This is a genomic window from Gordonia sp. WA4-43, assembly GCF_020520305.1.
Taxonomy (GTDB): domain Bacteria; phylum Actinomycetota; class Actinomycetes; order Mycobacteriales; family Mycobacteriaceae; genus Gordonia; species Gordonia hongkongensis.
In genome coordinates this window covers 805750-1036435 of the sequence record NZ_CP084736.1, presented here as the reverse complement: position 1 = coordinate 1036435, position 230686 = coordinate 805750, and the positions used below count along the sequence as shown (strand labels likewise).

Annotated in this window: 218 protein-coding genes, 5 pseudogenes, 1 riboswitch and 2 other annotated features (2 of these 226 running past the window's edge); of the genes and pseudogenes, 102 read left to right on the top strand and 121 right to left on the bottom strand. The window is 66.8% G+C overall.

What is annotated here, in order from left to right; translation table 11 throughout:
- The 5 genes from LEL84_RS04800 to LEL84_RS04780 all read right to left on the bottom strand — a co-directional run.
- Positions 1-679, bottom strand: the 5' portion of a protein-coding gene (locus tag LEL84_RS04800) for a prephenate dehydrogenase dimerization domain-containing protein (protein ID WP_226513458.1). It extends 203 nt beyond the left edge of the window; the window shows 679 of its 882 coding nt (coding positions 1-679); it begins with the start codon at positions 677-679; its stop codon lies beyond the left edge, outside the window.
- Complete coding sequence (pabB, locus tag LEL84_RS04795) at positions 676-2817, bottom strand: aminodeoxychorismate synthase component I (RefSeq protein ID WP_226514244.1); 2142 nt, start codon at positions 2815-2817, stop codon at positions 676-678. The genes LEL84_RS04800 and pabB overlap by 4 nt, the downstream gene beginning before the upstream one ends.
- A 1-nt stretch (position 2818) precedes the next feature.
- Entirely contained in the window at positions 2819-3217 is a 399-nt protein-coding gene (locus tag LEL84_RS04790; protein WP_226513457.1) for a chorismate mutase family protein, read from the bottom strand.
- Between the two features lie 289 nt (positions 3218-3506).
- Complete coding sequence (locus tag LEL84_RS04785) at positions 3507-3809, bottom strand: hypothetical protein (RefSeq protein WP_065629820.1); 303 nt, start codon at positions 3807-3809, stop codon at positions 3507-3509.
- On the bottom strand, positions 3806-4378 hold the full coding sequence (locus LEL84_RS04780; protein WP_065629821.1) for a recombinase family protein: 573 nt from the start codon (positions 4376-4378) through the stop codon (positions 3806-3808). Before LEL84_RS04780 ends, LEL84_RS04785 begins: the two co-directional genes overlap by 4 nt.
- 271 nt (positions 4379-4649) lie before the next feature.
- Here LEL84_RS04780 and LEL84_RS04775 point away from each other — a divergent pair, with 271 nt between their 5' ends.
- Entirely contained in the window at positions 4650-5564 is a 915-nt protein-coding gene (locus tag LEL84_RS04775; protein WP_226513456.1) for an alpha/beta fold hydrolase, read from the top strand.
- Between the two features lie 146 nt (positions 5565-5710).
- On the opposite strand, the gene LEL84_RS04770 is transcribed toward LEL84_RS04775, so the two are convergent.
- Positions 5711-6214: a methylated-DNA--[protein]-cysteine S-methyltransferase gene (locus LEL84_RS04770; protein WP_068972186.1), complete on the bottom strand. Its 504-nt coding sequence runs from the start codon at positions 6212-6214 to the stop codon at positions 5711-5713.
- Positions 6215-6322: 108 nt separating this feature from the next.
- Here LEL84_RS04770 and LEL84_RS04765 point away from each other — a divergent pair, with 108 nt between their 5' ends.
- Positions 6323-6748, top strand: coding sequence for a nitroreductase family deazaflavin-dependent oxidoreductase (locus LEL84_RS04765; protein ID WP_226513455.1), 426 nt, complete (start codon positions 6323-6325; stop codon positions 6746-6748).
- 98 nt (positions 6749-6846) lie between these two features.
- Here LEL84_RS04765 and LEL84_RS04760 read toward each other — a convergent pair whose 3' ends face one another.
- Positions 6847-7899, bottom strand: coding sequence for a fused (3R)-hydroxyacyl-ACP dehydratase subunits HadA/HadB (locus LEL84_RS04760; RefSeq protein ID WP_226513454.1), 1053 nt, complete (start codon positions 7897-7899; stop codon positions 6847-6849).
- Positions 7900-7962: 63 nt separating this feature from the next.
- Positions 7963-9222: an oxygenase MpaB family protein gene (locus LEL84_RS04755; protein ID WP_226513453.1), complete on the bottom strand. Its 1260-nt coding sequence runs from the start codon at positions 9220-9222 to the stop codon at positions 7963-7965.
- Between the two features lie 139 nt (positions 9223-9361).
- On the opposite strand from LEL84_RS04755, the gene LEL84_RS04750 reads away from it, so the two are divergent.
- On the top strand, positions 9362-10012 hold the full coding sequence (locus LEL84_RS04750) for an MBL fold metallo-hydrolase (RefSeq protein WP_226513452.1): 651 nt from the start codon (positions 9362-9364) through the stop codon (positions 10010-10012).
- Here LEL84_RS04750 and poxB read toward each other — a convergent pair.
- On the bottom strand, positions 10009-11745 hold the full coding sequence (gene poxB / locus LEL84_RS04745; RefSeq protein ID WP_226513451.1) for a ubiquinone-dependent pyruvate dehydrogenase: 1737 nt from the start codon (positions 11743-11745) through the stop codon (positions 10009-10011). The two genes, LEL84_RS04750 and poxB, sit on opposite strands and share 4 nt — an antisense overlap.
- 130 nt (positions 11746-11875) lie before the next feature.
- Between poxB and LEL84_RS04740 the strand changes: the two genes are divergently transcribed.
- Positions 11876-12907, top strand: a complete 1032-nt coding sequence (locus tag LEL84_RS04740) for an LLM class flavin-dependent oxidoreductase (RefSeq protein ID WP_226513450.1) — start codon at positions 11876-11878, stop codon at positions 12905-12907.
- A 29-nt stretch (positions 12908-12936) separates the two neighbouring features.
- Here LEL84_RS04740 and LEL84_RS04735 read toward each other — a convergent pair whose 3' ends face one another.
- The 10 genes from LEL84_RS04735 to LEL84_RS04690 form a co-directional block, all read right to left on the bottom strand.
- Positions 12937-13566: a GyrI-like domain-containing protein gene (locus LEL84_RS04735; RefSeq protein WP_065629880.1), complete on the bottom strand. Its 630-nt coding sequence runs from the start codon at positions 13564-13566 to the stop codon at positions 12937-12939.
- Positions 13567-13576: 10 nt separating this feature from the next.
- Complete coding sequence (locus LEL84_RS04730; RefSeq protein WP_226513449.1) at positions 13577-14380, bottom strand: ABC transporter permease; 804 nt, start codon at positions 14378-14380, stop codon at positions 13577-13579.
- Positions 14377-15375: a daunorubicin/doxorubicin resistance ABC transporter ATP-binding protein DrrA gene (locus LEL84_RS04725; RefSeq protein WP_068972177.1), complete on the bottom strand. Its 999-nt coding sequence runs from the start codon at positions 15373-15375 to the stop codon at positions 14377-14379. Before LEL84_RS04725 ends, LEL84_RS04730 begins: the two co-directional genes overlap by 4 nt.
- 31 nt (positions 15376-15406) lie before the next feature.
- Complete coding sequence (locus tag LEL84_RS04720; protein ID WP_065629830.1) at positions 15407-15892, bottom strand: PPOX class F420-dependent oxidoreductase; 486 nt, start codon at positions 15890-15892, stop codon at positions 15407-15409.
- A 28-nt stretch (positions 15893-15920) separates the two neighbouring features.
- Positions 15921-17120, bottom strand: a complete 1200-nt coding sequence (locus tag LEL84_RS04715; protein WP_226513448.1) for a serine hydrolase domain-containing protein — start codon at positions 17118-17120, stop codon at positions 15921-15923.
- Between the two features lie 67 nt (positions 17121-17187).
- Positions 17188-18495: a polysaccharide pyruvyl transferase family protein gene (locus LEL84_RS04710; RefSeq protein WP_226513447.1), complete on the bottom strand. Its 1308-nt coding sequence runs from the start codon at positions 18493-18495 to the stop codon at positions 17188-17190.
- Between the two features lie 89 nt (positions 18496-18584).
- Positions 18585-20213, bottom strand: a complete 1629-nt coding sequence (locus LEL84_RS04705) for an FAD-dependent monooxygenase (protein WP_226513446.1) — start codon at positions 20211-20213, stop codon at positions 18585-18587.
- A 116-nt stretch (positions 20214-20329) separates the two neighbouring features.
- On the bottom strand, positions 20330-20743 hold the full coding sequence (locus LEL84_RS04700; RefSeq protein ID WP_226513445.1) for a hypothetical protein: 414 nt from the start codon (positions 20741-20743) through the stop codon (positions 20330-20332).
- 57 nt (positions 20744-20800) lie between these two features.
- Positions 20801-22228, bottom strand: a complete 1428-nt coding sequence (locus LEL84_RS04695) for an FAD-binding oxidoreductase (protein WP_226513444.1) — start codon at positions 22226-22228, stop codon at positions 20801-20803.
- A gap of 121 nt (positions 22229-22349) precedes the next feature.
- Positions 22350-25550 carry a BTAD domain-containing putative transcriptional regulator gene (locus tag LEL84_RS04690; protein ID WP_226513443.1) on the bottom strand — a complete coding sequence of 1067 codons (3201 nt, stop codon included), beginning with the start codon at positions 25548-25550 and terminating at the stop codon, positions 22350-22352.
- 112 nt (positions 25551-25662) lie between these two features.
- Here LEL84_RS04690 and LEL84_RS04685 point away from each other — a divergent pair, with 112 nt between their 5' ends.
- Both LEL84_RS04685 and LEL84_RS04680 read left to right on the top strand, forming a co-directional pair.
- Positions 25663-26031 carry a VOC family protein gene (locus LEL84_RS04685; protein ID WP_068972447.1) on the top strand — a complete coding sequence of 123 codons (369 nt, stop codon included), beginning with the start codon at positions 25663-25665 and terminating at the stop codon, positions 26029-26031.
- Positions 26032-26071: 40 nt separating this feature from the next.
- On the top strand, positions 26072-26659 hold the full coding sequence (locus LEL84_RS04680; RefSeq protein ID WP_226513442.1) for a mismatch-specific DNA-glycosylase: 588 nt from the start codon (positions 26072-26074) through the stop codon (positions 26657-26659).
- On the opposite strand, the gene LEL84_RS04675 is transcribed toward LEL84_RS04680, so the two are convergent.
- From LEL84_RS04675 to LEL84_RS04660, 4 genes are read right to left on the bottom strand one after another with little or no spacing between them, the layout of a single operon-like run.
- Entirely contained in the window at positions 26640-26936 is a 297-nt protein-coding gene (locus LEL84_RS04675; protein WP_058253180.1) for a DUF503 domain-containing protein, read from the bottom strand. The two genes, LEL84_RS04680 and LEL84_RS04675, sit on opposite strands and share 20 nt — an antisense overlap.
- The gene (gene ppk2 / locus LEL84_RS04670) at positions 26936-27766 is read right to left on the bottom strand and encodes a polyphosphate kinase 2 (protein ID WP_226513441.1); all 831 of its coding nucleotides are present in this window, start codon (positions 27764-27766) and stop codon (positions 26936-26938) included. Before ppk2 ends, LEL84_RS04675 begins: the two co-directional genes overlap by 1 nt.
- An 11-nt stretch (positions 27767-27777) precedes the next feature.
- Positions 27778-28761 (bottom strand): malate dehydrogenase, encoded by a 984-nt coding sequence (locus tag LEL84_RS04665; protein ID WP_226513440.1) that lies wholly within the window; start codon positions 28759-28761, stop codon positions 27778-27780.
- The gene (locus LEL84_RS04660) at positions 28758-29174 is read right to left on the bottom strand and encodes an META domain-containing protein (RefSeq protein ID WP_226514243.1); all 417 of its coding nucleotides are present in this window, start codon (positions 29172-29174) and stop codon (positions 28758-28760) included. Before LEL84_RS04660 ends, LEL84_RS04665 begins: the two co-directional genes overlap by 4 nt.
- Positions 29175-29262: 88 nt before the next feature.
- Between LEL84_RS04660 and LEL84_RS04655 the strand changes: the two genes are divergently transcribed.
- On the top strand, positions 29263-30468 hold the full coding sequence (locus tag LEL84_RS04655) for a hypothetical protein (protein WP_226513439.1): 1206 nt from the start codon (positions 29263-29265) through the stop codon (positions 30466-30468).
- Between the two features lie 20 nt (positions 30469-30488).
- Here the strand turns inward: LEL84_RS04655 and LEL84_RS04650 are convergent, their stop codons facing one another.
- On the bottom strand, positions 30489-32033 hold the full coding sequence (locus LEL84_RS04650) for a hypothetical protein (RefSeq protein ID WP_226513438.1): 1545 nt from the start codon (positions 32031-32033) through the stop codon (positions 30489-30491).
- Positions 32034-32184: 151 nt separating this feature from the next.
- On the opposite strand from LEL84_RS04650, the gene secA2 reads away from it, so the two are divergent.
- The 8 genes from secA2 to gcvP all read left to right on the top strand — a co-directional run bounded on the left by secA2 (position 32185) and on the right by gcvP (position 42028).
- Positions 32185-34596, top strand: coding sequence for an accessory Sec system translocase SecA2 (gene secA2 / locus LEL84_RS04645; RefSeq protein WP_226513437.1), 2412 nt, complete (start codon positions 32185-32187; stop codon positions 34594-34596).
- Positions 34593-35222 (top strand): CDP-alcohol phosphatidyltransferase family protein, encoded by a 630-nt coding sequence (locus LEL84_RS04640; RefSeq protein ID WP_055475391.1) that lies wholly within the window; start codon positions 34593-34595, stop codon positions 35220-35222. The genes secA2 and LEL84_RS04640 overlap by 4 nt, the downstream gene beginning before the upstream one ends.
- Positions 35223-35242: 20 nt before the next feature.
- Positions 35243-35647: a glycine cleavage system protein GcvH gene (gcvH, locus tag LEL84_RS04635; protein WP_226513436.1), complete on the top strand. Its 405-nt coding sequence runs from the start codon at positions 35243-35245 to the stop codon at positions 35645-35647.
- A gap of 315 nt (positions 35648-35962) precedes the next feature.
- Complete coding sequence (gene garA / locus LEL84_RS04630) at positions 35963-36415, top strand: glycogen accumulation regulator GarA (protein WP_055475393.1); 453 nt, start codon at positions 35963-35965, stop codon at positions 36413-36415.
- Positions 36416-36456: 41 nt separating this feature from the next.
- Complete coding sequence (locus tag LEL84_RS04625; protein WP_055475436.1) at positions 36457-37143, top strand: MerR family transcriptional regulator; 687 nt, start codon at positions 36457-36459, stop codon at positions 37141-37143.
- A 174-nt stretch (positions 37144-37317) separates the two neighbouring features.
- The gene (locus LEL84_RS04620) at positions 37318-37830 is read left to right on the top strand and encodes a bifunctional nuclease family protein (protein ID WP_055475394.1); all 513 of its coding nucleotides are present in this window, start codon (positions 37318-37320) and stop codon (positions 37828-37830) included.
- Positions 37831-38125: 295 nt separating this feature from the next.
- Positions 38126-38770 carry a MerR family transcriptional regulator gene (locus LEL84_RS04615; RefSeq protein WP_065629841.1) on the top strand — a complete coding sequence of 215 codons (645 nt, stop codon included), beginning with the start codon at positions 38126-38128 and terminating at the stop codon, positions 38768-38770.
- A 29-nt stretch (positions 38771-38799) separates the two neighbouring features.
- A riboswitch (glycine riboswitch) is annotated at positions 38800-38903 on the top strand.
- 173 nt (positions 38904-39076) lie between these two features.
- Entirely contained in the window at positions 39077-42028 is a 2952-nt protein-coding gene (gene gcvP / locus LEL84_RS04610; RefSeq protein ID WP_413466938.1) for an aminomethyl-transferring glycine dehydrogenase, read from the top strand.
- Positions 42029-42119: 91 nt separating this feature from the next.
- Here gcvP and LEL84_RS04605 read toward each other — a convergent pair whose 3' ends face one another.
- From LEL84_RS04605 to LEL84_RS04565, 9 genes are all read right to left on the bottom strand, one after another.
- Entirely contained in the window at positions 42120-43355 is a 1236-nt protein-coding gene (locus tag LEL84_RS04605) for a substrate-binding domain-containing protein (protein ID WP_055475396.1), read from the bottom strand.
- A 138-nt stretch (positions 43356-43493) separates the two neighbouring features.
- The gene (locus tag LEL84_RS04600; protein WP_165629998.1) at positions 43494-45725 is read right to left on the bottom strand and encodes a malate synthase G; all 2232 of its coding nucleotides are present in this window, start codon (positions 45723-45725) and stop codon (positions 43494-43496) included.
- 36 nt (positions 45726-45761) lie between these two features.
- Positions 45762-46706, bottom strand: a complete 945-nt coding sequence (locus tag LEL84_RS04595; protein ID WP_388030051.1) for a 3-methyladenine DNA glycosylase — start codon at positions 46704-46706, stop codon at positions 45762-45764.
- Positions 46703-47779, bottom strand: a complete 1077-nt coding sequence (locus LEL84_RS04590; protein ID WP_058253190.1) for a hemolysin family protein — start codon at positions 47777-47779, stop codon at positions 46703-46705. The genes LEL84_RS04595 and LEL84_RS04590 overlap by 4 nt, the downstream gene beginning before the upstream one ends.
- Positions 47769-49238: a hemolysin family protein gene (locus LEL84_RS04585; RefSeq protein ID WP_165629999.1), complete on the bottom strand. Its 1470-nt coding sequence runs from the start codon at positions 49236-49238 to the stop codon at positions 47769-47771. Before LEL84_RS04585 ends, LEL84_RS04590 begins: the two co-directional genes overlap by 11 nt.
- A gap of 1 nt (position 49239) precedes the next feature.
- Positions 49240-50673, bottom strand: a complete 1434-nt coding sequence (locus tag LEL84_RS04580) for a GuaB1 family IMP dehydrogenase-related protein (protein WP_226513435.1) — start codon at positions 50671-50673, stop codon at positions 49240-49242.
- Between the two features lie 16 nt (positions 50674-50689).
- Positions 50690-52147: an NADP-dependent phosphogluconate dehydrogenase gene (gene gndA, locus LEL84_RS04575; RefSeq protein WP_226513434.1), complete on the bottom strand. Its 1458-nt coding sequence runs from the start codon at positions 52145-52147 to the stop codon at positions 50690-50692.
- An 85-nt stretch (positions 52148-52232) separates the two neighbouring features.
- On the bottom strand, positions 52233-53186 hold the full coding sequence (locus LEL84_RS04570) for a M56 family metallopeptidase (protein ID WP_226513433.1): 954 nt from the start codon (positions 53184-53186) through the stop codon (positions 52233-52235).
- Between the two features lie 44 nt (positions 53187-53230).
- A complete protein-coding gene (locus LEL84_RS04565) occupies positions 53231-53629 on the bottom strand; it encodes a BlaI/MecI/CopY family transcriptional regulator (protein WP_058253195.1) in 399 nt (132 codons plus the stop codon).
- 342 nt (positions 53630-53971) lie between these two features.
- Here LEL84_RS04565 and LEL84_RS04560 point away from each other — a divergent pair, with 342 nt between their 5' ends.
- The 7 genes from LEL84_RS04560 to LEL84_RS04530 all read left to right on the top strand — a co-directional run bounded on the left by LEL84_RS04560 (position 53972) and on the right by LEL84_RS04530 (position 59156).
- A complete protein-coding gene (locus LEL84_RS04560; protein WP_226513432.1) occupies positions 53972-54394 on the top strand; it encodes a PaaI family thioesterase in 423 nt (140 codons plus the stop codon).
- A 133-nt stretch (positions 54395-54527) separates the two neighbouring features.
- Entirely contained in the window at positions 54528-54830 is a 303-nt protein-coding gene (locus LEL84_RS04555) for an urease subunit gamma (protein ID WP_058253197.1), read from the top strand.
- 85 nt (positions 54831-54915) lie between these two features.
- Entirely contained in the window at positions 54916-55290 is a 375-nt protein-coding gene (locus LEL84_RS04550; RefSeq protein WP_226513431.1) for an urease subunit beta, read from the top strand.
- Between the two features lie 3 nt (positions 55291-55293).
- The gene (locus LEL84_RS04545; RefSeq protein ID WP_065629850.1) at positions 55294-57012 is read left to right on the top strand and encodes an urease subunit alpha; all 1719 of its coding nucleotides are present in this window, start codon (positions 55294-55296) and stop codon (positions 57010-57012) included.
- Complete coding sequence (locus tag LEL84_RS04540; RefSeq protein WP_068972433.1) at positions 57012-57677, top strand: urease accessory protein UreF; 666 nt, start codon at positions 57012-57014, stop codon at positions 57675-57677. Before LEL84_RS04545 ends, LEL84_RS04540 begins: the two co-directional genes overlap by 1 nt.
- A gap of 61 nt (positions 57678-57738) precedes the next feature.
- Positions 57739-58425 (top strand): urease accessory protein UreG, encoded by a 687-nt coding sequence (gene ureG / locus LEL84_RS04535; protein ID WP_065629852.1) that lies wholly within the window; start codon positions 57739-57741, stop codon positions 58423-58425.
- A 2-nt stretch (positions 58426-58427) separates the two neighbouring features.
- Complete coding sequence (locus tag LEL84_RS04530) at positions 58428-59156, top strand: urease accessory protein UreD (RefSeq protein ID WP_226513430.1); 729 nt, start codon at positions 58428-58430, stop codon at positions 59154-59156.
- A gap of 36 nt (positions 59157-59192) precedes the next feature.
- On the opposite strand, the gene LEL84_RS04525 is transcribed toward LEL84_RS04530, so the two are convergent.
- Positions 59193-60710, bottom strand: coding sequence for an NAD(P)/FAD-dependent oxidoreductase (locus tag LEL84_RS04525; RefSeq protein WP_058253203.1), 1518 nt, complete (start codon positions 60708-60710; stop codon positions 59193-59195).
- Positions 60711-60880: 170 nt separating this feature from the next.
- Positions 60881-61486, bottom strand: coding sequence for a GNAT family N-acetyltransferase (locus LEL84_RS04520; RefSeq protein WP_068972431.1), 606 nt, complete (start codon positions 61484-61486; stop codon positions 60881-60883).
- 133 nt (positions 61487-61619) lie between these two features.
- On the opposite strand from LEL84_RS04520, the gene LEL84_RS04515 reads away from it, so the two are divergent.
- From LEL84_RS04515 to recD, 4 genes are read left to right on the top strand one after another with little or no spacing between them, the layout of a single operon-like run.
- Positions 61620-62135: an acyl-CoA thioesterase gene (locus tag LEL84_RS04515; protein ID WP_065629855.1), complete on the top strand. Its 516-nt coding sequence runs from the start codon at positions 61620-61622 to the stop codon at positions 62133-62135.
- 31 nt (positions 62136-62166) lie between these two features.
- Positions 62167-65625 carry an exodeoxyribonuclease V subunit gamma gene (gene recC, locus LEL84_RS04510; RefSeq protein ID WP_226513429.1) on the top strand — a complete coding sequence of 1153 codons (3459 nt, stop codon included), beginning with the start codon at positions 62167-62169 and terminating at the stop codon, positions 65623-65625.
- Positions 65622-69005 carry a UvrD-helicase domain-containing protein gene (locus LEL84_RS04505; RefSeq protein ID WP_226513428.1) on the top strand — a complete coding sequence of 1128 codons (3384 nt, stop codon included), beginning with the start codon at positions 65622-65624 and terminating at the stop codon, positions 69003-69005. Before recC ends, LEL84_RS04505 begins: the two co-directional genes overlap by 4 nt.
- The gene (recD, locus tag LEL84_RS04500) at positions 69002-70864 is read left to right on the top strand and encodes an exodeoxyribonuclease V subunit alpha (protein WP_226513427.1); all 1863 of its coding nucleotides are present in this window, start codon (positions 69002-69004) and stop codon (positions 70862-70864) included. Before LEL84_RS04505 ends, recD begins: the two co-directional genes overlap by 4 nt.
- Here the strand turns inward: recD and LEL84_RS04495 are convergent.
- Positions 70861-71616, bottom strand: a complete 756-nt coding sequence (locus tag LEL84_RS04495) for a PIG-L family deacetylase (RefSeq protein WP_058253209.1) — start codon at positions 71614-71616, stop codon at positions 70861-70863. The genes recD and LEL84_RS04495 overlap by 4 nt on opposite strands.
- A 173-nt stretch (positions 71617-71789) precedes the next feature.
- Between LEL84_RS04495 and htpG the strand changes: the two genes are divergently transcribed.
- Both htpG and LEL84_RS04485 read left to right on the top strand, forming a co-directional pair.
- Positions 71790-73802 carry a molecular chaperone HtpG gene (gene htpG / locus LEL84_RS04490; RefSeq protein ID WP_226513426.1) on the top strand — a complete coding sequence of 671 codons (2013 nt, stop codon included), beginning with the start codon at positions 71790-71792 and terminating at the stop codon, positions 73800-73802.
- Positions 73803-73833: 31 nt separating this feature from the next.
- Positions 73834-74826: a hypothetical protein gene (locus LEL84_RS04485; protein WP_226513425.1), complete on the top strand. Its 993-nt coding sequence runs from the start codon at positions 73834-73836 to the stop codon at positions 74824-74826.
- A gap of 25 nt (positions 74827-74851) precedes the next feature.
- Here the strand turns inward: LEL84_RS04485 and LEL84_RS04480 are convergent, their stop codons facing one another.
- Entirely contained in the window at positions 74852-75319 is a 468-nt protein-coding gene (locus LEL84_RS04480) for a nitroreductase family deazaflavin-dependent oxidoreductase (RefSeq protein WP_065629862.1), read from the bottom strand.
- A 100-nt stretch (positions 75320-75419) separates the two neighbouring features.
- Here LEL84_RS04480 and LEL84_RS04475 point away from each other — a divergent pair, with 100 nt between their 5' ends.
- The gene (locus LEL84_RS04475; RefSeq protein WP_065629863.1) at positions 75420-76415 is read left to right on the top strand and encodes an N-acetylglucosamine kinase; all 996 of its coding nucleotides are present in this window, start codon (positions 75420-75422) and stop codon (positions 76413-76415) included.
- 302 nt (positions 76416-76717) lie between these two features.
- On the opposite strand, the gene LEL84_RS04470 is transcribed toward LEL84_RS04475, so the two are convergent.
- A complete protein-coding gene (locus LEL84_RS04470) occupies positions 76718-77560 on the bottom strand; it encodes a crotonase/enoyl-CoA hydratase family protein (protein ID WP_065629864.1) in 843 nt (280 codons plus the stop codon).
- A 110-nt stretch (positions 77561-77670) separates the two neighbouring features.
- Here LEL84_RS04470 and LEL84_RS04465 point away from each other — a divergent pair, with 110 nt between their 5' ends.
- Positions 77671-78330 carry a PaaI family thioesterase gene (locus LEL84_RS04465; protein WP_055475413.1) on the top strand — a complete coding sequence of 220 codons (660 nt, stop codon included), beginning with the start codon at positions 77671-77673 and terminating at the stop codon, positions 78328-78330.
- Positions 78331-78363: 33 nt separating this feature from the next.
- Here the strand turns inward: LEL84_RS04465 and LEL84_RS04460 are convergent, their stop codons facing one another.
- The 5 genes from LEL84_RS04460 to LEL84_RS04440 form a co-directional block, all read right to left on the bottom strand.
- Positions 78364-78918, bottom strand: coding sequence for a dihydrofolate reductase family protein (locus LEL84_RS04460; protein ID WP_055475414.1), 555 nt, complete (start codon positions 78916-78918; stop codon positions 78364-78366).
- Positions 78918-79856, bottom strand: coding sequence for a helix-turn-helix domain-containing protein (locus LEL84_RS04455; protein WP_226513424.1), 939 nt, complete (start codon positions 79854-79856; stop codon positions 78918-78920). The genes LEL84_RS04460 and LEL84_RS04455 overlap by 1 nt, the downstream gene beginning before the upstream one ends.
- A 69-nt stretch (positions 79857-79925) precedes the next feature.
- Positions 79926-81680, bottom strand: coding sequence for an alpha/beta hydrolase (locus LEL84_RS04450; protein ID WP_226513423.1), 1755 nt, complete (start codon positions 81678-81680; stop codon positions 79926-79928).
- A 103-nt stretch (positions 81681-81783) separates the two neighbouring features.
- The gene (locus tag LEL84_RS04445) at positions 81784-82596 is read right to left on the bottom strand and encodes an ABC transporter permease (RefSeq protein ID WP_226513422.1); all 813 of its coding nucleotides are present in this window, start codon (positions 82594-82596) and stop codon (positions 81784-81786) included.
- Positions 82593-83507: an ABC transporter ATP-binding protein gene (locus LEL84_RS04440; protein ID WP_413466937.1), complete on the bottom strand. Its 915-nt coding sequence runs from the start codon at positions 83505-83507 to the stop codon at positions 82593-82595. The genes LEL84_RS04445 and LEL84_RS04440 overlap by 4 nt, the downstream gene beginning before the upstream one ends.
- A gap of 160 nt (positions 83508-83667) precedes the next feature.
- On the opposite strand from LEL84_RS04440, the gene LEL84_RS04435 reads away from it, so the two are divergent.
- Entirely contained in the window at positions 83668-84801 is a 1134-nt protein-coding gene (locus LEL84_RS04435) for a sensor histidine kinase (protein ID WP_226513420.1), read from the top strand.
- Positions 84798-85448, top strand: coding sequence for a response regulator (locus LEL84_RS04430; RefSeq protein ID WP_055475420.1), 651 nt, complete (start codon positions 84798-84800; stop codon positions 85446-85448). The genes LEL84_RS04435 and LEL84_RS04430 overlap by 4 nt, the downstream gene beginning before the upstream one ends.
- Before the next feature lie 124 nt (positions 85449-85572).
- On the opposite strand, the pseudogene LEL84_RS04425 reads toward LEL84_RS04430, so the two are convergent.
- Positions 85573-86791: pseudogene (locus tag LEL84_RS04425) on the bottom strand (IS110 family transposase).
- 431 nt (positions 86792-87222) lie between these two features.
- Positions 87223-88308, bottom strand: coding sequence for a diacylglycerol kinase (locus LEL84_RS04420; RefSeq protein ID WP_055475421.1), 1086 nt, complete (start codon positions 88306-88308; stop codon positions 87223-87225).
- A 135-nt stretch (positions 88309-88443) separates the two neighbouring features.
- Here LEL84_RS04420 and LEL84_RS04415 point away from each other — a divergent pair, with 135 nt between their 5' ends.
- Positions 88444-89178, top strand: a complete 735-nt coding sequence (locus LEL84_RS04415; protein ID WP_055475422.1) for a glucose 1-dehydrogenase — start codon at positions 88444-88446, stop codon at positions 89176-89178.
- Here the strand turns inward: LEL84_RS04415 and LEL84_RS04410 are convergent.
- On the bottom strand, positions 89153-90121 hold the full coding sequence (locus LEL84_RS04410; RefSeq protein ID WP_226513419.1) for an arsenic resistance protein: 969 nt from the start codon (positions 90119-90121) through the stop codon (positions 89153-89155). The genes LEL84_RS04415 and LEL84_RS04410 overlap by 26 nt on opposite strands.
- Positions 90122-90191: 70 nt before the next feature.
- Between LEL84_RS04410 and LEL84_RS04405 the strand changes: the two genes are divergently transcribed.
- Positions 90192-90902: a CPBP family intramembrane glutamic endopeptidase gene (locus LEL84_RS04405; protein WP_078114053.1), complete on the top strand. Its 711-nt coding sequence runs from the start codon at positions 90192-90194 to the stop codon at positions 90900-90902.
- Positions 90903-91063: 161 nt separating this feature from the next.
- Here the strand turns inward: LEL84_RS04405 and LEL84_RS04400 are convergent, their stop codons facing one another.
- The 6 genes from LEL84_RS04400 to LEL84_RS04375 form a co-directional block, all read right to left on the bottom strand.
- The gene (locus tag LEL84_RS04400; protein WP_226514242.1) at positions 91064-92668 is read right to left on the bottom strand and encodes an IS1182 family transposase; all 1605 of its coding nucleotides are present in this window, start codon (positions 92666-92668) and stop codon (positions 91064-91066) included.
- A gap of 228 nt (positions 92669-92896) precedes the next feature.
- Positions 92897-93526, bottom strand: a complete 630-nt coding sequence (gene upp, locus LEL84_RS04395) for a uracil phosphoribosyltransferase (protein WP_058253501.1) — start codon at positions 93524-93526, stop codon at positions 92897-92899.
- Positions 93527-93551: 25 nt separating this feature from the next.
- Entirely contained in the window at positions 93552-94796 is a 1245-nt protein-coding gene (locus LEL84_RS04390; protein WP_226513418.1) for a URC4/urg3 family protein, read from the bottom strand.
- Complete coding sequence (locus tag LEL84_RS04385; protein ID WP_226513417.1) at positions 94796-96043, bottom strand: GTP cyclohydrolase II; 1248 nt, start codon at positions 96041-96043, stop codon at positions 94796-94798. Before LEL84_RS04385 ends, LEL84_RS04390 begins: the two co-directional genes overlap by 1 nt.
- A gap of 168 nt (positions 96044-96211) precedes the next feature.
- The gene (katG, locus tag LEL84_RS04380; RefSeq protein WP_226513416.1) at positions 96212-98455 is read right to left on the bottom strand and encodes a catalase/peroxidase HPI; all 2244 of its coding nucleotides are present in this window, start codon (positions 98453-98455) and stop codon (positions 96212-96214) included.
- An 83-nt stretch (positions 98456-98538) separates the two neighbouring features.
- The gene (locus LEL84_RS04375; RefSeq protein WP_226513415.1) at positions 98539-98997 is read right to left on the bottom strand and encodes a Fur family transcriptional regulator; all 459 of its coding nucleotides are present in this window, start codon (positions 98995-98997) and stop codon (positions 98539-98541) included.
- A gap of 127 nt (positions 98998-99124) precedes the next feature.
- Here LEL84_RS04375 and LEL84_RS04370 point away from each other — a divergent pair, with 127 nt between their 5' ends.
- Positions 99125-100042, top strand: a complete 918-nt coding sequence (locus tag LEL84_RS04370) for a hypothetical protein (RefSeq protein ID WP_226514241.1) — start codon at positions 99125-99127, stop codon at positions 100040-100042.
- Positions 100043-100096: 54 nt separating this feature from the next.
- Here LEL84_RS04370 and LEL84_RS04365 read toward each other — a convergent pair whose 3' ends face one another.
- Together LEL84_RS04365 and LEL84_RS04360 are read right to left on the bottom strand one after the other, a co-directional pair.
- Positions 100097-100510 carry a hypothetical protein gene (locus LEL84_RS04365; RefSeq protein ID WP_226513414.1) on the bottom strand — a complete coding sequence of 138 codons (414 nt, stop codon included), beginning with the start codon at positions 100508-100510 and terminating at the stop codon, positions 100097-100099.
- 121 nt (positions 100511-100631) lie between these two features.
- A complete protein-coding gene (locus LEL84_RS04360; RefSeq protein WP_137810585.1) occupies positions 100632-101192 on the bottom strand; it encodes a GXWXG domain-containing protein in 561 nt (186 codons plus the stop codon).
- A 121-nt stretch (positions 101193-101313) separates the two neighbouring features.
- Between LEL84_RS04360 and LEL84_RS04355 the strand changes: the two genes are divergently transcribed.
- Positions 101314-101745, top strand: coding sequence for a PPOX class F420-dependent oxidoreductase (locus LEL84_RS04355; protein ID WP_058253495.1), 432 nt, complete (start codon positions 101314-101316; stop codon positions 101743-101745).
- A gap of 51 nt (positions 101746-101796) precedes the next feature.
- Complete coding sequence (locus LEL84_RS04350; RefSeq protein ID WP_226513413.1) at positions 101797-102234, top strand: VOC family protein; 438 nt, start codon at positions 101797-101799, stop codon at positions 102232-102234.
- A gap of 23 nt (positions 102235-102257) precedes the next feature.
- Here LEL84_RS04350 and LEL84_RS04345 read toward each other — a convergent pair whose 3' ends face one another.
- Entirely contained in the window at positions 102258-103901 is a 1644-nt protein-coding gene (locus LEL84_RS04345; RefSeq protein WP_226513412.1) for an alkaline phosphatase D family protein, read from the bottom strand.
- A gap of 160 nt (positions 103902-104061) precedes the next feature.
- Between LEL84_RS04345 and LEL84_RS04340 the strand changes: the two genes are divergently transcribed.
- Positions 104062-104361 (top strand): putative quinol monooxygenase, encoded by a 300-nt coding sequence (locus LEL84_RS04340; protein ID WP_058253492.1) that lies wholly within the window; start codon positions 104062-104064, stop codon positions 104359-104361.
- Between the two features lie 63 nt (positions 104362-104424).
- The gene (locus LEL84_RS04335) at positions 104425-105108 is read left to right on the top strand and encodes a DNA alkylation repair protein (RefSeq protein WP_159370904.1); all 684 of its coding nucleotides are present in this window, start codon (positions 104425-104427) and stop codon (positions 105106-105108) included.
- Positions 105109-105257: 149 nt separating this feature from the next.
- Here the strand turns inward: LEL84_RS04335 and LEL84_RS04330 are convergent, their stop codons facing one another.
- The 4 genes from LEL84_RS04330 to LEL84_RS04315 form a co-directional block, all read right to left on the bottom strand.
- Positions 105258-106340: a MerR family transcriptional regulator gene (locus LEL84_RS04330; protein ID WP_226513411.1), complete on the bottom strand. Its 1083-nt coding sequence runs from the start codon at positions 106338-106340 to the stop codon at positions 105258-105260.
- 66 nt (positions 106341-106406) lie between these two features.
- Positions 106407-107762 carry an NADP-specific glutamate dehydrogenase gene (gene gdhA / locus LEL84_RS04325; RefSeq protein ID WP_065631644.1) on the bottom strand — a complete coding sequence of 452 codons (1356 nt, stop codon included), beginning with the start codon at positions 107760-107762 and terminating at the stop codon, positions 106407-106409.
- A gap of 183 nt (positions 107763-107945) precedes the next feature.
- Positions 107946-108203 carry a hypothetical protein gene (locus tag LEL84_RS04320; RefSeq protein WP_226513410.1) on the bottom strand — a complete coding sequence of 86 codons (258 nt, stop codon included), beginning with the start codon at positions 108201-108203 and terminating at the stop codon, positions 107946-107948.
- 566 nt (positions 108204-108769) lie between these two features.
- Positions 108770-109765, bottom strand: a complete 996-nt coding sequence (locus LEL84_RS04315) for an alpha/beta hydrolase (protein ID WP_226513409.1) — start codon at positions 109763-109765, stop codon at positions 108770-108772.
- A gap of 249 nt (positions 109766-110014) precedes the next feature.
- Here LEL84_RS04315 and LEL84_RS04310 point away from each other — a divergent pair, with 249 nt between their 5' ends.
- Positions 110015-111391 carry an NAD-dependent succinate-semialdehyde dehydrogenase gene (locus LEL84_RS04310; protein ID WP_226513408.1) on the top strand — a complete coding sequence of 459 codons (1377 nt, stop codon included), beginning with the start codon at positions 110015-110017 and terminating at the stop codon, positions 111389-111391.
- 94 nt (positions 111392-111485) lie between these two features.
- On the opposite strand, the gene LEL84_RS04305 is transcribed toward LEL84_RS04310, so the two are convergent.
- The 3 genes from LEL84_RS04305 to LEL84_RS04295 all read right to left on the bottom strand — a co-directional run bounded on the left by LEL84_RS04305 (position 111486) and on the right by LEL84_RS04295 (position 113424).
- Positions 111486-112232 carry an MBL fold metallo-hydrolase gene (locus LEL84_RS04305; protein WP_159370900.1) on the bottom strand — a complete coding sequence of 249 codons (747 nt, stop codon included), beginning with the start codon at positions 112230-112232 and terminating at the stop codon, positions 111486-111488.
- Positions 112233-112398: 166 nt separating this feature from the next.
- On the bottom strand, positions 112399-112926 hold the full coding sequence (locus LEL84_RS04300) for a putative immunity protein (RefSeq protein WP_058253520.1): 528 nt from the start codon (positions 112924-112926) through the stop codon (positions 112399-112401).
- 24 nt (positions 112927-112950) lie between these two features.
- A complete protein-coding gene (locus LEL84_RS04295; protein WP_226513407.1) occupies positions 112951-113424 on the bottom strand; it encodes a winged helix-turn-helix transcriptional regulator in 474 nt (157 codons plus the stop codon).
- Between the two features lie 124 nt (positions 113425-113548).
- Between LEL84_RS04295 and LEL84_RS04290 the strand changes: the two genes are divergently transcribed.
- Positions 113549-114721 (top strand): acetyl-CoA C-acyltransferase, encoded by a 1173-nt coding sequence (locus LEL84_RS04290; RefSeq protein WP_226513406.1) that lies wholly within the window; start codon positions 113549-113551, stop codon positions 114719-114721.
- Positions 114722-114851: 130 nt separating this feature from the next.
- Positions 114852-115400, top strand: coding sequence for an ester cyclase (locus LEL84_RS04285; RefSeq protein WP_226513405.1), 549 nt, complete (start codon positions 114852-114854; stop codon positions 115398-115400).
- 12 nt (positions 115401-115412) lie between these two features.
- On the opposite strand, the gene LEL84_RS04280 is transcribed toward LEL84_RS04285, so the two are convergent.
- On the bottom strand, positions 115413-116999 hold the full coding sequence (locus LEL84_RS04280; RefSeq protein WP_159370896.1) for a plasmid pRiA4b ORF-3 family protein: 1587 nt from the start codon (positions 116997-116999) through the stop codon (positions 115413-115415).
- A 243-nt stretch (positions 117000-117242) separates the two neighbouring features.
- Positions 117243-119384, bottom strand: a complete 2142-nt coding sequence (locus tag LEL84_RS04275; protein ID WP_413466936.1) for an MMPL family transporter — start codon at positions 119382-119384, stop codon at positions 117243-117245.
- Between the two features lie 41 nt (positions 119385-119425).
- On the opposite strand from LEL84_RS04275, the gene LEL84_RS04270 reads away from it, so the two are divergent.
- Entirely contained in the window at positions 119426-119941 is a 516-nt protein-coding gene (locus tag LEL84_RS04270) for a MarR family winged helix-turn-helix transcriptional regulator (RefSeq protein WP_226514240.1), read from the top strand.
- 15 nt (positions 119942-119956) lie between these two features.
- Here LEL84_RS04270 and LEL84_RS04265 read toward each other — a convergent pair whose 3' ends face one another.
- Entirely contained in the window at positions 119957-120250 is a 294-nt protein-coding gene (locus LEL84_RS04265; RefSeq protein ID WP_226513403.1) for a hypothetical protein, read from the bottom strand.
- 168 nt (positions 120251-120418) lie between these two features.
- Between LEL84_RS04265 and LEL84_RS04260 the strand changes: the two genes are divergently transcribed.
- The gene (locus LEL84_RS04260) at positions 120419-120874 is read left to right on the top strand and encodes a GNAT family N-acetyltransferase (protein WP_226513402.1); all 456 of its coding nucleotides are present in this window, start codon (positions 120419-120421) and stop codon (positions 120872-120874) included.
- Between the two features lie 99 nt (positions 120875-120973).
- On the opposite strand, the gene LEL84_RS04255 is transcribed toward LEL84_RS04260, so the two are convergent.
- From LEL84_RS04255 to LEL84_RS04240, 4 genes are all read right to left on the bottom strand, one after another.
- Positions 120974-121585: an AAA family ATPase gene (locus LEL84_RS04255; protein ID WP_226513401.1), complete on the bottom strand. Its 612-nt coding sequence runs from the start codon at positions 121583-121585 to the stop codon at positions 120974-120976.
- Between the two features lie 68 nt (positions 121586-121653).
- Positions 121654-122184, bottom strand: a complete 531-nt coding sequence (locus tag LEL84_RS04250) for a hypothetical protein (RefSeq protein WP_065631656.1) — start codon at positions 122182-122184, stop codon at positions 121654-121656.
- Positions 122185-122285: 101 nt separating this feature from the next.
- On the bottom strand, positions 122286-123020 hold the full coding sequence (locus tag LEL84_RS04245; RefSeq protein ID WP_226513400.1) for a PE-PPE domain-containing protein: 735 nt from the start codon (positions 123018-123020) through the stop codon (positions 122286-122288).
- A 243-nt stretch (positions 123021-123263) separates the two neighbouring features.
- Complete coding sequence (locus tag LEL84_RS04240; protein ID WP_203235851.1) at positions 123264-123587, bottom strand: hypothetical protein; 324 nt, start codon at positions 123585-123587, stop codon at positions 123264-123266.
- A gap of 615 nt (positions 123588-124202) precedes the next feature.
- On the opposite strand from LEL84_RS04240, the gene LEL84_RS04235 reads away from it, so the two are divergent.
- Complete coding sequence (locus LEL84_RS04235) at positions 124203-125090, top strand: DUF5996 family protein (protein ID WP_065631659.1); 888 nt, start codon at positions 124203-124205, stop codon at positions 125088-125090.
- A 113-nt stretch (positions 125091-125203) separates the two neighbouring features.
- On the opposite strand, the gene LEL84_RS04230 is transcribed toward LEL84_RS04235, so the two are convergent.
- Positions 125204-125644 (bottom strand): SRPBCC family protein, encoded by a 441-nt coding sequence (locus tag LEL84_RS04230; RefSeq protein WP_065631660.1) that lies wholly within the window; start codon positions 125642-125644, stop codon positions 125204-125206.
- A gap of 276 nt (positions 125645-125920) precedes the next feature.
- Here LEL84_RS04230 and LEL84_RS04225 point away from each other — a divergent pair, with 276 nt between their 5' ends.
- Complete coding sequence (locus LEL84_RS04225; RefSeq protein ID WP_068970457.1) at positions 125921-126325, top strand: DUF1801 domain-containing protein; 405 nt, start codon at positions 125921-125923, stop codon at positions 126323-126325.
- Positions 126326-126350: 25 nt separating this feature from the next.
- Here LEL84_RS04225 and LEL84_RS04220 read toward each other — a convergent pair whose 3' ends face one another.
- The 4 genes and pseudogenes from LEL84_RS04220 to LEL84_RS24885 form a co-directional block, all read right to left on the bottom strand.
- Entirely contained in the window at positions 126351-126653 is a 303-nt protein-coding gene (locus LEL84_RS04220; RefSeq protein ID WP_068970445.1) for a hypothetical protein, read from the bottom strand.
- A 986-nt stretch (positions 126654-127639) separates the two neighbouring features.
- Positions 127640-128230, bottom strand: a complete 591-nt coding sequence (locus LEL84_RS04215) for a dihydrofolate reductase family protein (protein WP_065631663.1) — start codon at positions 128228-128230, stop codon at positions 127640-127642.
- Between the two features lie 189 nt (positions 128231-128419).
- A complete protein-coding gene (locus tag LEL84_RS04210) occupies positions 128420-128860 on the bottom strand; it encodes an SRPBCC family protein (protein ID WP_068970444.1) in 441 nt (146 codons plus the stop codon).
- Between the two features lie 187 nt (positions 128861-129047).
- A pseudogene (locus LEL84_RS24885) lies at positions 129048-129227 on the bottom strand (hypothetical protein); the annotation flags it as partial.
- Between the two features lie 94 nt (positions 129228-129321).
- Here LEL84_RS24885 and LEL84_RS04205 point away from each other — a divergent pair.
- The 3 genes from LEL84_RS04205 (at position 129322) to LEL84_RS04195 (ending at position 132000) form a co-directional block, all read left to right on the top strand.
- The gene (locus LEL84_RS04205; protein WP_065631664.1) at positions 129322-130536 is read left to right on the top strand and encodes an NAD(P)/FAD-dependent oxidoreductase; all 1215 of its coding nucleotides are present in this window, start codon (positions 129322-129324) and stop codon (positions 130534-130536) included.
- 29 nt (positions 130537-130565) lie between these two features.
- Positions 130566-131471 (top strand): RNA polymerase sigma-70 factor, encoded by a 906-nt coding sequence (locus LEL84_RS04200; RefSeq protein WP_065631665.1) that lies wholly within the window; start codon positions 130566-130568, stop codon positions 131469-131471.
- A 148-nt stretch (positions 131472-131619) separates the two neighbouring features.
- A complete protein-coding gene (locus LEL84_RS04195; protein ID WP_065631666.1) occupies positions 131620-132000 on the top strand; it encodes an SRPBCC family protein in 381 nt (126 codons plus the stop codon).
- Between the two features lie 51 nt (positions 132001-132051).
- Here LEL84_RS04195 and LEL84_RS04190 read toward each other — a convergent pair whose 3' ends face one another.
- Together LEL84_RS04190 and LEL84_RS04185 are read right to left on the bottom strand one after the other, a co-directional pair.
- Entirely contained in the window at positions 132052-132357 is a 306-nt protein-coding gene (locus tag LEL84_RS04190; RefSeq protein ID WP_068970442.1) for a hypothetical protein, read from the bottom strand.
- Between the two features lie 54 nt (positions 132358-132411).
- Positions 132412-133173, bottom strand: coding sequence for a hypothetical protein (locus tag LEL84_RS04185; RefSeq protein ID WP_139104661.1), 762 nt, complete (start codon positions 133171-133173; stop codon positions 132412-132414).
- Between the two features lie 407 nt (positions 133174-133580).
- Here LEL84_RS04185 and LEL84_RS04180 point away from each other — a divergent pair, with 407 nt between their 5' ends.
- The 4 genes from LEL84_RS04180 to LEL84_RS04165 all read left to right on the top strand — a co-directional run bounded on the left by LEL84_RS04180 (position 133581) and on the right by LEL84_RS04165 (position 135407).
- Positions 133581-134108: a GNAT family N-acetyltransferase gene (locus tag LEL84_RS04180; RefSeq protein WP_065631669.1), complete on the top strand. Its 528-nt coding sequence runs from the start codon at positions 133581-133583 to the stop codon at positions 134106-134108.
- Positions 134105-134725: a TetR/AcrR family transcriptional regulator gene (locus tag LEL84_RS04175; RefSeq protein WP_223258858.1), complete on the top strand. Its 621-nt coding sequence runs from the start codon at positions 134105-134107 to the stop codon at positions 134723-134725. Before LEL84_RS04180 ends, LEL84_RS04175 begins: the two co-directional genes overlap by 4 nt.
- Positions 134726-134844: 119 nt before the next feature.
- Positions 134845-135120, top strand: a complete 276-nt coding sequence (locus LEL84_RS04170; RefSeq protein WP_055477309.1) for a type II toxin-antitoxin system Phd/YefM family antitoxin — start codon at positions 134845-134847, stop codon at positions 135118-135120.
- Positions 135117-135407, top strand: a complete 291-nt coding sequence (locus LEL84_RS04165) for a type II toxin-antitoxin system RelE family toxin (RefSeq protein WP_055477308.1) — start codon at positions 135117-135119, stop codon at positions 135405-135407. Before LEL84_RS04170 ends, LEL84_RS04165 begins: the two co-directional genes overlap by 4 nt.
- 18 nt (positions 135408-135425) lie before the next feature.
- Here the strand turns inward: LEL84_RS04165 and LEL84_RS04160 are convergent, their stop codons facing one another.
- From LEL84_RS04160 to LEL84_RS04145, 4 genes are all read right to left on the bottom strand, one after another.
- Complete coding sequence (locus tag LEL84_RS04160; RefSeq protein ID WP_055477311.1) at positions 135426-135632, bottom strand: hypothetical protein; 207 nt, start codon at positions 135630-135632, stop codon at positions 135426-135428.
- Positions 135633-136299: 667 nt separating this feature from the next.
- Positions 136300-136533 (bottom strand): hypothetical protein, encoded by a 234-nt coding sequence (locus LEL84_RS04155; RefSeq protein ID WP_226513399.1) that lies wholly within the window; start codon positions 136531-136533, stop codon positions 136300-136302.
- Between the two features lie 588 nt (positions 136534-137121).
- The gene (locus LEL84_RS04150; RefSeq protein ID WP_055477305.1) at positions 137122-137361 is read right to left on the bottom strand and encodes a hypothetical protein; all 240 of its coding nucleotides are present in this window, start codon (positions 137359-137361) and stop codon (positions 137122-137124) included.
- Positions 137362-137395: 34 nt separating this feature from the next.
- Positions 137396-139456: a DEAD/DEAH box helicase gene (locus tag LEL84_RS04145; RefSeq protein WP_226513398.1), complete on the bottom strand. Its 2061-nt coding sequence runs from the start codon at positions 139454-139456 to the stop codon at positions 137396-137398.
- 284 nt (positions 139457-139740) lie between these two features.
- On the opposite strand from LEL84_RS04145, the gene LEL84_RS04140 reads away from it, so the two are divergent.
- The 4 genes from LEL84_RS04140 to LEL84_RS04125 all read left to right on the top strand — a co-directional run bounded on the left by LEL84_RS04140 (position 139741) and on the right by LEL84_RS04125 (position 142795).
- Positions 139741-140340, top strand: coding sequence for an LGFP repeat-containing protein (locus tag LEL84_RS04140; RefSeq protein WP_226513397.1), 600 nt, complete (start codon positions 139741-139743; stop codon positions 140338-140340).
- 34 nt (positions 140341-140374) lie between these two features.
- Positions 140375-141675 (top strand): IS3 family transposase gene (locus LEL84_RS04135; RefSeq protein ID WP_226513396.1). Its coding sequence is split into 2 segments (ribosomal slippage): positions 140375-140648 and positions 140648-141675, totalling 1302 coding nucleotides; the frame shifts between segments, so codons are not numbered across the junction.
- Positions 140647-140778 (top strand) — a sequence feature (AL1L pseudoknot). Its footprint overlaps the gene before it by 132 nt.
- Positions 141672-142133 (top strand): M12 family metallo-peptidase, encoded by a 462-nt coding sequence (locus tag LEL84_RS04130; protein ID WP_226513395.1) that lies wholly within the window; start codon positions 141672-141674, stop codon positions 142131-142133. The genes LEL84_RS04135 and LEL84_RS04130 overlap by 4 nt, the downstream gene beginning before the upstream one ends.
- Positions 142133-142795: a hypothetical protein gene (locus LEL84_RS04125; protein WP_055477302.1), complete on the top strand. Its 663-nt coding sequence runs from the start codon at positions 142133-142135 to the stop codon at positions 142793-142795. The genes LEL84_RS04130 and LEL84_RS04125 overlap by 1 nt, the downstream gene beginning before the upstream one ends.
- Positions 142796-142928: 133 nt before the next feature.
- Here LEL84_RS04125 and LEL84_RS04120 read toward each other — a convergent pair whose 3' ends face one another.
- The 3 genes from LEL84_RS04120 to LEL84_RS04110 all read right to left on the bottom strand — a co-directional run bounded on the left by LEL84_RS04120 (position 142929) and on the right by LEL84_RS04110 (position 144323).
- The gene (locus tag LEL84_RS04120) at positions 142929-143279 is read right to left on the bottom strand and encodes a hypothetical protein (RefSeq protein ID WP_223258969.1); all 351 of its coding nucleotides are present in this window, start codon (positions 143277-143279) and stop codon (positions 142929-142931) included.
- Positions 143264-143461 carry a hypothetical protein gene (locus tag LEL84_RS04115; RefSeq protein WP_055476435.1) on the bottom strand — a complete coding sequence of 66 codons (198 nt, stop codon included), beginning with the start codon at positions 143459-143461 and terminating at the stop codon, positions 143264-143266. Before LEL84_RS04115 ends, LEL84_RS04120 begins: the two co-directional genes overlap by 16 nt.
- A 190-nt stretch (positions 143462-143651) precedes the next feature.
- Positions 143652-144323, bottom strand: a complete 672-nt coding sequence (locus LEL84_RS04110) for a hypothetical protein (protein WP_068971513.1) — start codon at positions 144321-144323, stop codon at positions 143652-143654.
- 192 nt (positions 144324-144515) lie between these two features.
- On the opposite strand from LEL84_RS04110, the gene LEL84_RS04105 reads away from it, so the two are divergent.
- Together LEL84_RS04105 and LEL84_RS04100 are read left to right on the top strand one after the other, a co-directional pair.
- Positions 144516-144947: an STAS domain-containing protein gene (locus tag LEL84_RS04105; RefSeq protein ID WP_055476437.1), complete on the top strand. Its 432-nt coding sequence runs from the start codon at positions 144516-144518 to the stop codon at positions 144945-144947.
- Between the two features lie 10 nt (positions 144948-144957).
- Complete coding sequence (locus LEL84_RS04100) at positions 144958-145392, top strand: ATP-binding protein (RefSeq protein ID WP_055476438.1); 435 nt, start codon at positions 144958-144960, stop codon at positions 145390-145392.
- A 67-nt stretch (positions 145393-145459) separates the two neighbouring features.
- Here LEL84_RS04100 and LEL84_RS04095 read toward each other — a convergent pair whose 3' ends face one another.
- From LEL84_RS04095 to LEL84_RS04085, 3 genes are all read right to left on the bottom strand, one after another.
- A complete protein-coding gene (locus tag LEL84_RS04095; protein WP_171011585.1) occupies positions 145460-146020 on the bottom strand; it encodes a hypothetical protein in 561 nt (186 codons plus the stop codon).
- Between the two features lie 155 nt (positions 146021-146175).
- Complete coding sequence (locus tag LEL84_RS04090; protein WP_413466935.1) at positions 146176-146697, bottom strand: endonuclease/exonuclease/phosphatase family protein; 522 nt, start codon at positions 146695-146697, stop codon at positions 146176-146178.
- On the bottom strand, positions 146628-147197 hold the full coding sequence (locus LEL84_RS04085) for a hypothetical protein (RefSeq protein ID WP_226513393.1): 570 nt from the start codon (positions 147195-147197) through the stop codon (positions 146628-146630). Before LEL84_RS04085 ends, LEL84_RS04090 begins: the two co-directional genes overlap by 70 nt.
- Before the next feature lie 518 nt (positions 147198-147715).
- Between LEL84_RS04085 and LEL84_RS04080 the strand changes: the two genes are divergently transcribed.
- Positions 147716-148507 carry a M23 family metallopeptidase gene (locus LEL84_RS04080; protein ID WP_239582609.1) on the top strand — a complete coding sequence of 264 codons (792 nt, stop codon included), beginning with the start codon at positions 147716-147718 and terminating at the stop codon, positions 148505-148507.
- Positions 148508-148760: 253 nt separating this feature from the next.
- Here LEL84_RS04080 and LEL84_RS04075 read toward each other — a convergent pair whose 3' ends face one another.
- Both LEL84_RS04075 and LEL84_RS04070 read right to left on the bottom strand, forming a co-directional pair.
- Positions 148761-149090, bottom strand: a complete 330-nt coding sequence (locus LEL84_RS04075) for a DUF4229 domain-containing protein (RefSeq protein WP_055476455.1) — start codon at positions 149088-149090, stop codon at positions 148761-148763.
- Positions 149091-149221: 131 nt separating this feature from the next.
- Positions 149222-150868 (bottom strand): cytochrome c biogenesis protein ResB, encoded by a 1647-nt coding sequence (locus LEL84_RS04070; RefSeq protein ID WP_413466934.1) that lies wholly within the window; start codon positions 150866-150868, stop codon positions 149222-149224.
- 377 nt (positions 150869-151245) lie between these two features.
- Between LEL84_RS04070 and LEL84_RS04065 the strand changes: the two genes are divergently transcribed.
- The 3 genes from LEL84_RS04065 to LEL84_RS04055 all read left to right on the top strand — a co-directional run bounded on the left by LEL84_RS04065 (position 151246) and on the right by LEL84_RS04055 (position 155322).
- Positions 151246-152523, top strand: a complete 1278-nt coding sequence (locus LEL84_RS04065; RefSeq protein WP_139104530.1) for a L,D-transpeptidase — start codon at positions 151246-151248, stop codon at positions 152521-152523.
- Between the two features lie 197 nt (positions 152524-152720).
- The gene (locus LEL84_RS04060; RefSeq protein ID WP_055476457.1) at positions 152721-153137 is read left to right on the top strand and encodes an ArsR/SmtB family transcription factor; all 417 of its coding nucleotides are present in this window, start codon (positions 152721-152723) and stop codon (positions 153135-153137) included.
- A complete protein-coding gene (locus LEL84_RS04055) occupies positions 153130-155322 on the top strand; it encodes a heavy metal translocating P-type ATPase (RefSeq protein ID WP_055476458.1) in 2193 nt (730 codons plus the stop codon). The genes LEL84_RS04060 and LEL84_RS04055 overlap by 8 nt, the downstream gene beginning before the upstream one ends.
- A gap of 15 nt (positions 155323-155337) precedes the next feature.
- Here the strand turns inward: LEL84_RS04055 and lnt are convergent, their stop codons facing one another.
- Positions 155338-156846 carry an apolipoprotein N-acyltransferase gene (gene lnt, locus LEL84_RS04050; RefSeq protein ID WP_226514238.1) on the bottom strand — a complete coding sequence of 503 codons (1509 nt, stop codon included), beginning with the start codon at positions 156844-156846 and terminating at the stop codon, positions 155338-155340.
- Positions 156847-157050: 204 nt separating this feature from the next.
- Here lnt and LEL84_RS04045 point away from each other — a divergent pair, with 204 nt between their 5' ends.
- On the top strand, positions 157051-157695 hold the full coding sequence (locus LEL84_RS04045; RefSeq protein ID WP_055476459.1) for a DsbA family protein: 645 nt from the start codon (positions 157051-157053) through the stop codon (positions 157693-157695).
- A 53-nt stretch (positions 157696-157748) separates the two neighbouring features.
- Positions 157749-158327, top strand: coding sequence for a vitamin K epoxide reductase family protein (locus tag LEL84_RS04040; RefSeq protein ID WP_101821345.1), 579 nt, complete (start codon positions 157749-157751; stop codon positions 158325-158327).
- 102 nt (positions 158328-158429) lie between these two features.
- On the opposite strand, the gene LEL84_RS04035 is transcribed toward LEL84_RS04040, so the two are convergent.
- The 3 genes from LEL84_RS04035 to LEL84_RS04025 form a co-directional block, all read right to left on the bottom strand.
- Entirely contained in the window at positions 158430-159371 is a 942-nt protein-coding gene (locus LEL84_RS04035) for a cation diffusion facilitator family transporter (protein ID WP_065629398.1), read from the bottom strand.
- A gap of 248 nt (positions 159372-159619) precedes the next feature.
- The gene (locus LEL84_RS04030) at positions 159620-160432 is read right to left on the bottom strand and encodes a cytochrome c biogenesis CcdA family protein (protein WP_055476895.1); all 813 of its coding nucleotides are present in this window, start codon (positions 160430-160432) and stop codon (positions 159620-159622) included.
- Complete coding sequence (locus tag LEL84_RS04025; RefSeq protein ID WP_101821343.1) at positions 160429-160998, bottom strand: TlpA family protein disulfide reductase; 570 nt, start codon at positions 160996-160998, stop codon at positions 160429-160431. The genes LEL84_RS04030 and LEL84_RS04025 overlap by 4 nt, the downstream gene beginning before the upstream one ends.
- A 443-nt stretch (positions 160999-161441) precedes the next feature.
- Here LEL84_RS04025 and LEL84_RS04020 point away from each other — a divergent pair, with 443 nt between their 5' ends.
- The 3 genes from LEL84_RS04020 (at position 161442) to LEL84_RS04010 (ending at position 164660) form a co-directional block, all read left to right on the top strand.
- A complete protein-coding gene (locus tag LEL84_RS04020) occupies positions 161442-162368 on the top strand; it encodes a M23 family metallopeptidase (RefSeq protein ID WP_055476918.1) in 927 nt (308 codons plus the stop codon).
- Between the two features lie 229 nt (positions 162369-162597).
- The gene (gene ctaD / locus LEL84_RS04015; RefSeq protein WP_055476897.1) at positions 162598-164388 is read left to right on the top strand and encodes a cytochrome c oxidase subunit I; all 1791 of its coding nucleotides are present in this window, start codon (positions 162598-162600) and stop codon (positions 164386-164388) included.
- Positions 164385-164660: a hypothetical protein gene (locus LEL84_RS04010; protein WP_055476898.1), complete on the top strand. Its 276-nt coding sequence runs from the start codon at positions 164385-164387 to the stop codon at positions 164658-164660. The genes ctaD and LEL84_RS04010 overlap by 4 nt, the downstream gene beginning before the upstream one ends.
- 357 nt (positions 164661-165017) lie before the next feature.
- Here LEL84_RS04010 and LEL84_RS04005 read toward each other — a convergent pair whose 3' ends face one another.
- Together LEL84_RS04005 and LEL84_RS04000 are read right to left on the bottom strand one after the other, a co-directional pair.
- Complete coding sequence (locus LEL84_RS04005) at positions 165018-165950, bottom strand: M56 family metallopeptidase (protein WP_055476899.1); 933 nt, start codon at positions 165948-165950, stop codon at positions 165018-165020.
- 4 nt (positions 165951-165954) lie between these two features.
- Entirely contained in the window at positions 165955-166326 is a 372-nt protein-coding gene (locus LEL84_RS04000) for a BlaI/MecI/CopY family transcriptional regulator (protein WP_055476900.1), read from the bottom strand.
- Positions 166327-166488: 162 nt separating this feature from the next.
- On the opposite strand from LEL84_RS04000, the gene LEL84_RS03995 reads away from it, so the two are divergent.
- On the top strand, positions 166489-168735 hold the full coding sequence (locus LEL84_RS03995) for a heavy metal translocating P-type ATPase (RefSeq protein ID WP_055476901.1): 2247 nt from the start codon (positions 166489-166491) through the stop codon (positions 168733-168735).
- Here LEL84_RS03995 and LEL84_RS03990 read toward each other — a convergent pair.
- Positions 168673-170736: a cytochrome c oxidase assembly protein gene (locus LEL84_RS03990; RefSeq protein ID WP_226513391.1), complete on the bottom strand. Its 2064-nt coding sequence runs from the start codon at positions 170734-170736 to the stop codon at positions 168673-168675. The genes LEL84_RS03995 and LEL84_RS03990 overlap by 63 nt on opposite strands.
- Positions 170737-170791: 55 nt before the next feature.
- Between LEL84_RS03990 and LEL84_RS03985 the strand changes: the two genes are divergently transcribed.
- A complete protein-coding gene (locus LEL84_RS03985) occupies positions 170792-171451 on the top strand; it encodes a DUF5134 domain-containing protein (protein WP_055476902.1) in 660 nt (219 codons plus the stop codon).
- 92 nt (positions 171452-171543) lie between these two features.
- Here LEL84_RS03985 and LEL84_RS03980 read toward each other — a convergent pair whose 3' ends face one another.
- Both LEL84_RS03980 and LEL84_RS03975 read right to left on the bottom strand, forming a co-directional pair.
- A complete protein-coding gene (locus tag LEL84_RS03980; protein WP_055476920.1) occupies positions 171544-171885 on the bottom strand; it encodes a DUF3703 domain-containing protein in 342 nt (113 codons plus the stop codon).
- Complete coding sequence (locus LEL84_RS03975) at positions 171872-172222, bottom strand: ArsR/SmtB family transcription factor (protein WP_078111946.1); 351 nt, start codon at positions 172220-172222, stop codon at positions 171872-171874. The genes LEL84_RS03980 and LEL84_RS03975 overlap by 14 nt, the downstream gene beginning before the upstream one ends.
- A gap of 183 nt (positions 172223-172405) precedes the next feature.
- Here LEL84_RS03975 and LEL84_RS03970 point away from each other — a divergent pair, with 183 nt between their 5' ends.
- A complete protein-coding gene (locus LEL84_RS03970; protein WP_055476903.1) occupies positions 172406-172744 on the top strand; it encodes a hypothetical protein in 339 nt (112 codons plus the stop codon).
- Positions 172745-172753: 9 nt separating this feature from the next.
- Here LEL84_RS03970 and LEL84_RS03965 read toward each other — a convergent pair whose 3' ends face one another.
- The 5 genes from LEL84_RS03965 to LEL84_RS03945 all read right to left on the bottom strand — a co-directional run bounded on the left by LEL84_RS03965 (position 172754) and on the right by LEL84_RS03945 (position 174691).
- Entirely contained in the window at positions 172754-173197 is a 444-nt protein-coding gene (locus LEL84_RS03965; RefSeq protein WP_156354350.1) for a hypothetical protein, read from the bottom strand.
- A 189-nt stretch (positions 173198-173386) separates the two neighbouring features.
- On the bottom strand, positions 173387-173728 hold the full coding sequence (locus LEL84_RS03960) for a hypothetical protein (RefSeq protein ID WP_055476904.1): 342 nt from the start codon (positions 173726-173728) through the stop codon (positions 173387-173389).
- A complete protein-coding gene (locus LEL84_RS03955) occupies positions 173725-174090 on the bottom strand; it encodes a hypothetical protein (RefSeq protein WP_139115549.1) in 366 nt (121 codons plus the stop codon). The genes LEL84_RS03960 and LEL84_RS03955 overlap by 4 nt, the downstream gene beginning before the upstream one ends.
- A 5-nt stretch (positions 174091-174095) precedes the next feature.
- A complete protein-coding gene (locus tag LEL84_RS03950) occupies positions 174096-174317 on the bottom strand; it encodes a hypothetical protein (RefSeq protein WP_055476921.1) in 222 nt (73 codons plus the stop codon).
- Positions 174318-174484: 167 nt separating this feature from the next.
- Positions 174485-174691 carry a helix-turn-helix transcriptional regulator gene (locus tag LEL84_RS03945; protein WP_165630006.1) on the bottom strand — a complete coding sequence of 69 codons (207 nt, stop codon included), beginning with the start codon at positions 174689-174691 and terminating at the stop codon, positions 174485-174487.
- 368 nt (positions 174692-175059) lie between these two features.
- Between LEL84_RS03945 and LEL84_RS03940 the strand changes: the two genes are divergently transcribed.
- The 3 genes from LEL84_RS03940 to LEL84_RS03930 are packed head-to-tail and all read left to right on the top strand — an operon-like array spanning position 175060 to position 177539.
- The gene (locus LEL84_RS03940) at positions 175060-176052 is read left to right on the top strand and encodes a hypothetical protein (RefSeq protein WP_055476907.1); all 993 of its coding nucleotides are present in this window, start codon (positions 175060-175062) and stop codon (positions 176050-176052) included.
- A gap of 39 nt (positions 176053-176091) precedes the next feature.
- Entirely contained in the window at positions 176092-176433 is a 342-nt protein-coding gene (locus tag LEL84_RS03935; protein WP_055476908.1) for a hypothetical protein, read from the top strand.
- Between the two features lie 17 nt (positions 176434-176450).
- On the top strand, positions 176451-177539 hold the full coding sequence (locus LEL84_RS03930; protein WP_055476909.1) for a hypothetical protein: 1089 nt from the start codon (positions 176451-176453) through the stop codon (positions 177537-177539).
- A gap of 262 nt (positions 177540-177801) precedes the next feature.
- Here the strand turns inward: LEL84_RS03930 and LEL84_RS03925 are convergent, their stop codons facing one another.
- Together LEL84_RS03925 and LEL84_RS03920 are read right to left on the bottom strand one after the other, a co-directional pair.
- Positions 177802-178038, bottom strand: a complete 237-nt coding sequence (locus tag LEL84_RS03925) for a helix-turn-helix domain-containing protein (protein ID WP_055476910.1) — start codon at positions 178036-178038, stop codon at positions 177802-177804.
- Between the two features lie 125 nt (positions 178039-178163).
- Positions 178164-178541: a hypothetical protein gene (locus LEL84_RS03920; RefSeq protein WP_204719020.1), complete on the bottom strand. Its 378-nt coding sequence runs from the start codon at positions 178539-178541 to the stop codon at positions 178164-178166.
- Between the two features lie 84 nt (positions 178542-178625).
- Here LEL84_RS03920 and LEL84_RS03915 point away from each other — a divergent pair, with 84 nt between their 5' ends.
- The 4 genes from LEL84_RS03915 (at position 178626) to LEL84_RS03900 (ending at position 183430) form a co-directional block, all read left to right on the top strand.
- A complete protein-coding gene (locus LEL84_RS03915; RefSeq protein WP_226513390.1) occupies positions 178626-180416 on the top strand; it encodes a DNA cytosine methyltransferase in 1791 nt (596 codons plus the stop codon).
- Between the two features lie 125 nt (positions 180417-180541).
- Positions 180542-181210 carry a type IV toxin-antitoxin system AbiEi family antitoxin domain-containing protein gene (locus LEL84_RS03910; protein WP_055476912.1) on the top strand — a complete coding sequence of 223 codons (669 nt, stop codon included), beginning with the start codon at positions 180542-180544 and terminating at the stop codon, positions 181208-181210.
- Complete coding sequence (locus tag LEL84_RS03905; RefSeq protein WP_055476913.1) at positions 181210-182241, top strand: nucleotidyl transferase AbiEii/AbiGii toxin family protein; 1032 nt, start codon at positions 181210-181212, stop codon at positions 182239-182241. Before LEL84_RS03910 ends, LEL84_RS03905 begins: the two co-directional genes overlap by 1 nt.
- 58 nt (positions 182242-182299) lie before the next feature.
- Positions 182300-183430, top strand: coding sequence for a PIN-like domain-containing protein (locus LEL84_RS03900; RefSeq protein ID WP_137809386.1), 1131 nt, complete (start codon positions 182300-182302; stop codon positions 183428-183430).
- 157 nt (positions 183431-183587) lie between these two features.
- On the opposite strand, the gene LEL84_RS03895 is transcribed toward LEL84_RS03900, so the two are convergent.
- The 6 genes from LEL84_RS03895 to LEL84_RS03870 all read right to left on the bottom strand — a co-directional run bounded on the left by LEL84_RS03895 (position 183588) and on the right by LEL84_RS03870 (position 191403).
- Positions 183588-184982 carry an IS1380 family transposase gene (locus LEL84_RS03895; RefSeq protein ID WP_055476915.1) on the bottom strand — a complete coding sequence of 465 codons (1395 nt, stop codon included), beginning with the start codon at positions 184980-184982 and terminating at the stop codon, positions 183588-183590.
- Positions 184983-186313: 1331 nt separating this feature from the next.
- Complete coding sequence (locus LEL84_RS03890) at positions 186314-186904, bottom strand: cadmium resistance transporter (protein ID WP_005179560.1); 591 nt, start codon at positions 186902-186904, stop codon at positions 186314-186316.
- A 93-nt stretch (positions 186905-186997) separates the two neighbouring features.
- Positions 186998-188575, bottom strand: coding sequence for a DHA2 family efflux MFS transporter permease subunit (locus tag LEL84_RS03885; RefSeq protein WP_005179563.1), 1578 nt, complete (start codon positions 188573-188575; stop codon positions 186998-187000).
- Positions 188526-189056, bottom strand: coding sequence for a signal peptidase II (gene lspA, locus LEL84_RS03880; RefSeq protein ID WP_005179567.1), 531 nt, complete (start codon positions 189054-189056; stop codon positions 188526-188528). Before lspA ends, LEL84_RS03885 begins: the two co-directional genes overlap by 50 nt.
- Positions 189053-191017, bottom strand: coding sequence for a heavy metal translocating P-type ATPase (locus tag LEL84_RS03875; RefSeq protein WP_226513389.1), 1965 nt, complete (start codon positions 191015-191017; stop codon positions 189053-189055). The genes lspA and LEL84_RS03875 overlap by 4 nt, the downstream gene beginning before the upstream one ends.
- Positions 191014-191403, bottom strand: a complete 390-nt coding sequence (locus LEL84_RS03870; RefSeq protein ID WP_005179570.1) for an ArsR/SmtB family transcription factor — start codon at positions 191401-191403, stop codon at positions 191014-191016. The genes LEL84_RS03875 and LEL84_RS03870 overlap by 4 nt, the downstream gene beginning before the upstream one ends.
- Before the next feature lie 208 nt (positions 191404-191611).
- On the opposite strand from LEL84_RS03870, the gene LEL84_RS03865 reads away from it, so the two are divergent.
- Together LEL84_RS03865 and LEL84_RS03860 are read left to right on the top strand one after the other, a co-directional pair.
- On the top strand, positions 191612-193774 hold the full coding sequence (locus LEL84_RS03865) for an MMPL family transporter (protein WP_007240197.1): 2163 nt from the start codon (positions 191612-191614) through the stop codon (positions 193772-193774).
- A gap of 135 nt (positions 193775-193909) precedes the next feature.
- Positions 193910-194131 carry a hypothetical protein gene (locus LEL84_RS03860; protein WP_005179582.1) on the top strand — a complete coding sequence of 74 codons (222 nt, stop codon included), beginning with the start codon at positions 193910-193912 and terminating at the stop codon, positions 194129-194131.
- A gap of 612 nt (positions 194132-194743) precedes the next feature.
- Here LEL84_RS03860 and LEL84_RS03855 read toward each other — a convergent pair.
- Positions 194744-195121: an ArsR/SmtB family transcription factor gene (locus tag LEL84_RS03855; protein WP_005179587.1), complete on the bottom strand. Its 378-nt coding sequence runs from the start codon at positions 195119-195121 to the stop codon at positions 194744-194746.
- Between the two features lie 124 nt (positions 195122-195245).
- Here LEL84_RS03855 and merA point away from each other — a divergent pair, with 124 nt between their 5' ends.
- Genes merA through merB form a run of 3 tightly spaced genes read left to right on the top strand, consistent with a single transcriptional unit; the run spans position 195246 to position 197841 of the window.
- Entirely contained in the window at positions 195246-196682 is a 1437-nt protein-coding gene (gene merA, locus LEL84_RS03850; protein ID WP_055476916.1) for a mercury(II) reductase, read from the top strand.
- 24 nt (positions 196683-196706) lie between these two features.
- Positions 196707-197258, top strand: a complete 552-nt coding sequence (locus tag LEL84_RS03845; RefSeq protein ID WP_005179589.1) for a MerR family transcriptional regulator — start codon at positions 196707-196709, stop codon at positions 197256-197258.
- Complete coding sequence (gene merB, locus LEL84_RS03840) at positions 197200-197841, top strand: organomercurial lyase MerB (RefSeq protein WP_005179592.1); 642 nt, start codon at positions 197200-197202, stop codon at positions 197839-197841. The genes LEL84_RS03845 and merB overlap by 59 nt, the downstream gene beginning before the upstream one ends.
- 1170 nt (positions 197842-199011) lie before the next feature.
- Here merB and LEL84_RS03830 read toward each other — a convergent pair.
- Positions 199012-199194: a YegP family protein gene (locus LEL84_RS03830; RefSeq protein ID WP_055476917.1), complete on the bottom strand. Its 183-nt coding sequence runs from the start codon at positions 199192-199194 to the stop codon at positions 199012-199014.
- Between the two features lie 987 nt (positions 199195-200181).
- On the opposite strand from LEL84_RS03830, the pseudogene LEL84_RS03825 reads away from it, so the two are divergent.
- A pseudogene (locus LEL84_RS03825) lies at positions 200182-201464 on the top strand (IS3 family transposase).
- Positions 200460-200588, top strand: a sequence feature (AL1L pseudoknot). It overlaps the preceding pseudogene by 129 nt.
- A 139-nt stretch (positions 201465-201603) precedes the next feature.
- Positions 201604-201933, top strand: coding sequence for a hypothetical protein (locus LEL84_RS03820; protein ID WP_005180014.1), 330 nt, complete (start codon positions 201604-201606; stop codon positions 201931-201933).
- A 53-nt stretch (positions 201934-201986) separates the two neighbouring features.
- Here LEL84_RS03820 and LEL84_RS03815 read toward each other — a convergent pair whose 3' ends face one another.
- Genes LEL84_RS03815 through LEL84_RS03805 form a run of 3 tightly spaced genes read right to left on the bottom strand, consistent with a single transcriptional unit; the run spans position 201987 to position 204371 of the window.
- Positions 201987-202367, bottom strand: a complete 381-nt coding sequence (locus LEL84_RS03815) for a BlaI/MecI/CopY family transcriptional regulator (protein WP_005180013.1) — start codon at positions 202365-202367, stop codon at positions 201987-201989.
- Between the two features lie 47 nt (positions 202368-202414).
- Positions 202415-203647: a sensor histidine kinase gene (locus LEL84_RS03810; protein ID WP_055477340.1), complete on the bottom strand. Its 1233-nt coding sequence runs from the start codon at positions 203645-203647 to the stop codon at positions 202415-202417.
- The gene (locus LEL84_RS03805; RefSeq protein ID WP_055477338.1) at positions 203637-204371 is read right to left on the bottom strand and encodes a response regulator transcription factor; all 735 of its coding nucleotides are present in this window, start codon (positions 204369-204371) and stop codon (positions 203637-203639) included. Before LEL84_RS03805 ends, LEL84_RS03810 begins: the two co-directional genes overlap by 11 nt.
- A gap of 243 nt (positions 204372-204614) precedes the next feature.
- On the opposite strand from LEL84_RS03805, the gene LEL84_RS03800 reads away from it, so the two are divergent.
- From LEL84_RS03800 to LEL84_RS03770, 7 genes are all read left to right on the top strand, one after another.
- Positions 204615-205751, top strand: a complete 1137-nt coding sequence (locus LEL84_RS03800) for a PLP-dependent cysteine synthase family protein (protein ID WP_165630007.1) — start codon at positions 204615-204617, stop codon at positions 205749-205751.
- A gap of 3 nt (positions 205752-205754) precedes the next feature.
- Positions 205755-207023, top strand: coding sequence for an MFS transporter (locus tag LEL84_RS03795; protein WP_055477279.1), 1269 nt, complete (start codon positions 205755-205757; stop codon positions 207021-207023).
- A gap of 103 nt (positions 207024-207126) precedes the next feature.
- Complete coding sequence (locus LEL84_RS03790) at positions 207127-207333, top strand: heavy-metal-associated domain-containing protein (protein WP_005195294.1); 207 nt, start codon at positions 207127-207129, stop codon at positions 207331-207333.
- 92 nt (positions 207334-207425) lie between these two features.
- Positions 207426-208376, top strand: coding sequence for a hypothetical protein (locus LEL84_RS03785; protein ID WP_226513388.1), 951 nt, complete (start codon positions 207426-207428; stop codon positions 208374-208376).
- A gap of 77 nt (positions 208377-208453) precedes the next feature.
- Positions 208454-210808 carry a heavy metal translocating P-type ATPase gene (locus LEL84_RS03780; RefSeq protein ID WP_226513387.1) on the top strand — a complete coding sequence of 785 codons (2355 nt, stop codon included), beginning with the start codon at positions 208454-208456 and terminating at the stop codon, positions 210806-210808.
- The gene (locus LEL84_RS03775) at positions 210805-212967 is read left to right on the top strand and encodes a copper-translocating P-type ATPase (protein WP_226513386.1); all 2163 of its coding nucleotides are present in this window, start codon (positions 210805-210807) and stop codon (positions 212965-212967) included. Before LEL84_RS03780 ends, LEL84_RS03775 begins: the two co-directional genes overlap by 4 nt.
- A complete protein-coding gene (locus LEL84_RS03770) occupies positions 212964-213311 on the top strand; it encodes a metal-sensitive transcriptional regulator (protein WP_005195356.1) in 348 nt (115 codons plus the stop codon). The genes LEL84_RS03775 and LEL84_RS03770 overlap by 4 nt, the downstream gene beginning before the upstream one ends.
- Before the next feature lie 22 nt (positions 213312-213333).
- Here the strand turns inward: LEL84_RS03770 and LEL84_RS03765 are convergent, their stop codons facing one another.
- Entirely contained in the window at positions 213334-214269 is a 936-nt protein-coding gene (locus LEL84_RS03765; protein WP_005179985.1) for a M23 family metallopeptidase, read from the bottom strand.
- Positions 214270-214538: 269 nt separating this feature from the next.
- On the opposite strand from LEL84_RS03765, the gene LEL84_RS03760 reads away from it, so the two are divergent.
- On the top strand, positions 214539-215192 hold the full coding sequence (locus tag LEL84_RS03760) for a DUF305 domain-containing protein (RefSeq protein WP_042375754.1): 654 nt from the start codon (positions 214539-214541) through the stop codon (positions 215190-215192).
- A gap of 28 nt (positions 215193-215220) precedes the next feature.
- Here the strand turns inward: LEL84_RS03760 and LEL84_RS03755 are convergent, their stop codons facing one another.
- Positions 215221-216171 (bottom strand): M56 family metallopeptidase, encoded by a 951-nt coding sequence (locus LEL84_RS03755; protein WP_226513385.1) that lies wholly within the window; start codon positions 216169-216171, stop codon positions 215221-215223.
- A 664-nt stretch (positions 216172-216835) separates the two neighbouring features.
- Between LEL84_RS03755 and LEL84_RS03750 the strand changes: the two genes are divergently transcribed.
- From LEL84_RS03750 to LEL84_RS03735, 4 genes and pseudogenes are all read left to right on the top strand, one after another.
- Positions 216836-217675 (top strand): F510_1955 family glycosylhydrolase, encoded by an 840-nt coding sequence (locus LEL84_RS03750; RefSeq protein ID WP_035718240.1) that lies wholly within the window; start codon positions 216836-216838, stop codon positions 217673-217675.
- Positions 217676-217976: 301 nt separating this feature from the next.
- Positions 217977-218219 (top strand): annotated as a pseudogene (locus tag LEL84_RS03745) (M23 family metallopeptidase); the annotation flags it as partial.
- Positions 218220-218655: 436 nt separating this feature from the next.
- A complete protein-coding gene (locus tag LEL84_RS03740) occupies positions 218656-219828 on the top strand; it encodes a L,D-transpeptidase (protein ID WP_065632065.1) in 1173 nt (390 codons plus the stop codon).
- Between the two features lie 467 nt (positions 219829-220295).
- Positions 220296-221681 (top strand): IS256 family transposase, encoded by a 1386-nt coding sequence (locus LEL84_RS03735; protein WP_159370889.1) that lies wholly within the window; start codon positions 220296-220298, stop codon positions 221679-221681.
- A gap of 276 nt (positions 221682-221957) precedes the next feature.
- Here the strand turns inward: LEL84_RS03735 and LEL84_RS03730 are convergent.
- A pseudogene (locus tag LEL84_RS03730) lies at positions 221958-222202 on the bottom strand (hypothetical protein).
- Between the two features lie 435 nt (positions 222203-222637).
- On the opposite strand from LEL84_RS03730, the gene LEL84_RS03725 reads away from it, so the two are divergent.
- The 3 genes from LEL84_RS03725 to LEL84_RS03715 all read left to right on the top strand — a co-directional run bounded on the left by LEL84_RS03725 (position 222638) and on the right by LEL84_RS03715 (position 225740).
- Positions 222638-223264, top strand: a complete 627-nt coding sequence (locus LEL84_RS03725) for a hypothetical protein (protein WP_226513384.1) — start codon at positions 222638-222640, stop codon at positions 223262-223264.
- 12 nt (positions 223265-223276) lie between these two features.
- Complete coding sequence (locus tag LEL84_RS03720; RefSeq protein ID WP_226513383.1) at positions 223277-224863, top strand: ParB/RepB/Spo0J family partition protein; 1587 nt, start codon at positions 223277-223279, stop codon at positions 224861-224863.
- Between the two features lie 379 nt (positions 224864-225242).
- Positions 225243-225740, top strand: coding sequence for a hypothetical protein (locus LEL84_RS03715; protein ID WP_068970857.1), 498 nt, complete (start codon positions 225243-225245; stop codon positions 225738-225740).
- Positions 225741-225872: 132 nt separating this feature from the next.
- Here LEL84_RS03715 and LEL84_RS03710 read toward each other — a convergent pair whose 3' ends face one another.
- The gene (locus LEL84_RS03710; protein WP_226513382.1) at positions 225873-226817 is read right to left on the bottom strand and encodes an NADP-dependent oxidoreductase; all 945 of its coding nucleotides are present in this window, start codon (positions 226815-226817) and stop codon (positions 225873-225875) included.
- Between the two features lie 238 nt (positions 226818-227055).
- Between LEL84_RS03710 and LEL84_RS03705 the strand changes: the two genes are divergently transcribed.
- Positions 227056-227640: a hypothetical protein gene (locus LEL84_RS03705; RefSeq protein ID WP_226514236.1), complete on the top strand. Its 585-nt coding sequence runs from the start codon at positions 227056-227058 to the stop codon at positions 227638-227640.
- Between the two features lie 106 nt (positions 227641-227746).
- On the opposite strand, the gene LEL84_RS03700 is transcribed toward LEL84_RS03705, so the two are convergent.
- Together LEL84_RS03700 and LEL84_RS03695 are read right to left on the bottom strand one after the other, a co-directional pair.
- Positions 227747-228106, bottom strand: coding sequence for a hypothetical protein (locus tag LEL84_RS03700; protein WP_226513381.1), 360 nt, complete (start codon positions 228104-228106; stop codon positions 227747-227749).
- A 117-nt stretch (positions 228107-228223) separates the two neighbouring features.
- Positions 228224-228799, bottom strand: coding sequence for a TetR/AcrR family transcriptional regulator (locus LEL84_RS03695; RefSeq protein WP_226513380.1), 576 nt, complete (start codon positions 228797-228799; stop codon positions 228224-228226).
- 110 nt (positions 228800-228909) lie between these two features.
- Here LEL84_RS03695 and LEL84_RS03690 point away from each other — a divergent pair, with 110 nt between their 5' ends.
- Positions 228910-230686 carry the 5' portion of an ABC transporter ATP-binding protein gene (locus LEL84_RS03690; protein WP_226513379.1) on the top strand. 26 nt of this gene lie beyond the right edge of the window, so the window shows 1777 of its 1803 coding nt (coding positions 1-1777); its start codon is at positions 228910-228912; its stop codon lies off the right edge, out of view.

Genomic DNA, 230686 nt, shown 5'->3' with positions numbered 1-230686 from the left:
ACACCTCCGGTGTCCCACCGGCGACGCGCGCCAGCATCGCCGACATCGTCATGAACGGCGGGGTGGCCAGTGTCGCCGCCTCGTCGGCCTCGACGCCGAGATCGGCGAGCGCGACCCCGAACGACAGGATGGTCGCATGGGTGAGGGCCTGCACCGCGGCGCACAGGCGGTCGTGCCGATCGGCGGTGGTGACCTGCACGCGAGCGCCCCACCTCGCCAGGTCGTCGATCAGGCGGTCCACGCCGGGTCCGTCGCGATGGACGACCACCGCAATCGCGCGGCCGGGCAGACCGAGGGACGGGGCGAACATCGGGTTCACGCCGACGGCCGGGCCCGTTGTGGCGCAACGGCTCTCGTCCAGTCCGCCGACGGCCGCCGCGAACCGGGTCTTCACCGACAGCGTCTCCACCAGCATCGCGGTCGGGCGCATCAGTGATCGCACCGTCCCCAGCGAGGCGACGGCGACATTCTCCGGCACCGCGAGGACCACGATGTCCGCCGCGCGCACCCGCGCGGTCGCCTCTGGGCCGGGGGCACGGATGTCGTCGCCGGAGGTGGCGTCCAGGATGTGTACGAGGTCGCCGCCGCTGCGCCACCGGTCCGCGAACATGGATCCCACCGCCCCTGCTCCGCCGGCCACGACCACCGACCGCGCACCGGGGCCGGCCGATTCGGTCACGAGTCGCTCTCCTCGGCGACGGACAGGCAGCGTCGCATGGTCAGGGCCTTGACCATCGTCTCCTCGAACTCCTCGTCCGGATCCGACAGCGCGACGATCGCACCGCCGACGCCGAAGGTCACCTCGGAACCGGTCGCCACCATCGTGCGGATCACGATCGACAGGTCAGCGGTTCCGGTGAGCGAGAAGAAGCCGATCGCCCCCGAGTACACGCCCCGCGGACCCGCCTCGAGTTTGTCGATGATCTCCATCGTGCGGATCTTCGGTGCGCCGGTCATCGAACCGCCGGGAAAGGCCGCCCGCACACAGTCGACCGCCGACACCCCGTTCCGCAGCGTCCCCCGCACGGTCGACACCATTTGATGCACGGGTGCGTAGGTCTCGATGTCGAACAGTGACGGCACATGCACCGACCCCGGGACGCAGACACGCGACAGGTCGTTGCGGACGAGGTCCACGATCATCAGGTTCTCCGACCGGTCCTTCTCGCTCGCCCGTAGCGCGGATCGCAAGTGGTGGTCCTCGGTGGGATCGGCCGACCGCGGCCGTGTCCCCTTGATCGGCTTCGACTCGACCGTCCCGTCGGCACCGATCTTCAAGAACCGTTCCGGCGACGCGCTGAGCACCGACATCCCGGCGAACTGCAGCAGGGCGTTGTAGGGCATCGGGCTGATCTCCCGCAGACACGAATACCCGGACACGGGGTCGAGGCTGCGGTGCACGGTCGCCGAGTTCGTCAGACACACCTCGTACGACTCCCCGGACCGGATCTCCGCCAGACAGTCCTCGATGAGCCTCAGGTACGTCTGGCGGTTGTGGCGGAACACGATCGGCACCTCGTGGGGCGCCGGGACCAGCGGGGGAGTCGTCGCCGGAGCGGGTGTGGCGGTTCGCATCTCCCGAATGGTCGACGCCGTCTCGTCCAACCACGTCGCGACATCGGGATCCGGGCTCTCGACTGCTTCTAGTGCGAGCACATACGCACACCCGTGTCCGTGGTCGATCACCACCGCGCGGTCGGCGAACACGAGCGCCGCGTCGGCCTGCTCGGAGGCATGCGCCAGCTGGCCGCCGGTGTCCGCTTTGAGCTCGTAGCCGAGATAGCCGACGTACCCCAGACAGAACGCGAACGGCAGCTCAGGTTGCGCAGCCACCGCACGCGCCCGCAGCTGGGCGTCGAGGTAGTCGAAGAAGGTGCTGCGGACCTCCTCCGCTGTACCGTCCGAATGTTCGACTCGCACAGTCATTTCCGGGACCCGGTAGGTCACATACTCGGCGTGGGGGCCCGAGCAGTCTCCCATGACGGAGTAGCGACCGTCGGTCTCCTCGGCCGCCGACCGGTCGAGCCAATAGCTGTTCGGGCCACCGGCGAACAGTCGTTCATAGACGCTGTTCGGGTCCACCACGTGGTCCACCCGAACCGATCGGACCCGGTATTCCTCGTGCCGATTCCCCGTCGGTTCACTCCCCGCCGATTCACTCGTCGACGCCTCACTGGCCGGGCGCTCCGTCGTCGCCGACGCCCGACTCGCCCCGACCGAGACCCCGCGGTGCGCTCGCACCCGTGTGGCCGCCGCGAAGTTGGCCAACAGCTCCCGGCCGTACTCGCTGCAGATCGACTCCGGATGGAACTGCACCCCCCACATCGGCAACACCCGGTGGCGCACCGCCATCAGGACGCCGTCGTCGGACCACGCCTGCTCCTCCAACTCGTCGGGGACATCCACCACCGCCAGCGAGTGATACCTGACCGCCCGGAACGGGGAGGGCAGTCCCGCGAACAAGCCGCGGCCGTCGTGGTGGACGGCGCTGAGTCGTCCGTGCCGCGGTTCGGGGGCCCGTACCACCGGGCTGCCGAACACATGGCACAGGCCCTGGTGGCCCAGGCACACCCCGAGCACGGGTAGTCCGCTGTCGGTCAGCGCCCGTGCGCTGATCCCGAAGTCGCGGGGGTAGTCCGGACGGCCCGGGCCGGGGGAGACCACGACGTTGTCGAAAGCTGTCAGGTCCACCGACGTCCAGGGCACATCGTTGGCGACGACGACCGGCTCCCGGCGGTTGACCTGGGTCAACAACGCGTACAGGTTGTACGTGAACGAGTCGTAGTTGTCGATCAGCAGTGTGCGCACCGGGTCCACCTCAGTCCGCGCTCGCGACGGCGGACGGGTGTCGGGCGGGGTCACGATCCGGCCCCGCTCGCTGCGACGTCTCGGTCCCGACGATCAGATCCTCGACCCGACAGGTCTCCGAGATCATGAGGTCGTAGAGGGCATGCAGGAAATCGGTGGACAGATCGTGATCGATGGCGAACCGGTGGGCGTGTTCGTGTACAGCGCCGACCCGGCGCGGCTGCATCACCGGGATGGCGTGCCGTCGTTTGAGTTCCGCGATGCGTGTGCAGACCTCGATCCGGGCCCGCACGTCTTCGAGCAGACGGTCGTCGATCCCGTCCAATTCCGTTCGCAGGGCTTCCAGTTCGCGTGCGGTGGTGTCGTCTCCACCCGGCGCACGGCTGTTGATGTTCGTCGATCGGGTCATGGCGCGACCACCTAGCAGTGTCCGAAAGTGCGGCCCGCCGACTTGACCCGCCCGACATGCGGCGCCTGCCCCCGTGCGGCATTGCGCCCGGCCCGCGTTCGCGAACCGCATCCCCGACTCGGTCCATGGTCGCACCGAGCGTGCATGTCGCGAGGGGCGTTGACGTCACCAGGTGATCACGATTCGCCAACGACCAGTACGTCAGCGCACGAGATCCGTTGCCGGGGCGGCGGTTCGAATGCGGCAAGTCCGACCTTCCGGGCGTCGTTGCCGAGACCCTTTGCGGCGCTTACTTTCCGGCGTGCCGGAGGTGTCCGTAGAGGGCGGCGCGATAGCCGCGTGTGTAGCTCGGTTCCTCGTCGTCGGGGTCCGGCGGACACGCGAGCGTCGACGACGCCAGTTGTCGCGCCCACGGCGCGGGAAGCGCACCGAGATCGGCCGCGGCATCGACGAAACCTTGCTGGAACAGGTCCGGATCGAGGTGCTCGTCGAGTTCGGCGTCGAAGATCGGGAACGAGGTGGGCAGGCGCGTGACGACGCCGTACTCGGTGACGATGTCGAGTTCGGGGAGGTCGGAGTCGGGATTCTTCAACGGACCGAACGCCTCTCGGCCAGGGTGCGATACAGGGTCGCGCGGCTCACCCCGAGCTCTTGCGCGATCCTGGGTACGGAAACCCCCTGCGCGCGCATCTGTTCGGCGCGCACCACCTGATCGGCGTCGAGCGCCCGCGGCCGGCCGATCGCCGACGTGGACCCACGCAGGGTTCTCGGCGTGGAACGGTCCGACCGTCTCGGCGCGTCGTCGTCGAGTTCGGCCAGCGACGCCAGCACCGCGACGATCATCGCTCCGGCCGGGTCGGCGGTGTCGATTCCCTCGCGGAGCGAGCGCAGTCCGATGCGGCGCCCGGCCATCTGGTTCGCGACCTCCATGACCTCGCGAACGTTCCGGCCGAGGCGGTCGATGCCGACGACCACCGTGGTGTCGCCGGCTCGCGCGTAGTCGAGGAGGGCGGCCATCCCGGGCCGCTGACCCGCGGGCGCGGAGCGATCGGTCGCATCGGTGTAGATCCGCGCGGGGTCCACCCCGGCATCGGTGAGCGCGTCGATCTGGGGCGCGAGCGCGTGGGCACCGGGGGAGTCGCGTGCGTAACCGAGGGCCATCCCCGACGGCTGTGTTGCGTCTGCTGTCACCGCGACAGCGTATCTCAGAAGTATCGAGACAGACTCAAAAGACGGGCCGGTAATTCGAGATGTTCGTGCCAAATAAGGATTGAAGGTCTTGATAGTCGCAAAAAGAGTCTCGAAATAGGCGGGATGACTCAGGTGCGGCCGCGTTCGGGGTTCACCAGTTCGCACCGTTTCACCGCGTTGTGCCGCGCGGGCGCCGCGCCGGCGTTACCGTCGCACCACGGTCGTCGGAGGAGGTACATCCATGGGGCTCGCTCACTCGGACAGTCACTCGACGAAACCGCGCCTCGTCGAGACGCCGACCGGGCCGGTCGAGTATGTCGACGTCGGATCCGGGCCGCCGCTGGTGTTCGTGCACGGGTCCCCGGGTGGCTGCGACCAGGGGGTCCCGATGACGCGCTTCCTGGCCGGGGCGCATCGCGTCCTCGCGGTCTCCCGACCGGGCTACCTGGGTACGCCCCTGGGCGGCGACAATCGAGATCCGGCCGCGCAGGCGGAACTGGTCAGGGCGGTGCTGGACTCGGTGGGGATCGATCGTTTCGGGCTGATGTGCTGGTCCGGTGGCGGGCCCGTCGCCTACTCGTTGGCGGCTGCGCTGCCCGAGCGGGTGTCCGCGATCGTCGCGGTCGCTGCGGTCAGCACCCGATTCGATCCGCGGAGCAGCCTGCGTGGACGACTCGAACTGTCCGAGGAGAAACTCCTCTTCAGCCGTTTCGGTCAGTGGCTGGCGACCACGGTCGCGTCGAAGGCGCCGTCCACGGCCATCTCGACACTCCTGTCCGGTGAGGGAGACCTGTCGCGTGTACAGATCAGGGCGCTCACCGCGGAGATCATCGCCGATGACGACCAGCGCACGCTGGCAATCGATCTGTTCGACACCGTGTCGGGGTCGCGAAAAGCTGGCTTCGACAATGACTTCGACCAATTTCGCGAACTCGACCTACCGCTCGCGGAGGTGACCGCACCCGTGCTGGCGATACACGCCCGAACCGACGCCGACGTCCCGTTCGATCAGAGTGTCCATGCCGCGCAGACGCTGCCCGATGCTCGCCTCGAAGCCGTCGACGAGGGAACGCACCTGTCGTTGTGGCTCGGCTCGGACGCTCCAAGGCTGCAGTCGCTGGTCGTCGAACATCTGTCCGGGGCGTCGCGCACATGACGCTCGACGCTCGAGGATGCCGGATCACGAACTCACGTCGCGTGCGACATCGGTCCGCTGATGCGACTTCGATCGAGGTCGCGTAGACGGATCGATGTCGCATGCGACATCGATCTCAGGGTCGGCGTAGTCGGCTGGGCTCCTGATCAGAACAGCGTCGGCGGGAGAGCGCCCTCGAACTCGAGCAGCCAGCGTTTGGTCGCCAGACCCTGACCGTCCGCGCCGCCCGAGTAGCCGCCGAGTCCGTCGCCGGCGACGACGCGATGACACGGGATGATCAACGGCAGGGGATTGATCCCCATGATCGTGCCGACGCCGCGCGCAGAGACCCGCGTGCCGCTCATCGCCGCGAGTTCGCCGTAGGTGACCGTGTCGCCGTGGGCGACCGTCCGGTGCAGCGTCGACAGGACCGCCCGGGCGGCGTCCGACATCCGATCGAGATCGACAGGCAGGTCGAACTCGGTCAGGTCACCGGCGAAATAGGCGCGGATCTGTCGAATCGCCTCTGCGAGAACGGGATCGATGGTCTCGTCATCGGTCGGTACGTCGGTGGTCACTCGCCAGGCCACGCGCACGACGGCCGATCCATTGCTGTCGACGGCCACGGTGCCGACCGGCGTCGGTACGAGAGCACGGCATGGTGTGGTCATCGGTGAGATCTCACGGTCGAGGTCAGGTCCGGCCACACAGTATCGGAGAGTCACGACACAGACGGCGCTGCGGGGAATACCCGGCCGAGCTGTGGTGTTCCGCCCACCATGAGTGCTAACGCAGAGTTGAGTCCTGAAGGCTGGGTCCGCGAGCAGACCGAGAAGATCCTGGAGCAGGGCACGACCGACGGTGTGACCGTGATGGACCGTCCGATCGTCCTGTTCACCACGACCGGCGCGAAGTCGGGCAAGAAGCGCTACGTCCCGCTGATGCGCGTGGAAGAGAACGGCAAGTACCTCATGGTCGCCTCGAAGGGCGGCGCGCCCGAGCATCCGGCGTGGTACCACAACGTGAAGGCGAACCCCCAGGTCACCGCGCAGGACGGTACCGAGGTGAAGGAATTGACCGCGCGCGAGCTGAGTGACGGCGAGGAGCGCGATCACTGGTGGGAGCTGGCCGTCGCCGCCTTCCCGCCCTACGCCGAGTACCAGACGAAGACCGATCGGCAGATCCAGGTGTTCGTCCTCGAGTGAGCGTCGCGCTGCATCGATAAAGCCCCCGACCGTGGTCGGGGGCTTTACGCTGTCTCAGGTCGTACTTTGTCATCAAAGGGGAGTACTGACCCCCGGGGTCACGAGAAGCGGATACTCAGTGTGGCGAGACCGAAGATCTTGCGGCCGCCCGACTTGGCCACCACGATCACGACGCCCGTCCGGGTCGCCGGATCGAGCGACTTGATCCGCCCGCTGTAGTCGATCTCGCCGCCCTCGGCGCCGGACACGACGGCGGGCTGGGACAGGCGCACCGCATAGCGGGTGACGGCACCCGGGTCGCCCGACCACGACGACACGAAAGCGGCCCCGAGCCCCATGGTCAGCATGCCGTGCGCGATGACATCGGGCAGGCCGGCCAGTTTCGCGCTCGTCTCGTCCCAATGGATGGGGTTCGCGTCGCCCGCGACACCGCCGTAGTTGACCAGATCGCCGCGCGACAACCTGATCGTGTGCAGAGGCAGTTCGTCGCCGACGTTCAACTCGTCGAAGTTCCGTGCGCCCGAGGTGCGCCCGCTGTCGTCAGCGGTGCGGACGTCAGCGTCGGGACGGACCGTCCGCACGTATCGCTCCGCCGCTTCGTCGTGGCTGAAGATGTTGACGTCGTGCATCATCACCTTGCGGACCGCACTGCTCAACTCGGGGTCGACCTCGTCGGCGGTGACCCCGACGACCGTCGTGTGCATGGTGTGGACACGCTCGCCCGAGGCATCGGTCATGGTGTTGGTCACGGTGATCAGGTCTTTGCCCGCGATCCGGCGGACACTCGTCAGCTCCACGTCCGTCGTCAGTTCGTCGCCGGCGACGATCGGGCGGTGCTGCTCGAAGACCTGCTCGGTCTGGACGTAGGTGTCGTAGCCGACGATGACCTTCTCGAACAGCTCCCGGTTCGCCGCCATCGCCGGGATGGAGGTGAAGGTGAGCGGCGCGACGAGACCGGAATAGCCAAGGGCGGCTGCGGCTTCGGGCTCCCAGTGGGCGCCGTGGTAGTCCTGGACCGCGCGTGCGTACTCACGCACCTTCTCGCGGCCGACCTGATACGAGCCGTCGAGCACGTAGTAGTGGCCGACGCGGGATCCGATCCTGGAGGGATCGTCGGTGGTCGTGGCGGTGGTCGTCGGGGTGTGCGTCACCCCGAACACGCTAACGGTGTGCGCATTCGAGTCCAACTCCGGAGTAACTCTCCGACGCCGCGGTCAGCGCCGGAGACCTTTCCCGTGGGCGTACTCGGCCGGGCGACCCGAGGTCTGCCAGTCGTGCCAGTTCTCCCGATGGCGGCACATCCACTTCTCGTGAAGTCGACGGAATCGAGGTGAGAGTCGACGGGTGGTTTCGACGACGATCACCACCGGTAGTCGGAGCACGATGACGAGCATCCCCGGAACCGGACTGGGCATCCGGTAGCGCAGCCGCGTCGTGGGCAGCATGTAGATGCTCGAGTACGCCGCGTACATCGCCGCGTTGTATGTGCCGCGCAACCGCTGCAAGCCGGTCGACCCGCTCTTCGCGAACGCGGCCGGGAACGACTCGATGAGCTCTGCGCCGTCGGCCCCGGCGTCGTGGGTGCGGGTGGACGTGACGAAGGCCAGCAATCGCAACGAGTCGGCGATCGTCTCCGGATACCACTGCGTGCGCACCCCGAGTAGGTGGCCGAGGTAGCGCTGATAGTGCAGCAGAACGCGGATCTCGCGGGGTGTCGTCTGAACTCCGGTCAGCCACAGCGCCATCGCGGGCACCACGCTGCCGCCCAGCAGGGTCAGTAGTTGATAGGACTGACTGATCGGGTCGCCCCAGCGTTGGCGGTCCCATTCCGGGTGTTCGGCGACGGTGCGCCGGACCCACACGTGCATGATGCGTACCCGCATCGCCGTCGCACGACCCTCCGACCCCGGCGTGAGCAACGCGTCGGGTTGCGAGACGTCGATCCAGAAACGCGAGGTCTCCAGGAACCGGCGCAGAGCGTTGTCGCCCGCATAGCCCCCGGCCAGCGAGAGCGGTTTCGCGACCGCGGCCTCGGTGTACATCTCCAGGGTGATCCCCCCGGCGACGCTGAACAGCCCGGTACCCCACCGGCGCCAGATGGCCTCGCCCTCCGCGATCAGCTCGGGGTCGACCCAGTAGGGCACCATCTCGAATTCCTCGAACAGGTCGACCAGTGCCGGCGGGGGATCGTCGATGCTGTCCAGGCCGTCGGTGAGTGCCTGATCGAGCAGGGCCCGGGCCGCCTCGCCGCCCAGCGTGCCGTAGACCTCGTCGACGAAACGTTCGGCCACGGGATCGGTGCGGAACATGTCCTCGGCGAAGGTGCGGAGGTTCTCCGGCTCCGGGAAAAGGTCTTTGCGGGTGAACTGCCGTACCAGCCCCCGGACGCCTCGCAGACGCCGGTTGGTCATCGCGGACTCGTAGGCGACCGCCGCCGGGAAGGCAGGAGTATCGGGTGACGGCGAGGTGGACACAGGACTCCTGACGTGAGACGGATTCCTAGATGTGTATCACCCGCGGTGCTCCGCTGACCAGTCGGCGACGGAGTCTTGACTTCAAGTGAACTCGAAGTTGCACCGTGGTGGGACATCCAACCAACTCGTGGAGGTATCGATGCGCCGCGTATTCGCCGACCTGTGGGAGACCAGCTCCGACAACCCGTTCCCGGGACTGACCACGCATGCCTACCTGTGGAGGTCGGCTCGAAACGTCCTCTTCTACTCGGTTGCGTCGGATTCCGAGTTCGATGAGCTCTACCGCCTGGGCGGGATCGACGAGCAATATCTGTCGCATCATGATGAGGCCGGGCCGCTGCTGGCCGCGATTAACGAACGATTCGGGACGACACTGCACGCTCCTGCCGCCGAAGCGGACCGGATCGGCCGCTACGCGCGGATCGGGGTGGGGCTCGCGGACCGGCACACGGACGGCAACGGGGTCGAGGCGATCCCGACACCCGGCCATTCCCCGGGTAGCACGAGCTACCTGGTGCACGGCGCCGACGGCGACCGCTACCTGTTCACCGGGGACACCCTCTATCGAAGCGAGTCGGGGCGGTGGACCGCCGGGTATCTCCCGGGCATCAGCGATGCGGAGCAACTCGCGACGAGCCTGCAACTGCTGGCGACGCTCGCCCCGGACGTCGTCATATCGAGCGCGTATGCGGGGGAGTCGGCCGTTCACCGTGTCGACACGTCCACCTGGACAGCCGGTGTCACCGAAGCGATTCTCGGCCTGCAGGTGGCTGCGGACCGAAACGCCTAGTCGAACAGCCGCCGGAAGAGATTGGTCTCGGCGAGGTCGACCAGTTCGTCGCCGCGTCCGGACAGTACGGTGCGGAGCGCGTACAGCGTGAAGCCCTTGGCCTGGGCGGCGGTGATCGTCGGCGGGATGGACAGCTCCTGGCGAGCGGTGACGACATCGAGCAGCGCCGGACCATCGTGGGCGAGGAACTCGTCAACCGCACCGGCCAGGTCGTCCGGCCGCTCGACGCGCCGACCGTGGATACCGAGCGACTCCGCCAGCGCGGCGAAGTCCGGATTCTCCAGATCGGTTCCGTAGTTGACGAATCCGGCCGCCTTCATCTCGACCTCGACGAAGTTCAGCGACGAGTTGTCGAAGACGACGATCTTCACCGGCAGGTTGTTCTGCGTGATGGTCAGCAGCTCGCCGAGCAGCATCGCGAGCCCGCCGTCGCCGGCGAGCGCAACGATCTGGCGGTCCGGGAAGGCGGTCTGTGCGCCGATCGCCTGGGACACGGCATTGGCCATCGAGCCGTGGGTGAACGAGCCGATCAGGCGACGGGCCCCGTTCATCTCGAGGTAGCGCGCCGCCCACACCACCGGTGAACCGACGTCGGGGATGAACACCGCGTCGCGGTCGGCTTTCTCGCTGATCAGGCGAGTCAGGTACTGCGGGTGGATCGGTGCCCGGTTGCGGTCGTTGTCGGCGAGGTCGTCGAGGCGGCGCCGTGCCGTGGCGTAGTGGGCCAACGAGGTCGACAGGTGTTCGGAGTCGCGGCCGGTGGAGATTTTCGGCAGGAGCGCTCGGGCGGTGTCGCCGACATCGCCGACGAGTGGCAGGTCGACGGGGCAGCGTCGACCGATCTGCTCGCCACGGATGTCGACCTGGATGATGGTCGCCTTCGACGGATAGAACTGTTCATAGGGGAAGTCGGTGCCCAGCATGAGCAGTGTGTCGCACTTCTCGATCGCCCGGTATCCGGACGAGAAGCCTAGCAGCCCGGTCATTCCCACGTCGTAGGGGTTGTCGTACTCGATGAATTCCTTGCCCCGCAACGCGTGCACGACGGGGGCCTGCAGGGCACGGGCGAGCTCGACGACCTCGTCGTGAGACCCCTGCACCCCCGCCCCGGCGAGAATAGTCACGCGCTCGGAGGCGTTGAGAGTGTCTGCGGCGCGGTCGATCTCGGCATCGGTGGGCCGGGTGACCCGCGGGATACGGCGGATGGGGGCGCCGGCGCGCCGTTTCGGGCACGGCGCCAGGAAGGTCTCGCCCGGGATGACGAGGACCGCCACATCCTGTTTCTCGACCGCGGTGCGCAGGGCGATGTCGAGCAGGCGCGGCATCTGGTCGGGCGTGCCGACCATCTCGCAGAAGGCGCTGCATTCCCGGAACAGCTGCTCGGGGTGGGTCTCCTGGAAGTAGCCGGTGCCGATCTCCGTCGCCGGGATGTGCGCGGCGATCGCCAGGACCGGGACACGACTGCGGTGTGCGTCGAACAGTCCGTTGATCAGGTGCAGGTTGCCGGGCCCGCAACTTCCCACGCACACCGCGAGTTCACCGGTGAGCGCGGCTTCGGCGGACGCGGCGAACGCCGCCGACTCCTCGTGTCGCACATGCCGCCATGAGATGGTGTCGTTTCTCCGCAGGGCATCGGTGAAACCGTTGAGTGAATCACCGGGCAACCCGTGGACGTGCCGGACTCCGGCGCGCTCGAGTTCCTCGACGATCCTCTCCGCGACTGTGGGCGGCATAACGATCCGTTCGGTCGGCGGCGGTGTGCCCCGACTATAGACGCGGCGCGCCGGTGTGACCTCCGAAGAATTCGACCCACCCTGATTCGCCGACATGTCTCCGCTGCCAGACGGTGTGAGAATCGATTGCATGCCACGACGCGGTGAACCACTCCGGAAGCTCGGTTTCCTGACGATCGGACGCTTCGACGGTGACGACCCGCGCCCCGGCCACCTCGAGACGCTGCGGATGATCGAGCTGGCCGAACAACTCGGCTTCGACAGCGTGTGGGTGCGCAACCGGCATCTGCAGTACGGCATCTCCTCGCCGGTGGCCCTGCTGGCGGCCGCGGCGGTGCGCACCAGTCGCATCGAGCTCGGTACCGCGGTGATCCCGCTCGGTCTGGAGAATCCGCTGCGGCTGGCCGAAGACCTGGCGACGGTCGACATCCTCAGCGGGGGACGGCTCAACCCGGGGGTCTCCGTCGGTGTGCCGATGCGCTACGACGACTTCAAGACCGCGCTGTACCCCGAAACCCATGCGCTGGAGAACTTCTCGAAGGACCGGGTGGTGAGGCTTTTGGACAACCTGCGGGGCGAACCCGTCAGCGACTTCGAGGGCACCGTCGGGATAGAGACGTTCTCCCGACGGGTGCAACCGCATTCGCCGGGTCTCGCCGATCGGGTCTGGTACGGAGGTGGATTGAGCTCGGCGATCTGGGCGGGCCGGCAAGGCATCAACTATCTGACCTCGTCGGTGGTGACCACCGAGGGCACGGAGTCGCGCGACTTCGCGACCATCCAGGCCGAACACATCGACGCCTACCGTGCCCATCACGTCGATCCCGACCGTGCGCGCGTGTCCCAAGGGCTCGTGGTGATCCCCACGGATTCCGCGACCGCGGACCAGATCCGCAAGTACCGGGCGTATGCCGACAGTCGGTTCGAGCGCACGCTCACCCCGCAGGGCCCGCGGGGCCTCCTGTTCTCGCCGGACCTCGTCGGACCGTCCGATGAACTCGCCGACAGACTGTATGAGCACGCGGGATTCCAACGCGCCACCGAGGTGGCCTTCGCATTGCCGTTCTCCTTCGACGAGCCGGACTACCTGCAGATCGTGGGTGATCTCGCCGGGCAGCTCGGACCGGTACTCGGATGGACGCCGGCCACCGGGAATTCGTGACGAGAAACTCTGCGATGAACCATCTTTCGCTACGGGACGATGGTGGACTCGACCGGTTGACGCAGCAGGGTCCGAAGTTTCTCGGGAGCTACTCGGCGGAAGTCGCTGAAGTAGATCTCATGGTGACGGCCCGACATACGTAAGCCGTTGTCGGGTATGAACCGATCGTGCATCTCGGCCAGCACCGGCCCCTCGTCGTCGAACGGCCCGTGGTGCAGCGTCTGAACACACGACCCCTCGGCCAACGACTCCGTGCGTAGATCGGCGAGACGCGGCGGCGGCTTCTTCGCGCCGGCCTCGCGAACAGCGGCGTCGAGCAGATCCTCGCCGATCCACTCGGGGACCATCAGCATGAGGGTCCAACTCCAGCGGCCCTTGTCCCGGGCGCCGGTGAAGGTGCTCATGTCGTCGGCCCACCAGAGCCCCTCGAGTGGCGGGACGACGTAGTCACGGCCGAGTTCACGACTGCTTGCGAACTTCAGCTTGTACGCAACCGGATACAGCGTCTCGATCGACGCCGCGAACTGTGGTGTCGAGTTGGGGTCGCCCGATCCGTCGATCATCAGGTAGCGCATGGCCGGAACGTCGAGAATGCGGAACTGGCCGCGCCGCGCCTTGTACGAGTCGAGCGTCTTCTTGAAGTCCACCTTCTCGGGCACGCCCTCGACACTATCCGGGAATGCGTCGCCGCTCATAGGTTCGGAGCGCGAGAAAGTACGCGGCCCCGCCGATGGCGAGACTCCAGGCGAGCGAGGCGACAACACTCGCGGTGGGGACCGGGGCGTCGGTGAGGGTTCCGCGCAGGACCTCGATGACGGGGGTGAAGGGCTGATACTCGGCGAATTGTCTCAGGCCGGCGGGTAGGGATTCGGCCGGTACGAAACCCGTGCTGAGGAACGGCAGGATCGTGAGGAACATCGGTGTGTTGCTGGCGGTCTCGACGCTCTTGGCCGCCAGCCCGAGATAGACCGACAGCCAGATCAGCGCGACGGAGAACACGGAAGTCACGCCGAGCGCGCCCAGCCAGTCGAGCGGACCGGCCGACGGCCGGAATCCGATACCGACCGCGACGGCGAGGACCACGACGATGCTGAACAGCGCCTGCAGGAGGCTGGCGAGTACGTGACCGGTGAGGACAGCGGAGCGAGCGATATCCATGGTGCGGAAGCGGTTGATGATCCCCGAGGTCATGTCCATGGCAACGACGATGGCGGTGCCCTGAACCGCCGACGCGACGGTGACCAGCACGATCCCGGGCACCACATAGTCGAGGTAGGCGGCCCGCCCGCTGTCGCCGGACTGCGTGGTCATCCCGGCGCCGAGCTGGCCCCCGAACACGAAGACGAACAGCAGCAGGAAGACCACCGGGATGCCGACCAGCATCACGGTGAGCACCGGGAACTTGATGAGCCGCCGAACGTTGCGGCGGACCATGATCCGCGAATCCGACACCGAGTGTGCCAGGGTCGTCATGAGGCGGCTCCGGACGGATCCGGGTCGGTGGCACCGGGTTCGCCGATGTCGGCATCGGCGGCCGCGGAAGCGGGATTGCCGGTGAGCGCGAAGAACACATCGTCGAGGGTCGGGGCATGGACACCGACGTCGGTGACCGTGATGCCGGCGGCCTCCAGCTGGTTCAAGGTGGTCCGGACAGTGGTGACGGTGTCGTCGGTCGCGATGTCGAGGCGTCGTGCTTCGGGAACCGGACGCGCATCCGGCAGAAGCGAGGCCGCCTTGTCGAAGGAGTCGCGGTCGGCGAAGGTCAGGCGCACCTCGGAGTCGTGCACCCGGCTCTTCAATTCGGCGGCGGTGCCCTCGGCCACGATGTGGCCGTGGTCCAGGACGGCGATGCGGTCGGCGAGCTGGTCGGCCTCCTCGAGGTACTGCGTGGTGAGGAAGATCGTGACGCCTTCGGCGGCGAGCCGGGAGATGGTCTCCCACAGCATCCGTCGACTCCTGGGGTCGAGACCCGTGGTCGGTTCGTCGAGGAAGATCACTCGCGGAATGGACACCAGGGTCATGGCGAGATCGAGGCGCCGACGCATGCCGCCGGAGTAGGTCGACACCGCGCGGTCGGCGGCCGCGACCAGATCGAACTGCTCGATCAACTCCTGGGCGCGGGCCTGTCCGTTGCGTCTGCCCAGCCGTCGTAGGTCGGCCATGAGCACCAGATTGTCCCGCCCGCTGAACAACTCGTCGACCGCGACCGACTGGCCGGTGACACCGATCATCGCGCGCACCGCACGCGTCTGCGCGACCGTGTCGTATCCGCCGATCGTCACCGTCCCCGAGTCGGCGGGGAACAGGGTCGACGCGATGCCGACGGTCGTGGTCTTGCCGGAACCGTTCGGCCCCAGCAGGGCGGTCACGCTGCCGGCGGGTATCTCGAGATCGATGCCGTCGAGAACGCGATGTCCGCCATAGCTTTTCGTCAACCCGCGGATCTCGATGTCGGCGCCGGTGGTCAACCGATCGGGTCCGTCCGGCGGGCCGGTGCGCTCATCGGTCCTGCGCGTCGAGCCGGGCCGCGACCTCGGCGGGGAATCCGCCGGTGGCCACCGGACCCCACCTCGTCGGCGTGATGCGGATCAGCGACTTGCCCTGTGTTCGCATCGCTGCTCGGTACTCGTCCCAATCGGGGTGCTCACCGGAGATGCTGCGGAAGTAGTCGACGAGCGCGTCCTCGGCCTCGGGCATGTCGAGGACCTCGGCATCACCGTCGACCTGGACCCAGGCGCCGTTGAAGTCGTCGGAGAGCACCACGACACTGGCCACCGGCGTGTGCCGGAGGTTCGCCGCCTTCGCCCGGCCGGGATAGGTCGAGATGACGATGCGGCCCTGCTCGTCGACCCCACCGGTGACCGGCGACATCTGCGGGCTGCCGTTGGAACGGACGGTATTGAGGATCATGTGGTGGCGCGGCCGGATGAACTCCAGCAGTTCGGCACGGTCGACACCATCGGCTTTCGCGACTGTTCTGGCCATGCGCCGACCTTACGCCGGGACCGGGGTCTCAGGGCAGCGCGGCGATGAGGCCGGCCTGGACGGCGCTGACGGGGGTCGTCGACTTGCCGTCGACCGTCATCGCGTCGTCGGTGTTGATCACGATGATGATCGTCGTGTCCGAATCGTAGTTGTGGAACAACGAGGTGTTGTAGCCGGGGAAGTCACCGTCGTGACCCCACCATCCGTCGCGGTTGCCGATACCGATGCCGTATCCGGAGGTGGCGGTGTTCGGCGGCGGCGAGGTGAGAATCGAATCCCGGCGCAGTTGCTGGGTCGCCGGATTCAGGACGCCCTGCCCGGTGAACAGGGCCTCACCCCAGGTCTGGAGGTCGTCGACGGTCGAGATGACGGCACCGGCGGTGGACGCGAAGGACGGATTCCAGCGCGTCGAGTCGACCGTCTGCCCGTCGGGCTGACCCTGATCGGTGAGGCCGTCGAGATGTGGATCGGGGATCTCGACCGACCCGCCGGGCCACGAGGACTCGTCCATGCCCAAGGGGGTGAAGATCCGGTCGGCGAACACCTCGCCGATGGGTTTCGCCAGCACCTTCTCGATGACCAGGCCCAGCAGGACGTAATTCGTGTTGGAGTACTCCCAGCCCTGCCCCGGCGGAAAGCTCGGTGGCAGCGCCTTCGCGGTGTCCACCAGTTCGGTGGGCGTCCAGACGGATTCGGGGTCGGCGAAGAACTTCCGGTCGAAGGACTCGGACGCGGTGTACGACGGGATGCCGCTGGTCATGTCGGCGACCTGGCGCAGCGTCGCGCTGCCGTTGGGGGCGTCCGGGACGAACCTGTCGATGCGGTCGTCGAGCGAGACGCGGCCCTCTTGGACAAGCTGCAGCAGCAGGGTTGCGGTCATCGTCTTGGTGAGCGAGCCGATGCGGGTGTGATCGGCCGTCTGGATGGGATCGTCCCCGCCGGCCGCCCGGACCCCGGATGTCCCCGTCCAGGTTCCGGCCGGTGAGATGACCCGGGCGATGACGCCGGGGAGATTCCCGGCGGCCCGGGTGTCGTCGATCGCCTTCTGGAACGCCGCCGCGGTGTCGGCCGGCACCGAGGTCGTCTGACCCGAGCCGGGCGCTGCACTCGACGATCCCGCACCGGATGCCGTCTCCGAGGGTGAGCATGCGGCGAGGCCGAGTACGGCCGCTGCACCGATCGTCACCATGCGGAGGAGGGCCTTGGCGCGCACGGGGTTTCGGCTCATGTGGTCACTCTAACGGCAGGTCGGCGTACCGAGGCGAATTGGCGCAAATGGGACAACGTCCGGGGTGTCAGATGCGGTGCGCCAGCGCCGGCGAGACCGGGTAGATGTCGACGGCCGTGGCGAGCTTCGCGGCGACGGCCCGCTCCCGCGCCGCCGGGTCGAAACCCCGCCCGTGCGGCCGCTCCGGGACGGACGTACCGGAATCCACCACGGTCCAGTCCGAGCCGGCCTCGACCAGTGATCGATGTTTGGTGGTGTAGTAACCCGGCATCGCCACCACCGCGATCCCGGGATCGCCGGCGGCCGCGGCCATCAGGTGCGGGTGGAACCGGGTGCTGATCCAGGTGCTGCGGTGTCCGGCGGGCAGCCCGTCGTTCCAGACGTCGCGGAAGGTGAGCACGGTGGCGCCGGCCAGACGCGCGCCGAGCCGGTAGGGAACCTCGTTGTCGTGCCCTGGAATTCCCTCGACGACGGTGACCGCCGAACCGGGTACGTCCCAGGCGTCGAGCGTCGCCCGCACGAAGTCGGACAGGGCTTCGACGCCGGTCGCCCGCGGTCCGGTGAACCGCTCCGTGAGATCGGACTGCAAGCACAGGACGACGCCGTTCTCGGCCGGTGCATCCATCTCGCGATACAGCGGAGGTCGCGGTCGGTGCAAGGCCAGCCACGCGTCGTCGCCGGAATGCCGTGCGCCGACGACGCCGTCGAGCACGTCGTACGACGCGGTGTCGCGCACGTCCACGACGTCGAATGCGGCGAACGCCTCGGTCAACGCCGCCCACGCGGGGCCCTGCAGCGCGGGAACGAGTCCCTGTCCCGTCGCGGCGAGGCGCGCGCCGGAGCGCCGGGCCACCGCAGCAGCTGCGACGAACAACGAGACATGGTGTGGCCACACGGTATTGAGATAGCCGCCGCCCAGGAGGTGGATGGTGGTCGCCGACTCCAGGAGGTCGATCCCGGCGGTCAGTCGCGGCGCCAGACCGGAGTCGAGGGCGGCGGCGCCGACCCACTCCCAGGGCGCCGGTTGTTCGGCCTCCGCGGCGTAAGTGGTCAATTGCCACAGCGTGTCGACGACGAGCATGTTCGGGTGGGCATCGCGCAGCAGCGTCGTGGCTGTGCCCGGGCTGTGGCAGTCCAGCACGATCGTGGCATTCGGACGCACCCGGGTCAGGTGCCGCAACCAGGTTCTCGCGATCAGTTCGTCGCCGTAGTTCGGGTGGCCGGCCGGCGCCACCAGGTAGATCACCTCGCCGGCACCCATCGCGCGGCCGAGACGCGACTCGGCGGAGCGCTGCCGGACCGAGGTGCCGATGCGGTCGGCGAGCACGCCCGCGGCCCGGAACAGGGGGCGGTTGGGTGCCGGTCTGCTGGTCACGATCCCCAAGGTTACGGCGTGCGCGGCCGGTGGCCCCGGCCGGACAGAGATCGAACGACACGGCCGCGCGCCGGTACGAGGTGCCGCCGCTACCCGAAGGTGCCCTCGAGATGACGCAGCGCGGCCTTGCCGTCGGTGGTCGGCCCGCGGTACCCGACATACCCGTCGGGCCGGATGACGAACACCGTCGAACCGTCGGGGCGGTAGCCGTCGGCGAAGCGGCCGTCGGTGTCCCGGAGCAGCGGTAGTTCGGTGCTGCCGACCTGCGCGGTCGGCGCAGCGATCACATGAATGTCGATGTGGCCGTGCGCTTTCGCCGACATCTCGTCGGCGAGTGATTCGAGTACCGCGACCTCGTCGGCGCCGGCGGTGGGGTCGGCGTACAGGACGAGCGAATGGTCGACGCCGCCGATCACGTCGAACAGTCGCAGCGGGAAATTGACGGAATCGCGGCTGAGGCCGGCGGCATCCGGTGCGCGTTCACCGGCACGCGGCGCGGCCGGCGCCGTGGGTACCGCCGACCCGGCGACGAGCGGACTGTCGGCGTAGGAGATCAGCAATTGGCCCTCGCGCCGCATGATGAAGTCCAAGTCGTTGGAATCGGTGCCGATGCCTTCGCGGGCGTCCCGGACCGTGCGTCCCACGACCTCCTCACCGACGGGCCGACGTTCGAGGTCGTAGCTGTCGAGCAGCCCGTCGGAGCCGACACCCGCGACGGCGAGGGCGAGCTTCCAGGCGAGGTTGTGTGCATCCTGCACGCCGGTGTTCATCCCCTGCGCACCCGTGGGCGGGTGGATGTGGGCGGCGTCGCCGGCGACGAACACGCGTCCACGACCGTAGGAATCGACGATGCGGTGACTGATCCGGAACACCGAGGACCAGCGCAGGTTCGACACCGTCGCGGGTTCCGGTGCGAGGCGGTCGACCACGGCCTGGATGTGGGACAGTTCCGGCGCCCGGGTTCCCTCGAAACCGTGCGCCACACCGTCTCCGCCGGTGGTCGGTGCGACCGCGAGTTCGTCGGGGACGAGCATCGACATCCGGTAGCGGCCGCGGCCGGGAAGGGGGATGCACACCAGCTGGTCGTCGGTCGTGCCGTCTGAGGTCTGGTGCATCGAGCGGATCGCGTACCCCTGGGGCATCGACCAGTCCGCCACGACGTCGCCGAGCATGTACTGCTCGGTGAAGGCGGCCCCTTCGAAGGACAGTCCGAGTCCCTTGCGCACCACGCTGTGGGCGCCGTCCGCGCCGAGCAGATAGCCCGCACGGATGGTGGTGTCCCCGTCCGGACCCGTCAGGGTCACGGTCACCCCGTCCGCGTCCTGGTCGAACGCGGACACGGCGGTGCCCCGGTCGATCTCGGTACCCAGATCGGTCAGGCGCTCACGGAGGATGCGCTCGGTCGCGTACTGGGGGAGCAGGTGGAATCGGTAAGGCACGTCGGGTGGCGTCGACAGATCGACCCGCGAGACCTGACTTCCGTTGACGTAGACGAGTTGTCCGCGCATCTCGAGCCCGGCGTCGAGCACCTGTCCCACGACGCCCATGCTCTCGAAGACCTCGAGCGTCCGCGGTTGGATGCCGACCGCCTTGGCGTACTGCGGGGGTTCGAGGAGCGGATCGACGATCCGCACGCGAACTCCGCGCCTGCGCAGCTCGATGGCGGCGGTCAAGCCGATGGGGCCGGCGCCGGCGATCAGGACATCGACTTCGGTCATGGAATCCTCCCGTTGTCGGCAGTCGCCGACACTCTGAGGATTATCGGGCGGGTGCCATCCCACCGCACCAGAACGGAGAAATCGGACGTCAAGACGACGGTCGATTCCGGCCCCGGTCATCTCGGGATGGCGGCGGGGCCGATCGTCTGGGCGCCGAGTTGCGCGACTCTGGCCCGCAATTCACGGTCGGCGGTGACCACGATGCGCTCGCGACGAGGATCCGAATCCGCGACGACGCCGACGATCGTGTCGTCCCCCGAACCCGGCGCGTCGACGATTCGGACCTGTTCGCTCGCCACGACACCGCGGGCCCGACCCTCGACGACCAGCACCACCTCGAGTGGCCCCGGCAGTCCTTCGAGTCCGCCGACGGCGACGGACTCGAGACGCGTCCGCAACCGTTCGGTGGCTCCGCGGCGATCGCGCCACCACCCGTCGGGCACCGAACCCACGACGTTGGCGGCGTCCACGACGAGCAGGGGCCGGTCGTTTGGGGTGCGATCGTGCCGGGGTCCGGACGGTTCAGACATGCCGACCATCAGTCCACATCCGGCCACCCGGGGCAAGTGCGCTGTCCGATCGGCCGATCACAGGTCGCCGTGACAGAAGCGATTCGCCGGGTCGAGGGCGGCCTTGATCTCGTCGAGCCGGCGACGGTTGTCCGCGCTGAACGCGTCCGCGGCCCGGGCGACGCGTTCGGAGCCCGAGGTGAAGTTGAGGTAGGCGGCGCCGGTCACGTAGGGCTCGAGCTCGGCGCGGGTCACCCGCAACGTCGACTCGACGGCCAATGCGACGTGCGGATCAGCCACCGCCGCAACGAGTTCGAGTAGGAACCGGCCCTGTCGCCCCCGATCGTTGGGCGCGTTGTCCGCGCTGCGAGCGATCGCTCCACCGGCGTGGCGGATCTCGCCGCACACGATGAGCGGCGCCGACGCCGGGGCCGGCCGGACCCGCGCGGCGACGATGTCGACGGCCTCGTCGGGGAGATCGTCGAACCATTCGGTGGTGACCATCACCGGCATCGGCTCGGTCGGGTCCATGCTGACGGCGTCGATCGCCGCGAACGGCAGCGCACCCCACATGTCGACGACCGGCGTCCGCCACTCGCGCCATTCGTCGACGACCGCGCGACCGGCGTCGAGATCCCCGGACCAGCAGCCGCGCACGACGGCGAAGCTCCGGCCGCGGAGCGGCGCCGGGACGTCGTCCGTGGGTGGGAGGTTGAGAATCGCGACGGCCGACGTCAGCTCCTCGGACTGGGCGGGCGCCCAGTCGCGGAACCGGCGGATGATCTCCTCGGCGTCGGCGGCCGGATAGAAGAGGTTGCCGGCGTACACGGTCGACACCTCGACGAGCGCGATCTCCATGGACGTCACGACACCGAGACCGCCGGCGCCGGCGCCGCGCAACGCCCAGAAGAGGTGCGGGAAACTGGTATCGGTGACCCGGATCGGTGTCCCGTCCGGAGTCACCAGGTCGAACGAGAGCACGCGGTCGGACGAGAGGCCGTGGCGTCGACCGAGCCAGCCGAAACCGCCCCCGAGCGTGTAACCGACCGCCCCGACCCCGCCGGCCGAGCCCATCAGTGGCGCGAGACCGTACGGCGCCGCCGCGTCGACGACCGTTCGCCATGGGGCGCCGGCGCCGACCCGGGCGGTCCGGGTGACGGGGTCGACGCTCACCGACGAGAGCCGGGAGGTGTTGATCAGCAGTCCGCCGTCGGCCGGTCTCCCCGTGCCGTGACCGGTCGCCTGGACGGCGACGCGTAGATCTTCCTCGACGGCGAAGCGGACCGCCTCGACCACGTCGAAATGATTGTCGGGCACGGCGATCACGGCCGGGCGGTGCACGTCGAGCCGGTTGAAGCCGGATCGCGCGTCGACGTAGCCGGCATCGCCGGGGCCGAAGACGTCGCCGGCGATCCGGTCGCGTAGTTGCGCGAGGACCGAGGTACGGGTCCGGACGGTGAGGCGCTCGGCGTGCTCGGGCAGGGAGGAGGCGGGTGTTGCGGGCATCGGCAGGTCCTCGGTCGCGGCCGGAACGATCCGGCGGAATTCGTCGGGCTCCGGACGACGCCGGAGTCCTGACCAGGGTCGCCGACGGCGCTTGAAGGCGACTTGAGGCGGACTTGGCGACTCAGGTCGGGGACGTCAGACCCCAGGTCGTGGCCAGCGAATCGATCCGTCCGATCAACCCGGCCGCCTCCTGGGCGAGGGCGGTGTCGCGCGCGGTCGCCAGCGTGGCGCCGACCACGGACGCCGGACGCCCGTTGGCGTACTCGTAACGTGCGCGGACGAGGAGGCGGTGGGCGTCGGCATAGCGTTCACCGGTGCGGTCGGCGAAGTCGTCGGCCCGGTCGAGCAGTGTGGCGGCGTCGGTGAGCTTGCCGGCGACGACGAGGACCTCGGCGTGCAGACCCAGCCAGTAGCCCTCACCTGTCCGCGGGTGATCCTCCATGCCGACCTCGTCGGCACCCAGTCGGTCGATGTGCTCCAGGGCGTCGTCGAGGTCGCCGGTGAGGGCGCGCGCCCACCAGTACATGCGTTCTCCGCCGCGACGGAGGTAGGCGAGGGGCCCGACGCCGTCGGACGTGATGGCCGGGCCCGCGTCCAGAACCCACCTCGTGTCGCCGAGCATCGACGCCGCGCCGACGGCGAAGATGGCCATGGCGAGCCGGGACCGTGGATCGGCATGGGCATCGGCCATCGCGGCGAAGAGGTCTCGGCCGGCGTCGACACCGCGATGCACGGTCGCCGCCCAGGCGCGGAAACCGCGGGCCATCGCGAGCTGATCGTCGCGGAGACCGTCGACGACGACGTCGATCGGCGCATAGTCCTCCAAGATGCGGTGCGCCGCACCGAAATTGCCGCGTGTGAACTCGTCGATGCCGGCGGCGTGCATGCCCAGATGGGTGACGACCGGGTCGTCGGATCTCTCGGCGCGCCGACGCAGATCCTCCGCGAGACGGTGCCCGGTGTGTGCATCCGCGATCTGGATGTGGGCCGCACAGCGGGCGTAGTCGAGGGTGGCTAGGAGCCGGGCGTCGCCGAGGGCGGAGGCGAGTACACGGGCGCGGTCCTGTAGCTCGGGATCGGCGGCGAAGTACCCGTGCGCCGCGACGTCTCCGGCCAGTTGGGTGGTGATCGCGACGAGCTCCGCCTGCTGGTCGCCGGTCGCGCGGGCGAGCGTCGCCGCATCCCCGAGATGCCGGCGCGCCCCGTCGAAATCGTAGGTGCGCAGCGCGATGTTTCCCGCCGCGAGGAGGGCGGTCGTGGTGCGCTCACGGTCGGCCAGCGGCCCGGCGGACCACAGATGCCGCGCGACTCTCGCCACGGCATGCGGCGAGGAGTTGCCGGCGAGGGCGTCGGCGATCGCGAGATGCAGTCGCCGTGCGCGCATGGCGGCGATGCCGTCCGCGATCGCCTCCCGGATGATGTCGTGACTGAAGCCGAATCCGAACGGATCCTCCGGTCCGAGATCGATGACACCCGCCTCGCCCGCGGGTTCGAGGAGGTCGAGCGCCTCGTCCACCGGGCGCTTCGCGGCGGTCGCCAGCAGGACCAGGTCCACGCGGGTCCCGATGAGGGACGCGAGTTCGAGTAGTTCGGTCGTCGCCGCGGACATGCCGACCAGTCGCTGGCGCACCACATCACGGATGCCGGACGGGACGGCGCTGCCCGCGATGGACCCGCGGTCGGCCAGGATGCGGGCGAGCTCGCGCACGAAGAAGGCGTTGCCTCCGGTGCGTCGCTGGATCGACGACACGGTGGCGACCTCCGGCCACTGCCGGGTCTCGCGCCGGATGAGCTCGGAGATGTCGTCGCCGCCGAGCGGGCCGACGTGGAGGCGGCGATGCTCCGGCAACCGGGCAAGCGTCGCCAGGGTGGTGGCTACGACGGGCCGGTTCGACGGCGAACGCAACGAGGCGAAGAACGTGACCCCCGCGGTGCGTCGGGCGGCCATGTGCGCGAACAACTCCAGAGACGCACCGTCGGCCCACTGCAGATCGTCGAGCACGATGATCAGCTTCGACGTCGCGGCCACCCCCTCGAGGAGATCGGCGGCCTGGTCGTAGAACTGGAATCGAGCGGCCGCGTCCGGCATCTGCCGGGGCGGCGGGATCACGTTGACGCCCTCGGTCACCATCCGGCCGAGTGAACTGTCGAGGAGTCGTTCCCGATCGGCGGGATCGAGCCGGGGGAGGACCGCACCGAGGATCTGCACCCACGGCCACATCGAGGGTGCGGCCGGGTCGTCGACGCAGCGCCCCCACAGCACCCGGAGATCGGCGGCGCCCGCGGCCCGACGGCCGGCTTCGTCGATGAGCGCGGTCTTGCCCGCGCCCGGTTCGCCCTCGACCACGACCACGCCGCCGTGTCCTGTCATCGAGGCGAGCACCGCCCGATGCAATGCGGCGAGTTCGTCGGTCCGGCCGACCACCGACGGGGCGTCGTCGAGGTCGGCGTCGTCGACCGATTCGTCCGTCGTCGCCTGCGCCGACGTCCGCGGGCCCGGTGCCGGGACGTCCGGCGCAAGCGTCACCTTGCCCGCGGCGGTGGCGGCCGGGGCGTCGAGATGCGGAGCGTGGTCGAGGATGTCGCGTTCGAGGGTGCGGAGACGGGGTCCCGGGTCGACGCCGATCTCCTCGGCGAGGGTCCGGCGGGCGGTGGCGATCGCCCCGAGTGCGTCGGACTGACGGCCGAGTCGGTAGAGGGCGGTGGCGAACAGCACCCACAAGCCCTCGTCGAGCGGCGCGCGTTCGACCTCGGTCTCCAGTTCGGTGACGAGCAGGCGGTGGTCGCCGTCGGCCATGCGGGCCTCGAAGGACATCTCCCGCGCCGCCTGCAGCATGCGGTCGAGGTGATCGGCGGCCTCGTCCCGGAAGGCGAGGCCCTCGAACTCGGGGAGCAGGGGACGATAGTCGGCGAGCACCTGGTGCAGCAGCGGTGCGGCACCCGCCGCGTCGCCCTGTTGCATCAATGCACGAGCATCGCCGACCCGGGCGGTCAGCCTGCGCACGTCGACGTTGTCGGCGGCCGTCGGGAGGCTGTACCCCGTCCCGTGGGTGAGCAGGACCGTGGAGGGAGTCCGAGGCTTTCGATGCGGCTCGAGGACTTTGCGCAGGCCCGAGATGTAGGACTGGAGCGACACCTCGGCGCGCTCCGGAGGCGAATCGCCCCAGATGCCCTCGATCAGACTGTCGGCGCGCACCGGAACACCCTCGGCGAGAATCAGCTGGGCGAGTGTCGCCCGCTGCTTGCGCGTGCCGAGTTCGACGGGGTCGGAACCGATCTGAGCCCCGAGGCCGCCCAAGACCGTGTAGGAGATTTCGAGCATCAGCGTGAGTGTAAGTGGTGATCGGGTCCGTCCGGGCGGCTAGCGGCGAACGTGCCGACGATCTGCCCGCGACCGCCCGGGGATGTCGGTGGCCGGGAGTAGCTTGGCAGGCATGAGTCTCGCACTGGGCATGATCACCGTCGACGCACTCGCGCCCGCGCCCCTGGCGACGTGGTGGGCCGAGCAGCTCGGCGGCCGCATCGTCGAGGACAACGACGGTTACTTCGTCGTCGTCGCGGTCGGGGAGGGCGGGCCGCTGTTCGCGTTCCAGCAGGTCGAGGACCCCACACCCGGCAAGAACCGCATCCATCTGGACCTGACCACCGACGATCTCGAGACGGAGGTGGATCGACTCGTGGCGGCGGGCGCGAGCCGGATCGCCGATCGTGAGATGCCCGGCTTCGTGTGGGTGACGCTCGCCGACCCCGACGGCAACCAGTTCTGCGTGTCGGCCCGACACGGTGCGGAGACGGCATCCTGACGCGTTCCCGCATCGCCCGGCCGGATACCCGGTGTGCCTGATGGGATTCACCCGGGCCGACCTGCTCGCCTACCGAGACCGCACCGTCGACGACCTCGTGGGCGAGGTCTGCAAGCTGCTGTTCGTCGGCATCAACCCCGGCCTGTGGACCGCGGCCACCGGTGCGCATTTCGCCCGGCCCGGCAATCGGTTCTACCCGGCGCTCGCCCGGGCCGGCATCGTCGACCACGTGATCGACGCATCGACGGGCATGTCCGACGCCGACCGGACGATGCTGCTCGACCGCGGCGTGGGGATCACCAACGTCGTGCCACGCGCCACCGCGACCGCCGCCGAACTGACCGTCGAGGAGTTCCGCGAGGGGGGACGCCGCCTGCGCGAACGGGTTCGTGAGATCCGCCCACGGGTTGTCGCGGTCGCCGGGATCACCGCGTATCGCAGCGCGTTCGGGCGCCGCGATGCCGTGCCGGGGCGGCAGGACGAGACGTGGGACGGGGCCGAACTCTGGGTGGTCCCCAACCCGAGCGGACTGAACGCGCACGAGACGGTCGAGTCCCTCGCGGCCGCCTACCGCCGGGCCGCGGCTGCCGCCGGGGTCGTCGACGACCTCAGAAGTCCTCCGAGCTGACGACCCGGCGTCGCACCGACAGCAACTCGACTTCGGGATGGGCTGCCGCAGAACGTTCGACGGCGTCGAGCACGTCGACGACATGTCCGCGGTCGGCGGCCACCGCACTGACCCCGATGACGGTTCGCCGATGGACGTCGAGGTGTCCGACCTCGGCAGCCGAGACCGTGTACCGCTTGCGCAGGTCGGCGACGATCGGTCGCACCACGGACCGCTTCTGTTTCAGCGAGTGCACGTCACCGAGCAGATAGTCGAACTCGCAGAACCCGATCCACATCAGTGGTCGGTGCGGATCAGCGTCGCCACGTGGTCGGGTACGTACTTGGACAGCGAGCGCGGCGGGCGGTGATAGTTGCCCGACTCGATCGGATGCTTGGGCAGGGACACGCGGGGGCGGGGGACCTCGGCGTACTCGATGGTCGACAGCAGATGCGAGATCATGTTCAGGCGAGCATGCTTCTTCACGTCGGATTCGACGACGTACCAGGGACTCAGCGCGGTGTCGGTGTGGACCATCATCTCGTCCTTGGCGCGCGAGTAGTCCTCCCACCGGTACACCGACTCGAGATCCATCGGACTCAGCTTCCATTGCCGCACAGGGTCGTTCATGCGTGACCGGAACCGCTTGAGCTGTTCGTCGTCGGACACCGAGAACCAGTACTTGCGCAGCAGGATGCCGTCGTCGATGAGCATCTGCTCGAAGATCGGGGTCTGCCGCAGGAACCGCGAGTGCTCCTCGGGGGTGCAGAAACCCATGACCTTCTCCACGCCGGCGCGGTTGTACCAGGACCGGTCGAACAGGACGATCTCGCCGGGCGCGGGCAGATGTGCGACGTAGCGCTGGTAATACCACTGTCCGCGTTCGCGATCCGTCGGCGCCGGCAGTGCGGCGACCCGCGCGATCCGCGGGCTGAGGTACTCGGTGATGCGTTTGATCGTCCCGCCCTTGCCCGCGGCGTCGCGTCCTTCGAAGATGACCACCACGCGAGCGCCGCTCTCGCGGACCCACTCCTGGAGCTTCACGAGTTCGGTCTGCAACCGGAACAGCTCCGCTTCATAGACCTCGTTGGCGATCTTGGCCTTTTTCGGCTTGTCCTTCTTCGACATGGACAGAAAGACTACGGGGTGCCGACGGCCTCGCGCTCGGATTGCAGTTCGGCGACCGACGCGTCGATCCGCGCACGGGAGAAGTCGTTGATGTCGAGTCCTTCCACGATCTGCCATCGGCCATCGACCGAGCGGACCGGGAACGAGCAGACGAGTCCCTCGGGCACGCCGTAGACACCCGGCGACGGCAGCGCCACCGACGTCCAGTCGTCCGGCGGTGTACCGAGAACCCAGTCATGGACGTGGTCGATGGTGGCGTTCGCGGCCGAGGCCGCCGACGACTGTCCGCGGGCCTCGATGATCGCGGTGCCGCGCCGGGCGACGGTCGGGATGAAGTCGTCGACGAGCCACTCGCGGTCCGCGGCGATGTCCGACCCACTGCGGCTGCCGACCCGGGCATGGAAGATGTCGGGGTACTGGGTGGCGGAGTGATTGCCCCACACGGTGACCCGGCTGATCTCGTCGACGCCCGCGCCGGTGCGTCGGGCCAACTGGGCGATGGCGCGGTTGTGGTCGAGGCGGGTCAGGGCGGTGAACCGGTCGGCCGGGACCTCGGGCGCGTTGGCGGCGGCGACCGCGGCGTTGGTGTTGGCGGGGTTGCCGACGACGATCACCCGGATGTCATCGGCGGCAACGTCGTTGATGACCGAGCCCTGAGCGGCGAAGATGTCGGAGTTGGCGGCGAGCAGGTCGGCGCGCTCCATGCCCTTGGTGCGCGGACGGGCCCCGATGAGCAGACCGAAACTCGCCCCGTCGAACGCCTTGCGCGGATCGTCGAGGACGTCGACGGACTTCAGGAGGGGGAACGCGCCGTCGTCGAGTTCCATCGCGGTGCCCACTGCGCCGGAGACCGCCTGCGGCAACTCGAGAAGGCGCAGGGCGATGGGCTGATCCTTGCCGAGCATCGCGCCGGCGGCGATGCGGAAGACGCTGGCGTATCCGATGCTGCCGGCGGCACCCGTCACGGTCACCGTCACCGGTATCCGCCGGTTCATGCCGGCTTCTCGGTCAACAGGACCTGCGCCGCGGGGCCGACGAGGATGAGGGAGTGGCCGACCGAATACCAGGTCAGCGGTTCCTTCGTGAACTCGGTGACCCAGGTGTCGGCCTCGGCGCGCGGCCCGGGGCAGGCCATCATCGTCGAGGCGAGGGAACCCAGGCGCAACAGCGAGTTGTCGACGCGGAGGTCGCCGATGTGTCGGTTGCAGCCGGCCGACAGTGCGATCCGGTTGGCGGCGGGGAAACTGACCTCCAGCGGTCCGCCACCGGGGATCTGCTCCCCGGCCACCGCGGTCGAGGTGTAGGTCTTGCCCACGAAGGCGGGAGCCGGTGGCGCGGCGGCAGCGGACCCGACACCAACGATCGTCGTGCCGAGCGCCACGATCAGTGCGCTGAGCAGCAGGGTCATGCGTAAGCTGATGCGGTGTTCGCCGGAACTCACGTGCACAACGGTAGCCGACCGGACAGGGGATGGATATGACGAATGTGGGGGATCCATGGTCCCGGTGACGTGTCGGACCGAGTACCTGACCGGTCGCCACCACCGCTCGGCCACCGCAGCCTGGGTTCTCATGGTCGTCGCGATGATCGCGCTCGTGACCCTCAACATCGCCGGCGTCGACGGTCTGATCACGTCGGCGGTGGTCGGTGGGGCCATCGTGGCATCGCTGCTCGGAGCGGCCTACGGCCGGCTCGGCGAACGAGGCGCCGTCCTGCTCACCGTCGACGACGACACGGTCTACTTCGGCAACGAGGACCGCACACTCGTCGGGTACCCGCTCGACTCGCTCGTCACGGTGGCCGTGGGCGGGCCGGCGGACGCGACTTCGGAGATGGCCGGCGAGCGTGCGCGTCACCTGACTGTCGTCGGACAGAAGTACCTGAAACTCACCTTCGCGAGCCGGGACGGTGAGCCCGTTCCCGCCGACCGGACGCCACCGGACGGGTCCGAGGACGCGCCCGAGACGGAGTTCTGGCGGGTCGCCGTCGTCGAAGGAGACCCGGCGGTCGCGGAGATCCTGGCCCGGCTCCGGCGGCACGCGCCGGAACGCATCGCCACGAAGAAGAAGGGCGCCCCGACGCCGGCCGGGTCACGGGCGGCAGCGGCGAGTGCCCCGCCGGACGAACCGGTCGACCTGACCCGACCCGCATCCGGCGGGCCCCGGATCGCCGACGCGGGCTCTGACGAAGCGGCGCAACGGTTGTGGGAGGAAGCGGCGCGTCGCCACGACGAGGTCCTCGGCGCCTACGGAACCTACGAACTCGATCCCGCCATGCTGCTGAGGTATCCGGCCGTGACCGACGTGACGGTCGAACAGACGCAGACCTTCCATCTCGCGCTCGACGAGGCGATGGCTCTGCGGACCGACGACTACCCGGGCAACCGCTCGCGCGCCGACGCCTACCAGCAGTCCGTCGCCAGACTGCGGCGGGCCTGGATCGCCTGCGAGAAGAACGGCCGGCGGGTGGGCGCAAGCTACCTGGAGCAGACCGATCAGGACGACCTCGATCGCGCGCTCAAGCTCTACAACCACGCCGCCGCCAGCAGCACGCCGGCCGAGCAAGCGACGTACTACGGCCGCGTCCGCGACATCGTCACCACGATGACCGATCGCGGGGTGCTGCATCCGCCCGAAGCGGCGGTGGCCGAACTGCAGGCGGTCACGCGGAGGGCGCTGGAAGCGGGGACGCCGAAGGTGTGACCGACTGGGCGCTGCGATCGTCAGGCGCCCAGTCGGATGAAGCGTCCGTCCAGTGTGTACAGACCCTCGGCGTCATCCGTGTGCGCGATGTCCATCCGGATGACGAACTGCCGAGCCTCGTCGATGTAGTTGCGTTCGACTTCGGCGGCCACGGCGTCCCGGTCGTACTCCGGGACAGACGCGCGCTCCATCAGGTCGGTGCGAACTCGGTCGAACACCTCGGCGGAGATGCTGTCGAAGCGGAACCCGTCGGATCGATACCGGCCGGACGACATGCTCGCGAGGGGGAAATGCCCTGGCGCCACGGAGACCTCGCCGCCGCGGTCGCCGATGCGGTATCTGACCAGGACCCCGCCCGAATTCTGGATCTCGCTCGCGCTGATCGGATGAACCCCGTCCGCGATTCCCTGGATGATCACTTCCTCGATGACGGGCGCGTTCAGCGGAACGCGCGCCGCGATCAGCAGGTCGCGCGCCAGTTGAAAGGATTTCTGGAAATCGGCCGGGTCGAAGAACTCGGCGACGGTGCCGTCCGGACGTGCCTGGACCTCGAAGTCGCGCGTGATGTCGTCGCCGCCATCGATCTTCCCGGTGATCAGCACCGGCTCGCCGGGATCCGGGCGCTCGATCGTCACGGTCTCGACCTCGGCCTCGGGCGCGTACGTCCGCACCGCGGACTCCATCGGCCCGACCGTCGCGCCCAGCACCTCCGCGTCGATGGTCGCGGCATCGAATTCGAGGTTGCGCTTGAAATCGGGCACCGTCGACTCGCTCGAATAGTCGTCGCTCACGTTGATGCTCGTGGAACGGCCGGTCGAGGGGTCGACGACGATCGCCTGATCCGAATCGGAGTCCAGGCTGTAGGTGAGACGCAGGATGTTCCGCAAGCCCTGCGCACCCTGGTATTCGACGATCGCGTCCATCATCCGGCGATGTCGGTCGGCGAGAGTCGGACCGTCGTCGTCGCCGTCTGGGCCGTCGTCGGAATCGATCGCGGAATCGAACCCGGAGAGCGACGGCCCCTCGACGTGCCACCCGCCGGCGACACCGAACAGCAAGGCGCCGGCCACGAGCAGGGTGACCGCGGGATAGACGAGCGCCCAGCGGCCGGGCTGGTCGTCGAATTCGGGGGTCTCCGGCTGGTCGCGGAGCGGGAGAGCATCCGGCGGCAGTGTCGTGAACGGGGTGTCGGTCAGCGACTGGAAATTCCCCTTGGTCATCGAGGTGATCCAGCGCGCCCGGTACGCGGTGTCGTTCGGTGGGTTGATCGTCGCGGTGACCATGGTCGGTTGCGAGTCGTCGGCGGTGAGGCTGCTGCGGGTGAGCGCCTCCACCTCCACCTGCGGGGCGTCCGGCGACGTCGCGCGCCGGAACTCCGGCAGTTCCGACACCCGGGAAGCGCGGGGACTGACCGCGATGCCGGCGAAGACCAGGGGGATCCCGAAGAACAGCGCGACCCACCAGTCGTTGAATGCACCGAGGCCTACCCCGACCGCGATGAGCAACCCGGCGATCGTCGCGCGCAGGAGACGGAGTCGAACCCTGGTCCGGCGAGTCCTGGTCATGGGCCGTCCTTAGTCCTCGAGCCGAATCGGGTGGACTGATCATAATGTCGGCGTCCTCGGTCGACCAGCGGCCGCGTACCGTTGTTGCTGACCTGACCGCCCGGAGGGGGTGGGTCGCGACGGAACCGGGAACGATCAGGAGAATGTTTCGGTGGGAAAGCTGAGCAACAGCATGTGGCGCCTTCTGGGCGCCCAGTCGACTCGCAACCAGTCGAAGTCGTTGGGTGTGATCAAGGACGCCGAAGCCCACACCGACTGGGCCGCCGAACTCGCCGACGACGCGTTCGGCGCGGAGGCCGAGAAACTCGACATCGCCGAGAAGCCCGCGGACCGCGCGAAGTTCCTCGCCCTGGTCCGGGAAGCCGCCGACCGCACCATCGACCTGCGGCCGTTCGACGTCCAGTTGCAGGGCGCCCTCCGACTCCTGGAGGGCGACATCGTCGAGATGGCCACCGGTGAGGGCAAGACGCTCGCCGGCGCCATCGCCGCGATCGGCCATGTGCTGCAGGGACATCAGGTCCACGTGATCTCGGTCAACGACTACCTGGCGACCCGCGACGCGGAGTGGATGAAGCCGCTGTTCGACGCCTTCGGCATCACCGTCCACGCGGTCTCGGAGAACTCGAGCCGCGAGGAACGGCGACGCGCCTACACCGGGGACGTCACCTACGGGTCGGTCAACGAGATCGGCTTCGACGTCCTGCGTGATCAGCTCGCCCTGTCCGAAGCGGACCTCGTCTCACCGACACCCGACGTGGCCATCATCGACGAGGCGGATTCGGTGCTCGTCGACGAGGCGCTCGTGCCGCTGGTGCTCGCCGGTTCGACCGAGACCGAGGTGCCGGACGCGGCGATCCACGACGTCGTGTCGCGGATGAAGAACAAGCACTACGAGGTCGACGCGGAGGGCCGCAACGTCACCCTGACCGACGAGGGTGCGGTGTTCGTCGAGGAAGAACTCGGCGGCATCGATCTCTACAGCGAGGAACACGTCGGCACGACGCTCGTACACGTCAGCATCGCCATGCACGCCCACTATCTGCTCGAACGCGACATCCACTACATCGTCCGCGACGGCGGCGTGCACCTCATCAACGCCTCGCGCGGCCGCGTCGCGCAGCTCCAGCGCTGGCCCGACGGGGTCCAGGCCGCGGTCGAGCTCAAGGAAGGGCTGACGCAGACCGATTCGGGTGAGGTCATCGACACCATCACGGTGCAGGCCCTGATCGGCCGCTACCCGAAGGTCTGCGGCATGACCGGCACCGCGCTCGCCGCCGGCGAGCAGTTCCGCCAGTTCTACGAACTGCGCGTCTCGCAGATCCCGCCGAACACCCCCAACGTCCGGACCGACCTGCCCGACCGGGTCTACGACACCAAGGCCAACAAGGTCGAGGCGATCGTCGCCTACGTCAAGGAGATTCACGAGACCGGACAACCCGTCCTCATCGGTACCCACGACGTGGCCGAGTCCGAGGAACTCGCGTACTTCCTCGACAAGGCCGGGGTGTCGTCGGTCGTGCTCAACGCGAAGAACGACGCCGAAGAGGCGAAGATCATCGCCGAGGCCGGCGCCCGGGACGCCGTCACCGTGTCCACCCAGATGGCCGGACGGGGCACCGACATCCGCCTGGGCGGCTCGAAGGACGACGCGGACGCCCACGACGAGGTCATCGAACTCGGCGGGTTGTGCGTCGTCGGCACGGGCCGCCACGACACCGAACGTCTCGACAGTCAGCTGCGCGGACGCGCGGGGCGTCAGGGCGATCCCGGTACGTCGGTGTTCTTCTCCAGCCTCGAGGACCCGGTCGTCACCAAGAACCTCGCGTTCAAGCGAGATCCCGTGTCGCCCAACGAAGACGGTTCGATGGGCAGCAAGGGCGTCGACCTCATCGAGCAGGCCCAGCGGATTGCCGAGGGCGTGATGCTCGAACTCCACGCGAACACCTGGCGTTACAACAAGCTGGTCAATCAGCAGCGGGACATCATCGTCGAACGTCGTATGCAGATCCTGACCACCGACGCCGCGCTCGAAGAGCTCGCGGATCTGGAACCGGACCGCTACGCGCAGTTGACCGGGAACACGACGACGGTGGAGACCACCACCGATGAGGCCGACGCCGACAAGGCCGACGCCGAGACGGCCGACGCCGAGAAGGCCGCGACCGATCACGAGGCCACCCCCGCCGTCGCGCCCGTGCCTCGCGAGGTGCTGTCACAGGCCGCGCGCGAGATCGTGCTCTACCATCTCGACCGCGCCTGGGCCGACCATCTCGCCTTCGTCTCCGACGTCCGCGCCAGCATCCACCTCCGGTCGCTGGGCAAGGAGAGCCCGCTGGACGAGTTCCACCGGCTGATCCTCGCCGAGTTCGCCGATCTGCCCGGCACGGCCCTCGCGAAGGCGCGCGAGACGTTCCGGGAGGCCGACATCACCCCCGACGGCGTCGACCTCGGATCGGCGGATCTGCACCGGTCGACGACCACCTGGACCTACATGGTCCACGACAACCTGTTCTCCTCGGGCGGAGCGAAAACCTTGCAGGGCATCATCGGGATCTTCCGGTGACCGAGCCGGAGGCGGCGACCACGCCGGCTCCGGACCGGATCGTCACGGTCCCGAACGCGCTGAGCGTGCTTCGGCTCGCACTCATCCCGGTGTTCGTGTGGCTGCTCCTCGTCGAGAAGGCGGACGGCTGGGCCTTCGCCGTCCTCATGTTCTCGGGCTTCTCCGATTGGGCCGACGGCAAGATTGCGCGACTCCTCGACCAGTCGTCGAAGATCGGTGCGCTGCTCGACCCGGCCGCCGACCGGCTCTACATCGTGATCATCCCGATCGCGTTCGGCATCCGGGAGTTCCTGCCGTGGTGGCTGATCGGTGTGATTATCGCGCGCGACGTCCTGCTGTTCGCGTCCGCTCCACTGTTGCGATCGCGGGGCGTGCTGGCGCTCCCGGTGCTCTACATCGGCAAGGCGGGGACCTTCGCGCTGATGAGCGCATTCCCGTGGCTTCTTGCCGGACAGCTCGATTCGATCGTGGGGACCATCGCGTACCCGATCGGCTGGGCTTTCATGATCTGGGGCGTCGGACTGTATCTGTGGTCCTTCGTCCTGTACTGGTATCAGACGATCCTGGTGATGCGGCTCATGCCGCCGCGTCACCCGGCAGGCGACTCGGCAGACAGTAGAGTCTGACGAGGACGAAAGGGGTTCGCGTGACCGACAGCAAAGTGCCAGAGACCTTGCGCTACACCGCGGAGCACGAGTGGATCGAGCGACTCGGGCCGACGACGGTGCGCGTCGGGATCACCGACTACGCCCAGGACGCTCTCGGCGACGTGGTGTTCGTCCAGCTACCCGAGAGCGGTGCGGAGGTGACCGTCGGCGAGTCGTTCGCCGAGGTCGAGTCGACGAAGAGCGTCTCGGACATCTTCGGGCCGCTCGCAGGCACGGTGTCGGCGGTGAACGACGCCCTCGACGCCTCGCCGGAACTGGTCAATTCGGACCCGTACGGCGAGGGGTGGCTAGTCGAGATCGAGGCGGCAGACGGGGCGACCCTCGACGAACACCTGGGTGAGGTACTCGACGCCGCGGGGTACCGCGCCGTCATCGAGGGGTGAGTTCTCGCGGCCGTGAACGGCCGGTGCCCCGATCGACCCGGCTGATCGCCTCCGGAACGATATGATCGTCGATGCCGGAGTCGACTCGCGCGCCGGTGGGATCGGCAGGACCGGTACGGTTACGGCAGTGGGAACGAGGCGCGACGTGACACCGATGCTCACGATCTCGCGCCGAGAACTACCCGGCCGCACAAGTCATGTAGATTCGACCGGCCATCGTGGCGAGAGCCGACGGGCACCGTCCCAGGCGATGCCGGCGGTTCCGAGAACGAGGTTGGCGACTGTGCGGTCGGCACTGACGACGACGAAGGAGAAGTGGTGAGCGAAAACGACAGGGACTTCGAGGCGCCGGTGGAGACCACATCGGTGTTCCGGGAGGAGTTCATCAATGAACTCGATGCCGGGACCAGCACCTCGAGTGAGCCGGCCGACACGGGGGTCGAACGACTCGCTCCCGGGACCGCGCTGCTTGTCGTGAAGCGAGGACCCAATGCGGGGTCGCGGTTCCTCCTCGATCAGCCGACGACCTCGGCCGGCCGGCACCCCGACAGCGACATCTTCCTCGACGACGTGACCGTCAGCCGTCGTCACGCCGAGTTCCGTCTCGGCGACAACGACTTTCAGGTCGTCGACGTGGGCAGCCTCAACGGCACGTACGTCAACCGCGAGCCGGTCGACACCGCGTCGCTGAGCAATGGCGACGAGGTTCAGATCGGCAAGTTCCGTCTGGTGTTCCTCAGCGGTCCCCGCGACGAAGCAGACGCCTGACACCCGTGACGGCGTCCACGGCCCCCCGCGGCGAAGGATCGATGTCGATCGGCACGGTTCTCGCCCAATTGCGTGATGACTTCCCGGACATCACGATCTCGAAGATCCGATTCTTGGAGTCGGAGGGTCTGGTGACCCCGGAGCGGGCTCCGTCGGGGTATCGGCGGTTCAGTCAGGCCGACTGCGAACGGCTGCGGTTCGTGCTGACCGCGCAGCGGGACCGGTATCTCCCGCTGAAGGTGATCAAGGAACAGCTCGACGCGATCGACAACGGCAACGGCGGTTTCGGTCCCGGCGGAACGCGCGTGCTGTCCGCGGCCCGCGGGACCGTGGCGCCGGCCACCGACTTCGGTGCGCGCGCCGGACGCGTCTCCCGGGAGTCGCTGATCGAACGCACCGGGGTGGATTCGGCGTTCGTCACCGAACTCCAGCGCAACGGCCTGTTGACCGCCGGGCCCGCCGGGTTCTTCGACGAGGACGCCGTACGGCTCGTCGAGGCGGCCGCGGCCCTGGCCAGCTACGGCCTGGAGACGCGTCATCTCCGGGCATTCAAGGTGTCCGCGGATCGCGAGGCGGGCCTCGTCGCCCAGATCGCCAACCCGATCGCCAAGGGCAAGGGCACCGGTGCGCGCGACCGTGCCGAGGAACTCGTGCGCGAGATCGCGGCCCTGTCGGTGACGCTGCACACGCAGTTGGTCAAGGCGGCCGTCAAGGGTGCGCTGGACTGAGATCGCGGTGCGCGCGTGCGACCGCCGCACCGGACTGAACAGCGACGATCCGCCGAGGGCGCCCGCTGGGGGGATCCGCTGGGGTGCCGCGAGTCGGCCGCCGCTGTCCGCTCAGTCGGTGTAGCGTCGAGGTCACTGAATCGAGCGCCGTACAAGGCGTCTGGGAGGTGCGAGATGAGCGAGATGCGTGTGGTGGGCATCAGGGTCGAACCCCCGCAGAGTCAGCCGGTGTTGTTGCTGCGCGAGGTCGAGGGCGAACGCTACCTGCCGATCTGGATCGGGCAGAGTGAAGCTGCGTCGATTGCGCTGCGGCAGAAGGGGATCGAGCCTCCTCGTCCGCTGACCCACGATTTGATCGTGAACCTCATCAAGGAGTTCGGGCAGACCCTCGTCGAGGTCCGGATCGTCGACATGCAGGAGGGCACCTTCTACGCCGAGATGATCTTCACCGGCGATCTGCGGGTGTCGGCGCGGCCGTCGGATTCGATCGCGGTCGCGATGCGTGCCGAGGTGCCGATCATCGCCGACGAAGAGGTTCTCGCCGAGGCGGGGTTGCTGATCCCGGACGAGGATTCCGACGAGTCCGCCGAGGTGCAGCCCGAAGAGGTCAAAGAGGACGAGGTCGAGAAGTTCAAGGAGTTCCTCGACAACGTGTCCCCGGACGACTTCAAGGCAAGCGGCGCCTGACCGGTTCGTGGAATCCGTCGAGGAACGTGTTCGCCGACCGGAACCGAAACTCAGATCACGGAATCGACACCGCCCGATCACCATTTGTCGTGATCTCAAGTTGAGGTTGAGTGTCGTGGCGAGTCGCGTTGATCCACCGTCCTCCGCCGCATAGCGTCATCAGCGACATCGAGCACCGGACACGGGCCGATGAAGATGATCGGCCGACCGGAAACAGCCTGGACCGCGTACTGTGGACGTGGACGTCAGGCACCGTGGTGCGGCGTCCGATCCGAGCTTTGCGAGGGAGTCAGAAGTGGGCGATCGTCCGGTCGACAGCGAAACGACGTCGAGCGACCAGTCACCCGATCGTCCGGTGGGCGAGCGTCCCGACGCCGTCCCGACCCAGGGCAGTCTCGGCGACATCGCCCCGGGCCTCTTCCCGGACGACACGGTGCCCGACGAGCTCGTCGGCTACCGGGTGCCGAGCGCCTGCCAGATCGCCGGGATCACCTACCGCCAGCTCGACTACTGGGCCCGCACCTCGCTGGTCGTCCCGTCGATCCGTGGAGCGGCGGGTTCCGGAAGCCAGCGCCTGTACTCATTCAAGGACATCCTCGTCCTCAAGATCGTCAAGCGTCTGCTCGACACCGGGATCTCCCTGCAGAATATCCGCGTCGCCGTCGATCACCTCCGTCAGCGCGGGGTCGAGGACCTCGCGAAGATCACCCTGTTCTCGGACGGTACGACCGTGTACGAGTGCACCTCGGCCGAAGAGGTCGTCGACCTCCTGCAAGGTGGGCAGGGCGTGTTCGGCATCGCCGTCAGCGGCGCGATGCGCGAACTCACCGGCACCATCGCCGACTTCCCCGGCGAGCGGGCCGACGGCGGTGTCAGTGAGACCGCACCCGAGGACGAACTGGCCGCGCGGCGCAAGAACCGCGCCCGTCGCACCGGATAGTCGAGACTCCGCGTAGACTGGCCCCGCGTCGCTACGCTGCGGGAGAGCGCCGTCGGATGCTCATCGCCGGCGGCCGCCGAAGGAGCAACACCTCTCCGTCAAACTCTCAGGCACCCAGGACCGCGGTGGTGACGACGTCTCTGGAAAGTGACGATCCGTCGTCCGCCCACGGTGAAAGGCGATCGCGCAGAGTTGCGCGGCGCCGAATCTCTCAGGCGTCACATCGGCTGTGGCCGAAGACATGACAGAGGGGGAGGGTCAGCAGCCGGTCCGTGTACCGGCGCCTGCGAGAGGTTGCCCGCCACCGTGTCCACCACTGAAGCGACCCCGTCCGACGCCCCAAAAGGATCCAGCCCAGAAGGATCCGGCCCAGAAGGTTCCAGCCCGGATCCCACACCGGCCGCTCCCCAGCTGTCGGCCGCCTTCGTCGACCGTCATGTCGGTCCGGACGCCGACGAGACCCGCCGGATGCTCGAGGCGATCGGCGCGGCTTCCCTCGATGATCTGGCGCACCGTGTCATACCCGCCGTCATCGCCGACGAACTCGATTCCGACGTCCTGGGGGCGCTGCCCGCACCGCTGAGCGAGAGTGCGGTCCTCGCACAACTCGGTGACCTCGCAGCCCGTAACACCGTGGCCCGGTCGATGATCGGGCTCGGCTACTACGGAACCCACACGCCCGGCGTCATCCTGCGCAACGTGCTGGAGAACCCCGCCTGGTACACCGCGTACACGCCGTATCAGCCGGAGATCAGCCAGGGACGTCTCGAGGCGCTGCTGAACTTCCAGACCATGGTCGCCGACCTCACCGGCATGGAGGTGGCCAATGCCTCCATGCTCGACGAGGCCACCGCGGCCGCCGAGGCGATGACGTTGATGCGTCGCGCGGGCAAGTCGAAGTCGAACCGCGTGATCGTCGACGCGGACCTGTTCCCGCAGACGCGTGCCGTCCTCGACACGCGCGCCGAGCCCCTGGGCATCGAGGTCGTCGAGGCCTCGTTGCACCCCGATCTGCCCGGATGCGGACTGCCGGACGGCGACTTCTTCGGCGTGATCCTTCAGGTGCCCGGCGCATCGGGTCGCATCGTCGACGCCACCGCGATCGTCGACGCCGCGCACGAGCGCGGCGCTCTCGTCGCGGCCGGTGCCGATCTCCTGGCGATGACACTGGTCACGCCGCCCGGCGAGCAGGGAGCCGACGTCTGCTTCGGCACGACGCAACGCTTCGGTGTGCCGATGGGCTTCGGCGGACCGCACGCGGGTTACCTCGCCGTCGGGTCGATGCACGCCCGACAGCTTCCCGGGCGGCTCGTCGGTATCTCCAAGGATGCCGACGGCAACCTGGCCTACCGGCTCGCGCTGCAGACCCGCGAACAGCACATCCGCCGGGAGAAGGCCACGAGCAACATCTGCACCGCGCAAGTGCTGCTGGCGGTGATGGCCGCCATGTACGCCTCGTACCACGGGGCGGACGGCCTGCGAGCCATCGCACGACGCACCCACGACGCAGCGGCCCGGATCGCCGACTCGATCGCCGCGGGCGGGTTCTCGGTGGCGCACGCGAACTTCTTCGACACCGTCGAGGTGCACGCACCCGGTCAGGCCGACACGATCCTCGCCCGCGCCCGCCACGACGGGATCAACCTGCGACGCGTCGACGCCGACACCATCGGCATCGCCTGTGACGAGACGACGACCGACGCCGACATCGATGCCGTCCTGCGGGCCTTCGACGTCGCCGGCGTCACCCCGCGGGCACTCGCGCAGCCGATCGAGAATCGCACCAGCGAGTACCTGACCCATCCGGCGTTCAACCGGTACCGCACCGAGACCGCGATGCTGCGCTACCTGCGGGCCCTGTCGGACAAGGACATCGCGCTCGACCGCAGCATGATCCCGCTCGGGTCGTGCACGATGAAACTCAACGCCACCACCGAGATGGAACCCATCACGTGGCCCGGCTTCGCCCAGCTGCACCCCTTCGCCCCGGTCGACGACACCGCGGGCATCCGCGAGCTGATCACCACGCTCGAGGGCTGGCTCGTGGCGGTCACCGGTTACGACCGCGTCAGCCTCCAGCCCAACGCGGGTTCACAGGGGGAGTTCGCGGGACTGCTCGCGATCCGCGGATACCACCTCAGCCGCGGTGACGTCGACCGGGATGTCTGCCTCATCCCGTCGAGCGCCCACGGCACGAATGCCGCGTCGGCGGTGATGGCCGGGATGCGCGTCGTGGTGGTCGGGTGCCGCGAGAACGGCGACGTCGACCTCGACGATCTGCGCGCCAAGATCGCGGCGAACGAAGGCCGGGTCGCGGCGATCATGATCACGTACCCGTCGACGCACGGCGTCTTCGAGCACGACGTCCGCGACGTCTGCGGCGCCGTGCACGACGCCGGCGGCCAGGTCTACGTGGACGGCGCCAACCTCAACGCGCTCGTCGGTGTCGCACGGCCGGGTCATTTCGGCGGTGACGTCAGCCATCTCAACCTGCACAAGACGTTCTGCATCCCGCACGGCGGCGGCGGGCCCGGCGTCGGACCCGTCGCGGTCCGGGAGCATCTGGCCCCGTTCCTCCCCGGACACCCGCTCGCCGACGAGCTGCCCGGGTCGGCCACGATCGCCGCGGCCCCGTATGGCTCGGCGGCGATCCTGCCGATCACCTATGCCTACATCGCGATGATGGGCGCGGACGGTCTCCGGCGGGCGACGCTCACGGCGATCACCGCCGCCAACTATGTCGCCAAGCGGCTCGGTGAGCACTATCCGGTGCTCTACACCGGCGAGGACGGCTTCGTCGCCCACGAGTGCATCCTCGACCTCCGGGCCATCACCAAGGCCACCGGCGTCACCGTCGACGACGTGGCAAAACGACTCGCCGACTACGGTTTTCACGCACCGACCATGAGTTTCCCGGTGGCCGGCACGCTGATGGTCGAGCCCACCGAGAGCGAGAACCTCGACGAGATCGACGCGTTCTGCGATGCGATGATCGCCATCCGCGGCGAGATCGAACTCGTCGGACGAGGGGAGTGGCCCGCCGAGGACAATCCGCTCCGCGGCGCCCCGCACACGGCCGAGTCGCTCGTCGGCGAGTGGGACCACCCGTACTCGCGGGAAGTCGCCGTCTACCCGCAGGGACTGCCGTCCGCAGGTGGCCGGGCGAAGGTGTGGCCGGCCGTCCGGCGGATCGACGGGGTGTACGGCGACCGCAACCTGGTGTGCAGCTGCCCGCCGATCGAGGCCTACAGCAGCTGACTTCTTCATCGTCTTAAGCTCCTCACCTGTTCGTTGAGCAGGTGAGGAGCGCAGCGACGAACCGTGTCGAAACGACCCGTCCTCGCGAGCTCTAACCCCCCGCGCTTCCCGACGGCACCGAGGGCGGCGTGGAGCTCGCCGGAACGCTGGCCGGCCCGTAGACGAGCCGGTTGATGGCGACGATCGCGCCGTTCTCGGGTGTCGCCATCGGATCGGGCGTGCGCGGGAACGTCACGGTCGGGGTCGGGGAGGGCATCGGGGCGTCGCCGCGGAAACCGAGCTCGGTCAGCAACTGCAACTGCTCGGGCTCCGAGGCGAACTGGATGAACTCGGCGACGGCATCGGCTGCCGACTCGGAGACCTCGGGACCCGACATCCGGATGACGGGGTAGTCGGCGATCGGCGTCGGACCCGACGGGATGAGTTCGGCCAGGCGTGCGCGGTCGTCCTCGCGGGTCATCTGGAACAGGCGTTGTTCGGTGATGGGCACGACGTGGATCTCCGCTCGGGCCGCGTCCGGTGCGTCGGCGATGGCCGTTGCCGCGCCCTGGGGTGTCCCGTCCGGGGAGAGCGGCGCGCCCTCCAGCATGGCGCGGACACTGGAACTGACCCGCGGCGACTCGGCGTCGGCGGTGGTCAGCGGTCCGGTGGTCCGGGTGACGCGTGTCGCGACCGCCTGGGCGGCCAGCGCGCTGGCGTCGGATTGTGCGCCGATCGGCATCGCCATGCGCAACGATCCCCAACCCTGGAGTCCGAAGTCGGCGAGTGAGTTGTCGCGGCGCTGCAGGGTGGGGATCTGTGACCAGTCGAGGCGGCCGGCCAGGGAGCTGTTGAGCTCAGGGGACACCGCCAGCACGACCGGCGTCGAGACCAGTGATCGGGTGTTGCCCTCGATCGCATCGGGTTTCGCCGCCGCCAGATCTGCCGACCACACCGACGACTGCGGCACCCAGGCGGCCGGGTACGCGCCCATCGACTCGGTGTCCCACGACCCCGACAGACCGTCGAGGGTGATCTTCGCGTCGCCCGGCCGGACGTCGACGCTGACGCATTTGTCGCGCACGACGGGGCTCGTCTCGCCGAAGTTGCGGGCGACGGCCGCCAGTCCCGGCGCGATGTCGGGATCGGCGACGATCGGTACCGACTCACGACCCTCGACGCACTGCGCGGCGGCCTCCTCGGCCTGGCGATCGATCTGATCGCCGAGGTCCTGCCAGGTGACGACCACGGCCGCGACGAGCAGGATCGACAAGAGTGTGGCGACGACACCTCGGCTCACGCCGCGGCTTCGGATGCTCTCCCCGCCGCTACTCCGGTGATGTGCCAACGCCGATGCCCTCCCTGCTCGGTGCGTCCCTCGCCCGGTCGGCCGTGGCGAGCCGGTGCGCAGTGCAGGGTACGACGATACGCCGTGCCGATCCTCGGCGGTTCGGCACGGTCGTATCGCCTACGTGGAACCCGGTGCTCAGCCGGCCGGGTTGGCCGCCTTGTACTCTCGGCGGCGGCGATGCAGGATCGGCTCGGTGTAGCCGCTCGGCTGCGTCGTGCCCTCGAGGATCAGCTCCTTGGCCGCCTGGAAGGCGATGTTGGAGTCGAAGTCCGGCGCCAGCGGACGGTAGGTCGGGTCACCGGCGTTCTGCCGGTCGACGACCGGGGCCATCCGCTCAAGGGATGCGACGACATCGGACTCCGCCACGATGCCGTGGCGCAGCCAGTTCGCCAGCAGCTGGCTCGAGATCCGAAGCGTCGCACGGTCTTCCATGAGAGCGACGTCGTGGATGTCGGGGACCTTGGAGCAGCCGACACCCTGGTCGATCCATCGCACCACGTAACCCAGGATGGACTGGCAGTTGTTGTCGAGTTCCTGCTGCTTCTCCTCGTCGGACCAGTCCGTCTTCGGCGCGAGCGGGATGGTGAGGACGTCCTCGACCTGGGCGGGATCGCGCTTGGCGATCTCGTCCTGGCGCTCGAAGACGTCGACGAGGTGGTAGTGCAGCGCGTGCAGTGTCGCAGCCGTCGGCGAGGGGACCCACGCGGTCGTGGCGCCGGCCTTCGGGTGCCCGATCTTCTGCTCGAGCATGTCGGCCATCAGGTCGGGCATGGCCCACATGCCCTTGCCGATCTGCGCCTTGTGCTGCAGGCCCGCGTGCAGGCCGGTGTCGACATTGAAGTTCTCGTACGCGCCGATCCAGGTCTGCTGCTTCATCTCGGCCTTGCGGACCATCGGCCCGGCCTCCATGGACGTGTGGATCTCGTCGCCGGTGCGGTCGAGGAAGCCGGTGTTGATGAACACCACGCGCTGCTCGGCTGCCTTGATGCAGGCCTTCAGGTTCACCGTCGTGCGGCGCTCCTCGTCCATGATCCCGACCTTGAGCGTGTTCTCGGGCAGGCCGAGGACCTTCTCCACACGGCCGAACAGTTCGACAGTGAAGGCGACCTCGTCGGGGCCGTGCATCTTCGGCTTCACGATGTAGACCGATCCGGTCCGCGAGTTCTGTAGACCCTCTGCTTGCGATCCATTCGGCCCGCTCGCTTCGCTCCCGGCGCCGCTCAAACCGTGAATGCCGATCAGCGAGGTGATCAGACCGTCGAGGATGCCCTCGGGGACCTCGTTGCCGTCGGCGTCGAGAATCGCGTCGTTGGTCATCAGGTGGCCCACGTTGCGGACGAACAGCAGCGAACGCCCGTGCAGGTCGAAGGTGGTTCCGTCCGGCGCGGTGTACTCGCGGTTGCCGTTGAGCACGCGCGTGAAGGTCTTGCCGCCCTTGGTGACATCTTCGGACAGGTCGCCCTTGTTGAGGCCCAGCCAGTTCCGGTACCCGACGACCTTGTCCTCGGCGTCGACCGCAGCGACCGAGTCCTCGAAGTCCATGATCGTGGTGATCGCGGATTCGACGACGACGTCCTTGATGCCGGCCGGGTCGGTGGAACCGATGGGCGAGGACGGATCGATCTCGATGTCGAGGTGAAGACCGTTGTTGCGCAGCAGGATCGAGGTCGGCGAAGCCGCGTCGCCGCGGTAGCCGACGAACGCGGTCGGGTCAGCCAGGGTGGAGGTCTTGTCGCCGTCGAGCCTCACCTGCAGCGCGCCGTCGGTGACGGCGAACGCCCGCACATCGGTGTAGCTGCACTGTTCGAGCGGCACCGCCTGGTCGAGGAAGTCCTTGGCGTAGGCGATGACCTTGTCACCGCGCACCTTGTTGTACGACGAACCCTTCTCCGCGCCGTCGGCCTCGGAGATCGCGTCGGTGCCGTAGAGCGCGTCGTACAGCGAACCCCATCGGGCGTTCGAGGCGTTCAGCGCGAAGCGCGCGTTCAGGATCGGGACCACGAGCTGCGGACCCGCGGTGTCGGCGATCTCGCGGTCGACGTTCGACGTGCTGACCTGGAAGTCGGCGGGGACCTCCGCGAGGTAGCCGATCTCGGTCAGGAACGACTTGTAGGAGTCGAAATCGGCGGTGCCGGGGGTGAGATCGGCACCCTTGTGATCTCGGTGCCAGGCGTCGAGCTTGGTCTGCAGGTCGTCGCGGACGGCGAGCAGTTCGCGGTTGCGCGGGACGAGATCGGCGATGACCGAGGCCGCACCGGCCCAGAAGGCGTCCGCATCTACACCGGTACCGGGCAACGCCTCGTTGTTGATGAAGTCGTGCAGGACGGTAGCGACCTGCAACCCGTTGACGGTGATCCGGTCAGACATGGCAGCCTTTCTCGAGCGAATGACGACGCATACATGCTACTCGTCGGTAAAGGCGGACGGCAGGCGCCTCCCGCCGGGTACGGTCGCGAGGTCCGCGAGTTCCGTACAGATGGTGAGCAACCGCGCCCGCAGGGTCATTCCCCGTTCGGCGATCGCCGACTGCTCGCGCACGTAGTCGGCCCTGCCGGCGGCTGTCTCGATGCGGACCGGCTCGTAACCGAGGTCGCTGAGATCGTAGGGACTGGCGCGCATGTCGAGGTCGCGGGCTCGGAGTGCCAGCGCGAAGCAGTCGAGCGTCAGGTTCGACGGCACGAGCGGCGCGAGGGTGAAGCAGTACCGGTAGAGGTCCATCGTCGCGTGCAGGCAACCCGGCTGTTCGTGCGCGATCTGCGACACACGGCTCAGCGTGGTGTCGTTGCGCGGACGCGCCGGGTCGGTGAAGAACCGGAAGGCGTCGAAGTGGGTGCACCGCAGCGGCATGGACTCGACGACCGCGTCGGTGCCCGCGGACCCCAATCGCAGCGGCAGGTCGTGCCGGGTGTCGTGGGTGCGGTAGACCATCGCCCACTCGTGCAGGCCGAAACAACCGAGCCGAGCGGGTCGTCGGGCGGTGGCGCCGAGCATGTCCACGGCGGCGGCGAGCGCTTCGCCACGGTGCCGGAGATAGGGGTCGCCGACGCTCACACCGGCGGCGGTCCGCTCGTAGCCACGCAGGCCGAGGAACTCGTCGCCGTCCTCGATCGTCACACCGAACCCGGGATGCCAGCGCAGCACGTGCGCCGGACGTGACGAGTAGTAGGTGAACAAGAAGTCGATCACCGGGTGACGGGCGCCGCGACGCCGGGCGTCGAGGTAGGGGCCGATCAGCTCGTCCACCGCCTGCCGATGGGCGTCGCGGCGTGCCCGCCACTCGTCGGCGTCCAGGACCTGCGCCGTCAGGCCGTGATCCGGATGTTCCAGCTGCGCGGTCATCGTGGTCACACCCGGTGTGTCTCGTCGCGGACGTTGCCGACGAACTCCTCCACCAGATCGGCGAGCGGGACGATGCCGATGGTGCGGCCGCTGTCGTCGACCACCGCGCCCAGATGCGAACTGGTCCGTCGCAGCACTCCCGTGGCCTCGTCGAGGGGCGTCGTCGAATCGATGACCGGCAGCGGCCGGATCTTGTCGACGCCGATGATGGTGTCCGGTCCGACGTGCTCGTCGAGGATCTCGTCGAGTACGTCCTTGAGGTGCAGATAGCCGGTGAAGGTGCCGTCGGGTCCGCGGACGGGGAACCGGGAGAACCCCGTCTCGCCGACCGCTTTCTCCACCGCACCCAGGGTCGGTCCGATGCCGCCGGAACCGGACACCTGCACACCGACACTGCGCATCTGGTCCAGCGGGATCATCACCTCCGACACCGTGCGGCCGATGGACTGCAGGGCGCGGGTCAGTCGTTCGTGCTCCTCGGCGTCGATGAGGCCTTCCTGCTTGGACTCGCCGACCATCTCGGCCAGCTCGCCCAGTGACACCGTTGACTCGAGTTCGTCCTTCGGTTCCACCCGGAGGAGCCGCAGGGAGATGTTCGCCAGCCAGTTGTAGAACGCGATCAACGGCCGGACCAGACGGATGAAGAGCAGATGTGCCGGCACGAGGAGCATCGCGGACGACTCCGGGCCGGCCAGCGCGATGTTCTTCGGCACCATCTCACCCAGCAGGATGTGCAGCACCACGACCAGCGACAGCGCGATGGCGAACGAGATCGGGTGGAGAAGGGCATCGGGAACGTGCGCCAGGTGCAGCGGCGCCTCGATGAGATGCGCGACCGCGGGCTCGCCGACCCGGCCGAGCAGGATCGAGCAGATCGTGATGCCGAGCTGCGCACCGGCCAGCATCAGCGACAGCCGTTCGCCGGCGTGGATGACGGTCCTCGCGCGGCTCTTGCCGCTCTCGGCGAGGGCTTCGAGGCGGTCGCGTCGAGCCGAGATCAGGGAGAACTCGGCACCCACGAAGAACGCGTTGCCGGCCAGGAGGACGACGGTCAGCCCGACCGCCCACAGATCACCGCCCATGCGGGTCCCCCTGGATGTTCGACGGTTCGCCGTTTCGTTCGGAAGCGGCGGAGAGGTCTCGATCCGCGTGAGCCGGCCGGACCTGATCCGCGGGAGCCGGCCGGATCGCGACCACGTCGACCCGGCGTCCGTCCATCTGGGTGACGGTCGCACGCCAGGTGACGTCCGAGCCGCGGTCGGGCGACTGGGCGGTGTCGTCGTCGGTCTCGCCGACGGCCGAGCGTCGTGGGAGGTCCACCTCGTCGTCGACGGTGGGAATGCGGCCCAGGCAGTACATGACGAGTCCACCCAGCGTGTCGTAGGGCCCTTCGGGGGCGTGGTAGCCGACGGCGTCGTACAGCTCGTCGATGCGCAGCAGTCCGGCACAGAGGTAACCGTTGCCGTCGACCGCGACGTCGGCGCGTTCGTCGTCGTGTTCGTCGGTGACGTCGCCGAGGATCTCCTCGATGAGGTCTTCGGTGGTGACGATGCCGGCGGTCCCGCCGTATTCGTCGATCACGACGCACAGCTCCATCCCGTCGGCGCGGATGCGTTCCATCAGCGCGTCACCGTCGAGGCTGGCCGGCACACGTGGCACCGGCCGGGCGATCGAGGTGACCGAGGTGGTGGCCTGTCGCTCGGGCGGAACGGTGAAGGCCTGTTTGATGTGCACGACCCCGACGAGGTCGTCGAGGTCGCCGTCGATGACGACCGGGAAACGGGAATGCCCGGTGCGCGACGACGCCATGACGAGATCGCGGACGGAGTCGGCGCGGTCGAGACAATCGATGGTCACGCGGGGGGTCATCAGGTCCTCGGCGGTCAGTTCGCCGAAGCGCAGCGAGCGGTCGACGAGGGTCGCCGTCTGCTGGTCGAGGGCACCGCGACGTGCCGAGTTACGGACGAGCGAGACGAGTTCCTGGGGCGACCGCGCGGAGGCCAGCTCATCGGTCGGTTCGATGCCGAGTCGGCGGACGATCCAGTTCGCCGTGCCGTTCAATCCGTTGATCGCCCAGCGGAAGACCGCGGAGAACACGGTCATCGGGCCGGCGGTGGCCCGCGCCACCGCGAGCGGCTTGGCGATCGCGAGGTTCTTCGGGATGAGCTCGCCGAGCACCATCGACAGGGAGGTCGCGATCACCAGCGCGAGGATGAGCGAGGTCGCCGAGGCCACCGACTCGCCGACGCCGAGTGCGGTCAGCGGCGGCTGGAGGATCCGGGCGAGGACCGGTTCGGCGATGTAGCCGGTGATGAGGGTCGTGATCGTGATGCCCAGCTGCGCGCCCGACAGCTGGAACGACAGGGTGGAGTGCGCGCGTTGGACCATCCGAGAACGACGGTCCGCGCGATCGGCCACGTCGGCGGTGATCGTCGACCGCTCCAACGCGGTGAGGGAGAACTCGGCCGCCACGAACAGCGCCGTCCCGAGCGTCAGCGCGATGAATCCGACGAGACTCGCGACCAGGAGCAGGATCTCCACGTCACCACCCGCCCGGCAGGGGCCGTCCTTCGTCGAAGCCGGCGGGCGACTGGATGCCCAACACCACCTTGTCGTGGAGTTCGCGCAGGTTGCGGGCGCCGGTGTACGTGGCCGTGCTGCGGACGCCCGCACAGATGTGGTCGATGACGTCCTCGACGCCGGGCCGCTCCGGGTCCAGGCGGATCCGTGAACTCGAGATGCCCTCTTCGAACAAGCTCTTGCGTGCTCGGTCGTAGGTGCTGTCGCCGCTCGACCGGGCCGCGACCGCCCGCTTCGAGGCCATGCCGAAACTCACCTTGTACGGACCCCGCTCGTCCACGAGCAGGTCGCCCGGTGACTCGTGGGTCCCGGCGAACCACGAGCCGACCATCACGTTCGACGCCCCGGCCGCCAGTGCGAGCGCGACATCGCGCGGGTGTCGGACACCGCCGTCGGCCCAGACCGCTGCACCGTGTCCCGCGGCGACCGCGGCGCATTCGGCGACCGCCGAGAACTGGGGACGCCCGACGCCGGTCATCATGCGGGTGGTGCACATCGCGCCCGGCCCGACACCGACCTTGATGATCGACGCGCCGGCGTCGATGAGGTCGAGCGTGCCCTCGGCCGACACGACATTGCCGGCCGCGATCGGGACGCCGAGGTCGGCGTCGGCGACCGCGGACAGCGCGGTGAGCATCTTCTCCTGATGGCCGTGCGCGGTGTCGATCACCAGTAGATCCGCTCCCGCGGCGACCAACGCGCGAGCCTTGCCCACGACGTCGCCGTTGATGCCGACGGCCGCCGCGATCCGCAGGGCGCCGGCGGAGTCGAGGTTCGGCGTGTAGATCGCATGCCGCAGGGCACCGACCCGATTGAGGACCCCGGCGAGCCGACCGTCGGGTTCGACGAGCACCGCGAGGCCGAGGTGCAGATCGCCGAGTGCGTCGAAGACCTCACGGGGCGGGGTGTCGACGGGCAGCGTCACGATGTCGGGGTCGGCGACGTCACGCACTCGCGCGAACCGGTCGACGTCGCGACAGCGCTTCTCGGTGACGACCCCCACCGGGCGGCCGTCCTCGACTACCACGGCCACCCCGTGTGACCGCTTCGGGATCAACGCGACCGCATCGGTGACCGACGCGTCCGGGTCGAGGGTGACGGGTGTGTCGGCCACCAGGTGCCGTGACTTCACGAACGCGATGGACGCGGCGGCCGCCTCGATAGGCAGGTCCTGGGGGAGGACCACGAGCCCACCGCGGCGGGCCACCGTCTCGGCCATGCGCTTGCCCGCCACCGCCGTCATGTTCGCCACGACCAGCGGGATCGTGGTACCGCTGCCGTCCGACGTCGACAGGTCGACGTCGAAGCGCGAGCTGACGTCCGATCTGCCCGGGACGATGAACAGATCGTCGTACGTCAGATCGTGTGTCGGCCGGTGGCCTTCGATGAATCGCACTGGAGTTCGCAGGCTCCTATTCGGTCACTTCCGAGCGGTCACCGCTCCACAGGGTGTGGAACGTGCCCTCCTTGTCGATGCGCTGGTAGGTGTGCGCGCCGAAGTAGTCGCGCAGGCCCTGGGTGAGCGCGGCCGGCAGGCGTTCGGCTCGCAGACCGTCGTAGTACGACAGCGACGACGCGAACGCCGGCACGGGGATACCGAGGAGCGTCGCGGTCGAAACCACCCGGCGCCAGCTGTCGATGCCGACCTCGACGGCTTCGCGGAAGTACGGCGCGAGAAGCAGGCTCGGGAGGGCGGGATCGTCGTGGTAGGCCTCACGGATGCGGTTGAGGAACTGTGCCCGGATGATGCAGCCGCCGCGCCAGATGGTGGCCAGCGCTCCGCGGTCGACATCCCAGCCGTACTCTGCGCTGCCGGCGGCGATCTGATCGAACCCCTGGGCGTAGGCGACGACCTTCGAGGCGTAGAGGGCGGTCTTGATGTCGTTGACGAAGGTCTCGCGGTCGGCGGGGGCCGAACCGAGGTTCCCCGACGACAGACCACGGGCCGCGACGCGCTGGTCGGTGGCGCTCGACAGCGCGCGGGCGAAGACGGCTTCGGCGATCCCGGTCGTCGGGATGCCCAGATCGAGGGCGGACTTCACGGTCCAGCGACCGGTGCCCTTCTGGCCCGCGGCGTCGACGATGACGTCGACCAGCGGCTTGCCGGTCTCGTCGTCGACCTGGCTGAGGACCTCGGCGGTAATCTCGATCAGGTAGCTCTCGAGTTCGGTGGTGTTCCAGTCGCGGAAGACGTCGGCGATCTCCGAGACCGGCATGTCCAGGGCCTTGCGCATGAGGTCGTAGGCCTCGCCGATGAGCTGCATGTCGGCGTACTCGATGCCGTTGTGCACCATCTTGACGAAGTGGCCGCTGCCGTCGGGGCCGATGTGGGTGCAGCACGGCTCGCCGTCGACTTGGGCGGCGATCGACTCGAGGAGGGGGCCGAGCGACTCGTACGACTCGACTGGTCCGCCCGGCATGATCGACGGGCCGTTGAGAGCGCCCTCTTCGCCGCCGGAGATGCCGGCGCCGACGAAGTTGAGTCCGCGGGCCGACATCGCGGCCTCGCGCCGGATGGTGTCGGTGTAGAGGGCGTTGCCGCCGTCGATGATGATGTCGCCGGGCTCCATGGCGTCGGCGAGTTCTTCGATCACCGCGTCGGTCGCGTCGCCCGCCTTCACCATGATCAGCACCCGGCGCGGACGCTCGAGCGCCGCCACGAACTCGGCCACGGTCTCGGTGCGGATGAAGTCGCCGTCACCGCCGTGGTTCTCGAGCAGCGCGTCGGTCTTGGCGATGCTCCGGTTGTGCAGCGCGACCGTGTACCCGTGACGGGCGAAGTTGCGTGCGATGTTCGAACCCATGACGGCCAGGCCGGTGACACCGATCTGGGCCTTCGCGGAGGAGGACGATGAGTCGACGTTGTTCATGCGGACAGCCTATTGCCTCTGTGTCCGAACCGGCGATCTGCCTCCACGCGTGACGGCGGTCCGATGCCGCGGCGAAGACGAGTCGTCAGAATGCCGACATGAGCCGATTGAGCTCGGTGAGCCACGGGATCGCGACCGCGAGGGTCGGGAGGACCAGGATCGCGGCGGCGGCGATGTAGGCGCCGGCCGCGAGAACGCGTGCGGGACGGTCGTCGCGGAGGCGGTGGACGCGCGTTAGGGTCGTCGGCCCGCCGACCGCCATCGCCCCGCGGGGAGCCACCGCGTCGGCGCAGGCGACCAGTGCGCGACCCAGTGTCGTCGGGGTGGTCGCGCGGACGGCCTGGTCGTCGGCCAGTGCCTCGACGAGGAGTTCGGCCGCGCCGAGCGCGGAACTGCTGCGCACGAACCGGGGGAACGCCTCGTGCAGTGCGATGAAGGCCTCGAGCACGAGGTCGTGCCGGGCACGTAGGTGGGCGCGCTCGTGCGCGATGACGGCGACCAGTTCGTCCCGGGTGAGGCGATGTACGACGCCTTCGCTGACCACGACACGCTGGCGGAGGCCGGGCAGGCAGTAGGCGAGCGGCTGCTCGACGTCGATCATGCGGACGTCGCGGGCGTAGAGCGGGTCGTCGGCGTCGTCGGTCCGGTCACAGCGGTCGAGGATGTCGATGAGCTGGCGGTGGGCCTTGCGCCGAGCGCGGGTGCGCAGGCCGACGCGGATCACGGTGTAGAACAGCCGCGCGCCGACGAACAGGGTCAGGACGAAGACCCCGACGCAGAGGAGCCACAGCGGCCAGCCGAGGCGTTCGATCTCACGGACCGGGTGGGTCGTCGGGGTGCCGTCGGGACCGATCACGAGGATGTTCGCCGCGATCGCCAGGCCACAGCTGAACGCCGACAGCACGGCGGCCAGGGCAATGGCCTGCCACAGCGTCATCGCCGCGCGTGGTGCTCGGATCGGCCAGCGGGCCCGGGACAGTGCCTCGGGTACGGGTCCGGCGAGCACCAGGCTGACGATGCCGAAGAGCAAGGCGGTCATCTAATGATTCCTCAGGGTGGGCTGCGAGTGGTGGTGCCGCGAATCTAGCCGGTGTCGCTCGTTCCGCGGGCGGCTTCGAGTTCATCGAGTGCGGAACGGAGGGCGGCCGCCTCGTCGGCGCCCACGCGACCGACGAAGGACACCAGGGCCGCGTGTCGGGAGCCGGGGGCGGCGGCCTCGCTGAGCGCGTCGACCATGAGGCTGGCTACCAGGTCCTCGCGGGGATGGGTGGGGACGTACTTGTGGGCCCGGTCGTCGCGGATCTGCGTCACCAGATTTTTCTTCGCCAGTCGCTGCAGGACCGTCATGACGGTCGTGTACGCGAGGGAGCGGTCCCGGGACAGTGCGGCGTGTACCTGCCGCACGGTCTGCGGGGTCGAACTCTCCCACAACGTGTCCATCACAGCGCGTTCGAGGTCGCCCAGGCCATTCATCTTTCGCATTTTACTGCTGTGCCTCCGTTTGTGGGTCCGCTGGATACCCAGTTGTTGCGTGCCGGTGTGCCGAGCGACGCTCGCGCGGGGCGGCACGCCGTTGACGTGGCCGTTTCTGCGGCGCTTGACACGTTGGTAAGGCTAGCCTACATTAAGTGTCACGTCGGACCGCGCGAGAGTCCTGAGGGCTGCAGAGACCCCCGGTCCACGGCACGGAAGGCCCCGCATCTCCCAGAGATGCGGGGCCTTCTGGGATCCTCGGGGGGCCAACGATCGGCGGTCGAGCCCGGTTCCCCGCCGAGTCCCGGACTGCTGTCGCCACGACCCGACCGGCATGCGACTGTTGACGTCATGACTGCTGACAGTGCGGACGATGTTCTCCGGGATTCATTCGGCAAAGGACTCGACGGCGTCCTGGGACTCGAGGTCGTCGAGGCCGGGCCGGACCGGATCGTGGCCACGATGGAGATCACCGAGCGTCATCATCAGCCGTTCGGCATCGTGCACGGCGGTGTCTATTGCGCGGTCGGTGAGAGTGTCGCCAGCATGAGCGGTTTCCTCTGGCTGCAGGACTCCGGGATCGGCGGCACCGCCGTCGGGGTGAACAACAACACTGACTTCCTCCGGTCCGTCCGCGCCGGCACGGTCACCGCGACGTCCACCCCGATCCACCGGGGCCGTCGCCAGCAGCTGTGGGCTGTCGACATGGTCGACCAGGACGGAAAGCTGCTGGCCAAATCGCAGGTGCGGCTGCAGAACATCGAGGTCACATAGGCCGTTGAGGCCCGCGTCACCCCATCGCCACTCGGCGCGCCGACCCCGTGTCGGCATGGCAGGATGACCCCTACTGCCCGGCCGGACCCACCGAACAGACCGTCCGGCCGAACACTCTCGAGGAGCGCTCCCGGTGCGACTGTCGCCGCATGAACAAGAACGGCTGTTGATTTCCTACGCGGCCGAGTTGGCCCGGCGGCGGCAGGGGCGCGGCCTGAAGCTCAACCACCCGGAGTCGGTCGCGCTGATCACCGATCACGTCCTGGAAGGCGCGCGCGACGGCCGGTCGGTGGCCGAGCTGATGACCTCCGGCCGCGAGGTGCTCCGGCGCGACGACGTCATGGACGGGGTGCCGGAGATGCTGCACGACGTCCAGGTGGAGGCGACGTTCCCCGACGGCACCAAGCTGGTGACCGTGCACGACCCCATCGCCTGACGCCCCTCGGTCGGGGCACCGTCCGAGGTGGATCGTGGCGCCCAGCGCCCGTCCATCGAACACCAGCAGTCCAGAGGAGACCGAAATGTCGGGTACGCATCCCGGGCCGCGATCGACGCTCGTGCCGGGTGAGGTCATCGCGGCCGACGGGACCATCGAGCTCAACGCGGGTGCCGACGCCGTCGAACTGCGGGTCGTGAACTCCGGCGATCGTCCGGTGCAGGTCGGCAGTCACGTGCACTTCCCGCAGTCGAATGAGGCACTGGTCTTCGACCGCGCCCGTGCGCACGGCCGTCGCCTCGACATCCCGGCCGGGACCGCGGTGCGGTTCGAGCCGGGTATCGAGATGACCGTCGGTCTCGTCCCACTCGGCGGAACCCGCGAGGTGTACGGGATCTCCCTGGCGCCCCCCGGCGTCTGCGGACCGGTCGACGCCGTCCGTACCGACGAGAGTGAGTGACGCATGGCCATCCTGGGACGCGACCGGTACGCACAGCTGTTCGGCCCGACCACGGGCGATCTGATCCGCCTCGCCGACACCGATCTGCTCATCGAGGTCACCGAGGACCTGTCGGGCGGACCGGGTCGCGCCGGAGACGAGGCCGTCTTCGGCGGTGGCAAGGTGATCCGCGAGTCGATGGGACAGAGCCGGGCGACCCGCGCCGACGGCGCCCCTGACACCGTCATCACCGGCGTCGTGGTCCTCGATCACTGGGGAATCATCAAGGCCGACCTGGGAATTCGGGACGGTCGCATTGTCGCCATGGGCAAGGCGGGCAATCCCGACACCATGGACGGGGTGCATCCGGACCTGGTCATCGGGCCGTCGACCGAGATCATCGCCGGCAACGGCAAGATCGTCACCGCCGGCGCCATCGACTGCCATGTGCACTTCATCTGTCCGCAGATCATGGACGAGGCGCTGGGCAACGGGATCACCACCGTGATCGGCGGCGGTACGGGTCCGGCCGAGGGCAGCAAGGCCACCACCGTGACACCCGGCGCATGGCATCTGGCCTCGATCCTCGCCGCGACCGATCACTGGCCGATGAACATCGCGCTCCTCGGCAAGGGCAACACCGTCAGCGCCGAGTCGATGCACGAGCAGATCCGCGCGGGCGCTTCGGGTTTCAAGCTGCACGAGGACTGGGGCAGCACGCCCGCGGCCATCGACGCCTGCCTGCGGGTGGCCGACGAAACCGGTGTCCAGGTCGCGCTGCACTCCGACACCCTGAACGAGGCCGGGTTCGTGGAGACGACCCTCGGCGCGATCGCCGGCCGCGGCATCCACGCCTACCACACCGAGGGTGCCGGCGGTGGTCACGCGCCGGACATCATCACGGTCGCGGCCTACCCGAATGTGCTTCCGTCGTCGACGAATCCGACGCGCCCGCACACGGTCAACACACTCGACGAGCACCTAGACATGTTGATGGTCTGCCACCATCTCAACCCCACCGTGCCGGAGGACCTCGCGTTCGCCGAGAGCCGGATCCGGCCGTCCACGATCGCGGCCGAGGACCTGCTCCACGACCTGGGCGCCATCTCGATGATCGGCTCGGACTCGCAGGCGATGGGCCGGATCGGCGAAGTCGTGCTCCGGACGTGGCAGACGGCGCACGTGATGAAGCGCAAACGCGGATCGCTGCCCGGCGACGGTCGGGCGGACAACAATCGCGCACGGCGCTACATCGCGAAGTACACGATCTGTCCGGCGCGTGCGCATGGCTTCGACGACGAGATCGGATCCGTCGAGGTCGGTAAGCTCGCCGACCTCGTGCTGTGGGACCCGGCGTTCTTCGGGATCCGCCCCGATCTGGTCATCAAGGGCGGCGCCATCGCGTGGGCGGCGATGGGCGACGCCAACGCCTCGATCCCCACGCCGCAACCGGTCTTCCCGCGCCCGATGTTCGGTGCCGCACCGAAACTCGCGGCCGCGACGTCGGTCAGCTTCGTCGCCCCGGGTGCCGACGCCGATCTCGCCGGGCGCATCGGGGTCGACCGCAGGTTCGTCCCGGTCAAGAACACCCGCGGCGTCGGGAAGGCCGACATGGTCAACAACGACGCCTGCCCGACGATCGAGGTCGACCCCGACACGTTCACGGTGCGGGTCGACGGTGAGGTGTGGGAGTCCGAGCCCGTCGCCGAACTCCCGATGGCGCAACGGTATTTCCTGTTCTGATGCGACCCGACGACACGAACCCGGGCGCCTCCGCGCCGCTGGCGATGATGCTGGCCCTGGCGGATTCGCGTCTACCGGTGGGCGGGCACGTCCACTCCGGTGGCGTTGAGCAGGCGATCACCGACGGATTCATCCGCACCGCAGGCGATCTCGCGTCCTTCCTGTACCGCCGGGTGACCACGAGCGGTCTCGTCGCGGCATCGGTGGCGGCGGCCGTGGCCGACGGCGCGCTCGACGTGCCCCGCGCGCAACGCGAAACCGATGCGCGCACACCGTCGGCGGCCGCACGGAAGGCATCGCTGGCGCAGGGCCGCGGGATGGTGCGGCTGGCGCGGCGGATGTGGCCGGACGTCGATTGGTCGGCCCACCGGCCGTCGACGCATCTCCCCGTCATCAGCGGGTCGATCGGCGCGGTGTCCTCGCTGTCGGGTTTCCACACGGCCCTGATCCTCGTGTACACCACGATGAGCGGGTCGGCGACTGCCGGCCAGCGCCTGCTCGCACTCGACCCGGCCGACGTGTCGATCATGATCGCCGAACTCGGTCCCGAGTGCGAACGCGTCGCCGCCGAGGCCGCGGTCGGCCTGGCGGACCTGTCCGATCCGGTGCTCGACATCTTCGCCGAACGCCATGAGCGGCAACCGATGCCGCTGTTCATGTCCTGACCATCGCCCCACCCATCCCGTGACCCGGCGAAGTCGCCGTCGCGAACCGAGAGGAGTTCCCATGCCCCCGCATCTCATCGACGGGCAGCCGCACACCCACGACCACAACCGGCCGCGCCGCAAGCGCGAGCCCGGCGAGGCGCTGCGCATCGGTGTCGGTGGCCCGGTCGGATCGGGCAAGACCGCGCTGGTGGCCGCACTGTGCCGACAGCTCCGGGACGAGTTGTCGGTCGCCGTGTTGACCAACGACATCTACACGACCGAGGACGCCGACTTCCTGCGCCGCAACGCTGTTCTGCCCGACGAACGGATCACCGCCGTCCAGACCGGCGGATGTCCGCACACCGCCATCCGGGACGACATCACCGCCAATCTCGACGCCATCGATGATCTCGTCGAGGCGAACCCACCGCTGGATCTGATCCTCGTGGAATCGGGCGGCGACAATCTCACCGCGACATTCTCGACAGGTCTGATCGACGTGCAGATCTTCGTCATCGACGTCGCGGGCGGGGACAAGGTGCCCCGCAAGGGCGGACCCGGCGTCACGTTCTCGGACCTGTTGGTGATCAACAAGATCGATCTGGCCGAACGCGTCAACGCCGACCTCGACGTCATGCGGCGCGACGCGGCGAAGGTCCGCGAGGGCCGGCAGACCGCCATGATCTCGCTGACTCAGGACCCGGCCGCGACGGATGTGCTGGCCTGGGTCCGGGCCCAACTGGCGGCCCCGGTCGCCGCCGGGTGACGATGCGCACCGAGGTCGACATCGTCGCCACCGTCGAGCGTGGCGTGCGTCATCGGGCGGTCGGGGGACTGGGCGTGCGGGTGACCGCGCCGGGCCACGTTCAGCTGATCGGCACCGCCGCCACGCCGCTCGGTGGTGACGAGATCGTGGTGCGCATCGAGGTCGAACCGGGTGCGCAGTTGCGAGTCGGCAGCGTCGCGGCGACGATCGCGCTGCCGGCCCGCGACCGTCCGGACTCGTCGGCTCGGTGGGAGATCGCCGTCGGCGACGGTGGTCGCCTGCGCATCGACCCGCAACCGACGGTCGTCGCCGGTGGCGCGGTCCACCGCTCGGACATCACGGCACGACTCGCCGCCGGCGCCACCCTCGATCTACACGAGCACGTCCAGATCGGCCGGGCGGCGAGCATGACGGACGCCACCCTGGTCGACCGCGACCGGATGGGTGCCTGGACCGGGGGTCTGATCGTCGAGGTCGACGATCAGTTGGTGCTGGCCCATCGGCTCTCGCTCGGTCAGGGCACACCCGCGGGGGCCGCGGGCCACCGAGCGGCGAGCAGCGTGTTCCGCTACCCCGACAACCGACCCGGCGACGTGCACGGGACCGAGTTCGCCGCTCGTCTGCAACTGGCCGGCGGTGCCAGTCTGACCACCGCCCTCGGGACCTCGGTCAGCACCGCGCGGCGGCTGGCCGACGGCCTGGAGATCGACTCTCTGGCCGTCGTGCCATAGACGACCACCGCCCAAGGGCCGGCCGCCGCCCGCGGGTCAGCTGGCCTCGGCCTCGGACTCCTTGCCGTCGGCGTCCTTGCCCTCGGTGGGGACCGAGCCCGTCGCCCCGGGAGCGGTCGACGCGGTGTCCACCGTCCCGGCATCGGTCTTCGCCGGTTCCGCATCGGAGGTCTCGCCGGCCTTCTCGAGCGCCGACAACTGGCCGATCGCGGTGCGCGCGTAGACCTGCTGCTCGGTCACCGCGAGCTGCGAACGGCCGCGCGTGGTGAACGCGAAGAACCAGTTGATCAGGGTGTTCAGGCGGTTGCGGAACCCGACCAGATACACGAGGTGCAGCGCCAGCCAGCCGAGCCAGGCGAAGTAGCCCTCGGTCTCGAAGGTCTTCTTGATGCCGGGGATCGGGACCTGCATCACCGCGGAGTACCGCGAGATGGTCGCCATCGAGCCCTTGTCGTAGTAGCTGAACGGCTTGCGCTGGTCGGGGGTCTGCCCCTTCAGCTCGGCCTTGATGGCGTCCGCGGCATAGCGGCCGCCCTGGATCGCGCCCTGCGCCACACCCGGGACCCCGTCGACGGCCATCATGTCGCCGACGACGAACACCTCGGGATGGCCGGGGATGGTGAGGTCGGGGAGCACCTTCACCCGGCCGGCGCGGTCGAGTTCGACGCCCGACTGCTCGGCGAGCTGCTGGCCGAGCGGGCTGGCCTGTACGCCGGCCGACCACACCTTGCACTGCGACTCGATGCGGCGGGTGGTGCCGTCCTTCTCCTTGACGACCAGGCCGTCGTAGTCGACGTCGACGACCATCGCGTTCAGCTGGATCTCGACGCCCATGCGCTCGAGGCGGGCCGCGGCCTTGCCACCGAGCTTCGGGCCGAACGGCGGCAGGACGGCCGGCGCGGCATCGAGCAGGATCACCCGGGCCTCGGTCGGGTCGATGTTGCGGAACGCGCCCTTGAGGGTCTTGTCGCTCATCTCGGCGATCTGGCCGGCCAACTCGACACCGGTGGGGCCGGCGCCGACGACCACGAAGGTCAGCAGCTTGGCGCGCTCGGCGGGGTCGTGGGACAGCTCGGCCTGCTCGAAGGCGCCCAGGATCCGACCGCGCAGTTCGAGTGCGTGGTCGATGGTCTTCATGCCGGGCGCGTACTCGGCGAAGTGATCGTTGCCGAAGTACGACTGATCGGCGCCGGCGGCGACGATGAGGTCGTCGTACGGGGTGACCGTGATGCGCTCGAGCAGGCGGGAGGTGACGGTCTTGGCCTCGAGGTCGATGTCGTACACATCACCCATGAGGACGGCGGTGTTCTTCTGCTTGCGCAGGACCACGCGGGTCGCCGGTGCGATCTCGCCCTCGGCGACGATGCCGGTCGCCACCTGGTAGAGCATCGGCTGGAACAGGTGGTGAGTGGTCTTGGCGATCAGCGTGACATCGACATCGGCCTTGGCCAGTCGCTGGGCGGCGAACAATCCGCCGAAGCCCGAACCGATGATGACCACTTTCCGACGGGTCGTGGCTGCTCCAGCGGGGGCCTGGACGGCGGGGCTGCTCATCTCCAGACATCTCCTTCCAGGTCGTTGGGCGACGGTCGTGCGGACTTCGGCGGACCCGAGTGGGGTGCTACCCGAGGGGGCCGTGTAGCGCCGGGGCCGGAGTACGACCGTGCACGATCTCAACGGTAGTCAATGATGATCCGATTGGCGCGGCCAGAGGGGTGTTGCGCTCACGCGGTGAGACCCCCGGCCGACGACCATCGTTGCGATCGCTCCTGCCAGTCGGCCCGGAGGAGCTCGTATTCGACCTCGGACCGGTCGCGGTCCGGGTGGATGGTCAGCAGCTCGGCCGAGTCCGCGGCGTCGTCGCAGAGGTGGATGGCGCAGAGCGTCATCCCGAGCTTCTCCATCACGCGGCGCGACGACGCGTTGCGGGCGACCGTGCTGGCGAACACCCGCTCGGTGCCGAGGTGGTCGAACGCGAACGCGACGAGGGCGAACGCCGCCTCGGTCGCGAGGCCGCGGCCCCACACCGTGCGCCGGAGGCGATAGCTCAGTTCGAGTTCGGCACGGTTGCTGTGCCGTGGTGTGCGCAGCGAGATCCAGCCGAGGAAGGCGGCGGTGGCGGGGTCGCACAGGATCCAGGTGCCGGTGCCGTGTCTGCGGTGTTCGGTCTCGGCGCGGGGCACCACCCAGTCCTCGATCACGGCGCGCGGTGTCGCGGCACCGCCGCTCACGTACCGCATGACCTCGGGATCGCTGTCGAGGTGGACGAGCTCTTCGACATCGACGGCGGACACCGGGCGCAGCCGAGCCCGTGCCGTGTCGATGTTCACCCGAGCCCCTCACCGCGCGCGGGGGTGCGCGCACCGATTCGCCTGACGTCCTGCCCCGGCGAGTGAGTCTACGGTCTGGTCGGCTGTGCCTCCTGCAGTTCGTCGTACGCGTGTCCCGCACTAAGATCGCGCCGTGGCCCCCCACCGAGATGCCCCCGACCCAGATGCCCTCGATCCCGAGGCAACCGCAGCCGGTTCCGCCGGACCGGACTACGTCCTCGACATCCCGGTCGCGCTGCGCTGGGGCGACATGGACATCAACAACCACATCAACAACGTGCAGATCTCCAGGATCTTCGAGGAGAGCCGGGTGCGTTCGTTCTATGAATGGATGCCCGACCGGCCGCGGAAGTTCTCGTTCCTCGTCGCGCGTCAGGACATCGAGTTCTCCGCTCCCGTGCACTACTCGCTCGACCCGGTGCACGTGCGCACCTGCATCGGACGCGTGGGCCGGTCGTCGTTCGTCATGGCCCTGCGCCTGTTCGACCAGTCCGGGACGCTGTGCGCCACGGCCGAGACCACGATGGTCGTCGTCGACCCGGACACCGGCCGACCCACCCCGATTCCCGACGACGCCCGGCCGCTGCTGACCGCGCGCCTCGGCGAGCCGGTGCGTTTCCACACGCCCCGGTCGAACGCCGCGGGCTGACCGGGCCGGGCCCCGGAGTCACAGCCGTCCCATGCTCATCCTGCACCGCGCCGAACGCACCGACACGCTGGCCGATGCGCTGGCCGAGGTCCTCGCGCACCCGCTGGGCGACCCGATGCGCCCCGAGATCGTGTCGGTTCCCGCCGCGGGAGTCGAGCGGTGGCTCGCCCAGGATCTGGCCCGACGCCTGGGGGCAGGGGCCGGCGACGACGGGATCGCGGCCAACATCGACTTCACCGGACCGTCCCGCCTGGCTGACGCCATCGTCGCGGCGGTGCTCGGTGATACGCGTCTCAACACTTCGGGCTCGCTGACGGCGCCGGACGATCCGTGGCGTGCGGCCGAACTGACGTGGCCGGTGCTGCGTGTCCTCGACGACCGTGTCGACGACCCCGCGCTCGACGTGATCGCGCGGCACATCGGCGCGGGCGACACCTCCTCGCCCCGGATCGGGCGCCGCTACGCCACCGCACGCCATCTGGCCGAGTTGTTCGACCGGTACGGGCGGTCGCGCCCGTCGCTCATCGCCGACTGGGCCGCCGGCCACGATCTCGACGGTGCCGGCCGCCCCCTGCGGGACGACCTGGCGTGGCAGCCCGGGTTCTGGCGCGCGGTCCGCGCCGAGATCGGCCGGCCGCATCCCGCGGAGGATCTCGCCGCGGTCTGCGATCGGCTGCGCACCGACCCCGCGGCGGGGGGATTGCCGGAACGACTGTCGGTCTTCGGGCCGACGCGGATCACCGAGTCGTTCCGTCAGATCGCCGCGGCCGCGGCCGTCCACCACGATGTCCACCTGTTCGTGCCCCACCCGAGTCCGCGGCTGTGGGCGGAACTCGGTGCCCTGGTCAACCTCGACTCCGGCAACGGGGTCCCACCGCGACGCGGGGAGTGCGAGCTCCCCGAACTGCGAAACCCCCTGCTCGCCGGTCTCTCCCGTGATCTGCAGGAGCTCCAGTTGCGGCTCGCTCCGATCGTCGATCGGGACCTCCACCATGTGCCGCGAGAGTCGGTGCTCGGCGATACCGCGCTGCACGTCGTCCAGTCGGGGATCCGCGACGACCTCGCTCCCGCGCCCGGCCTCGCGCCCGCGCCCGGCCTCGCCGACACGTCGGACCCGACCGTCTCCGCGGACCCGTCCGTCGAGGTTCACGCGTGTCACGGGCCCGAGCGGCAGATCGAGGTCCTGCGGGATCGGTTGCTGCATCTGTTCGCCGCCGATCCCGAGCTGCAGCCGCGCGATGTCCTCATCATGTGCCCGGACGTCGAGACCTTCGCACCCCTGATCCGTGGCGCATTCGGACAAGCGGGGCTGCCGCATCCGGCGTTCGACCTCCGAGTTCGGCTCGCCGACCGTGGCATCCGCCACGTGAACCCCATCCTCGACGTGATCGTCGGAGTCGTGGAGCTGGCCGCGGGCCGGGTGACCGCAGGCGACGTCGTCGACCTCCTCGGCGCCCCGCCGGTACGAACCCGGTTCGCGATGACCGACGACGACCTGGATCTGATCCGGGAATGGCTGGCGCACAGCAACGTTCGGTGGGGGATAGGCGTCGCCGAACGCGCCCGCTACGGTCTCGAACGGTTCCGCCAGGGCACCTTCGACGCCGGCCTGGACCGCATCGCCCTCGGCGTCGTCGCCGAGGAGGCCGACGACGAATGGCTCGGTACCGCACTGCCGCTCGCCGGAGTGGAGAGCACCGGCATCGACCTCGTCGGCAGGTTCGACGAGTTCCTCGACCGACTCGGTCGGGTGCTGGCCGAACTGCGGGAAGCCGCTCCCGCGCACCGATGGGCGGAGACGCTCATCGACGCCGTCTCGTCGCTGACGGCGACCGAGCCCGCCGAGGATTGGCAACGCGCACAGGCGATCCGGATGCTCAGCGAGGCCTTCGGGGACACCCGACCGGTCGAGCCGGAGGAGGTGCTGCGTCTGGCGGACGTGCGGGACCTCCTGTCGGCACTTGTCGCCGGCCGGCCGACGCGCTCGAACTTCCGCACCGGAGAACTGACGGTGTGCACGATGGTGCCGATGCGCTCGGTGCCGCACCGGGTGATCGTGCTGCTCGGGATCGACGCCGAGGTGTTCCCGCGTGTCCAGCGTATCGACGGGGATGACGTACTCGGCGTCGATCCGCTGGTGGGCGAACGCAATCCGCGGGACGAGGACCGGCAGTGTTTCCTCGACGCGATCTGCGCCGCGCAAGATGCCCTCCTCGTCTTCTACAGTGGCGCCGACCCCGTCTCCGGCCGGCGGATCCCGCCCGCTGTGGTCGTGAGCGAACTGGTCGACACGCTCACCGGTCTGACCGGCGTGAGTCCCGTTCGCCGGCATTCGCTGCACGGGTTCGACGCGCGGAACTTCACCCCCGGTGGCGTGCCGGGAATCGCGGGGCCGTTCAGCCACGACGCGTCGATGCTTCGCGGAGCCGAGGCCTTACGCGAGCCGACGCGGCGCGTGGTGGTCGCCGCTGCCGAGGTGCTGCCCGCGCCGGAACGGAACCCCGACACCGAGGACATCGACCTCGCGACCCTCATCGACTTCCACGTGGACCCGATCGTGGCGTTCGTCCGCCAGCGCCTCGGTGCCCGCATCCCCGACGACGACCGGCCACACGACGACCAGCTCGATGTCGAACTGGAACCACTGGACAAGTGGGGGATCGGCGACCGATTCCTCTCCCGGATGCTGACCGGGGTGTCCATCGGGGAGTGCGAGGCGGCCGAGCTCCGGCGCGGCACGCTGCCGCCGTTCGCCTTCGGCACCCGCGAGCTCCGCGCGATCTCGCGGACGGTCACGCGGCTGTACGGCGTCGTCGAGCCGTTGCGCACAGGGACTCCCACGACCCTCGACGTCCTGGTCCGACTACCCGACGGCCGCCGGGTGCACGGAACGGTCGGTGACGTGTTCGGCGACACCGGGCCGGCCGCGTTGGTGCGGCCGACGTACTCCAAGCTCAAGGCCAAACAGCAACTCAGCGGCTGGATCACGCTTCTCGCGGTGGCCGCCGCCGCGACCCAGGGCAATGCCGCGGCGCGGTCGGTGGACTCGGCGGTCCTGATCGGGCGGGCCCCGCGAGGCGGCGGGACCACCACCATCACACTCCGGCGCCCCGAGGATCCGGTTCCGTTGCTCCACGACCTCGTCCGGCTACGTGACGAGGGTCTTCGTCGTCCGCTGCCGCTGCCGCTGGAACCCGCGTACACGTTCGTCGAGAACGACGGGCCCGGCCGGCGCAGCACGTTCTCGCTCGCCAACGCCCGCCGGAACTTCGACGACAGATTCGGTGCCGCGCACGACCCATATGTGAAGCTCGCATTCGGCGGGGACGTGCTGGCCGAGATCGATTTCGACGACCTCCTCGACGGCGCGACACCCGACCACCGCACCGTCGGCGGTGTCGAACTGCGCATGGCCGACGACGAACCGTTGTTCGCCGGGCTGGCCCGAACCGTGTGGGTGCCACTCGATCAGCACCGGGAGGGCACGTGAGACGGCCGGCCACCTTCGACGTCACCGCCGACCTGCCGGATCACACCACGGTCCTGGAGGCGAGCGCCGGAACCGGGAAGACCTACGCCATCGTCGGACTCGCGGCACGGCACATCGCCGAGGGTGTCCCGATTTCGGAGATGCTGCTGGTGACCTTCAGCCGGGCCGCGACCGCCGAGCTGCGCGAACGCATGCGAGACCGTGTGCGCGAGTTGCTCGACGGGCTCGACCGTCCCGGTGCCGCCCCCGGCCACGACGCGCTGCTGCAGATGCTGGCGCAGGGAGCACCGGACGAGGTCGCCACCCGTCGTCGCAATCTCGCCCGCGCTCTGAGCGACTTCGACGCGTCGACGATCGCGACCACCCACACGTTCTGCAACCGCATGCTGGAGGCGCTGGGGTTCCTGGGTGAGCGTGAACTGGTCTACTCGATCGTCGAAGAGGTCGACGAACTCACCGAAGAGGTGGCGCTGGACCTCTACCTGCGCGGCTTCTGGGCAAGCGACACACCGGAATTCGACTTCACCGAGGCGCGGTCGATCGCCCGCGACGCGGTACGCCAGGCGTCGGTCGCACTGGCGCCGGACACCTCCGAGTCGACCGACGGGCCGGGTGGCGATGCGGTGGCCGCCCGTCGGGTAAGTTTCGCGTCCGCGGTCCGCCGCATCGTCGAGGCGCGCAAACGTGATGCGCGCGTACGGACCTACGACGACCTGCAGGCCATCCTGCAACGCATCGTGACCGACCCGGTGGTCGGCGAGCGCGCGTGCGAACGTATCCGCAACACCTTCACCGTGGTCCTGGTCGACGAGTTCCAGGACACGGACCCGTTGCAGTGGGACATCCTGCGCCGGTGTTTCCACGGCCATCGCCGACTCATCCTCGTCGGCGACCCCAAACAGTCGATCTACGGGTTCCGCGGTGCCGAGGTCCTGAGCTACCTCGCCGCGGTGTCCTCGGCCGACACCTTGCAGGCGCTCGACGTGAACCGGCGATCCGACGGCGCGCTCGTCGACGCCCTCGGACATCTGTACGGCGAAGCGGCGCTGGGACATCCGGGCATCGTGGTGCATCCGGTCTCGGCGGCACACCCGGGCAGCCGGCTCGACGGTCGTCCGCCGCTACGCATCCGCGCGTTCCTGCGCACCGACTTCACGTCCCGTAACGCCTACAACCTGCCCGCGGTGAAGGACGTCCGCGACCGGATCGCGGTCGATGTCGCCGACGACATCGCGCAGACCCTCGCCCAGGGCGCTCGGCTCGAGGTCGACGGAACCTCCCGCCCGGTGAATCCCGGCGACATCGCGATCCTGGTGCGACTCAACAGCACCATCGAGCCGCTCCAGCGGGAGCTCGCCGAGCGCGGCATCAACTCGGTGATCGGGTCGGGGGTCAACGTGTTCTCCACGACCGCGGCCCAGCACTGGCTGTGGGTGATGCGTGCCGTCGAACAACCCTCCCGCGCGGACCGCGTGCGGTTGGCGGCGCTCACGACCCTGCTCGGCTGGTCGATCGAGAAGGTGGCCACCGCAGGCGAACCCGAGGTCGCCGAGCTCGGGGCCGAATTGGCATCGCTGGGACGGGTGTTCGTGCAGGGCGGGTTCGCCGCGATGGCGCAGCGCCTGCTCGACTCGCACGGTGTCGCCGCGCGCGTCCTGGCCACCGAGAACGGTGAACGCATCCTCACCGATCTCCTGCAGGTGTCCGCGCTCTGCAACAAGCACGTGGTCGAGACCTCGGCGGGAGTCAGCGGCCTCGTCGAGTGGCTGGCCGAGCGGATCGCCGACACGTCCGCGCGCCAGCGATACGAAGACCAGAGTCGACGACTCGACCGCGACACCCAGGCCGTCCAGATCATGACCGTGCATGCCAGCAAGGGCCTGCAGTTCCCGATCGTCTACGTGCCCTACGGCTGGGACGGGACGTGGATCGGCGACCGCGGCAACATCACCTACCACGACGAGTCGGGTACCCGGCGTCTCGATGTCGGTGGCGGGCAGGCGCCCGGCCGCGCGGCGCGGCGCAAGCGGTACGCCGAGGAGACGGCCGGCGAAGACCTCCGGCTGCTCTACGTCGCGCTGACGCGGGCGCAATCGCAGGTCGTGGCGTGGTGGGCGCCGTCGATGAACACCACGAGCGGGCCGCTGCACCGGCTGATCTTCGGGCGCGACACCGCGACCCGAATCCCTTCCGAGACCGGCGAATCGGTGTGGTCGGTCGCCCCCGACGTCCCCATACCCGACGACGACGCCACGTGCGTCGGCGTCCTGCGCACCCTGACCGGGCGCGATGCCGCGATCTCGGTCGAGCCCGCCGGCCGGATCGAGGCCGGTGCGGTGGCGGCCCCGCCGCACGCCGATGTCGAGACGGCGACCCTCGGGGTCGCGCGGTTCCGGCGCGCCATCGATCAGGAATGGCGTCGCACGTCGTACTCGGCCATCGTCGCCGACGTCGCGCACGGCGCACCCGGGGGGCCCGCCGGTTCTGTCGTCACCACCGGCAGCGAACCGGCCGACGACATCCTCGGTGACGAGCCGGTCGCCGACCCGATCGAGCTCGACGAGCCGCCCGCCGAGGGGCGCCGAGCGGGAACGCCGTCGCTTATGAACGGGCTGCCCTACGGGGCGGCGTTCGGCACCCTGGTGCACGAGGTCCTCGAATACGTCGACACCTCGGAGCCCGACATCGAAACCCACGTGCGCGAATTGTGTTCGCGCGCACTCGGGGTCCTGCCGGCCGACATCGACGCCGACGTACTGGTCGCCGCGCTCGTCGGCGTCCTCACCACGCCACTCGGTTTCGGCGATCTCTGGGGCGTCGAGCCGGGAGATCGCCTCGCCGAGCTCGACTTCGAGCTCCCACTGGGGCCGCCGGATCGCGCCCCCGGCGCCCGTGGGGCGACGCCGGGGGTGTTCGCCGAACTGCTGGACCGGTATCTGCCCGACGACGATCCGTTGCGTGACTACGTCGATCACCTCCGCGAGCTCCCCGATCGTGAACTGCGCGGCTTCCTGACGGGCAGCATCGACTCGGTGCTGCGCACCCCGGACGGCCGCTACGTGGTCGTCGACTACAAGACCAACCGCATCCGGGCGGGGGACCTGGTCGTCGAGGACTTCGACACCGAGGCCATGGCAGGCGAGATGATCGCCGCCCACTATCCGCTGCAGGCGATGCTGTATTCGGTTGCGCTGCACAGGTATCTGCGCTGGCGCGTCGTCGGCTACGATCCGGTCCGGCATCTCGGCCCGGTGCAGTACCACTTCGTGCGCGGGATGGCCGGGCCGGGCACGCCGCCCGGTTGCGGCGTGTTCGAGTGGGATCTGCCCGCAGACCTGATCCTCGCATTGTCCGATGCACTGGCGGGAGCGTCCCGATGACCGTGTCCGACGTCCAGGTGGTGGAGTGGGCCACCGGTGTGCTCGCCGAATGGAACGAGGCCGGAGTCCTCGCCGCCGCGGACGTGCACATCACCGACCGTCTCGTGACGATGTGCGCCGAGCCGGTGTCCGAGACCGCGCGTCTCGGCGCCGCGCTGGCGGTCCGTGCGGTGCGGCTCGGTTCGACGTGCCTCGCGCTGGACCGTTTGGGCGAGCTGGCCGGCGACGACACCGCCGACCTCACCATCCCGTCGTCCGATGCGGTGCTCGACGCACTGCTCGAGAGCCCGCTCGTCGCGGGCAGCGAGGCGGGTCCGTTGCGTCCGTTGGTGGTGAGACGGTCCATCGATGGGCCGCTGGTGTACCTCCAGAAGTACTTTCGGCAGGAACAGACGATCCGCGAGACGCTGGCCCGCCGCGCACAGACGACACCCGTGGTCGAAGCCGATGCGCTGCGCGCTGCGATAGCCGCCGTCTACACCTCGCCCGAGGACGGGCACCTGCAGAAGCTGGCGGCAGCGGTCGCCGCGACCCGCTGGACCACCGTCCTGGCGGGCGGTCCCGGCACCGGCAAGACCTACACGGTCGCACGCATTCTCGCGGTACTGGACGCCCTGCAGGGACCCGGCCTCCGTATCGGACTGTGCGCGCCGACGGGCCGGGCGGCGGCTCAGCTGCAGGCCTCGGTGGAAGCGGAGTCGACGGTTCCCGTCACGGCGCACGCCGTCACGCTCCACTCGTTGCTCGGCTGGCGCCCGGGTGCCAACCCGAGGTACGGCCGCGGGCGGACACTGCCGCACGACGTCATCGTCGTCGACGAGACCTCGATGCTGTCGATGACCGCGATGAGCCGTCTGCTCGACGCAGTCCGTCCGGATGCACGGGTGATCTTCGTCGGTGACCCGCATCAGCTCGCGTCGGTCGAGGCCGGAGCGGTGCTCGCGGATCTCGTCGAACGGGCGGATATCGCTAGAGTGCAAGGAGATTCGGGAACCGTGACGGCGGTATCACAGGCCGCGCTCGAGGCGGTGGGCCTGGATGCCGATCATGAACTGGAACCCGAGGACACCGATCATCTCGCCGGTGGCGTGATCACCCTGCGGCGCCAATTCCGTTTCGGCGGCGGCATCTCGCGGGTCGCGGCGGCCGTGAACGCCGGTGACGCGGACGAAGTCCTGAGACTGGTCGCCGCGGACGACGTCCCGAACGTCGAACTCGTGGCGCCCGACGACCTCGATGCCGTCCGTGCCGATCTCGTCGAATGGGGCCGGGCGCTGCGGGCAGCGGCCCGTCGTGCCGATGCCGACGGGGCGCTCGACGCGCTCGACGCCCACCGGGTGCTGTGCGCGCACCGGGAGGGGTCATGGGGTGTCCGTGGCTGGTCGGCCAGGATCACCGAGTGGCTGGGCACCGCCGGCGCCGAGCTGGCCGGATGGTATGCGGGACAGCCCATCCTGGTCACCGCCAACGACCGCCAGACGGCGACGTTCAACGGCGACACGGGCGTGGTGATCGCCGATCCCGAGGGCCGGACGCAGGGGGCCGACGGCGTCCGGGTCGCCTTCCGTCGCGGCGGATCGGTGCGACTCCTGCACCCGACGCAGCTAGCCGACGTCGTGTCGGTCCACGCGATGACCATCCACCGCAGCCAGGGCAGCCAGTTCCGGCAGGTCACGGTGATCCTCCCGCCCACGGGCTCAGAACTGCTCACCCGGGAGTTGCTGTACACCGCCATCACCCGCGCCCGCGACCACGTGCGGATCGTCGGGACACCCGAGGTGCTGGCCGCGGCGGTCGACCGCCGCGTGCAGCGGGCCAGCGGTCTGCGATCGGCGGTGACGCCGTTCGACCGCTCCTAGATCAGGTCGCAACCACCGGGGACGAGGTCGCGGCGCTGATAGCACTCGACGCCGAGCAGCTTCTCCTGGATGTCGTCGGGCAGCGACATGAAGCCGGAGATGGCCCGGCTGCGATCGATCTCGGAACGGTGGGCGGTGACGGCCGCCCTCTTGCGGGCCGCGAGATCCGACACATCGACGACCACGTCGATCTCGGACTCCGGGGTGCCGGGTAGCTGCTCCCGGGGGATGTCCGCGAACAGGCTCTCCGCGAGGATGTCCATCATCCACTCCGGGATGGTGGCGAAGTACAGCGAACGCACGCGCCAGGCCGGCCCGGCGCGGTGATAGAGCTTCGTCGACGCCGCCGCGTCGGCCGCGGCGCACGCGAGCCGGTGCGCGTGGACGTGGTCGGGGTGACCGTAGATACCCAGCGGGTCGTAGGTGATCACGATGTCGGGTTGCAGTGCCCGGATGTGGTGGGTGAGCGCACGGACCTGTTCGTCGAACGACGCCTCGCACAGCCGCTGCGCATCGGGTGCGGATTCCGGTCGCCGGTCGTCGGCATAGCCGAGCATGATCGGTGGTCGCGGCATGCCGAGGATGTCGACCGCGTCGGCGAGTTCGCGGTGCCGGACGGTGCCGTCGGTCCAGGTGCACATCACGAGGTCGACCTCGCCGCCGGCGTCGGTGTGACGCGCGATGAGTCCACCGGTCCACAGTGATTCGTCGTCGGGGTGCGCGTGCACCAACAGCAGTCGGGGTGTGCCCATCCACCTGGCTTCCTGATCGTTCCCGCACGGCACGGATGTCGTGCGGGGTAGTCGGTCCCCGACCCAGGGTAGCCACACCACCGCTCGGTAAAGTCGGTGTCCGTCACACGTGTCGCACCGGCGCGGAGATGTTCGTCCGTCCGGTGCACGAGAACAGAACATGGAGGTCTGCGATGAGCGCTCAGCCCGAAGTCCACGAGTTCCAGGCCGAGACCCGGCAGCTGCTGGATCTCATGGTCCACTCGATCTACTCCAACAAGGACAGCTTCCTCCGCGAGCTGATCTCCAACGCGTCCGACGCACTGGACAAGCTGCGGCTGGAGTCCCTGCTCGACAAAGACCTCGACGTCGACACCTCCGACCTCCACATCACGCTCGACCCCGATGCCGAGGCCCGGACCCTGGTCGTGGCCGACAACGGCATCGGCATGACCCGCGACGAGGTCGTCGGCCTGATCGGCACGCTGGCCCGTTCGGGCACGGCCGAGTTGCGCCGGTCGCTCGCGGAGGCTCGCGCGAACGGGGTGTCCGACGCGGCGGCCGAGGAACTGATCGGCCAGTTCGGCATCGGCTTCTACTCGACGTTCATGGTCGCCGAGAAGGTCACGCTGGTGACCCGTAAGGCGGGGGAGAGCACCGGCACCCGCTGGGAGTCGACCGGCGACGGAACCTACACGATCGACGACGTCCCCGACGCGCCGCAGGGCACCTCGGTCACGTTGGCGCTCAAGCCCGTCGACACCGAGGATCACCTCTACGACTATTCGGATCCGACCAAGCTCCGCCAGCTCGTGAAGCGGTACTCGGACTTCATCGCGTGGCCGATCCGGATGAATGTCGAGAAGACCGTTCCGGTGGAGACCCCCGACACCGAGGCCTCCGACGCCGACGACGCGGACGAGAAGAAGGCGCCGGAGACGAAGACGGTCGTCGAGGCCGAGACGATCAACTCGATGAAGGCGCTCTGGGCCAAGTCGCGCTCGGAGGTGACCGACGAGGAGTACCAGGAGTTCTACCGGCACGTCTCCCACGCCTGGGATGCGCCGCTGGAGACCATCACGCTGCAGGCCGAGGGCACCTTCGAGTACCAGGCGCTGCTGTTCATCCCGACGCAGCCACCGTTCGACCTGTTCATGCGCGACAGCAAGGTCGGGATCCACCTCTACGTCAAACGCGTCTTCATCATGGACGACTGCGCCGAACTGATGCCGGAGTACCTGCGCTTCGTCAAGGGTGTCGTCGACGCGGCCGACCTGTCGCTGAACGTGTCCCGCGAGATCCTGCAACAGGACCGCCAGATCCGCGCGATCCGTCGCCGGCTCACCAAGAAGGTGATCTCGACGGTCACCGAGATGCGCGCCGGCCGGCCCGACGACTACCGCACGTTCTGGGATGCCTTCGGCCGGGTGTTCAAGGAAGGTCTGGTCAACGATCCGGACAACCGCGAGGCGCTCCTCAAGGCCTCGTCGTTCGCGACCACCCACTCCGAGGACGAACTGACTACACTCGCCGACTACATCGGCCGGATGAAGAGCGGTCAGGACACGATCTACTACATGACCGGCGAATCGCGTCAGCAGATCGTGAACTCGCCGCACATGGAAGCGTTCCGCGCGAAGGGAATCGAGGTTCTCGTCCTGTCCGATCCCGTCGACGAGATGTGGGTCTCGGCGGGTGCGGAGTTCGACGGCAAGTCGTTCCAGTCGATCGCCAAGGGCGCCGTCGACCTCGACGGTGACGACGAGGACGCCGACGATTCCGCCAAGGAGGAGCAGAACAAGACCTACGCCGACCTGCTGGGGTGGCTCACGAGCACCCTCTCCGACGACGTCAGTGAGACGCGACTCTCGTCGCGCCTCACCGAGTCGCCGGCGTGCCTGGTCGGTGACACGTTCTCGATGTCTCCGCAGCTGGAGAAGCTCTACCGGGCGTCCGGTCAGGAATTCCCCAAGTCCAAGCGGGCACTGGAGCTCAACCCTGATCACCCGCTCGTCGCCGCGCTGAACAAGGCCTACGGAGCCGGGGATCACGAACAACTGGTGCCGACGGCGAAGCTGCTGTACGGCATGGCCGTCATCGCCGAGGGCGGTGAGCTCGACGACCCGGCCGAGTTCGCGAAGCTGTTGGCCGGTCGTCTCACCGAATCGTTCGCGGCGAGCGGACCGTCGTCCGGTTCGGAGTCCTGATCGGTCTGTCCAGACCACGGGTACGCCGCGCGTGAGCCGCCGAAGACGGATCGTCGTCTTCGGCGGCGTCGCGGCCGTCCTGGCAGTGGTGCTGGTCGCCGCGCTCGTCGTCGGGCTGGCCCGCGAGGACGAGCGGGCGACCACCCCGTCCGAGGCGGTGCAGACCTATCTCGACGCGCTCGCCGATGCCGATGCCGACGCGGCTCTGGGTGTCATCGACCCGCGCCCCGACACCCGGTTTCTGTCCGACAACGTCCTGCGGGCTCAACGCGCCGCGGCGCCGCTGGGCGACATCGAGGTCAGGCCTGCTGCCGACGGCGCGCCGGAGGAGAACGTCCGGGCGAGATACCGGATGGGTGCCCGGGTCATCGACACCGAGATCCGGACCGTACGGGTCGCCGACGGCTGGGCCGTCGTCGACGGCGCGATCGCGGTCCGGATCGAGTCGCTACGGGTCGTGCAACCGACGTTCTTCGGCGGCGAGGTCGAGGAAGGGCACACGGTGCACGTGTTCCCTGGACCGCAGCGCTGGGGCTCCCGCGACACCGACTTCGTCGCGCGCGTCGCGGACGACGATCCTCCGACCACGCCGCGAGGACCCATGTCCGTCCGCGTCGTCGGCGAACTGAGCGCCACCGGCGCCGGAGCCGTCAGCGATTCGGTGTCGGCGCACCTGACCGCGTGTGCGGCGTCGACCCAGGCCGATGCGGGTCGGCAGGTCGCGGGCTGTACCCAACGGTTGTACCGCTCCGCGGTGGACGGCAGTGTGCGGTGGACGGCTCCGAAAGACCTGTCCGGGCTGCGCTATCTGCTCCGTGATCCGGGTTCGGATGCGAGGGGGGACAGCAGTCGGGACGGGTCGGATCTGGGTGTCGTCGACGTCGTCGGCCCGGTGCGCTGGCGGGTGTCCTACACCCCCGAGTACGACGCGGACGGCCCCCGGGTGGAGACCGTCGACGAGCAGTACCTCGTGGGCCATGTCGACCTCACCGAGAGCAGTCCCGAGTTCGTCACCGACGGCTGACCCACCGAGTTCCGACCAGGTCGGGTCAGCGCGGTCGCAGCCGGAACACCGGGATGCGGCGGTCGGTGCGCTTCTCGTACAGATCGAAGTTCGGCCACACCGCCCGCAGCGTCTGCCAGGCCGCGTCCCGCTCGGCGTCGACCAGTTCGGTGGGCACCGCCTCCGACACCTCACCGTGGACGATGATCTCGATCTCGTCGGCAGCGCGGAGGTTGAAGACCCACGCCGGCATCTTGGGACCGCCGAAGTAGGAGCCTGCGATCAACCAGTCCGACCCGTCCGGGACGGCCAGGAGTTGCGTCGTCCGGATCGCACCACTCTTGCGGCCCGGGACCCGGATCGTGATGTTCGGCAGATCACCGATGTCGAGCAGGCTCAGCCGCTGTCCCGACACAGATTGAAGAACGCTGTCGCACCTGACGATCTGCGGGAGGAAGCGAGGCATCCAGGAGATCGACCCGATCTTCACCGCGAGTCCGCGCCGCACCGTCATGCGCCCAGTGTGTCACGGGGATTCGGCGAATCGACGTCGACTCCCCGGACCCGTGTCGAGTCTCCGCCGACGCCGTGACGGTTCGATGCCCTCCGGGCGGATGGGCACCGAGGTAGCGTTGCGGTCCGTGACGACCGGTGACAGCGTGACGCACATCTTGATCGACGGCGGCCAGACCGGCACCCGCGTGCGGATCGAGACGCCCGACGGTGGTTCCGACCACGACGCGCCCCCGATCCGTACCGACCGACCGGTCGTGGAGCAGATCGCCGCAACCGTGCGGGACATCCTTCGAACGGCGATGGTGAGGTCGGGTCCCGACGGGTCGCCCGGCCCGTCGGTGGTCGCGGCCGGCGTGTCCGGACTGACCCCCGGCGCCTCCCGCCCAATCGATCTCCTCGCCGCGCTCGCCGACGCAGGCGTCGACTCCGTTGCCCTCGCCCATGATTCGGTGACCGCGTATCTGGCCGCGAATCGTCACGAGTTCGGCGCGGTCACCGCGGTCGGGACGGGCGTGGTCACCCTCGGGGTCGGCCGGGGCGGTGTCCGCCGGGTCGACGGCTGGGGATACCTCTTCGGCGACGCCGGTAGTGCCTACTGGATCGGGCGGTCGGGCATCACCGCGGCACTGCGCGCCTTCGACGGCCGGGGGCCCGAGACGGCACTCCGCGTGGCCACCGAGGAGGAATTCGGTCCGCTGGCCGAGTTGTACATGTCGGTGCAGGCCGACCCCGACCGCGTCGCACGCATCGCCGCGTTCGCCCGGGCGGTCGACGCCGCATCGGAGGCCGGGGATGCGGCGGCCCAACAGGTCATCGACGACGCCGCCGACGAACTGGCGACGTCGGCGATGACCGCGCTCGACCGCAGCGGCCGCGGGCCCGGCGAGCCAGCACGCGTGAGCTGGGTCGGCGGTGTGATGTCGGCTAGTGATCGACTCCGAAACCGGTTCGTCGACACCATCTCTCGCCGAGCCCCGGAGGTGTCCGTGGAACCGCCGCACGGCCCGCCCTTCGACGGCGTCCGACTCCTCACCGATCTCGACGCCGCACACCCGCTGGCCGAGCACGTCTACCGTGGGACCTCTGCTCCCTGAGCCGAAAGAAGCGGCCCCCATTGCTCCCTAATCCAAAGGAACGACATAACCATTGCTCCCTGAGGTGCGAGGAGCGCCAGCGACGAGCCACGAAGGGCCTGGTGAGGCAGGTTGCGGAGCCCTTCGTGGCTCGCTTCGCTCGCACCTCAGGGAGCAGAGATGTGGAAGCCCACGCGTGTTCTTTCGTAGTCCACGACGGCCGCCAGGCCGCAGGTACTGAGGTGCGAGGAGCGCAAGCCGCCGGGCCGAGCAAGCGACCACGGAGCGCGTCGAGGTCGACGAGCCTCGAAGCTCAGGGCGACTCAGCGACCCTTGAACTCGGGTTTGCGCTTCTCGAAGACGGCGGTGATGGCCTCGGTGAGGTCCTCGCTGGGCAGGAACGCGGAGTTCCACGCGGCGACGTAGCGGAGGCTGTCGTGGACGGCGGCGCTGCGCGAATGGTCGAGAACGGACTTGATGCCGTGGACCACGAGCGGCGGGTTGTCGGCGATCTCGCGGGCGGTCGAGCGGGCGAGCTCGAGCACGGCGGTCTGATCGTCGGCGACGTCGTTGACCAGACCGATCTTCTCGGCGCGGGCGGCGTCGATGTCCTTGCCGGTCAGCGCCAGCTCCCGCATGTGACCGTCGCCGATGATGAACGGCAGGCGCGCGAGTGTGCCCACGTCGGCGACCATCCCGACCTTCACCTCACGCACGCTGAACTTGGCGTCGGCGCTGGCGTAGCGCACATCGGCCGCGCAGATCAGGTCCACGCCGCCACCGATGCACCAGCCGGACACGGCCGCGACGACCGGCTTGCGACAGTCGGCGACCGCGGTGATGCCGGCCTGGAGTGTGCGCAGCGAGTCGAGGAATTCGGTGCGCGGCGCGGCTTTGGCGTCCCCGGCGAGGACGGCCGACAGCGTCCCGCCCATCGCGACGAGGTCGAGGCCGTAGGAGAAGTTCTTGCCCGACCCCGTCAGCACCACCGCGCGCACTTCCGGATCGGTGTCGAGGTGCCCGAACAGCTCTGGGAGTTCCTGCCAGAAGTCCGGTCCCATGGCATTGCCCTTGCCCGGGCCGATGAGGGTGACCTCGGCGATGTGGTCGGAGACGGTGATGTCGAACGCGGTCCAGGCGCGGTCGTTCCAGGCGTGGTCTGTCATGCGAGGGAGCCTACTCGGCGGTCAGAACCGGCGGTGTCCGGATCCGCCGACGGCAACCGACGGCGACCGGTCGGGCCGAGAGCGGTGCGTCGACCCTGTTAGATGGGCACATGAGCGGATACATCCAGGAGGACATCGACCCGGAGGAACTCGCGCACCGGACCGAACTCGCGTCCGCGATCGCGGGCAGCGTCCGGGACTTGATCGATGCGACGGTGCGCACCGAGGTCGGTGAGACAGACATCGCGGAGGCGAGGCGGCTCATCGCCGCCGCCACCGAGATCCTCCGGAAGGACCAGCTGCCGGGCCCGTTCGGCATCCGATTCAACTCCGACGGCACCAAACGGTCCTGGGGCAATGCCGTTCTGGGGCGGCGGAACCCGATCGCACCGCCGGTCGAGCTCCATCACGAATCCGAGTACAGCTGGCTCGAGGTCGCACTCGGTCCCCAGTACGAGGGTCCGGCCGGACTCGTCCACGGCGGCGTGCTCGCGCTCGTCTTCGACCAGCTGCTGGGTTCGACCGCGGAGTTCCAGGGTGTGCCCGGGATGACCGGCACCCTCACCGTCCGGTATCGGCGCGGTACGCCGCTCGGGGTGATCCGCGGCGAGGCGCGCGTCGATCGGGTCGAGGGTGTGAAGACGTTCGTCACAGGGACGATCTCGGTCGACGGCCAGCTCACGGCCGAGTCCGAGGGCATCTTCATCCTGCCGCGGTGGGCTCGCGGTGAGGTGCCCGACGCCATGCGGAACTCGGTCGGCGAGGGCTGAACGCCGCGGGCCGGCCCGTCGCCCGACGACCGGTCAGACCTCCGCGGGAGTCGATCGCGGCCCTACGGGTGAGTAGCGCGCACACAGGAACGCGCCGTTGCGTGCGAAGTCCTGCAACTCGAAGTCGTAGGCGCGCGGGAAGAGTGGTCGGCCCGACCCCAAGGTGACGGGCGCGATCGACACGATGACGTCGTCGAGCATTCCGGCTTCGGCGAACTGCGCGGCGAGGTCGCCGCCGCCCACGACCCAGACGTGGCGGTCGCCCGCTGCGTCGACCAGACGGTCACGGAGGTCTGCGGGGCTCCCGGCGACCACCGAGATGGTGTCCGACACCGGCGTCAGTGACTGATGGGTGAAGACGAACGTCGGTATGTCGTATGGCCACGGCTTCCCGTCGGAGACCTCGTGGTCGAGGATCCACCGGTAGGTCGTCGCGCCCATCACGGCGACACCGACCTGCCGGAAGAAGTCGTCGTAGTTCATCGGCCCGCCCTCCTCGAGCGGTTGGCTGAGCAGCCAGTCGAGGTTGTCCCGGTCGTCGGCGAGGAAGCCGTCGAGGGTCGTTGCCGTGTAGTAGCGGAATGCCATCAGAATCCTCCGGAGTGTCTGCGGTGCCACATGATCGGGTCGGGATCGAGAGTCGGGGCGGTGACGTCGACGCCGGAGTCCCGCAGCATCCAGCGGGCGACGAGCCGACGATGTGCGGAGAACGTCAACACGTGCGCGACGATCTGGGAGAGCAGGAACGATTCGGGTGGGTCGCACAAGGCGTCGATCACGCGGTCCTGCCACGCGCCGCGTCGGTCGATGTCACGGATCAGGGCGAGCCAGCGCGGTGCAATGTCGCGATGCAACTCGATGAGGTCGGTCAGTTGGGTCGGTGCGGCCGGCGGCAGGTCGGCTCCCTCGATCGTCGACAACCAGGGGAGTTTGTCGCCGACGAGATGGGAAATGACCTCTGCGAGAGACTCTTCCGGTCCACTCCAGGACAGCAGCTGGTTACCCGCGAGACGCGGCGCGGTCCACGACGCGGCGTCGAGCCCCTTCGCGGCGTCGAGGAGCGCCTCGATGTCGTCGAGGTCGTGGCGAATCATGAGCATCACCACGTTGCCCGCATCCTCGGTCGTGGGTGAGCCGCTGTCGACGTACAGCGCAGTGGGCGAGTGGAAGTGGATGCCGTTCGGCGCCGGCAGCCAGTGGCTGTGCTCTCCCACCGCACCCATGCGGCCGGGACTGTGTCCGAAGGCGCGGCTGAAGGCACGCGAGAAGCCGTCGACGGACGAGTACCCGGACTCGAAGGCCACGTCGGTCACCGACTGTCCCCGCTGGAGGAGCCACGCCGCACGTTCGAGGAGGACGCGGCGCCGCAGGGCCACCGGTGCCTCGCCGGCACCGCGCCGGACCTGCCGGGTGAAGTGGAACGGCGACGCGTAGGCGCCCGAGGCCATGTCGTCGAGCGAGGTGTTGTCCTCGGACAGCACCGCGTCGAGAAGCTGCCGGAGACGGTCACGGTCGGTAGAGGTCACCCTCTGAGTATGGAACCGCGAAAGCCGTTCCCGCCCGACCGAAATTGCTCCACCGGGCGGCGGTGCCGATCAGTCCCTCGTCAGCAGGGGGATCAGACGTTCGGTCTCGGCCTCGGTCCAGCCCGGCGGCTGCAGGATCTTGGCCCAGGCTGCCGGGATCGCGGACATGTAGTTGTGTCCGTGGCCGTCGGGGACTCCGACTGACACCGCCATGTCGGCGCTGACCTGCAAGAAGGTCACGAACGGGATCCACCGCATCGCCGACAGCACGTCGCGTCCGGGTTCCTCCTCGAGCCAGTCCGGCTCGCGGAGGATCAGTCGCGGGTTCCACCACGAGATCGGATCGGAGGCGTGCTGCAGATACACCGCGCGACCCGACGGCGACGTCCACTCGGTGGTCGGCTTGTCGAGGTCGGGTGCGTCGGCGATGAATCGGACCTGTCGTCCGTCGTCGTAGGTGGGCAACACTTCCGGCGTCCCGTCGTCGCGTGACCCGGTCGTGTCCACCCACAGTTTGTTGTTGAAGGTCGGTCCGCTGAACAACGCACCGTCGGTGCGCGCGCTCAGCGCCGGGATGGTCCCGAACGCCGACTCGGCCGCGAACGAGCCGAGGCTCTCGCCGAAGACGACGAGCTTGGGGCGTTGGGCCTCAGGTACCTCGCGCACCCGTTCCGAGACCGCCTCGAAGAGCGCCTGCCCGGCCTGCCGCGCGCGTTCCTTGTCGACGAGGAACGACAACCAACTCGGCAGGTACGAGTACTGCATGCTCACCGTCGCCGTGTCGCCGTTGTACATGTACTCGAGCGAGTCCACCGTCGCCTGGTTGATCCACCCGGTGCCGGTGGTGGAGGCGACCGCGATGAGTTTGCGCTGCAACCCGCCGGCGCGGACGAGTTCCTCTGCGGCGAGTTCGGCATTGGCACGCAGATCTGTACCCGAGCCGAGCCCGACGTAGGCGCGGATCGGTTCCATGGCGGGGGACCCGTTGAACGCGCTCAGCTCTTCCACGGTGGGCGACACCGAGATGAAGATCCGGCCTTGACGCCCGAGCGAATCCCAGGTCACCAGCGAGCCCGGACCGCCCGAGCGCTGCGGGGTGGTCGGCGGACTGGAGTCCGCGGTCGTCTCGTCGTTGACCGCGGCGAACGACGAGTTCAGCGCCTGCATACCGTAGTTGGCGACGACGCCGTTGAGGACCAGCACCGTGATGATGATCGCGATGGTCGCCGCGGCGAAGGCCGAGATACGCGGCGGCGCCACGCGATTGAGTTTCCGGACGAGCCACTTCACCCCGTCGCCCCACGCCTGCCCGATGGTCATCAGCAGGGCGAAGACCACCACGGCGATGAGCAGGATCTGCGGGTAGGCCGTCCAGGACAGGAGGTCGACCCCCATCATCGTCCGGACCTGGTCCTGCCACCGCTGGAACGCGACCAGCATGACGACGGTGCCCGCGATCGCGGCCAGGCCCAGCGCCGCCCAGAGTCGGCGCATCGGCGCGGGCCAGGGTTCCTCCCGGGAGATCATGTAACGGATCAGCCAGGACACCAGCACACCGAGGCCGTACCCGACCGCGGCCGAGGCCCCGCTCACGATGCCCTGGAACAGCGGCCCGCGCGGCAGGAGCGACGGCGTCACCGACAGCCACAGAAAGACGAGCGCGACCGTCAACCCGACGCAGGAATACCGGTGGAGCCGCCGCCGCCGCCACCACGACGGCTTCTGTCCTTCTGCCGGGCCGGTGGCGCCGGACTGCTCCGGAACCGATGCTTCGTCCGGTTCCGGAGCGGCAGGTGGTTGCGAGGTGGGCGTGGTCGACGACACGTGGGTTCCTCTTTTCTCGAGAACCCGGAAACCGTAACACCGATCGCGGTGTGGCAGCGGCGCTTACGGCGACCGTGACCGTGGTGCCATCCAGCGGCGTCCGTTACTTGACCTCGGACCGCAGAATCCGTAGCACCCCGAACGCCAGGGGCAGCCCGATCCAGATCACTGCCGAGACGAGCATCCTCGCCCATTCGCCCCCGGTCGCCCAGTCGCCCTCTTGAAAGGGCACGTTCGTCAGGCCGGTGTCCACCCACTGGCCGAGATTGTCCTTGAACCACGGGACCAGCTGGCTGACCACGGTCAGAGCGGTGGGCAGCGCGAAGTAGGCGACGATCGCGCCCGGGGTGTTCAGGATCAGGGCGGCGAAGCCGAAACCGAGCAGCAAGCCGAAGGTCTGCGAGACGAACGAATTCACGAACCCGGCGAGCGTCAGGTCCCAGGAGCCGGCGGGATCGGGGAACGCCAGACCGGCGATTCCGTTGGCGATGACGCCGAGGATGAGCGCGACCGCGACCGCCGCGACGGCGGTGAGGAGCGCCGCCACCAGCTTCGCTCCGACGACGCGCTGCCGTCGGGGTTCGAGGGTGAATGTCGTCAGCGCGGTGCGTTGGCTCCACTCCCCGGTCACGAGCAGGATTGCGAGGATGGGAAGGATGATGGCGGTCGGGATGTTCATCATCCCGAAGAACTGTCCGAGGTTGAGATTTTCGGGGCTGTTGCGGTTCGCGATCAGCATCGCGATCACGACGATCGCCGCGATGACTCCGATCGAGGCGGTCAGCCAGAAACCCGCACGCGTGTCGACGAGCTTGCGCAGTTCGACGCGGACGAGTCGGGAGAACGGGATTCCGGGGCGCTCGACGTCGATCACGTCGGTGTGGGGCACGGGGGTGCCGAAGTCGGCGAGGGTCATCGAGCTGCTCCTTCGAGTGTGGTGTGTTCACGCTGGGTGTCCGCGGTCAGCTGCAGGAACATCGCCTCGAGCTGGGCGCCGTCCGCGGGCCGCAGCTCGGTGAGGACGACGCCGACGGCGGCCGCGGCGCGGCCCACGTCGACGGGGTCGGCGTCGACATCGAGTCCGCCGGAGGCGTTGCGCTGCACGGTGATCCCGGCTGCGTTCAGCGCCTCGCCGAGGGTCGCGTCGTCGAGTGATCGGACGCGTGTCCCGGCGCCGGCGAGCAGTTCGTCTTTGGTGCCCTGGGCCACGATCCGGCCGTTGCCGATCACGACGATGTCGTCGGCGACGATCTCGATCTCGTGCAACAGGTGCGACGACAGCAGCACCGTGCCACCGCGATCGGCGTACCCGCGCAGCAGGGTTCGCATCCAGTGGATGCCCGCCGGGTCCAGTCCGTTGGCCGGTTCGTCGAGGATCAGGATCTTCGGGTCCCCGAGCAGGGCTGCGGCGATACCGAGACGCTGGCGCATGCCGAGGGAGTAGTTGCGCACTCGTCGCCCGGCCTCCTCCGGGGTGAGGCTGACCAGCTCGAGCATCTCGTCGACGCGGTCGTGGCCGATGCCCATGGTCATCGCCGACAGTCGCAGGACCTCCGCGCCCGTCCGGCCGGCGTGCTGAGCCGAGGCGTCCAGGAGGATGCCGACCTGCGTGCCGGGATTCGGGATGGACCGGTAGTCGACGCCGTAGAGTTGCGCCACCCCCGACGTCGGCGGCGTCAGCCCGGCGATGATCCGCATCGTCGTCGACTTCCCGGCGCCGTTGGGGCCCAGGAATCCGGTCACCTGCCCGGGGCGGCAGGTGAACGACACGTCGTCGACTGCGACGTAGTCGCCGTAGCGCTTCGTCAGATTCTCCACTGTGATCATGTCGTCCATCGTGTCGTTTCCGCACGGCGTGCACATCGGACCTCCGGACAGCGTCGTATCGACCGAAAGTCGTAGGGGTCGACACCCATCGGGAGGACGCGGGCACCACCGGCGCCCGACTACGGTGACGGTTGTGCGTCCTGAGCAGTACCAACCACCGATGACGTGGGCCGGCCGATTGTGGCGGCTCGCGGTGATGCTCTGCGTCTCGGCCGGCACCTTCGCCACCCGTGCGTCGTACCTGTGGGACGAGGCCCGGTGGTGGTTCGTCGCCGACCTCGCACTCGGGGTGCTCTCCTACATCGTCATCTGGTGGCGCCGAAGCCATCCCGTACCGGTCACGACGTTCACGAACATCGTGACCATCGTGTCGTCGTCGTCTCTCGGACCGGGCATTCTCGCCATGGTGTCCCTGTCGACCCGGCGTCGGTGGCGCGAGATCATCCCGCAGGCGGTGTTGTCCGTTGTCGCGGGGATCATCGCCCTCGCCTTCTTCGCCACTCCGACCGAGGCGAACGATCCCGTCATCGTCAGTTACTCGGTCACGGTGGTCGCGACGGCGGCGATGGTCGCGTGGGGTCTCTACATCGGTTCGCGGCGTGAGCTTCTCGCCAGCTGGCAGGCGCGCGCGCTGGCCTCCGAGGCCGAACAGCAGGCGAAGGTGATGCAGGCGCGTTCGCTCGAACGGGCGCGGATCGCACGCGAGATGCACGACATCCTCGCGCATCGGATCTCGGCGATGAGCATGTACGCGGGCGCATTGGCCTACCGTTCGGACCTGTCCGGAGAGCAGATCCGCGAGACGGCGCAGACCATCCAGGAGACCTCGCACCTGGCGTTGACCGAGCTGCGGGAGGTGCTCGGGGTTCTGCGGGAGGGGCCCGGCGACGCCGCGCCCGAGGAACCGCAAGGGGTTCCGGACCTGGCCGCGCTGATCGAGGAGGCGCGCCGGCTGGGGATGCGTGTGGACAGCCGATGCGACATCGATGTCGATTCGCTGGGCCCGGCGATCTCACGCACGCTGTATCGGTGTGTGCAGGAGGCCTTGACCAATGCGCGGCGTCATGCGCCGAGCGCGCCGGTGACCATGCACATCCGGGGCGGACCCGAGCACGGTGTGGACCTGCTCGTCGAGAACCCGCTACCGCTGACAGCGCGTTCGACCGGTCCCACACCAGGATTCGGACTCGTCGGCCTGGCCGAGCGGGTCGGGTTGCACGGCGGCAGGCAGTCGGTGACCGTGAGCGAGGACAAACGGTTCCTGTTGCACGTCTGGTTACCGTGGCAGTCATGACCGCCCGCATCATGATCGTCGACGACGACCCCCTCGTCCGTTCCGGACTCCGGCTCCTCCTCGGCGGTGATGCCGGCCTCGACATCGTCGCCGAGGCGGGCAACGGGCAGGAGGCCCTCGACACCCATGCCACGGCGCCCGTGGATCTCGTCCTCATGGATCTGCGGATGCCGGTGCTCGACGGGATCGCGGCCACCGGCCGCTTCAAGGCACTGGCCTCGCCACCCGCGATCATCGTGCTCACGACCTTCGACGCCGACGACTACGTCGTCCGCGCACTCGCGATGGGTGCCGACGGATTCCTGCTCAAGGACACGCCACCCGACGACATCGTCGCGGCCATCCACCAGGTGCTCGACGGTCGACCGGCCCTGAGTCCCTCGGTGACCGCCGCGTTGATCAAGCAGGTCGTCACCAGCGGCGGTCACCGAACCTCGTCCGCGGTCGAACGTGTCGACCGACTCACCGCACGCGAGCGTGATGTGGCCGTCGAGCTCGCCCGTGGGGCGTCGAACGCCGAGATCGCTGAACGGCTCTACATGAGCCTTGCGACGGTCAAGGCGCACATCTCGCACATCTTCACCAAACTCGACGCGGGCAACCGAGTCCAGGTCGCGATCCTGATGCACGACGCCGGGATGGTGTGAGTACTCAGTATCTGCGGCCTGGCGGCCGTCGTGGACTATGAAAGAACACTCGTGAGCGTCTACATCTCTGCTCCCTGATGTGCGAGCGAAGCGAGCCACGAAGACATCCCAGGGGTGCAAGGTGTCAAGCGGCGAGGTTGGCGCGGTGGTTCCAGGCGGTGTGTTCGTTGTAGAGGGTGCGGTGTTTGAGGCAGCCGTGGAGGATGCCGATGAGCCGGTTGGCGAGCGCACGCAAGGCTTGGGGGTGGGACTTCTTCTGATCTCGCAGGCTGTCGTAGTAGACGCGGGCGCCGGGACTGCCGGTCAGCGCGCTTTGCGCCATCGCCATGGCGGCGGCGTTGAGGCGGGTGTTGCGGATATGGCGGGCCAGCACGACGTGCCCTTTGCCTGAGGCGATGGTCCGTGGTGAGGTGCCGGCATAGTTTCTGCGAGACTTGGCGGTGGCATAGCGTTCGGGGTCGTCCCCGAACTCGCCAAGCATCCGGGCGCCGGTGATGTCACCGACTCCGGGCATGGACAGGTAGATCTCGGCGTCGGCGATGCGCTCTAAAAGACTGGGCCATACTGGTTTCCAGTTGATCAATTTGGGTGTTGAGCGTCGTCAGCATGTTCACCGTCACGGTCACGGTCGCCGCATACGCTGCGGTAAGTGCCTCCGGTGCGCTCAGATGACCGCCCCCACGCAGGGCCTGCTGGATCTCGCGGGCACGGGTATCGGTATTGCGTTGGCGGCCAACCTTTTTCAGAGCTGATCGGATCGCCGCGACCGTCAGTGCCGCTCCCTGTCGTGGGGTGGGAGCGCGACGCAACACCGCCAGGCAGTCTTTGTGGGCGAGGTCGCCGCCGAAGGCATCGACCGCGGCCGGATAGTAGGCGCCCAGTTGAGCGCGCAACACGTTCTGTTGTGCTGAGCGCGCCCACACCAGATTCTGATGCGTACGGGCCATCACCGTGATCGCCTTGACCTCGACGGTGTCGGCGGCGACCAATCGATGATTGTGCCGGTCGGTCCGCACCAGATCAGCCAGCGTTTTCGCGTCAGCCTTATCGGATTTGGTGCCCCCGACATGGTGGCGGTCGCGGTACCGCGACACCGACAACGGGTTGATCGCATACACCTGATAGCCCGCGGCGACCAGGGCGGCGACCCACATGCCGTGATCGGTTTCGATCCCCACCACCACCTCAGAGGGGTCGTGGGCGAACCGGGCGAGCAGGTCATGCATCGCCGTCACGCCGGCCGCGTTCTCGGGTAGTCGGCGGGTGGCCAGGGTGGTGCCGTGTTCATCCATCACGCACACGTCGTGATGATCCGACGCCCAGTCGTTGCCCACACAGATCATGTCGGTCGTTCACCTCGTCTTCGGTCGTCTCGATCGATCGTCGGTGTGAACCTTGGGGTGATCACCCTTGACGCGGCCTAATGGATCAGTGCTCACCCCACATGGTTCAGGGGGCACGACATCCCAGAAGCGTTCTAGCGGGTGATCCTTACCCGGCCGGGCCACGGTCTTCGTGTAGAAATCCGACACCGTTTCAGGGTCTCGGAGTGGTCACCGGCCGGGAAGGCTCACACAAACCAGCATCCCCTGCAGGACGCCGATCCACCCCCATTAGGGTCTTCGCAACTCGCCTCGCCAAGCCCTTCGTGGCTCGTCGCTTGCGCTCCTCGCACCTCAGGGACCAGGGGTTATGCGGTTCTTTCGGATTGGCACTGCCGAGTGGTCGAGCCGCCTACCTGCCGGTTGAGCCGCCTACCTGCCGGTTGAGCCGCCTACCCGCCGGTTGAGCCTGTCGAAACCCCCGGGCCCGTCACCAGCGGAAGGTCGAGTGTGGTGCGAAGTCCCGCGGGCCCGTCGACCACCGCGGGGATGGCGTTCACGATCCGGCCGGCCGCGGCGACGATGGCGGCGTGGTTGTGGTCACCCTTGCGGCTCGTCGGCATGATGTCGACGGTGTACGACGGTTCGCCGGTGATCTCGACGCGGTAGCACCCGCCGGGCTGAGCCGGCTGCGCCCAGTCCGGCCGCAGGTCACCTCGAAGCCGCGTCACGTGCTCGATGACGATCACGGGTTCGCCGGCCACCTTGCCGATGATCTCGAAACGCACGGCCGCGCGGGTGCCCGCAGCGATGTGACCGGCCGCGATGTCGAAATCCTCCGGCGCAGGCTCGCTTTCGGAGATCTCCTCGATGTCGTCGACGGTGACGCCGAGACCGGCGGCCAGTTGCCGGATCGTCGTGCCCCATGCCAACCCCAGTACCCCCGGCAGGAACAGCATGGGGGTCTCGTCGAGCGGTTTGCCGAAGCCCATGACGTCGAACATGACGGTCGCCCCGTCATAGGTCGCGTAGTCGGCGATCTCCATGCAGCGCACCTGCTCGATGTGCTGGCAGGTGCCTGCGAAGACGAACGGGATGAGGTCGTTGGCGAAACCGGGATCGACCCCGGTCACGAACAGGCTGGCGCCGCTGCCCGCGGTGGTCTCGTCGATCTTGGCGATCGCCTTCGCGGGCATCACGTCCCAGGGGTACTGGAGCGTGTTCGGGGAGGACCCGACGACGTCGATCCCGGCGGCGAGGATGCGCACCACATCGTCGAAGGCCTCGACGGGACGTGTGTCACCCATGGCGCAGTACACGACACAATCCGGCTTCGTCGCGATCACCTCGTCGAGGTCGCCCACCGCCAGGACTCCGGTGGGTGTCTCCAGCCCGGCGAGCGTCGCGGCGTCGACACCGACTTTTTCAGGGGTGGACACGCAGACGGCCACGAGTTCGAACCGCGGGTCCTCGATCAGCTGGGTGAGGCACAACCGGCCGACGTTGCCGGTTCCGACGAGAGCTACCCGGAAGGACATGGCGTGGAACTCCTTGTGTTCGATCGGCGCCGGTGGGGCGTGGTGTACACCTGTCCGGACGTTTGTCTGTTCAGTAGACCATTTTTCGGTGGAACCTGTTCTATTTTCGCGCTCGTCGCGGTAGCGTTGCCGCCCATGGGACGCGTAGACGACAAGGTTGCAGTGATCACCGGTGGTTCGCGGGGCATGGGCGCCGAGCACGCCCGGGCCCTCGTGGCCGAGGGGGCGAAGGTGGTGATCGGCGACATCCTCGACGATGAGGGCAAGGCGCTGGCCGCCGAACTGGGGGACGCGGCGCGCTACGTCCACCTCGATGTCACCTCGCCCGAGGACTGGCAGACGACGGTGTCCACCGCGGTAGACGAGTTCGGCAAGGTCAACGTCCTGGTGAACAATGCCGGCATCGTGAACGGTTCGACGATCCAGAAGTTCCGGCTGGACAAGTGGAAGCAGATCCTGGACGTGAACCTGACGGGCACGTTCCTCGGAATCCAGGCGGTCGCGGACCTGATGATCGACGCCGGCGGTGGCTCGATCATCAACGTCTCGTCGGTGGAGGGCCTGCGCGGAAGTCCCTGGGCGCACGGCTATGTCGCGAGCAAGTGGGGCGTGCGTGGTCTGGCGAAATCGGTTGCGCTCGAACTGGCTCCGCACAACGTGCGGGTGAACTCCATCCACCCGGGTCTCATCCGGACGCCGATGACCGAGGGGATCCCCGACGACATGGTGACCGTGCCGATGGGTCGGGCCGCGGAGTCACGCGAGGTGTCGACCTTCGTGGTGTTCCTGGCCAGCGACGAGTCCTCGTACGCGACCGGTGCCGAGTTCGTGATGGACGGCGGCCTCAGCGCCGACGTGCCACACAAGTGAACGCCCACACCAGGACGACCATCCCGATCAGTTCGACGAGTGTCTGCGTGATCACCGTCGCCGCGGCCAGTTCCGCCCCGACCGGCAGCGCCAGCGCGAGTGGCAGGACGACGAGCGAGTTGCGGGTGGCTCCGGAGAAGACGACCGCCGTCGACGGCTCCGGGGCCAGGCGGAACATGTGTGCCACCGCGACACCGGCCGCCACCATGATCGCGAGGAACGCGGCGTAGACCGGGATCACCCCGACGATGTCGGCAAAACGCGAACCGACGAGAGGTACCTGGGAACTCACGGCGACGAAGAGTACGGCCACCATGAGCGGGACCATCGTCATCGTGGCGCCGACCAAGGCTCGACGACCCGCCTCGGATCGTTCCGCCCACGCCTGGGTGAGCCACGCCAGTGCCAGCGGGCAGAGGATGAGGACAGCGAACGCCCAGAGGAACGGCTCCGGCTCGATCACCGACCGTCCGTCACCGAGCAGCAGCACCAGATACAGCGGTGTCAGCAGCATCTGGGCGAGGAGCAGCAGCGGCGTCGCGGCAAGGAGTCGTCGGGCGTCCCCGCCGCCGAGCCCGGCGAACACGACGACGTAGTCGACGCACGGACACAGCAGCACCAGTAGCGCGCCGAGACGGATCGCGTCGTCGGCGGGCAGCGCTGAGGACAACACGGCCACCACAAGAGGCGCCACGACGAAGTTCAGGAACAGCACCGCGACCAGGAACCGTCGGTCACGCAGCGATTCCAGGAGATCGGACCGGCGGATCTGCAGAAAGGTGACATAGAGCAGCGCGGCGAGCAGCGGCGTGATCGCCGACTCGAGGCCCTCGGCGGGACCGGGTGCGGCCAGTCCCGCACACAGTCCGGCGAGTATCGCGCCGAGGTAGAGGGCGACCTGGTGACGTTCGAGGCGGTCGACGACGGTCGCGGGTCTTGGCACCGAATCATTCTGCGACACCGCGGCCGCGTTCACCGACACCGCCATGGCGCGGTACGGCAGACTCGACCGGGTGATCACCCCGTCCCGTCGCACCGACGTCGCGCTACTGGTCGTGGTGATCGTGTTCCTCGTCGCGGTGAACATCGGTGCGCATCTCGCGGACGGCCCGCTGTCGGTGGCGATCGTCCCGGTTGCCGCCGTCGTGGCCGTGGGCATCGCCCGCCTCGCCGGCCTCGGCTGGCGGGACCTCGGCCTGAGCCGTGCGGAACTGCGCGCCGGCATCCCGGTCGCCGTGGCCGCGGTCCTCGTGGTCGCGGCGGTGGTCTCGACAGCGGTCGCGATCCCGGCGACGCGTGAGTTCTTCCTGTCCGACCGCTACGACGACACCTCCGAGGCCCTCCTGGCGGCGTTCGTGATCATCCCGCTGCAGACCGTTCTCCCGGAGGAGGTCTTGTTCCGCGGTGTGCTGCAAGGGGTTCTGGGCCGGTTGTTCGCCCCGTTGACGACGCTGGTCGTCGGTGCGATCGCCTTCGGTTTGTGGCACATCCTGTCCTCGACCGGTCTCACCGCGGGCAACGAAGGCCTGAGCGGCGTACTGGGTGCCGGGACGGTTGCACAGATCGCCGGCATCGCAGGCGCGGTCGTGGCAACCGGGGCCGCGGGTTTCGTGCTCGGGTGGTTACGGCAACGCACCACGAGCCTCCTCGCACCGATCGCCTTGCACTGGGCACTGAACGCCACCGGGGCGATCGGTGCCGCGGTGGCCTGGCAGGTGTCGTAGATCGAACACCGCTGGTATGCGCGCAGCAGCACCACGAACCATGCTCCCTAAGAGCCTGCTGAATTAGGGTCCAGCCTGGGTTGAGGTTCCTGCTGCGGGGATGTGTCGGTTCCGGGGTGTGGTCGTGGTGATCGATCTAGGTGGGGCGGCGGTGCCGCGGTTCAGGCGGTGGCCAGTGTCCAGGTGCCGTTGGTGGTAGTCAGTCCGAGGGTGATCAGGCGGCGTAGGTTGATCGCGGCGGCGCGGTGGTGCAGCCAGTTGTTGTTGCGTTCGATTCCACGGTAGGGCACCCGCCGGTTACCGCGGGTGAGCCAGGCAATCGTCCGTTCGACCATGGGTCGATGCTGGCGGTAGGTGTCGGCAATAGTGTTGTCAGAGAAGTGTTGTCGGTGTTCGCGCTGGAGTTGGTGGTGTTCGCCGAAACTGATTTTGCGTCCACGAACCGCGGTGGTGCACCGTGCCCGAAGTGGGCAGTCGTGGCAGGCCGCACCGTAGGTGACGTGGCCTTTCGCGCTGACCGGTCGGGTCAGGTTGTTGGGGCAGGTCAATGTGTTCGAGTCGGCGTCGAAGGTGAAATCGTCGACGACGAAACCACCAGCAACCGCCGGCATGTGTGGCTTGGGTTTGATCACCGCGTTCCATCGTGTCCGCGCCAGCGTGGCCAGCATGTCACCGGAGGCATACGCTGAATCACCCAGCACCTCACGATCGTCGGCGTCGTCGGCGACGGTCGGATCGCTCAGCAACAACCGTGCCCCGACTGCTCCGTCGGAAGTGTCCGGACCAGCGGCTTTGGTCATCTCGATCGCGGTGACCAACCCGGTCTCCGGTTCATTGACGATGTGGCCCTTGAACCCGTCCTGCTGGCGTGCCCGGGTTTTGTGGGCGTGCCGGGTGTCGGTATCGACGGTGGAGATCACCCGGTCCGGGGCGGTCCGGGGCGCGATGCGCCAGCGTCCGTCGGTGCCATCAGAACCTGGTGCCGGTTCCACATCCTGGCCGGTCACCAATGCCAGCAATGCCACCGCCTGCGCCTGGGCCTCGTTACTCGGTTCCTTGTCGATGGCCTCGAGGTCCAGACCGTCGAGCACGGCCAACCCATCTTCGACAAGGGCGCTGATCAGGTCCTGTTGAGCACACTCATCATCCCAGGCGATCCGCGGCTTGCCGGGCCGGTCATAGCCGCCGCCGGTCAACGCGGCCAGACGAGTCGCGTGCTGCTCGACCACCACCGCACCACCGTCGACCTCTCGGGCGACCCGCCGGATCGCCGCGATCACCTGGGTGATGGCGTCCTGGCGGGCCACCGCGTCATCGAAGATCGTCGAATCCAGCGCTCGACGACTCTTACCCGCGAGCACCCCGGTGGTGGTGATGACCTCGCGTACCACCTCGAAAATGCGGTGCGGCCGGTCGCTGGCTGCCAGTCGCCGACGCCAGTACGTCAGAGTCGACGGATGAAAACCTTTGTTACCCAACACGAATCCACACGCCGCTTTCCACCGCAGATCGAAAGTGACCGCATCAGCGGCTTCGCGATCGGACAAACCCTGCAGCGTTTGCAGCACGATCACCGACGCCATCGTGGCCGGCGGGATCGACGGACGGCCCCGGCCGCTGGGAAACAGGTCCGCGAACATCTCCGCAGGAAACAACTGCTCGCGATGAGCAGCCAAAAACGCGAACACACTGCCCTCGGCCAGCAAATGCCCGACGACCGAGTTCACATCCAGAAACTCACCCTGACGATCCGGCTCACCCTGCATACCCACCAGGATCCCAGCCCACCAGGCAAACCCGCTCACCCCACACCGAAACGACACCGACTATTTCAGCAGTCTCCTAATCCGAAAGAAGCTCATAACCCCTGCTCCCTGAGGTGTGAGGAGCGCAAGCGACGAGCCTCGAAGGGCCTGGTGAGACGTGTTGCTACACCCTTCGTGGCTCGCTTCGCTCGCACCTAAGGGAGCAGGGTTCCTTCCTGCTCCTCGAGATCACGCGGTCCCGAAGATGCGATCGCCGGCGTCACCGAGTCCGGGGCGGATGAAGCCGTTGTCGTCGAGTTCGCGGTCGACCGCCGCGGTGAAAATCGGCACGTCGGGGTGTGAGCGATGCAGGACCTCGATGCCCTCCGGGCAGGCGAGCAGGCAGACGAACTTGATGGACTTCGGACCGTACTCCTTGATCCGGTCGATCGCGGCGACCGCCGAATGCCCGGTCGCCAGAAGCGGATCTACGATCACGACATCACGCTCGGACAGCTCCGACGGCATCTTGAAGTAGTACTCGACGACGACCATGGTCTTCGGGTCGCGGTAGAGGCCGATGTGTCCGACGCGCGCGCCGGGAACCACGGTCAGCATGCCGTCGGCGATACCGGCGCCGGCCCGCAGGACCGCGGCGAACACCAGCTTCTTGCCGTCGATGACCCGGGCGGTGGTGGTCTCGAGCGGTGTGTCGATGGTGATCTCGTGCATCGGGATGTCACGCAGGACGTCGTACGCCATCAGGATCGAGATCTCGTCGAGCAGACGGCGGAAGTCGTTGGTCGACGTCTCCTTGCGACGCATCAGGGTCAGTTTGTGTTGGACCAGCGGATGGTCGATGACGGCGACGCTGCCCATGAGTTCCTCTCGGTCGGTGGTCGGCTCAGAAAACGGTGCCGGTACTGCGTATCGTCAACGGCGGCAACCCATCGCGAAGTCGGCTCGCGAGCACGCGGCCGGCCGCCCACGTGCCACCCTCGAGCACGCAGGCCAAGGGCATCGAGGCCGCATCGGCGTCGAGGCGATCGCGTACGAGGTCGGCGATCTCGTCGAGAAGGGCGACGGTGAGCGCCCGCCATTCGACGACGAGCTCGTCGCCGACCTCCCACTCCCGGTCCGCCCAGGTCTCGTCACGCAGCGCGAGCACACCCGAGTCGAGGAGAAGGCCACCGTTGCGGTATTCGGGGAGGCCGGTCAGCTCGTCGAGTCCGGTCACCTGGACACCGGCCCAGCGAAACGGTTCGAGAAGCGAATAGGTCAGCCACTGGGACAGTTTGTGGAACGGCACCCAGCCGGCCGTGAGGCCCGGGCCGACGACGGCGTCGTGATGCCAGCAGTCGCCCAGTGGGTTAGTGTCGATCGTGTTGTCCGACGGCCAGATAGGGCCAAGATACTCAAGGACCCCGCTCAGGATGTCGACCGCGGGCACCTCCGCACGACCACCGCGGGTGAGGTGATCGAACAAGCCGCCCGGCCGGGCGTCCGGACCGAAGATCTCGGGGCGGCTCGACAACACCTCGCCCAGGCGGCGCAGGAGATCGACCCGCCCGGGCAGGCCCGTGAGCGGGTTGTCGGGACCCACCTGGAAGGCCGCGCCGAGAGTGTCCGCCGTGACGCGGCCCAGACCGGTGGCGTCGACCCGCAGGGGATCGGCCGGGTCGCTCGAGAACACCCCCTCGCAGAACGCCACCCAGCTCGCGACGCCGAGCCCCTCGGAACGGGTGAGAACCAGGTCGCTCGACCGTTCCCGAAACGACCACTCGGGTCCCGCGCCGGCATCGAGGAGGACGCTGACCAGCACGACGTCGATGAGCGCGCGGGTTCGCTCCGCCGAGCCGGCCGGGGGCAAGGCGGCGTCGAGAGCGCCGAGGCGGTCGATACCGCCTGCCTCGAAATGTCGCCACCTGCTGTGAAAAGGGATGTCTCCGTCGGGATATCGCAACCGAGTCGTTTCCACGACGATGTCAGCTGCCGCGTCCCGCGCATCGTCGTGGACGATGAACCACGACGATTCGCCGGCCCGCGCTCGTTCGAGGAGTTGTCGCGACCGGCTCCGGACGGTGGCGGTGGAGCGCAGCAGCCGGGCGGCCTGTGAGGCGGAGAGTTCCACCTCTGGTGCTCCGGTCATCACAACCCCCGGCCCTTGACCTGACGCAGCTGTTCGGCATCGGGCACGGGTCCGGGCGTGAAGTAACCGGCAGCCATTTTCGCGTCGATCTCGACGCGGGCGTCGGCGGGGATCAGTTCGTCGGGGATGTTGACCCGTTCGCCGACCTCGATACCCGAGCCGGTGATGGCGTCGTACTTCATGTTCGACATCGACACCAGGTGATGGATCCTGGTGATCCCGAACCAGTGCAGGACGTCGGGCATGAGCTCCTGGAACCGCATGTCCTGCACGCCCGCAACGCATTCGGTGCGGGCGAAGTACTGGTCCGCGGTGTCACCGCCGAGTTGGCGTTTACGGGCGTTGTACACCAGGAACTTGGTGACCTCGCCGAGGGCGCGTCCCTCTTTGCGGGAGTAGGCGACCAAGCCGACGCCGCCGCGCTGGGTGCCGCGGACGCACTCCTCGATTGCATGCGTCAGATATGGGCGGCACGTACAGATGTCGGAGCCGAACACGTCGGAGCCGTTGCACTCGTCGTGCACCCGTGCGGTGAGTTCCACCGAGGGGTCGGCGAGGTCGCGGGCGTTGCCGAAGATGTAGACCGTCTGCCCGCCGATCGGCGGGAGGAACACCTCGAGATCCGACCGCGTGACGAGTTCGGGATACATGCCGCCGGTCTCCTCGAACAACACCCGGCGCAGCTCGGCCTCGGAGCAGCCGAACCGCTCGGCGACGCCGGGAAGATGCCACACCGGTTCCACGGCCGCCTTGGTGACCAGAGCCGCGCCACTGGGCAGCAGAACCTCACCGTCGGGGACCAGACGGCCCTTCTCGATCGCCTCGGCGATCTCGGGAAGGATGACGTGCGCCTTGGTCACCGCGATGGTCGGCCGGATGTCGTAACCGCGAGCGATCTCGTCGGGGAAACTCTCGGCGACTGTCGCACCCCAAGGATCCAGCGAGACGATCGCGCGCGGATCGCCCCACTGTGGATACGGTCCGATGTGGTCGGTGGGCGAGGTGTTGGTGAGATCGGCTCGGTGCTCTCGTGCAAGGGCGCCGGCGGCGACGGCCAGTGCGCGATAGACGCTGTAGGAGCCGCTGTGGGTACCGATGACATTGCGATGCGCACGTGTGCCCGTCGTCCCGATGACGGGACCGCGTTCCGCCGCGGTGGCCGCCCCCCAGTGGATGGGCGGAGCGTCGACCCCGCCGCTGTGTGAGGTCAGTCGGATATGGCCCACGGACCTGTGTTCGCCGGACATCGTCGTCGTCCTCACCTTCGTCTCGAGGCGGTCACCCGCCACGGAGGGAAAGCGCCAGCATAGTTCCGGAAGTCCCTGTGCGCCGGGTGATGCGAAACGCCACGGCGGCGGCACCCCACGAAGGGTGCCGCCGCCGCATCTGATCGGTTCGACGATGAACCGATTTGCTCAGAGTTCGAACCGGTCCAGGTTCATCACCTTGTCCCAGGCCGCGACGAAGTCGTTCACGAACTTCTCCGCTGCGTCGTCGGCTGCGTAGACCTCGGCCAGGGCGCGCAACTGTGAGTTCGACGTGAACGCCAGATCGGCGCGAGTGCCGGTCCAGGTCTGCTCGCCGGTGGCGCGATCGCGCCCGACGTACAGGTTCTCGTCTTCCGACGCCGACCAGGCTGTCGACATGTCCAGCAGATTCACGAAGAAGTCGTTCGTGAGGACGCCGGGACGGTCGGTCAGGACGCCGGCCGCCGAGCCGCCGTAGTTGTTGCCCAGCACCCGGAGGCCACCCACCAGCACCGTCATCTCGGGGGCGCTGAGGGTCAGCAGCGATGCCTTGTCGACGAGGGTGAACTCGGCCGGAAGGCCACTGGTCTTGCCGACGTAGTTGCGGAACCCGTCGGCGGTGGGCTCGAGATGTGCCATCGAATCGGCGTCCGTCTCGTCCTGGGTGGCGTCGGTACGTCCAGGGGTGAACGGTACCGTGATCTCGACTCCGGCATCCCGCGCCGCCTTCTCGACTGCTGCCGTGCCGCCGAGGACCACGAGGTCGGCGAAGGAGACCTTCGCGCCGGCCTCGCCGGTGAACGCACCCTGGATGCCTTCGAGGGTGCGGATCACGGTGGCCAACTCGTCGGGCTCGTTGACCTCCCAGGATGCCTGCGGCTGCAGGCGGATCCGGCCGCCGTTGGCGCCGCCGCGCTTGTCGCTGCCACGGAAGCTCGACGCCGCCGCCCACGCGGTCTTCACGAGTTGCGCCACAGTCAGTCCCGAGTCGAGGAGCGTCGCCTTCAAGGCTGCCACGTCGGCATCGGTGACAAGTGGGCCCTCGTGCGCCGGGACATTGTCCTGCCACAGGTACGTCTCGGTCGGAACAAGCGGACCCCGATACCGGACGGCGGGTCCCATGTCGCGGTGCAGGAGCTTGAACCAGGCCTTGGCGAACTCGTGCGCCAGTTCCTCGGGGTGATCGAGCCACCGCCGGGTGATCTTCTCGAAACCGGGGTCGTAGCGCATCGCGAGGTCGGTGGTCAGCATCGACGGGTGGGTCTTCTCGTCGCCGAATGCCGTGGGGACGGTACCGGTCCCGGCGCCGTCCTTCGGACGCCACTGGTTGGCTCCGGCCGGACTCTTGTAGAGCTCCCACTCGTAGCCGTAGAGAGTCTCGAGGAAAGCGTTGTCCCAGCGGGTCGGGGTCGGATTCCAGATCACCTCGAGGCCGCTGGTGATCGTGTCCGCGCCCTTGCCGGAGCCGTGCGAGCTGGTCCAGCCGAGACCGGCGTCCTCGACGGCGGCGGCCTCGGGTTCGGGACCCACCAGGCCGGCGTCACCGGCGCCGTGGGTCTTGCCGAAGGTGTGGCCCCCGACGATCAGAGCCGCGGTCTCGACGTCGTTCATCGCCATCCGCGCGAACGTCTCGCGGATGTCGACCGCGGACGCGAGGATGTCCGGATTGCCGTTCGGTCCCTCCGGATTCACATAGATGAGCCCCATTTGCACTGCCGCAAGCGGTGTCTCGAGTTCGCGGTCGCCCGAGTACCGCTGATCCGCCAGCCACTCGAGTTCGGGGCCCCAGTACACCTCGTCGGGCTCCCACTCGTCCACGCGCCCGAAGGCGAAGCCGGCGGTGGTGAACCCCATCGACTCCAGGGCGACGTTCCCGGCGAAGACCAGGAGGTCGGCCCAGGACAGTGCCGTACCGTACTTCTTCTTGATCGGCCACAGGAGGCGGCGCGCCTTGTCCAGGTTCGCGTTGTCCGGCCAGCTGTTGAGCGGGGCGAATCGCTGCATCCCGGCTCCGGCACCACCGCGTCCGTCCTGTACCCGGTAGGTACCCGCGGCATGCCAGGACATACGGACGAACAGGCCTCCGTAATGGCCGAAGTCGGCGGGCCACCAGTCCTGCGAATCGGTCATCAGGGCGGTCAGGTCGGCGCGTAACGCCTCGACGTCGAGATCCTCGAGCGCCGAGTCGTAGTCGAAGTCGGCTTCCATCGGATTCGCGACGTCCGGATTGTGCTGAAGCACCTTGAGATTCAGCTGGTTCGGCCACCAGTCGCGGTTGCCGCCGCCCTGGGTGGGCGGCGTGAGCCGACCGTGCGCGACCGGGCAACCGCCCGCGGCGGGCTCGGTGTTCGCCTCGGCGATGGGGGGATGTTCCTTCGCGTCGCGGACGGGCTCGTGGTCTTGCTGCGCCATGCGGGGTTTCCTTTCGGGCACGGTGAGAACTGCGATCGCCGGGTCGGTGATCGCAGGGGAGGGAGGCGTCGTGGTCGGGGGGTCTATCGGTCGGGGCCGGCGCCCGGAGCGGGTCGGTTGGGTTCGGGGATGCAGTCGGGGCAATGACCCCAATAGATGACCTCGGCTTCGTCGATGACGAAACCCCGGTCGTCGGACGGGGTCAGGCACGGGGCCTCGCCGACTGCGCAGTCGACGTCCCCGATGGATCCGCATGTACGGCATATCACGTGGTGATGGTTGTCCCCGACGCGTGACTCATATCGAGACACGTGGCCGGACGGCTGGATGCGTCGCACCAGACCGGCCGAAGTCAGTACGCCCAGAACGTCGTACACCGTTTGTTGCGAGACCGCCGGCAGCCGTTCGCGAGCGGTTCGGAGGACCTCGTCGGTATCCGCATGAGGATGTGCTCGGACGGCTTGCATGACCGCGATGCGCGGACGGGTCACCCGCAGTCCGGCGGCGCGCAGGTGCCGGGCGCAGTCCTCGTCGGTGAGCATGGTGACCATCGTGCAGTCTTATCTGGAATGATTCAAGTTAAGAAGGCGAAGTGAGGTGGCCGTCACGGGCGCCGTCGTAGTATCTGCTCATGCGGACAGCGACGCCGACCACCGCTCGGGCAGCCCCATGACCCCGTACGACGAGATCGTCGACGAGCTGTACGGTCTGGCGCCGGCGGCGTTCGTGACACGCCGGAACGAACTCGCTCGGGAGATCAAGGCGGACGGCGACCGTGACCTGGCGGGGCGGATCGCGAAGTTGCGTCGGCCCACGCAAGCTGCATGGGCCATCAACCAATGGGTTCGCGCGCACCCCGACGACAGTGCCCTCATCGCTGGGTTGGCGTCGGATTTGACTGCGGCCCAGCGCCGCTCGGCGGTCGACAAGATGAAGACGTTGTCGCGACGCCGTCAGGATCTGATCAACGAGTCGGTGACCGCGGTCGCCGCCACGGCCGCAGATCTGCGAGTGCCGCTGGCAGACAGTGCCATTCGCGAGGTCACGCAGACACTGCGAGCCGCGGTGGCCGACCCGGAAGTGCTCGAGCAGGTGTTGCGGGGAAACCTCATCGCATCCGCCGAATACAGCGGCTTCGGGCCCGCCGGCGTGTTCGTCGTCCCGGAGCCTTTGCAGGAACCAGACGCGGACGAGTCCGAGGCCAGCGGCGCGGACACAGACGGTGCCGACAGACAGGGTGCCGAGAGGGATGTCGCCGACGACTCGGACGACGCGGGATCTGACGAAGCGGACCGTCGTCGACGAGACCTCGAAGCCCGACTGGCCGAGGCAGAGACGGGGGAACGAACGGCCCGATCCGACCTCGACGCCGCCTCCCGAACTGTGGACGGGGCTTCGTCGGAGCTCGACGAGATCGTCGGGCGGGCTCAGGAGTTACGGGCCGAGCTGGCTCGTTGCGAAGAATCGCTGCGGTTCGCGCGGCAACGACTCTCGACTGCGGAACAGGGCCGGGCCGAGGCGCGGATCGCGCTCCGTGAAGCCGTCGCGGCCACCAATGAGATCCGCTCGGCGCTCGCCGAGCTGTGAGCCGACGAAGGGGTCGAACCCGAAGTCTCCACCATGGTTGCCCGTCGCCCACGGTCAGCGTGTCAAGTGAAAACGCAGCAGCTCGGTGGTGCCGTTCAGCGCGCGGCCCCAATAGCCGCCCCGGCCGTCGGCTCGGAGCTCGTCACGCACGAATCCCACGGCGGTTCCGGAGTAGTCGACGACGATGACCGGTGCACCGTCCTGCACGGAACGCCCGGGGTACACCGTGCCGGGGAAGGCCCACCCGATCGCGGTGTTGTTGACGACCCGCGAACCCGTGAAGTTCTTGCCGAACCACACCGTGTCGGCGATCGGGGCGCTGGTGACGTCGCCGCGGTAATACCCGGACGGCATCGGCGGTGCAGCCTGGGCGGTCCCGGGTGCGGCCAGTGTCACGGCGCCCACGAGGGCGACCGCGGCGACCGCGACGGCACCCCGGCGGAGGTGGGCGGTGGGTGAGGTGTCCATCTACCCATTGAACGCCTCCGCCGGCTCGCCGGCTCATGGTTCGTCGGCGCCGTCCTCGCGTCGCCGAGGATCGGTGGCCGACGAGGATCAGTGGCCGACGAGGATCAGTGGCCGACGAGGATCAGTGGCCTACGAGGCGGAGTGAGTCGTCGCGGCGGAGCACGAAGAAGTACGGCTTCGGCGACCCCTTCAGGTCCATGGCGCCCAGGACGGCATCATCGGAGATCCGGTGGAAGACGTCGTTGATCGGCAGCTGGTCGTACGACATGGTCGCGGTGTCCGTGCCGCGGTACCGAGTGGTGCGCAGCCGGGCCCGTGCTCGTCGGGTCTGACTGAGAAGGCGGGTCGCGGCGATCGGCGTCCCCAACGACAACGACTTGACCCCGGGTGCCTTCTCGGCGATCCCCAGTCCGCCGAAAGCGATCGCCGGGTTCATGGCCCACAGTGCCGAACCGTCGCGGGTCGGGAAGAGCAGGGGGTGGACGGTCTCGGCGTCGACGAATTGCTTGCCCCACCAGCCGCTGGCCGCGAGGAAGCCGTCCAACGGGTGGTCGGTGGGCAGCTCGGCGCCACGCCAGGTGCCGATCATGAAGTCCGGTTCGACCGCGGGGGCGGAGTCGAACAGGTCGAGGGCCTCAGCGGTCGTCGTCGGCGTGGTGGTCAGGATCTCGCGCACATGCATGTCGACGATCGTACGTGTAAAGACACAGGATCTGAAGAATGTCGCAACGCATCGCGGAGCCATGCCCCGGGGTGTGCGGCCCGTCCGGAATAGCCTGTACGTACGCCGGGTTGCCGCAGGCATGAACCAACCCGCGTATGACCCTCGTGATCTTCTCGCCGAAGGCGGAGTCGGTGTCCTCGCCACGATCAAGTCCTCGGGGTTACCACAGCTGTCCCCGGTGACCCCCTTTTACGACCGCGACGCCGGGACCATCTACGTATCGATGACCGAGGGACGGGCCAAGACCGCCAACCTCCGACGCGATCCGCGCGCCGCGTTGGAGATCACCGGGCCCGATCGCTACACGTGGGCGACCGCCGAGGGCACTGTGACGTTGATCGGCCCGGGCACCGAACCGGACGGGCCCGAGGTCGAGGCGCTCGTCGACTACTACCGCAAGGCGGCAGGCGAGCACCCGGACTGGGACGAATACCGCAGGGTCATGGTCGCCGATCGCCGCGTCCTGATGGTCATGTCCGTGGACCGGGTGTACGGCGAACGTCTGCGCTGATTTTCACGATCGAGGACCCGGGTTGTCCTCGTCGTGTCGCACAGTGGACTCATGACAACCGACTTTCAACTGACCTTCGACTGTGGTGACCCGGCTGCGCTGTCCGAATTCTGGGCCGAGGTGCTCGGTTACCGACTCCAGGACCCGCCTACTGGATTCGACAGCTGGGACGCGGCGCTCGACGCATTCGGGGTGCCTCCGGAACGCCGGAACGACGCCTCGGCCGTGATCGACCCGGAGGAGCGCAGGCCACGGTTGTTCTTCCAACGCGTACCCGAGGGCAAGGCCGCGAAGAACCGGGTGCACCTCGACGTCCGTGCTGCCCCTGGTCTGAGTGGCGACGACCGGATGCGCGCACTCGAGGCCGAAGCCGACCGGCTCGTCGGACTCGGTGCGACCCGGGTCGAACGACACGACCCCGCACCTCCGCTCGATGAGGGACACATCGTGATGCACGACCCCGAGGGCAACGAGTTCTGTCTGGACTAGGGATTTCGTAGCGACAATGCGCGCTATGTGCGCCCTGTTGCTACGAATTCCGGTGTCAGACAGATGTTTCCGGCTCTACCCAGCGCCCCGTCCAGGTCGGGCTGCTCGAAAGTGACCTCGGCGAAGCGATCCCGAACCGAGAGCGTCGCGATGGTGTTGCCGAACAGCGGGCCCAGGGTGTTTCGCCAGGCGACTGGCAGTTCGGGCGAGCCCCCACGACGTGCCCAACGCCGGACGACCGCGGCGAGCCGCTTCGACCACCCCAGCCGGAACACCACCTTGATGTACGGCGGGATCGCGTTGTGCACCGGCGAACACACGAGCTGGTGGACGTCGGCGCTCGTCGTGTCCGGGAAAACCGCACGCGCGGCATAGCTGTGGTGGACATCGCCGGACAGCACGCTGACGGTCGCAGGCCCGGGGTCGCGCGCCGCAACCTGCCGGATCATCTCGCTGAGCCGGACGAAGGAATCGAAGAAGGCCGGCCAGTGCTCGAGGTCGGCACCCTGCCGGATCTTCTCGGCCAGCTGTCCACGACGGCCCGGCCGCCGGGCACCGATTTCGTTCACGGTTTCCGCGTCACCGATGACCGGCGGGAGCAACCACGGCAGTGATGAGCCGAGGACCAGGTGGTCGAGTCGCTCGATGTCGTCGTCGACCTGGCTCTCTACCCAATCGAATTCGTTGTCACTCACCATCTTTCGCGTTCCGTCGGACAGGATGCGACCGTTGCGGGAGTCGATCATGACCAGCCTGGTGTTGCCCAGGTTCCACCGGAAACTGAACCGGACACCCTTGGTTCCGTCGGTTTCCCGGTCGGCACGATCCGCGACCTCGACCAGGTGGGGCCAGCAGTCACCGTCGATGTCGCGGACGCGGCGGTAGTCCTCGGACTCGGCGAGTTCGGCGGGGGAGAGGTTGCCGAGGTGCTGATACACCCAGTACGACGCGAGGCCGGCGCGGATCCGGTCCTGCCACCACGGCTTCTCACTCATCTGCCGACGCCAGGTGTCCGAGGTGTTCCAGTCATCACGGATGTCGTGATCGTCGAAGATCATGGCCGTCGGCACCGTAGAGAGGATCCATCGGATCTCGGGGTCTCCCCAGGTGTGCCGATACAGTCCCTCGTACTCCTCGAAGTCGACGACCTCGTCGGACGGTCCGGCGGTCGAGGCCCGGCTCGACTCCAGCGACTCCTTCACCTGCGGGGTCAGCTCGTCCGCGTACACCTGGTCGCCGAGCAGAATGAGGGTGTCCGGCCACTCCTCCACCGGGAGGTGGCGCATTCGGACCGCGTAGCAGTCCAATGCGTCGAGTCCGAGCTTCTCGTCGAGCTTGGGGTCCTCGGCCCGCGGATACCGGCAGGACCCGAAGACGAACCGGTGCCGGTCCGCGGTGTCCGGTCCCCGGGTCCGGATCACGCTGGGCGGGAACTCGGTGTCCGGGAGGGGCCACTCGAGGGCGCCGTTGACGCGGACCTGATACTCGGAGACCGTGTCGGGCACCAGGCCGCTGACCTCGACCAGCGCGTAGTGGTGACCGGACACCTCGAACGTCCGGGTCGCACAGCCGAGGACTTCGACCTCGCCGGGTTCGTCGGTCTGCACCCAGATCAGCGCGGAGGTTTCGTCGACGTGCCGGAGGATCGGACCCAGAACCAAAGCCATTCGATCAGAGTAGGCCGTGGCGCAGCGTCGCGCGGCCACGTCGATCGTGAGCGATGAGTTCGCCGGGTCGTGCCGGTCTGCACTCCTGTCGCCCTCACCATAGCGGTGACGTCTCGCGCCGGGACACCGGTGCACCGGAGTATCGATGGAGGAGCAACCAATGGTGATCGTTGCCGGCAGTCTGCGAGTGGACCCGGACCAGCGCGCGGCGTACATCGCCGGCTGCGACGAGGTGGTCGGTGCCGCCCGTCGGGCACCGGGGTGTCTCGATTTCGCGATCTCCGCGGACTCGATGGACCCCGGCCGGATCAACATCTTCGAGCGCTGGGACTCGCAGTCGGCGGTCGAGGCTTTCCGTGGCGACGGGGTCGGCGAGGACCAGTCACGGGCGATCCGGTCGGCGTTCGTTGCCGAGTACGACGTCGCCGACGTGCGGATACTGGCGGGCCCTCCGGATTGATGAGCACACAACCCGCGGCGACATCGAGCGTCGTAGGCTGTGTGCGCACTTCCAGAGGGGATCATGACCGGAATGTCCGACATCCAACAGACTCTCGCCGACGTCCTCGGCGAGCTCCGCAGTCTCGACGACCCGCGGATCCGAGCGGTCAACGAGAAACACGGCGACGACCACGGGGTCAATCTCACGAAGCTCAGGGCGATCGCGAAACGACTGCGAACGCAGCCCGAACTTTCCGCAGAGCTGTGGGCGACGGGCGACACCGCGCCGCGTCTGCTCGCACTGTTGATCTGTCGCCCGCGGGCGTTCGACCCCGCGCAGCTCGACACGATGATCCGCGAGGTCGACCGGCCGAAGGTCCACGATTGGCTCGTCAACTACGTCGTCAAGAAGAGTCCGCATGCCGAGGAGTTGCGGAGGTCGTGGATGGCCGACGCCGAGCCCGGTGTCGCCGCGGCGGGATGGGCCCTGACCGCTGATCGAGTGGTCAAGAAGCCCGGTGACCTCGACACGGCCGGGTTGCTCGACACCATCGAGTCCGACATGGGGAACGCACCGCCACGCCTGCAGTGGGCGATGAACACATGCCTGGCGACCATCGGCATCGAGAATCCCGACTTCCGTTCCCGTGCAATCGACATCGGTCAGCGGTTGCGAGTGCTGGAGGATTACCCGACCTCCCCGGGCTGTACTTCGCCGTATGCGCCGGTCTGGATCGCCGAGATGGTACGGCGCAGATCGCCGTGACCTGAGCGGCTGCTCGTTGCCCCGTCGCTCAGGCCTCGGATCTCACGGGCCAGGACTGTCTCGCCGCTGCGTCCGAGGGTCACCGCCTCGGTGAGTGCGTCCATCGTTGGGTCCGTGCCGACGTCGGTCAAATCAATCAGATCCTCTGCTCAGTCATTGTGGCGGCTGTGGGAAACCGGCATGACGACCAAGGTGAGGTCGCCGCCGTCTGCGGACCGAATCGTCATCGGGAGGTCCCGATTGCGGACGTCGATCATCATCTCGGCCCCAATCGACACATGGACCGCGGGGTAGAGCGTCGAGACCTCGAACCACAGTGCGATCGGGGGGCCGCAGGTCTCGGCTGGCACGACGGCGAGTTGTGCCGACGAGGCGTCGCTCAGTGTGAGCGCCGCCGACGTGAAGTCCAGGTGCACCCGGTCGGTTGCACAGCGCTCCAACGATTGCAACACAGCGGTTTTCGCGACACTCGCGCGCATGGTCACCGTGGGCAGGGCTTCGATCATCACCTGGTGCGCGGGAAACGGCCCGTCGAGTAGGCGGCACCATAGATCGTCCCGACCGTCGAGCCGGAATCGAACTGCGCCGGCCACGGCGTCGATGACGACGACGCCGCCCCGTGCCAGGTCGGACAGACCATCACGGAGGTCGGCCGCACACAGCGTTCCCGACCACCGGGTGCCGCACGGCTCGACGGTCGGTAGCGACCGGGAAGAGAGCCGGTAGCGGTCTGTCGAGGTCAGGGTCACGGCCCCGTCTTCCAGCCGGAGTTCGACAGCGTCCAGGACGGGATGGGCCGCGTCACGGGCGGCCGCGGTGAGCACCTGGCCGAGCGCGGCTGCCAGGATCGGACCACGCACAGTGGCGAGCATGGTCGTCGACTCCGCGGCGATCGACATCTTGATCGTCCTGGCCTCGCGCCGAACCCGATCGGCATCGGCAGCGACGGTTCGCACGTGTTCGTCGATCAGTCCGCCGGCGGTACCCGGCTCGGCGGCGAGGACCGTGCGGATGTCGGCGAGCGACATCCCGATCTCGCGGAGTCGCCGGAGTGCGATCGCGTGCCGCTCCTGCGACGCGCTGTACTGGCGATATCCGGTCGACGCGTCGACGGCGGCCGGGGTGAGCAACCCCGAGTCGTCGTAGAACCGCAGCGCGGACGCGGTCAAGCCGGTGCGTTGCGCGAACGCGCCGATCGGGACGAGTTCGCTGACTTCGGGAACGGAGGGCATATCGCAGATCATCCGGCTTCGACCAACCTGAAGGTCAAGAGGAAGCGAGTCGGCGTCCGAATCGGGTCAGATGAGACCGAGTGCGAGCATCGCGTCGGCCACGCGAGTGAACGCCGCGATATTGGCACCGGTCGCGTAGTTGCCCGGCGCCCCGTATTCGTCTGCCGTGTGCAGGCAGTGGTCGTGGATGGCCGTCATGATCTCCGACAATCGGTCCTCGGTGTGCGCGAACGTCCACGAATCCCGAGAAGCGTTCTGCTGCATCTCGAGTGCGCTGGTGGCGACGCCGCCCGCGTTCGCGGCCTTACCCGGGGCGAAGCCGACGCCGGCGTCTGCGAAGATGCGCACCGCCTCGGGGGTGCTGGGCATGTTCGCGCCCTCGGCGACGATGCGACATCCGTTCTTCGCCAGTTGAGTGGCGTCGACCCCGTTCAGTTCGTTCTGCGTCGCGCAGGGGATGGCGATGTCGGTGGGCACACTCCACATCGATCCGGTGTCGACGTGACGGGCGGACCCGCGGCGGGCGTCGGCGTAATCCGAGATACGGCCGCGCCGAACGTTTTTGATCTCCTTGAGCAGTTCGAGGTCGATACCGGCATCATCGACGACGTAGCCCCCGGAGTCCGAGCACGCGATCACGCGACCGCCGAGTTGTTGCACCTTCTCGATGGCGTAGATCGCCACATTGCCCGAGCCCGAGACCACCACGGTCTTGCCGTCGAGATCATCACCGGCCGCGGCGAGCATCTCGCGGACGAAGAACACCACGCCGTACCCGGTCGCCTCGGTGCGGACCTGCGACCCACCCCAGGCGAGTCCCTTGCCGGTGAGCACGCCGGACTCGTAACGGTTGGTGATGCGCTTGTACTGGCCGAAGAGATAACCGATCTCGCGACCGCCGACGCCGGTGTCACCCGCGGGTACATCGGTGTACTCGCCGATGTGGCGGTAGAGCTCGGTCATGAACGACTGGCAGAACCGCATGATCTCCGCGTCGGAGCGTCCCTTGGGATCGAAGTCGGCGCCGCCTTTGCCGCCGCCGATCGGGAGCCCGGTCAGTGCGTTCTTGAAGATCTGCTCGAACCCGAGGAACTTGACCACGCCCAGGTAGACGCTGGGGTGGAATCGAAGGCCGCCCTTGTAGGGGCCGAGTGCGGAATTGAACTCGACCCGGAACCCGCGGTTGATCTGCACCTGTCCCTGGTCGTCGACCCACGGCACTCGGAAGATGATCTGGCGCTCGGGCTCCGTCAGTCTCTTGATGATCCCGGCGTCCGCGTAGTGGGGATGTTTCGCCAAGACCGGACCCAGACTGTCGAAGACCTCCCGGACGGCCTGGTGGAACTCGGCCTCCCCAGGGTTCCGCGCAACAACCTGCGCGTACAGATCGCTGATCTTCTCGTCGAGCACGATGGCGACCACTTCCTTCTCCGTAGGTGTGGGACGGCGACGTGCCCAGGTGAGCACGCCGCCACCCGCACCCTATCGAGTGACAGGAATTCGACCCAGACCGGTCCGTCGGACGACGACCGCGGTGTGTCCGCGGTGAGGTGGTCGGGCCCGCTCACCCTGCGAGCAGTCAGATCGGGCACCGCGATGCGCGGATCACGCGCGGGCGAGAACAGGTCGTCGCACCTGGAGCGACGGATGTCGGGTCAGGATCTCATGCCTGGACGTCGGATCGGCACCAGTGGTGAGTGTCAGGATCCAAGGCACCGACTCGGTGTCGTCGGACACCCACGGATCCAGTTCGAGGTGGGCCAGGATGTCGCGTGACAGGCTCTCGAGTCTCGCGACGGTCAGTCGTCCGGACGGGTCCGCGAAACCGAAGCACACATCCCGCCCCTCCGGTACTCCGAACACGTCCACGTCGTTCTCGCGGTGCCATTGCCGTCGGAGGAGCAGCGAGTCCGACTCCTCGACGACAACCGAACACCTGGCGGGGTGGGAAAAGGCGTCGGGCGCGCGAGTCGACGCTTGCTCGACGAATTCTCTGACCCGACCGGGGGAGCCACACACGCGTATTCGGCACTCCATCACAACCGCTTTCACGGCCACTCTTCCTTTCGCTGCTACCGGCCATCTGCGACCGGTGCCATGGACTCTAGCCCAGAAAAAAATAAAAGCCAGTCCGGCGCATTTCGCAGGCCCACAGTAAATGAAACGTACTGTGTGACAACGTATGAAGTCGGCAAGTCGGCATCAGATCGGACGGGCTGGACTTCTGCCATTTCTGGGCTATGGTCACGAAGGAGAGCGGGAGCGACCCGTTGTAGACCACGACCGATTCGAGGAGAAATGGCGGAAAAGAATTCGAGCTCGAAAAAGCGGCGGCAAGAACTCAAGGAACGTCGTGAGCGAAAACGGGCACTCGAGGATGTCTCGTTGATTCGGAAGAGGAAAAGCGCGCGTTGACGCCGACGCTCGCGTCAGCCCGCGATTTTCAGTGCCCGGGCGATCGTGGGCCAGGCTCGGTGCAGATCCTGGTTCCAGTAACCCCACGAGTGGAGACCGGCACGGAAGTCGTAGGTGATGTCGACCCCGGCTCGGTCTGCGCGACGCTTGAAGCTCTCGGTGCATCGGGCGACGATGCCCTCGAGCACGCCTCCGACGGGTGAGGCTAGCCCGGCCAGCCCGAGGGCCGGGTCGGGCAGACCGTTGCCGACCGCTACATACACGGGCTTACCGCGTAGCGCGGACACGTGCCCGGCGGGATTGTGGGCATCCCAGTTGTCGTGATCGAGCGGGCCCCACATGTTCTCCGGGTTCCCGCCTCTCGTCGTGACCGATGTGGCGGTCGCCTGCCGGAACTCCGGCGACCCTTGATCGAGGCACCCGCTGAAGGCGACCACACCCCGGTAGAGATCTGGGTTGCGGACCGCGATGGACATCGCGCCCAGCGCCCCCATCGACAGCCCGCCGATCACGTTCCGTCCGTTGCCCCGGAAGCGTCCGTCGACCAGCGGAGGGAGTTCCTCGGTCAGGAAGGTCTCCCACATGTTCCGCCCCAGGACGGGATCGATTCGGCGCCAGTCGGTGTAGTACGAGCCCGTACCCCCGATGGGCAGAACCACGTTGACCTTCTTGTCGGCGACGAAGCGCGCGATGTCGGTCTGGAAGGTCCACCCGCTCTGCGTGTAGCTGGTGTAGACCCCACCGTCGATCCCGTCGAGGAGGTACACGGTCGGCCGTGGGCCGGTCCGCTCGCGGGGGGCGAGCACGCTCACCCGAACGGGCCGCTTCATGGCGGCGGAATACACGGTCATCGTCGTGCGTGTCGCCGTCTCCGAGGTCACCGCAAGGATCCGCGCCGAGTCGCCGAGCCTCGGTGGCGTCGCCTCCGCCGGCTGCCCCGTCGAGACGCTCGCGACGACCGCGATCAGAAATGCACAACCGAGCCCTGCGGCTCGCTGCCAGCGTGACACTCTTCGTTCCCCCTAGGACACTGCCGTCACGACCGGCGACCCACCCCCAGGTCGACGTCCGGCATTCGCCGCGTGTCGGTCGATCACGGGTCCGGACACGGACCGCGGACCCATTAGAGCAGGTCTGGGGCCGCCGTGTGACCGAAGCGCGCCGACGACCGAGGTTTTGCGTACAGGGACCCGGGTACCCGAATGATCCCGGGCTGTGGACAGTCGGGATTCACACGACAGAGGAAGGTAGGTGCTCTGATGGGCACATATGTCACCGCGAATCCGACCACCGGTACGACCGAACGGGAATTTCCCGGACTGAAGGACGACGAGGTGGCCGGCGTGGCCGAACGGTCACTCGCGGCATACCAGGAGTGGCGAGCGACCGAGGCATCCGAACGGGCCGCAATTCTCTCCCGGACCGCTGACGAGTACGAGAGGCGAGCCGATGAGCTCGCGGCCGTCATCACGACCGAGATGGGCAAACCCGCCAAGGAGGCGGCGGGAGAGGTCCAGCTGGCCGCGGACATCTATCGCTGGTACGCCGAGCACGGACCGGATCTGCTCGAGACCGAGGCCCTCGACCCGCAGGGCGCGGACGCGTCGATCGTGCAGGTCGCGCCGATCGGACCACTGGTGGGCGTGATGCCGTGGAACTACCCCTACTACCAGGTCGCACGTTTCGTCGCGCCGAACCTGTTGGCCGGCAACACCGTCATTCTCAAGCATGCGTCGATCTGCGCGGCGTCGTCGGCGCTGATGGCTGAGATCCTGCACGACGCGGGTGTCCCTGCCGACGCGTACATCAACGTGTACGCGAGCAGTGATCAGATCGCAGACCTGCTCGCGCACAACGCGATACGCGGTGGATCGCTCACCGGCAGTGAGAAAGCGGGTGCAGCCGTGGCAAAGGTTGCCGCGGAGAACCTGAAGAAGTCCGTGCTCGAGCTCGGCGGTTCGGACCCGTTCATCCTGCTCGACTCCGCCGACATGGAACGCACGACGAAGATCGCGGCGGGCGCACGGCTGTCGAACGCGGGCCAGGCGTGCAACTCGCCGAAACGGTTCATCGTTCTCGACGAGTTGTACGACGACTTCGTCGATGGTGTGGTCAAGCAGTTCGAGTCGACGGTGGTCGGTGATCCGTCCGACGATTCCACTCAGATGGGTCCGCTGTCGTCCCTGTCGGCGCGCGACACCGTGGCCGAACAGGTCGAGACCGCGGTGAAACAGGGCGCCACCCTGCGGACGGGTGGGAAGCCGCTGGAGCGCGACGGAGCCTTCTTCGAACCCACTGTGCTGACGGACATCACCCCGGACATGGACGCCTACTCCGAGGAGATCTTCGGGCCGGTCGCGATGGTCTACAAGGTGTCCTCCCCGGAGGACGCCGTGGCGCTCGCCAACGATGTCGAGTTCGGATTGAGCGGCTCGGTGTGGAGCGGTGACATCGGCAAGGCCGAGGAGGTCGCCGATCAGCTGGAAGTCGGCATGGCGTATGTCAACGAACACGGCACCACGCTGCCCGGCCTTCCGTTCGGCGGGGTGAAACGGTCCGGCTATGGTCGCGAACTCGGGAGTTGGGGCATGGGCGAGTTCGTCAACACCAAGCTGCGTCGCACCGCGTCCGAGTAGCCGGACGATCGGCGATGGCCGGACGGGCCGATGCGGAAAGCGTCGGCCCGTCCCGCTGTCCGGCTCGTGATCCGACGGCCGGCCGTCCGACGTGTCAGCCGTTGGTCTGACGCGCCCGGTCGACCGCGACGGCCACCCCGTGATGCCACGGCACCCCGTGGCCGGGAAGCAAAGACTTCGCATCCGTCGCTGCCAATGCGTCGAGCGACGCCCGGTTGCGATCGAGGTCGGCGGTTGCGGAACCGGCGATCATACGCGGGCCGGTCGCCGCGGTGTAAGGATCGAGGGTGACGAGCGCGTCGCCGGCGATGACCGCGTCACGTAACGGAAAGTGCAGCGACACATGGCCGTAAGTGTGACCGGGAGTCGGCACCACCTGCGCGTCACCGGGGAGCAGGGCATCGTCGCCGAAAGGCGTCACATCCAGGTGATCGACGCCGCGCACCGTGAACGCACCGGCCGCCGCCATGCGTCCGAGCAGGCGTAGCGAACGCGGATGACGAAGGGGCACTCCGAATCTGGTCGCGTTCTGGTGCGCGTAGCGGTAGGGGTGGGACGCCAGCCACGCATCGTCGCGATGGACGTGGACCGGGATCCGCCACTCGCGCGCCAGGCGGCGCGCGGTGCCGACGTGATCGAAATGACCATGGGTGATGATCAGGTCGGAGACGGCATCGGTGTCACGGCCGAGTTCCCGGATGGCCTTGACGAGGGGTTCGTACGAACGGGGGAGTCCACAGTCGACGAGGATCAGCCGGTCCTGGTCCTCGATCAGGTACTGATTCGTGTAGGCGTACTCGAGCCAGTGGATGCCGGGGACGACGCCACGATGGAAGGTCATGTCGAGACGCGTACCCGGTGGTCGCGGCAGCAAACCGGGACGACCGTCGAAGTTTGGACAAGACCGGGGGTTTCTGTAATCACCCCGGCCTCTGGCTCGACATGCGGGTTACAGCACCGCAGGAGCGTGACTGCGACAGTAACAGGAACACCCCGGTGAACGCGAATCACCGATCGCCGACCTGCTGTCGATCGTCGATGAAGACCTGCCAGCACAGGTCATTGCGGGCATGTTGGTCGTCGAGCACCAACTCGCGTACCCGAACAGGGAGATGTTCTCGCTGCCAAGCGCATTCGTGTCTACCCGCGTCGACCCCGTGTGCGGACCGGACTGCCTTGATCGCGTACGCCGCGGCACCGAGGTCGTGCGATGCGACGTGCGCGGTCACCGCCGCTTGCCCGGCGGCGTAGGCGGCGAACCGCGGTGCGCCACGTAGATCGCGGGCGGCACCCATGGCGTGTCCGCCGGCGGCGCGCGACTCCATCATCGCCAGCTCGCCCCGGGTCCACGCGCGGACCGCCGCGATGGCCTCCCTGGGGCGAGCGTCATCCGGCCGTGCCGACTCGAACAAGGGCAGAACGTGCTCCGCACACCGTGCCGCCCAGAGCGCCAGCAAGTGGTGATCGGCGTCGGTGAGTGTCCCGCCACGACGGATGGTGACCAAGCGGGGGTCGAACACTGTGGGGAGGATCATCGCGACCTCTCTGCCGGCACGGACTCAGCGGCGGCGCCGGGCGATTCGCACCTCGACGTCCTCGGGTGTGAGAACCCCGGTGGGTTCGGCGACGACGCCCACGCGTACGGGCGCCTGGGCTCGGTCGGTGACGGTGAGCGGCGGGCCGTCGGGCTGCAGATGGTCGTTGCCCCACTGCATCAACGACATCACCACGGGAAACAGATCGCGGCCCATGTCGGTGAGCTGATACTCGAACCGTTCGCGCTGCCCGGCGTCGCGGTAGGGGACCTTGGTGAAGATCCCGGCCTCGGTGAGTTCGCGCAGGCGGGCCGACGCGACCGCGTCGCTGATCCCGACCCGCCGGCTGAACTGATCGAACCTGGTGGCGCCGTAGAAGGCCTCCCGCAGGATAAGGATCGCCGACCGGGTGCCCACCAGGTCGATCGCCTTCGCGATCGAGCAGCCGCTCGCCTCCCAGCTGTCGCGTTCGGCCAGCGGGCCCTTCAGGTGCATCATGCCCCCAGCCTACCCTGACTTGACAAGACCATAGCCAGAGCGTAGACCTGACTTTGGCAGACAAAAGTCAGCCATCATCCGGATCGGGTTGCGTTCCGATCCGCACACTGACGGAGGATCAGTCATGAGATCTGCGGTCATCTTCGACGCTGTTCGCACACCCATCGGCAAGGGCAAGCCCACCGGCGCCCTCCACGACGTTCATCCCGTCGACCTCCTCGCGCACAGCCTCCGAGCAGTCGTGGACCGTTCGGGTGTCGATCCCGAACTCGTCGACGACGTGATCACCGGTGTCGTCAGTCAGGTGGGGGAGCAGAGTTTCAACATCGCGCGGCGCGCGCTCCTGGCCGCCGGCTACCCCGAATCCGTGCCGGGGGTCTCCGTCGACCGCCAATGCGGAAGCGGGCAACAGGCCATCGCGTTCGCCGCGCAGGGCATCATCGCGGGCACGTACGACATCGCGGTCGCCGCGGGTGTCGAATCGATGTCCCGTATCCCGATGGGCTCGGCCGTTGCCGGTACCGCCGATCTCAACGGACGGGCGTTCGGCGAACGATACCCGCAGGGCCTCGTGGGTCAGGGGATCTCGGCGGAACTGATCGCCGCCCGCTGGGACATCTCGCGACGCGAGATCGACGAATTCTCGCTGCAGTCACACGATCTCGCCGCCACCGCCACCAAGAACGGACTCTTCGACGACGAACTCGCCCCCATCGCGGGGCTGACGTCGGACGAGGGCATCCGGCTCGGGGGCAACCTCGACGACCTCGCCCGGTTGCGACCGGCCTACTACGACGAGGCGATCGCGAACCGGTTCCCCGAGATCGACTGGCGGATCACCGCGGCGAGTGCGAGTCAGATCAGCGACGGGTCGTCGGCGGTGCTGCTGATGAGCGAGGAGAAAGCCGCCGAACTCGGTCTGCGTCCGCGCGCTCGTGTGCACACCATCGCGGTCGCCGGTGACGACCCACTCCTGATGCTCACCGGCATCATCCCGGCGACGCGGAAGGCACTGTCACGCAGTGGTTTGCGAGTCGAGGACATCGACCTGTTCGAGGTGAACGAGGCGTTCGCGCCGGTGGTACTGGCGTGGTCGCGGGAGTTCGGGGTGGACGTGGATCGAGTCAACGTCAACGGCGGTGCGATCGCGCTCGGCCACCCGCTGGGTGCCAGCGGTGCCCGCCTCGCGACCACGGGACTGAACGCGCTGGAACAGCGCGGCGGTCGTTACCTCCTGCAAACGATGTGTGAGGCAGGCGGATTGGCCAACGCGACGATCTACGAGCGACTCGGCTGAGCCGTCGGCGGTCCGGGCGGACGTGCTCGTCGTCCATTCGGCGAATCTCGGTCGCACACGGTGCGTCCGCCCGGTACCGTGATTGCGCATACCCGCTGTTCGGAGCGGGGCCGATGACTGCGGGGACCTCATGAACCCAACCGACCCGAATGCAGCAGCGCTCGTCGCGACGCGGGAGGCCACCGTTCTGGCGCATCTCGAGGCCGAGAATCGGCACGACGTCGGTGCCACGCTGGCGACGTTCAAAGACGGCGCGGCACGTACCGAGTTGCCCGGTGAGATCGCCGATGGCCACGACGCGGTGTCGGCCTCGTATCACGAACTGTTCACCGCATTGCCGGACATGCATTTCGATGTCGACCCCGAGACGCTGTGCCATCACAACGATCGAGTCATCTGTGAGACGCGAGTTCGCGGAACACATCTGGGCCCATATCGCGGCCTTGCCCCGACGGGTCGGTCTCTCGACCTGCCCATCGTCGCGGTGTTCACCTTCGCGGGCTCAGATCTGGTTGCGGAGCGCGCCTACTTCGACCGTTTGAAAATGTTCATGCAGCTCGGGGTCGCGCGGGATCCGAACACCCTCGCCGGCCGGATCGCCACGCTGCTCAATCGCCCGATCACGGTCATCGGCGCTGCTATCCGACGCCGAACCAACCGGTCCGCCGCGTCGGCTTAAGCCCGCTGTGGATCACACGCCTAATCGGCGCCTGACCACATCGATGTCGAACGACGTCGGGTCGAAGGCCGAACCAGGTGTCAGGCCCGCCCACTCGCGTAATTCCAGATGGCGCGGGTGCGTCTCATCGTTGACGGCCTCGATGAAATCCGCCCATCCGGGAACTCCGCCGACATCCTCGAACGGGGCGGTTCCGCCGCCGGCGACGATCGACACCGGCGGTTCGCCGTCATTCATCGGGGTGAATGCCTCGACGACAATGCTCACTTCCCAGCCGTCCCCGAAGTCGTACTCATAGGACACCACGTCGCCGGGCTCGTCGACCAGCTCACCCAGAGTCGAGTCGAAGACGGACTCCGTGTACCTGCCGGCCCGTGCGGTGCCCATCGCCTCGTCTGATAGATACCGGTGCTCGTGGCCGAAGCATGGAGTCGTGAACGCGTAGAGATGCGCATCGTTCCAGGCGAATGCAGCTTGCAGCACTTCGTGGAGTTCGTTCAATGGAACCAGCGCGAGTATTCGAATCCGTCGCCAGACTCTGGGTCGGACGCCGGCGAGTTCGGCGCGCACAGTGATCATGGTCGTCGCCTCCCCGCTTTCCGGAATGTGACGTTCCGGAAATCCGTCCCACACAGCGGGTCGCAACCCCTTGGGGACGACGTAGTCACCGTCATCGTTGAGGACGAGCCACCCGTCCTCGATGATGTGCTCGACGCGAGAATGAGCCTTGGGAATCTCCGGTGAGATCAGCCCGTCATCGCGCAGGGCGGCGAAGCGATCGGCGGCAAACGGCATGATCGTCAGCCCGTGGTATACGACGCGCGCGACGATACCGTCCACAAACTGTGCCTTTGCACTCGAATCAGAGGTCAACGCCCTGCCGACGGCCGCAGCCAGCGTGCTGCGTCGCGTCGTCAGCGACTGTGGTCCACGCCAGTACGCGGCCGCCGGGCCCGGGTAGACATGGGATGAAGTGATTGCGATCAACTGGGCATCCCGGGCGAGCTCCCAGATCTCGGCAAGAACGCGATGATGTTTCATTGCCTTGAGTGCTGCTGACGGTTGCTCGATCTGAAGGGCCTGCAGAAGGTCCGGAAGCAGTGCCGGCTTGAGCCATCCACTCGGCGTCACCGGCCGTTTGTGGCCGATCCAGTCCATCAACACATCGAGCCGCTGCAAAACCCGAACCGTTTCCAGTGCATCGCGCTCGGCGGAGCTGTCGATGTCGTCGACCTCGACCTTCAGCCCGCCCATGGAGTCGAGGAGGTATCCCTGGCAAGCCCCCATCACGACATCGGCGCTGATGGCTCCTGTCCACCTGGAAGTGGTGACGAGGAAATCGATGAACAGGCGCAGTGCGAAGACCGCGATGCTTGCCGGTAAGGCGTCGTCCTCTTCCTCTTCCATGTACTCGGCGAAGTCGATTGCCGCATCGACCTCATCGAGCGACCACTCGGTGGGCCGATGGTCTGGCAATGCGTAGCCGACGGCAAAGTCCAGCGCTCTGACGGCGTCGACGATGGCTGCCTGCTTGTCCGGATCGTCTTCGAATTCCTCGCTGGGCAGCCATCGTTCGAACTCGCGCAACAGGACGCCCATCTCCGAGGTGTCGCGACCCCGGATCGGGATCACGTTGCTGTTTCGGCGGGCAGCCCGCTTCTTCGCCTTCTCGGTCCGCTTGGCGCCACGGGACTGCTTGTTCTTCCGGCTCATCGGGACCGATCCTATCGCGAGCACCGCCGTCATCGGCCAGGTCGAGTGCTGATCCTGCCAGCGGTCGAACGGTCCCGGCTCCTGAGGGCCGGGACCGTCGGCTGTTCGGTATGAAGAGTCCGGACTTTCCTAGCTCTGCCTTGGTCCTGCCTCCACCAACTCGTCGTCCTCCGGGACATCCTCCTTCTTGGCCAGCGCGCTGGGCCACCACACGGGACGGCCGATGTCGTAGACGAGCGCCGGGACGAGCAGGGTCCGGACGATCAACGCGTCGAGGAGGACGCCGAAGGCGACGATGAACGCAATCTGCGCCAAGAAGATCAGCGGGATGACCGCCAGGGCGGAGAACGTCGCCGCGAGGACCACGCCGGCCGAGGTGATGACTCCGCCGGTGACCGTGAGCCCACGGAGAACACCTCGGCGCGTACCGATCTGCAGTGCTTCCTCGCGGACGCGGGTCATCAGGAAGATGTTGTAGTCGATGCCCAGCGCGACCAAGAAGACGAACGCGAACAGCGGCACGACCGGGTCGGCGCCGGGGAATCCGAGGATGTGGTTGAACACGATCGACGAAATTCCCAGAGTGGCCGCGAAACTCAGGATGACGGTGGCCATCAGGAGAATCGGGGCGACGATCGCCCGGAGCAGCGCGCACAGGATGAGCAGCACGACGATGCTGACGATCGGGATGATCAGGTTCCGGTCGTGGATGGCCGTCGTCTTGGTGTCGAGGTCGACCGCCGTCGGACCACCCACGAGCGCGTCGGCGCCGTTGACGTTCCCCACCGCGTCGCGAAGACGCTCGATGGTCTCCTCTGCGGCCACGGAATCGGCCGGATCGGTCAGGGTCGCCTGCAGAGCGACTCGTCCGTCGACGGTCTTGGGGGCGCCGCTCGGATCGGTGACCGGGACGACCTCGGCGACGCCGTCGACATTCGCCGCCGTGTTCTGCACCTGCTGCAGCGATGCGGCGTCGGCGATGATGACCGCGGGTGAACCGTCCCCGGCGTCGAAGTGGGCGGTGAGGACTTCTTGGCCCTCCTGCGACTGCACTGCTACGAGGAAGGTGTCGGACTGCGCGACCCCGTCGGCCTTGAACTGGGGGAGGAACAGCGCGAAGAGCACGAGTAGCAACGTCGTGGCCACCCAGAAGCGGCGGGGGTGCCGTCCGATCCGGTGCGCCAGGGCGCCCCAGACGCGATGATTGCTGCTGTCTTCACGCTGCGCCGACGCCGGGTCGACGACCGGTCGCTTCGGCCAGAAGGCACTGCGTCCGAGCAGGGTCAGTGCCGCGGGGAGGAACGTCATCGACGCCAGGAACGACGCCGCGATACCGATCGCGGCGACGGGGCCGAGACCGCGGTTGGAGTTCAGATCCGACAGCAGGAGGCACAGCACACCGGCGATGACCGTGCCGGCGGAGGCGGCGACCGGTTCGAGGGTCGCGCGCCACGCGGCCCGCATGGCGTCGTACTTGTCGTCGGTGAGTCGCAGTTCTTCTCGATAGCGGGACACCAGGAGCAGGGCGTAGTCCGTCGCCGCACCGAACCCGAGGATGAAGAGGATGCCCTGGCTCTGGCCGTTGAGGGTGAGCACGTCGTTCGACGCGAGCACGTAGACCAGCAGACTGGCGAGCCCCAGCGCGAACACGGCGGACACGATCACGACGAACGGGAGGATCGGACTGCGGTACACCACGATGAGGATCAGGATGACGACCGCGCCGGCAACCAGTAGCAACAAGCCGTCGATCCCGCCGAATGCCTCGGTGAGATCGCCCGCGATGCCTGCGGGTCCGGTCACATACACCGACAGTCCCTCGGGCGGGCCGTTCGCGAGTTCCGCACGCAGAGCCTCGATGCTTTCCGAGATCTCCCCGGAGGAGTCGACGGGCACGATCATCTGGATCGCCTGACCATCCTGCGAGCGGATCGGCGGAGACGTTCGCTCGGAGATCCCGTCCGAGCCGGCGACCTTGCCCACCGCCTCGGACACGAACGCGAGGTCGGCCTCGGTGATGCCGCTCGTACGTTCGGCCACCACGACGGCCGGGATCTCGGAGGAGTCCACGAAGTCGGCTTCCAGGCGGGAGACCTCGGTGGCTTCGGCGGACGCGGGCAGGAACGACGTGTTGTCGTTCGCCTGTACGTCACCGAGTTTTCCGGCGAACGGTCCGCCGACAGAACCCAGGGCCAGCCATCCGATAACCAAGAGGGCTGGCAGAATCCATCGCAAGCGACTGACTCGTCGAGCAGAGGTGGGTGGGTTCACGGGCTTCCGTTCGTCGGTTGCGGGTGGAGTGCGTGAGCACCATGATGTTCAGCAGGCTGAACAATTGCAAGTCTGCGCGGTGTGACGTAGAGAATCGGCAGGAAAAGGTGAACGACGGGAACGACGGGATGGACGGGTGGCCGACCGGTCGGCTGCTGTCGGTGGCGGCACGGCTCGTCGAGCACGCCTGGGAGGCGGTACTGCGGGAGTACGACATCTCGAGCGCCGGACTCGTCGTCCTCCATGTGGTGAGCACGGGACCGGCCACCCAGCGCGAGGTCGCCAAGAAGGCCCGGGTGACCGATCAAACTGCGAGCCGCACCATCGAGCGACTGGAACGGATGGGTTACGTGCGGCGTCAGGTCGATCCCGACGACGAGCGGCGAAAGCATGTGAGCGCGACTCCGGCCGGTGCCGAGGTCTACCGCGCATTGCTCGAACGGGAGCGAACCGACCCGGCGCTGATCGCGTCCATCGGCGCGTCAGAACCGGAACTCCGTCGATTGTTGCTCGAACTGATTCGCGTGCAACAGGATCGGAGCTCGGGGCCGTCATAGCGTCGCGTCGGTTGCTCAACCCGCGTCGCGGGCTGCTTCGAGTCCGGCGACGAGCGCGTCGACCTTCGCCCGGTTCTCCGCCGACGTCATCAGCCCGACGAACGGCGGGCGCGAGAAGGTGAGGGTCACCTGGAGGAGCTGTTCGCGTTCACCGCCGAACAGCTTCTTCCGGCGGTCGGTCTCGATGACCTCCGCGGAGACGAACGATGCCGCCGGCAACCGGGTCCTGGACGTGCCGCCACGGAGTTTCTCGAACCACTCGCCATCGAGCACGACCGTTTCATTCGACAGACCATGGATCTCGAGCACGTGCTACCCCTCGCCCTGCGGATTGTGTCGTGATCACGATATCCGCCGAGGACGTCGATGCCGGGGTTCGCAGCAGATCACAACACCGTTGCCCTACGAGGCCGGCGCGCACTACTGTGCCGATCGTGCATACACCGACCTGCTGGGCCAGCACTCGTTCGGCGACCCGTGGCTGAGGTGAGACTTCGGCAGGCCGACGACGCCGACACGGACCGCCTCGTGGCCGTGTGGCGTTCGGCGGTCGAGGCTACTCACCATTTCCTGACTCCCGCCGACATCGACGGCTTCGCGGATCGACTCGCCCGAGACTACTTTCCGGCGGTCGAGTTGGTCGTGGCGGAGGCCGACGGAGTGGTCGTCGGCTTCAGCGGAACCGCAGAGAATCGGCTCGAGATGCTGTTCGTCGATTCGGCCGCCCACGGGCGGGGCATCGGCACGGTGCTTCTCGATCACGCGGTCGCGCACGGCGGCGTCGACGAACTCGACGTCAACGAACAGAACCCGGACGCTGTGGATTTCTATCGGCGCAGGGGGTTCGAGCAGGTGGGCCGCTCGCCGGTGGATTCCGACGGCCGGCCGTTCCCGTTGCTGCACTTTCGGCGCGCCGGGGTCCCTGAGACGTAGGGTCACGCCGCAGTGCCGCGGCGAATCGCGGGTGCAGAACTTGTTCACCGTCATTACTGCCAGTCGAGGCCTTTAGAAGACTCGCGTACGAGTGACGGCTCACGTTCGGATGTGTCGAACTGCGACTGCTGCCCTACGCAGCTGATACCGCGCCGAAGACAAACGGGGACGGGAGAGTTCGAGTCCGTCATCGTCGGCGATGTGCTCGACAACCTGATCGACACTGTGTTCGTCTGCTGGCACATGGCTTGCGAATCGGTCCTCGCCAAGCCGGGCGACGCACCTCCCAGTCTGTTTCATCGCCCAGGTCTCATCGGCGCCGAGGATGGGGCCGAGACGGTGAGCAAGGCGGGCTCTGAGACGTCGATGGATCACTTCGACGGAAGCGGTCAGGGTGTAGTGCCTGACATCGACGCCATGCTCTATGAGTCCACCGACGATCTCGTCGAAGTACTCAGCGTCGACGAGCGTCATGGGAACTATCACCGGACAGTCGCTTGATTGTTCGGCATCCAAGAGGGTTTGGGTGACGCCCGTGCGCCACTGCGGTAGGTCCTGAAAATCGTCGTGCCGGGCGGGCGGCAGCATCTTGTGCATCGCGAATCCGAGGAGTTCGGGATCGGCCACGTGCGACGCAGTCAGCCGGCGGTGAAGCTCGTGTGCGGTCTGTGTCTTACCGACGCCGAAGGCGCCGTTGATCCAGATCAACATGACGTGAGGTTACCGACAGGTGGGCAGCGCTTCCGGTGAAGCGGTCAGGGGCGATGTCGGTCCGCCGGTCAGGATTCGTGCCTCCGGTCTTTCTTGGTCTGACGTCGCGCACCGGCGGCGATGGTCGAGGCCTCGTACTTCTTTCGACCGGGTGATTCGCGGGTGTCGTCGGTCCGGATTCGTCCCGACGACGCCACTTTGCCCTTGCCCTTGTCCTTGCCTCTGCCCTTGCCGGTGTCCTTTTGAGATGTCGGGCTGTCGGTACGCGCCCGGACCAGTCGCTCGGCCTTCAATTCGAGAGCGGCGTCTCGAGAAACCCTGGCCAGTCGACGGCTCACGCGGCTCAAGGCGTCCTCGAAGACCTCGGCTTTAGCGGCGTTCCGGGCATTTGCTGCTTTCGCGCTCCCACGGCCGCCTTTGGTCTTGACTTTCTCAGCACCCGCACGGCGGTAGAGGGTGACGTGCTTGTTCCGTGCGCGCCGGATTCGCGAGTGCAGATCGATCAGTCCGTCCTCGTCGAGGCCGGCCATCTGTGATTTCTTGGTCTCGCGGACGAGTACATATTCGCTTTCGGACAGGGAATTCAGGGTCTTTTTCATGCCGGTCCTCGCTCGTCATGCCGTCACGTTGCAGTCCTGATGTTAGGTGCCGGCGCGCGCTCGAACTTCGGTTCTGTCCGATTCGGGTCAGATGAACCGGCTCAGGTGTCAGAGGGGGCCGGCGGCGAACCCATCGGCCGGTCGTAGGCTTTCTCGACCTCCGGACGAAGTCGTGCGTCCTCTTCGGCCTTGCGGGCGGCAGTCGTCCACATCTGGGTGACCATGGGCAGGTAATAGGTTGCCGGGGCGCCGAGAATGTAGGTGGCGTTGCCTTCGACGAACGTCTTGTTGGCCGGATCGTCGAGCCCGATCATGCTGTAGTCGTTGTGTACCGGGCGGCCTTCACCACGTCCGCCGACCGAATCCGACGCACTGTGGTTTCGTCGGGCGGCGTCGTTCATGAGGTCGCGGTTGGGTGCATCGGCCCAGAAATCGTATTGTCGCGCAACTATCTTGACGGTGTATCGGGTGTCATCGGGAAAGTTGTTGCCGCCGTAGTCCGCGCGGCATCCTCCCTGGTTGGCGCAACCGTTGTATTTCGATTCGAGATCACCGGTCAGGACGAACGTCACTGTGGCAGGGTCGATGTCGCTGGTGGGACCGTAGGTGCGCAGCCAATCATCCTGAACTTGCGCGCCTTGACTGTGTCCGACGACGATCTTCCGCCCGGGGATCTCGTGCAGCATCTCGTTCAACTTGTCGCGTCCGCGGTGGGTGTTCGTCGCGCCGGGAAAGTTGTTGTACGGCACGTTCACCACTCGATTGGGTGGTGCGAACAGCTCACCGCGCAGCCAGTTCATCGGAAGCGAGCGGAAGGCCGGGTCCAGTGTCAGCACTGTCGCCCCACCCGGGCCCGGCGCTGCACCTGCGACATTCGGTGTCCATTGCCCGATTCCGATTGCCACAATGAGCACCAGGACTATTCGCGAATATTGCTTCATTCTAAGCCGCCTCAGAGGTCTGACGAATGTCTATCACATCGCAAATCTCGCCGGGGGGATGCGAGAAAAGGGACGGCGGTCCGACGATAGGCGTTTAACGCTGTTGTTTGCCGATTTGTATCGCGAATAGACCCGGAATCACACCGAATCGGGTGCGTAGAACTTCGCGGTGGCCGCAGCCGCGGCCGCGACCTGCGCGGGTTCACCTCCGGCCGCGAGGTGTGCCTCTCCCCAGGCCGCCGCGCTACGGCGGATGAACTCGCGTCCCTCGGGAGACTTCTCGATTGCTTCGTGGTCAGCGGTTTCGCCATCGACGAGCAGCCGGGTCAGACCGAGGAGCAATAGATCCCAACCGACCCCGCCGGCACCTGGTCCGTACGTCGCGAACAAGGGTTCTCCGACGAATGCTGCATGGATGAGCTCCAACTCGGTGCCGCCTGCCTGGCCGGGGGAGAGGCGCACCCGCACTTCACTGGTGCTAGGCCACTCGTCGGCGTCGGGACGTAGAGCCAGGTCACCGTGAGGAGGTGCGGGGGGAGTGGACCAGCCATTCGTCGACGTCTCGCAATGGACCGGGTGGTCGACCCACTAGTCGCCGCCACCCGAGCTTCCGCCAGAGGAATCGGAGCCGCCGTCGCCTGACCATCCGCCATCGAAACCGAACCAACTCGAGGACGAGTCGGAGCTTCCCGTATGACGACTGTGCGGCGGCCGGGACGGAGCCCCCGCTGGCCTCTCGGCCCCTCGGCCTTGCACGTGCCTGTTCGCCCCGAAGTCCCGTATTGCGATCGGGAGCACCAGGGCGAGCACGAAGAGCAAGGCGGCTACGACGACGATCAGCCAATCCGGCGCCCCGAGTAACGCGGTGACGATGGTGGTTCCGATCGCGACGAACATCAAGACCGTTCCGAGCGTGATGCGCGGCAATGCTCCTCCTTGATAGCGACGTCGAGGTCGTGTCCGACTGCCGTCTCCGCGACAGGTTACGCAGGTGTTCGTCGGTGTCTCCGTCGAAACTTCACAGGGCCGACGGCTCATCGGCACGTTCGAGTTGACGCGTCCGGGATCATTGGCGACATGGAAACCAAATACGAGGCTTGGCCCGCACTACCGGTGGAGTCGTGGGTCGACACAAGGGACACCGTCCAGTTGTGGACCCAGATCGTCGGCAAGACGCGTCTCGCTCTCGGACCCGAGGTCAACCACTGGTGGGGCGTACCGCTGTATGTGGACGCGCGTGGCCTGACCACGTCCCTGATGGCCGTCGGAGACCGCGGCCTCGAGATCCGCTTCGACTTTCTGGACCACCAGCTGCTCTTCCTCGTCACCGATGGCAGCACCCGTCAGATGAAGCTGGAACCGCGGACGGTCGCCGATTTCTACGCGGAGTACACCGCTCACCTCGCCGACCTCGGCTTCGACATCGCCATCGTCGGTACCCCCGTCGAACTGCCTGATGCGACCCCGTTCGCCGAGGACACCGCCCACTCGTCGTACGACGCCGACGCCGTGTCTCGGTTCTGGCGGTCTCTCGTCAGTGCGCACCGCGTGCTGTCGGAGTTCCGCGGCCGCTTCCGCGGCAAGTCGTCACCGGTCCACTTCTTTTGGGGCGCTTTCGATCTGGCCGTCACACGGTTCTCGGGACGCAGTGCACCCCAGCATCCGGGTGGGGTGCCGAATTGCCCCGACTGGGTGATGCACGAGGCCTACAGCGACGAGGTGTCGAGCGCGGGCTACTGGCCGGGTGGCGCCGAGGAGGGGGCCTTCTACGCCTACGCCTACCCACATCCCGAGGGCTACGACACGCACCCGGCGGTCGAGGCTCCGGCGCGGTGGGATGCCGCACTGGGCGAGTACATCCTGCCGTATCAGCTTGTACGCCAATCGCCGGACCCGGACGCCGTGGTCCTGAAGTTCCTCGAGCAGACTCATCGAGCGGCGGCGGAGACGGCGGGCTGGGACTAGACGCGAGCCGGCGGCGGACGTTTCCGACGTCCAGACGTCGAGGTCTGTTCATCGTTCGTCCTGGCCGGTTGCAATCTCGCTCAGCGGCGCCGCTCGCCACCTAACCCCCGAGCCTATCCGGCGAGCAGAGCGTCCAGCGCTTCGAACGCCGCGCGCCAGCCGGCGGCCGCGTACTCGTACTGCTCGTCGGTGAGGTTGCCACCGGTTTGGCTGAAACGGATCTCGGTGCCGTTGTCGACTGCCATGAAGTCAGCGGTGAGGAGTTCACGTTCATCACCCGGCTCGTCGGTCATCGTCAGTACGAGTCTGTTCGGTCGGCTGACCTCGACGTACTCACCGCGCCAATGGACTTCGGGGAAATCGCCCCCAACGATCATTGTTGCTGCCCAGGTGCCCCCGGGTCGGGCGTCGAGCGATACCGATTCGACGGGGACCTGGTTCGCGCTGCCGCCGAAGAACTCGGCGAACAGAGCCGGCGTCGTCCACGCGTCGAACACGGCGGCGGGAGAAGCGTTCAGTGTGTAGGTGAGGGTTGCCCCGGTTGCGTCCGTCATGGTGTGACTGCCTTCTGGTCGTCGACGTCGGCCGACATCGATGTTTCGCCGCGGACGGCTCGGTCCGCAGGAGGGCAGACCCTCGTTGCTCGCAGAACTCATCGGGCTCACGGCGGGGAGGGTGCGGTTGGGCAGAAGCAGTCGGGCGAGTCCTGATCGGTGCCGATCTACCAATCAGGTCTGCTAGTTTCTCGGCGACGTGCCATTCCAGGCGAAGAGAACCGGTGGGTATCGATTGTGAACGAAGAACCGCGAGCCGGCGGCAAGGCGCCCGCGATGAGGCCGTCCGAGGCGCCGATCGAGGAAGTGCTCGACCGAGCAGTCGGTCCACGTCGGGACGAGGCCGATGAACTGGTCGCCTTGCTCGGTGAGATCTCCGGACACCGGCCCGTCCTCTGGGCCGGCCGCATGATCGGCTTCGGCGAGTACGAGTACCGCTACGCCAGCGGGCATGGCGGTCGGGCGCCGGAACTCGCTTTCGCGCCCGGCCCGAAGAATCACACCATCTACCTGGTCAGCGACTTCGCCACGCAGTGGCCAGATCTCATCGACCGGCTGGGAAAGTGTCGCGTCGCCAAGTCGTGCCTCCACGTCACTCGGCTCCGAGATGTCGATCTCGCAGTGCTGACAACGCTTCTCGAACGATCGTTGGCGCAGACACGCTCGTCCCACGGAGGTTGAGATCACCGCGGGTCCGGTATCCCGCTCAATCGAGATATCCGGTCTCCGGGTTGATGTTCGAGAGGAACTCCCTGATCGACTCGCGGTGGTCGCGAATCGTCGGCAGGGGGAGTGGCAGCGGGGCGGGCGGGAGCCCGTCGTCGCTCTGCCACGCAACTCGCGGCCCGCTGGAGCCGAAGCCGTACCCAGGGTTCGGGCCCGACGTCCACTTGCTTGAATACCCACCGTCGGCACGGACTGTCACTTGAAACAGTTCTCCGTCGACGACCAGATCGACCGGGCAGTCAGCCGGCGCCGGGCGCCAGTCATCGTTCTGTTGCGCAATCATTCGTGGGACGTTAAAGACTCACAGCAGTACTCGCATGGCATTTTCCCGCAAACGGGGGGGCGTGACTCTGAGTGGTGATCAGTGGCCGGGAAAGTAATCCGGCCCGGGGTCATCCGCGGCCGCGGTGGTCGACGCGAGACCGCAGGCGATGCCAGCGCGGCATCAGTTTCCTTAGCGTTCGGTGGGTGGTCACGAGGTCGCGGCGCCGTGCAACCGGGCGGCTTGTCGTCACGAGTTCAGATTGTCGCGCCGCGACTGTCACGGGGTCACCCCGAAGCGGCTCGGAACCGCTTGGTGAAATGCGTTGAGTCGCTGAACCCATGAGCGCGGGCGATCATGGCGTCACGGGCACGGTCGAGGCGGCGTCGGATGACGTGATCCATCAGCCGCCTTTCGGAACTGGGCCAGTCGGCGTACAGCTCCCGGGTCGACACGTTGTGGGCCGCGGCGATCGTCTCGGCCGACAGGCCGGCGTCGGTCAGCTGCTGTGTTGCTTCCCAGGACCCGCGGACACGTTCGCATGCACCTCAGCGATCCGGACTTGTCGCCGGTGTCGATCGCGCGGGCGCACGGCATCACCGTCCGAAAACTGTTCCAGCTCCTCGCCGATGCCGGCACGAGTCTCGAGCAGTGGATCATCACGAGTCGACTCGAGGGCGCGCATGATGACCTCGCGCCGAGACCGCTCATCAACCGGTCGCGGCAATCGCCCGGCGCTGGTGCATCACGAATCCGTCGCACTTCAGTAGACGATCCCGCGCGATGTACGTGATCAGTCCGCGGGCGTGGCGGGTTCTCGCGGCGTCGCGCACACGAGAGCGGATAGGAAACGGCTGACTGAACGAATTGCGACCGGTCTCGGAGAGCTGGCCTCGGAAAACGCGATGTGATGTCACCAGCCGCGTCGCCGGTCAGTCGATTGCACCTCCCGTGCCACCCTACGTTCGTGTCCATTAGCACCGTGCCTGCGGGGAGGTGATTCGATTTCATTCATGAGTCGCGGGTGTCGTCAGGGCGGCGTATCTGAGCAAGACTGCGCCAGAGGAGAAGGGTCGGCATTCCATCAGTTCCAGTCGGGTTGAAGGCTGGTGTGCGTCGAGGACGGGTTTGCCTTTGCAGAGCAAGATCGGGTTGACGATGAGGTGGAACTCATCGACCGCGTTCATCGCATTGAGTGTCGCGATCAAGCTGAGGCTGCCGTAGACGACCACATCGCCGTTGGCGCGATCCTTGATGCGCTGGATCTCGCTGGCGGTCACTTCTGTGACGTGCTGGGTCACCGGCCATGCGGCGATGTCACCGGAACGGGAGGCGACGAACTTGTCGAGCTGGTCGAGGCGACGGGCGTAACGCCGATTGCCGTCGTCGGCGTCGATCGTTCCGGCGGCGACAGCCGGCCAGTAGGAGGCGAAGTCGGCGTGCGTGATCCGGCCGAGCAGGAGCGCGCCGGCGTGCTCGACGAGGGCGAGTTCGTAGTTCATGAGGTCGGAATCGGCGAGTAGCCAGTCCATGGAGTCATCGAGGCCAGCGACATAACCGTCGAGAGTGGTCCACATGCTGATGATCAGTCTGCTCACGATCCTTGCTTCTTTCTCTGGGCCCGAAAAGTCATCGGAGCTGCGCGTCCCGCAGCCAGGGCTCTGCACGTCCTGGCGACGATGGGGGGCTCGTGGCCCCGATAGGCGGTATTTGTGAACTCCTCGCCCGGATAGCTCCGGTCGGGACGGTTGCGCTTTCCGTTCCGCGTATGCGACAGCGCCTCGGGACTACCCGGACAGCACAGCATTCAGCGCTTCGAACGCCGCGTGCCAGCCGGCCGTCGCGTACTCGTACTGCTCATCGGTGAGGTTTCCGCCGGTTTGGCTGAAGCGGAGCTCGGTGCCGGCGTCGACTGCGATGAGGTCCACGGTGAGAAGTTCACGTGCGTCGCCCGGCTCGTCGGTCATCGTCAGCACGAGTTTGCTCGGTCGCTGCACTTCGATGTACTCCCCGCGCCAATGGAACTCGGGCATTTCCGCGTCGGCGATCATGGTTGCGGTCCAGGTGCCTCCGGGTCGGGCGTCCAGCGTGACCGAGTCGACGGGGACCTCATTCGTGGCACCGCCGAAGAAGGCGGCGAAGAGTTGCGGCGTCGTCCACGCGTCGAAGACGGCGTCGGGGGAGGCGTCGACGGTGTGGGTGAGGGTTGCTCCGGTTGTGTCGATCATGGTGATCCTGCCTTGTCGTCGTCGATGTCTGCAGGCATCGGTGGCTCGGTGCGGACGGTCTCGTCCCACCCGGGCAGACTCCCGGCGCGGCGGGAACCCATCGGCGCTCGGACGACGGAAGCGCTGGATGGGTCCAGTCGGCGATCCGCATCAGGATGGAGCGTTTGCCGCCTAGACGCCTTTGTTCTCAGCGCGGTGTGGTCGACCGCATTGGCGGATCGGAAAGATGGTCCGGCCGGACGATCATCCGAGGCCACGGCGGTTGCCGCAGGACCGCCGCCGATCCCAGGGCAGCTGCGACGAGACCGGTGATCACCCCGATGAGAGCCACTACCGTGTCGGGCGCAGGTCGGCGCCGAGGGTGGCCGCTGACCAGCGGATTCGGCCCGGGTGTCACATTCTCGTCGCCGCCGGTGTCTCGAGGGCGAGCACTATCGAACACCACCACGGAAGGCGGGACCATGAACACCACCGACATCAACCAGATCGGCGACGACAAGGCTGACGGGGAGCGGACGCACGTTGTCGTACTGGGTGCGGGCTACGCCGGCGCGATGGCGGCCAACCGGCTCCGGCGTGATCGTGCGGTCGACGTCACGGTCGTGAACCCACAGCCGTTCTTCGTACAGCGCATACGGCTCCACCAGTTCGTTTCGGGGACCGGTGATCCGCAGATCGCATTCGACGATGTGCTGGCCGACGACATCCGCGTTCTCGCCGACACCGCCACGCGCATCGACGCCGACGCACGGCGAGTCCATCTGGCGTCGGGCGCGCACCTCGATTACGACTACCTCATCTACGCGATCGGCACCCGCCACCGCACCCCCGAGATCCCAGGGGCCGCGGACCATGCGCTGTTCATCGCCGATTGGGAGAGTGCACAACGCATGCGCGAACGCGTCGAGGATCTGGCGGCGCACGAGACGGTCACCGTCATCGGCGGGGGACTCACCGGGATCGAGGTTGCGGCAGAACTCGCCGAGAGCGGACACAGCGTCCGGTTGGTGGGCGGCGGTGAGTTCGCGGCTTCGGTGAGCGCCCGGGCTCGACGCGCCACGGAGACGCAGCTGAATCGACTGGGTGTCGATGTCATGGACCAGGGACGTGTGGTCGAGCTCGGGGAGCGGACCGTCACCGTCGACATCGACGGTCAACGAATCGTGCTACCCAGCGCGGCAACGGTTCTCGCGACCGGCTTCGAGGCGCCGGAACTCGCGGCCGCCAGCGGCCTGGAGACCGACGAGATCGGCCGCCTGCGCGCCGACGCCGCCCTGGCCAGCATCGACGACGACCGGATCATCGGCGCCGGTGACGCGGTGGCTGTTGATGGCATGACGCTGCGGATGAGCTGTCAGGCCGCTGAACCACTGGGCGCCCAGGCCGCCGACGCGGTCCTCGCGAAGATCGCCGGTGAGCAGCCGAGCCCTGTCGACCAGGGCTTCGTCGCGCAGTGTGCCAGCATCGGCCGACATGCGGCCACCCTGCAGTTCACGCGCCGCGACGATTCGCCGACGCCGGCGGTGGTGACCGGTCGTCTCGCAGCCTGGACGAAGGAGTTGGTGTGCCGAGAAACCGTGGCCAACATCCGGCGTGAGGCCGCGCGGCCCGGTAAGTTCAGCTGGTTCGGTGCAGCGAAGAGCGCGACCGCCGAGCGTGAACCGGTCGGACGATGACGAACGGCCCGTCGACGAACGGAGTAGCTATGACAGGCGGTCAACTCGACCGTCGCGCAGCACGATTCGCAGAACTGCGGCCGTTGCTGTTCACCGTCGCCTATGAGATCGTCGGTTCCGCCGCCGACGCGGATGATGTCCTGCAGGAGAGCTACCTGAGGTGGGCGGAGGTCGACGACGTCGAAGTCGCCGACCCGAAGGCCTACCTCGCGAAGATCGTCACACGCCAGGCACTCAACACCCTGCGGTCGCGCTCGCGGCGTCGTGAGGAGTACGTCGGCCCGTGGCTCCCCGAGCCGATCCTGCTCGACGACCGCGACCTCGCCGACGACGTCGTACTCGCCGAGTCGGTGTCCACGGCGATGTTGGTGGTGCTGGAATCGCTGAGTCCGGACGAGCGTGCAGTGTTCGTGTTGCGCGAGGTGTTCGGGTTCTCCTACGCCGAGATCGGATCGATGGTCTCGAAGTCGTCGGCCGCGGTGCGCCAGATCGCGCACCGCGCCCGGTCGCATGTCGAGTCGCGGCGGCCCCGGTTCGAGCCGGTCGACGCCCAACGCGCCGGAGCGGTTGTCGAGGAGTTTCTCGCCGCCGCGCAGTCAGGTGAGGTCGAATCGCTCATGGCGCTGCTGTCGCCCGACGTCGTGTTCACCGCCGACAGTGACGGCAAGGCCACGGCGGTGAAACGGCCCATTCAGGGTTCGCTGCCGGTGGCGCGCCTGCTCACCGGATTCGCGCGACTCGGGACGACGATCGACGACTATCGCGCGGAGGTGGCGGTGCTCAATCACGAGCCCGGCATGCTCGTGTACTTCGACGGAAAACTGCAGGGCGTGTTCACGTTCCACATTGTCGACGGCGTGATCGACCAGATCTACGCGATGCGCAATCCCGACAAGCTCGCCGGGGTCGAGGAACCGCGAACGATCGCACGGTGACGTTCACCCGGCACGTTTCTATGCGGGAACAAGGCGATGAGGGCCGCGCCGGGCCTTGTTCTGCGACGATGGTCCGATGTTGCACAACTTGTCGACTCCCGCATCGCTCAGGTCGGTGCTGCGAGTTCGCACTGGTTTTCGGCATGGCATGCCGACGACAGAGTTGCGGATGAATCTGGCTCCTGACGCAGTGTGGGCGACGATCACCGATGTGAACGCCTGGCCGTCATGGGGACCCACGGTTTTCGGGGCGCAGGTAGACGGTGACGTCGAGTTGGCCTCTGGGACACGCGGAACGATCACGACTGTCGCGGGGGTACCCGTGCCGTTCGAGATCACCGAGTTCGTCGACGGACGATTGTGGGCGTGGAAGGTGGCGGGTGTGAACGCGACGCGGCACGAGGTGATCCCGGTGGCGGGTGGCTGCATTCTCAGCTTCGGTGCGCCGGTCTGGGCGGTACCGTATCTGCCGGTACTGGCCATCGCGTTGCCGCGGATCGAACGGATCGCGTCTGGTCTCGGAAGCTGACCTCGAAAGGCGCTGCTGCGTCAGAGATGTGATGACACCGGCCCCGCCGCGTCAGTCGATTGCCGCTGCCGGCGGCCTCAGGGCATCGCGCTGAACGAAGATACCGACAACGACGCCGACGATGGTCAAGAGCACGACCAGGGCTACCCCCGGAATCACGTACCCTATCCCGTCGGGGCAGACCCACACCTGCTGCCCATCGATCGTGGTCGAGGAACAGCCCAGGTGCAGCACGGACTCGGACAGATAGATCAGCGGCCACGCCAGAGCGACCGCTGTCGGTACCGCGACCGCAACACTGACCAGGAGGATTCCGATCAGTGTCGACAGTGAGCGCAGAAGCCGCGAGTCCGTCATCGCCTCACTGTACGAGCGACCGTCGCCCAATATCAGTGCCCCGGACCGACGCCATCATGAGAGCAGTCCACTGGGTGTCACGGCCACCCACCGGCCATCGCTGGGTGGTAGGTCTTTCCACCCGCGGGAGTGGGCACGGTCGCAGATGATGCGTTCGCATCGCGGGCGGTCGGCGGGGGAGGCGTGCCATCGTTCGACGGCGGCGGCGATCGTGGGAAGCACGGTCACGTGTGGACCCATCGTTGGGTGGCGGGACTCCGCAGCGTATATGTCGCTCCAGAAATGACTCCCGACGACTGGGTGGACAAAACCGTCACCGATTCGGGCCGACATCATCTTGCTGTAGGCGCGCGTGCCCGCAGCATGAACTCCGTCGTCGTGGTCGCCGCCGAGGGCGAACATCAACTCTTCACCGAGCTGCTGCTGATGAACGGTTGTCATCGAATGCCCGTCGATGACCGGTTCGCCGGGTGCTCGGCGGCGAAATCTGGACATGATGTCGGCGACCGTGGCGGCGATCTCCGGGGGGATCAGCGGCGGGACAGAGTTCGCCGGCTCGTCACTGGTGAAAGCGAGGTACCGGAGGCTCTCTCCGACGAACGTGTCCCACGTTCCCTCCACGATTGAGTACTGGGTGACGGAATAGATGAATTGGTCGAATACGTCACGGGCAAACGGGACGCTCCGGCGTAGCAGGTCGACCTGGGCGAGAGGTACAGCACGGTGCAAGCGGGATTCGAGGAGACGGTCCTCGTGGTACAGACTCACTTCGATCCCCATGCACTCGGCAAACCGACGGTCGACGCCGTCGGGCATGAGGTCACCTGTGACCAGTAGAACACGGAAACCACCGGATGTGATCGGTCAGCCTTCACGTCTTCAGAGCTTGACGGCAGTTTCCGGCCAACCGGCCACGTATCACTCTGCACGACAGACGTTCTCGTGGTGAGAGCTGTTGGTGTAGAGGTGGTAGTCGCAGCTCGGGGTGTACATCCGAGGCCCACCCGGTGGGGGAGACACGACACGCTGAATGGCCGGCCCAGATCGCGAGGTAGCAGTCGTCGGAACTGCGCGTCACCACAGCCAGGGCTCTGTACGTCCGGGTGACGACGGCGTGGTCGCCGCCGACGTAGAGAGGGTGAACGCCGTCGCACGGCTCAATTCGCGCAGCGTGTGTTACCGTACTGAAACACTCGTTTCAGTGAGATTACTCGGAGGTCGCGATGACCCAGGGAACAGCAGCGGCGTGGTCGACCCCGCCGTCCGGTGGTGTCGTGCTCCGTCCGTTCGGCAAGCCAGGCGACCTCGGGTGGGTCGTACAGACCAACGGCGAGGTGTACGCGCGCGAGTTCGGTTGGGACATAACGATCGAGACGCTGGTCGCCGACATCGTTGCCGCCTTTGCCCGCAACCACGACGAAGACACCGAGGCCGGCTGGGTCGCCGAACTCGACGGCGCGCGGGTCGGCTCGGTGTTCTGCACTCGTGGACAGGATGAGCGCACCGCCAAGCTGCGAGTGCTCGTGGTCGATCCGAAGGCGCGAGGGCACTCGCTGGGTCGACGTCTGGTCGGGACCAGCGTCGATTTCGCGAGGCGAGCGGGCTATGAGCGGATGGAACTCTGGACGGTCGACTCCCTGACTTCAGCTCGTCGCGTCTACATTGACGCCGGATTCGCGCTGGACACCGAGTGGTCGAGCCGCCTGTTCGGAAAAGATCTGGTCGAACAGACCTGGTCACAAACTCTGTGAGCGCGCCACGGCCTGAGCTGGCGACAGGCTCTGCCCGTCGAGTCCAGCTCCTCGACGCCGCATACGCCTACATCGTCGACAACGGGGCAGCCTCCCTGTCGCTACGACCGTTGGCGACCGCGATCGGGTCGAGTCCGCGTGTGCTGCTGTACTTGTTCGGCAGCAAGGATGGACTCATCCAGGCACTGCTGCAGCACGCTCGCGCCGACCAGATGGAATCGATGGCGGGGCGCGTAGTCCTCGCAAAACAGCCTGCTGCACGGGATATCTTCGCCGTTGCACGAGCGGTGTGGGAATGGCTGTCCACGCCTTCGCAACGACCGGTACTGGCATTGTGGGTCGAGGCTTACGGTCGAGCGCTCACCGACCCCGACGGCCCGTGGAGCCTGTTCGCGCAGGGGACTGTCGACGACTGGCTGACGATGCTCGCCGAGGCGCAACCGACAGGCGTCCGGCAAACGTCGAAGGCCGAAAGTGAACGGACGGCTGTTCTCGCCGTCCTCCGTGGCGGTCTCCTCGACCTGCTGGCAACCGGCGACGTCCGACGAACCACAACCGCTGTCCACATGGCTCTGGACTCTCTGGCTGGACGAGTCGTGCCCGAGGGCCCGCAGTAGTGGGTGATCGGCGCGGGTTAATACAGCAGATGAGTATGCAATCATCTACTTGACATAAGATACGTTATCGGCTAAAAACGAGGCTAGTGGAAGGCTAGTATTGCGGCTATCATGTAGCCATGACGACAGTGCCACTCGGTGAAGCTAAGGACAAGCTCTCCGCGCTGGTCGACAGCGCCGAGAGCACGCACGACATCATCACGATCACCAAGCACGGCAAACCCGCCGCGGTGCTGATGTCGGCCGACGACCTCGAATCGCTGCACGAGACGATCTACTGGCTCTCACGCGCCGGCGTCCGCGACGACGTCGCTACCGCAGACGCCGAGTACGCGGCCGGTGAGACCGTCTCCATCGACGACCTGCGCGCCGAACACGGCATGCCGCCGAAATGAGCGACGCTCCGACAGACTCGTCCGCCCCGTACCGGGTTGAGGTCGCATCCCCAGCTCGACGCGACCTTCAACGACTCCCATCCCGGATCGTCCACGCCGTCATCGAATTCATCTCCGGGCCGCTCGCCGAGAACCCCCACCGGCTTAGCAAGCCGCTGCGCGACGACCTCGCAGACCTTCACAGCGCCCGCCGCGGCGATTATCGCATCCTGCTCCGCATCGACGACCCCAACCACACCATCGTCATTGTCAGAATCGACCACCGAGCCCACGCCTACCGCACCTGAGTCTGGTGCGTTGAATTCTCAACCGACCCGGCGGTACTTCCTGTGCATTGCCTGCTTCGTCGTTCCAAGGAGCGTGCCGATCTCTGCCCACGACAGTCCTGCCAGGCGTGCCCGCCGCACCGCGACTTCCTCCTCGCGGGCAATCTCCCGTCGCCAATCTGCGACTCGGGAAAGCTGCTCGATTGGTGTCTCGTCGTCGTCGCCGCGGTCCAGTCCAGTCCTCATGCAGACCAGCGTGCCCGTGTCTCCGCGATCCGTCAACATTGGTTGACGGAAACCAGTTTGAATCACTGCTCGTCGTCAGTACCCGCATTCCTGGGCTGTCGACCAGCTCTAAGACCTCATCATCGCGCTGCAACGCCAGGTCAGCATGATCATCGCCGCCTCAAGACCACTTGTAGTGGTGACGATGGAGTGATCGTAAGCGGAACACGCACTATCCATCACCGCTGTGCGAGCTGTCAGCCTCGCCATCGGTGCTATCCGGGGGTCCCGAGCGACGGTCCGGCCAGTTGGAAGGGTCGGGCAGCAAGCTGCGATCACCACCGAAGGCATCGCCGAGCCCGAAACCGCCATTGCGAATGGCCATATCCAGTCCTGAAGACTTCCACAACCTGGAAGCCACGTCATCGAAAGCTCCAGGGTTGGTCTTGCTTAGCGACAGCAACGCGTCGTTCAGAGCACCCTCTTAGCGAAGAATGCCTGTGCGGCGACGACTCCGACTGCGAACGAGCTGCAGCACGAATGGCCGAGGCCCACCTGCCTAACGCCCACCAGCTCCTGACGATGCTCGCCGACACCCTCGGCTACAGCCTCACCAAGCGGTAAGTAGGAACGAAGCCTCCCGCTGCCCGGACATCCCAGGCAGCGGGAGGCTTTCGCTCATACGTGGTTATGCCTGCGTGAGGCGGTCCTCGCGCTCGCGGACCAGTCGCACGATCCCCTGGAACACGTGGTACCCGCGTGCCCGCTGGTACCCGCTCACCGCTCGGTCGTACACCGCCGCGACCGGAAGGGTCTCCGACTCCAGACCGCGGTCCTCGACCAGCTCCTCGTAGATCGAGTTGAACGGAGCGATCCAGTTGTTCAGGCGGCGATCGGGACCGTAGTCGCCCAGCCGGTACACCGACTCCCGCGAGACGAACCCGCCGTTGCGGATGAGATTTTCGCGCTAAACAAGTTCTCTTACGAACCGGCCCTCGGTGCCATAGATTGAGCCGGGACTCACCGTAAGGTGGGTCGATGGTAGCCACTTTCGCCGTATCGCGTGCAGGCAAGGCCCAGGTCGTCGCCGCCGCTATCATCGGCTTCGTAGTCGGGATGTTCGTCGTGATCCCGCTCGCCCATCTGACACGGAGCTGGCTGGGCTTGTCGGAACCCACCGCCGCGCCCCTGGATGCACCGGTGGACAGGCCGCTCATCGCCACGTACTGGGTTCCGTGGTTGCTGGCATGGGCGGTGCTACTCCTTCCCGGGATCGCGGTTATGCTCCCGGCACGCACCCGTTGGGCTGGCTGGGCGTACTCGCTCGCGGCTGGCGTAACGGCCGGAGTGATCGCGCTACTCGGGGCATGGACCGATTGGGGCTTGGGATAGACCTTGTCGATCAGGACTGCTTCTTGCAACTCGCCCTAGTTCAACACGTCCCGTTACCAGTTGAAAAATGCTGGGGGACAGGGCTTTAGCTAGCCAGATAGACATAGGCCCGTCGGCGTCACAGGCCGAGCTGCTGGCGCAGCGTGGCGAGGTCCTGTTGAGCGACGTCGAGGATCTCGGCGGCCGCCGGCGGGCAGTATCTGATCGCCTTGTCGTTTTCCGTGATGACCAGGTGGGTGTCACCGGCCAGGATGAAGTGGGCCTTCTTGCCTTTGCGGTGGGCGGCGCACGGACGCTCGTGATTCGTGCGGGGCGTCTCGACACGGACGTGGCGCAGGATCGCTTTGGTGGTGGGCATGCTGACTCCTTTGGGGCACGGTACGGGTGAGGTTTTACCCGCGTTGGGACAGTTGGGATCTCAACGTGTCGCGGACGGTGTCGGCGATCTTGTCGATGCGTTCGAAGATGGTGGTCAACTGCTCGCCCGACCACTCGCCGCGGGTGCCGTTGGGCATGCCCACCGCCTCGTTGATCGCCGCGGCCAGACGGCGGATTGCGATGACCGTGTTGTGCTGACGCGGGCCGCCCGTGACGGCCATCAGCTGGTGACCCCGGGGCGGGAGGTCGAGGTCGGCCAGAATTCGGTTGGCGACCGCCTTGGTGCGCTGGTTGACCCGGGTCTTGGCCGATTGTCGTGCCCGCTGCGGGGAGACCGGGATCGGCTGCGGCGCAGGGGGTGCGGCTGCTGCCTGCTGCGCCAGCAGGCGTTGGCGTAGCTGCTCGCGGTCAACGACGTCGCCGACACGAATGCCGGGGGCGACTTCGCGGTTCAAGATCTCGTCGAGGACCCGGTCGTCGGTGGGATCAAGGTAGGTCTGCTCGACGAAGTCGGTGAGGATCTCGTTGTCGACGAGCATGCCCTCGTCGAATCGGCGGGCACGCGGTTCGCCATCACCGTTGCCATCGCCGTCATCGTCGGTGGTGCCGGCAACCCATCCGTGCACCAAGGCTTGGTCATCGAGGTCGAGTTCGCGGAATTCTGACCAGCGGGCGTCGTTGTTGAGTCCGATGTGGGACACGATGTGGCCCTGGTTGTCGGGGTGCTCGGGGGCCGCCTCCTGCACCACGCGCATCACCCGGCCGACAAACTGGATGTAGGGCGCCAGGCTGCGGAAGGGCCGGAAGATCGCCGCGACACTCAGGCGCGGGTGGTCGAAGCCCTCACCGAGCATCTGCACCTGCACGACGCAGTCGAGCTGCCCTTGGCGCAGCCGTGCGATGACGGCGTCCTGGTCGTTTTCGTCCATGTCGGAATGGATCTCGGCCGCGCGGTATCCGCATTCGTTGTAGATCGCGGCGACCTGGCGGGCATGGTCGACCGAGCAGGCCGCGGCGATGATCTGGTGCTGGATACCGGTCTGGGCGCGCATCCGGTCACACGCCTGGATGCTGGCCTCCACGATGTGGCGGTTGCACTCGGTACTCAGCGCCACGCCGCGGCGGAACCAGGCCTCCTCGCGCAGTTCCAGGACTTCGTCGAGGGTGTGGCGGCGGGTGTCGTCACGGTAGGTGAAGTACAGCTCGGCGGGGGCGACGTTGCGGGAGTGGATCTGCTTGATGTAGCCGGTGATCATCGCCCGGGTGAACGGGTACCGGTAGACGATGTCGCCGTGCAGCTGCTGCTGGTCGGAGCGAAACGGGGTGGCGGTCAGGCTGACGACCTTGGCATTGGGGAAGCGCCGGAACACCTTCTGCCAGCTTTCGGCGGCAGCGTGATGGCCCTCATCGACCAGGATCATGTCAAAAAAGTCCTCCGGGAACTGCGGAAGCCACCGGTCGGCCTGGCTGGCCAGCTGCTGGATGTTGCAGACCACGAAGTCACTTTCGATCGCGTCGTGGACGTTGGCGTTTGGCCCGTCCAGGACGGCCATCCACGGCCCTGCGGTGAAATCCGACAACACCCGACACTTGGTCCAGAAACACTGCGGGCTGGTGATGTCCACGGCATCGGCGACCCCCTTACGGATCGTCAAGTTCGGCGTGATCACCAGCGTGCGACCACGGGCGATGCCGAAGGGCAGAGTCGCCATGATGCCGGTCTTGCCGCACCCGACTGGAATCTGCACGATCGCCGGGGTGGCGTTCTCAGCGAAGTGCTCGCGCACAGCACGGTGGGCCTCGCGCTGTGGCTCCCGCAACGCCGCGTTGGCCTCGACGTCCGCGTTGGCGGTGACGAACACACTGCTGTTGGCGCCAGCCGCGGCGGCCTCCTGGGCACGGCGATACTCCAGCCGGAACGGCTCCAGGTCGGCGCGCCGGTAATACCGGTAATCACTGCCGGGGCGCCGCAGCGCAGGCAAGGTGCCGTCACGATCCCATCGCCGCAGCGTCTGGGCGGACACCCCGAGATAAGCAGCCGCCTCCGCGACTCGCAGAAAACCTTGTTCAGCCATGATTAAAACTATACAACATTATACAACTCTAACAAGTATCCACTGCGTATATTTGCCGCGCGCAAATGAGCTTCAACCTCGACACACTCTCCCGCTCACACGTCAGGTCACCTGGACGGGCCGGGCCCTCGAGGCCGACAAAGTCACCACAGCGTCCCGCTACATCAGTCGGGCAGGTAGGTGCGAGGCAGGAGTGCCGAAGTGATCTGCGGTACCCGATTTTCGTTGACGTAGATCACACATTGCAGATAGCGTGTCCACCACTTGCTGGTCTTGGGGGGCGAGTGAAGGTGGTGACGGTGCGTAGGTTTGGTATTGCCCTGGCCTCGTTAGTAATTGCCGCATTAATGTGGATCGGCGCAGGCGCGGTACGCGCGGACGTCTTCCATGGTTACTGGATCTACGGGAAGATCCACGAGGAATACGAACAAGCCGGTGGTTACAACTTCTTCGGCAACGCCACCATCCCCGAGTCAAACACCCAGAACGGCGGCAAGTTTCAGAAGTTCGTCAAGAACAGCTCGATCTACTGGCACTCCGCCGTGGCCGGCGGGCATGCCAACCAGATCGGTGGACTTATTCGCGATGCGTGGGGCCGAGTAGGTTGGGAGACTGGGTATCTGGGCTATCCGATCACCCGCGAGTTCGGCGTCAACGGCGGGCGCGCGAATCACATGGTGGCCGGGTCGATCTACTACTCGGCCACGACCGGAGCTAAAAACGTGTGGCTGGGAATCCGCGACGTCTGGGCCGATTCAGGCTGGGAGAACGGGCGATTCAAGTTTCCCACTGAAGACACCCGCACCACCACCTGCTCGGTCTGGGCGCAAGACTTCCAGGGCGGCACTGTGCTCTACAAGGACACTGAATCACCCCAGGTTTGATGCCGCTTCCTTCTGAGTCAGGAAGGATGAGCACATGCCTAAGAAAATCGACCCAGAGGTCCGTTCGAGGGCCTTGCGGCTGCTGGAGGCCCACGGCGGCGAGTACACGTCGTTGACTGCCGCTGCCGAAGCGATCGCCAAGCAAGTCGGTGTCGGCGGGGAGACGGTACGCCGCTGGGCCGTGCAGGCCCAAGTCGATGCCGGCGCCCGCTCCGGGACCACCTCGAAGGAGTCCGCCGAGATCAAGCGCCTCAAGGCGGAGAACAAGCAGCTGCGAGAGGACGTTGCCATTCTGAAAGCAGCGACGACTTTCTTCGCGGGGGAACTCGACCCCCGCAACCGATGATCGTGGCGTTCATAGATCAGATGCGTGCCAACGGTTTTGCGGTCGAGTCGATCTGCCGGGTCATGCGTGAGCAGGGCTGCCAGATTGCCGCACGAACCTACCGGGCATGGCGATCACGCACGCCTGCCGCACGGACGGTCTCCGATGCCCACGTCGTCGATGCGGTGCGCACCGTGGTCTGGCGTACCGGTGACGACGGCCGGCGGAAGATGACTCCGGAGGGCCTCTACGGGCGGGTGAAGATGCGCGCCCATCTGCACCGCACAATGCTGCCGGGGGTGTCGTATGGTGCTGTTGATCGAGCGATGAAGACACTAGGCCACAATGGGATTCGAAGGTCCAAGGGAGTCCGCACTACCGTCCGCTCCGCTGATGGTGTGCGCGCGGAGGATCTGCTGAACCGACAGTTCAGTGCTGCCGAACCGAACCGGGTCTGGGTGACCGATTTCACCTACTGCCGGACCTGGGCTGGGTGGGTGTACGTGGTGTTCATCATCGACGTGTTCTCCCGTCGAATCGTGGCGTGGCATGCGTCGACTTCGAAGACGGTGGAGTTGGTCACGGTCCCGCTTCGGATGGCACTGTGGCAGCGCAATCGGGAAGGGCATCCGGTGAAAGCTGCTGAGCTGATTCATCATTCGGATGCCGGCAGTCAGTACACATCAGTTACACTGACTGAGCGTCTGCGACTGGAAGACATCGCAGCGTCGATCGGATCGGTCGGGGACGCCTACGACAACGCGATGGCCGAGTCGGTGAACGGCTTGTACAAGACCGAGTGCATCCGGACCACGATCTTCCACTCCGGCCCGTACCGGACGATCTCCGACGTCGAGTTCGCGACCGCTGGTTGGGTCGACTGGTACAACAACAGCAGGTTGCACTCGAGTATCGGCCAGATTCCCCCGACCGAGTTCGAAACGCTCCACTACGCTGGCCTCGGACCCGAGGACCAGCCCACATTGGAGGCGGCACAAAACCTAGGGTGATTCACACGGGCGTCGGCGGCTACTTCCTACCCAACAACGACGTCGATGGGCAGCGCCTCGCCTACAGCACCGGCGGCGGTTTCCTCTACGGCGCCGAGCTGCAATCTGCGGTGAACTCCTGGAACCAACTCAGTCCTATCACGGTCGCGCCGGTAGGTGTGTTCGAGGTTGCCGATGTGGCGATCTCGACGGAAAACCGATCCGATGTGAGCTGGTCTGGGCTGCACACGCGCTACAACGCGCCGCTGACCAGCACTATCCAGATCAACATGCACTACGTGCAGGGCTACTCATCGGCGAGGAGAGCGGGGGTGATCGCCCACGAGATTGGGCACGCACTGGGACTGTTCCACACCTGCTCCAACGACCTGATGGCAGATAATGACGGGGCCCGCGGAACGTCCTACACGCCCACTGGGCTCACCCGCGACCTCTACCACAACAAGTGGGGATTCTGATGACCACCAACCACCGAGCAACACGACCGGCGGCCCTCACGCTCGGCATCGTCGGCATCTTCGCCGCTGCCACCCTGGCCGCGTGCGGCGAACAAACCGTCAATGAGGGCATCCCTCCCCTCGAATCGGCCACGGCCACCTCGACCGCCCATGCGGACTCGATCACCGACACCTCTGACCTACGCAACCTGATGGCGATCTCGACGCACGTCTTCACCGGCCGCGTCGAATCAGCCGCCGGCACCAAGGCACTCGGGCCACTCCCCGAAACTCAGTACAGCGTGCTCACCAAAACGGCGATCAAAGGTGAAGTCCCCGAGAGCGTGGTAGTCAACCAGCAAGGCGGAGTCAAAGACGGTGTCTACATTTCCGTCAACGGCGACAGACCTCTCAAGGTCGGCCAGTGGTACCTGTTCGCCACCCGCTACCTCGAGTCAGAGAAGTGGTACACCCTCGTCCCTGTCGACGGCCGCAAGCCTGTGACTGAACAACAAGCCCGCGACAGAGCCTCCGCGCCCCTAGCCGCAGCTGAGGCCGCGTTGCGCGCCAACCCCCAAAACCGGCTCGCACCACCGGCCCCACCGAGCCCGTCGATGACCTTTCCGATACCCCAACCCGGCGACCGCAACCCGCCACCACCCTCACCGGCGCCAACCGGTTAATCATCCGGTGGTCAGGGTGTAGAACCTGGCGTGCGGCCCGGTCGGTTATGGCCGTACCACAGGTCGTTGACCCTTTCGATCAAACGCTCATGCACGACCAGGGCGAGTTGACGACGGGCGCCCGCTCACTGTCTCAGGCACTTCTCGCGGTCGCCCGCAGCGACAATCCCTGGTCGAAGGGGCCCCACTCTAAGTCGGGTTCGGCGTTCAGGCCATCGTCCTCGGAGCCGCGGGACAGGGTGTCGATCTTGATGATCGCTGGGCTGGGGGCGTCGACCAGGTACACCATGATGTCGCCGGCAGCATACGTTCGTGGGGTCAGCCAGACGAGATCGTCAACATCCGGGTCGTCGTCGTCGCCAGGGAAGAAGCTATTTACGGCTTGCCGCCACGGCTGAAGCAGGCATAACTGCACTCGTCGGCCGTCCGCATTGCCGGTGCCGGCGACCCGTGGGGTTCTCCTGCGGGCTACGATTCGGCCCATTCAGCGAATTCCTTCCACGAGATCGGAATACGCTTCTGCCCGTGCTTGGGTCGCCACTGCAGATTGCCCTCAGAAACGTAAAGGGTGCCGAGAGTTCTCCCGTCGATCGCGACATCGAACTCGAAGTCGATGCCAGCAACGCGCACCCTACTGGCGCTGAATCGCACGTCGTGATCAGCCACGATGATCCTCCCAACAACGGCACAGTCTGGTGTCGATCCCTCTCGCGAACGTAGCGAACGACCATGTCTCGGGCAATGATCTGCCCGGAACCGATGCCAGCTCACCGGGCCAGCGATCGCCGGTTGCTTCCAGACCTGACCAGACCCCCCGGGGCGGATTGCTCATGTAAAAGGAGTGCGGTGAGGGCTGTCAGCGGCCGAACAGTGCTCGTTCGATCACATCCGGGGTGGTGTCGAAGTCGTGGGCCCAGTCCGCAGCCAAATCAAGGTAACGGCCGTACATGTCAGCGGGGCCGTCGATCTCCCACTCTTCGGTGGTCACTCGACGCAGACTGTCTACAACCCTGCTGTCATAGATCAGTGGGCGGCCTGTCAACGCATTGGCGTCGTACCCGCCGAAGTAGAGGAACTTGGTGAAGAAGCCCGCCGCCAGTCCGGTGATTTTCAACCGGTTGCGCCCGCTGAGGGCTTTGTAGGCGCTGACCGGCCCCTCGGTCCGCACGACAGCCAGAGCCTTGGCGAGCTTCTCCGCGGCGTCGGGCTGGCTGAGGGGACGCAGCGCCCGCACCATCGTCAGGCCCGGACTCGTACCCCACACCACACACGCCACGTGCAGTTGCGCCGCTACGATCGGCGACCCGTCCTGCACCGCTCGGGCTGCGACCTCAAAGACATCGCGGCGCGAAACCACTCGATAGCGACCACTGCCCGCCGACACACTGTCGAGCTCGTCAGGCCACATCGCAGCATCCGGCAAGCGTGCGCGCACCGCAGCCGGATCGAACCGAATTGACTGGCCCAAGACCCATTCGCGATCGGGAACAGAACCGTCGGGAAACAAGGTAGTCAACGCGATCGGCATTCCTTCACGCTACCGGCAGATAACCGGAGGTACGCGAACGATGTGTGACATAAGGTCACTTCACCCTTCGCGCGCCGTCGGTGGCGGCGGACTAGGTTTGGATGGCGTTGAGATAGCCGTGATCATGTAGTCGGTCGGGACCGGGTCACTCAGCAAGTCGTGTGACCCCCTTCCGTGAAAGTGAGAGTCACCGTGCAGCCAGACAACCCCGATGCCGTGTTCGTTGACGACAGCGGAGACACCGCCGGCCGGGCATTGATGACCATCGTCTCCGCGCAGCACGAAGAACTGGTGATCCTGACCGTCCAAGGCAGCATCGACGTTCTCACCGCACCACAACTGTCCGAGGAGGTGACGAACGCGCTGCACGGACAACCACGAGGCCTGATCATCGATCTGACCACCACCGACTTCCTGGCCTCGGCCGGCATGGCCGCACTCGTCGCCGCCCACGAGGCGATCGCACCGACCGGACTGTTCGGAGTCGTGGCCGCCGCACCCGCAACGTCGCGGCCGCTGACGCTCATGGGCCTGGACCAGACAATCGTCCTCTACCCCACCCTCGCCCACGCCGTCACCGCCATGACCAGACCCACCGGAATGAGCGGCAGCCCGACTGGGTAAACACGACGGCGTGGACTCATCACAGCACCTCGATGGCGACTCCACCGGTGACTTCGAACGATCGGTCGAGGCCACCGCCGAGGCCGCCCACAGACTGCGCGAACTGTTCACCGTGTGGGTGACAGCAACCGTCGAGGCCGACACCGAACGCCGCGCCGACATCGTCTTGGCCGTCTACGAAGCGATTGCCAACGCCACCGAACACGCCTACAAAGACGCTCGAGAGCCAGGCGCGGTCACCGTGCGCAGCCGCCGCCGCCCCAGCGGCACCCTCGAAATCACTGTCACCGACACCGGCACCTGGGACCTCAGCCCCGCACAGCGCTTCCGCGGCCGCGGACTCGCACTCATCACTGCGCTCAGCGACACCCATGCGCTTACCACCGGACCCGACGGCACCACCGTCACCATGTGCTGGCAGCCGACGCCCGTCCTGACGACATGATATCTAGTATCAGATTTCGAAACTACCTGCGGCAGAATCGAATTAGACGATACTCGCCCGGCAGCACTCACGTGCGGTCTTTCCAGCGCTCGTTGGCTGATTGTCGGGTCATGCCGGTCGCCGCGCCGATGTCGGCCCACGAGCGACCCAGCCGGCGGGCCTTGGCCACCGCGGCGTCGAGCAGTGCGTCGGCGTCCCTGCGGGCCTCCACGGCCGCCCGGATCTCGTCGTCGATGTCGATCGAATCGAGATGCTCACGCCGCCACAATGCTTGGGCGGCCGCCGCGACATCGGGCCGCACGTTGACGTCGAGGTCGATGTCGGGGGCGAACACCTGGTGGCGGGCCAGGTCCTCGAGGGACGCTGAGGGCACCCGCGTCCACTGGACGGGATCGGTCCAGGTCGACACATCAGAGCTGGTTCGCCGGGCGCAATTGCAGGACAACAGCCAGCCGACGATCTCGGCCGACGGCCGCCGACGATCCTCGTCCGGGTGCCGGCCGGTCCCGACGATCTCGTAGTCAACGCCGTCGACCATGGTCGACCCGTGGCTCTCGGCCCCGTCCTCGAAGAACGGCACCAACGCCGCCTCGTGCAAGTGCGTGGCGCTCTCGTGTACCCAGCCCATGCCGATAGGGTAGACCCGCTGTGTCAGGATAACCAGACACAAGAGTCGGGTCGCGTCAGGAGTACCTGACATAACGTAGATTATCGGCGAATCTTGATGCGAATCAACGTGTTTCGTCACCAGTCGGGCGGCCTCGGCCAGACCGCGATTCAATCTCAAAGCCGGATGCTCGCGAGCACCCCGTGGTGGTCGGAGCCCGGCAGATCGATCCGCCGGAACGATGTCGGTGTCGGGCCGTTGCGGGTGAGTACCCGATCGAGCGCGAGCAGGGGCGGGTAGGGTCGGCCGGCGGGGTAGGTCGCGACGACGCCGGATCCGAGATGCTCGGCGGCGTCGGTCAGCTGGGGTGAATCCGGCGGTCCGGAGAGCAGCTGCCGGAAGGAGCGGTGATCGTAGGTCGAGTTGGCATCGGCGCCGATGATCAGCGGATCTGTGTCGGCGGACAGGATCGAGCGTAGCTCGCGGAGCTCGGCATTCCAGCGCCACGATGGTTCCGGATAGGGCGGCAACGGATGCAGTGCATAGACCGAGATGGGCGAGCGGTTTGGTAGCGTAAGTCGCGCATGAAGATTCGACAGTTCGAATCCGCGCAGGAGTTGCCCGTCAGTCAGCGGGGACCGAGCATAGATGCCGGCTCCACCTCCACCCTCGCGGGGACGGAGAAACGCGAACGGCAAGGCGTGGCGCAACCCGGCGCGATCGAGGGCCCCACCGACTCGGGCGTCAGCTCGACCACCGTCATGACGTCGACTCGCGAGCTGCGTACCCGCGACACCATCTCATCCGGATCGGCCTGCCCGCGAAAGATGTTTGCCTGCATAACGGTCAAGTCCGAGTCCGAGACCAGTTCGTCCACTCCCCAATACAGCGGGGCCTGCGCCGTGACGCCCACGGCAACGACGAGCACAGCTGCCACCGCGGAGATCCAGGCGCGCGCGACGAGCAACAGCACCAGGCCGAGGACACCGACGCCGATTAACACCGGCGTGAACGCCGCCACCCGGGACGCGGTATTGCTGACCAGGCCAGAGTAGTGAGCAGCAATCCCGACGACAGCGGCGAGGACCGCACCCCAGCCGAGTGCTCGTAGGAGTCCACGCATGCGGTCGATCATGCCACGATCGCCGTCAGGCTCAGAACGCTGATAGAGGCGCAGGATGACGATTCTGACGCCCACTCGGAGAAACTAACCACGGTAGTAGTAATCTGTCCGTGGCCCGTTCGATATCGAACTGTTTCATCCGGAACGACGCTTGAACTGAGGGACCTTCATTGGCACGGCATCGCAAATCTGACCCCAGCCCACCTCCTGCTGGTATACCTGCGTCCCGCCGCCCTGCGTCGGCGGCTTTCGACCGCGGGCCTTCGGTGCCACGGCATTCGGGTATCGCGCGGGCGTCGGGGCGACATCGGATACCCCACCCCCCTGAGACTGCGGTCGGGTTCACCCGAGCAGTCCCCTCACCTGCCCCGGCCCTCACGCGCTCGCCGCAGATTTCATCGGTGAGTGCGCCCAGGACGTCTCCTCCCAACCCGCCTCGCGGCGCCCGCCCACACCCGTCCCCCTCGCATCATGCACGGCCGCACGCGGCCCGTTTCGACCATGACGCGTATGGGCCGTGGCGCACACCACGCTCGGTCGACGTCGGCAGGAACCAAAGGGTTGCAGCGCCTACCGCGCCATGGGAGCGGGCGATGTCCGTTCTCGATCACCATGACAATGAGCCAGTTCACTCTGATTTTCTCGATGTGCTCGACGAGGAGAAGACGTCGGGAACACCACTCAGGTCCGTAGCCGCAGCCGGGGTCAGTGGATCGCTCGCGGCTGCGGTGGTCCTTTGCGTCGCCGGCGGGACCGCGGCCACTGCGCTCGCCGATCGTCACAGCCCAACAGTCACCCCAGTTTTCCAGGCTGGCGTGTCCGCCGACGACCGATCCGCGGCAACGCCATCACCTGTAGCCCTCGGATCGGTGGACGATCGACAAGACACCACGCCGGCGCGGACATCGTCACTCGATGAGCTGACCGCGGCCGTGCGAGAGTTGGTGCAGCCAGATCGTCTGCGGCCTTCCGATCCCCCTGCGCCACAACGGCCGCGGTCGGCGGCACCTACCTACGGCACCGTGACCTCGAGCTACGGGGCACGCTGGAGTACCACGCACTATGGCCTTGACATCGCCAACGCGATTGGCACGCCGGTGGTGTCCGCAAGCGATGGGCAGGTCATCGAATCCGGTCCGGCCGATGGTTTCGGTTTATGGGTACGCGTGCTGCAAGACGACGGCACGATCGGCGTGTACGGGCACATCAACGAGGCGTTGGTGAGCGTCGGACAACGAGTCCGGGCCGGCGAGCAGATCGCAACGGTAGGAAACCGCGGCTACTCCACTGGACCACACCTGCACTATGAGGTCTGGCAGCAAGACGGACCCAAACTTGATCCGGCACAGTGGCTGAGAACCCGGGGCGTCTACGTCGTCGGCTGAACCGGCGTGAACGGTGCAAAGCTGCTGGAGATTTCGTGGCAGGTGTGCGGGCGTAAGCCAAGCCGACGTTGCCAGTCTCGTGGTCTTACTGAGCTTTACCGACGGCAAGCTTCTGGCAAATGCGCCCGATCGATCGGATCGCAACGGTGTGCAAATCTATCGTGGTCACAGGCCGCGGCGGACAGTGGCAGCCGCTCTTTGCTGGTTGGTGGTCGTACCCCATGATGAGGTGCGTACGTGCCTGGGTTGTGGTTTAACTATCTGGCAGGTTCACCGAGCGGCTCTTCGCGAGTCCCCTCTTGCTCGCATGGTGGGCGTCCATCGCTTCGGCCTGGTGATTGATGCGAGTTCGTAGGGGTTTGAGGACGAGCATCGAGACTGGACTACTGAGCACTACTGCGAGCACGACGGCTCCGAAAATCGGGATTTTCACGTCAAATACGAAGGAAATCAACAGGATCAATCCGCACAGCGCAGCGGCGAGTGCTAGCCGCGCGGCGTTATACAGCAGGGCAATCGCGACGAGTGACTTGCCCGAAGGGGCGGGCGAGGGGGCGGCATGGTCAGAAGTGCTTCTGCTCATGTTCGGTAGGCCTTCCGTGTGCTGCTTGTTGAATGCGATCGGATGTATGTGTGACGTGGCACGCCCTCTCGTCGAGTGCTTCAACTGGGGGACATCGATCCCCGCAGGATGAATCTCTGCTGATGTGAGTCTCATTCGTGACGTGTGCGTCGTAGTCGGCGGTTCGCTGACGCTGGCTCGGTCATCCATCGCCGCGCTTGCTCGTTGAAGTCTTCGCCCCACCCAGCCTGATCGGTGCGGGCCAAACCGGCGACGGTGACAGCAGTGCGTCGTTGGCCATCGATCTCGGTGGGCACCAACCGCACCCAGATTCGTCGGCGCCGGACAAGCAGGGACACAAGTAGCCCAGCCAGCATCACAGTCGCGGTCAGCAGGACCCAGTTCTGTGCCGGCCCGTGCGACACCTGCATGGACACAAACCGTTCGTACCCGTCGAAGCGCACTACGGTGCCGTCGGCGATGGTGTGGGTCTCTCCTGGGCCGAGATTGACTTGGGCCCGCTGCTGGAGCCGGCCCTGCTCGATGAGTGATTGGTTCAAGGAGTATGCGTTCTGCGGACGACCGGTATCCAGTCCGGTGTCGCCCTGGTAGATCCTGATCGCTACATACGGATCATTCGGCACGGGAAACGACGAGGTGAGAAGCGTTCCTTGGAATGCCGCGGTCGGCGCGAACAGACCCTCAATCGCGATCTGTCGGCGGCGCCGTTCATCCGCGTCGGGGTAAAGCCCCGCGGGAGTATCAAAACGGGCCGCGCCTGAGGACAACATCGTCTGCAAGTTGTCGGGAATGAAAAGTACTGTCTGAGTGCGCTGCTCACCGTTCGGGAAGGTCACTGTGAATGTAGGTGCGAAGCCATTGCCTAGGACGTAGACGCGGTCACCGGCTACTCGCAGAGGCTCGTTCACTCGAATACGCGCAGCGTTCCAGGTAGTGGGGTCGGACTGTCGTACGTCGTCGGTGTAACTGACGTCGGCTTCGTACATGTCGGGCTGGCCGCTCGGCAGGAACCTCGCATCGAAGCCCTCGACACGAACACAGAATGGTGAGAGATCGGTGCCGTCGACAAGGCTGCCTGCTCGAAACGAGTCATAGACGGCCGTCGAGGTGTTACAGAGGCCTTGCGTGCCATCGGCGATGAGACTGCGGGTGCCCTCGTACCCGTAAAGTTTGTCGGCCGCGATCGCTATCAACAGGGCGAGCAGTGAGAAGTGGAACAGGAGGTTGCCCCACTCGCGGAGGTAGCCCTTCTCCGCGGAGATCTCCACGGCTTCGGTGGGTTGGGCACCCGTCGCCGGGCGCGTGGTGGTGACTCGGCGCCAGCCACGCAGATTGGTATTTATCAGGGCAGCAACCTCGTCAGGATCTCCGTGCACCGTGTCCTCGACGTGCCGCGGCAGACGAATGAGGTTGCGTGGCGCGGGGACCGGCTGAGCGCGCACTGCGCGCGCATGCTCGAGAATTCGGGGGGTGAGGCAGCCCACAAGCGATACGAACAGCAGGACGTAGATCGCGGTGAACCACGTGCTGGCGAAGACGTCGAACAGCTGCAGTCTGTCCATCCACACCCCGAGCGCGCCGCGGTCGGCAATGTACTGGGTTGTTTTCTGCTCGTTGAGCGGTCGTTGTGGCAGCATGGCGCCCGGGATCGCGGCTGCGGCCAACAGGAACAGCAGCATGAGTGCGGTTTTCATCGACGTGAGCGATCGCCACAGTCTGCGCAGGGAGCCAAGCGCCGGGTGCGCTCGGCGCGGCGTCGGCGCTTCGGTTCCCATCATCGTGGTGGGGGTAACGTCGTCGCACTCCGACAGTCCATGACTGCAGGAGCGACGTCGAAGTCGCCGGCCGAGTGCCGATCGACACCCGCCACCACGAGCGCGGTGGGTCGCCGGGACATACTCCCCCGCACCGCCACTATGGGTCTCACCTGCTCTCCCTCACCTACCCGGATTACTACGCACCGTAGTATTTATAGAACCCGGATGGCAACCACGTTGGGTCTTGCTTGCTCGATCGGAGCGGTGAGGCCTGGTGAGCCGTAAACTACTATCATTGTTAGTAAGACCTGTGGCGGCGCCTACATTCTGTGGTCGTCGGTGTGTGCTCCGGATGAAGGGCTTTGTAACTGATGGGCCGCTTTGGCACTCCGAGGACGATGCGTCGCGACCGCCGATCGACTGGCCATAGTCAGCTGCGGCAACGTCTGGGAACCCTTCGACGCCACCGTTCGGCGCAGGTCAAGGCTCGGCATGTACTGGTATTGGCGGCGCTGACGGCCGTCGTGGTGGTACTGACCTCGTGCAGCTCGGCTGGCGGTAGCTCTACCTACAGTGACCAGATTTCGGCCGTCGACAGTTTTGCGGCCATCGCACAACCCTCCATCGCTGTGGCCACCGAAGGAGGCGATCGGCTCGCTCCCGACGCGGTTGTCGAACCTGGGCTTCCTATCGTTGTGACGGCCAGTCGCGGCGCGTTGACCGACGTCGATATCCCAACATCTAGCGGGCGTGCGTTGGCGGGCTCGCTGAGCGAGGATGGCAGTACCTGGACAAGCACCCAGCCGTTGGGGTACTCGAAGCAGTACTCCGTTCGAGCTGAAGCCGTGGGTGTGGGTGGTCGAACGAGCGTCTCGCAAGGCTTCACCACAGCCTCGCCGGAGTCGCTGACCAGCGCGGCCATTCTGGGCGAGAAGACCGTCGGAATTGCGCACACGATTGGTGTTCGATTCTCGGATCCCATCCCTGACCGCCGGAAGGCGCAGGCTGCAATCACCGTGGCCTCTGATCCACAGATGCAAGGCGCGTTCTATTGGATCAGCGACTCCGAGGTCCGATGGAGGCCCGAGCGCTTCTGGATGCCGGGGACCAAGGTCAGTGTCGCCGTGAACATTTACGGAGTCGACCTCGGCGACGGGCTCTATGGCAACAGAAATCTGTCCTACGACTTCACCATTGGCCGAGCTCAGACAATCGAAGCCGACGACAACACCAAGACCATCGTCGTAAAGAGGGATGGCAAGGTCATCCGAACGATGCCGACGTCGTTCGGCAAAGACAGCACACCGACTCCACGCGGCATCTACATGATCGGTGATCGCGTCGAGCACATCGTCATGGACTCCTCCACCTACGGAGTTCCTGTCGAGTCATCGGCGGGATACCGCACACCCGTCGACTGGGCGGTGCAGATGTCTTACAGCGGCATCTACATGCACGGTGCCCCGTGGTCTCTGTCGGCGCAGGGCAACAGCAATGTCAGCAACGGCTGCCCGAATCTGAGTCCCGCGGACGCGGAATGGCTCGTGAAGAACACGATGCGCGGCGACCCCGTCACGGTGAAGAACACCAACGCCGAAACACTATCGGGAGTCGATGGACTCGGCGACTGGAACATCCCGTGGGCACAGTGGAAGAAGGGCAACGCAGACACCTAGGCATCGGGCTGGCTCGATCCAGACACTCCATCACGGTCCAGTCGACTGAGCTCGTCCGGCCTTGACCCTGGACGCCTACGGGCCGGCCCCGACCGGTCCGTGCCCGCGGGTATGCCATCCGCCACATCAACGGATATTGAGGTATTTGCCCGAAGGTGGTTACATGGCGACATATCAACGAACGTAAGGATGTCGATATGACCCGGGAGCCGGTGGATACATGCGACTTGCTGTGCCTCGATTTGCCTCACGCAGAAGGTATCCGGTCTGCGTTGCCGGATGCGACGGCGGTCGACCGTGCCGCCACCGGGGCCCGTGCGCTCGGCGATCCCACTCGTCTGCGCGTAGCGACAGCGTTGCTGTCGGGGGACGAACTGTGTGTCTGCGACCTCGCGTGGGTGGTCGGCATGGCGCAGAACCTTGTCTCACACCATCTGCGCCTGCTCAAGAGTGCCGGCCTCGTGACCGGGCGTCGCCACGGACGGTTGGTGATGTATGCGTTGACTCCGTCCGGTCATGCTCTCGTGACAGCGGTTCTGGCGGTCGCCGGGGTCTCCACGACAGCCGCGACGAAACCGGCGGCGGCCATAGTGCAGGGGCATACACATGAGTGACGCATGCTGCGGACCCTCAGATTCCGCCGCCCTCGAGGCTGAGGCCGATCAGGGACCGGTCCGGTTGTGGCAAGTACGCGAGTTGCGTTTCGCCGGCGCAGCAGCAGTTTTCCTCGCGTTCGGCTGGATCATCGGAAGCTCGCTATCGGACACCGCAGGCGTCGTCCTGGAACTGCTCGCGGCAGTTGTTGCCGCCTCCACGTTCGTGCCGTCGACACTGCGATCGCTGCGCCACGGGCGCATCGGTGTCGGAACGCTGATGACGATCGCCGCAATCGGCGCCGTGGCGCTAGGCCAAATACCCGAGGCCGCGCTGCTGGGAATCTTGTTCTCGGTCGCTGAAGGACTCGAGCATTACGCGGTCACCAAGACCCGGCGAGGCCTGCGGGCGCTGCTCGCGCTGGTTCCACCGACCGCATCGGTGATTCGTGGGGGTCTCGAGGTCACCGTGTCACCGGATGAGTTGATCTTCGGCGATGTGATGGTGGTGCGTCCCGGTGAGCGCGCGGCGACCGACGGGACTATCACCGCTGGCACTACCAGCGTAGATCTGTCGGCGATCACCGGCGAATCTGTGCCCGTGGAGGCGGGTCCGGGTGACTTGCTCTACGCCGGCGCGATCAACGGTGGCGGTGCGATCGAAGTCCGCGTAACCGCCCGCGCCGCCGACAGTTCCCTAGCCCGCATCGTGCACATCGTCGAGCAAGCGCAGGAACGCAAGGGCGCCGGCCAACGTCTCGCCGACCGCATCGCCCGCCCCCTGGTCCCGGCCATCATGGTGCTAGCCGCACTCGTGGCCGGTATCGGTGCGCTACTCGGTGATCCGCTGCTGTGGCTCGAACGCGGCCTGGTGGTGCTCGTTGCCGCGTCCCCGTGTGCGTTGGCGATCGCGGTGCCGCTGACGGTGGTCGCCGCGATCGGCGCCGCCAGCCGCCATGGCGCACTCGTCAAAGGCGGTGCTGCACTCGAAGAGCTGGGACAGGTCCGCGTCGTCGCGCTGGACAAGACCGGCACCTTGACCCGCGGCACTCCGGAGGTCATCGACGTGGTGAGCACACCCGAGGTCACCCGCGAGGACGCGTTGTCTTATGCCGCCGCGCTCGAGGCTCGCAGCGAGCACCCGTTGGCGAGCGCGATTCTCGCGGCCGCACCTGCTCTGGGCTCACCTGCCGATGACGTCACCGCGATCGCCGGTCACGGCCTCACCGGCCGGATACGCGGACAGCAACTGCGCCTGGGCAAACCCGGGTGGCTCGATCCCGGCGCGCTCGCCGGAGACGTCACTCGATTGCAGAGCGACGGCGCCACCGTCGTGCTGATCGAACGGGAAGGCACCGTCGTCGCCGCGATCGCGGTCCGCGATGAGCTTCGCCCCGAGGCCGCTGAAACGATCGGGCAACTGACGGCGCTGGGTGTCGACTCGGTCATGCTGACCGGGGACAACGACCGCACCGCACATGCTTTGGCCACTGCGTCCGGAATCAGCACCGTCCATTCCGAACTCCTTCCCGAAGACAAAGCCGACTTGCTGGCCACGCTAGCGCGCGGGCGGGCGATCGCCATGGTCGGCGACGGCGTCAACGACGCCCCGGCGTTGGCCACCGCCGATGTCGGTATTGCGATGGGAGCGATGGGTACCGACGTCGCTATCGAAACCGCCGATGTGGCGTTGCTGGGCGAAGATCTTCGCCATCTCCCGCAACTACTGTCCCATGCTCGGCGCGCACGCCGAATCATGATGCAGAACATAGGATTTTCCCTAGCGATCATCGGTGTGCTGATTCCGCTGGCCGCCACGGGCGTCCTCGGCCTGGCCACAGTGGTCTTCGTCCACGAACTCGCAGAAGTGCTGGTGATCGCCAACGCGATTCGTGCCGCCCGGACGAAAGCGCTGCCGGGCACCGGTGCCGTGCCCCGGGTATCCCCCGGCACGCTCAACATCTCGGTGTCGGCCTACCACGACACAGGCGACGCCTGTTGCGCTCCAGGACCAGCCACCACCCCCGTTCAACCACGGTCGGTGCCCGCGGTACCCCTGCTGCCGACACCACGAGCACGCGGCGCGGCGACCAGCAAGAGCTGTTCGGCCACAACAGAACCAGGGTGCAGTTGCTGTTCGAGCCCGTCGGATGGCGCCGATGACGTACCGAGTAGCTCGCCAACGTTTCATCGCGAGCGTCACTGAGGGAGCCACGCCGCGTCAGGAGCGTAGGCGTGATCTCCACGTGCGTACAATCAGTGCCGCCAGGACGGCGGCAGCACAGATCCCTTCTCCTGCTGCTCCGATCCGCGTCGCCAGGGTCGTCGTTGTCCTCAACGGCACCCGCGCGATGAGAACATCGGGGGAGAACAATTCTGTGCGTTGTGCAATGGTCCCATCAGGTTCGATGACCGCGCTCACGCCACTGGTTGCTGCGATGACCACCGCCTTATCGTGTTCGACTGCCCGAACTCGCGACATCGCGAGTTGCTGGTAGGTCATCTCGGTGCGCCCGAACGTCGCGTTGTTCGTCGGAACCGCGATCAGCTGCGCACCGGCGCGCACCGATTCGGTCACCAGATCGTCGAACGCGACTTCGTAGCAGGTCGCTACCGCCACGGGCACCCCGGCAAGATCGACAACGCCATCGCCTGTGCCAGGAATGAAGTTGCCAGCCCGGCTGGCGTAGGACGAAAGCTGTGTCATCAGTCCCCGCAGCGGCAAGTACTCCCCGAACGGCACCAGCTGACGTTTGTCATGCTCCTGACCAGGCCCGGTGACGGGATCCCACACCACCAACGTATTGCGGGACGTGCTGTGGCTCCCGGCGATCACCGCGCCCACCAGGATCGGCACCTCGATCGCCCGCGCGGCACGATCAATTTGCGCCGCAGCATCACGGTTACCGAACGGGTCGATATCGGATGAGTTCTCCGGCCACACCACCACATCGGGACGCACGACCCGCCCAGAGCTGACCTCCTCCGCCAGGTCGAGAGTGCGCCGGACATGATTGTCGAGCACTGCACGTCGCTGAGCATTGAAGTCCAAACCCAACCGCGGTACGTTGCCCTGCACCAACGCCACCGTCACCGACTGCTCCTCCGGTTCTGCTGTCTGCGACGGCGCCAGGGTCCATGTCAGCACTCCCACTACGGCGACTGCTACGCCTGGGCCGGCCAACGCCCGAGGGTGCACGTTGATTACCGCCACTGCGATCGCGGCCAGGAGTGCGCCGAGCAGCACCACAACGAAGGACAACCCCGGCGCGCCAGCCAAGGCCGCTAACGGCAGCAAGAACCCGTCCGGCTGACCGAATGCTATTCGGCCCCAGGGAAAACCGCCAAAAGGCACGCGGGAGCGGACGGCTTCGACTGCCACCCAGGCGCATGCTAGCCACACCGGCGCTCCGCGGCATCTGCCGACCAGCGCCGCCACCGCCCCGAAGACACCGAACGCCACCGCCTCGACCGCCGCCAAGGCCAGCCACGGCACCGCACCCACATACGTACCGACCCACGGCAGCAGCGGCACGAAAAAGCCCAGCCCAGCGAGATAGCCGTAGCCTGACGCCGCCCACAGCGACCGCCCACGCAGTGTCACCACCAGGACCGCGATCGCCACCGGGGCAAGGAACCACAGTTGGCGCGGAGGGAAGCTCACATACAGCAGCCCGCCCGAACCGGCCGCAGCCGCGATACGTAGTGCAGATGCACATATCGGTGGCAGACCTGCGCCGGCATGCCGAGCATCCGAGTGACGACTCACCGCCCACCGCTCCCCTCACCGGTTCGGTCGTGCGTGATATGCACGCCAATCGCCCGGACGACACCGCACGCCCTGTAAACTACTAGCCAACGTAGTAGTAAACGTGACGGGAGTGATGATCGTGCCAGCTCAAGCGGTCAAGGTTCGACGCGGAGGGATGTCTCGATGAGTCGCAACGTCAAGATGTCGCTCGCGGCAGTCTTCGTGTTCTGCCTGGCGCTCACAGTGGTGTTCGTGGTCTCCCGGGCCGGAGAGAGCGAACAGTCCGGCGACCAGGCGTATACGACGGTACGGCCTGATTCTCCACGGCTATCGGCTCCGACCGAGTCCAAGGCGACATTTGTCGAGTTCCTGGACTTCGAGTGTGAAGGGTGTGGGGCGGCGTACCCGGCGGTGGAGCAGCTTCGCCAAACCTACGGCGATCAAGTCACTTTCGTGGTCCGCTACTTCCCCCTCCCCGGGCACTTCAACGCCGACCGCGCGGCACGGGCCGTGGCCGCGGCGGCCGAACAAGGCCAATTCGAACCGATGTACCGCAAGATGTTCGACACTCAACGCAGCTGGGGCGAACAAAAGGTGCCGCTGGACGATCTGTTCTTCTCCTACGCCCAGGTGTTGGGCCTGGACATGGAGCGATTCGCCGCCGCCTATGACTCACAGGCCACCCGCGAGCTCATCGACCGCGATGTCGCTGACGGCAAAGCACTAGGCGTGACCGGAACCCCCACGTTCTTCATCAACGACGAACTCATCAAGCCCGAAGGCTATGACGATCTGAGCTCTGCGCTCGAATCCGCGATACGTCAGTGACCATCACACCCCGGCAGACCTCAGAGCCGTCAGGCTTTGCGCCCGACACGCAGATCCCGGTTTTCCCGCGGCTGCTCCCGTGGATTCTTGCGGTCTGCGGAGGCATTGGACTTGTCGCTGCGTTCGCACTGACCGTCGAAAAGTTCGAACTGGCAACCGATCCGAACTACACGCCGACCTGCAGTATCAACCCGATCGTCAATTGCGGATCGGTCATGGACACCCCCCAAGCAGCCGTCTTCGGGTTCCCCAACTCACTGCTCGGAATCGCAGGCTTCACAGCTCTGATCGCTATCGCCGTCCTGCTAGGACCCCGCCCGGCCTTGTGGGTCATGATCGGATTGCAGATCGGCCTGACGGGTGCGGTGGTGTTCGTCCATTGGCTGATATTTCAGAGTCTGTATCGAATCGATGCACTCTGCCCGTACTGCATGGCCGTGTGGGTCGTTGTCGTGGTTGCCTTTTGGTATGTGAGCCTGCGCAATGCCGACCATGTCTGCCCATCCGGGAGAGCACGCCGAGCCCTCGATGTGGTCCTCACGGTGCACACCGTAGTACCGCTGGTGTGGGCGATGGCGGTGATCGCCCTCATCATCGAACGCTTCTGGTGGTACTGGTCCACGCTGGTGTGACCGTGGCCCGATTGACAGGGGTGAAGCATCGTCTCTCCCCTGGCAACGATCGTGCACTTCGTGCGCAGACCGGCGGCGTGGGTGTCGTCGATGCGCCACCCCTCACGGGTGATGGGCTGCCAAGGCTTCCTCCTGGTGACGCTGGGCACTGGTCTCGAGCTGGAAGGTGGAGTGCTCGAAGGAGATGGCGAAGTGGGTCGCCACGCACGTTCGGATGTCATTCAAGATCGTGGGGGCGTGCCCGTCCTGGAAGCAGTCGTCATCGACCACCACGTGAGCGCTAATGATCGGCAGACCAGTGGCCACCGTCGATGCGTGGAGGTCGTGCACGTCCTGCACGCGGTCCATCTCGAGAATGTGGGCCCTGACGTCGTCCAAATCGATCTCCCTGGGCGTGAACTCCATCAGCACTCGCGTCGTCTCTGCCATGAGCTTGAGGGCGCGGGGTGCGATCAGTAGCGCAATGAACAGGCCGGCCAGTGCGTCGGCTTGTTGGAAGCCGGTGGTAGCGATGACGATCGCGGCGACAATTACACCCAGCGATCCCAGTGCGTCGTTGAGGACCTCCAGGAACGCCGCTCGCATGTTGAAGTTGGCCCCGCGTCCTGAGGCAAGCACCAGCATGGCGACGATGTTCGCCACGAGCCCGATGATTCCGAAGATCAGCAGTTCGGTCGAGGGAACCTCTGGCGGAGCGAACAGTCTCCGCACGCCCTCAACAGCGGCGTAGAGCCCGACAGCAAGCAGCAGCGAGGCCTGCCCCAGAGCGGCGATGACCTCGATGCGCCGCAGTCCCCATGTGCGAGTCTTGCTGACCGGACGGTGCATCACGGTTGCTGCGACCAGCGCGACCGCCAACCCGATCGCATCTGTCGCAGCGTGCGCGGTGTCGGTCAGCAGCGCCAGACTTCCCGTGATCACCGACCCGACCAACTGGGCCACGACAATGATCCCCGTCAGAACAAACGCTATCGCCAGACGGACACGCAGCGACGAGTCGCTGGACGCAGGATCGGTTGGTCCGTGGTTGTGTCCGGCTCCCATACTTCGTACTCCCTCTCATCCACACCCAGATAGCCACGCTACCCCTATATATCAATACATGCGCATGTGACTATATGACAGACCGGGCCGGAACGGTACCAGCGGATCACGTCACGACTGACTCGGGATGTGCTGAGATGGCCCGACGTTGGCGGCGTGGAGGCGGTGGTTGTTCGGTCTCGTGAGGGTGCGGTGACCGGAAACAGGGGGACGCTGTGGACGTCGAATCGGGGCCGCCACCACAGGGCTCAGATGGGTAGTTGAGTATCGGTGATGAACGCGTCGCGCACCCACACGATGAATTGGTCCCACAGGCCGGTGATCAAAGCGATGCCCACCGCGATCATCATGGCCCCGCCGGCGATCTGGATCATGCGGGCGTGGGTGCGCAACCAGCCGAGGCTTCGCAACGCCCACGCCGAGGAAAACGCAAGCACAACAAAAGGAATGCCAAGGCCGGCGCAGTACGCCACGATCAGCGCGACGCCCTTGGCTGCGGTGGCGCCTTCGGTGCCGCTGGCCGTAGCAATGACTGCCGCGAGTGTGGGCCCCAGGCACGGGGTCCACCCGAGTGCAAAGACCCCGCCGAGCAGCGGGGCGCCGGCGATGTTGGAGACGCGGCGGGGGGCGAACCGTCGTTCCTGTTGCAGTGCCGGCACCAGCCCGATAAACACCAAGCCCATGACGATGGTGACCACACCGCCGATACGTTGCAGGACTTCACGATTCACCACGAAAGTCGTGGTGACCCCAAGTACTGTGGCGGTCGCTGCCACGAAAACCACGGTGAAACCGATGACGAACAGGCCTGCGGCGAGCGCCACACGCGAGCGACCCCGTTTATTCGACTCCCCCACCGACACCGCCGGCGCCTCGGCGCCGACCACGCCAGCCAGATAAGACAGATACCCCGGGACGAGCGGGACCACACACGGTGAGGCGAACGACACCAGCCCGGCGATCATGCATGCGAGCAGCGCCAGCAGTAGCGGACCGCTGGCGACGACGTCAGCAAACGTCTCGCCGACCGAGGCTTGCAGTTCGACTGACTGCGCCGTCATGGGCGTTGTGTCACAGGCTCAGCGACGACGCGCTGAACTGTTGCCCCGAGTTCGTCGGCGGTGATGGCCTTGAGGAACACCGCGGCCGGACGGTGGTCGCGGTCGAGCACGATGGTCGTCGGCACCACCGACGTTGGAGTGGTCAGCGCAGCCAGAGTGATGCCGGCAAAGTCGTAGATCGAGGGAAAGGCGACTTTCCTGTCGACAATGAAGTCCTTCGCCGCTTGCCGGTTGTCGCGCAGATTGATACCGAGGAACTCGACCCCCGAGGTCTTGTTCTGGGCGTAGACATGCTCGAGGTCGTCGGCTTCTCCCCGGCAGGGTCCGCACCACGAACCCCATACGTTGATGACGACGACTTTGCCTGCGAAGTCGTTGAGTCCGACGGTCTGGTCGGTCACCACATCAGGGCCTGAGACGTCAGCGATCCTCTGACGGCTTGCAGGCGGGTCGTAGGTGATGACCGTCTGCCCGCCGGGTGAGACGAACTGAAAGGTTCCCCCCTGCGCAACGGCGTCGTCGCCAGCGCTACCACAACCCGACGCTACCCACGGCACCACGCACATCAGCGCCAGGATTGCCGCCCGCACCGCGGATATCCTTCTCTCCTGCTGCACCAGCACTCCTTGACCTTGATCTACTACGCAGCGTGGTAGATTAACGTTCGCGTTGTCAACATAGCCGTAGTTTTTGCGATCTGCACCGGCCCGTAGGCCCACGTCCCGCGGCGAGGGTTCTGCCGCGTTCATCTGACGTATCGGTGCGCTCAGCTGTGATTACGCTTGATTCGGTCGAGGTCCCGAGGCTGGGCATCATTGCTTATCTGCAACTACGTTCCCTAGTAATAGAGGCCGCCAGTTGCGACTGACGCTCAACCGGATCGTGTTACTGCTGTGACCTGTGGGGCCTATGGTTCGAACGGAGGGCTGCCAATCGGGGCCTCATGTGCACCTGGCGTGCGGTGCTGAACGTCAGTGCGTCGCGCCCGTCTCCGGAAGGTCTCGCTGGCATGCCTATGTCGTCCCTCATTCGCCGCTGCGGCGTTGCACGGCCCTGTCTGAGGCTGGGGGCCGTGGGAATTGTTGCTGCGGTTCTGCTGAGCCTCTCGCTTGACGCTCGAGCGCGCGCCGACGCAGATGACACCCATGTGGCCCAGCAGTTCGCCCAACTGGTCGCCGAGACGATCTCGGCATCCTTGGGGGGGCCGGCGATGGGGGAACTAGCCGACGAGATCCGGACCGTCAGCACATGTCTGGCCGATCGTGCGCGCCCAGTCGAGCCGTCGGAGCCAACGGATGACCCCATCACTGCGGTGGGTTGCTTTGCCGCCGTTCTCAGTGCGGGACGAGCAGCCGCCGAACTGGTTGTCGACGCGCTACCGATCGGGCGGTTGCTGGCGCTGCTGGCATTTGAGATGCGTCCCCACGATCCTGCGACCCCGCATCCCGCACCGAACGGTCCACCCGTCTATTCGTCGCCGTCGCCGGGGTCCGTAGTCGCTCCGACGAATGGTCGAATCACCTCCACCTTCGGTGACGGTCGAGGTCATCAGGGCATGGACATCGGCAACGACCTCGGCGCGCCGATTTTCGCGGTCACCGACGGCGAAGTGATCAACTCCGGCCCTGCCCAAGGCTTCGGATTGTGGGTACGTATCCGACATGCCGATGGAACAGTCACCACCTACGGCCATAACGACGACAACCTCATCGAGGTAGCGGCTCCGGTCACGGTCGGCCAACCCATTGCCACGGTTGGCAACCGAGGTAACTCAACCGGCCCCCACTTGCATTTCGAGGTGGCCGATGCATCCGGTGCTGCCCTCGACCCGGTGAGCTGGCTCGCCGAACGCGGCGTCCGTCTGCCCGCCGACGGCGAACCTACTATCCCTCCCAACGAACCGCCGAGCAGCGGAAGTGCAGACCTCTGGCGGTAGGGAGCAGCGCCGCGTAACCGCGATGACCCTCCGCGCCTGATATTGGTGAGGGAGCCGACTTTTCGTTGCCGCCATGTCGGTACTCGCCCGAGATTCGGGATTCCGGGCCCAACTATGCTACCTAGTAGTTAATCGACTACAGTCCGTAGTTACGGCCCGGGAAGTCGCACGCAGGATGCGCGTGTTGCTCGATCAGGGCCACCGTTTGTCCGACTCAGATGGAGGCCTGATGACCGCGGTGTCCCCGCGCCCACCCGAGGTGGTCGCTACGCGGCCCTACCCCGAGCGGCGCAAGTCCAGAGGGTCATTCATCTACAAGCTGCTGACCACGACCGATCACAAGTTGATCGGCATGATGTACATCGTCGTGTGCTTCGCGTTCTTCCTCATCGGCGGCCTGATGGCGCTGCTGATGCGCGGCGAGCTCACGACGCCGGGCATGCAGTTCCTCTCGACCGAGCAGTACAACCAGCTGTTCACCATGCACGGCACGATCATGCTGCTGATGTATGCCACCCCCATCGTGATCGGCTTCGCCAACTTCGTACTGCCCCTGCAGATCGGCGCTCCCGACGTCGCCTTCCCGCGGCTCAACGCCCTCGGCTTCTGGCTGTTCGTCTTCGGCTCGACCATCGCGATCGCCGGCTTCATCACCCCCGGTGGTGCCGCCGACTTCGGCTGGACCGCCTACACCCCGCTCAGCGATGCCATTCACTCACCCGGCGTCGGCTCGGACATGTGGTTTCTCGGACTGACAGTGTCCGGCTTGGGCACCATCCTGGGCGCGGTCAATATGGTCACCACGGTCATCTGTCTGCGCGCACCGGGAATGACGATGTTTCGCATGCCGATCTTCACGTGGAACATCCTGGTCACCAGTGTCCTGATCTTGCTGGTGTTCCCGCTGCTCACCGCGGCACTGCTCGGCGCCGAAGTCGACCGTCAATTCGGCGCGAATCTGTTCGATCCGTCCAACGGCGGCGCCATTCTCTGGCAGCACATGTTCTGGTTCTTCGGCCACCCCGAGGTCTACATCATCGCGCTGCCGTTCTTCGGCATCGTCTCCGAGATTTTCCCGGTCTTCAGCCGTAAACCGTTGTTCGGGTACTCAGGACTGGTCTACGCCACCCTCGCCATCGCCGCCCTATCGGTCGCGGTGTGGGCACACCATATGTATGTCACCGGCGCCGTGCTGTTGCCGTTCTTCTCCTTCATGACGTTCCTGATCGCGGTGCCGACGGGCGTAAAGTTTTTCAACTGGATCGGCACAATGTGGCGGGGCCACATGACGTTCGAGACACCGATGTTGTTCTCGGTCGGCTTCATGGTCACCTTCCTCTTCGGCGGACTCACCGGTGTGCTCCTGGCCAGCCCACCCATCGACTTTCAACTCTCCGACAGCTACTTTGTGGTGGCCCACTTCCACTACGTCCTCTTCGGCACCATCGTGTTCGCCACCTACGCCGGCATCTACTTCTGGTTCCCGAAGATGACCGGACGTCTGCTCGACGAACGCCTGGGCAAGATCCATTTCTGGCTGACGTTCATCGGCTTCCACCTCACCTTCTTGGTGCAACACTGGCTCGGAGCAGAAGGCATGCCCCGCCGGTACGCCGACTACCTGCCCTCAGACGGCTTCACCACGCTCAACATCATCTCCACCGCCGGCGCGTTCGTCCTCGGCATCTCGACCTTGCCGTTCCTGTGGAACGTCTTCCGCAGCTACCGCTACGGCGAGGTCGTCACCGTCGACGATCCATGGGGCTTCGGCAACTCCCTGGAATGGGCCACCAGTTGCCCACCGCCGCGCCACAACTTCACCGAACTCCCCCGCATCCGGTCGGAGCGTCCAGCGTTTGAACTGCACTACCCGCACATGGTGGAGCGGATGCGCGCCGAAGCTCACGTCGGCACACGGCACGGTGAACCCAGCGAGACCGCAGAAGAAGTCCGCCGTGCGCCGCTGACCACCGGAGACCATGAAGCATCTACAGATCCCGACCCGGAGAGCCGACCGTGAACAACTCCCCCTTCCCTGCCCTCGACCAGGCCGCCGTCCCGCGATCGCGCCGCCCGCTGACCGTTCCTCGATGGTTCGCCATCCTCGCAGTCGGCTACACCGCGTTGATGACCTTTGCGTTGACCCTGCTCGCGGGTTCTGTCCTCGCTCAGGGCACTCCCCTGCTGCTGTGGCTGATCGCGGCGACCGCGGCAGCCTGCGCGGCCCGCGGAGCAGCCGCGATCGCGGCCCGCACAGCACAACCAGCGCGCGGCCGTGCGCTGCGGCGGTAGCCGGTCGCGTCATCCATCGGCCCAACTCTGCGTGATCAGAGCCTTGCCTGCGGGGCGTGGTGCTGCACAGCGCCACGTGGGCCATGTCGAGACTGCACGCCCCGATGCATAGCTGACGCGATCCCGGTATGACCCTGGTGACGTGGATTATGCATCCTGTTGCGACAGTCTCTCGGCTGGCGGGTCCGATGGCGAAGATGCACTCTGGGCCTCGCGGGGGCGGCGCGCGCGGGGCGTGCGCGCAACACCATGAGACACGCGCCGGTGAAGGTCGTCGTTACCGGTGGCGCAGATGAACGAAACGTCACCGGGTTTGCGACACTAACTGCTGAAGAGTGAACGTGGCGGTGCGGGGACTCACGCGGTGAGCCCATGCGCAACAACTGAGAGCACCGGAAGTGCTGCAACGGTACACAATGCGGCACCCAGAAGTGGCAGTACACTCGCCGCTGCGTACTTCGATTTGGTCGGCTCGATCACGCCATTGTCGAGCATGCGCAGCCGGTAGCGCGTGGAGTGCTGCATGGGGGTCCCGGGGCCTACGCCCTGACCGGTGACATGGGCCAGTGCGCTGCGTACCGCAGCCGTGCTGGTGACCCGGGCTGCCGACATGTCGGCATCCACTTCGATCAGGGCCGCGACCGCCGCTGGCGCCCGCCGAAACAGCGGTACGAAGGGCAGAGCACGTGCCATGACGTCGCAGACCGCCAGGACCCGGTCGTGACGAGACCTTAGATGGGCGAACTCGTGTGCCAGTACTGCTGCCCGCGCCTCGGCCGGCACGCGTGTGCGCAGCGCGCTGGTGGCTACCACGAAACCGCTGCGTCCGCCGACGCAGTAGGCCATGGGGTGGGGATGATCGATCCAGAGTACGTCGGGGGTATCGGGTTCGGTGCTGCCTACCACCGCAACGACGTCGCGATGAAGGCGTTGCACACGTTGCACATCGCGCGTGTGACGAGCGCACGACATCGCGGTGCGAGCGACCACGGCGAACAGCACGACGGCGACGGTGATGCCATACACCTGGCTGAAATCGTCGCGCACCGCATGCAGGACAGCGCCAGCGCACCGAGCCAACGTGTCGACGAAACGCTCCGCAGGCGGCGCATCGGGCCATAAGGCCGACAGCGCCGACAGGAGAAGCAGTCCCACCGCAGTGGCAATGCTGCTGACCCATGCGGTGATCACTACCCGCGGTGACCATCGCTGTGGCAATCGGTCGAGAACGTAAGGACCCAACACACCCAGCACGGCCGCGCCCACCAGGTGGGCCAAAGCAACGCTCACACTCTCAGCGCCTTCTCGGACGATCCGTCCGCGTCCGGGACAAGTGTTCGCTAAGGACCTCGCGCTCCTCGGGGGTAACCATCCGCGCGAAATGCATCAGGACCGCCGTGGAATCGCCGCTGGCATCGAGCACCCGTCGCAGTGTCTGCGACGTCGCCTCCTCCCGCGACTGCAACGGGAAGTACCTGTAGGCGCGGCTGATCTTCTCGCGTCCGGCGAAGCCCTTCTTGTGCAGATTGGTTACCACGGTCAACACCGTCGTGTACGCCAGATCGCGATCGGCCAACGCATCGACAATGTCGTGCACACTCATCGCCGCAGAAGCGCCCCACAGCACGTCCATCACTGCGCGTTCCAACGAACCCAATTGAGTCACCGTCGCCTGCCTGATCGCCTTGTCTTTGCTGCCAGTCTAGAACAAACTACCCTGCTTAGTAGCCGAAGGTGGCTTCGCCAGGTTGGCCGCCACCATCTGACACACTTTTCGCATTTCCTGCGGTGCCATGACTCACCTCACCGCCTACTGAAAGCGCCACTCGTGACCGACCTCGTTGACGACACGTACTCGACCCGCCGCATCCAACTCGATGTAGGTGGCATGACCTGCGGTGCGTGCGCAGCCCGAGTGGAACGCAAACTCAACAAGATTGACGGCGTACGCGCCTCGGTGAACTACGCTACTCGGCGGGCCACCGTGGAACTCGATAGCCACGCAGGCGTGGCCGATGCGATCGACGCTGTTCACACGGCAGGCTATTCGGCTACGGAACTGACCGAGCAGGCTCCTCCTGTCAACGAGGATGCGTCGACGGCGAAGGCGCTGTTCACCCGACTGATCGTCGCGCTGGCCCTGTTCGTGCCGCTGGCCAACCTCTCCGTAGTGCTCGCCGTCATCCCGGACCTGCGTTTTCCCGGGTGGCAAGCGGTGTTGGTGGCGCTTGCCGCACCAGTCGTGACCTATTGTGCGTGGCCGTTCTACCGCACCGCGGTGCGTACGTTGCGGACCGGTGTGGCCACGATGGACACGCTCGTCTCCCTGGGAGTGCTGGCCGCGACCGCCCTGTCGATGTATTCGATGTTCTCGGCCGATGCGATGTCTGCCGCGGGTCAGGGGGTGTGGTCAGCGATCTTCTCCAGTGACTCGATCTACCTCGAAGTTGCCGCCGGCGTGACGGTCTTCGTGCTGGCGGGACGCTACTACGAAGCGCGTGCCCGCACACAAGCTGTCCAGGCATTGAGCGCGCTGGCCGCGCTACGCGCAACCGAGGCCCGCGTCGAGTGTGCAGGGGGTACGAGCATGCTCATACCCCTGGCGGAACTCAAAGTCGGTCAACGACTCATCGTGCTGCCGGGTGAGACCATTCCCTCGGACGGGCATGTGATCGAGGGCACAGCCAGTGTGGACCTCAGTGCGATGACCGGAGAGACGACGCCGGTGCAAGTATCAGCCAACCACCGCTCCACCGCAGTCGGGGGCACTACCTGCCTCGACGGGCGATTACGGGTGGAAGTCACTGCAGTCGGTGACGACACACGCCTTGCGGAGATGATCGCGCTGGTCGATAGCGCACAGATGGCCAAGGCCCGCGCTCAACGGGTCGCTGACCGTATCGCCGCGATCTTCGTACCATGCGTCATCGCCCTGGCTGTGAGCACTGTCGTGGGCTGGTCACTAACCGGAGCGTCCTGGGAGCACGCCGTGAGCGCCGCGGTGGCCGTGCTGGTCATCGCCTGCCCGTGCGCGCTGGGCCTGGCCATGCCGATGGCCCTGGTGATCGCCACCGGGCGCGGCGCCCAACTGGGAATCTTCCTCAAAGGGCATTCCGCATTGGAACTGTCCGGGACGATCGATGTGGTGGTCTTCGACAAGACCGGCACTCTCACCAATGGGCGACCTCAGGTCAGCGGCGTGTACACCGTCGACAACAACAGCACGGAGTTGATCCTTGGCTGGGCCGCGACACTCGAGCAGCACACCAGCCACCCCATCGCTACCGCTATCGCCGCAGCGGCCGGTCCGCAGTCCCTTCCTGCACCGGTCGAGGTGGTCACCGACGTCGGCAGTGGCGTGCGTGGAGTGATCGACGGCCTGAGGGTGCAGGTGGGCTCGCCGACGTGGATTGCCCGTACCGCTGCGGTGCCTGCCGCGCTCGACGCGCAGCGCGCTGACGTCGAACGCTCTGGTGGCACCGCGGTGTACGTCGCGGTCGACGATGCAGTTCGGGGCCTCATCGACATTCGCGATAGCGCCAAACCCTCTGCTCGCCAGGCAGTCGATGAGTTGCACCGCATGGGACTTCGCACGTTGTTGGTCACCGGCGACAACGCCGGCGCAGCGCAGCGCGTAGCAGCGCAGGTCGGCATCGATGACGTGACCGCCGGGGTGCTCCCGGCTGAGAAAGTGGCCATCATCGACGACGCGCGCAGGAGCGGTGCCTGTGTGGCGATGGTCGGTGACGGCATTAACGACGGGCCCGCTCTGGCTTCGGCGGATCTGGGCATTGCTATCGGTGGCGGTACCGATGTCGCTATCGGCGCCGCCGACATCGTGTTGGTGCGCGACGATCTCACCACCGTCGCGTTGGCCCTGCACCTCGCCTCGGCCACCCGACGGACGATGCGCACCAATCTGGCATGGGCGTTCGGTTACAACATCGCCGCACTGCCGCTTGCTGCCGCTGGACTGCTCAACCCCCTGATCGCCGGGGCGGCAATGGCCTTGTCATCGTTTTTCGTCGTCTCCAACAGCCTGCGTCTGCAGAACTTCGCGCGTGTAGACCACTGAGGGTGACAGTTGCTGGGTCGGTGCCAGCTGAGACACCATCGCTGCGACGGTTCGAGAGTCGCTGCCATCAATGGCGACGGACTCGGGCAGATCGGGCCGGCGTTCGGCACGCACCCACTGCACCAACAGCACCAGGCAGACCACCACCATCGGAATCTCGCTGATCACTGCGGCCACCACACCGCCCGCCCACTGCGTGCGCGCGAGGTCGGGACCCCACGGCAGTTGCAACTGGCTGTAGAAGGATTCACCGATCACCGTCGTGGAGGTCATCAGTGCGATACCAAAAATGGCGTGAAAAGGCATGACGGCGAACAGCAGACCTAGGCGCGCCAGAATCGGCAACTGCTTGGGGCCCGGGTCGATCCCCACAGAGACCCAAAAGAACAGGTACCCAAGGGTGATAAACAGCACGCTCATCAAGACGTGCCCCCAGTGGTAGCGGACGAGTACGTCGAACACCGGTGTGAAGTACACCAGAAACGACGAGCCCACAAACAACGCGAACGCGACAACTGGATTGAGCAGTAGGTGCACGCCTCCAGAGCCGAGCAGAGTCAGCAGTCCCCGCCGGCACGCCGCTCCACCAGTGTTACCTGCCGTTGGCAGCACCCTCAACAGCAACGTGATCGGTGCGCCACCCACCAGCAGAATAGGTGCGATCATGGTCAAAGCCGTGTGTTCGGCCATGTGCACGCTGAACAGAGCATTGCCGTAGGCCTTCAATCCGGAGCTGGTGGATACCACCACCACAGCGCAGCCCGTGACCCATGACGCGGTCCGCCGTATCGGCCAGCGATGTCCACCGCCCCGCTCCCGCCTGGCGGCTACGACATATCCCACGGCGCTCACCACCGCTGCCACACCCACCACAAGATCAACACGCCACAACGACACCAGCGACCCGACACCGGGCGGGCCAGGAAGCGAATAACCCAGGTACACGTCCCACGCAGTGAATGGGTGGGCAATCAACCCGGGTGCGACCCGGGTGTCCATCACCGCCCAACACGCCACCGCTGCCAGCGCAGCCCCCGCGGCAAGGGAAGAAGCAGTTGCCGACATCGGCACACCCCGGCGCAGGCGCACAACATCGGCGATCACAAGCACCGCCAGTACACCCACCAACAGCCCCGCAGCGCGACCGAAAGCCGACGACCACACGCCCGGAGTCCGCAGCAGCACCACCACACACACCGCGCCCACCAGAGCTGTCACATCGGCGCCCAAGACGACATAGCTGACACGTCGGTCGGCCGCCCTGTCGATGGTCGCCGACCCCAAACCACGAGCCCTAAACCGGTCGGCCCACCGCAGCCCCACCGACACCGCCAAGCTCGCCGCGAACACAATCACCGCGCCGGTCGTGTAATCGTGGTCAGGCCCCTGCGCGGCATTACCGACCACAGGCAGCGCGAGCACCCCGACCGTCGCGGGAACCACCAGCGCCACCTGGACCGACCACCGCAGCGACACCGAACCGACCAGCACCACGACACCCGCTGCCGCCACAACCAGCCACGCCAGCGCCGGCAAACTCACACTGAACGCGTAACCAACCTTGCCGCTGGACACCATCGCGCCCACGGACACACCAGTGGTGTCCGCGGCCGACGTAACCGCCATCAGCACCGCAACAACCACACCAAACCCTGCAGCGCGGCGGACGCGGCGAAACACCGGATACACCGCAGCGTCAATGAACCCCTGCGAGTCGGAAGACGCGGTGAGCACCACCGAAACTAACCCTCCGAGGACCGCCGCAGCCAACGCAAAGCCAGCAAAATTGCCGACCACATCGGCCACAGCCGTACCCATCCCCGGGTAAGGATCCGCACTCTCGACATAGCGAGTGGCCCCGGACGCCCAGGCGTACACCGCCAACACCAGCATCAGCCCACCGACCAGCAACGGCGCCACCACCCGAAGAGGAACTGCGCGCAGCAGTCGCGACTGGATTGACGAGGTGTCAGCCTCCGGCAACGCCTTTGATTCGCCCACCAACCGTATGCTACTACTGCGCATAGTAGTTAACTCACATGGATCGAGGGCCGCGGTGATCGACGACCTACTCCTGCGGTGGATCGTCACCGCCATGTTCGCGATCGGAGCGATCGACAGCATTCGCACCCTAGCCGCCCACCGCAGCGACCTGCGGCTCTCAGTCGTGCACTGCCTCATGCTCCTGATGTCGCTGGCGATGATCGTCATGGCGTGGCCACAAGGCAATCAGCTCCCACTGCTGCCTCTGATGCTGCTCTTCGCTCTCGCCACAGCAATCGCGGTCGTCTTCGCGGTGCCGAAGACGACCGCGCGGCGGCTTTACGTCTCTACCGCAGTGATGATGGCCTCGATGGTGTGGATGTATGCGGTGATGAGCCGGCACAATTCCACATCCGCCGTTCCCGCTGCCACCGCCCCCGCACACCACGGAGGCCCGTCGGGGGCCGACGCCATCAACGAGATGACACCGCTGCACGGCCCGTCATCAGATCCCATGTGGATGGGGTCGGTCACCTTGCTACTCGTGCTCGGCTTCCTCGCGCTCACCCTCTACTGCGCAGCCCGGTCAATTCAGCTGCCACGCACCGCGGCCCCAGCGCCACCACTGTCAAACGCTGTAGCGACGCTTCGCCGCCCGCATCTAGAGTTCTCGTGGATATGCCACACGTTAACCGCCGGTGGGACAGGAATCATGTTCGCCGCTCTACTCTGACAGGCCACCCGAGCCTCAGAGTGAGCGGTCATTCCCGATATCGCTACGGCCGCCGCGCAGCGCATGCTCATCACTGTCGCGTCTGCGGCTGTTCATGACCGTAACGCAGAAGCGATATCGCCGGGAACCGGCATCGGGCGCATCAGACCGGCGGCAACACGTCCGGTGTTGCCCTCGGGGTAGCGTCCGCTCAGCGATCCGGGAGCGGAAACGATGATGCGCACCACCTGGCCGAGCGCTTCGCGCCGATCATGTTGGTGCACAGCGAATCTGAACATCGAAATGTGGTTCTGAGTATGCAACCACGGGTCCGGCTGGGACACGATGTGGGCGCGTTCAAGATGGTGCCAGCGCTGCTCTGCCACCTCGGCGGCGGCGGCCGCTGCCATCTCTGCCCGGTAGAGGTCACGGGCTGCCTCACTAATGCGAGCCATCGCCAGCCTCCTCGGCGCAGCACGGATCATCCAACGCAAGTACCAGCCCGAGTAGATCGTCGAGTGCATGACCAATCCGGCTATTAGCCAGTTCATACCGACTCCGTCGACCCTCAGGTACCGCGACCACCAAACCGCATCCCCGTAGGCAGGCCAGGTGATTCGACAACGTTTGCCGCGACACCCCAATCGCCTCAGCCAAGTCCGCCGGATAGGCTCCACCATGGCGCAACCGAACCAACACCTGCGTTCGCGTCGAATCGGATAGTGCGTATCCAAACCTCGTCAACGCGTCATGCTGCGCTTCTACCACCGTGCTCACGCCAAAATGATACATGACTCGATGTATTCACGCACATCTGAACAGTAAAGGTCAGGACTTCCGTCCGGCTCGATTAAGGCATAATCCTTTGCCTGTGCCTGACATAGCATAAGTTATCGGCGAAATATGTTGTGCTGCTTTATATTACGTCACCAGTGACGTAATGCAACGCGAACTAGCAGTTCAAGGAGACCGATCATGGCAACGCGGACCACGGTGCGCACCGAGTTCCTGTGCGACGTTTACACCTGCGCACTTGAAGGCGGTATCGGCTACTGGTCGACCTGTACCGACTATCGCTGGAGCAGTGATCCGCGAGCGACTGTCGAGGAAAGCTCCGGCGATCCGCACGTGATCACGCTCGACACGATCGCCCGGGGCGTGAACTCCATCGTCAATGGCGCAGCAATGATTCCGGATGTGCAGCGTCGTAGGATCGCCGCCGCTGTCCGCACCCACGATGCCGAGACCATCGACGCGACAGATGCAGACGCCATTGTTCAGGCGGCACTGTTTGGCTCCCTCGTCTACGGGTGAGACCAGCGGTCACTGCGGTCTCGACGAGCTGAGGTGTTTCCGATTGCGGTGCCGATGTAGTGCTGAGCGGATAGTGGGCCCTGGTCCGAGTTCTTTCGCGATCGACAGTTCGCCGGCCATCAGCAACGCCAACCACCCGAGAATGGCTAGCGTCCATCCTGCCCCGACGAAGACTCCCGACGGCCACGCGGTGGCGGTAATCCGCCAGAGCGCGCAGAAGCCAGCGAGGAGCACGCCGACGGGCAGGGTAGCCAGGCCGACCAGGCCGGTGGTCCATTTGAACCGGGCGGGCGGCGGTGTAGGTCCAAGCTCAGGGTGCGGCTGCCAGCGCACCGCCCGAACAGGTTGTGTTGCCGCGTCTATGACAGCGGCCACGCCGAATCTCGACCAGTAGACGAGGCCGCTCAGGAGCAGGATCTGCCAGACGAATCCGGCCGCTACCGCTTGATTCAATGCGGCGTCCTTTCTTCACGGTCTGAACAGGCGTGATTGGTGGCTCAATCGCCGATGCGCGATGCGCACCGCCGGCAGAAGGTACCGGTGTGTTGACGGGTATGCCCATCGGGTAGCCGTTGGGTTTCCGTCGCGAGGGTGGGGCTGTGGCCTACTACGGCGCAGATGACGGGTATCCCTGTACCGCTGTCATATTCGGCGTCGGAACGCACCCAAGAACTTCATGCGCAACGCGACAAACGCCGCGACGCCTACGCCCACGGCGATGACGATCGCCAGGGGGAATGGCAGCACCGTGCGGAAGAAAATGAGCCCGGCAATCATGATCGCCGCAGGGATCAGCAGGGTCATGACGATGAAAGAGCGAGACTCGCCGTCCTCGCTCGGTGTCTGGCGCCCTCCGAGTATGAGTCCGATAGTCGCCGCGCCCACCCAGAACACCGCAATCATCACCCATCCCACGGCCGCGCCCCATGCGCCGGACGGGACGATCGACGTGTCGGGAAAGTTGGCGTCAGCAGCAAGGATCATCGGCGTTGTCCTTCCGGATTGGTTCGACCGGTGTCGAAGCCGAGGGCACGAAGGTGCTGGACATCGGGAATGCGAACCCGCGCAATGAGGAAGCACTCGACCGCTCCCGCAACAAGCACCACAGCGCCGCACACCCACGTCGTGGTGTTTCCGTCGTTGAGGGCGGCTGCGGTGGCGCCGCATACGACTGTGATCGCCGCAAAGGTCATCGCAACTCGCTGGAATTGCCGTGCACGGGCAACAGCGGTCGCGGCGTCCTTGTGTGGGCGAGGCTGAAAACGGTTAACGCGTTGCCGAATTACCCCGGCGGTGATTATTGTGACGGCTCCGGCAAAGAGCAGGATGATCGCCGTGGTTTCCATAGGTGTTATTTCCTTCTGTTGGCGATGAGCGCGAGGACTTCGGCGACTTCCTCGTTCTCAGTGACCTCGCCGCGTGCCGAGCGGGTCAGGAACTCAATGTCGTCACGTTGCGGGTTCCAGCCGTCGAGGACGTTGTTGTCGATCGCCTGCACGACACCGCGGACCTGCAGATCGGTGAGTCCTGAGAACAACTCCGGCCAACGGGCGATCCACTGTGACTCGATCATCACTCACCTTTCGGATTGGTTCACCTGTAAGGCACTGTCGCACAGTGGTCCGACAGTCTCGCGTCGGCGACACTGCGGTGGGCGGGGGTGAGCCCTACCAAGGGCCGTCATCTCCACCATCGACGCCCGACTCGATGCCACGATGCGTCCGAGAGTCACACAGGTCATCAATCCGGAAGTAGCTGCGAAGCAGGTATGTCGAAGTGGTCAGCGATCCGGTACAGCGTCCCGACGGTGATGTTCTCACCGCCGGACTCGATCGCCGACAAGTGTGTCCGGTGCACGCCAACAGCTTTGGCTACTTCGGCCTGCGTCTGACCGCGACCGGTCCGCGCGTCACGCACCCGGCTGCCCAGCTCCCGAAGTCTCTCCACGATGTTGACTATAACCCACACCTATGTAGACTAAAACCATCATCGCTGATGATGCGGTGAACCTTCGCTGCCGACTCGGGCAGAAACAAGAGTGGTCCGCGGGTGCTGGAACACCCACGGACCCGACGCACACCACGGAAAGGGCCGTGACATGCACCAATGCCCCACTCTAATCGAACAAGCCTCCGGCTATCTCGCCGCCGATCACACCATCCGCCGCATCACCCCGACCGCCCGGGCGAGCGCCGCAGCGGCGATCCTGGCGCACTACCCGCCGACCTCGGCGTTCGATGCTGGATTCCGACAGCGGCTTGTCGAGTTCACTCCTGACGTGGCGTCTGCCGATCAGCGAAAGGGGCGGTAGGCCAATGGAGTTCGCAACTCTCGGAGTCCTGGCCGACGCAGCTCCCCTCATACCGGAGGCCCCTGAGGCCTTTGTGCAGGTGGCGGCCAATCTCGGATGGGGGGCCTCGATCATCGGGGTGGTCATCTTGTTGGGGGCGGGCCTGCGAGCCGCCATTGCGAAGAAATCAGGCGGGGGCGCCGCCGCCGTCGTTCCACTTGCGGTCGGTGGTGTCATCCTCTCCTCCGTCGGACTCGTTCTGACACTGGTCGGCCCCGGCCCGGATCGGGACAGGCAGCCAACCTCCCCCGACGCGTCCCCCGCGCCACCGCCGCCGGCCCCGGCCGAGCAGACACCGTCTGCCCCCGAGGCGCCCACCGACTACACGACGCTGTGGATCATCTGCGGAGCCGCCGCGGCCAGCCTCATCGTCATCGCTGTCGCGGTTCTCGCCTGCCACAAAGTGAGCCAAGCACGTTCTCGCCGAGCCGTTCTGGTGACGAGTGTGCGTGCTCAGTGGGTCAAGGCGGCCGACGTCCTGGGCTCCATCGACGCCGAGTACGCCGCCTACCACGCCGACCTCGCCGACCGGTTGTTCGCGCGCCCACTCCTCGACGACACCAACGATCCCCGCACCGCGGCGTTCCTCGACGCCTACACCGCGGCCCACGCTGCGGCCTACGACTCCCGGCCCCTGGACAGAGACCTCGCCGACCGTGCCGTCGCCACCGCCCTCGCTGCCCGCGACGCACGGGACAGTGCCTCACGCCATGCCCGCGAGACCGGCCTGAACATCCAGCCCGCCAAGCGTGGAAAGCTCACCCGAGCACGCAAAATGCTCGACCAGGCACTGGACCCGACCATCACCGACGCCTACCGCGACAACCTGCTCGACCGCATCACCACACTCATCGCCGAGGCCGGCGCACGCCGCATCCCACCGGTCCGGGCGCTGGTCGCAGAAGCTGTTCAGCGGCAACTCAACACGGCAGTCTGTCGGCCGCAGCTGCAACAATGACCCACATTGAACGCCACCGACCTACGAAAGGGGTCAACCGTGTGGTCCTTCCTGTACTTCGCCGTCGCCTTGCAATTGGCCGGAGTCCTCGCCCTGGCTGTCGCCAACTCGGCATACCCACACCGTCGCCGAGGGGTGCGTCTGCTCGCGGCCGCACCCCCGGTGGCCTCGACCGTCACCCTTGTGACCGGCGCAGTCCTCACGATCGCCTCCGGCCAGTACCAGGCCGGCGACGTAACTCTAATCACCCTCATGGCGATCTTCTGCACCGTCGTCAACGTTTTGATCCTCGGACTGTTCGGATTCTGGGCCGAGCTACGCCGCGCGCTGGACAACCGTCGGCGGTCGTCCGGCCCGCCGGACATCGAATCCATTCCCTGACGAAGGGTCCGCATCTAGTGAACGACAGGACGATTCGCGCCGGCACCGACCGCGCCGACTTCGTCGCGCACGTCGCCGAACGCATCCGCACCCATCCCGACCCCCTGCTGAGGGCGCGGGCAGTCCAGATCGTCCTCGCCGCAGACGGCGTGCAGGCGAGCGGCAGCTTGGCAGACCCCAGAGGCGCTGTGATCGCTCACAATGAGCTACGCAGGCGGGTGGACGAGCTGGCCGCGGCCGCGGAGCTGGCCGACCTCAAACAGGACTTCCGCCTCAGCGGACAGCACCCGGCTCGACATGGCGGCGACATCGCCTTCTATGGCTTCTTCGGACTGACGGGTCCAGCAGCGTACCTCCTCGGCGCCTTCGGCTTCGAGCTGCCGCCGTCCCTGGACGGGTTCAACGTCGTAGCAATGGTCATGGCCGCTCTCACCCCCATCGCCGCCTACTGGTGCTACTACACCCTTCACCACTCCGGCCAGGATGCTCGCGGCTGGCAGGGCATAGTTGAACAGGCCGCCCACGTCGCCTACGCCGGTCGCGACGACGACACTCCCGACCAGCCGTCCGTCGCCGGGGACGACGACCTCGCCCGGCGCCGAGCCGCCGCCGCCCGCTCGCTCGATGACCTGCTCGCCGCCTGGGGGCACTACAAACTCGACACCGAAGCCTGGTACCTCACCAAACCCCTGCTGCACGACACCACCGGCACCGTTGCCACCACGGTCGCCTACACCAGCGCCATGACCGATCTCGCGGCCGCCGTCGACGCCCTAGGCGAACACTCCACCGCCAACGACGTCGACCACACACTGGCCCTCGCCGACCGCGCCTGGGCGGCCTGGCACGACGCGAATGACCACGCCGCCGCCGTCGGGCTCGACGATCGCAGCCCCACCGAACGCGCCGCGCTGCAACGCCTCAACAAACTCGTCACCCGACTCACCCGCAGCAGCGCCGACGATCCCGAACTCGCCGCAGTCAAACGCGACATCACCGCCTGCCTCGACCGCATCCACACCGTCTCGGTGTCCTGGGCCGACATCGCCGCACTGCCCGCCCTCGACCAGCAACTCATCCCGCAGTTGCCCACCGGCGCCGCCTGAGGCCACGTCGCCGAGGCGGCCAGCAGGAAGTGTCTGCGATCACAAACGCCAAGTGCGCGCGCGGCGGTGACTACAGCAAAGAGACGATTTGCTAGTGTGGCGGGACGTTCTTCTGAGTTGCCACACCCAACCGAAGATCGTTCCTCACAGGATAGGAGGGGAGGGCGGCGAACTCCCCCGAATGTGCAGCCCCCTCCCCTCCCTCCTGGCTACGCGCGGCGACGACCAGCCGGTGCGGGTCTTCACTGAGGGTCGTGGAGTGTTAGCGCCCGATCTGCTGAAGTAGTTGCGAAATCGGCACTTTCAGCGCTCCGGCGATGCGCGCCAGGGTGATGACGGTTGCCCGCCGCGATCCGTCTTCCACGCCGCGCAGCATGTTGCGCTCGACGCCGGCCTCGAGACCAAGGGCCCGCTGACTGAGGCCCAGTTCCTCGCGGCGGGTCGTGATCGCTTCTCCGAGAGCGCGTAGCAACGCAGGTTCGTCGATGTCGACGGCCATGACGGCTCCTCCTCCCCTGTCGCCCGCCAGGTCGGCGGGCACACTCGGCATGGCTGAGCCTACCGGCGAGGTCGCCACGGGCGGCAGGACGACGGCGGTGCGCCCGGCCGACGCGGGACAGCTACTCACTGCGCGGGTTTCACGATCGTCACGGTCAGCTGGTCGTCGTCGATGTGCTCGTCGAACTCCTCAATGGCCAGCCAGTGGCCGCAGACGTACTGGTCGCGCTCGGAATCGTCCATCGCTGCCCACTGCTCGGGCAGCGGGCCGACATAGCGCTGCACCCGGCGTACCAGATACGACCGCTCGACAACCTCGGTGCGCGCCAGCTCCGGCATCGCTTGCTCGACCAGCCCGACCAGGGCGGCGGCCGCGTCATGTTCAGCGTCGACACCTCCTGCGAGGTCGCAGGCTTGGCGCCACTGCTCGATGCCTGCGGCGATCGCTCGCGCATGACCACTCATCGGTGTTGCCGCGCAGTTGTTTTCGGTGGTCGTTGCCATGTGCTGCTCCTTCTTGCTCCGTGCCTTGATGGTTGCCTATAGGCTACCGTCAATGGTAGTCTATAGGCAACCACCGAGGATGGAATGAGCGAGGAAGCGACGATCATGGGGCACATCATCTCGAAGACAGCGGAACATCGACCGGCGCTGCGCCGTAGACGATTCCGTCACGACAACCCGACCGCGCTGGACTTGTTCTCGGGATTCGGCGGATTCACCCAGGGCATCGAGGCCGCCGGATTCGACACTATCGTCGGGGCCAACCACAACCGCTACAAGGTCGAGGTGCACGAGGCCAACCACCCGCATGTCGAGCACTGGATCGCCGATCTGATCAACACCGACTCCGACACCTACCACTCGGTGCGCGAACTCCCGGCGGCCGATCTGCTGGTCGCCGGGGTGACCTGCACCAACCATTCCCAGGCCAACACCCAGCGCGCCTACGCACAGGGTCTGACGTTGTTCGACCTCGACGACCCCGAGTTCGAGGAACGCGCCACCCGATCCGAGCGGGACCGCGCAACGGCCAACTGTGTGCTGCACTACGCCGACCAGCACCACCCCCTGCTGATCCTGGTCGAATGCACCACCGAGTTGCAGTCCTGGGGTCCAGCGGTCCCCGGCCGACGCAAGGTCGGCGACGGGTCGACGTATCGGTGGTGGCTGCGCGAGATCACCAAGCTCGGCTACGAGCACAAGGTGCTCTACCTCAACTCGATGTTCTTCGGCGTCCCACAGAGCCGGGACCGGCTCTACATCGTGTTCTGGGACCGCACACTGCCCGCCCCCGACCTCGACCACCGCCCCCAGGCGTGGTGCGGCCCCTGCGACGAGGCCGTCGAGGCGATGTGGGCGTGGAAGACCGGCGTGCCCGCGAGCGGATCGGTGCGCTACGGCAAGCAGTACAACTACCGCTGCCCGCGTTGCTTCGGTGAGGTCTCCCCCACCGCCACACCGTCGCTGACCGCCTTGGACCTCACCCACCTGGGAACCCGGATCGGCGAGCGGGCCAAGCCGCTGGCCCCGGCGACCATGGCCCGCGCGGAGCGGTGCCGTCAGAAGTTCGCCGAGTTCCCCGCCGTGCTGATGCCGGCCAAGGCCCAACGCGGCGTGGAACGCCACCCGCTGCAACCGATGTCGACGCAAACCTCGCAGCAAGAGACCGCGCTGCTCAGTACCGGCGCGATCATGGTCGCCGCCGGAAACACCTTCGAGCGCCCCGGATCGCAGTGCCGGACCCGAACCCTGGGGCAGCCGCTGTGGACCCAGACCGCCACCAACGCCACCGGCCTGCTCACTCCCCCGGTCGCGATGGCCATCAACAACTTCCAGGGCGCACCACGCGGCCTCGATGAGGCGCTGCCCACCCAGGGCGGTTCGGAAACCCTGAGCATCGTGTCCTCCGGTGTGGTGCCCTTCCGCAAACACACCACCCCGACCAGCCACGCCCAGGCCATGCCGACGGTCACCGCCGAACAGACCCCCGGCCTGCTCACCGCGACCGGCGACCCCGCGCTGCTCGCGGGCTGGTTCAAGCAGAACGGCAGCACCGGCACCGAGACCGCCGCGCACCCGCTCACCGATCCGCTGGGCACCCTGACCAGCCGCGACACCACCGCCCTGCTGGCCACTCACTGGCGCGACGCCCTCGCCGACATCCCGCTCGATGAGTGCTTCTTCCGCATGATGACCCCGCACGAGGTCGGCCGCGGCTGCGGATTCGACCCCGACTTCGGCGACCACAAGGGCACCTTCACCGTCTGGGGCAAAGGCCGCGACCAGATCGACGGCTACGGCAACGCCGTCACCCCACCCGTCCCGCTGTGGATCGGCACCCGCCTACGCGAAGTCCTGCACCCCACCAGCGGATGATGACGTCGACCGCCCCGGCACACCGTGACCACTGTGCCGGGGCATCCGGCCCAGTCCACACGGACGGGCCGCGCTCGGACAGCTCGGAAAGCCTCACCGATCACGCCCGTTGCTATTATTGCTGCATGATTGACGCTGGCCGGTGGGGTGCGATCCGCGACCTGGCTGATCGCCAGTTCGGGCTGTTCACCACCGCCCAGGCCCGCAACCTCGGCGTCGCGCCGTATGTCCTGGCTCGCCTCGCTTCCCGTGAGGCCATCGTCCGGGTACACCACGGTGTCTACGAGGTCCCCGAGTCCTCGGCCTGGACCACGCTCGGTGACTGGGCGGCACAGTGGTTGGCGCTGCACCCCGCCGCTGACATCGAGGACCGCCGCACCCACCCTGACAGCGTGGTGAGCCACGCCGCCGCCGCCCAGGTCCTTCGGCTGGGCACGATCACCGCATCCGGGCTCGAGCTGAGCAGCCCGCATCGCATCAACGTCCGCGACCCGTCGGTGCGCACCTGGCGCCGGCCGATCGGTGACCGCGGCCGCGACTGGGACCTCGTCGACGGACTGCCGGTGACCACACCCGCGCGCACCGTGGTCGACCTGCTGCTCACCCACGGCGACGGCGGGCACATCGGGACCGCGCTGCACACCTGCCTGACCGAATCGCTGGTCGACGCCGACGAGCTGATCGCGGCATGTGATCGGGCCGCGCCGCGCTGGAAGTACGCCTCGGGTGCTGAGCTGTTCGCCTCGTTGCTCGATCAGGCCCAGATGCCGGCCGAACCGGTGCTGGTCGGCTGATGGCGTATGCGTCCGAAGAGGCCTTCCGTGCCGGGCTGAAAGCCCGCCTGTCCGCCGAGGCTCGGACGAGCAGATTCAGCCGTGACGAGCTCGCTCAGACCGTGACCCTCCAGTTGTTCCTGGCCCGGCTGTTCCGTTCCCCCGACGCCGACCAGTGGATCCTCACCGGCGGCACCGCCCTGCAATTCCGGGCGCCGACCCAGGCGCGGCCGACTGCCGACGCCGACCTGGCGACCCGCCTCGACGCCGAACACATGCAGCACTCGCTGCGCCAGGCCGCCCACCCCGGACCCGGCGACTTCGGCGAGTTCGACATCACGATCACCGCGACTCGTAGCCCGGGCTTGTTCGCCGGGCGTATCCGTTACAACCTTGCCGGACAACGGTTCTCCGACGCCACGCTCGACCTCGCGACCCACCGGGAGATGCTGCTACCGCCCGAGACGATCAGCCCGCGCCCGGTGCTCGCGCTCGACGAACTCGACCCCATGCCCGTGATCCGGATGCAGGCCGCCGCCGAGGCAGTCGCCGACAAAGTCGCTGCCCTCTACGAGCTGCACGGCCCCCACGGCGACAGCCCCTCGACCCGCGCCCACGATCTGGTCGACCTCGTCATCCTCGCCCGCACCCAGTCGTTCGACGCCGAGCAGCTGCATGCTGCGATCTGCCACCAAGAACAGCGCCGCGACCTGACGATCCCTGCGCCGTTGGTGCTGCCCAACCCGACCTGGGAGCGCGACTACCCAGAGCGCGCCGCGCACAGCGGCTTGCCGGCGCACCTGCACCAGGCCGACGCCGCGCTCACGGCCGCCAACAGCCTCATCGAACCGATCCTGACGGGCGCGACAGAGAACGGCCAGTGGAACCCCGACGACGGTGTCTGGACTTCGGACAGGCCACGTTCGATTGGAGAACTGCTCGCCGACACCCGTGCTGCACAGGCGGCACCGCGCACACCGGCACCGGGGACCTCCCCGCGGCCATCGTCGCGTAGCACAGAACGCTCCCGCGACCACGGACCCGAGCTTTAGATTTGACCAGCGGCCCCGCCGCAAAGCGGGAATGGCGCAGCGAAGGCAGGAGGACGCGATGCGTGATGTGTTCGGTGAGTGGTACTCCGATGGCGACGATGAGCGCCGCGATTTCGTCACTAAGGCCAGAATCGCGTTGGATGCCAACGTCCTGCTGGGCCTGTACCGGATATCGAAGGAGTCCCGCGAGAAGATCCTCGTCCAGCTCGAACGGGACGATATCCGTCCGCGCCTCTTCCTTCCCTACCGCGCCGGCTTCGAATACCACCGTCAACGACTGTCCGTCGCAGCCGATCACGCCAAGCAATACACCAGAGCGACGAACATCATCTCGGGAGTCAAGGGCAAAGGCGTCAATAGTCAGCTCCTGCAGGAACTTCGCGCGGCTATCAGGGAAGTCAAGGACACCGGAGTACAGAAACGACTACTCGACGCGGCGGACACGGCATTCAAGGAAGCCGCGACTACCATCGACGGAGCGATACGGGCAGAGCGTGAGTCGAATATCCTCCACCCCAAACAAATTCAGACAGATGACCCAATCCGGGATCGTATCGAGAAGCTGTTCACCGATGCCGGTCAGATCGGTCGTCGGCGGACATCGACCGACCTCCGGGCATGGGAGGACCAGGCACGTGCTCGGCTCGCCGCTGCCATGCCCCCCGGGACCGGAGTCGATGAGTCCAAGCGGGACGGCGGGATCGGTGACCCACTCATCTGGATGGAGATGATGGACCTGGCCCGAGCTGTCGAGCAGGACGTGCTGTTTGTGAGCGACGACATGAAGGCAGACTGGCGTCAGATCGTTGACGACAAGGACTTCGGGCCTCTACCTGACCTTCTGCGTGAGTTCGCTGACGAAACCGGCCAGCGATACCACCACGTGAACTCGGACACCTTCCTCGAAGACCTCAACACCTATCTCGACGCCGATGTGGACAACGATGTGATCGACGAGGTCAAGAATGCACGCATTTCTGTCTCCGATTCTGGTTCGAGGATCGTTCTGCCCGAAGAGACTATGGAGCGCCTGAGGGAATGGGTTCGCACCAACGAGGCGTTTGACACGACGCTGCGCTCCGAGGCGTTCCGGAACTTCATGTACGGGGAAGACAATCCCGCATCTAAGTCGTTCCAGAAGTTTATGTACGGGCCAGGCAATCCGGCATCTAACCTCGATGTTTCGTGAGGTGGCGGTCCCTTGTTGAGTGGCCCGGTTGGGTGGTCTGAGGACCGGATTTCGGGCGTGGGCCGTGTGGTGTTGTCCGAGGCGTCGGTGGGCGTCGGGTTTCACGGCCCCGAGGTGTGAATGTCCTTTCTGGATCGAAGGTTGGTCGGCCTGGTGGTCAGGCCGGCGCTGGAAGTGCTGCAAGCCTTGCTAGCCCGTCGAGTAGCAGATCGACGTGCGGAGCGTGGGTGGCCAGCTTCATGCGGGTTCGCCGGGCGTGGCGGCTGATCTTGGCCGCGATCGAGAACACGCGGTGGCGCAGTCGCTTGGGTTCCCACCGGCGAGCAGGGTGATCGGTGAACGCGAGCATCTGCGTCCAGGCGATCAACTCGCAGGCGAGCATCACGATCGCGCACCAGATCCGGTTCTGATCGAAGCCGTGCAGCGGGAGATTCGTCAGGCCACAGTCTTTGGCGGTACGGACCCGGTCCTCACATCGAGCCCGCCGCCGGTGACACAGCTCCAGATCAGCGAGTTGGCCACGGACGGTGTTGGTGGCGAACGCGGTCAGCCGCAACCCATCACGGTCGGTGAACCGCAATTGTGCACCCGGGTGCGGCCTCTCCTTCCGGACGATCACACGCATCCCCTGCGGCCAGCCCGATAGGTCGATCAACCCGGTCAACTCGGCCACCCACGCCCCGTCGCGTTGCACGCCGTCGGCATCGTAGGCCGGGGTCCACGCCTCGGGACTGATCCGGTCGGTTGCGGCCGCGATGGTCTCGGTCAGCCCGAATCCCACTGAATAGGCCAGGCGCCGGCGGGTGAGATAGCCGAGGAACTCGTGGGTGCCGCCGGCCGAGTCGGTGCGTACCAGCACCGACTTGCCGACCCGATACCCCTGCACCGTCGGTAGCTGCTCGAGTGCGGCGGCGGTGACCGTGATGTGGTCGGCGGCGGTGTTGGCGCCGGCGTTGCCGGGCCGCAATTGGATGGCCAGGGGTTCGCCAGTGCCCTGGCTACCGTGATCGACAAACGCACACAGCGGGTGGAAACCGAACCCGCGCTTGTAGGTTGGTGCCGCATCCTGTTTCTCCGAGTGCGCGGTCACCAAGGTTGCGTCGAGATCGACGATCAGGGGATCGCCAGTATCGGCGTCGTGATCGGGGGCGGACGTGGCGGCTGCTGACCAGCACTCTGCCCGGGCAGCAGCGCGGGCGGAGTTGATGGCCGTCAATGCCGCTGGGGCGTCGGCGGCCAACGCCGAGATCAGTCGTGACACCGTGGGGTCAGAGGCGACCTGACCGAATACGGCGGGGTCGGCGCGCAGTTGGTTGATGTCGGCCAGACAATCACCGCCGATCGCGACTGCCACGGCCAGATCCGTGATGATCTTGCCTGGATCGTGGGTCGCCAGGGGTTTACGCCACGGTGTCAACGCGTCCGATAAATCGGTGGTCAGGCCCGTTTTCTCGGCTGTCCGCAGCAACACCGTGGCGCCGGCTTGCGACACTACCCCGGTTCCGGTGCCATCTGCAGACAGCACGGGATAGGGCGACGTAGACTTACTCACCTGAATGGTGCTCCTCGATCTGGTCCGATTGATGACTTCGCAATCTCAATCATCCCAGGTCAGGGCACCATTCTTCATTCACGACACGGAATCAGCGTGAAAGCACGAGGCTAGCTCCCGCACGGCCGCGGACAGCTCATCGCGTGACGATGCCCTTGCCAGAGTGGTGCCTTGTTCTTCGTCCACCGATCCGGGGGCTACAGGTCGTGGCGCTGCTGCGGATCGGTCGTCGGCGGACACGCCAGCCATGAGCGCTGGGGTGTTCGTTGGATTGTGACGATCGGCGAGCGCGGTGGCCGCGGCCCCGCCGGCTACACAGAGAACCACCGCGGCCACGAGCGATCCACTCAGCCCGGCAACGGCCGTCGACCTGGCTGATGCGCCCGAGACCTTCTCGTCGTCGAGCACGTCGAGAAAAGCAGATCGAACTTGCTGACTGCCTTGGCAATCGAGACCGGACGCCCGCTCCCATGGAGCAGTAGGCGCTGCGGCCCTGGGTTCCTGCCGAGATCGACCGTGCGCGGTGTGCGCGGTGGCCCGAAACCCCTATGATCGAACCGGGCTGCGCGCGGCCATACATCATGCGAGCGAGACGTGTATGGACGGCCATCGCGAGGTAGATATGAAGATGAAGACGTCCCGGGCGCACCCCCCGACCGAGCGTGCGACGCGCGCGGGGGAACAGAGGTAGCGGGCCGGATGGACCTGACCACAGCTTCGGGGGAGGGAGGCATCCGATGTCGCCCCGCCGCACGCGCGACACCCGAAGGCTGCGGCCCCGTGGCTCCGAGGGTGAAGGCCGCCGAGGCACCGCGAGGGGACGTGTGCATACCAATGGGGAGCGGGCTGGGGTCAGCTTTGCGATGCCGTGCCAAGGAAGGTCCTTCAGTCCAAGAGTCGTCCCGGATGGAACAGATCGATATCAAACGAGCCACGAACAGGTTACTACTACGTGGGTTAGTTTCTCTCCGCGCGGGCGCGCCGAACCGGCGCCCCTCACGGTTCCATCAGCGTTTTAAGTTGACCAGTGGGTCAGGGCTATGCGCTGGGGCGGAAACAGTTCGCAACGATGACAGCGCCCGACTAAAGCGTTTGCACGAGCGACCCCGCTAGGCGCGGTAGAAGCCCCACGTTGCCGGAGGCCTTGAACTACGTCGATGGTAGTAGTGCCACAGTGGTAGTAGTGCCACAACGGTGCAGCGCCCCTGAGCACAACCATGGACCAACCGAAGGACGGCTGTCTACCGGTTACGGCCTCGAATAGCACTTCATTCTTTGGAGCCGATCGCCGCTGTCCTCCGTGATCTGGGCCGTGCAGACCGGGACGACGGTCAGAGGCCGAATGCGCCGCCGCTGACGAGGATGACGATTCCGAGAACGATCAGCACGAGCGGGAACAGGATGTGTTCCCACCGTTCCAAGATCTCGGCGATGGCCTTGCGGGTGGTGAGGAACTTCGCGGTGAACACCAGCACGGCGACCAAGAGCAGGAACACGACCGAGTAGGCGACGATCGCCGCTGTACCCACGGTCGCGAAGACCGGGACGTAGACGCCGATGTTGTCGCCGCCGTTGGCGAAGGTCACCGCCGCCACCGTCCAGACCGCGACCTTCTTGCCCTCGAACCGTTCATCGTCGTCGCCGTTGTTGCGCCATGCTCTCCAGGCGGCGAGCAGACCGAGCAGCAGAGGAATGAGCCCGAAGTAGGCGATGGCTTCTTCGGGCAGCAGCGCCGTGACTCCCAGCGCTACGAGGACCGACGCGGCGAGGATCGCTCCGAAACCGAGATATTGTCCGGTCGCGATGGCGGCCGTTGTTCCGCGGGTTCCCGCGCCGCGGGCGAAGAACAGCGAAAGCACGATGATGTCGTCGATGTTGGTCACCAGGAAGAGTCCGATGGCCTGCAGGATCGAGGTAACCATTCCGGCGGATGCCCTTTCTCTGGGAGTGCACTGCTGCTCGGCTGACACGCAGTTGTGTCGCGTGCCGTAGCCGCTGTCATGGGAGTGGCTATTTCAGTTTCGATCACGCGCCGGTGATGTCGGCGCGGGCGCAGGAGTGTGGTTGGGGAGTTTGGCGGCGATGGCCGCGGCCAGTAGTGCGCTGATGGCGGCGCTGGCAAGGAACACTGCGGACATGGCGTGGCTGTAGGCGTGGGCGCTGGACGCGGCCAGATCGGCGCCCGCTGGGCCGGGAATCTGGGTCGCGGCAAGTTGCGCTCCGGCGATGTTGTCACGCGCCGCGCTGACCACTGGTTCGGGCAGGCCGCTCAGGTGGGGGTCGAGGTCGCGGGTGTAAACGACGGTGAGCAGGGTGCCCAGGATCGCGACGCTGAACGCGGCACCGACCTGTCGAATGGCCATCAGCAACCCAGCTCCTGCGGCGCTGCGATGCTCGGGCAGGCTCGCCATGACCGCGTCGACAGCCGGCGCCAACGCCAGCCCGGCTCCCAGGCCCACGGTCGCCAGGCACACCGCGACGAAGCCGTAGCCGGAGTCGACGGTGATGCGGGATGCGAGCACGAATCCGGCCGCGGCGATCACCATGCCGGTGGCGATCGGGATTTTGGCGCCGAGTCGGGTCACGATCTTGTCCACAGCGGCTGCGGCGACGATGATCGCCAGCACCAGAGGCACCAAGCGCAGGCCGGTGCCGAAGGCGTCGTGGTAGCGCAGTATCTGCAGGTATTGCGGCAGCACGAACAGCACGCCGACCAGGGTGAAGGTGCCCGCGGTTGCGGCCAGGGTGGGCCAGGTGAAGGCCGGATTGGTGAACAGTGCCAGATCGACCAATGGGTCGCGGGCACGGCTTTCCCACACCAGAAATCCCGCGATCAGCCACACACCGGCCGCCAGAGCCGCGAGCACGACGGGATCGGTCCACCCGTACGCGGGAGCCTGGATGATGCCGAATACCAGCGCCGCCGTACCGGGCACGGCGGTGAGGATCCCGAGCCAGTCCAACGCCGGTGCATGCGGGTCGACCGATTCGGGCAACAGCACCACACAGGCAACCAGGGCGGCGACACCGACCGGGACGTTGATCAGAAACACCGAGCCCCACCAGAAATGCTGCAGCAGCCAGCCACCGACGATCGGCCCCAGCGGCAACCCGACACCCAGTGCACCGACCCACACCGCGATCGCGCGGCGACGCTGGTCGGGGCCGAACAGGGTCGGCAGGATCCCCAGCGACAGCGGCACGATGATCGCGGCCCCGATGCCCATGACCGCGCGGGCGGCGATCAGCGAGCCGGTGGACCCGCTGAAAGCGGCCCAGGCCGAGGCGGCGACGAAGGCGACCAAACCTATCAGCAGCAGCCGTTTGCGACCGTAGCGGTCACCGAAGCCGCCGGCGGGCAGCATGAGCGCGGCGAAGACCAGGGTGTAGGCGTTGACGATCCACTGCAACTGGGTGGTGCTCGCGCCGAGGTCTTGGGCCAGGGTGGGCAGGGCGACGTTGAGAACCATCAGGTCCAGCCCGACGGTGAGCAGGGCGACGACCAGCGCCGCCAGCCCTGCCCACCGACGTGACGGGCCCGGCTCAGTCCCGGTCGTCGGCGTGGTGTTCGGGTGAGAGTGGTTCTCGCTCATCGGAGTTTCCGATCAGAGTGGCGATGATGAGGGCGGTCGCGCCGAGCACGATGAAGGTGTCGGCGAGGTTGAAGGTGGGCCACCAGCCGGTGTGCAGGTAGTCGGTGACCACACCGTCGGGGGCCCGGTCGATGACGTTGGCGGCGGCACCGCCCAGGATCGCGGCGAGCGCGACGCGGGTGAGCAGGTTCGCGCGCGGCGCGACCACCCATCCGCCGACCGCGACCGCGGTGGTGATCACCGTGGTGAGCGTGAGCATCACCCAGCTCGGTGCGTCGGCGGCGATCGAGAACGCCGCTCCCGGGTTGAACGCCAACTTAAGGTCCACCGGACCCGCCTCGATCGGGGCCCCGGCCAGCGTGGTCTGCGCCCACGCTTTGAGCGTGAGGTCGATACCGGCCAGCGCGGCCGCGGCAGCGACCCACCGCAGTCGCCGCCCCCACCGCGACACGGTGGGAGCAGACGACGCGGTGGCGGTCACGCGGGCGCTCCGGCCAGTACCGGTGCGGGCTTTGCCGCCGAATCGGTCAGCGAGGCCAGGGGTTTGGTGCGTCCGGCGCGGACACCGTTGGCGATGACGACGATCTCGGCGAGTTCGTGCACCAGCACCACCGCCGCCAACCCGAGAATCCCGAACAGCGCGAGCGGGATCAAGATCGTGATCAACCCCAACGACAAACCGACGTTTTGCAACATGATCCGGCGAGCCCGACGAGCGTGCTCGAGAGCCCGCGGCAGGTGCCGCAGGTCCTCACCCATCAACGCCACATCCGCGGTTTCGATAGCGACATCGGTGCCCATCGCGCCCATCGCCACACCGAGGTCGGCGGTTGCCAGTGCGGGGGCGTCGTTGACGCCGTCGCCGACCATCGCGGTGAACCGGTCGCTGCGCAGTTCGCCCACGATGTGGGCCTTGTCCTCCGGGCGCAGATCCGCGTGCACGTCCTCGATCCCCGCCTCAGCGGCCAGAGCGGCGGCGGTGCGGGCGTTGTCACCGGTGAGCATCGAGACCCGGATTCCCAGCGCGTGCAATCGGTCGATGACCTCGTGTGCCTCGGGCCGCAGTTCGTCGCGCACAGCGATCGCACCGATCACCTGGCCGTCGAGCTCGATCAGCACCGCGGTCGCCCCCGCGTGCTGCATCCGTTCCACATCGGCGGCCAGAACACCCGGTTCGATCCAGCCCGGACGGCCCAGCCGCGCCCGGCGTCCGTCGACGCGGCCGGTCAACCCGGCACCGGTGACCGCCTCGACGTCGGTGGCGGGAGTGACGGTGTCGACGGCGGCGAGGATGGCGCGGGCGAGGGGATGTTCACTGCGCGATTCCAGCGCGGCCGCGACCGCCAGCACCCGGTCCCTGTGCACACCGCCGGTGGCGGCGATCTCGACGACGGCAGGCTTGTTCGCCGTCAGCGTGCCGGTCTTGTCCAGCGCGACCTCGCGCACCCGGCCCATCGCCTCGAGTGCGGCACCGCCCTTGACCAGCACACCCAGCTTGCTCGCCGCACCGATCGCGGCGACCACGGTCACCGGCACCGAGATCGCCAGCGCGCACGGTGAGGCGGCGACCAGCACCACCAGCGCACGTTCGATCCAGGTGACCGGATCCCCGAAGAGCGCGCCAATCACCGCGATGGCTGTGGCGGCGATCATGATGCCGGGCACCAGCGGTTTGGCGATCTTGTCGGCCAAGCGTTGAGCGTCGCCCTTGCGGGCCTGCTCGGCCTCCACGATCCGCACGATCCGTGCCAGGGAGTTGTCCTCGGCGGTCGTGGTGACCTCGACGGTCAGCACACCGGTGCCGTTGATCGCCCCGGCGAACACCTCCGCGCCCGGCCCGGCTTCTACCGGTACCGATTCGCCGGTGATCGCCGAAACATCCAGCGCGCTACGCCCGTCGACGATCACCCCGTCGGTCGCGACCCGCTCACCGGGGCGCACCAGCATCCGATCCCCGACGCGCAGCTCGGCAGGGGCGATGACGGTTTCGGTGCCGTCGCGTAGCACGGTGGCCCGGTCCGGTACCAGGTTCAACAGGGCGCGCAGCCCGCGGCGGGTGCGCGCGACCGCGTACTCCTCGAGGCCCTCGCTGATGGAGAACAGGAACGCCAGCATGGCGGCTTCGCCGACCTCGCCGAGGATCACCGCGCCGATCGCGGCGATCGTCATCAGCGTGCCGACACCGATCTTGCCCTTGGCCAGCCGTTTGAGCGTGGAGGGGACGAAGGTGTATGCACCGACGAGCAGTGCGGCGATCTCCAACCCCAACTCGACGGCGCGTGGGCCGCCGGTCCAGCCGACGATCAGTGCCGCGACCAGCAGCACTCCGGCGACCGCGGCGGCGCGCAGTTCACTGACTTCCCAGAGCTTTTCGGGTTCGCGTTCCTCGGCCTCGCCGTCACCGGCGGGTTCGTCGTGGCCGCAGCCGCATGCGTCGCTCATGCTCGTACCTCCGCGCTCTCCGTCTCGGTGGTGGAGTCGGTGCCGTAGTTCGGGCACAACGCCACCGCATTGCCTGTCGCCGCGAGCAAGGTCTCTGCCGAGGCGAGTAGGTCCATCAACTCCGGGCGGGCCAGGCTGTAGAACACCTGCCGCCCTTGCGGGCGGCCCACGACCAGCCCGCAGTCGCGCAGGCACGCTACGTGCGCCGATACCGTTGACTGAGCCAGTCCGAGCCCGGCCATCAGGTCCAAGACCCGCGCTTCCCCGCACGCCAGCCGGTGCACGATCGCCAACCGTGTCGCATCGGAGAGGCTGTGGAACAGGGCCACCGCCGGATCCAACCCCTGCGTCTCGACGAGGCAACCCCCGCCATCATTAATCGCCATAAAGCGATGATAGCGGCGAAAGCTATTGATATCGAGTGAGAGTGTGATTAATCTCGTTTCAACGATTACATCGTGATATGGCGATCAATTCGTGGTCGCTACGGAGGGAGGACGCGTGAACCAGCAGAAGTCCGCCGTCGTCGAGAACTCGCCTCAGCAACCATCGCCGCCGGGCTCGCCCGGAGTGCTATATCGGTGGGGCGTTCTGATGGCCCGGCGCAGACGTGCGGTCCTGGCGGTCTGGGGACTGCTGCTGGTGGTGTGCGCGGTGGCCTACCCGCTGCTCGAGAACCGGCTCGGTGCGATGGATTTCGGTGTCGAGGGCTCGGAGTCCACCGAGGTGGATCGCCTGGTTGCCCGGCACTTCCCGCAGTTCGGTACGGAACAGGCGGTCATCGTGCTGCAGTCTGGCGCGGTCACCGCCACCGACGCCGAGTTCCGTGCAGCGGTGGCTCGCACGATCACCGCCGCCACCGCGGTCGAGGGCGTGGTCGACGTCGTCGGCCCCTACGACGGGCTGCCCGGATCCCAGATCTCGGCCGACGGTCACGTCGCGATCGCGCTCGCCGGCATGGACGGCGACATGGCCGAACGCGCGAAAGTCGCGCGCGACCTGCAAGACGCCATCGCCACCACCGGCGACGATTCCATCGACGTAGGGGTCACCGGGTACTCGGCGGTACAGAACGCGGCCACCGAACTGCAGAACGCCGACCTGGCCCGCGCCGAGGCAATCGGCATCCCGGTCGCGCTGGTCCTGCTCGTCCTCGCCCTCGGCGCCCTGGCCGCAGCGGCGGTCCCGATCGCAGTGGCCATCGCCGGGATGCTGACCGCGGTCGGAGTGTTGTTCACCCTCACTGCTGTGACCGCGTTCGATTCGCTGACCGTGGCCATGGCCACCATGGTGGGCCTCGGCGTCGGTATCGACTACGCGATGTTCATCGTCAGCCGCTTCCGCGAAGAACTCACCCACCACACCGGGCCAGACCATGCCGCGATCAGCGGCGCCGTCGGTCGCTCCCTCGCCACAGCAGGCAAAACGATTCTGGTCTCGGGCTTGGTGGTGATGATCTCGCTGTGCGCGTTGATCATCATCCAGGCACCGATCTTCCGTGGCATCGCCATCGGCGTCGCCACCGCCGTCACCAGTATGCTCACCGTCGCCGTCACCCTGCTACCCGCCCTGCTCGCCGCCTTGGGCCCGGCTGTCAACCGCGGTAGTCTCCCGGCCCGCTGGCGCCCTGCCGACAGCGCCACCGACGCTCCCGGCGTTCTCGGTGGCCGCTGGGCGCGCTGGGCGTATCTCGTCATGCGCCGACCCGTCCTCTTCGGCACCGCGGCCGCAGCGGTGCTGGTCCTCGCCGCGCTGCCGGTATTCGGGATCCGCTACGGCCTCGACATGGGCACCACCGCCCTCGACGACACCCCGACCGGACGCGCCAGCACCGCATTGAACACCAACTTCCCGCCCGGAGCACTCTCCCCGGTCGAGATCATCGCCACCGGCCCCAGCGACACCCCACTCACCGCAGACGCCGAAGCACGGGTCAACCGATTCCTGACCGAGATCGACGGCGACGCCCGCATCGACACCGTCCTGCCCGCCCAGCTCAATGACGGTCGAATGCTCGCGATGGCGATCCCCTCGGTCACCTTCGACTCGATGGCCGCCACCGACCTCGTCCGCGACCTGCGCAACACAGCCGCCGGCGCAGCCGGAGCCGAGATCCGCATCGGCGGCAGCACCGCCGAATTCGTCGATCTCTCCGACGAAATGACCACCAAACTTCCGCTGGTCGTAGCCCTGGTGCTGACCGCCTCGCTGGTCTTCCTCATCGCCGCTTTCCGCAGTATCGCCTTACCCCTCAAGGCCATCGCGATGAACCTGCTCGCCACCGGCGCCGCCCTCGGTATCACCGTCGCGGTGTTCCAGTGGGGTCTGGGCGAGAACGTCCTCGACTTCACCAGCCCCGGATTCGTGCAGGTCTACCTACCCACCGTGGTGTTCGCGCTACTGTTCGGGCTCTCGATGGACTACGAGGTGTTCCTGATTCGTCGCATCCGCGAATACTGGGACGCCAGCGGCGACAACCAGCGCGCCGTCGCGGCCGGGCTCACCCACACCGCACGCCCCATCACCGCGGCCGCCGCGATCATGATCGCCATCTTCGCAAGCTTCCTCACCGCCGACATCCTCGAACTCAAACAACTCGGACTCGCCCTTGCCGTCGCCGTCGCCATCGACGCCGTCCTCATCCGCCTCGTCCTCGTCCCCGCCCTCATGCGCCTGCTCGGCGGCTGGAACTGGTGGCTGCCCGCCCTCAGGTTTCGCCCACCCAACACTCGCGCACCACGGGCCGCCGCTGAGTAGCGCGGCGATCAGACCAGGTTGATTCGTCGCGGACACGGGACCGGCCGCCGGGGCCACACCGCCCTCGGGGGCAACCGTCACGGCCGGTCTGACCTTCGAGTCGAGTCGAAGGTTCAGGGTCGCGGGGTGGTGATGATGCGTATTACCCAGCTGGCGCGGCGGAGCGGTGTCCCTGCCACCAGCTGCGGCTCTACGTCGGATCTGGCCGAGTTCGTGGAGGCCGGACCGTTCCTGGAAGCGTTCCTCGTGTTGATCGTCATCCCACTGACGCTGGCGTGGCTCACCCCAGGTGTACCGCGCGCCGGGACCGGGCAGCGGGTCTCGGCGCGCGGTGAGCACCGGCGATGGCGCCGTTGATGGCTACGGTGCTGATCACCGTGGTGGCCTCGCAGGCGCCAAACTCGGTGACGGCCTGAGCCAGGTCGCGGCGGTGGTGCGGGCCGGAGTGCCCGCGTCGCCGGAAGGTGTGGCTGCGCAGCCCTCATCGCAGCCGCGGGCGCGAGTCATTGGCGGGACCAGATCAGTCCGAGGAGCCCGAGTCCGATGGGCGAATCCGAGCGGTTGGAGCCATGACAGGCTCACCAGCAGCGTGCCGCTGCTCAGTGCTACGGCCGCGATCAGCAGCGGGGCACCACCGCGCAACAGCCCAGGCAGCAGTGCCGCGGTCCCGATGCAAGCCCGCCAGCGGCGTGTCTAGGTCGCAGCAGCCACAACGGCCTCCCCCGCAGCTCGCCGAGCCACCGCTGCCTGGCGCTGGGTTCGGTGTCGATGGGACAGGGCAGCAGGGGGATTCGCTGCGCTCGAGCAGGTCTTCGCGTCCGGCCGCCAGCGCGGCGGCCAGGGTGTCGCCGGACCGCGGTGAGTTCGGCGAGCTCGGCATCGACCTCGGCGAGCTTGACACCCAGTCCCAGCCGCGGTGAACCCGCCGACGGTGAGCGGCTGCCGAGACGTGAGGGCTGTCGAGGGCGTTCATGTCCGGTCACCGTCCGGTACCTGGTCGATGCGGGTGCAGCACGTCAGGGCGGCGGCGTTGTCGGCCGCGAGCAACCGGGCGAGCAGCACCAGTTCGGCCACGCGCGGGTCTCCGACCGTGTACCGCAGCTTCTTGCCGTCGCGGCGCGCGACGATGTATCCGCAATCGGCCAGACACGACAGGTGCACCGACACCCGCGGCTGGGAGATGCCGGCGTGCGCGACGCAGTCGGCCGAGGTGCGTTCGCCGGCGAGGATGTATTCCAGCAGCTTCAACCGGGTCGGATCCGACAGGGCGCGAAAGAACTTCGCCGTCGTATCCAGATGTGTGCACGCCAGCTCGTCGCCGGGCACGGCGGTCGTGGACCGGGACATGGGGCACCTCCACACCACTTGAACTATTCGCTTAAGCGCATAGTATGAGCCCTGTAGGTATTCGTCAATGCGAATAGCAGCCGTTGGCTGGCGACGCGGTTGCTCAACCCCTCAGGAGGCAGGCGTGGCCACGACACAATCCCGTCCGGATCTGGCGATCGTCGGGTCCGGTTCGGCGGCGTTCGCCGCCGCTATCGCCGCGGTCGGCCACGGCAGGTCCGTGGTGATGATCGAGCGCGACACCGTCGGTGGCACCTGCGTGAACGTCGGGTGTGTGCCGTCGAAGACGTTGCTGGCCGCCGCGGAGGCCCGCCACGCCGCAGCCGCCGCCGACCGGTTTCCCGGCCTGGGTGCCGCTGCGGTGCCGCTGGATTTTCCGGGCCTGATCGCCGGTAAGGACGCGCTGGTCGCGCAGCTGCGGGCAAACAAGTACATCGAGCTGGCGGGCGAGTACGGGTGGGAGATCGTCTCCGGCACGGCAGTGTTCGACGGCACGAGTGCGGCGCCGGGGTTGCGGGTCGGAGCGAACGACGGCGGGACCCGGGTGATCGAGGCTGGCCATTACCTGATCGCGACCGGTGCGACGCCGTGGATCCCGCCGATCGACGGTCTGGTCGAGGCCGGGTATCTGACCTCGACCACCGCCATGGACCTGAAGCGGCTCCCGGAGTCGCTGATCGTGATCGGCGGCAACACTGTCGGGCTCGAACAAGCCCAGTTGTTCGCCCGCCTCGGCGCCCGGGTGACGGTGATCGAGGCCCTGGGGCGGCTGGCGCCGGGCGAGGAACCGGAAATCTCGGCCGCGATCGAGGCTGTCTTCGCCGATGAGCATATCGCCGTGTTGACCGCGGCCACCGTCGAGAAGGTCCTGGCCGGTGGCGGCCACAAGCTGGTGAGCGTGCGCACTCGGGCCGGGGTCAGCGAGCTGCGGGCCGAACACGTGTTGGTCGCGACCGGTCGCCGCCCGAACACCGCGGGGCTGGGCCTGGAGGCGGTCGGGGTCGGTGTCGACGGGCGCGGCGCGGTGATCGTCGATGACCGTCAGCGCACCGGCAATGCCCGGATCTGGGCGGCCGGGGACGTGGCCGGGGGCCCGCAGTTCGTGTATGTGGCCGCCGCGCAGGGAACGCTGGTGGCCGACAACGCGTTCGCCGACGCGGATCGGGTCCTGGACTACGCCACAGTGCCGCGGCTGACGTTCACCAGCCCCGCCATCGCCGCCGTGGGGCTCACCGAGGCCGAGGCGGTGACGGCCGGATACCGGTGCCGGTGCCGGACGCTGGCGTTGTCGAGTGTGGCGCGGGCGCTGGTCAATCGCGATACCCGTGGCCTGGCCAAGATCGTCGCCGACGCCGATACCGGCCGGATCTTGGGCGTGCACGCGCTGGCCGAGGGTGCCGGAGACCTGATCACCGCCGCCGGATACGCGATGACCGCGGGTATGACCGTCGACCGGCTCGCCCACAGCTGGGCGCCGTATCTGACCATGGCCGAAGCGTTGAAACTGACCGCCCAGACCTTCACCACCGACGTGACGAAACTGTCCTGCTGCGCAGGCTGACGATCTCCTCCAGGAAAGGCCGAGATGAACGGGCACATGACGATCGGCGTGTTGTCGGCGCGGACCGGGGTGAGGGTGAAGGCGTTGCGTGAATACACCGACCTCGGGCTCATCCACACCCTGGGGCGCAGCGCGGCCGGCTACCGCCTGTACACCGATGACGCACTGTGGTGTGTGCGGTTCATCGGCGAGCTGCGCGGGCTTGGGCTCACCATCGCCGAGATCTGCCAGCTCACCGATGACGCCGTCGATAGTGGAGACGGAGCGGTCGGCGCGCGTCTGGCCGAGCTACTGGAGCGGTCGCGACAGCGGCTGCACCGCCGGATCAGCGACGCCCAGCAGATCCTCGACCGCATCGACGACTTCACCAGCATCCACCGTGCGCGGTGGGCCGCCGACGATGTGTGCTGGACCGAGGTCCGTGCCGATGCCCGACGCGGGCTTGACTCTGCCCCCGGGGGCAGACCCTACCGTCATCGACATCGCACCCGACGCATTCTCGGAAAGGCTGACTCTCATGAGCACCGACTCCATTCCCGCCGACGTTTTCGCCACGATCGCACCAGCCGACCGTGACCGGGCGCTGCTGCGGGCCGCGCTGCGGCTGCTGGCCCACGGAGCGCCGGTCACCGTCACGGAGTTGGCGGCCGCAGCCGGTGTCGACGCCGGAGATCTCGAAGAGACACCGATCGGCGCCGACATCGAATACGACGAGCAGGGCCGGGTCCTCGGGTGGGGATTGACCCTGAATCCGACCCCGCACCGATTCACCGTCGCAGGCCATCAGCTCTACACCTGGTGTGCGCCCGACACGCTCGTCTTCCCCGCCGTGATCGGGGCGAGCGCACACGTCGAATCCGAGTGCCCGGTTACCGTCAGCGCCGTGCGATTGACCGTCGATCCAGTCACGGGAGTCACCGACCTGCAACCGGCCGCCGCGATGGTGGCCTTCGTCGACCCCGCCGGGATCCGGGGCGGGCAGGTCCGCGCCACCTGCTGCAATCCGCAGATGTTCCTGGCCACTCCCGACGCCGCCGAGCAGTGGCGATCCGAGCATCCTGGGATGACCGTGCTACCGGTCGCCGACGCCTACACCCAGCTCGCACGCCCACTGGCCGAGGCGCTCATCGACCCGGCCGGCGAGGCGCCGTGCTGCTGACTCAGAACAGGGTGTCGCGCACCCACAAGGGCCGGTACCCGGTCGGGCCGAGCTGGGCGAGTTCGGCGTCGATATCGGTCTTGAACGCGCCGAAGAAGACCTCCGATCACACCAAGAGGTCAAGCCGCGATCTCGAAGGACGCGTCCTGAGCGGGCCCGAACGCCTTGATCGGGTCGTAGTGCTGACCGGTTTGCAAGCAGTAGTGGAGCTGCCCGAGCAAGCGGTCGAAGAGGTGCCGAAGCGCAGCGGCGTGCCGATCGCCGCGGTCGCGTCCTCGGCGTTAATGGTCTTGGGGTGCGCCGGCTTTCGCCATCGCGGCGAACGCCCAAAGGAATCCTGCAGCGTTGAGTCGGTTGTTCTTCACCACGCGGCGGGTAATCGAGATGCTGCGCCCGGAGGCCCGCGTGATCAGCACAGAACCGGCGTAGGTCCTTCAGCGAACGGGCGTCGGTGAACCGCTCGCGGTCGTCGCCGATCTCGCCGAGCACCCGAGCGCCGGAGAGGTCAGCCAGGCCAGGAAAACTGGTGATCACCGCGTAGTCGGGGTACTGCTGGAATGCCTCGGTAGTGGCCTCGGTGAGCTGATCCACGGCGGCGCATTCAGCATCGACGCCACCCAGCAGCGCGAGGGCCTGGCGGCCGAAGGCATCCGCTGATCTACAGATCGAGAGTCAGGGTGGCGGTGCGCGCTCGAGATACGCACGGGTAGATGACTCCGGTGACGAGCGCTACTGACACGAGTGACGAATCCCCAGGTCGCCAACTGACATCCAAATGACGGATCTCAGGCCACGTGTTGCATCTGATGCAATATGCAGGGGCTTACTTGACATAAGATAGGGGCTTCACCGTAGGCGGCTTTGTAGGCGGCCGCGAACCGTGCCACATGAGCAAACCCATTGTCGTAGGCGACGTCTGCAACGGTGGCTGCGCCTCGAGTTCTGTCGGAACGGGTGGAGAGTGTCAGAGCGCCGCGGTCAGATCGTGGGGGTCAAGTGCGAGCGTCGACAGGGTGTAGAGCGAGTCCTTCTTTCGGATGGAAATGGGCATGTATGCGATTGAGTCGTTCGATCCACTCGATGCCGGTGAGTGAGTCTGGTCCGTGGTCGAATGGGCAGGTTCAGTCCTTGGACTGCGGTCGACATGAGTAGTGCGCGACTGTGTGGTGCCTAGGTGGTCTGGTCGTCGACTGTGGCGTCGCCGGCGTTGTGTTTGACCGACTCGATCCCGGTTCGCGCTGAGGCCTTCGACTCATATGCGTGGCTGGCGGCGATGATTTCGCCGTTGGCTGCTTCAGATGGAAACGGTTCTTGCCGGGCCTCGTCGGTGAACAGTTCGAACTTCGCGGCCATCGTTGGGGTTCCTTCCGGTCGGGAGTGCCGCAGTCACTACAAATCGAATATGCGCGACCGTGGGCTCGACTTCTCCCCTCGAGACCTGATCCGGTGCTGATTTGTCCCTGGCCTTGCGGTCCTGCACAACGCTGGATGTGCGGCGTCGGCGATGCCGGTATCTCATTCTTATTCATCGGTACCATCCGTCGTTAGGTGACGAATCCTGACACCAGCGGGCGCGGCGGTCACCACGCCTGCCGTTCACGTCTCTCGCCGAGTGTGCAGACCGAGTATGATCCAGGCGCCAGGTCTCGATGAGTCCGCAAAATCTGTAGACGATTGAGCGCGATGTCGAGATTGTGGATGGCGCGGTGATGGTTGGGCCCGCCAGAGACGTGTAGTGCCAAGCTGGATCTCTCCGCCGTGAGAGCGAGTCTTTCAGCCGCCCGCACTACTAATTTCCGGGGGGACACAGCTCCTCGCCCCTGGATAATTTCGGCCGCCCGCTCGACTTCGGGCCGATGGCGGCGAGTAGGTATTTTGCGCGGTGGGAGGTGTTGCGCGCTTCGCGGACGGCGTCGAAGGGGTACAGCTCATTCAGACGATATGTTGTGACGAGTGCGGTCAACAACTCGACGACCTCTGCTAGGTCTGCGTGGTCACCGGCTGCGTCGCGCGGTCGTCGCGCCCGGGTGTCGAGCCGAGCGCGTATTAACAGCCGGTGCCGATCGAGTTCAAGGGCGAGCAGTAGCCCCTGCAGGCGTGTGGTTGCGCGGCTCTGCTCAAGTGGGACCATTCGGATCAGCCTCAATCCTCAGTTGCCGCAGAATGTCGGTTTGCGTCGCTTGGTTGGTCGACGTGACAAGCCAGCGGCGCGCGTCCGAGAACTGGATCTGTGAGCTTTGCCCGCGAGGGTGGGGAAAGGTCCACGAGATCGAGGGTCATCAATCGCCTGAAACGCCCCGGGTTTGTCGGAGGCTCTCGAATCTGTGAAGGATGGAGAGCATGGCAGCACCACGGAAGTACAGCGTTGAGCTGAAGGAGCGGGCGACGCGGATGGCGGTGGAGGCCCGCAAGGACCCAGCCACGCGACCAGGGGCGCTCAAACGGATCGCCGATCAACTCGGTGTGCACCCGGAGGCGCTTCGCACCTGGGTCAAGCAGGCCGAGATCGATGGCGGGGACCGCCCGGGGACCACGACCAGCGAGGCTGAGCGGATCGCGCAGCTGGAACGGGAGAACCGGGAGTTGCGGCGGGCGAACACCATCTTGAAGCAGGCATCAGCTTTCTTTGCGGCGGAGATCGACCGCCCACAGCGTTGATCGTGGAGTTCGTCGCCGCTTTCCGCGACGAACACGGAGTCGATCCGATCTGCGCGGCCCTGCGCGACACGGCCGCCCAGATCGCTCCGTCCACAGTCCGAGCCCATCTGAGCTCTCGACGAGTCGAGGCGCCACGGGTGGTCCGTGACCGCGAGATCCTCGGTGAGATCCGCACCGTGCATGCCGACAATCTCGGCGTCTACGGTGCCCGCAAAGTCCACGCCGAACTACGCAGAAAGGGTATCGGCGTGGCCCGGTGCACCGTCGAGCGGTTGATGAAAGCTGATGGGCTGCAGGGGATAACGAGATCCAAGACGCGGAAGACCACGCACAGCGAGGGGGCCGAAACTCCGCAGCCGGCCGATCGTGTCGAACGGCAGTTCACCGCCGCGGCGCCCAACGCGCTGTGGGTGGCGGACCTGACCTACATCCGCACACACTCGGGGTGGGTGTATGCCGCGTTCATCCTCGACGTCTTCTCAAGGATGGTCGTGGGCTGGCAGGTCTCGACCACCATGCACACCGACCTCGCGCTCGACGCCTTGGATATGGGGTTGTGGGCGCGGTCGCGTGCCGGCCAGGGCGTGGCCGGGCTGATTCACCACTCCGACCGCGGAGTGCAGTATCGAGCCATCCGCTACACCGAACGTCTCGCCGAAGCAGACGCAGTGACTTCTGTTGGCTCCAAGGGTGATTCGTACGACAATGCGATGGCCGAGGCGTTCAACTCGTTGTTCAAGGCCGAGTGTATCCGTAACCCAGTCATGCGCCCTCGCGGTGGCTGGGGCGGTGTCGGCGAGGTCGAGATCGCCGTCGCCGAGTACATCGACTGGTTCAACCACCGCCGCCTGCACGGCGAGATCGGGCACGTCCCACCCGTCGAGTACGAGACCACCTACTGGTCGACCCACACAGTCACCAGCTACCGTGAGAACCCGGTCCCGGCAGTCGCTGGAACCAAGTAAACGAGCCCCCAGCAAACCCGGGGCGATTCAGATTGCTTCGAGACCCTCGTTCCCGGCGCCCACGCCCGATGGCCACAGAATACGAAGGTGGTTAGTAGAAGTGGGGTGTGATGCGGGTGTGCTGAGGAGATGGTTGGGCATGACTGACGGTGTCGAGGTGCGGCGTGCGGGTCGGTTCGGCCCGCGCGGTCCTGCCCGTACGATCTCCCGTGCGGTGGGTCTTGCTGTGGTGATGTTTGAGGCGGTGGCCGCGTTCTGGCTGGTGATGCTGCTCCGAACGTCGGATCTCGTGCCATCCGACCCCCGCTCAGGAGTCGGGCGCGGTGATCCGGTTGAGCTGCGGGTGCTGACCGCTGTGGATGTGCACGACTGGGTGTCGGCGCTGAGTGCTGCGGCCTTCGCTGCGGGTGTGGCCGGTGCGCTGGTGGCGCGTCTACTCCCAGCAGTCAAGGGGCGCGCGACCGGTTGAGTAGTCGGGCCTGGGCCTCGCCGGAGTTTCCCTTGTCGGAGGGTTTCTATGGCTTAGGCTTTGGTGCCGCCGCCGCGGGTGTGGCGAGGTTTAAGGGTGAGGTATTCGCTGAGCACTTCACGCTCGGCGGGTGTCACGGTCTGGGCGAAGTGCATCAGTACTGCCGCGGAGTCCCCGCTGGCGTCGAGGACCTGACGCAAGGTGCGTGAGGTGGCCTCTTCACGGGTCTGCATGGGGAAGTACCGGTAGGCGCGGCTGACTTTTTCTCGACCGACGAACCCTTTTTTGTGCAGGTTGGTGACGACGGTGAGCACTGTGGTGTAGGCCGGTTCGCGGTCGTGGAGTTCCTCGACTAGGTCGTGCACCGACATCGCCGCACCGGCTGACCACAGCACGTCCATCACTGCGCGTTCCAGTGAACCCAGCCCAGTCATTTTCACCCACCATCTCTAGATGCGGGTCAATCTTACGACGGACTACCTCAGTTAGTAGCTTGGTCCCGTTGGAGCGCATCGGCAGCGCCGCGACGCGTGCGGTGTTTGAAGGCCACGGAGAATTCGGTTCCAGGGGTGCTGCGGTGGATGTGACGTCGGGTGGTGGTCGGCAACGTGATGGTGAAGGTGGCTCCGTGTCCGGCTCCCAGGCTTTCGGCGAGCAAGGTGCCCCCATGGTCTTCGACGATAGAGCGGGCGATGGTGAGGCCGATTCCGCTGCCGCCGGCGTCTCTGGTGCGTGAGGAGTCGGTGCGGTAGAAGCGGTCGAAGATGTGTGGAAGGTGTTGAGGGGGAATGCCGTCACCGCAGTCGACGACGCTGATGCGCACCGCGTGTGCCGGGGCGGTGTCGGCTTTCACTACGACTCGCTGGCCCGGGGAGCTGTGTCGCAGCGCGTTGGTGAGCAGATTGAGCAGTACTTGGCTCATTCGTTCGGCGTCGACATGGATGTGTACGCGCGCGGCGGTGGTGACGATGCCCAGCGTGACTTCGGCGTCGGTGAACAGGTCGGCGGCTTCTTCGTAGGTCGCGATGAGCAGTTCGTTGACAGTGATCGTCGCCGGGTGGAGGGGCATCTGATGCTCGTCGGTGCTGGATACGGTCGCGATGTCCTCGGCGAGACGCTGCAGGCGGGTGGTGGCGGTGCGCACGACGTCAAAGGTCTGTGAGTCGGGAGCCCGGATTCCGTCTTCGATGGCGTCGGTGATCGCGCCGATGGTGGTCAGTGGGGTGCGCAGTTCGTGGGCAAGGTCTGACAGCATCCGCTTACGGATGTCGTCTTGTGAATCCAGCCGTTGTGCAAGTTGGTTGATAGCTCGGCTGAGCTGGGTGAACTCGGTGCCGAGCTGGCGATCGGGTACGCGCGTGCGGTAGTTGCCGGCGCCAATAGCCACGGCTGAGCGGGCGACACTGGCGACTGACTGTTGTACGCGGCGAGCCAGGAACCAGCTGACGGCCGTGGCCAGGATCGTCGAGGTGATCAATGCGGCAGACATTGAGACGACGATCGAGGAAGTGAACGCGGCTTCGACATGGTCGGCCTGAACTGACCCTGGCTCGAGGCGAGCTTGGCCGAGGTGGTCGTGGAAGGTGTGTGGAGCCACGAATAGTGCCACGATCGCGACGCTGATGCCGCCGCCGGCGATGACGATAGCTTGAGCGAGCATGAGCCGGGAGCCGAAGCTGCCGGGGATACGTAACCGTCGACGTTCATCGTTCATCGCTGGCTCCTCGAGGTTGGCCGTCACCCATCCGGTAGCCCACTCCGCGAACGGTGCGGATGAATCGGCCGGCTACGGCGCTGTCACCGAGTTTGCGGCGCAGACTGGCGACATGGACTTCGACGACGTGGGCATCGCCGACCCAGTCGGGTCCCCAGATTTCGGTGAGCAGTTGCTCTCGACTGAACACAACACCGGGCCGCCGCGTGAGCGCTTCGAGAACGTCGAACTCAGTCCGAGTCAGCTCCACGGGTGTGCTCTGCACCTGGACTTCACGACCCTGAGGGTCGAGGGTGAGCTCCCCTATCGTCCGCGGGTGCGACTCGCCGGTTGGGGTCGGCCGTGGTCGGCGCAGCATGGCGTCGATGCGCGCCATCAGCTCACGAGGGCGAAATGGTTTCGTGAGGTAGTCATCGGCCCCCACCGACAGGCCAACGACTGTGTCGACTTCGTCCGCGCGGGCCGTGACCATCACGATGTAGGCGTTGGTGAAGGTGCGTAACTGTCGACAGACCTCGACGCCATCGAGTGACGGCAAGCCCAGGTCGAGGATGACTACTGCCGGACTCGCCGTGCGTGCGGCGGCGACTCCCTCCTGGCCGTCGGGCGCAACGGTGACCGTGAATCCGCTGCGCTGCAGGTAGTCAGCAACGACTTCGGCAATGTCGGGCTCATCTTCGATCACCAGGGCGTGCAGACCGTGCGGTGGTCGGACCACCGGCATATGGAGGTCGTCGACGACGTTGCGATCTTGGGGCACGCTCCTATGGTGGCGGTGGTCTACACGATCATCCAACCTCGTGGGCGTTCTTGAGCAGATCTTGATCCACGCTGCCGATCAGCCTTGAGGTTCGGTGGGCAAGGTGGCGGTGTCGCCGGGTGGAACGTTACGACACAGTTCCCTCTCACACTGATGATCTGATTTCTGCCCGGCGGCGTCCTGTTCAACAACGCAGAGGATGCCCGTGTGACTGTCTCTTACAGCCTCACCACCAGTGATCCATTCGCCACTACCTTCCCCGCCGAAGCCGCGTCGCCCCGTGCTGGGCTGAGTCGTCAGCTGGTGGGCGGCACCCCGGTGTTGCGCATCGAGGAACCCTTCGCCGAGCACGGGCGCGGCTTCTGGGCCAAGCTGGAAGGCTTCAACCCCGGGGGTATGAAAGACCGGCCTGCGCTGCACATGGTGGAACGCGCCCGCGCCCGTGAAGAGCTGGCCCCGGGGGCGCGGATCATCGAATCAACTAGTGGGACACTGGGATTAGGCCTGGCATTAGCGGGCATCGTGTTCGGGCATCCGGTGACCTTGGTGACCGATCCGGGACTGGAACCGATCTTGCGGCAGATGCTCGCCGCCTACGGCGCCCAGGTCGATGTCGTCAGCGATCCCCATCCGGGCGGGGGTTGGCAACAAGCCCGCCGCGACCGCGTGCGCACCTTGCTCGAGCGTGACGAGGCTGGGTGGTGTCCCGACCAGTATTCCAACCCCGACAACGTGACCGGTTACAGCTCGTTGGGTGTGGAGTTGATCGCGCAGCTGCGACATATCGATGTGCTGGTGTGCTCGGTGGGCACCGGTGGGCACTCAGCCGGTGTGGCTCATACTCTGCGGCAGTTCAACCCTGAGCTGGAGGTTGTGGGCGTAGACACCATTGGCTCGACGATTTTCGGCCAGCCGGCACAGTCACGGATTATGCGGGGACTCGGCTCGAGTATCTACCCCCGTAACGTTGCCTATGACCAGTTCAGTGAGGTGCACTGGGTGGCGCCGGCCGAGGCAGTCTGGGCATGTCGCACCCTGGCCGCCACGCATTACGCCACCGGCGGCTGGAGCGTGGGCGCGGTGGCCCTGGTCTCGGGCTGGCTGGCGCGTACTCGTTCGGCCGATACGCGCATCGCGGCGGTGTTCCCCGATGGCCCCGCTCGCTACTACGGAACCATTTACAACGATGAGTACTGCCGCGCTCACGACCTGATCGGCGCCCCGGCGCCGCCCACTGAACCCCGCACCATCAGCGATCCGCTCACTCAGGTCGCGAGCAGCTGGACGCGGTGCCCTACCATCATCGACCCCACTTGCGTGCCGCACGCCGAGCCCACGAGCTGATCTATGCGACGCATCTACCGCAGTTTCCGCAGCTTCGATCGCCCCAGCCAAGTGCTGATGGTCAATCAGTTCACCATCAATCTCGGCTTCTACATGCTCATGCCCTACCTCGCCGCCTACCTCGCCGGCCCGCTGGCCCTGGCCGCATGGGCAGTGGGCCTGGTCCTGGGGATACGCAACTTCTCCCAACAGGGCATGTTCCTGATCGGGGGAACACTCGCTGACCGCTGGGGTTACAAACCGCTCATCATCGCCGGATGCCTGATGAGGGTCATCGGATTCGTCCTACTGGCCCTGGTCAGTTCGCTGCCGGCGATCCTGATCGCCTCGGCGGCAACGGGATTCGCCGGGGCGCTGTTCAACCCCGCCGTACGGGCCTACCTGGCCGCCGACGCCGGTGAGCGGCGCATCGAAGCATTCGCCGTGTTCAACGTCTTCTACCAGGCCGGGATCCTGCTCGGGCCGCTGGTCGGACTAGCCCTGACCGCCCTGGACTTCCGGCTCACCTCTCTCTGTGCGGCAGCAGTTTTCGCGGTCCTGACCCTCGTGCAGATCAAAGCGCTACCCGCAACAGCACCGGCCCCGAGCAGCACCTCAATCATTCAGGACTGGCGCAGCGTCGTCCGTAACCGGCGATTCCTGCTCTTCGCTGCGGCGATGGCCAGCTCTTACGTGCTGTCCTTCCAGGTCTACCTCGCCCTGCCCCTACATGCCGACCGCATAGCAGACAACCCCACCCTCGCCACCAGTGTTGTCACCGCAATGTTCGTGGTGACCGGTCTGGTGGCCATCGCCGGCCAGCTACGCATCACCACATGGTTCGGCAACCGCTGGGGCAGCACCGGCAGCCTGAGCGTGGGAATGACGCTGATGGCTGCAGCTTTCCTGCCCCTAGTCGCCAGCACCGCAACGCATCAGCGCAACATCGCCCTCAACATCGCCGCCCTGCTACTCACCGCAGCTCTGCTCGCCGCCGCCACCGCAGCAGTGTTCCCATTCGAAATGGACACGGTGGTGGGACTGGCCCGCGGCACGCTTGTCGCCACCCACTACGGGCTCTACAACACCATCGTCGGGATCGGGATTCTGCTCGGCAACGCCGCGACCGGGTGGCTGTTCAGCGCGGCCACCACCCGCGACATGCCCGAACTGGTGTGGATCGCTCTAGTCCTCACCGGCATGGCGGCGGCGTCTGCCCTGTTGCTGTTGCACCGCCGCGGATGGCTCAGTGTCGCCGCCCCCACCGAAGCTCAGCCCACCACAACCCATTGATTACCCTAGGGGGGTAAGGTATAACGGTGGTGTGGCGAGACGCCACAGCGACAGACCCCCTGAGGGTCGTTGGCACCACTGCTGTACCGAAAGGGCACATCTCATGAGCACATCGACAGTGATCGTCTCCGGAATGACGTGTGGGCACTGCGCGGCGTCGGTGCGTGAAGAAGTCGGCGCACTGGCCGGCGTAACTGACGTCGACGTCGACGTGGCCAGCGGGCGAGTCACCATCTCTAGCTCGGCCCCGATCGAGGCCGACGCGATCCGCGGCGCGATCGAAGAGGCCGGCTACCACCTGGCGCAGTAGCCGACGAGGGGCTGAAGTGTCTGCCCCACTGGCGACTTCAGCCTCTCCCGGGCGGCGTGGGTGTCGCCACCACCGATGACAGGAATCCAACGATGAATGTTCCAACCAAGCTCGGCGTCTTCGCTGCGGCTCTGCTGATAGTTTTCGCCGCGGCCTATGCCATCGCCGCGGGTGTCGCACCCGATCGGCCACGACCGTCGTCGGCCGAGTCCACCCATGTCGGCCACACTGCCCAACCGTCATCATCTGCGTCCCCCGGTGCCGATCAGGTTCGCGGGGTTTCGCTGGCAGCAGGCGGCTTCATCCTGGGAAATGTGGTGGCACCCCATGCGCCCGGGATGCAAGCACCGCTGAGCTTTGAGATCCTCGACGCCGCCGGGGCCGCGGTCACCGACTTCGCCTCCGAGCACGACAAGCAGCTGCACCTGATCGTCGTCCGCGCGGATGGCGCCTACTTTCGACACGTGCACCCCACTCTCTCGCCCGAAGGGCGCTGGTCGCTGCCCTGGCAGTGGGCGACGGGAGGCAGCTACCGGATCTATGCCGACTTCGTGCCCGCCGCCACCGGTCAACCCCTCACCCTGACCAGCACCGTCGAAGTCAGCGGTGACTACCGGCCGGCCCCAGCCGCCGCCGAATCACGACAGTCATCCGTCGACGGGTTCGACATCGAGCTGGCCGGGCACCTGCGCGCGGGAGCCGAGTCCGAATTGACCGTCACCGTGCGGCGAGCAGGACAACCGGTCACTACCTTGCAGCCGTATCTGGGCGCTTTCGGTCACTTGGTGGCTCTGCGTCAGGGCGACCTGGCCTACCTGCATGTTCACCCTGAGGGCGCGGCACCGACCGCCGGTCAACTCGCGGGACCACAGGTCCGCTTCGCCACCACCGCCCCCACCCCGGGCCGCTATCTGCTCTACCTCGACTTCCAGGTCGACGGCGCTGTGCACACCGCCACCTTCGTTCTCGACGCCCCCACCGGCGCCCCGGCCCCGACAACCAACTCCACGGCCCCCTCGGCCGATCCGCACGCCGGACACTAACTCGCTAACCAGCGCCACCCCGGGGCCACTGCACCGAGGCACTGCGCCGAGGCGCTCACCCTTCGAGGAACTTCCCCATGACCACCTCAGCTCCGATCCACCCACCTGCGGCCACCGCCGAGCAGACAGGCACCGTCGATGTCGAACTCGCCGTGTCGGGCATGACGTGTGCCTCGTGCGCGGCACGCATCGAACGCACACTGAACAAACTCGACGGAGTGAGCGCCTCGGTGAACTACGCCACCGAAAAAGCTCACGTCAGCGCACGCGCCGGTGTCGACCCCCACCTGCTGATCGAGACCATCGAACAGGCCGGGTACCGCGCTGCGCTGCCCGCCATTCCCACAGGCGCCGACCCCGACGACGACCCTTCGGACGACGACGGGGAGCTCGTGGCCTTGCGTCACCGACTGATCGGTGCGGTGGTTCTCTCGGTACCGGTGATCGCGCTGGCAATGGTCCCGACGTTGCAGTTCACCTACTGGCAGTGGGCGTCGTTGACGTTGGCCGCGCCGGTGATCGTGTGGGCGGCCTGGCCGTTTCATCGCGCCGCGTTGCTCAACCTGCGCCACGGCGCGGCCACCATGGACACCCTGATCTCGGTCGGCACCACCGCGGCGCTGTTGTGGTCGTTGTATGCGTTGTTCTTCGGCACCGCCGGACAACCAGGCATGACCCACGGATTCACCCTGACGGTCGGCGCCTCTGACGGTGCAGGCAACATCTACCTCGAGGTCGCCGCGGGGGTCACGATGTTCGTCCTGGCCGGCCGATACTTCGAGAAGCGGTCCAAACGGCAAGCCGGTGCGGCGTTGCGGGCCTTGTTGGAGCTGGGCGCCAAAGACGTCACGGTGGTCAGGGACGGCCACCAGCATCGGATACCGATCGGCGAGCTCGCCGTCGACGACGAGTTCAATGTGCGGCCCGGCGAGAAGATCGCCAGCGACGGTGTGGTGGTGTCCGGCACCTCGGCAGTTGACGCCAGCATGGTCACCGGCGAGTCGATGCCAGTCCAGGTTGCCCCCGCCGACACCGTGACCGGCGGGACAGTCAACGCCGGCGGACACCTACGGGTGCGGGCGACCCGCGTGGGGGCAGACACCCAACTCGCGCAAATGGCCGCGATGGTCGAACGCGCCCAGACCGGCAAAGCCCACGCCCAGCGACTGGCCGACCGGATCTCAAGCGTCTTCGTGCCGGTGGTCATCACCGTCGCCATCGCAGTCCTCGGCGCGTGGATCGGCGCCGGCTATCCCCTGCAAGCGGCGTTCACCGCCGCGGTCGCTGTGCTGATCATCGCCTGCCCCTGCGCTCTGGGACTGGCCACCCCGACCGCACTTCTGGTCGGTACCGGCCGCGGAGCCCAACTCGGCATCGTGATCAAAGGCCCCGAAGTCCTCGAATCCACCCGAACCATCGACACCGTTGTCCTCGACAAAACCGGCACGGTCACCACGGGACAGATGACACTCGTCCAGGTCACCACCTCCCCCACCACCACTCGCGCCGACGTGCTCGCCCTCGCTGGAGCGGTGGAAAACGCCTCCGAGCACCCCGTCGCGGCCGCCATCGCTGCTGGTGCAGCCGCCGAAGTCGGACAGCTCGACGAGGTCGACGACTTCCGCAACTTCGAAGGTCGAGGCGTGCGCGGCACGGTCCAGGGACGAGTTGTCACCGTCGGGCGTCCGACGCTGCTGGCCGAACACGACATCGCCGTGGATGACCCCCACCTCAACGAGGCACAGGCCGCCGCTGAGGAAGCCGGACAGACCGCCGTACTCGTCGCCTGGGACGGCCGCGCCCATGCGGTCCTGGCGGTCGCCGATGCGATCAAACCCACCAGCGCACACGCCATCGCCCGGCTCACCGCACTGGGTATGACGCCCATCCTGCTGACCGGCGACAACCAGACCGTCGCCGACACCGTCGCCGCTGAGGTCGGTATCGACACCGTCATCGCTAACGTCTTGCCGGCCGACAAAGCCGCCGTCATCACCGACCTGCAATCCGACGGCAAGGTTGTGGCCATGATCGGCGACGGCGTCAACGACGCCGCTGCCCTGGCCCACGCCGATCTCGGGCTGGCGATGGGCACCGGCACCGACGCCGCCATGCATGCCGCTGACATCACCCTGGTCCGCGGCGACCTCAACGCTGCCGCCGACGCGATCGCCTTGGCACGCAGCACTCTGAAAACGATCAAAATGAACCTGTTCTGGGCATTCGCCTACAACGTCGCCGCGATACCGCTGGCCGCGCTGGGACTGCTCAACCCCATGCTGGCTGGGGCCGCCATGGCGTTGTCCAGCGTGTTCGTCGTCAGCAACAGCCTGCGGCTGCGCGCCTTCACCAGCCCGCCCCACTCATCGTCCACAGTTCCACCCACCAACCCCTCGACATATACCCCCCAGGGGTATAAGGTAGCGGCATGAACGAGCACTCTTCCCCTGAGCACGTCGGTCACGACGCCGCCGATGAACGCCACCACGGCCAACTCGCCGCAGCGTCACACAACCACCACGATCACCATGCTGAGCGCGCCCGCGCAGACCATGATCACGCTGGGCATGGGGGGCATGGTGATCACGTCGGGCAGTTCCGGCGGCTGTTCTGGATCATGCTGGCCCTGGCTGTGCCGGTCGTGGCCTTTTCGCCCATGTTCGCGATGCTCATCGGCTATGACCTACCCGATGGTGAAGTGTTGAAGTGGGTCTCACCGGTGCTGGGTACGGTGATGTACTGCTGGGGTGGGCGGCCGTTCCTGGTAGGCGCCTATTCAGAACTGCGGTCGCGTGCACCGGGAATGATGCTGTTGATCGCCTTGGCGATCACGGTGGCCTTCGTGGCGTCCTGGGGTGCGAGCATCGGTGTGTTGCACCACGAACTGGACTTCTGGTGGGAACTGGCGCTGCTCATCGTGATCATGCTGTTGGGGCATTGGATCGAGATGCGGTCGCTGGCCCAGACGACCTCGGCCCTGGACTCGCTGGCCGCGCTGCTGCCCGATGAGGCCGAACGCGTCGATGGCGACCAGATCACCACGGTTGCTCCCAGTGAGCTGCAGGTCGGAGATGTGGTGATCGTGCGCCCGGGGGCCAGCGTGCCGGCCGACGGTCGCGTCGTAGACGGCTCGGCCGAGCTCGATGAATCCATGGTCACCGGAGAATCGCGCACGGTGCGCCGCGGCATCGGCGATCAGGTGGTGGCCGGCACGGTGGCCACCGACTCGGGGCTGCGGGTCCAGATCACCGCCACCGGCGACGACACGGCGCTGGCCGGGATTCAGCGCCTGGTGGCAGACGCGCAGAACTCCACCTCCCGCGCCCAGCGGCTGGCCGATTCCGCCGCAGCGCTGCTGTTCTGGTTCGCGCTCGGCTCAGCGATCATCACCGCCATCGTGTGGACGGTCATCGGCCAACCCGACCAGGCGGTGATTCGAACCATCACCGTGCTGGTCATCGCCTGCCCGCACGCACTCGGCTTGGCTATCCCCCTGGTGGTGGCCATTGCCACCGAACGCGCCGCCCGCGGCGGCGTGCTGGTTAAAGACCGGTTGGCACTTGAGGCCATGCGCACTGTGGATGCGGTGCTGTTCGACAAGACCGGAACCCTGACCAAGGGTGAGCCCACCGTCATCGAGATCGCGGCCGCCGACGGCGTCGATGAGGACACCGTGCTCACCCTGGCCGCCAGCGCCGAAGCCGACAGTGAGCACCCGTTGGCGCGAGCGATTGTCGCAGCTGCCGGAGACCGCGCGCGGCCGGTGCCGGCGGCCACCGACTTCACCTCGTCACCGGCGGTCGGTGTGACCGCTCGCGTCGAGGGCGCCACAGTGCGGGTGGGCGGGCCCCGCATGCTCGAGGAACAGGGCCATCAGGAACTGGCCATCGCTGATCGCTGGCGCGCCGACGGCGCAATCATCCTGCATGTCACCCGCGACACTGAGCTGATTGGAGCTCTCAAACTTGCTGATGAGGTGCGCGGGGAATCCCGCCAAGCCGTCGAGGTGCTGCACGCCCGCGGGGTCGAGGTTGTGATGATTACCGGCGACGCCGAAGCGGTGGCGCACACCGTCGCTCACGACCTCGGTATCGATCGGGTGTTCGCCGGTGTACGGCCGGAAGACAAAGCCAGCAAGGTGGCCGAACTGCAGCACGAAGGCCGCAAGGTGGCGATGGTGGGCGACGGCGTCAACGACGCCCCCGCCCTGGCCCAGGCCGATGTGGGCATCGCGATCGGGGCCGGCACCGACGTCGCGATCGCCTCGGCCGGGGTCATCCTCGCCAGCGACGACCCCCGCTCGGTGCTGTCGGTCATCGAGCTGTCGGACGCCAGCTACCGAAAAATGAAGCAGAACCTGTGGTGGGCAGCGGGATACAACCTGATCTCTGTACCGCTGGCCGCCGGAATTCTCGCGCCCATCGGGTTCGTCCTGCCGATGTCGGTCGGAGCGATTCTGATGTCAGCCTCGACGGTCGTGGTCGCACTCAACGCGCAACTGTTACGCCGACTCGACCTGCAGCCAGGCGCGAGTACAGTGCGTGGACTGCAGCACAACCGACCGAGATCCATTGAGAAGGTGAGTCCATGACCGCTGCGTCCGCACCGGGACAATCCTCCACCCCGGAAGAATCCTCTGCCTCGGAACACTCTTCCCACGGTTACATCAGCGATAAGGGCAAATACCTGGCCCGCCTCAAGCGCATCGAGGGGCAATCCCGAGGCATCTATCGGATGGTCGACGAGGAGCAGTACTGCATCGACATCCTGACCCAGATTTCGGCGCTGACCAAGGCGCTGGAGGGGGTCGCGCTGGGTTTGCTCGACGACCATCTCACCCACTGTGTGCTCGATGCCGCCCACGCCGGCGGGGACGAGGCGCAGGAGAAGATCGCTGAAGCCTCGGCGGCCATCGCTCGCCTCGTTCGTTCCTGAGCCACCCACCACGCCGGGTTCGTCACAGGCGTGGTTCGCCGACCCACTGCGGCACCACCGGCCCCGGCGCGCGGGCGTCTGCATCAGCGGCCATCGCCAGAACCACCCCGCGATCGGCCAGCCACTGTGCCGGATCGACGTTGACTCCCGTCGGGTCGAGAACCTCGAAATGCAGATGCGGGCCGGTCGAGACCCCACGGTTGCCCACTGTGGCGATCGATTGGCCCATCCGTACTCGCGCGCCCTGCTCGAGCAGATTCTCGTCGTTGTGGCCGTAGGTGGTGATCGTGCCGTCATCGTGCCGGATCCGCATCCACAACCCGAACCCCTCGGCAGGTCCGGAGGTGATGACCTCCCCGTCAGCTACCGCGACAATGGGCGCGCCCAGATCATTGCCGATATCAATGCCCTGATGGCCCCGTCCGTCACCGAAGGTGGACGTGATCTCGCCCGCAGTCGGCGCCACCGCACCGCCACTACCGGGCAGCAGCGGTGTCGGCGTTCCGGGTTCCTGCGGCTGGGGGCCATGCGGCTCGTTCGGATCGTGCGGCACGATTGCGGCGATCAGGGTGGCTACCAGCCGAGCAAGCGGTAACGCGTCGATGATCCGGAACCCGTCTATCGGATCAATGAGCGAAAACGTGCCGAAGCACTGCAGTGCGGCTGCACTGCCCGCATCGCCGACGCTGCCCGACTGGGCCTGAGCGCCCAGGCAGGACGCCGTCTGCGTGATCGGCTTCCCCAAATTCGCCGCCGCGGCACCACCCAAAGCGGCCTTCACCGAGTCCTGCACGATCGCGATCAGCTCCCCGGCCACATGTCCATCGGTTGAGGCCGCCGCCGGTGCGGTGGCAATCACAGGCGCAACGCCCACGCACACCGCCGCCGCCACCCCCAGCGCTTTGGGGCCCCACTGCTGCCCCGCCTTGACCCGTAGCGATGTCAACACCATCTGCATGCGGTCGGACCTTTCCCGCGGACGTCGTAGACCCACGCACGAGTGCCATGCGTGTACCCGCGAGATCACACCACAAGTCACTTGTGCCCCACCAGTCACACGCGGCTCCACTACGAAGCGAACTAATCAGGCATTAGCGGCTTTGTTTGCGCAGTTCACCGCCCGTTTCGTGGGTGCCGGGCAGGCGACTAACTACTATCGGTGTTAGTAGAATTGTTATCGAAGCGCCGCCGGGCGGTGGCGAAGTATCACCCTTGAGGAGGAGATCGATGAGAGTCACACGAACCGGTGTCGTCGTTGCTGCCGCGGCGGCTGTTCTGACAGTGGTGGCCGCGTGTTCGGACACCTCGACTGAGGATCATTCCTCGATGTCGGGGATGGGTACCAGCGCGGCCAGTACCGAATCCTCAGCGGCGGCCACTGCCGAACACAACAGCGCGGACATCTCGTTCGCCCAGCAGATGATCCCGCACCACACCCAGGCGATCATGATGAGCGACATCCTGTTGGAGAAGGACAACATCAACCCCCAGGTCGTCAGTCTGGCCCAGCAGATCAAAGACGCTCAGCAGCCCGAGATCGAGCAGATGCAGTCGTGGCTGAAGCAATGGGGAGCCCCACTCGAGGGCCAGGGGCACAACATGGACATGGGTACCTCGATGGCACCGGGTACCTCCCCGATGCCGTCGATGATGGGCATGATGTCGCCAGAACAGATGCAGCAGCTACGCGACGCGCAAGGCGCCGAGGCGTCGCGCCTGTTCCTGACCCAGATGATCGAACACCACCGCGGCGCCATCGCCATGGCCAAGACCGAGATTCAAGACGGCCAATCGCCCGAGGCGATCGCGCTGGCACGCCAGATCGTCACTGACCAGGAAAGTGAAATCGCCAGGATGCAGCAGCTTCTCAACAACCCCTAGCGGCCCGACCCGCCCGGGTTTGCCTCGGCTACACACACATCGCGATCACCATCGCCGCGACGACACCGGATGCCGCCAGCGTGGTCGGTACCGCCACCACACCAGCCACCGCCGCGGCGGCACCCACATGATGACGCCGCGACCGGCACCGGTGACCGGAGTCCAAGCGGCTCAGCCGCGGCCCCACCGACGACGAATCGCTGATCGACAACACACCCACCGGGCCCGCTACAGGTCCCGAACGGGCCAACGTTCCCAACGCCGAGCAGACCGCCCGCGCACCCACCAGCTGGGCCGCGCGGGCATCGGCGGCTTGCTCGACCAAGCCGGCGACCTCACGGCCCGCGCGGCTGAACAACGGAATCAGCGGGAACGCACGCCCGAGAGCGCGGGCCGCCAACACCACGGTGTGATGACGTTGCCGCCGGTGTGCGCGCTCATGAGCAACGACGGCATCGAGTTCCTCACCGGACAACGCCGCCTGCAACCCGGTCGTGGCGGCAATGCCGGCATCCTTGCCCGGCAGACAAAACGCCATCGGCCGCCCGTCGGCGAGCCACCACACATCGGGATAGCGCTCACTGCGGGCGCCCACCAACCGCAACGACTGAAGATACTCCTCACGAGCACCACGCATCCGCACCGCCGATCGCACCGCGATCGTCACCGCTCGGACAATCGCTGCCACGGTCACCACCGCCAGCACGCCACCAGAGATCGCTTCCACCCGCGGGGATGCGCCGTGTGACAACACCCGCAGACACGACACCACCTCAGACAACGAATGGATGCCGAAATGACCGGGAACCGCCAGCGTCACAACAGCTCCCACCCACAACAACGCAAACACGACCTGCGCGGCCGGCCAGGCCACCAACACCCAACGAGCATCGATACGGCCCTGCACCCGAACCATCCATCGAGGCCACAGCCAGCCCAGCACACCTGCGGCAACAACTAACACCACCGCTGCACTCATGGATGCTCACCCATCGTTCGCCTCGATCCTCGACGCCCGCCGTCGTGCTCGCTGAGACCCACGCTCAATACACCTTCCCGGCGGTCCGCCACCTGCACCACCAGCCAGTATGCCCCAGGGGCTCGTCCGTGACGCCGCAACTCCAGCACCCACCGCGCCGCCAATTACTAGGCCCTATAGTAGTTAGATGACGCGGGTTGACCCAGCCTGCGCGTACTAGTTCGAGGGATGCGCTGTGACCGAGAACCCGAGGGGGACGCACTCGCCCCCGGACGACCACCGTCGTCAGTATCTGCATGCCATGCGCGACGTCTACCGAGCACCCACGCCATACTCGACCCACCAGTTTTTCCACCGCGCCCACCACCTCAGCGTCACCTCGAACCGACGCCGCCACCTCGCCGCACACATCGGTCTCGTCCGCCACCTCGCTGCGATCGGCGACCTCTCCGGGGCACGTCACCACCTCGGCAACGTCCTCATCTCCCTCGTCCTCCAAAAGCATTGCGGCCAAAAGCCTTCACAGCCTTCCACCCCCATCCAGAAGTCGTGACCACGACACCCCCAGAGGGTTAGGGCGGCTCCTACCCGGTCTCGCCACCACCCCGATCACCACACCACCCACGCCCGAACTCAGTCCTACCCACACGAAAGTCCTAGCCGCTTGCCTGCCTCAAACCCGTCCAACCGCACCGCTGCGGTCGTCCTCGCAGTCATCGCCACGCTGATTGTGCTAACCGGCTGCTCCACCCGGGAACAACCCACATCCCCACCACCGTCGGCAACCTCAGCAGAGAGCGCAACACTGACCCCAGAACTCGACCACCTCCACGCCCTGCACATCCGCGCCGACGGCACTATCCTCGCCGGAACTCACACCGGCGTAATCGCCCTCACCGCAGATGGAACCACCAGCCGGGTCGGCGTCTCCGACGACGACTTCATGGGACTGGCCGGGGTAACCGGCTCTGATCGGATCTTCGCCTCCGGCCATCCCGGCCCGCGGAGCTCGGCACCCAACCCGCTGGGACTCGTCGCCAGCGAAGATGGCGGGCAGACATGGACACCGAGATCGGTGGCCGGCGACATCGACTTCCACGCGCTCGCCACCAACGGACAACTACTCGTAGGCTTCGACGGAATCAACGGCCTGCTCGTATCGACCGATGACGGGAGAAGCTGGACCCCCGGCGCGCCCCTGGCCGCAGCAGCACTCGCGATCACCGACCGCGGCGTATGGGCGACTACCCCAGATGGCCTGCAACACAGCACCGACGACGCCCAGACCTTCACAACCGTTCCCGATGCGCCGGCCCTAGCTCTCCTGGCGGCCGCACCCGATGGCACGCTCTGGGGCATCGACACCGCCGACACCGTCTGGCGCAGCCCAGACGGCACACACTGGGAACAACGCAGCACCATCAATAGTGTCAACGCGCTGGTCGCCAGAAACGCCGAAAATGCATACGCCGCAAACGAACAATTGCTCTACACGCTCAGCTAACGGACTCGTGTGGAGCAACGAAGGAAGGAGGCGACTCAGATCCGGACGCGCTTTTGATCACGTCCACTCCACCCACTCCACAAGCAGGATCTGACAGACGGTGGCACCCGGCCGACCTGGGTGGTCACTCTCGACCACCTGACGGCACCCAGAAACGCCACGTCTTCGAAGACGTCACTGTCGTTATCGATGAGACGAGCAGCCCCGACTACCCCACGAACTTGCTGCGCGTGTCACAGCTGCGTGAGCACACCGAACCCGCGACCTCAAAGATCGCCTTGGGCGGGGACGGTTATCGAAGGCCGCCGGCTTCGGGCTGTGGATGCGAGTGCTGCAAGACGACGGCACGATCGGCGTGTATGGGCACATCAGCGAGACACTGGTGAGCGTCTGGCAGCGAGTCCTGGCCGGCGCGCAGATCGCAACGGTAGGAAACCGCGGCTACTCCACCGGCCCACACCTGCACTACAAGGTGTGGCAGCAAGATGGACCCAAACTCGATCCTGCACCGTGGTTGAGAACCCGGGGAGTCTACGTCGTCGGACGACCCGCCTTATCGGCGCGCGGGAGGTATGAGGACGAGTGGTCCCGCAGGTGTCGCGAGAGTGGTCGCACCACGGCCTCGACGTCGGCGAGCGGTGGCGAACACGCATCGGCGGGGACTACCTGTGGGGTGTCGCCACACGGCAATAATGAGGTCGACGTGACCGCTCGGCGGTCGCCCACCACGAAGACGTTTCGAACCTTCTCTCGCGCTGTGCAGCGGGTAGAGGAGCGCACAGCATTCAACTACTATCGTGGATAGTAAACCTAGTCCAGGCGCCGAGTGAGAGGGTTCGCCACAATCGATGGGCCGCGTAAGAAGGACTCGAGCTATCGAAGAGCCACGTGATCTCTTGGCGGCTTACGGTGCGCAGCCGCAGTGCTCGAGCGCTCGTGGATGCCGCGGGTCGGTCCGGGCAGGTATTCCGCGACTGCTGATGCTCGCAGCCCTGACGGCTGTGGTGATGTTATTGACCTCGTGCAGCTCAACCGGAGGCGCCGCCTACAGCAACGAGATTCAGGCCGTTGACAGCTTCGCCGACATCGCACAGCCTTCCATTGCTGTGGCCACCGAAGGTGGCGGTCGACTCGCGCCCAACGCGGTTGTCGAACCTGGGCTTCCTATTGTTGTCACGGCCAGCCGCGGCGCGTTGACAAAAGTCCGTATCCCCACAGCCAGCGGCCGTCCCTTGGCGGGCTCACTGAGCGAGGACGGCTCAACGTGGACAAGCACCCAACCCCTGGGATATTCGAAGCGGTATTCCGTTCAAGCCGAGGCCGTGGGCGTGGGCGGTCGATCGGTCGTCTCGCAGCGCTTCACCACGACCTCACCGGAGTCACTGACCAGCGCTGCCATCCTCGGCGAGAAAACCGTCGGGATCGCCCACACAGTCGGGGTGCGGTTCGCCGATCCCATCCCCGACCGAAAGAAGGCACAGGCGGCGATCACCGTGTCGTCTGACCCCCAGATGCGGGGTGCGTTCTATTGGATCAGCGACTCCGAAGTCCGGTGGAGGCCCGAACGCTTCTGGACGCCGGGCACCAAAGTCAGTGTCGCCGTCAACATTTACGGAGTCGACCTCGGCGACGGGCTCTACGGCGACGAGAACTTGTCCTACGACTTCACGATTGGCCGAGCTCAGGAAATCGTTGCCGACGACAACACCAAAACGATAGTCGTCAAACGAGACGGCAAGGTCATCCGCACGATGCCGACCTCGTTCGGCAAAGACAGCACTCCGACGCCCCGCGGTATCTACATGATCGGAGATCGCGTCGAGCACATCATCATGGACTCGTCCACCTACGGAGTGCCTGTCGAGTCCGCAGCGGGATACCGCACACCCGTTCAATGGGCGGTGCAAATGTCCTACAGCGGCATTTACATGCACGGCGCACCGTGGTCGATGTCGGCGCAAGGCAGCAGCAACGTCAGCAACGGTTGCCCAAACCTGAGTCCCACTGACGCGGAATGGCTCGTGAAGAACACCCTGCGCGGTGACCCCGTCACGGTCAAGAACACCAACGCCGACACACTGCCGGGAGTTGATGGACTCGGCGATTGGAACATCCCGTGGCCACAATGGAAGAACGGCAACGCAGACACCTAGGCGCCCCCGCCTGGCTGGAGTTCGTCGACGCTCAGCACGTTCTTCCGACCATGCACGGCCGGGGCGAGTTCACGACGGGCTCACCCGCTCACTGTCTCAGGCGCTTCTCGCGGTGTACAGAACTTCGCTCGAATGCAGCACACCACCACTCGCGACGAGTGCTACTACCGGTCACCCACTGAGCCAGGGGTTAATTCACGAGGGCCGTTGGTCAGTCATGTCGAGACCCTGTGCGGGCGAACCGGTGCCGTGAGGATCAACATCAATAACGAGCAGCGGCGGCATAGCGTCCGTCGGTACTACCTGTGCGAGGCGAGGCTGATCTGGCCGCGTGGGACGACAACCACGCCGCGCGCCGTTCGGGTCTTCTTGGCCGATCCCGGCGTTCGTTTGGCCGGCGGACCGTGCACGGAGGGGGTGTCAGATGGTCTGTGTAAGTCCAGTGCTCATCAGTGAGAGGACAATCTATGAGCATGGCGTTAGACGATAAGCAGCACGACGACGGTCAGCAGCTGCCTGAGTTGGCTGAGCCGCGTTCGACCGCGGAGGTGGCCGAGGCGCTGGAGGCCTCGGGCATGGTCGATGAGTTGTTGGCCCAGATCGATACCGGCCAGGTCCAGATCACCGGCGACGGCGGCCTGATCCCGGGTCTGATCAAACTCGCCCTCGAACGCGGCCTGAAGGCCGAGCTGACCGATCACCTCGGCTATGCCAAGGGCGATCCGGCCGGTCGGCAACTGCCCAACGCCCGCAACGGGTCGAGCCCGAAAACGGTGGACTCCGCGGCCGGGCCGGTCGAGTTGAACGTTCCTCGTGACCGTGCCGGCACGTTCACCCCACGCCTGGTACCGAAGGGTTCCCGCCGGCTCGGCGGGCTCGACGACATGATCATCTCGCTGTATGCCGGTGGCATGACGTTGCGCGACATTCAGCATCATCTGGCCTCGACGATCGGCACCGATCTGTCGCATGAGACGATCTCGAAGATCTGCGACGAGGTCCTCGACGCGGTCGATGAATGGCAGAACCGGCCGCTGGAGGCGTTGTATCCCGTCATCTACCTCGACGCCCTGGTGGTGAAGGTCAAAGACGGCGGTCATGTCCGAAACAGGCACGCCCACATCGCTATTGGTGTCGACATGGCCGGCGTCAAGCACGTGCTGGGCATCTGGATTCAGGCCGAGGAAGGCGCGAAGTTCTGGGCCGGGGTGTGTGCGAATCTGGCCAACCGCGGCGTCAAGGACGTGCTCATCGTGTGCTGCGACGGGTTGACCGGGTTCCCCGAGGCGATCGAGGCGACCTGGCCATTGGCCACGGTGCAAACGTGTGTGGTGCATCTGATTCGCAACTCGATGCGGTTCGTGAACTACAAGGACCGCAAAGAGGTCGCGCGGGCGATCAAACCGATCTACACCGCCCCCGACGCCGAGACCGCCCGCCGCGAATGGGAAGCCTTCCGAGACTCGGAACTGGGGACCAAATATCCGAGTGCCGCAGCAGCTTTCGATCGAGCGTGGGACCGGTTCATTCCGTTCTTGGCGTTCCCGCCCGAGCTCCGCAAAGTCATCTACACCACCAACTCGATCGAGTCGCTGAACTACCAGCTCCGCAAGGTCATCAAGAATCGGGGACACTTCCCCAACGATCTCGCGGCGCGCAAACTGCTGTGGCTGGCGATCTGCGACATCGAGGACAAACGGGCCCGGCAACGCGAGAAGGAACGCGGCAAGCCCGCCGCCACGCGCAGAGCCCCCGGCAGACTCGTCGAGGGCCAAGTCGTGACGAACTGGAAACAGGCCCTCGGGCAACTAGCCCTGGCCTACCCCGACCGCATCGAACCCCACCTCAACTAGACCCAACCAGCAACCACAGGAAACCCAGGAGTCACGTTCTTACACAGACATCTTGACAAGCTCTGCACGGAGTGTCGTCAGAGACGTCAACCCGCACTTCGCCACCTTCGGTGCCAGCTCCCTTGCGGTTACCAACATTCTCGCCGACCCGCACGTCGACACCATCGACGACGACCCTACGGTCGATCCACCGCGCTACCTCTGATGGCCGAGCATTTCGGAGAGGACCCTAAAGACCTTGTTGTTGATGCGGTCGATGACCGGTGCGGCGATGGGCTAACCCCACTTTCCGGCTTCATATCCAGCATCCGCCCAAATGTCCATAATAGGTTCGTTGACAGGATGTGCGCCAGTTGTGGGGTAAATGAGCCATTCTGAAACGAATTAAAGCGACCTTTGCCGTCCGGTGTCACGATCTCATCGGAGTCTGGGTAGGCCAGGTATCCGCACTGAGCTTCGAGGCCACCCGCCGTGGCTTCTACGTCAGTACTGATCGACTCGGCATCCGCCGCCGCACCCACCACGAGGGCGTGAGCGCCACGAGATGCGCCCACTTTCAAAGACGACGTTGTGCTGCCGCGACACCGAGCCCTACCGCGGCCCGCGTCGCTCCCGCACAATCACCCCGACTGCCTTGTGCGTCCGGTGTGCCCGACCTCCCGAGACGAGGTCGCCGGCCCCGACCGGTTGCGGTTTGTCTGCCGGCTGCGCCGTCACCTCATCGGAGCGGCTACGCCGCGCCCTGAGCCCTTCGGGCTGAGTTGGTATGCGTTGCCCTGCCGCATTCTCTTACCTCCACTCGCGGCCCGCAAGGGCGTGAAAAACTAACCCGCCCTACGGGTTTGCAGGCCTACGGCCCGGATGACTTTTTCACTTCCTCCCTTGCAGCCCACTCCCTCCGGCAAAGAGATGGCCAGTGCAAACGCAAACCAGCACTCACAACGGGAGGGGTCACCATGACCAGCGCCACCACCACCGCCTACCAGCTGTGCAACAGCTGCGCGGTCGCCGTCGCCTACGGAGACATGACCGCCCTCAACACCGAGAGCACCGCCCAGGTCCTGGCGTTCATGGCCGATCACGGTTACCTGACCCAGGCCGACGACATCGACCCACCCGGCTACTGGCTCTGCGAATGCTGCGGAATCGACCAACTGGCGCAGGCCGCACCTTCACCCACGACTAACCCGCACAACAACCCGAAAGGACCCACCGACATGAACGCCTGGATCGCCACCAAGGACCCCGCCAACGTCGACGCCGCCGCCGACCAGATCGCCCAGCACGAACCGAACCGCCTCACCGAGGCCGACGGCGACCGCGAATTCGCCGTGTGGATGTACGGAGTCGACCGAGCAATCCGCAGACGCACCAACGGATTCAGCCACCGCGACCTGCCCGATTTCGGCTGGAAAGACGCATACAACAACGACCTGTCCCCCGCCCTCGCCGCCGCCGACGCGATCGCCCACTGGGAAGAGATCGGCGACCTGCAAAAGAAGCTTCCGCGTCGCAATCCGGTACGCGGACAAAAGAAAACCCGGCCAGGGTCAAGCTGGCCGGGGTCTCACCCACCACAGTAAGGGAGAAACCCCATGACACACAACACCACCACCGAGACCGTCACCGCGACGGGCGAGCTGCGCCACCTCAACCCGGCCGATCTGGTCATCGACACCAACATTCGCACCGAGGCCGAGGCCACCCTGACCGCCGAGTTCGTCGATTCGATCCGCGACGGCGTGCGCCAACCCATCCTCGCTGTCGAGGTCGACGGCGAGGTCCGGGTACGCGACGGGCAGCGCCGCACGCTGGCCGCGCGCGAAACCGAGCTTGCCACCGTCCCGGTCTACGTCGTGCCGGTCGCGTCCGACGCCGACGACAAGGCGTTGACCATCGACCGGATCGTGGAGCAGCTGGCCAGCTTCCAGCGCGAAGGACTCCGCACCCGCGACCGCGTGGCCGCGATCGAACAACTCTCCCTGGCCGGGATGTCGGCGACCAAGATCGCCAAGACGATCCGCACCAAGAAGAAGGACGTGGACGCCACCCTCGCGTTGGCGAAGTCCGAAACGACCCTGGATTTGATCGAGCAGGGAGCGGGGTTGACGTTGGAGCAGTCCGCGACCGTCGCGGCCTACGACCACGACCCCGAAGCGCAGCAATGGCTCCTAGACGCCGCCGCACGCGGCGTGTTCGAGCATCAGGCCAAGCAGTTGGCCGACAACGCCGACGAGCGGGTCGAGCTGCTGGCCCAGGTCGCCGTCTACACCGCCGACGGCATCGAGGCCGTGACCCGTAGACCCGAGCACCGGCACACCCGCGCCCAGTTGGAACACATCGAGACCGCCGAGGGTAAGCCCGTACAGATTGAGGACGTGCCAGTGAGTCAGCGTCTCGCCTACGTGTGGGCCGACGTGACCGAAGGGTGGGTCGACGCCGAGGGCAACAGCATCGACGAGCACCTGATCGACTTGGACCTCACCGACGAGGACACCCCCGCTGACGCCCAGCCCGACGAGGGATTGCACGACCCGCGTGCCCTCACTCGCCAGGCGAGCCGGTCAATCGAGACCACTTGGTATGTCAGCGAGTTCCGCGACCTAGGAATGAGGTTCCGTACCTACAGCAGCACCCCGAGCAGCGCAACCGCCACCGCTGACCTCAGCGATGACGAGAAGGAGGCCCGGAAGCAGGAACGTCGCCGGGTGCGGGTCCTCAACACCGCGAGCGTGACCGCCCGCGAGGTGCGGATCGAGATGCTGACCGCGTGGCTGGCCCGCAAGACCCTGCCGAAGGGCAGCGCCCCGAAGGTCGCGAAGTTCATCGCCGAATCGATGCGCGCCCATCACGACATGTTCGGAGCGAACAGCATGCAGGGCAACGCCGCCGAGATCGCGGCCACGATCCTCGGAGGCGAGCCCGCCGAGCTGATCGAGCAGGCCACCACCGCCGACCGCGCCCAGATCATCGGACTCGGCATCGCGCTTGCGTCGCGGGAAGCGCACATGTGGAAAGACGCCTGGCGCAACGTCGGTGACCGCAACTACCTCGGCGGCAGCCAGGTCAAGGCCCGCGCTGGCTACCTGCACTTCCTCGTCGAGGTGACCGGCTACACCCTCTCCGACGTCGAGCAGGTCATCGCCGGTGACAAGCAGGCCGCCGACGTGCCACTCGACTAGACACCCGACGCTAGCCGCTCTTAGACTGAGTCCTTGCCTATGTCGTGAACATGGCCGCAGGTTGCGTTTCGTCACGTGTGACGAAACGCATTGTGCAGCCGCGCGTTCCAAGTGGATTGTGCTCAGCGGCGAACCGCCCGACAGGCTTTGTCGAAGTACAGCATCCGGGGTCTGTCGAGCGATGTGACAGTCGGTGACCGGGATGACCTACCATGCCTGTGGTCGGTCTGGTCACCGTTCGTCCCCGTCCGCCGGCCGTGTGTCCGCACACGAACCCGAATTCCGTTGAAATCAAACGACTGCTGTCGTCAGCAGTCGCCAGCGCCACCGGTTCCGACGGTGAGTTTTCGCTGCCGAACACACAGGGAGGGTAATTCCGATGCCGCACAATGAGTCACGGCCCGACCGGTCGTCGGTGGCGGACAAGGTCGCCCAGACCACCGGGGAAGCCATCCGCGCGGCGCGCGCCCACGACTCCGAGGCGTTCGGTGCCGCGACCGACCTTCTCGCGTTGCACCCCGAGTCGCGAGAAGTGCATGCGATCACGCTGCGCGAACTCCTCGAGACCGTGTTCCCCGATGGGCTGACCGGCGATGATGTGTCCGAGGTGATGACCAGCACCAGCCGTGCCGCCGCCTCATGGACTGCCGCCGCCAGTCCCGCAGCGGTAGCCCTGGTGCTGACCGGCGCGTTGGGGGTGGGCGACACCGCCGGCGCCGATGCGCTGCCATCCGCTGGCCTACCGGACGCGGAGACCACCGCCGCTGCCCTGGTGGTCATCACCGACCTCACGGCACGTGCCGACGTCGACCCGATGGAGTACGTGACTCGGGCTGTGGACGAGATTCGTCGCGCCCAGACGATGGAGATGCCTTGATCGGTGGTCGCACGGTGACCGCGATCCGCTGGTCGCCTTGGACCACGACTTCGCGCGTGACCAACTGCGAGCGCCCGGCGAGGTCGAACGCATCTGCGGCAACTGCGAATCTCGACTAGATCTCCCCTGCGGTCATTCGCTTGCGACGCGTACGACGATCTTGCCGCGGACATGGCCGGATTCGCTGCGCTCGTGAGAGCTGGCCGCGTCGGCCAGGTCGAACACCTCCGCGATCTCCGGCGTGAGATTTCCTGCGTCGGCGAGCCGAGCGAGTTCGGCAAGATCCGCGGCGTCGGGACGCACCCAGACGTAGTGGCCGCCGAATTCGTCGCGCGCCCGCGCGTCGGTGATCGAGGCGACCGTGCCGCCGGCGCGCAACACGTCCTCGACCGAGTCGAGTGCGTCGCCGCCCACGTAGTCGAGGATGACGTCGACACCCTGCGGCTCGAGTGCTCGTACCCGGCCGGCGAGGCCCTCGCCATACTTCGTGGGCTCGGCGCCCAGACTGCGGAGATAGTCGTGGTTCGTCTTCGAGGCGGTCCCGATCACGCGTGCGCCCAGGGACCGGGCGATCTGGACGGCGAACGATCCGACTCCGCCCGCAGCGGCGTGAACCAGCACGGTGTTTCCGGACTGAACTCCTGCCCGGCGGATGGTCTGCAGAGCGGTGAGACCGGCCAGCGGGAGCGCCGCAGCCTCTTCGAACGACCAGTTCGACGGCTTGTGTGCCAGGGTGCGCACCGGGGCGGCGACGAACTCGGCGAACGTCCCGCCCGCCACTTCCCCACCGACGACGTCCTTACGGACGTAACCGAACACTTCGTCGCCGACCTGGAACTCAGGTGTGTCCAGGCCGACCTGCTCGACCACTCCCGCGACGTCCCAGCCCGGGACCACCGGGAAGACGGTGTCCATGATCTCGGCGAGATAGCCCTCGCGAACCTTCCAGTCCACGGGATTCACACTGGAGGCGCGGACACGCACCAGCACGGAGTCGGGTCCGACCTTGGGCGTGGGCAGGTCGGTCAGTTCCAGGACGTCGGGACCGCCGAAGCGGTCATAAGTGATTGCGCGCATGGTGGCACCAACGGGACGCTCCACGGAATGATTCCAACAGCTCTGCGATGTCTGCCGACGTCCCATCGTCGTGATGCGTACCGAACGCGCCCGATATCCGGCAGGCCGGGACGTGGTCCATCGCGGGGACAACCAGCGCGATCCCGGCCCGAGCCTGCTGGACGAAGCCCGGTCGCAGCATGAAAAACATTGTGCCGTAGTGTTTTCACCCGTGAATTTCGCTGCTGCCGATGCCATCGTGACCGACTCCACTACCCACGCCTGCGTGTGGTGCTCATCCAGCGACGACATCGCAGAACTCCGCGGCGAACCGCGGTGCGGGCGCTGCCGCGAGGCAGAACAAACTATCGCGGCGGCCCGCGAGTTCGTCGGTTTCTATGGGCTACGACCTTTGGGCGCGTCGATGACGTCCGACGACGAAGAGGAACGCGAACACCGGGTGGCGGCCCGTGACGCCTGGGCAGTGCTGAATCGGACCCGCACACAGCCCCCACCGCGCGTCCGGTCCGGCCAGCGCGGTGTCACACGATCCGCGTCCACCACAAACAAGGACGGCAGCACAACGGCTCGCAAAGCCAAGAACGTCGGGGCCGGAAGCGCCCGCCCTGCGGACGTCTCCCGACCCGACCATGAGGAGCTCATGAGCCGCGCGCAGTCCTTGCTGGCGCAGCTCGCCGAGATCGAGCAACGGCTGGCAGTCGCGCAGGCGGACCCCGGCCTGAGCGGCAAGGCCAAGGCGAGCGACTTGACCGCCAAGCGCGATTCGGTGCTGCGTACGCTCGCCGCTCTGGAAAAGGCCAAGCGGGCCCTGGAGCCGGCCTGAGTTCTCACGTGCCAGGACGGTTGTGATCCGAAGGGCGATGAACCGTCACCCGATCCTCCTCACGGAGTAGCGAACGGGGATTGTGCGGTCCACAGCGATTCCACTGTCACCGCCACAGCGACACGATCAGGACGAGGATGAGCAGCTTCAGGGCCCAATCCCCGAGGTGTACAGCTGCCGCGGACAGGGCCGTTCCCTCGTGGAAGACCGCGCCCGCGAACAGTACCAACGGGATGAGGAACAGCCCCGCGGCGAGCAGAAGTGCACCGGTGGCATCCGGATCGAGTTGCGCGACCAGACCGGCGACGAGGAGTACGAGCATTGCGTTGCGGATGAGTTCGACAACCGGCGTCGCCCAGGCCGGTCGGTGTACTTCCGCCGCGGCGGGTGCACCCACGACGCCGTAGTACACACCGCTCACCAGGAACGCGGCGACCGCTGCGGCCACGCACGCCAGTACGTTCACGCTGCCCAATGTCTCATCCGATCGGTGGTAGGTGCAGGGTCTGACACCACCCCGATACAAAACTCATCGGTGGTAGAAGTGTTGATCCGACCCAAAGCACACGCGTGCGTCGGCTTCTCAGTCGGCACCGACTCCGGAGAAGAACGTCCGGACGGCGACATCGGCGGCGCGGCGACGCGACATCACCCCGCCGGCGATCGAGACCGCACCGACAAAACAGAGTGAATAGAACACCCCGGCCAGCCATCTCGTTTCGAGATCATCGGCGATGGCACCGTCTTTCTGCGCCCGAGAAAGGATCTCCGGAAGCATCTGGTCCTCTTCCTCGGCCCACTCCGGGTGGCCGTCGAACCGGTGTGGGTCGGCGAACAGGAACACGATGACGTCGTCGATGCCGATGATCACCCGCATCAGCGATTCGAGTGCTGTGCGAGCCGATTCGCACCCGTCGACCGCTTCGCTCGCCTGCCGCTCGAGAACGCCCCTCGCCTCGACGAGCGCCGCATCGACGAGAGACTGACGGTCGGGGAAGTGGCGGTGCAAGGTGCTCCGGCTGACGTCCGCCCGGTCGGCGATGTCGCCCAGGGACGTCGAGAAATCAGTTGCCCACGCCGCGATGGCGGCTGACACTATGGCCTGTCGGGTGCGCAGGCGCACGCCCGAGACGGCAGCCGGTTCCGGCGCATCGTTCACCTGGCCGAGACTATCCACCACAATCGGGTCTCTGCAACACTCTTGATTGAAAATGGGACACCAATGTGTCATTGTAGAGCTTGCATGTTCCGCTCGGGAGGGCTCACACCATGACGACTTCGACAACCGCGGCCGATCCCGGGCAGACCCCGGATATGCCCATGCGCGCCAAACTCGCGATCCTCTGGGACTACATACGTCCGTACCGGGGCGTCCTTGCCATGGGCGTCGTCCTCGGGTTGCTCGGCACCGCTACCGAACTCGCGACCCCGCTGGTCACGAAGTGGGTGCTCGACGGTCTTGCCGTGTCGGAATCTCTGGCGGCCCCGATCACAGTCCTGGCCGTGTTGCTCGTCGCCGGGTCGGTGATCGGTCTGATCCAGACGATCATGTTGGGAACCTTGGCCGAACGCATCATTCTCGCCACCCGCACCGGACTCATCGGACACCTGCTCCGCGTCGAGGTCCCCGAGCTCGCCCGTAGGTCGAGCGGCGAGATGGTCGCGCGCGTCACGTCCGACACCCTGCTGATCCGCGAAGCGACGACGTCGAGCATCGTCAACGGTGTCAACGGTTTCGTCGGTATGGTCGGCGCGCTGGTACTCATGGCGTTTCTGGACCTCCCGCTGTTCGCGACCACGATGGTCGTCGTGGTCATGGTGGGGATCGCCGCCGCCGTACTGATGCCGGGGCTGGCGAAAGCGCAGCAGGACGCGCAGGCCGAGATCGGTTTCCTGGGTGGCCGGTTGGAGGGGATCCTTCGATCGATCCGCACCGTCAAGGCGAGTCGGGCCGAGGCGCGGGAAGCCGACCGGATCGGCGAGTTCGCGCACCGGTCGGCGAGCAAGGGAATCCGGGCCGTGCGTATCGAAGCATGGGCCTGGACGATCACCGGGTCCGGGATCAATCTGGCGGTGATGGTCGTCCTGGCGTTCGGGGCCTGGCGCGTCGCCGACGGTTCGATGGCCGTCAGTACTCTGATCGCTTTCCTGCTCTACGGATTCCAACTGATGATGCCTGTCTCGCTGCTCACCCAGAGTGTCACGGCCTTACAGTCGGGATTGGCCGCGGCTGCGCGGATCTCCGAGATCTCCGATCTGCGAACCGAATCCGACGACGAGGTGGTGGCGAATCGCACGTCGGCTCGTGTCGACCGGACCGCGTCCGCATTCGAACTGCGCGACGTGGTGTACCGGTACACACCAGACTCCCCCGCTGCGCTCAACGGCATCGACCTGACGATCCCGCGCCGCGGACACACTGCCATCGTCGGACCGTCGGGTGCCGGGAAGACGACCATCTTCTCCCTCTTCCTGAAGTTCCTACGACCGGATCGCGGCGAGATCGTGCTCGACGGCCGGCCGCTTGACCACTGGACACTCCACGACCTGCGAGCACGCATCGCCTACGTGGAGCAGGACACCCCTCTGGTCCCCGGAACGGTCCGCGACAACCTCGTCTACGCGGCGCCCGAGGCGACAGACGACGAGGTGTGGCGTGCCCTGTCGGCCGTACGGATGGATGAGCGTGTCCGTTCCATGCCCGACGGCCTACTCACCGACGTGACCACGTCAACGCTGTCGGGCGGGGAACGGCAACGCATCGCGCTCGCCCGCGCGCTGGTCGTCGACCCAGAACTCCTCCTGCTCGACGAGGTGACCGCGCAACTCGACGGGTTGACCGAGGCGGCTGTGGCCGAGGGCATCCGTCGACAGGCCACTCGCGGAGCCGTCGTCACCATCGCGCATCGGCTCTCGACGATCATGGACGCCGACCAGATCGTCGTCCTCGAAGCCGGTCGGGTGCGGGCGGTCGGCAACCATCGGCGCCTGCTAGCCACCGATGAGCTCTATCGAGAACTGGTGGCCGCCATGCGTATCGACACCG

Excerpts from the sequence above, each read along its gene's own strand:
- LEL84_RS04780 (WP_065629821.1), bottom strand. The coding sequence starts at position 4,378 with ATGGCCCTCGGTTACGCACGCGACTCCCCCGGTGCCCACGCGCTCGCG.
- LEL84_RS04765 (WP_226513455.1), top strand. The coding sequence starts at position 6,323 with ATGAGTGCTAACGCAGAGTTGAGTCCTGAAGGCTGGGTCCGCGAGCAG.
- LEL84_RS04170 (WP_055477309.1), top strand. The coding sequence starts at position 134,845 with ATGACGACAGTGCCACTCGGTGAAGCTAAGGACAAGCTCTCCGCGCTG.
- LEL84_RS04120 (WP_223258969.1), bottom strand. The coding sequence starts at position 143,279 with ATGGGCCGAATCGTAGCCCGCAGGAGAACCCCACGGGTCGCCGGCACC.
- LEL84_RS04740 (WP_226513450.1), top strand. The coding sequence starts at position 11,876 with ATGCCACGACGCGGTGAACCACTCCGGAAGCTCGGTTTCCTGACGATC.
- LEL84_RS04305 (WP_159370900.1), bottom strand. The coding sequence starts at position 112,232 with ATGACCTTCCATCGTGGCGTCGTCCCCGGCATCCACTGGCTCGAGTAC.
- LEL84_RS04350 (WP_226513413.1), top strand. The coding sequence starts at position 101,797 with ATGACAACCGACTTTCAACTGACCTTCGACTGTGGTGACCCGGCTGCG.
- LEL84_RS03770 (WP_005195356.1), top strand. The coding sequence starts at position 212,964 with ATGACCGCTGCGTCCGCACCGGGACAATCCTCCACCCCGGAAGAATCC.
- LEL84_RS04335 (WP_159370904.1), top strand. The coding sequence starts at position 104,425 with ATGACCGGAATGTCCGACATCCAACAGACTCTCGCCGACGTCCTCGGC.
- LEL84_RS03815 (WP_005180013.1), bottom strand. The coding sequence starts at position 202,367 with ATGACTGGGCTGGGTTCACTGGAACGCGCAGTGATGGACGTGCTGTGG.
- LEL84_RS04290 (WP_226513406.1), top strand. The coding sequence starts at position 113,549 with ATGAGATCTGCGGTCATCTTCGACGCTGTTCGCACACCCATCGGCAAG.
- LEL84_RS04690 (WP_226513443.1), bottom strand. The coding sequence starts at position 25,550 with ATGCTCGAAATCTCCTACACGGTCTTGGGCGGCCTCGGGGCTCAGATC.
- LEL84_RS04620 (WP_055475394.1), top strand. The coding sequence starts at position 37,318 with ATGAGCGAGATGCGTGTGGTGGGCATCAGGGTCGAACCCCCGCAGAGT.
- LEL84_RS03795 (WP_055477279.1), top strand. The coding sequence starts at position 205,755 with ATGCGACGCATCTACCGCAGTTTCCGCAGCTTCGATCGCCCCAGCCAA.
- LEL84_RS04420 (WP_055475421.1), bottom strand. The coding sequence starts at position 88,308 with ATGTCCTTCCGGGTAGCTCTCGTCGGAACCGGCAACGTCGGCCGGTTG.
- LEL84_RS03715 (WP_068970857.1), top strand. The coding sequence starts at position 225,243 with ATGCCGCACAATGAGTCACGGCCCGACCGGTCGTCGGTGGCGGACAAG.
- htpG (WP_226513426.1), top strand. The coding sequence starts at position 71,790 with ATGAGCGCTCAGCCCGAAGTCCACGAGTTCCAGGCCGAGACCCGGCAG.
- LEL84_RS03765 (WP_005179985.1), bottom strand. The coding sequence starts at position 214,269 with ATGCAGATGGTGTTGACATCGCTACGGGTCAAGGCGGGGCAGCAGTGG.
- LEL84_RS04465 (WP_055475413.1), top strand. The coding sequence starts at position 77,671 with ATGAGCGGATACATCCAGGAGGACATCGACCCGGAGGAACTCGCGCAC.
- gndA (WP_226513434.1), bottom strand. The coding sequence starts at position 52,147 with ATGAACAACGTCGACTCATCGTCCTCCTCCGCGAAGGCCCAGATCGGT.
- LEL84_RS04385 (WP_226513417.1), bottom strand. The coding sequence starts at position 96,043 with ATGTCCGGCGAACACAGGTCCGTGGGCCATATCCGACTGACCTCACAC.
- LEL84_RS04190 (WP_068970442.1), bottom strand. The coding sequence starts at position 132,357 with ATGACGGACTCGCGGCTTCTGCGCTCACTGTCGACACTGATCGGAATC.
- katG (WP_226513416.1), bottom strand. The coding sequence starts at position 98,455 with ATGGCGCAGCAAGACCACGAGCCCGTCCGCGACGCGAAGGAACATCCC.
- LEL84_RS03960 (WP_055476904.1), bottom strand. The coding sequence starts at position 173,728 with ATGATCCTTGCTGCTGACGCCAACTTTCCCGACACGTCGATCGTCCCG.
- LEL84_RS04310 (WP_226513408.1), top strand. The coding sequence starts at position 110,015 with ATGGGCACATATGTCACCGCGAATCCGACCACCGGTACGACCGAACGG.
- LEL84_RS03740 (WP_065632065.1), top strand. The coding sequence starts at position 218,656 with ATGCTCGCAGCCCTGACGGCTGTGGTGATGTTATTGACCTCGTGCAGC.
- LEL84_RS04685 (WP_068972447.1), top strand. The coding sequence starts at position 25,663 with ATGAGTCTCGCACTGGGCATGATCACCGTCGACGCACTCGCGCCCGCG.
- LEL84_RS04705 (WP_226513446.1), bottom strand. The coding sequence starts at position 20,213 with ATGACCGAAGTCGATGTCCTGATCGCCGGCGCCGGCCCCATCGGCTTG.
- LEL84_RS04655 (WP_226513439.1), top strand. The coding sequence starts at position 29,263 with ATGGTCCCGGTGACGTGTCGGACCGAGTACCTGACCGGTCGCCACCAC.
- LEL84_RS04165 (WP_055477308.1), top strand. The coding sequence starts at position 135,117 with ATGAGCGACGCTCCGACAGACTCGTCCGCCCCGTACCGGGTTGAGGTC.
- merB (WP_005179592.1), top strand. The coding sequence starts at position 197,200 with ATGAGCACCGACTCCATTCCCGCCGACGTTTTCGCCACGATCGCACCA.
- LEL84_RS03710 (WP_226513382.1), bottom strand. The coding sequence starts at position 226,817 with ATGCGCGCAATCACTTATGACCGCTTCGGCGGTCCCGACGTCCTGGAA.
- LEL84_RS04365 (WP_226513414.1), bottom strand. The coding sequence starts at position 100,510 with ATGGACACCTCACCCACCGCCCACCTCCGCCGGGGTGCCGTCGCGGTC.
- LEL84_RS04235 (WP_065631659.1), top strand. The coding sequence starts at position 124,203 with ATGGAAACCAAATACGAGGCTTGGCCCGCACTACCGGTGGAGTCGTGG.
- LEL84_RS03925 (WP_055476910.1), bottom strand. The coding sequence starts at position 178,038 with ATGGCCGTCGACATCGACGAACCTGCGTTGCTACGCGCTCTCGGAGAA.
- LEL84_RS04560 (WP_226513432.1), top strand. The coding sequence starts at position 53,972 with ATGACTGCTGACAGTGCGGACGATGTTCTCCGGGATTCATTCGGCAAA.
- LEL84_RS04545 (WP_065629850.1), top strand. The coding sequence starts at position 55,294 with ATGGCCATCCTGGGACGCGACCGGTACGCACAGCTGTTCGGCCCGACC.
- LEL84_RS04590 (WP_058253190.1), bottom strand. The coding sequence starts at position 47,779 with ATGGGCGGTGATCTGTGGGCGGTCGGGCTGACCGTCGTCCTCCTGGCC.
- LEL84_RS04430 (WP_055475420.1), top strand. The coding sequence starts at position 84,798 with ATGACCGCCCGCATCATGATCGTCGACGACGACCCCCTCGTCCGTTCC.
- LEL84_RS04025 (WP_101821343.1), bottom strand. The coding sequence starts at position 160,998 with ATGTGCGTGGTGCCGTGGGTAGCGTCGGGTTGTGGTAGCGCTGGCGAC.
- LEL84_RS03735 (WP_159370889.1), top strand. The coding sequence starts at position 220,296 with ATGAGCATGGCGTTAGACGATAAGCAGCACGACGACGGTCAGCAGCTG.
- LEL84_RS04030 (WP_055476895.1), bottom strand. The coding sequence starts at position 160,432 with ATGACGGCGCAGTCAGTCGAACTGCAAGCCTCGGTCGGCGAGACGTTT.
- LEL84_RS03855 (WP_005179587.1), bottom strand. The coding sequence starts at position 195,121 with ATGTCCCGGTCCACGACCGCCGTGCCCGGCGACGAGCTGGCGTGCACA.
- LEL84_RS03775 (WP_226513386.1), top strand. The coding sequence starts at position 210,805 with ATGAACGAGCACTCTTCCCCTGAGCACGTCGGTCACGACGCCGCCGAT.
- LEL84_RS03830 (WP_055476917.1), bottom strand. The coding sequence starts at position 199,194 with ATGGCCGCGAAGTTCGAACTGTTCACCGACGAGGCCCGGCAAGAACCG.
- LEL84_RS04390 (WP_226513418.1), bottom strand. The coding sequence starts at position 94,796 with ATGACCGGAGCACCAGAGGTGGAACTCTCCGCCTCACAGGCCGCCCGG.
- LEL84_RS03785 (WP_226513388.1), top strand. The coding sequence starts at position 207,426 with ATGAATGTTCCAACCAAGCTCGGCGTCTTCGCTGCGGCTCTGCTGATA.
- LEL84_RS04340 (WP_058253492.1), top strand. The coding sequence starts at position 104,062 with ATGGTGATCGTTGCCGGCAGTCTGCGAGTGGACCCGGACCAGCGCGCG.
- LEL84_RS03905 (WP_055476913.1), top strand. The coding sequence starts at position 181,210 with ATGGCGTATGCGTCCGAAGAGGCCTTCCGTGCCGGGCTGAAAGCCCGC.
- LEL84_RS03900 (WP_137809386.1), top strand. The coding sequence starts at position 182,300 with ATGCGTGATGTGTTCGGTGAGTGGTACTCCGATGGCGACGATGAGCGC.
- LEL84_RS04055 (WP_055476458.1), top strand. The coding sequence starts at position 153,130 with ATGAGTGACGCATGCTGCGGACCCTCAGATTCCGCCGCCCTCGAGGCT.
- LEL84_RS03955 (WP_139115549.1), bottom strand. The coding sequence starts at position 174,090 with ATGGAAACCACGGCGATCATCCTGCTCTTTGCCGGAGCCGTCACAATA.
- LEL84_RS04185 (WP_139104661.1), bottom strand. The coding sequence starts at position 133,173 with ATGCCCGACGGCGTCGACCGTCGGTTTGCCGAGTGCATGGGGATCGAA.
- LEL84_RS04415 (WP_055475422.1), top strand. The coding sequence starts at position 88,444 with ATGGGACGCGTAGACGACAAGGTTGCAGTGATCACCGGTGGTTCGCGG.
- LEL84_RS04790 (WP_226513457.1), bottom strand. The coding sequence starts at position 3,217 with ATGACCCGATCGACGAACATCAACAGCCGTGCGCCGGGTGGAGACGAC.
- LEL84_RS03890 (WP_005179560.1), bottom strand. The coding sequence starts at position 186,904 with ATGGTTACCTCGATCCTGCAGGCCATCGGACTCTTCCTGGTGACCAAC.
- LEL84_RS04345 (WP_226513412.1), bottom strand. The coding sequence starts at position 103,901 with ATGGCTTTGGTTCTGGGTCCGATCCTCCGGCACGTCGACGAAACCTCC.
- LEL84_RS04680 (WP_226513442.1), top strand. The coding sequence starts at position 26,072 with ATGGGATTCACCCGGGCCGACCTGCTCGCCTACCGAGACCGCACCGTC.
- LEL84_RS04750 (WP_226513452.1), top strand. The coding sequence starts at position 9,362 with ATGCGCCGCGTATTCGCCGACCTGTGGGAGACCAGCTCCGACAACCCG.
- LEL84_RS04530 (WP_226513430.1), top strand. The coding sequence starts at position 58,428 with ATGCGCACCGAGGTCGACATCGTCGCCACCGTCGAGCGTGGCGTGCGT.
- LEL84_RS04370 (WP_226514241.1), top strand. The coding sequence starts at position 99,125 with ATGACCCCGTACGACGAGATCGTCGACGAGCTGTACGGTCTGGCGCCG.
- LEL84_RS04280 (WP_159370896.1), bottom strand. The coding sequence starts at position 116,999 with ATGGGCGTCCTGTTGCGCGAGTTCGAACGATGGCTGCCCAGCGAGGAA.
- LEL84_RS04270 (WP_226514240.1), top strand. The coding sequence starts at position 119,426 with ATGATGTTCAGCAGGCTGAACAATTGCAAGTCTGCGCGGTGTGACGTA.
- recC (WP_226513429.1), top strand. The coding sequence starts at position 62,167 with ATGCTCATCCTGCACCGCGCCGAACGCACCGACACGCTGGCCGATGCG.
- LEL84_RS03845 (WP_005179589.1), top strand. The coding sequence starts at position 196,707 with ATGAACGGGCACATGACGATCGGCGTGTTGTCGGCGCGGACCGGGGTG.
- LEL84_RS03980 (WP_055476920.1), bottom strand. The coding sequence starts at position 171,885 with ATGGCTCGCATTAGTGAGGCAGCCCGTGACCTCTACCGGGCAGAGATG.
- LEL84_RS04625 (WP_055475436.1), top strand. The coding sequence starts at position 36,457 with ATGTCGATCGGCACGGTTCTCGCCCAATTGCGTGATGACTTCCCGGAC.
- LEL84_RS04145 (WP_226513398.1), bottom strand. The coding sequence starts at position 139,456 with ATGGCTGAACAAGGTTTTCTGCGAGTCGCGGAGGCGGCTGCTTATCTC.
- LEL84_RS04775 (WP_226513456.1), top strand. The coding sequence starts at position 4,650 with ATGGGGCTCGCTCACTCGGACAGTCACTCGACGAAACCGCGCCTCGTC.
- LEL84_RS04470 (WP_065629864.1), bottom strand. The coding sequence starts at position 77,560 with ATGACAGACCACGCCTGGAACGACCGCGCCTGGACCGCGTTCGACATC.
- LEL84_RS04205 (WP_065631664.1), top strand. The coding sequence starts at position 129,322 with ATGAACACCACCGACATCAACCAGATCGGCGACGACAAGGCTGACGGG.
- LEL84_RS04225 (WP_068970457.1), top strand. The coding sequence starts at position 125,921 with ATGAGGCCGTCCGAGGCGCCGATCGAGGAAGTGCTCGACCGAGCAGTC.
- LEL84_RS03865 (WP_007240197.1), top strand. The coding sequence starts at position 191,612 with ATGGCCCGGCGCAGACGTGCGGTCCTGGCGGTCTGGGGACTGCTGCTG.
- LEL84_RS03875 (WP_226513389.1), bottom strand. The coding sequence starts at position 191,017 with ATGAGCGACGCATGCGGCTGCGGCCACGACGAACCCGCCGGTGACGGC.
- ctaD (WP_055476897.1), top strand. The coding sequence starts at position 162,598 with ATGACCGCGGTGTCCCCGCGCCCACCCGAGGTGGTCGCTACGCGGCCC.
- LEL84_RS04475 (WP_065629863.1), top strand. The coding sequence starts at position 75,420 with ATGGGCACCGAGGTAGCGTTGCGGTCCGTGACGACCGGTGACAGCGTG.
- ureG (WP_065629852.1), top strand. The coding sequence starts at position 57,739 with ATGCCCCCGCATCTCATCGACGGGCAGCCGCACACCCACGACCACAAC.
- LEL84_RS03915 (WP_226513390.1), top strand. The coding sequence starts at position 178,626 with ATGAGCGAGGAAGCGACGATCATGGGGCACATCATCTCGAAGACAGCG.
- LEL84_RS03755 (WP_226513385.1), bottom strand. The coding sequence starts at position 216,171 with ATGAGTGCAGCGGTGGTGTTAGTTGTTGCCGCAGGTGTGCTGGGCTGG.
- LEL84_RS04715 (WP_226513448.1), bottom strand. The coding sequence starts at position 17,120 with ATGAGCCGAAACCCCGTGCGCGCCAAGGCCCTCCTCCGCATGGTGACG.
- LEL84_RS04730 (WP_226513449.1), bottom strand. The coding sequence starts at position 14,380 with ATGACGACCCTGGCACACTCGGTGTCGGATTCGCGGATCATGGTCCGC.
- LEL84_RS03860 (WP_005179582.1), top strand. The coding sequence starts at position 193,910 with ATGCGTATTACCCAGCTGGCGCGGCGGAGCGGTGTCCCTGCCACCAGC.
- LEL84_RS04660 (WP_226514243.1), bottom strand. The coding sequence starts at position 29,174 with ATGACCCTGCTGCTCAGCGCACTGATCGTGGCGCTCGGCACGACGATC.
- LEL84_RS03870 (WP_005179570.1), bottom strand. The coding sequence starts at position 191,403 with ATGGCGATTAATGATGGCGGGGGTTGCCTCGTCGAGACGCAGGGGTTG.
- LEL84_RS04650 (WP_226513438.1), bottom strand. The coding sequence starts at position 32,033 with ATGACCAGGACTCGCCGGACCAGGGTTCGACTCCGTCTCCTGCGCGCG.
- LEL84_RS03720 (WP_226513383.1), top strand. The coding sequence starts at position 223,277 with ATGACACACAACACCACCACCGAGACCGTCACCGCGACGGGCGAGCTG.
- recD (WP_226513427.1), top strand. The coding sequence starts at position 69,002 with ATGACCGTGTCCGACGTCCAGGTGGTGGAGTGGGCCACCGGTGTGCTC.
- LEL84_RS03810 (WP_055477340.1), bottom strand. The coding sequence starts at position 203,647 with ATGAACGATGAACGTCGACGGTTACGTATCCCCGGCAGCTTCGGCTCC.
- LEL84_RS04220 (WP_068970445.1), bottom strand. The coding sequence starts at position 126,653 with ATGATTGCGCAACAGAACGATGACTGGCGCCCGGCGCCGGCTGACTGC.
- LEL84_RS04045 (WP_055476459.1), top strand. The coding sequence starts at position 157,051 with ATGAGTCGCAACGTCAAGATGTCGCTCGCGGCAGTCTTCGTGTTCTGC.
- LEL84_RS04230 (WP_065631660.1), bottom strand. The coding sequence starts at position 125,644 with ATGACGGACGCAACCGGGGCAACCCTCACCTACACACTGAACGCTTCT.
- LEL84_RS04720 (WP_065629830.1), bottom strand. The coding sequence starts at position 15,892 with ATGGCCAGAACAGTCGCGAAAGCCGATGGTGTCGACCGTGCCGAACTG.
- LEL84_RS04160 (WP_055477311.1), bottom strand. The coding sequence starts at position 135,632 with ATGAGGACTGGACTGGACCGCGGCGACGACGACGAGACACCAATCGAG.
- LEL84_RS04020 (WP_055476918.1), top strand. The coding sequence starts at position 161,442 with ATGCCTATGTCGTCCCTCATTCGCCGCTGCGGCGTTGCACGGCCCTGT.
- LEL84_RS03780 (WP_226513387.1), top strand. The coding sequence starts at position 208,454 with ATGACCACCTCAGCTCCGATCCACCCACCTGCGGCCACCGCCGAGCAG.
- LEL84_RS03725 (WP_226513384.1), top strand. The coding sequence starts at position 222,638 with ATGACCAGCGCCACCACCACCGCCTACCAGCTGTGCAACAGCTGCGCG.
- LEL84_RS04460 (WP_055475414.1), bottom strand. The coding sequence starts at position 78,918 with ATGGCATTCCGCTACTACACGGCAACGACCCTCGACGGCTTCCTCGCC.
- LEL84_RS04570 (WP_226513433.1), bottom strand. The coding sequence starts at position 53,186 with ATGACCGCCTTGCTCTTCGGCATCGTCAGCCTGGTGCTCGCCGGACCC.
- LEL84_RS04700 (WP_226513445.1), bottom strand. The coding sequence starts at position 20,743 with ATGTCTGAACCGTCCGGACCCCGGCACGATCGCACCCCAAACGACCGG.
- upp (WP_058253501.1), bottom strand. The coding sequence starts at position 93,526 with ATGGGCAGCGTCGCCGTCATCGACCATCCGCTGGTCCAACACAAACTG.
- LEL84_RS03760 (WP_042375754.1), top strand. The coding sequence starts at position 214,539 with ATGAGAGTCACACGAACCGGTGTCGTCGTTGCTGCCGCGGCGGCTGTT.
- LEL84_RS04255 (WP_226513401.1), bottom strand. The coding sequence starts at position 121,585 with ATGTTGATCTGGATCAACGGCGCCTTCGGCGTCGGTAAGACACAGACC.
- LEL84_RS04300 (WP_058253520.1), bottom strand. The coding sequence starts at position 112,926 with ATGATCCTCCCCACAGTGTTCGACCCCCGCTTGGTCACCATCCGTCGT.
- LEL84_RS04525 (WP_058253203.1), bottom strand. The coding sequence starts at position 60,710 with ATGAGCAGCCCCGCCGTCCAGGCCCCCGCTGGAGCAGCCACGACCCGT.
- LEL84_RS04035 (WP_065629398.1), bottom strand. The coding sequence starts at position 159,371 with ATGGGAGCCGGACACAACCACGGACCAACCGATCCTGCGTCCAGCGAC.
- LEL84_RS04060 (WP_055476457.1), top strand. The coding sequence starts at position 152,721 with ATGACCCGGGAGCCGGTGGATACATGCGACTTGCTGTGCCTCGATTTG.
- LEL84_RS03790 (WP_005195294.1), top strand. The coding sequence starts at position 207,127 with ATGAGCACATCGACAGTGATCGTCTCCGGAATGACGTGTGGGCACTGC.
- LEL84_RS04195 (WP_065631666.1), top strand. The coding sequence starts at position 131,620 with ATGCCGACGACAGAGTTGCGGATGAATCTGGCTCCTGACGCAGTGTGG.
- LEL84_RS03820 (WP_005180014.1), top strand. The coding sequence starts at position 201,604 with ATGACTGACGGTGTCGAGGTGCGGCGTGCGGGTCGGTTCGGCCCGCGC.
- LEL84_RS04375 (WP_226513415.1), bottom strand. The coding sequence starts at position 98,997 with ATGCTCACCGACGAGGACTGCGCCCGGCACCTGCGCGCCGCCGGACTG.
- LEL84_RS04495 (WP_058253209.1), bottom strand. The coding sequence starts at position 71,616 with ATGGGCACACCCCGACTGCTGTTGGTGCACGCGCACCCCGACGACGAA.
- LEL84_RS04695 (WP_226513444.1), bottom strand. The coding sequence starts at position 22,228 with ATGCCCGCAACACCCGCCTCCTCCCTGCCCGAGCACGCCGAGCGCCTC.
- LEL84_RS03805 (WP_055477338.1), bottom strand. The coding sequence starts at position 204,371 with ATGCCGGTGGTCCGACCACCGCACGGTCTGCACGCCCTGGTGATCGAA.
- LEL84_RS03940 (WP_055476907.1), top strand. The coding sequence starts at position 175,060 with ATGGAGTTCGCAACTCTCGGAGTCCTGGCCGACGCAGCTCCCCTCATA.
- LEL84_RS04110 (WP_068971513.1), bottom strand. The coding sequence starts at position 144,323 with ATGCCGATCGCGTTGACTACCTTGTTTCCCGACGGTTCTGTTCCCGAT.
- LEL84_RS04075 (WP_055476455.1), bottom strand. The coding sequence starts at position 149,090 with ATGAGCAGAAGCACTTCTGACCATGCCGCCCCCTCGCCCGCCCCTTCG.
- LEL84_RS04080 (WP_239582609.1), top strand. The coding sequence starts at position 147,716 with ATGTCCGTTCTCGATCACCATGACAATGAGCCAGTTCACTCTGATTTT.
- LEL84_RS04330 (WP_226513411.1), bottom strand. The coding sequence starts at position 106,340 with ATGCCCTCCGTTCCCGAAGTCAGCGAACTCGTCCCGATCGGCGCGTTC.
- LEL84_RS04360 (WP_137810585.1), bottom strand. The coding sequence starts at position 101,192 with ATGCATGTGCGCGAGATCCTGACCACCACGCCGACGACGACCGCTGAG.
- LEL84_RS04065 (WP_139104530.1), top strand. The coding sequence starts at position 151,246 with ATGCGTCGCGACCGCCGATCGACTGGCCATAGTCAGCTGCGGCAACGT.
- LEL84_RS04665 (WP_226513440.1), bottom strand. The coding sequence starts at position 28,761 with ATGAACCGGCGGATACCGGTGACGGTGACCGTGACGGGTGCCGCCGGC.
- LEL84_RS04435 (WP_226513420.1), top strand. The coding sequence starts at position 83,668 with ATGACGTGGGCCGGCCGATTGTGGCGGCTCGCGGTGATGCTCTGCGTC.
- LEL84_RS04285 (WP_226513405.1), top strand. The coding sequence starts at position 114,852 with ATGAACCCAACCGACCCGAATGCAGCAGCGCTCGTCGCGACGCGGGAG.
- LEL84_RS04540 (WP_068972433.1), top strand. The coding sequence starts at position 57,012 with ATGCGACCCGACGACACGAACCCGGGCGCCTCCGCGCCGCTGGCGATG.
- LEL84_RS04400 (WP_226514242.1), bottom strand. The coding sequence starts at position 92,668 with ATGCAGGGTGAGCCGGATCGTCAGGGTGAGTTTCTGGATGTGAACTCG.
- LEL84_RS04675 (WP_058253180.1), bottom strand. The coding sequence starts at position 26,936 with ATGTGGATCGGGTTCTGCGAGTTCGACTATCTGCTCGGTGACGTGCAC.
- LEL84_RS04095 (WP_171011585.1), bottom strand. The coding sequence starts at position 146,020 with ATGGGCTGGGTACACGAGAGCGCCACGCACTTGCACGAGGCGGCGTTG.
- LEL84_RS04250 (WP_065631656.1), bottom strand. The coding sequence starts at position 122,184 with ATGAAAAAGACCCTGAATTCCCTGTCCGAAAGCGAATATGTACTCGTC.
- LEL84_RS04150 (WP_055477305.1), bottom strand. The coding sequence starts at position 137,361 with ATGCCCACCACCAAAGCGATCCTGCGCCACGTCCGTGTCGAGACGCCC.
- LEL84_RS04565 (WP_058253195.1), bottom strand. The coding sequence starts at position 53,629 with ATGCGAAAGATGAATGGCCTGGGCGACCTCGAACGCGCTGTGATGGAC.
- LEL84_RS03910 (WP_055476912.1), top strand. The coding sequence starts at position 180,542 with ATGATTGACGCTGGCCGGTGGGGTGCGATCCGCGACCTGGCTGATCGC.
- poxB (WP_226513451.1), bottom strand. The coding sequence starts at position 11,745 with ATGCCGCCCACAGTCGCGGAGAGGATCGTCGAGGAACTCGAGCGCGCC.
- LEL84_RS03920 (WP_204719020.1), bottom strand. The coding sequence starts at position 178,541 with ATGGCAACGACCACCGAAAACAACTGCGCGGCAACACCGATGAGTGGT.
- LEL84_RS04770 (WP_068972186.1), bottom strand. The coding sequence starts at position 6,214 with ATGACCACACCATGCCGTGCTCTCGTACCGACGCCGGTCGGCACCGTG.
- LEL84_RS04180 (WP_065631669.1), top strand. The coding sequence starts at position 133,581 with ATGACCCAGGGAACAGCAGCGGCGTGGTCGACCCCGCCGTCCGGTGGT.
- LEL84_RS03885 (WP_005179563.1), bottom strand. The coding sequence starts at position 188,575 with ATGAGCGAGAACCACTCTCACCCGAACACCACGCCGACGACCGGGACT.
- LEL84_RS04440 (WP_413466937.1), bottom strand. The coding sequence starts at position 83,507 with ATGATCACAGTGGAGAATCTGACGAAGCGCTACGGCGACTACGTCGCA.
- LEL84_RS04600 (WP_165629998.1), bottom strand. The coding sequence starts at position 45,725 with ATGTCTGACCGGATCACCGTCAACGGGTTGCAGGTCGCTACCGTCCTG.
- LEL84_RS04480 (WP_065629862.1), bottom strand. The coding sequence starts at position 75,319 with ATGACGGTGCGGCGCGGACTCGCGGTGAAGATCGGGTCGATCTCCTGG.
- LEL84_RS04125 (WP_055477302.1), top strand. The coding sequence starts at position 142,133 with ATGACCACCAACCACCGAGCAACACGACCGGCGGCCCTCACGCTCGGC.
- LEL84_RS04070 (WP_413466934.1), bottom strand. The coding sequence starts at position 150,868 with ATGATGGGAACCGAAGCGCCGACGCCGCGCCGAGCGCACCCGGCGCTT.
- LEL84_RS04210 (WP_068970444.1), bottom strand. The coding sequence starts at position 128,860 with ATGATCGACACAACCGGAGCAACCCTCACCCACACCGTCGACGCCTCC.
- LEL84_RS04550 (WP_226513431.1), top strand. The coding sequence starts at position 54,916 with ATGTCGGGTACGCATCCCGGGCCGCGATCGACGCTCGTGCCGGGTGAG.
- LEL84_RS03950 (WP_055476921.1), bottom strand. The coding sequence starts at position 174,317 with ATGATCGAGTCACAGTGGATCGCCCGTTGGCCGGAGTTGTTCTCAGGA.
- LEL84_RS04355 (WP_058253495.1), top strand. The coding sequence starts at position 101,314 with ATGAACCAACCCGCGTATGACCCTCGTGATCTTCTCGCCGAAGGCGGA.
- LEL84_RS03970 (WP_055476903.1), top strand. The coding sequence starts at position 172,406 with ATGGCAACGCGGACCACGGTGCGCACCGAGTTCCTGTGCGACGTTTAC.
- ppk2 (WP_226513441.1), bottom strand. The coding sequence starts at position 27,766 with ATGTCGAAGAAGGACAAGCCGAAAAAGGCCAAGATCGCCAACGAGGTC.
- LEL84_RS04295 (WP_226513407.1), bottom strand. The coding sequence starts at position 113,424 with ATGATGCACCTGAAGGGCCCGCTGGCCGAACGCGACAGCTGGGAGGCG.
- LEL84_RS04445 (WP_226513422.1), bottom strand. The coding sequence starts at position 82,596 with ATGACCCTCGCCGACTTCGGCACCCCCGTGCCCCACACCGACGTGATC.
- LEL84_RS04200 (WP_065631665.1), top strand. The coding sequence starts at position 130,566 with ATGACAGGCGGTCAACTCGACCGTCGCGCAGCACGATTCGCAGAACTG.
- LEL84_RS03975 (WP_078111946.1), bottom strand. The coding sequence starts at position 172,222 with ATGTATCATTTTGGCGTGAGCACGGTGGTAGAAGCGCAGCATGACGCG.